This is a genomic window from Flavobacterium sp. N502540 (genome assembly GCF_025947365.1).
In the GTDB taxonomy this organism is placed as follows: Bacteria; Bacteroidota; Bacteroidia; order Flavobacteriales; family Flavobacteriaceae; genus Flavobacterium.
The window spans coordinates 3,402,212-3,632,897 of the sequence record NZ_CP110012.1; the positions used below are offsets into that span (position 1 = coordinate 3,402,212).

The 230,686-nt window shown below is 35.5% G+C and carries 203 protein-coding genes (1 of these 203 only partly in view); 99 read left to right on the forward strand and 104 right to left on the reverse strand.

All coding sequences use genetic code 11. The features are described from left to right. Positions 1–185 precede the first annotated feature (185 nt). The 3 genes from OLM58_RS14360 to OLM58_RS14370 all read right to left on the reverse strand — a co-directional run bounded on the left by OLM58_RS14360 (position 186) and on the right by OLM58_RS14370 (position 2,991). On the reverse strand, positions 186–806 hold the full coding sequence (locus OLM58_RS14360) for a hypothetical protein (RefSeq protein WP_264529465.1): 621 nt from the start codon (positions 804–806) through the stop codon (positions 186–188). Positions 807–845: 39 nt separating this feature from the next. After that, the gene (locus OLM58_RS14365) at positions 846–1,265 is read right to left on the reverse strand and encodes a cytochrome c oxidase assembly factor 1 family protein (protein ID WP_264529466.1); all 420 of its coding nucleotides are present in this window, start codon (positions 1,263–1,265) and stop codon (positions 846–848) included. Between the two features lie 151 nt (positions 1,266–1,416). Then, positions 1,417–2,991 (reverse strand): L,D-transpeptidase family protein, encoded by a 1,575-nt coding sequence (locus OLM58_RS14370; protein ID WP_264529467.1) that lies wholly within the window; start codon positions 2,989–2,991, stop codon positions 1,417–1,419. Positions 2,992–3,293: 302 nt separating this feature from the next. On the opposite strand from OLM58_RS14370, the gene OLM58_RS14375 reads away from it, so the two are divergent. The 4 genes from OLM58_RS14375 to OLM58_RS14390 all read left to right on the forward strand — a co-directional run bounded on the left by OLM58_RS14375 (position 3,294) and on the right by OLM58_RS14390 (position 11,171). Beyond that, complete coding sequence (locus OLM58_RS14375) at positions 3,294–6,752, forward strand: methylmalonyl-CoA mutase family protein (RefSeq protein ID WP_264529468.1); 3,459 nt, start codon at positions 3,294–3,296, stop codon at positions 6,750–6,752. Between the two features lie 270 nt (positions 6,753–7,022). Next, a complete protein-coding gene (locus tag OLM58_RS14380) occupies positions 7,023–8,642 on the forward strand; it encodes a T9SS type A sorting domain-containing protein (protein WP_264529469.1) in 1,620 nt (539 codons plus the stop codon). A 129-nt stretch (positions 8,643–8,771) separates the two neighbouring features. After that, the gene (locus OLM58_RS14385) at positions 8,772–9,428 is read left to right on the forward strand and encodes a fibrobacter succinogenes major paralogous domain-containing protein (RefSeq protein WP_264529470.1); all 657 of its coding nucleotides are present in this window, start codon (positions 8,772–8,774) and stop codon (positions 9,426–9,428) included. Positions 9,429–9,587: 159 nt separating this feature from the next. After that, positions 9,588–11,171: a T9SS type A sorting domain-containing protein gene (locus OLM58_RS14390; protein ID WP_264529471.1), complete on the forward strand. Its 1,584-nt coding sequence runs from the start codon at positions 9,588–9,590 to the stop codon at positions 11,169–11,171. 166 nt (positions 11,172–11,337) lie between these two features. Here OLM58_RS14390 and OLM58_RS14395 read toward each other — a convergent pair whose 3' ends face one another. After that, positions 11,338–11,718, reverse strand: a complete 381-nt coding sequence (locus tag OLM58_RS14395; RefSeq protein ID WP_089078098.1) for a flagellar motor protein MotB — start codon at positions 11,716–11,718, stop codon at positions 11,338–11,340. Between the two features lie 298 nt (positions 11,719–12,016). Here OLM58_RS14395 and OLM58_RS14400 point away from each other — a divergent pair, with 298 nt between their 5' ends. Together OLM58_RS14400 and OLM58_RS14405 are read left to right on the forward strand one after the other, a co-directional pair. Further along, the gene (locus OLM58_RS14400) at positions 12,017–12,481 is read left to right on the forward strand and encodes a type ISP restriction/modification enzyme (RefSeq protein ID WP_264529472.1); all 465 of its coding nucleotides are present in this window, start codon (positions 12,017–12,019) and stop codon (positions 12,479–12,481) included. A 63-nt stretch (positions 12,482–12,544) separates the two neighbouring features. Continuing rightward, positions 12,545–13,153 (forward strand): hypothetical protein, encoded by a 609-nt coding sequence (locus tag OLM58_RS14405; RefSeq protein ID WP_264529473.1) that lies wholly within the window; start codon positions 12,545–12,547, stop codon positions 13,151–13,153. A gap of 53 nt (positions 13,154–13,206) precedes the next feature. Here the strand turns inward: OLM58_RS14405 and OLM58_RS14410 are convergent, their stop codons facing one another. The 3 genes from OLM58_RS14410 to OLM58_RS14420 all read right to left on the reverse strand — a co-directional run bounded on the left by OLM58_RS14410 (position 13,207) and on the right by OLM58_RS14420 (position 15,297). Then, entirely contained in the window at positions 13,207–13,593 is a 387-nt protein-coding gene (locus tag OLM58_RS14410) for a hypothetical protein (RefSeq protein ID WP_017498567.1), read from the reverse strand. A gap of 363 nt (positions 13,594–13,956) precedes the next feature. After that, on the reverse strand, positions 13,957–14,364 hold the full coding sequence (locus tag OLM58_RS14415; protein WP_070906899.1) for a T9SS type A sorting domain-containing protein: 408 nt from the start codon (positions 14,362–14,364) through the stop codon (positions 13,957–13,959). Between the two features lie 513 nt (positions 14,365–14,877). Then, positions 14,878–15,297: a T9SS type A sorting domain-containing protein gene (locus OLM58_RS14420; protein ID WP_264529474.1), complete on the reverse strand. Its 420-nt coding sequence runs from the start codon at positions 15,295–15,297 to the stop codon at positions 14,878–14,880. A 447-nt stretch (positions 15,298–15,744) separates the two neighbouring features. Here OLM58_RS14420 and OLM58_RS14425 point away from each other — a divergent pair, with 447 nt between their 5' ends. From OLM58_RS14425 to OLM58_RS14435, 3 genes are all read left to right on the forward strand, one after another. Continuing rightward, positions 15,745–16,617, forward strand: coding sequence for an AraC family transcriptional regulator (locus OLM58_RS14425; protein WP_264529475.1), 873 nt, complete (start codon positions 15,745–15,747; stop codon positions 16,615–16,617). Between the two features lie 849 nt (positions 16,618–17,466). Beyond that, positions 17,467–18,336 (forward strand): alpha/beta hydrolase, encoded by an 870-nt coding sequence (locus OLM58_RS14430; protein WP_264529476.1) that lies wholly within the window; start codon positions 17,467–17,469, stop codon positions 18,334–18,336. Between the two features lie 89 nt (positions 18,337–18,425). Beyond that, positions 18,426–18,956, forward strand: coding sequence for a hypothetical protein (locus tag OLM58_RS14435; RefSeq protein ID WP_264529477.1), 531 nt, complete (start codon positions 18,426–18,428; stop codon positions 18,954–18,956). A gap of 69 nt (positions 18,957–19,025) precedes the next feature. Here the strand turns inward: OLM58_RS14435 and OLM58_RS14440 are convergent, their stop codons facing one another. Together OLM58_RS14440 and OLM58_RS14445 are read right to left on the reverse strand one after the other, a co-directional pair. Further along, the gene (locus OLM58_RS14440) at positions 19,026–19,991 is read right to left on the reverse strand and encodes a TerC family protein (RefSeq protein WP_264529478.1); all 966 of its coding nucleotides are present in this window, start codon (positions 19,989–19,991) and stop codon (positions 19,026–19,028) included. Between the two features lie 227 nt (positions 19,992–20,218). Beyond that, entirely contained in the window at positions 20,219–21,235 is a 1,017-nt protein-coding gene (locus OLM58_RS14445) for a glutamine synthetase beta-grasp domain-containing protein (RefSeq protein ID WP_012024410.1), read from the reverse strand. A gap of 429 nt (positions 21,236–21,664) precedes the next feature. On the opposite strand from OLM58_RS14445, the gene OLM58_RS14450 reads away from it, so the two are divergent. The 11 genes from OLM58_RS14450 (at position 21,665) to OLM58_RS14500 (ending at position 32,819) form a co-directional block, all read left to right on the forward strand. Continuing rightward, entirely contained in the window at positions 21,665–23,854 is a 2,190-nt protein-coding gene (locus OLM58_RS14450) for a glutamine synthetase III (protein ID WP_264529479.1), read from the forward strand. Between the two features lie 394 nt (positions 23,855–24,248). Beyond that, positions 24,249–24,875, forward strand: a complete 627-nt coding sequence (locus OLM58_RS14455; protein ID WP_264529480.1) for a hypothetical protein — start codon at positions 24,249–24,251, stop codon at positions 24,873–24,875. Positions 24,876–24,941: 66 nt separating this feature from the next. Continuing rightward, entirely contained in the window at positions 24,942–25,421 is a 480-nt protein-coding gene (locus tag OLM58_RS14460) for a hypothetical protein (protein ID WP_264529481.1), read from the forward strand. A 4-nt stretch (positions 25,422–25,425) separates the two neighbouring features. Beyond that, complete coding sequence (locus OLM58_RS14465; RefSeq protein ID WP_264529482.1) at positions 25,426–26,160, forward strand: curli production assembly/transport protein CsgE; 735 nt, start codon at positions 25,426–25,428, stop codon at positions 26,158–26,160. 90 nt (positions 26,161–26,250) lie between these two features. Further along, complete coding sequence (locus tag OLM58_RS14470) at positions 26,251–26,703, forward strand: curli assembly protein CsgF (RefSeq protein WP_264529483.1); 453 nt, start codon at positions 26,251–26,253, stop codon at positions 26,701–26,703. 60 nt (positions 26,704–26,763) lie between these two features. Next, positions 26,764–28,134: a CsgG/HfaB family protein gene (locus tag OLM58_RS14475; RefSeq protein WP_264529484.1), complete on the forward strand. Its 1,371-nt coding sequence runs from the start codon at positions 26,764–26,766 to the stop codon at positions 28,132–28,134. Between the two features lie 96 nt (positions 28,135–28,230). Then, positions 28,231–29,718, forward strand: coding sequence for a carboxypeptidase regulatory-like domain-containing protein (locus OLM58_RS14480; protein WP_264529485.1), 1,488 nt, complete (start codon positions 28,231–28,233; stop codon positions 29,716–29,718). A 156-nt stretch (positions 29,719–29,874) separates the two neighbouring features. Further along, positions 29,875–31,053 carry an AIR synthase related protein gene (locus OLM58_RS14485; RefSeq protein ID WP_026110216.1) on the forward strand — a complete coding sequence of 393 codons (1,179 nt, stop codon included), beginning with the start codon at positions 29,875–29,877 and terminating at the stop codon, positions 31,051–31,053. Positions 31,054–31,246: 193 nt separating this feature from the next. Further along, positions 31,247–31,603 (forward strand): hypothetical protein, encoded by a 357-nt coding sequence (locus OLM58_RS14490; RefSeq protein ID WP_264529486.1) that lies wholly within the window; start codon positions 31,247–31,249, stop codon positions 31,601–31,603. A 24-nt stretch (positions 31,604–31,627) separates the two neighbouring features. Then, complete coding sequence (locus OLM58_RS14495) at positions 31,628–32,155, forward strand: hypothetical protein (RefSeq protein WP_264529487.1); 528 nt, start codon at positions 31,628–31,630, stop codon at positions 32,153–32,155. Between the two features lie 58 nt (positions 32,156–32,213). Beyond that, positions 32,214–32,819, forward strand: coding sequence for a GNAT family N-acetyltransferase (locus OLM58_RS14500; RefSeq protein ID WP_264529488.1), 606 nt, complete (start codon positions 32,214–32,216; stop codon positions 32,817–32,819). A 560-nt stretch (positions 32,820–33,379) separates the two neighbouring features. Here the strand turns inward: OLM58_RS14500 and OLM58_RS14505 are convergent. Beyond that, positions 33,380–34,003, reverse strand: coding sequence for a M949_RS01915 family surface polysaccharide biosynthesis protein (locus OLM58_RS14505; RefSeq protein WP_264529489.1), 624 nt, complete (start codon positions 34,001–34,003; stop codon positions 33,380–33,382). Positions 34,004–34,180: 177 nt separating this feature from the next. On the opposite strand from OLM58_RS14505, the gene OLM58_RS14510 reads away from it, so the two are divergent. Then, positions 34,181–36,508: a GH92 family glycosyl hydrolase gene (locus OLM58_RS14510; RefSeq protein ID WP_264529490.1), complete on the forward strand. Its 2,328-nt coding sequence runs from the start codon at positions 34,181–34,183 to the stop codon at positions 36,506–36,508. A 150-nt stretch (positions 36,509–36,658) separates the two neighbouring features. After that, on the forward strand, positions 36,659–37,105 hold the full coding sequence (locus OLM58_RS14515) for a hypothetical protein (protein WP_264529491.1): 447 nt from the start codon (positions 36,659–36,661) through the stop codon (positions 37,103–37,105). Between the two features lie 139 nt (positions 37,106–37,244). Here OLM58_RS14515 and OLM58_RS14520 read toward each other — a convergent pair whose 3' ends face one another. The 15 genes from OLM58_RS14520 to OLM58_RS14590 form a co-directional block, all read right to left on the reverse strand. Beyond that, positions 37,245–39,104: a peptidase M61 gene (locus OLM58_RS14520; RefSeq protein ID WP_264529492.1), complete on the reverse strand. Its 1,860-nt coding sequence runs from the start codon at positions 39,102–39,104 to the stop codon at positions 37,245–37,247. A gap of 259 nt (positions 39,105–39,363) precedes the next feature. Then, the gene (locus OLM58_RS14525; RefSeq protein ID WP_017497301.1) at positions 39,364–39,642 is read right to left on the reverse strand and encodes a DUF2805 domain-containing protein; all 279 of its coding nucleotides are present in this window, start codon (positions 39,640–39,642) and stop codon (positions 39,364–39,366) included. A 120-nt stretch (positions 39,643–39,762) separates the two neighbouring features. Continuing rightward, on the reverse strand, positions 39,763–40,590 hold the full coding sequence (locus OLM58_RS14530; RefSeq protein ID WP_264529493.1) for a sterol desaturase family protein: 828 nt from the start codon (positions 40,588–40,590) through the stop codon (positions 39,763–39,765). 145 nt (positions 40,591–40,735) lie between these two features. Then, on the reverse strand, positions 40,736–40,978 hold the full coding sequence (locus tag OLM58_RS14535; protein WP_264529494.1) for a GlsB/YeaQ/YmgE family stress response membrane protein: 243 nt from the start codon (positions 40,976–40,978) through the stop codon (positions 40,736–40,738). Positions 40,979–41,010: 32 nt separating this feature from the next. Beyond that, positions 41,011–41,718, reverse strand: coding sequence for an aquaporin Z (aqpZ, locus tag OLM58_RS14540; protein ID WP_264529495.1), 708 nt, complete (start codon positions 41,716–41,718; stop codon positions 41,011–41,013). Positions 41,719–41,747: 29 nt separating this feature from the next. Further along, positions 41,748–42,104, reverse strand: a complete 357-nt coding sequence (locus tag OLM58_RS14545) for a DoxX family membrane protein (protein WP_264529496.1) — start codon at positions 42,102–42,104, stop codon at positions 41,748–41,750. An 85-nt stretch (positions 42,105–42,189) separates the two neighbouring features. Further along, positions 42,190–43,089, reverse strand: coding sequence for an EamA family transporter (locus OLM58_RS14550; RefSeq protein ID WP_264529497.1), 900 nt, complete (start codon positions 43,087–43,089; stop codon positions 42,190–42,192). A gap of 211 nt (positions 43,090–43,300) precedes the next feature. Further along, on the reverse strand, positions 43,301–44,443 hold the full coding sequence (locus OLM58_RS14555; RefSeq protein WP_264529498.1) for a peptidylprolyl isomerase: 1,143 nt from the start codon (positions 44,441–44,443) through the stop codon (positions 43,301–43,303). A 44-nt stretch (positions 44,444–44,487) separates the two neighbouring features. Next, positions 44,488–45,564 (reverse strand): peptidylprolyl isomerase, encoded by a 1,077-nt coding sequence (locus OLM58_RS14560; RefSeq protein ID WP_264529499.1) that lies wholly within the window; start codon positions 45,562–45,564, stop codon positions 44,488–44,490. Between the two features lie 16 nt (positions 45,565–45,580). Next, positions 45,581–46,222, reverse strand: coding sequence for a gliding motility-associated peptidyl-prolyl isomerase GldI (gldI, locus tag OLM58_RS14565; protein ID WP_264529500.1), 642 nt, complete (start codon positions 46,220–46,222; stop codon positions 45,581–45,583). Positions 46,223–46,229: 7 nt separating this feature from the next. Further along, positions 46,230–47,234, reverse strand: coding sequence for a DHH family phosphoesterase (locus OLM58_RS14570; protein WP_264529501.1), 1,005 nt, complete (start codon positions 47,232–47,234; stop codon positions 46,230–46,232). 273 nt (positions 47,235–47,507) lie between these two features. Then, positions 47,508–48,743, reverse strand: a complete 1,236-nt coding sequence (locus OLM58_RS14575; protein ID WP_264529502.1) for a voltage-gated chloride channel family protein — start codon at positions 48,741–48,743, stop codon at positions 47,508–47,510. 113 nt (positions 48,744–48,856) lie between these two features. Then, positions 48,857–49,240 carry a RidA family protein gene (locus tag OLM58_RS14580; protein ID WP_017497312.1) on the reverse strand — a complete coding sequence of 128 codons (384 nt, stop codon included), beginning with the start codon at positions 49,238–49,240 and terminating at the stop codon, positions 48,857–48,859. 163 nt (positions 49,241–49,403) lie between these two features. Next, complete coding sequence (locus OLM58_RS14585) at positions 49,404–49,709, reverse strand: chaperone modulator CbpM (protein WP_264529503.1); 306 nt, start codon at positions 49,707–49,709, stop codon at positions 49,404–49,406. Further along, positions 49,699–50,622 (reverse strand): J domain-containing protein, encoded by a 924-nt coding sequence (locus OLM58_RS14590; RefSeq protein ID WP_264529504.1) that lies wholly within the window; start codon positions 50,620–50,622, stop codon positions 49,699–49,701. The genes OLM58_RS14585 and OLM58_RS14590 overlap by 11 nt, the downstream gene beginning before the upstream one ends. Before the next feature lie 475 nt (positions 50,623–51,097). Here OLM58_RS14590 and OLM58_RS14595 point away from each other — a divergent pair, with 475 nt between their 5' ends. Beyond that, entirely contained in the window at positions 51,098–51,811 is a 714-nt protein-coding gene (locus tag OLM58_RS14595) for a hypothetical protein (RefSeq protein ID WP_264529505.1), read from the forward strand. 458 nt (positions 51,812–52,269) lie between these two features. Here the strand turns inward: OLM58_RS14595 and OLM58_RS14600 are convergent, their stop codons facing one another. Next, complete coding sequence (locus tag OLM58_RS14600; protein ID WP_017497316.1) at positions 52,270–52,797, reverse strand: hypothetical protein; 528 nt, start codon at positions 52,795–52,797, stop codon at positions 52,270–52,272. A 244-nt stretch (positions 52,798–53,041) separates the two neighbouring features. Here OLM58_RS14600 and guaA point away from each other — a divergent pair, with 244 nt between their 5' ends. From guaA to OLM58_RS14620, 4 genes are all read left to right on the forward strand, one after another. Next, positions 53,042–54,571, forward strand: coding sequence for a glutamine-hydrolyzing GMP synthase (gene guaA / locus OLM58_RS14605; protein WP_264529506.1), 1,530 nt, complete (start codon positions 53,042–53,044; stop codon positions 54,569–54,571). A gap of 62 nt (positions 54,572–54,633) precedes the next feature. Continuing rightward, positions 54,634–56,553 carry a LysM peptidoglycan-binding domain-containing protein gene (locus OLM58_RS14610; RefSeq protein WP_264529507.1) on the forward strand — a complete coding sequence of 640 codons (1,920 nt, stop codon included), beginning with the start codon at positions 54,634–54,636 and terminating at the stop codon, positions 56,551–56,553. Between the two features lie 93 nt (positions 56,554–56,646). Continuing rightward, positions 56,647–58,761: a LysM peptidoglycan-binding domain-containing protein gene (locus OLM58_RS14615; protein ID WP_264529508.1), complete on the forward strand. Its 2,115-nt coding sequence runs from the start codon at positions 56,647–56,649 to the stop codon at positions 58,759–58,761. Further along, positions 58,761–59,162 carry an OsmC family protein gene (locus OLM58_RS14620; protein WP_017497321.1) on the forward strand — a complete coding sequence of 134 codons (402 nt, stop codon included), beginning with the start codon at positions 58,761–58,763 and terminating at the stop codon, positions 59,160–59,162. The genes OLM58_RS14615 and OLM58_RS14620 overlap by 1 nt, the downstream gene beginning before the upstream one ends. Positions 59,163–59,264: 102 nt before the next feature. Here OLM58_RS14620 and OLM58_RS14625 read toward each other — a convergent pair whose 3' ends face one another. Continuing rightward, entirely contained in the window at positions 59,265–60,485 is a 1,221-nt protein-coding gene (locus OLM58_RS14625; protein ID WP_264529509.1) for a gliding motility-associated C-terminal domain-containing protein, read from the reverse strand. 925 nt (positions 60,486–61,410) lie between these two features. Between OLM58_RS14625 and OLM58_RS14630 the strand changes: the two genes are divergently transcribed. The 5 genes from OLM58_RS14630 (at position 61,411) to OLM58_RS14650 (ending at position 65,301) form a co-directional block, all read left to right on the forward strand. Next, positions 61,411–62,124 carry a hypothetical protein gene (locus tag OLM58_RS14630; protein ID WP_264529510.1) on the forward strand — a complete coding sequence of 238 codons (714 nt, stop codon included), beginning with the start codon at positions 61,411–61,413 and terminating at the stop codon, positions 62,122–62,124. Between the two features lie 47 nt (positions 62,125–62,171). After that, positions 62,172–62,834 (forward strand): hypothetical protein, encoded by a 663-nt coding sequence (locus OLM58_RS14635; protein ID WP_264529511.1) that lies wholly within the window; start codon positions 62,172–62,174, stop codon positions 62,832–62,834. A gap of 19 nt (positions 62,835–62,853) precedes the next feature. Continuing rightward, entirely contained in the window at positions 62,854–63,417 is a 564-nt protein-coding gene (locus OLM58_RS14640) for a hypothetical protein (protein WP_264529512.1), read from the forward strand. Positions 63,418–63,429: 12 nt separating this feature from the next. Continuing rightward, positions 63,430–64,440: a hypothetical protein gene (locus OLM58_RS14645; RefSeq protein ID WP_264529513.1), complete on the forward strand. Its 1,011-nt coding sequence runs from the start codon at positions 63,430–63,432 to the stop codon at positions 64,438–64,440. Positions 64,441–64,584: 144 nt separating this feature from the next. Beyond that, a complete protein-coding gene (locus tag OLM58_RS14650) occupies positions 64,585–65,301 on the forward strand; it encodes a zinc-dependent metalloprotease (RefSeq protein WP_264529514.1) in 717 nt (238 codons plus the stop codon). 247 nt (positions 65,302–65,548) lie between these two features. Here the strand turns inward: OLM58_RS14650 and OLM58_RS14655 are convergent, their stop codons facing one another. The 7 genes from OLM58_RS14655 to OLM58_RS14685 form a co-directional block, all read right to left on the reverse strand. Then, positions 65,549–67,402: a glycoside hydrolase family 35 protein gene (locus tag OLM58_RS14655; protein ID WP_264529515.1), complete on the reverse strand. Its 1,854-nt coding sequence runs from the start codon at positions 67,400–67,402 to the stop codon at positions 65,549–65,551. Positions 67,403–67,489: 87 nt separating this feature from the next. Next, a complete protein-coding gene (locus tag OLM58_RS14660) occupies positions 67,490–68,845 on the reverse strand; it encodes a Gfo/Idh/MocA family protein (RefSeq protein WP_230000595.1) in 1,356 nt (451 codons plus the stop codon). A gap of 96 nt (positions 68,846–68,941) precedes the next feature. After that, the gene (locus OLM58_RS14665) at positions 68,942–70,267 is read right to left on the reverse strand and encodes a DUF3472 domain-containing protein (RefSeq protein WP_264529516.1); all 1,326 of its coding nucleotides are present in this window, start codon (positions 70,265–70,267) and stop codon (positions 68,942–68,944) included. A 100-nt stretch (positions 70,268–70,367) separates the two neighbouring features. Beyond that, complete coding sequence (locus OLM58_RS14670) at positions 70,368–72,065, reverse strand: RagB/SusD family nutrient uptake outer membrane protein (protein WP_264529517.1); 1,698 nt, start codon at positions 72,063–72,065, stop codon at positions 70,368–70,370. A gap of 10 nt (positions 72,066–72,075) precedes the next feature. Further along, positions 72,076–75,156, reverse strand: a complete 3,081-nt coding sequence (locus OLM58_RS14675) for a SusC/RagA family TonB-linked outer membrane protein (protein WP_264529518.1) — start codon at positions 75,154–75,156, stop codon at positions 72,076–72,078. A 712-nt stretch (positions 75,157–75,868) separates the two neighbouring features. Beyond that, the gene (locus OLM58_RS14680; RefSeq protein ID WP_264529519.1) at positions 75,869–78,049 is read right to left on the reverse strand and encodes a M1 family metallopeptidase; all 2,181 of its coding nucleotides are present in this window, start codon (positions 78,047–78,049) and stop codon (positions 75,869–75,871) included. 150 nt (positions 78,050–78,199) lie between these two features. Continuing rightward, positions 78,200–81,295 (reverse strand): DUF5107 domain-containing protein, encoded by a 3,096-nt coding sequence (locus OLM58_RS14685; RefSeq protein ID WP_264529520.1) that lies wholly within the window; start codon positions 81,293–81,295, stop codon positions 78,200–78,202. Between OLM58_RS14685 and OLM58_RS14690 the strand changes: the two genes are divergently transcribed. After that, positions 81,296–81,445: a hypothetical protein gene (locus OLM58_RS14690; RefSeq protein ID WP_264529521.1), complete on the forward strand. Its 150-nt coding sequence runs from the start codon at positions 81,296–81,298 to the stop codon at positions 81,443–81,445. An 83-nt stretch (positions 81,446–81,528) separates the two neighbouring features. Here the strand turns inward: OLM58_RS14690 and OLM58_RS14695 are convergent, their stop codons facing one another. The 5 genes from OLM58_RS14695 to OLM58_RS14715 all read right to left on the reverse strand — a co-directional run bounded on the left by OLM58_RS14695 (position 81,529) and on the right by OLM58_RS14715 (position 91,936). Next, complete coding sequence (locus OLM58_RS14695) at positions 81,529–84,534, reverse strand: glycoside hydrolase domain-containing protein (RefSeq protein WP_264529522.1); 3,006 nt, start codon at positions 84,532–84,534, stop codon at positions 81,529–81,531. Between the two features lie 139 nt (positions 84,535–84,673). Next, the gene (locus OLM58_RS14700) at positions 84,674–85,663 is read right to left on the reverse strand and encodes a c-type cytochrome (protein WP_264529523.1); all 990 of its coding nucleotides are present in this window, start codon (positions 85,661–85,663) and stop codon (positions 84,674–84,676) included. 67 nt (positions 85,664–85,730) lie between these two features. Beyond that, positions 85,731–87,143, reverse strand: a complete 1,413-nt coding sequence (locus OLM58_RS14705) for an aryl-sulfate sulfotransferase (protein WP_264529524.1) — start codon at positions 87,141–87,143, stop codon at positions 85,731–85,733. 149 nt (positions 87,144–87,292) lie between these two features. Continuing rightward, positions 87,293–88,801 (reverse strand): RagB/SusD family nutrient uptake outer membrane protein, encoded by a 1,509-nt coding sequence (locus tag OLM58_RS14710; protein WP_264529525.1) that lies wholly within the window; start codon positions 88,799–88,801, stop codon positions 87,293–87,295. Between the two features lie 36 nt (positions 88,802–88,837). After that, positions 88,838–91,936: a SusC/RagA family TonB-linked outer membrane protein gene (locus OLM58_RS14715; protein WP_264529526.1), complete on the reverse strand. Its 3,099-nt coding sequence runs from the start codon at positions 91,934–91,936 to the stop codon at positions 88,838–88,840. Between the two features lie 672 nt (positions 91,937–92,608). Here OLM58_RS14715 and OLM58_RS14720 point away from each other — a divergent pair. Further along, positions 92,609–93,247 (forward strand): sugar-binding protein, encoded by a 639-nt coding sequence (locus tag OLM58_RS14720; RefSeq protein WP_264529527.1) that lies wholly within the window; start codon positions 92,609–92,611, stop codon positions 93,245–93,247. 141 nt (positions 93,248–93,388) lie between these two features. On the opposite strand, the gene OLM58_RS14725 is transcribed toward OLM58_RS14720, so the two are convergent. Continuing rightward, the gene (locus tag OLM58_RS14725; RefSeq protein WP_070906851.1) at positions 93,389–94,429 is read right to left on the reverse strand and encodes a LacI family DNA-binding transcriptional regulator; all 1,041 of its coding nucleotides are present in this window, start codon (positions 94,427–94,429) and stop codon (positions 93,389–93,391) included. Between the two features lie 230 nt (positions 94,430–94,659). Here OLM58_RS14725 and OLM58_RS14730 point away from each other — a divergent pair, with 230 nt between their 5' ends. The 14 genes from OLM58_RS14730 to OLM58_RS14795 all read left to right on the forward strand — a co-directional run bounded on the left by OLM58_RS14730 (position 94,660) and on the right by OLM58_RS14795 (position 112,637). Beyond that, a complete protein-coding gene (locus tag OLM58_RS14730; RefSeq protein WP_264529528.1) occupies positions 94,660–95,751 on the forward strand; it encodes a mevalonate kinase in 1,092 nt (363 codons plus the stop codon). Between the two features lie 188 nt (positions 95,752–95,939). Then, positions 95,940–96,815, forward strand: a complete 876-nt coding sequence (locus tag OLM58_RS14735; protein ID WP_017497338.1) for a sugar phosphate nucleotidyltransferase — start codon at positions 95,940–95,942, stop codon at positions 96,813–96,815. A 184-nt stretch (positions 96,816–96,999) separates the two neighbouring features. Then, on the forward strand, positions 97,000–98,373 hold the full coding sequence (locus OLM58_RS14740) for a sugar MFS transporter (protein ID WP_264529529.1): 1,374 nt from the start codon (positions 97,000–97,002) through the stop codon (positions 98,371–98,373). A 32-nt stretch (positions 98,374–98,405) separates the two neighbouring features. Next, a complete protein-coding gene (gene nagB, locus OLM58_RS14745; protein WP_070906846.1) occupies positions 98,406–100,334 on the forward strand; it encodes a glucosamine-6-phosphate deaminase in 1,929 nt (642 codons plus the stop codon). Positions 100,335–100,729: 395 nt separating this feature from the next. After that, complete coding sequence (locus OLM58_RS14750; protein ID WP_070906845.1) at positions 100,730–100,966, forward strand: DUF3820 family protein; 237 nt, start codon at positions 100,730–100,732, stop codon at positions 100,964–100,966. A 358-nt stretch (positions 100,967–101,324) separates the two neighbouring features. Further along, on the forward strand, positions 101,325–101,651 hold the full coding sequence (locus OLM58_RS14755) for a hypothetical protein (protein WP_264529530.1): 327 nt from the start codon (positions 101,325–101,327) through the stop codon (positions 101,649–101,651). Between the two features lie 193 nt (positions 101,652–101,844). Continuing rightward, positions 101,845–103,458: a CTP synthase gene (locus OLM58_RS14760; RefSeq protein ID WP_264529531.1), complete on the forward strand. Its 1,614-nt coding sequence runs from the start codon at positions 101,845–101,847 to the stop codon at positions 103,456–103,458. A gap of 80 nt (positions 103,459–103,538) precedes the next feature. Next, positions 103,539–105,452 (forward strand): membrane protein insertase YidC, encoded by a 1,914-nt coding sequence (gene yidC, locus OLM58_RS14765; protein WP_264529532.1) that lies wholly within the window; start codon positions 103,539–103,541, stop codon positions 105,450–105,452. 98 nt (positions 105,453–105,550) lie between these two features. After that, positions 105,551–106,267, forward strand: a complete 717-nt coding sequence (locus tag OLM58_RS14770) for a toxin-antitoxin system YwqK family antitoxin (protein WP_264529533.1) — start codon at positions 105,551–105,553, stop codon at positions 106,265–106,267. Between the two features lie 307 nt (positions 106,268–106,574). Beyond that, positions 106,575–108,311 (forward strand): T9SS type A sorting domain-containing protein, encoded by a 1,737-nt coding sequence (locus OLM58_RS14775; RefSeq protein WP_264529534.1) that lies wholly within the window; start codon positions 106,575–106,577, stop codon positions 108,309–108,311. 104 nt (positions 108,312–108,415) lie between these two features. Then, the gene (gene mnmA / locus OLM58_RS14780) at positions 108,416–109,603 is read left to right on the forward strand and encodes a tRNA 2-thiouridine(34) synthase MnmA (RefSeq protein WP_264529535.1); all 1,188 of its coding nucleotides are present in this window, start codon (positions 108,416–108,418) and stop codon (positions 109,601–109,603) included. A gap of 43 nt (positions 109,604–109,646) precedes the next feature. After that, positions 109,647–111,248: a S8 family serine peptidase gene (locus tag OLM58_RS14785; RefSeq protein WP_264529536.1), complete on the forward strand. Its 1,602-nt coding sequence runs from the start codon at positions 109,647–109,649 to the stop codon at positions 111,246–111,248. 12 nt (positions 111,249–111,260) lie between these two features. After that, positions 111,261–112,205, forward strand: coding sequence for an NAD(P)H-dependent flavin oxidoreductase (locus tag OLM58_RS14790; RefSeq protein ID WP_264529537.1), 945 nt, complete (start codon positions 111,261–111,263; stop codon positions 112,203–112,205). Positions 112,206–112,226: 21 nt separating this feature from the next. After that, the gene (locus tag OLM58_RS14795) at positions 112,227–112,637 is read left to right on the forward strand and encodes a hypothetical protein (RefSeq protein ID WP_017497349.1); all 411 of its coding nucleotides are present in this window, start codon (positions 112,227–112,229) and stop codon (positions 112,635–112,637) included. A gap of 195 nt (positions 112,638–112,832) precedes the next feature. On the opposite strand, the gene OLM58_RS14800 is transcribed toward OLM58_RS14795, so the two are convergent. Beyond that, positions 112,833–113,270, reverse strand: coding sequence for a DUF4268 domain-containing protein (locus OLM58_RS14800; RefSeq protein ID WP_264529538.1), 438 nt, complete (start codon positions 113,268–113,270; stop codon positions 112,833–112,835). 90 nt (positions 113,271–113,360) lie between these two features. Between OLM58_RS14800 and OLM58_RS14805 the strand changes: the two genes are divergently transcribed. Beyond that, positions 113,361–114,011 (forward strand): NUDIX hydrolase, encoded by a 651-nt coding sequence (locus OLM58_RS14805; protein ID WP_264529539.1) that lies wholly within the window; start codon positions 113,361–113,363, stop codon positions 114,009–114,011. Positions 114,012–114,136: 125 nt separating this feature from the next. Further along, positions 114,137–114,946, forward strand: coding sequence for a lysophospholipid acyltransferase family protein (locus tag OLM58_RS14810; protein WP_017497352.1), 810 nt, complete (start codon positions 114,137–114,139; stop codon positions 114,944–114,946). Positions 114,947–115,028: 82 nt separating this feature from the next. Here the strand turns inward: OLM58_RS14810 and OLM58_RS14815 are convergent, their stop codons facing one another. The 3 genes from OLM58_RS14815 to OLM58_RS14825 all read right to left on the reverse strand — a co-directional run bounded on the left by OLM58_RS14815 (position 115,029) and on the right by OLM58_RS14825 (position 117,382). Continuing rightward, positions 115,029–115,661, reverse strand: coding sequence for a hypothetical protein (locus OLM58_RS14815; RefSeq protein WP_264529540.1), 633 nt, complete (start codon positions 115,659–115,661; stop codon positions 115,029–115,031). Positions 115,662–115,669: 8 nt separating this feature from the next. Next, the gene (locus OLM58_RS14820; RefSeq protein ID WP_089481356.1) at positions 115,670–116,164 is read right to left on the reverse strand and encodes an RNA polymerase sigma factor; all 495 of its coding nucleotides are present in this window, start codon (positions 116,162–116,164) and stop codon (positions 115,670–115,672) included. Positions 116,165–116,320: 156 nt separating this feature from the next. Next, a complete protein-coding gene (locus OLM58_RS14825; RefSeq protein WP_264529541.1) occupies positions 116,321–117,382 on the reverse strand; it encodes a DUF3810 domain-containing protein in 1,062 nt (353 codons plus the stop codon). 179 nt (positions 117,383–117,561) lie between these two features. Here OLM58_RS14825 and OLM58_RS14830 point away from each other — a divergent pair, with 179 nt between their 5' ends. Further along, a complete protein-coding gene (locus OLM58_RS14830; protein ID WP_264529542.1) occupies positions 117,562–119,025 on the forward strand; it encodes an aminoacyl-histidine dipeptidase in 1,464 nt (487 codons plus the stop codon). A gap of 113 nt (positions 119,026–119,138) precedes the next feature. Here OLM58_RS14830 and OLM58_RS14835 read toward each other — a convergent pair whose 3' ends face one another. The 7 genes from OLM58_RS14835 to OLM58_RS14865 all read right to left on the reverse strand — a co-directional run bounded on the left by OLM58_RS14835 (position 119,139) and on the right by OLM58_RS14865 (position 126,093). Further along, positions 119,139–119,678, reverse strand: coding sequence for a TlpA family protein disulfide reductase (locus OLM58_RS14835; protein WP_264529543.1), 540 nt, complete (start codon positions 119,676–119,678; stop codon positions 119,139–119,141). Between the two features lie 365 nt (positions 119,679–120,043). After that, positions 120,044–121,354: a TIGR00341 family protein gene (locus OLM58_RS14840; RefSeq protein ID WP_264529544.1), complete on the reverse strand. Its 1,311-nt coding sequence runs from the start codon at positions 121,352–121,354 to the stop codon at positions 120,044–120,046. Between the two features lie 206 nt (positions 121,355–121,560). Continuing rightward, entirely contained in the window at positions 121,561–121,899 is a 339-nt protein-coding gene (locus OLM58_RS14845; RefSeq protein WP_264529545.1) for a DHCW motif cupin fold protein, read from the reverse strand. Between the two features lie 100 nt (positions 121,900–121,999). Next, the gene (locus OLM58_RS14850; RefSeq protein WP_264529546.1) at positions 122,000–122,773 is read right to left on the reverse strand and encodes a carboxypeptidase-like regulatory domain-containing protein; all 774 of its coding nucleotides are present in this window, start codon (positions 122,771–122,773) and stop codon (positions 122,000–122,002) included. 247 nt (positions 122,774–123,020) lie between these two features. Continuing rightward, complete coding sequence (locus tag OLM58_RS14855) at positions 123,021–124,931, reverse strand: DEAD/DEAH box helicase (protein WP_264529547.1); 1,911 nt, start codon at positions 124,929–124,931, stop codon at positions 123,021–123,023. A gap of 204 nt (positions 124,932–125,135) precedes the next feature. Continuing rightward, positions 125,136–125,714, reverse strand: a complete 579-nt coding sequence (locus OLM58_RS14860; RefSeq protein WP_264529548.1) for a non-canonical purine NTP diphosphatase — start codon at positions 125,712–125,714, stop codon at positions 125,136–125,138. Beyond that, complete coding sequence (locus OLM58_RS14865) at positions 125,680–126,093, reverse strand: DUF2809 domain-containing protein (protein ID WP_319802348.1); 414 nt, start codon at positions 126,091–126,093, stop codon at positions 125,680–125,682. The genes OLM58_RS14860 and OLM58_RS14865 overlap by 35 nt, the downstream gene beginning before the upstream one ends. A gap of 174 nt (positions 126,094–126,267) precedes the next feature. Between OLM58_RS14865 and OLM58_RS14870 the strand changes: the two genes are divergently transcribed. Continuing rightward, positions 126,268–126,672: a hypothetical protein gene (locus tag OLM58_RS14870; protein ID WP_264529549.1), complete on the forward strand. Its 405-nt coding sequence runs from the start codon at positions 126,268–126,270 to the stop codon at positions 126,670–126,672. Between the two features lie 51 nt (positions 126,673–126,723). On the opposite strand, the gene OLM58_RS14875 is transcribed toward OLM58_RS14870, so the two are convergent. The 3 genes from OLM58_RS14875 to OLM58_RS14885 all read right to left on the reverse strand — a co-directional run bounded on the left by OLM58_RS14875 (position 126,724) and on the right by OLM58_RS14885 (position 129,644). After that, positions 126,724–127,197, reverse strand: coding sequence for a hypothetical protein (locus tag OLM58_RS14875; RefSeq protein WP_264529550.1), 474 nt, complete (start codon positions 127,195–127,197; stop codon positions 126,724–126,726). A 119-nt stretch (positions 127,198–127,316) separates the two neighbouring features. Beyond that, the gene (locus OLM58_RS14880) at positions 127,317–128,828 is read right to left on the reverse strand and encodes an FMN-binding glutamate synthase family protein (RefSeq protein WP_264529551.1); all 1,512 of its coding nucleotides are present in this window, start codon (positions 128,826–128,828) and stop codon (positions 127,317–127,319) included. Between the two features lie 33 nt (positions 128,829–128,861). Continuing rightward, positions 128,862–129,644, reverse strand: a complete 783-nt coding sequence (locus OLM58_RS14885) for an NYN domain-containing protein (protein WP_264529552.1) — start codon at positions 129,642–129,644, stop codon at positions 128,862–128,864. A gap of 288 nt (positions 129,645–129,932) precedes the next feature. Here OLM58_RS14885 and OLM58_RS14890 point away from each other — a divergent pair, with 288 nt between their 5' ends. Beyond that, a complete protein-coding gene (locus OLM58_RS14890; RefSeq protein WP_264529553.1) occupies positions 129,933–131,192 on the forward strand; it encodes an aminotransferase class I/II-fold pyridoxal phosphate-dependent enzyme in 1,260 nt (419 codons plus the stop codon). A gap of 117 nt (positions 131,193–131,309) precedes the next feature. Then, positions 131,310–131,792: a hypothetical protein gene (locus OLM58_RS14895; RefSeq protein WP_264529554.1), complete on the forward strand. Its 483-nt coding sequence runs from the start codon at positions 131,310–131,312 to the stop codon at positions 131,790–131,792. A 96-nt stretch (positions 131,793–131,888) separates the two neighbouring features. On the opposite strand, the gene OLM58_RS14900 is transcribed toward OLM58_RS14895, so the two are convergent. The 3 genes from OLM58_RS14900 to OLM58_RS14910 form a co-directional block, all read right to left on the reverse strand. Beyond that, positions 131,889–133,007: a GTP cyclohydrolase gene (locus OLM58_RS14900; protein WP_264529555.1), complete on the reverse strand. Its 1,119-nt coding sequence runs from the start codon at positions 133,005–133,007 to the stop codon at positions 131,889–131,891. A 126-nt stretch (positions 133,008–133,133) separates the two neighbouring features. Next, positions 133,134–133,682, reverse strand: a complete 549-nt coding sequence (locus OLM58_RS14905) for a hypothetical protein (RefSeq protein WP_264529556.1) — start codon at positions 133,680–133,682, stop codon at positions 133,134–133,136. Between the two features lie 90 nt (positions 133,683–133,772). Beyond that, positions 133,773–134,750: a transporter gene (locus tag OLM58_RS14910; protein ID WP_264529557.1), complete on the reverse strand. Its 978-nt coding sequence runs from the start codon at positions 134,748–134,750 to the stop codon at positions 133,773–133,775. An 89-nt stretch (positions 134,751–134,839) separates the two neighbouring features. Between OLM58_RS14910 and OLM58_RS14915 the strand changes: the two genes are divergently transcribed. The 8 genes from OLM58_RS14915 to OLM58_RS14950 all read left to right on the forward strand — a co-directional run bounded on the left by OLM58_RS14915 (position 134,840) and on the right by OLM58_RS14950 (position 143,461). After that, positions 134,840–135,160: a DUF4834 family protein gene (locus OLM58_RS14915; RefSeq protein WP_230000435.1), complete on the forward strand. Its 321-nt coding sequence runs from the start codon at positions 134,840–134,842 to the stop codon at positions 135,158–135,160. A gap of 50 nt (positions 135,161–135,210) precedes the next feature. After that, complete coding sequence (locus OLM58_RS14920; protein WP_264529558.1) at positions 135,211–137,640, forward strand: YfhO family protein; 2,430 nt, start codon at positions 135,211–135,213, stop codon at positions 137,638–137,640. Positions 137,641–137,708: 68 nt separating this feature from the next. After that, positions 137,709–137,873, forward strand: coding sequence for a hypothetical protein (locus tag OLM58_RS14925; RefSeq protein ID WP_264529559.1), 165 nt, complete (start codon positions 137,709–137,711; stop codon positions 137,871–137,873). After that, complete coding sequence (locus OLM58_RS14930; RefSeq protein WP_264529560.1) at positions 137,873–138,346, forward strand: nucleotidyltransferase; 474 nt, start codon at positions 137,873–137,875, stop codon at positions 138,344–138,346. The genes OLM58_RS14925 and OLM58_RS14930 overlap by 1 nt, the downstream gene beginning before the upstream one ends. 32 nt (positions 138,347–138,378) lie before the next feature. Next, positions 138,379–139,662, forward strand: a complete 1,284-nt coding sequence (locus OLM58_RS14935; protein ID WP_264529561.1) for a glycosyltransferase family 4 protein — start codon at positions 138,379–138,381, stop codon at positions 139,660–139,662. A 40-nt stretch (positions 139,663–139,702) separates the two neighbouring features. Then, positions 139,703–141,172, forward strand: coding sequence for a lipopolysaccharide biosynthesis protein (locus OLM58_RS14940; protein ID WP_264529562.1), 1,470 nt, complete (start codon positions 139,703–139,705; stop codon positions 141,170–141,172). Between the two features lie 95 nt (positions 141,173–141,267). Next, positions 141,268–142,920, forward strand: coding sequence for a mechanosensitive ion channel family protein (locus OLM58_RS14945; protein WP_264529563.1), 1,653 nt, complete (start codon positions 141,268–141,270; stop codon positions 142,918–142,920). A 292-nt stretch (positions 142,921–143,212) separates the two neighbouring features. Then, complete coding sequence (locus OLM58_RS14950) at positions 143,213–143,461, forward strand: hypothetical protein (RefSeq protein WP_264529564.1); 249 nt, start codon at positions 143,213–143,215, stop codon at positions 143,459–143,461. An 84-nt stretch (positions 143,462–143,545) separates the two neighbouring features. Here the strand turns inward: OLM58_RS14950 and uvrA are convergent, their stop codons facing one another. Beyond that, positions 143,546–146,341 carry an excinuclease ABC subunit UvrA gene (uvrA, locus tag OLM58_RS14955; RefSeq protein ID WP_264529565.1) on the reverse strand — a complete coding sequence of 932 codons (2,796 nt, stop codon included), beginning with the start codon at positions 146,339–146,341 and terminating at the stop codon, positions 143,546–143,548. Positions 146,342–146,848: 507 nt separating this feature from the next. Between uvrA and OLM58_RS14960 the strand changes: the two genes are divergently transcribed. From OLM58_RS14960 to OLM58_RS14970, 3 genes are all read left to right on the forward strand, one after another. Beyond that, on the forward strand, positions 146,849–147,433 hold the full coding sequence (locus OLM58_RS14960) for an RNA polymerase sigma factor (protein WP_017498745.1): 585 nt from the start codon (positions 146,849–146,851) through the stop codon (positions 147,431–147,433). Between the two features lie 51 nt (positions 147,434–147,484). Further along, positions 147,485–147,628, forward strand: coding sequence for a hypothetical protein (locus tag OLM58_RS14965; protein ID WP_017498746.1), 144 nt, complete (start codon positions 147,485–147,487; stop codon positions 147,626–147,628). 666 nt (positions 147,629–148,294) lie between these two features. Continuing rightward, complete coding sequence (locus tag OLM58_RS14970; protein WP_264529566.1) at positions 148,295–149,359, forward strand: hypothetical protein; 1,065 nt, start codon at positions 148,295–148,297, stop codon at positions 149,357–149,359. A gap of 17 nt (positions 149,360–149,376) precedes the next feature. On the opposite strand, the gene OLM58_RS14975 is transcribed toward OLM58_RS14970, so the two are convergent. Next, positions 149,377–150,033 carry an endonuclease III domain-containing protein gene (locus OLM58_RS14975; protein WP_264529567.1) on the reverse strand — a complete coding sequence of 219 codons (657 nt, stop codon included), beginning with the start codon at positions 150,031–150,033 and terminating at the stop codon, positions 149,377–149,379. Between the two features lie 187 nt (positions 150,034–150,220). Here OLM58_RS14975 and bcp point away from each other — a divergent pair, with 187 nt between their 5' ends. Further along, positions 150,221–150,673 (forward strand): thioredoxin-dependent thiol peroxidase, encoded by a 453-nt coding sequence (bcp, locus tag OLM58_RS14980; RefSeq protein WP_070906789.1) that lies wholly within the window; start codon positions 150,221–150,223, stop codon positions 150,671–150,673. A gap of 326 nt (positions 150,674–150,999) precedes the next feature. Here the strand turns inward: bcp and OLM58_RS14985 are convergent, their stop codons facing one another. Next, positions 151,000–152,460, reverse strand: a complete 1,461-nt coding sequence (locus tag OLM58_RS14985) for a TonB-dependent receptor (protein ID WP_070906787.1) — start codon at positions 152,458–152,460, stop codon at positions 151,000–151,002. Between the two features lie 90 nt (positions 152,461–152,550). Between OLM58_RS14985 and OLM58_RS14990 the strand changes: the two genes are divergently transcribed. From OLM58_RS14990 to OLM58_RS15000, 3 genes are read left to right on the forward strand one after another with little or no spacing between them, the layout of a single operon-like run. Continuing rightward, positions 152,551–153,315: an MBL fold metallo-hydrolase gene (locus OLM58_RS14990; RefSeq protein WP_264529568.1), complete on the forward strand. Its 765-nt coding sequence runs from the start codon at positions 152,551–152,553 to the stop codon at positions 153,313–153,315. 13 nt (positions 153,316–153,328) lie between these two features. Then, a complete protein-coding gene (locus OLM58_RS14995; RefSeq protein WP_264529569.1) occupies positions 153,329–153,832 on the forward strand; it encodes a hypothetical protein in 504 nt (167 codons plus the stop codon). 47 nt (positions 153,833–153,879) lie between these two features. Continuing rightward, complete coding sequence (locus OLM58_RS15000) at positions 153,880–154,311, forward strand: hypothetical protein (RefSeq protein WP_264529570.1); 432 nt, start codon at positions 153,880–153,882, stop codon at positions 154,309–154,311. Positions 154,312–154,381: 70 nt separating this feature from the next. Here OLM58_RS15000 and OLM58_RS15005 read toward each other — a convergent pair whose 3' ends face one another. From OLM58_RS15005 to OLM58_RS15030, 6 genes are all read right to left on the reverse strand, one after another. Further along, complete coding sequence (locus OLM58_RS15005; protein ID WP_264529571.1) at positions 154,382–154,951, reverse strand: cysteine hydrolase family protein; 570 nt, start codon at positions 154,949–154,951, stop codon at positions 154,382–154,384. 89 nt (positions 154,952–155,040) lie between these two features. Next, on the reverse strand, positions 155,041–155,328 hold the full coding sequence (locus OLM58_RS15010) for a helix-turn-helix domain-containing protein (RefSeq protein ID WP_070906779.1): 288 nt from the start codon (positions 155,326–155,328) through the stop codon (positions 155,041–155,043). A 230-nt stretch (positions 155,329–155,558) separates the two neighbouring features. Continuing rightward, positions 155,559–156,203 carry an alpha/beta hydrolase gene (locus OLM58_RS15015; protein ID WP_264529572.1) on the reverse strand — a complete coding sequence of 215 codons (645 nt, stop codon included), beginning with the start codon at positions 156,201–156,203 and terminating at the stop codon, positions 155,559–155,561. 207 nt (positions 156,204–156,410) lie between these two features. Next, positions 156,411–156,737 (reverse strand): membrane protein, encoded by a 327-nt coding sequence (locus OLM58_RS15020; protein WP_017498824.1) that lies wholly within the window; start codon positions 156,735–156,737, stop codon positions 156,411–156,413. Between the two features lie 5 nt (positions 156,738–156,742). Continuing rightward, the gene (locus tag OLM58_RS15025; RefSeq protein ID WP_264529573.1) at positions 156,743–157,999 is read right to left on the reverse strand and encodes a dihydroorotase; all 1,257 of its coding nucleotides are present in this window, start codon (positions 157,997–157,999) and stop codon (positions 156,743–156,745) included. A gap of 143 nt (positions 158,000–158,142) precedes the next feature. Beyond that, a complete protein-coding gene (locus OLM58_RS15030) occupies positions 158,143–160,071 on the reverse strand; it encodes a BatA domain-containing protein (RefSeq protein WP_264529574.1) in 1,929 nt (642 codons plus the stop codon). A 269-nt stretch (positions 160,072–160,340) separates the two neighbouring features. Between OLM58_RS15030 and OLM58_RS15035 the strand changes: the two genes are divergently transcribed. Continuing rightward, on the forward strand, positions 160,341–161,453 hold the full coding sequence (locus OLM58_RS15035; protein ID WP_264529575.1) for a lactonase family protein: 1,113 nt from the start codon (positions 160,341–160,343) through the stop codon (positions 161,451–161,453). A 164-nt stretch (positions 161,454–161,617) separates the two neighbouring features. Here OLM58_RS15035 and OLM58_RS15040 read toward each other — a convergent pair whose 3' ends face one another. The 8 genes from OLM58_RS15040 to OLM58_RS15075 all read right to left on the reverse strand — a co-directional run bounded on the left by OLM58_RS15040 (position 161,618) and on the right by OLM58_RS15075 (position 170,983). Beyond that, positions 161,618–162,970 carry a DEAD/DEAH box helicase gene (locus tag OLM58_RS15040; protein ID WP_017498426.1) on the reverse strand — a complete coding sequence of 451 codons (1,353 nt, stop codon included), beginning with the start codon at positions 162,968–162,970 and terminating at the stop codon, positions 161,618–161,620. A 109-nt stretch (positions 162,971–163,079) separates the two neighbouring features. Further along, positions 163,080–163,448 carry a response regulator transcription factor gene (locus OLM58_RS15045; protein ID WP_264529576.1) on the reverse strand — a complete coding sequence of 123 codons (369 nt, stop codon included), beginning with the start codon at positions 163,446–163,448 and terminating at the stop codon, positions 163,080–163,082. Between the two features lie 9 nt (positions 163,449–163,457). After that, a complete protein-coding gene (locus OLM58_RS15050) occupies positions 163,458–165,671 on the reverse strand; it encodes a DUF4838 domain-containing protein (protein ID WP_264529577.1) in 2,214 nt (737 codons plus the stop codon). Positions 165,672–165,676: 5 nt separating this feature from the next. Beyond that, a complete protein-coding gene (locus OLM58_RS15055; protein ID WP_264529578.1) occupies positions 165,677–166,816 on the reverse strand; it encodes a YaiO family outer membrane beta-barrel protein in 1,140 nt (379 codons plus the stop codon). 132 nt (positions 166,817–166,948) lie between these two features. Beyond that, positions 166,949–168,385, reverse strand: coding sequence for a glycosyltransferase family 2 protein (locus OLM58_RS15060; RefSeq protein WP_264529579.1), 1,437 nt, complete (start codon positions 168,383–168,385; stop codon positions 166,949–166,951). After that, complete coding sequence (locus OLM58_RS15065; RefSeq protein WP_264529580.1) at positions 168,382–169,443, reverse strand: HEAT repeat domain-containing protein; 1,062 nt, start codon at positions 169,441–169,443, stop codon at positions 168,382–168,384. The genes OLM58_RS15060 and OLM58_RS15065 overlap by 4 nt, the downstream gene beginning before the upstream one ends. Positions 169,444–169,514: 71 nt before the next feature. Further along, positions 169,515–170,279 (reverse strand): TIGR02757 family protein, encoded by a 765-nt coding sequence (locus OLM58_RS15070; RefSeq protein WP_264529581.1) that lies wholly within the window; start codon positions 170,277–170,279, stop codon positions 169,515–169,517. Between the two features lie 38 nt (positions 170,280–170,317). After that, positions 170,318–170,983 carry an ABC transporter ATP-binding protein gene (locus OLM58_RS15075; RefSeq protein WP_264529582.1) on the reverse strand — a complete coding sequence of 222 codons (666 nt, stop codon included), beginning with the start codon at positions 170,981–170,983 and terminating at the stop codon, positions 170,318–170,320. A 191-nt stretch (positions 170,984–171,174) separates the two neighbouring features. Between OLM58_RS15075 and OLM58_RS22085 the strand changes: the two genes are divergently transcribed. Next, complete coding sequence (locus OLM58_RS22085) at positions 171,175–171,621, forward strand: hypothetical protein (RefSeq protein WP_319802349.1); 447 nt, start codon at positions 171,175–171,177, stop codon at positions 171,619–171,621. A gap of 90 nt (positions 171,622–171,711) precedes the next feature. Here the strand turns inward: OLM58_RS22085 and OLM58_RS15085 are convergent, their stop codons facing one another. The 6 genes from OLM58_RS15085 to OLM58_RS15110 all read right to left on the reverse strand — a co-directional run bounded on the left by OLM58_RS15085 (position 171,712) and on the right by OLM58_RS15110 (position 176,834). Continuing rightward, positions 171,712–172,029 carry a DUF6787 family protein gene (locus OLM58_RS15085; protein WP_264529583.1) on the reverse strand — a complete coding sequence of 106 codons (318 nt, stop codon included), beginning with the start codon at positions 172,027–172,029 and terminating at the stop codon, positions 171,712–171,714. A 33-nt stretch (positions 172,030–172,062) separates the two neighbouring features. After that, entirely contained in the window at positions 172,063–172,503 is a 441-nt protein-coding gene (locus OLM58_RS15090) for a DUF6146 family protein (protein ID WP_264529584.1), read from the reverse strand. 256 nt (positions 172,504–172,759) lie between these two features. Further along, complete coding sequence (locus OLM58_RS15095) at positions 172,760–173,317, reverse strand: hypothetical protein (protein WP_089078106.1); 558 nt, start codon at positions 173,315–173,317, stop codon at positions 172,760–172,762. Positions 173,318–173,425: 108 nt separating this feature from the next. Beyond that, positions 173,426–174,376 carry a D-2-hydroxyacid dehydrogenase gene (locus OLM58_RS15100; protein ID WP_017498414.1) on the reverse strand — a complete coding sequence of 317 codons (951 nt, stop codon included), beginning with the start codon at positions 174,374–174,376 and terminating at the stop codon, positions 173,426–173,428. Positions 174,377–174,596: 220 nt separating this feature from the next. After that, on the reverse strand, positions 174,597–175,667 hold the full coding sequence (gene serC / locus OLM58_RS15105) for a 3-phosphoserine/phosphohydroxythreonine transaminase (RefSeq protein ID WP_264529585.1): 1,071 nt from the start codon (positions 175,665–175,667) through the stop codon (positions 174,597–174,599). A 93-nt stretch (positions 175,668–175,760) separates the two neighbouring features. After that, positions 175,761–176,834 (reverse strand): acyl-CoA reductase, encoded by a 1,074-nt coding sequence (locus tag OLM58_RS15110; protein ID WP_264529586.1) that lies wholly within the window; start codon positions 176,832–176,834, stop codon positions 175,761–175,763. 152 nt (positions 176,835–176,986) lie between these two features. Here OLM58_RS15110 and OLM58_RS15115 point away from each other — a divergent pair, with 152 nt between their 5' ends. Continuing rightward, on the forward strand, positions 176,987–177,337 hold the full coding sequence (locus OLM58_RS15115; protein WP_264529587.1) for a 4Fe-4S dicluster domain-containing protein: 351 nt from the start codon (positions 176,987–176,989) through the stop codon (positions 177,335–177,337). Between the two features lie 270 nt (positions 177,338–177,607). Here OLM58_RS15115 and OLM58_RS15120 read toward each other — a convergent pair whose 3' ends face one another. Beyond that, positions 177,608–180,274 carry a TonB-dependent receptor gene (locus OLM58_RS15120; protein ID WP_264529588.1) on the reverse strand — a complete coding sequence of 889 codons (2,667 nt, stop codon included), beginning with the start codon at positions 180,272–180,274 and terminating at the stop codon, positions 177,608–177,610. Between the two features lie 314 nt (positions 180,275–180,588). On the opposite strand from OLM58_RS15120, the gene ychF reads away from it, so the two are divergent. The 8 genes from ychF (at position 180,589) to OLM58_RS15160 (ending at position 191,763) form a co-directional block, all read left to right on the forward strand. Beyond that, complete coding sequence (gene ychF / locus OLM58_RS15125) at positions 180,589–181,683, forward strand: redox-regulated ATPase YchF (protein WP_264529589.1); 1,095 nt, start codon at positions 180,589–180,591, stop codon at positions 181,681–181,683. A 341-nt stretch (positions 181,684–182,024) separates the two neighbouring features. Beyond that, positions 182,025–182,702 (forward strand): TIGR02117 family protein, encoded by a 678-nt coding sequence (locus OLM58_RS15130; protein WP_264529590.1) that lies wholly within the window; start codon positions 182,025–182,027, stop codon positions 182,700–182,702. Positions 182,703–183,087: 385 nt separating this feature from the next. Then, positions 183,088–184,017 (forward strand): YihY/virulence factor BrkB family protein, encoded by a 930-nt coding sequence (locus tag OLM58_RS15135; protein ID WP_264529591.1) that lies wholly within the window; start codon positions 183,088–183,090, stop codon positions 184,015–184,017. A 96-nt stretch (positions 184,018–184,113) separates the two neighbouring features. Further along, complete coding sequence (locus OLM58_RS15140) at positions 184,114–184,638, forward strand: NADPH-dependent FMN reductase (RefSeq protein ID WP_017498405.1); 525 nt, start codon at positions 184,114–184,116, stop codon at positions 184,636–184,638. Positions 184,639–184,641: 3 nt separating this feature from the next. Beyond that, complete coding sequence (locus OLM58_RS15145) at positions 184,642–185,619, forward strand: transglutaminase domain-containing protein (RefSeq protein WP_264529592.1); 978 nt, start codon at positions 184,642–184,644, stop codon at positions 185,617–185,619. 95 nt (positions 185,620–185,714) lie between these two features. After that, complete coding sequence (gene pncB, locus OLM58_RS15150; protein ID WP_264529593.1) at positions 185,715–186,890, forward strand: nicotinate phosphoribosyltransferase; 1,176 nt, start codon at positions 185,715–185,717, stop codon at positions 186,888–186,890. A 161-nt stretch (positions 186,891–187,051) separates the two neighbouring features. Beyond that, a complete protein-coding gene (locus OLM58_RS15155) occupies positions 187,052–188,923 on the forward strand; it encodes a DNA topoisomerase IV subunit B (protein WP_264529594.1) in 1,872 nt (623 codons plus the stop codon). A gap of 122 nt (positions 188,924–189,045) precedes the next feature. Further along, complete coding sequence (locus OLM58_RS15160; protein ID WP_264529595.1) at positions 189,046–191,763, forward strand: DNA gyrase/topoisomerase IV subunit A; 2,718 nt, start codon at positions 189,046–189,048, stop codon at positions 191,761–191,763. 449 nt (positions 191,764–192,212) lie between these two features. On the opposite strand, the gene OLM58_RS15165 is transcribed toward OLM58_RS15160, so the two are convergent. From OLM58_RS15165 to murQ, 8 genes are all read right to left on the reverse strand, one after another. Continuing rightward, the gene (locus OLM58_RS15165; RefSeq protein ID WP_264529596.1) at positions 192,213–192,992 is read right to left on the reverse strand and encodes a TerC family protein; all 780 of its coding nucleotides are present in this window, start codon (positions 192,990–192,992) and stop codon (positions 192,213–192,215) included. A gap of 34 nt (positions 192,993–193,026) precedes the next feature. Continuing rightward, positions 193,027–193,398 carry a DNA topoisomerase IV gene (locus OLM58_RS15170; RefSeq protein ID WP_070907134.1) on the reverse strand — a complete coding sequence of 124 codons (372 nt, stop codon included), beginning with the start codon at positions 193,396–193,398 and terminating at the stop codon, positions 193,027–193,029. A gap of 318 nt (positions 193,399–193,716) precedes the next feature. Continuing rightward, on the reverse strand, positions 193,717–194,292 hold the full coding sequence (locus OLM58_RS15175; protein WP_264529597.1) for a DUF1572 domain-containing protein: 576 nt from the start codon (positions 194,290–194,292) through the stop codon (positions 193,717–193,719). Positions 194,293–194,356: 64 nt separating this feature from the next. Continuing rightward, complete coding sequence (locus OLM58_RS15180; protein WP_264529598.1) at positions 194,357–194,929, reverse strand: pentapeptide repeat-containing protein; 573 nt, start codon at positions 194,927–194,929, stop codon at positions 194,357–194,359. Continuing rightward, the gene (locus OLM58_RS15185) at positions 194,917–195,129 is read right to left on the reverse strand and encodes a type II toxin-antitoxin system RelE/ParE family toxin (RefSeq protein WP_264529599.1); all 213 of its coding nucleotides are present in this window, start codon (positions 195,127–195,129) and stop codon (positions 194,917–194,919) included. The genes OLM58_RS15180 and OLM58_RS15185 overlap by 13 nt, the downstream gene beginning before the upstream one ends. 87 nt (positions 195,130–195,216) lie before the next feature. Continuing rightward, positions 195,217–195,447 carry a hypothetical protein gene (locus OLM58_RS15190; protein WP_264529600.1) on the reverse strand — a complete coding sequence of 77 codons (231 nt, stop codon included), beginning with the start codon at positions 195,445–195,447 and terminating at the stop codon, positions 195,217–195,219. Between the two features lie 27 nt (positions 195,448–195,474). Beyond that, positions 195,475–195,696, reverse strand: coding sequence for a DUF6095 family protein (locus OLM58_RS15195; RefSeq protein WP_264529601.1), 222 nt, complete (start codon positions 195,694–195,696; stop codon positions 195,475–195,477). Between the two features lie 166 nt (positions 195,697–195,862). Beyond that, positions 195,863–196,675: an N-acetylmuramic acid 6-phosphate etherase gene (gene murQ, locus OLM58_RS15200; RefSeq protein WP_264529602.1), complete on the reverse strand. Its 813-nt coding sequence runs from the start codon at positions 196,673–196,675 to the stop codon at positions 195,863–195,865. A 521-nt stretch (positions 196,676–197,196) separates the two neighbouring features. On the opposite strand from murQ, the gene OLM58_RS15205 reads away from it, so the two are divergent. Beyond that, entirely contained in the window at positions 197,197–198,003 is an 807-nt protein-coding gene (locus OLM58_RS15205) for a helix-turn-helix domain-containing protein (RefSeq protein ID WP_264529603.1), read from the forward strand. Between the two features lie 154 nt (positions 198,004–198,157). Beyond that, complete coding sequence (locus OLM58_RS15210) at positions 198,158–200,545, forward strand: outer membrane beta-barrel family protein (RefSeq protein ID WP_264529604.1); 2,388 nt, start codon at positions 198,158–198,160, stop codon at positions 200,543–200,545. Between the two features lie 68 nt (positions 200,546–200,613). Here OLM58_RS15210 and OLM58_RS15215 read toward each other — a convergent pair whose 3' ends face one another. Together OLM58_RS15215 and OLM58_RS15220 are read right to left on the reverse strand one after the other, a co-directional pair. Next, on the reverse strand, positions 200,614–201,282 hold the full coding sequence (locus OLM58_RS15215) for a ZIP family metal transporter (protein ID WP_026110183.1): 669 nt from the start codon (positions 201,280–201,282) through the stop codon (positions 200,614–200,616). An 89-nt stretch (positions 201,283–201,371) separates the two neighbouring features. After that, positions 201,372–202,136, reverse strand: coding sequence for a class I SAM-dependent methyltransferase (locus OLM58_RS15220; protein WP_264529605.1), 765 nt, complete (start codon positions 202,134–202,136; stop codon positions 201,372–201,374). A gap of 168 nt (positions 202,137–202,304) precedes the next feature. Between OLM58_RS15220 and OLM58_RS15225 the strand changes: the two genes are divergently transcribed. From OLM58_RS15225 to OLM58_RS15235, 3 genes are all read left to right on the forward strand, one after another. Next, complete coding sequence (locus OLM58_RS15225) at positions 202,305–203,462, forward strand: THUMP domain-containing class I SAM-dependent RNA methyltransferase (RefSeq protein ID WP_017498386.1); 1,158 nt, start codon at positions 202,305–202,307, stop codon at positions 203,460–203,462. Between the two features lie 155 nt (positions 203,463–203,617). Further along, on the forward strand, positions 203,618–203,854 hold the full coding sequence (locus tag OLM58_RS15230) for a hypothetical protein (RefSeq protein WP_264529606.1): 237 nt from the start codon (positions 203,618–203,620) through the stop codon (positions 203,852–203,854). Between the two features lie 14 nt (positions 203,855–203,868). After that, on the forward strand, positions 203,869–204,561 hold the full coding sequence (locus OLM58_RS15235; protein WP_264529607.1) for an aspartate/glutamate racemase family protein: 693 nt from the start codon (positions 203,869–203,871) through the stop codon (positions 204,559–204,561). A gap of 289 nt (positions 204,562–204,850) precedes the next feature. Here the strand turns inward: OLM58_RS15235 and OLM58_RS15240 are convergent, their stop codons facing one another. From OLM58_RS15240 to rlmD, 3 genes are read right to left on the reverse strand one after another with little or no spacing between them, the layout of a single operon-like run. Further along, complete coding sequence (locus OLM58_RS15240) at positions 204,851–205,666, reverse strand: DUF6048 family protein (RefSeq protein ID WP_264529608.1); 816 nt, start codon at positions 205,664–205,666, stop codon at positions 204,851–204,853. Continuing rightward, the gene (locus OLM58_RS15245; RefSeq protein ID WP_264529609.1) at positions 205,638–206,183 is read right to left on the reverse strand and encodes a DUF6452 family protein; all 546 of its coding nucleotides are present in this window, start codon (positions 206,181–206,183) and stop codon (positions 205,638–205,640) included. Before OLM58_RS15245 ends, OLM58_RS15240 begins: the two co-directional genes overlap by 29 nt. 12 nt (positions 206,184–206,195) lie before the next feature. Beyond that, complete coding sequence (rlmD, locus tag OLM58_RS15250; RefSeq protein WP_264529610.1) at positions 206,196–207,608, reverse strand: 23S rRNA (uracil(1939)-C(5))-methyltransferase RlmD; 1,413 nt, start codon at positions 207,606–207,608, stop codon at positions 206,196–206,198. Positions 207,609–207,944: 336 nt separating this feature from the next. Between rlmD and OLM58_RS15255 the strand changes: the two genes are divergently transcribed. Beyond that, the gene (locus OLM58_RS15255) at positions 207,945–208,820 is read left to right on the forward strand and encodes a sensor histidine kinase (protein WP_232424389.1); all 876 of its coding nucleotides are present in this window, start codon (positions 207,945–207,947) and stop codon (positions 208,818–208,820) included. 307 nt (positions 208,821–209,127) lie between these two features. Here the strand turns inward: OLM58_RS15255 and cysM are convergent, their stop codons facing one another. After that, positions 209,128–210,015, reverse strand: a complete 888-nt coding sequence (gene cysM, locus OLM58_RS15260; protein WP_264529611.1) for a cysteine synthase CysM — start codon at positions 210,013–210,015, stop codon at positions 209,128–209,130. Position 210,016: 1 nt separating this feature from the next. After that, entirely contained in the window at positions 210,017–210,808 is a 792-nt protein-coding gene (locus OLM58_RS15265; protein WP_264529612.1) for a serine O-acetyltransferase, read from the reverse strand. Positions 210,809–211,000: 192 nt separating this feature from the next. Here OLM58_RS15265 and OLM58_RS15270 point away from each other — a divergent pair, with 192 nt between their 5' ends. The 3 genes from OLM58_RS15270 (at position 211,001) to OLM58_RS15280 (ending at position 212,821) form a co-directional block, all read left to right on the forward strand. After that, the gene (locus OLM58_RS15270) at positions 211,001–211,702 is read left to right on the forward strand and encodes a DUF1003 domain-containing protein (protein WP_070906735.1); all 702 of its coding nucleotides are present in this window, start codon (positions 211,001–211,003) and stop codon (positions 211,700–211,702) included. Between the two features lie 392 nt (positions 211,703–212,094). Further along, a complete protein-coding gene (locus OLM58_RS15275; protein WP_017498305.1) occupies positions 212,095–212,280 on the forward strand; it encodes a hypothetical protein in 186 nt (61 codons plus the stop codon). Further along, positions 212,270–212,821, forward strand: a complete 552-nt coding sequence (locus tag OLM58_RS15280; RefSeq protein ID WP_264529613.1) for a Smr/MutS family protein — start codon at positions 212,270–212,272, stop codon at positions 212,819–212,821. Before OLM58_RS15275 ends, OLM58_RS15280 begins: the two co-directional genes overlap by 11 nt. 147 nt (positions 212,822–212,968) lie before the next feature. Here the strand turns inward: OLM58_RS15280 and OLM58_RS15285 are convergent, their stop codons facing one another. Then, on the reverse strand, positions 212,969–213,949 hold the full coding sequence (locus OLM58_RS15285) for a hypothetical protein (protein WP_264529614.1): 981 nt from the start codon (positions 213,947–213,949) through the stop codon (positions 212,969–212,971). A gap of 87 nt (positions 213,950–214,036) precedes the next feature. On the opposite strand from OLM58_RS15285, the gene OLM58_RS15290 reads away from it, so the two are divergent. Further along, positions 214,037–215,161, forward strand: coding sequence for a cysteine desulfurase family protein (locus OLM58_RS15290; protein ID WP_264529615.1), 1,125 nt, complete (start codon positions 214,037–214,039; stop codon positions 215,159–215,161). Between the two features lie 64 nt (positions 215,162–215,225). Here the strand turns inward: OLM58_RS15290 and OLM58_RS15295 are convergent, their stop codons facing one another. Continuing rightward, on the reverse strand, positions 215,226–215,786 hold the full coding sequence (locus tag OLM58_RS15295) for an L-threonylcarbamoyladenylate synthase (protein ID WP_017498309.1): 561 nt from the start codon (positions 215,784–215,786) through the stop codon (positions 215,226–215,228). A 159-nt stretch (positions 215,787–215,945) separates the two neighbouring features. Here OLM58_RS15295 and OLM58_RS15300 point away from each other — a divergent pair, with 159 nt between their 5' ends. Continuing rightward, positions 215,946–216,707: a hypothetical protein gene (locus tag OLM58_RS15300; protein WP_264529616.1), complete on the forward strand. Its 762-nt coding sequence runs from the start codon at positions 215,946–215,948 to the stop codon at positions 216,705–216,707. 105 nt (positions 216,708–216,812) lie between these two features. On the opposite strand, the gene OLM58_RS15305 is transcribed toward OLM58_RS15300, so the two are convergent. Both OLM58_RS15305 and glf read right to left on the reverse strand, forming a co-directional pair. Continuing rightward, positions 216,813–217,577 carry a DUF4422 domain-containing protein gene (locus OLM58_RS15305; protein ID WP_264529617.1) on the reverse strand — a complete coding sequence of 255 codons (765 nt, stop codon included), beginning with the start codon at positions 217,575–217,577 and terminating at the stop codon, positions 216,813–216,815. Beyond that, positions 217,570–218,682 carry a UDP-galactopyranose mutase gene (gene glf / locus OLM58_RS15310; RefSeq protein ID WP_264529618.1) on the reverse strand — a complete coding sequence of 371 codons (1,113 nt, stop codon included), beginning with the start codon at positions 218,680–218,682 and terminating at the stop codon, positions 217,570–217,572. The genes OLM58_RS15305 and glf overlap by 8 nt, the downstream gene beginning before the upstream one ends. Positions 218,683–218,734: 52 nt before the next feature. On the opposite strand from glf, the gene OLM58_RS15315 reads away from it, so the two are divergent. Together OLM58_RS15315 and OLM58_RS15320 are read left to right on the forward strand one after the other, a co-directional pair. Continuing rightward, positions 218,735–219,613, forward strand: a complete 879-nt coding sequence (locus tag OLM58_RS15315) for a hypothetical protein (RefSeq protein ID WP_264529619.1) — start codon at positions 218,735–218,737, stop codon at positions 219,611–219,613. Positions 219,614–219,798: 185 nt separating this feature from the next. Next, entirely contained in the window at positions 219,799–220,569 is a 771-nt protein-coding gene (locus tag OLM58_RS15320; protein ID WP_264529620.1) for a Kdo domain containing protein, read from the forward strand. Here the strand turns inward: OLM58_RS15320 and OLM58_RS15325 are convergent. Both OLM58_RS15325 and OLM58_RS15330 read right to left on the reverse strand, forming a co-directional pair. After that, a complete protein-coding gene (locus OLM58_RS15325) occupies positions 220,550–221,338 on the reverse strand; it encodes a glycosyltransferase family 2 protein (protein WP_264529621.1) in 789 nt (262 codons plus the stop codon). The genes OLM58_RS15320 and OLM58_RS15325 overlap by 20 nt on opposite strands. Positions 221,339–221,340: 2 nt before the next feature. Next, positions 221,341–222,405 (reverse strand): glycosyltransferase family 9 protein, encoded by a 1,065-nt coding sequence (locus OLM58_RS15330; protein WP_264529622.1) that lies wholly within the window; start codon positions 222,403–222,405, stop codon positions 221,341–221,343. 126 nt (positions 222,406–222,531) lie between these two features. Between OLM58_RS15330 and OLM58_RS15335 the strand changes: the two genes are divergently transcribed. The 3 genes from OLM58_RS15335 (at position 222,532) to OLM58_RS15345 (ending at position 225,056) form a co-directional block, all read left to right on the forward strand. Beyond that, the gene (locus tag OLM58_RS15335) at positions 222,532–223,281 is read left to right on the forward strand and encodes a glycosyltransferase family 2 protein (protein WP_264529623.1); all 750 of its coding nucleotides are present in this window, start codon (positions 222,532–222,534) and stop codon (positions 223,279–223,281) included. 303 nt (positions 223,282–223,584) lie between these two features. Then, a complete protein-coding gene (locus OLM58_RS15340; RefSeq protein WP_264529624.1) occupies positions 223,585–224,298 on the forward strand; it encodes a polysaccharide deacetylase family protein in 714 nt (237 codons plus the stop codon). Positions 224,299–224,306: 8 nt separating this feature from the next. Then, positions 224,307–225,056 (forward strand): glycosyltransferase family 2 protein, encoded by a 750-nt coding sequence (locus OLM58_RS15345; RefSeq protein WP_264529625.1) that lies wholly within the window; start codon positions 224,307–224,309, stop codon positions 225,054–225,056. A gap of 72 nt (positions 225,057–225,128) precedes the next feature. On the opposite strand, the gene OLM58_RS15350 is transcribed toward OLM58_RS15345, so the two are convergent. Further along, complete coding sequence (locus tag OLM58_RS15350) at positions 225,129–225,944, reverse strand: 2,3,4,5-tetrahydropyridine-2,6-dicarboxylate N-succinyltransferase (RefSeq protein ID WP_089078334.1); 816 nt, start codon at positions 225,942–225,944, stop codon at positions 225,129–225,131. 289 nt (positions 225,945–226,233) lie between these two features. On the opposite strand from OLM58_RS15350, the gene OLM58_RS15355 reads away from it, so the two are divergent. From OLM58_RS15355 to OLM58_RS15365, 3 genes are all read left to right on the forward strand, one after another. Then, positions 226,234–226,863, forward strand: coding sequence for a PAS domain-containing protein (locus OLM58_RS15355; protein WP_264529626.1), 630 nt, complete (start codon positions 226,234–226,236; stop codon positions 226,861–226,863). 217 nt (positions 226,864–227,080) lie between these two features. Beyond that, the gene (gene ruvX / locus OLM58_RS15360) at positions 227,081–227,497 is read left to right on the forward strand and encodes a Holliday junction resolvase RuvX (RefSeq protein WP_070906723.1); all 417 of its coding nucleotides are present in this window, start codon (positions 227,081–227,083) and stop codon (positions 227,495–227,497) included. A 112-nt stretch (positions 227,498–227,609) separates the two neighbouring features. Then, complete coding sequence (locus OLM58_RS15365; RefSeq protein ID WP_264529627.1) at positions 227,610–229,109, forward strand: malate:quinone oxidoreductase; 1,500 nt, start codon at positions 227,610–227,612, stop codon at positions 229,107–229,109. A gap of 36 nt (positions 229,110–229,145) precedes the next feature. Here OLM58_RS15365 and OLM58_RS15370 read toward each other — a convergent pair whose 3' ends face one another. Further along, positions 229,146–230,686, reverse strand: the 3' portion of a protein-coding gene (locus OLM58_RS15370; RefSeq protein ID WP_202701391.1) for an FUSC family protein. The gene runs 682 nt beyond the window's last position; only the last 1,541 of its 2,223 coding nucleotides appear in the window; its start codon lies off the right edge, out of view; it ends in the stop codon at positions 229,146–229,148.

The window sequence follows — 230,686 nt, forward strand, 5'->3', positions numbered from 1 at the left end:
AACCAATTTGTTGGAGGTTTAACAGTTTTTTTATAAGGTACTTAGGTTCTGAGTTGCTAAGGGGCAAAGGTTTTATTGGAATAGAAAAAAAAACTTTAGGTAGTTTTTTTAGAATTAAAATATTTCTTCTGAAAATAAAACTTAGTGCCTTAGTGACTCAGGATCTCAGAGCCTCAGTGTTTTTTCTAGAAAAAACCTCCATCAAGATTTTTTCGGGATATTTGTTTAATTCCGGTATTGGTATAAGAATAACTTGATGCTTCCGTCCATTTCCAATTGGAATTAGCATCATTATCTATGCCAACTGCCGAGTAGATAATTTTGATGTTATTGTCAGTCGTGGCCATTTTTAGCCAGAGAAAGAATTCTTTATTTTTGGGTGTAGTCTCATTTTTGGAACAATATTGCAGTCTTCCTAAAACTTCAGGATCTTCTTTAAACCATTGTTTTAAAAATCCTAAATGCGTTTCAGAGCATTGATATCCCAAGTTCAGAGCCCATAGAAATTTACATTTTAAGTTGCTCTCGTCTGCTTTTTTATCACTATCCCAGTAGCAGTCATGGTCAACACCAGTAGTAACAAATCCTAGTGCTGCCCGTTGTGGATCGGTTAAGGTTTTGATGTAGTCTTCGTTAAGCTGAAGAACACCTTGCTTATTTAACCAAAGTATTTTGATATAATCAGTTTGGGGCGGAACGGTTTTGTTATCAGGTTTTTGGTTTATATTGTGAGGTTCGTTAGTTTGTGAGAAAACGGAATAATTGAAACTTAAAACTAGGATTAAAAAAAGTAAACGTAGGCTCATAGTGTGATAGTGTAGAAAAGTATAAGAGAGGATAGTATTTTATTTTTTTAGCAAATCAATTTGTTCTTTAGTGTCTTCCACATAAAGACTCATCTCATCGTATTTCCATGTTCCGTTTTTGGTGCCCGAGACAAATAAAGTTCCTCTGCTTTTAGAACCCCTTATTGGAATTTGTAAGTTGCAATGTTCTATACTGTTGCTTGAATTAACGCTGCCGGAGGCAATTCCGTTATCTTCAATTGGACTACCCAATTTCTCCAGCACTATTGCATTATGCTGCGCTTCGTTCATGGCAGATTTATAAGAATCAGATTCTTTGAGCATGGTGGTAACTCCAAAGAAAAGCGCTGCTATAAACAAACCAAACAGCACCACAAGACTTAAACATCCGGTTGGAACAAACCATTTCCAGTTTCTGTCCCACCAGCTTTTTCTAACTTCAGTATAATCGTCTTCCATAAAAAAAGGGTAATTTTTAGATTTGTATTTGAGTTATTAAAGATACTATTATTCTTCCAAACTCTAAATTCAAATCTAAAATTACCCTATTAAAAATTACAGCTTTAATTAATGATCATTTGATGAAGCTAACGAACTAATTGGTTAAATTTTAGTTAGATACTACTCCTGTCTGAGGAGAAACCGTTTTGTTTAATTCAGCATCTCGCTCATAAACATCCTGAAAGAAACCAATTTCTCCATTTTCATTGACCAGCGAAGTAAAATAAGTAATATAAATAGGTACTTTTTTAGTTAGTTTAAAACTGTTTTCTGTTTTACCCGCCATAGCTTTATCTATTTTATCGGGAGTCCATTCAGGATAATCTTTAAGCATGGCAGTAGCTAATTCTTTTGCCATTTTTACGTTTATACAACCATGGCTGAACGTTCTTTTTTCAAAATCGAATAAAGTTTTAGATGGAGTATCATGCATATAGATGTCATCAGGGTTCGGAAACATAAATTTTACTAATCCTAATGAGTTTTCAGGACCCGGTTTTTGTCTCACCTGACCATTTACGATTTCCATATTATGTTTGGCCAAATAATTTTTATCCTCAGCGATTTTACTTTTCAACTCATTGTTTACAATACTTTGCGGCACGGTCCAGTAAGGGCTAAAAACGATTCTCTCAATTTCGCCATTAAAAATGGTTGTTTTAGTTAATGGTGCTCCAACAAAGACACTAGAAGACAGCTGCACCTTCCCATTTTTTACATAAATCAATTCGTACGAAGGAACGTTGACTAAAACATATTCATCGCAACCGGCCATTTGATCCGAAATAGTGCGACATCTTTCCATGTTAAGTTTTAGGGTCTCCATTTTATCGGCAAGAGGAACATTCATTTCTTTAATATGTTCTTCTGCTAAAATATAGTTAGGTTTGAAACCGTTACGAACTTTATATTTCATTACAGCATCCATTAATTCACGGTCGTAAACGTTACTTTTAGAATCCTTTTTTAAATCTCCCAATAAGTATAAACGGGTTCTGACTTGGGCGATAGTATTTGAAACAGCATCCGGACGTAAATCTTTATAAGGTGTTTCTTCCGGAACAATAGGTTTCCATTTATTAGAACGGTCTAGTTTTTTATATTTTTTCAGAACGTCCTGTAATTTATAATATTGATCATAGGTTACTTTAACATTTTCAGTAGTCGAAGTGGTGGCTTCTTCGATTGTACTGTAATTTAAAAAATCTGTCAGCATAGCATCATACGACATTTTTTTCCCGGCATCTGCATTACTTTTTTTGGCGTAAGCAATATATAAAGAACTCAAAAGCATATCTGCATCTGTTTTAGACAGCTTTGTTGCTGAAGAAGAAAAAAGAGCATCGATTTCTTTTTGATAAGGAACAACCAAATCATTCGTTTTTTTAGCTTTTTGATATAATGCAGTACCAAACTCATTGATGGCATCTTCATCAAACCAGATAGTTCCCGGAGTTCTGTTTTTGTATAATGACATGACGTCAGACTTATATTTTTTCAAATCAGAATATCTTTTAAAGAAGTCATTTGAAATTTCGTTTACATTATCAGAACCTGAATTCTTGTAAACGGGCGCGACAGTTGAAGTTTTTTTATAAGAAATGTTCTTATGATCAGTTTTGGCAAAAGAAGAAACAAAAAAACTTAGAACTATAATTAGGCTGAGTGGATATAATGTTTTCATTTTTTAAATTTTTACGGTGTTACTTTTGTAGGTAGTTTTAGGTAAAAATTTGGGGTTTTTATATACTACTAAATTACTTTATGATATTGATTTACAGGTTCTTGTATTTTGTTTAAATATTTCAAGATTTCCATGTTGTTAACATTTTTATAAGACTTATATAGGATAAATCAACTTAGTATTCAAATTGTTACCCCTCTAAAAGAAAAAAGATTCTTTTTTTTGTTAACAAAAAGATATTAGCATGATCAAATGTTGTAATATTTTGTAAATTGCTCCCTTAAAATTATCATATTCATAAAATGGAACAACAAATACCATATATTCCTAAAAATAAAGTAAGAATTGTAACCGCAGCCTCTCTTTTTGACGGACATGATGCAGCGATAAACATTATGCGTCGTATTATTCAGTCAACCGGAGTTGAGGTAATTCACCTTGGGCACGACCGTAGTGTTGAGGAAGTGGTAAATACTGCTATTCAGGAAGACGCGAATGCGATTGCGATGACATCGTATCAGGGAGGACATAATGAATATTTTAAATACATGTATGACTTGCTCAAAGAAAAAGGAGCAGGACACATTAAAATTTTTGGAGGCGGAGGCGGAGTAATCCTTCCAAGCGAAATTTCAGAATTACATGAATATGGTATTACAAGAATTTATTCTCCGGATGATGGTCGTTCTTTAGGTTTACAGGGAATGATTAATGATTTGGTTCAACGTTCAGATTATCCTATTGGAGATCAGTTAAACGGAGAAGTCGATCATATCGAAAATAAAATTCCAACCGCAATTGCACGTTTGATTTCAGCAGCAGAAAATTTCCCTGAAATCGCAAAACCTGTTTTTGATCAGATTCACGAAAGCAACACCGATTCTAAAATTCCGGTTCTTGGAATCACCGGAACGGGTGGAGCCGGAAAATCATCTTTAGTAGATGAACTGGTTCGTCGCTTTTTAATTGATTTCCCTGAGAAAACTATCGGATTGATTTCTGTCGATCCGTCAAAAAGAAAAACAGGAGGAGCGTTACTGGGTGACAGAATCCGTATGAATGCCATCAACAATCCTCGTGTGTATATGCGCTCGCTGGCGACACGTCAGTCGAATTTGGCCTTATCCAAATATGTTGCCGAAGCCATTCAGGTTTTAAAAGCAGCAAAATACGATTTGATCATTCTTGAAACTTCAGGAATCGGACAATCCGACACCGAGATTATGGACCATTCGGATGTATCTTTATATGTAATGACACCGGAATTTGGTGCCGCAACACAATTAGAGAAAATCGACATGCTTGATTTTGCCGATTTGGTCGCTTTAAACAAGTTTGACAAAAGAGGTGCTCTTGACGCCATTCGTGACGTTAAAAAACAATACCAGCGCAATCATAATTTATGGGATAAAAATCCGGATGAAATGCCGGTTTTCGGAACCATTGCTTCTCAGTTTAACGATCCGGGAATGAACACGCTTTATAAAGCGATCATGGACAAGATTGTGGAAAAAACGCAATCAGAATTGAAATCTACTTTTCAGATTACGAAGGAAATGAGCGAGAAAATCTTCGTGATTCCACCACACAGAACCCGTTACTTATCCGAAATTGCAGAGAACAACAGATCTTATGATGAAATAGCAGCTGCGCAGCAAAAAGTAGCACAGAAATTATACGGAATCTTTAAAACCATAGAAACCGTTTCAGGGAAAGTTCCACAAATTAATAAAGCCGGAATTGATGACACTAGTGTCTTCCTGAGCGGAGTCGAAGGAGTGAAAGCAGCCGAAACGCACGACGAAAACAGAATCTTTTTAAACCTGTTACTGAATCAGTTTGATAAAGTAAAAATGGATCTTGATCCGTACAATTGGGAAATTATCCTGAATTGGGACGAGAAAGTAGCCAAATATAAAAATCCGGTGTACAGCTTTAAGGTGCGTGATAAAGAAATTAAAATCGCTACTCATTCAGAAAGCTTGTCGCATTTGCAAATCCCAAAAATTGCTTTGCCTAAATATGAAGCCTGGGGAGATATTTTGCGTTGGAATTTACAGGAAAACGTTCCGGGAGAATTTCCGTTTGCTTCGGGATTGTATCCGTTTAAGCGTGAAGGTGAAGATCCGTCAAGAATGTTTGCAGGAGAGGGAGGACCGGAAAGAACCAACAAACGTTTTCATTATGTGAGTGCGGGATTACCGGCAAAACGACTTTCAACTGCTTTTGATAGTGTGACTTTATACGGAAACGATCCTGATATTCGTCCTGATATTTACGGAAAAATTGGTAATGCCGGAGTTTCGATTTGCTGTTTGGACGATGCTAAAAAACTATATTCAGGTTTTGATCTGGTTCATGCTTTAACCTCGGTGAGTATGACCATCAACGGACCGGCACCTATGCTGTTAGGTTTCTTTATGAACGCGGCTATCGATCAGCAATGTGAGATTTACATTAAAGCCAACGAATTAGAAAAAGAAGTTGAAGCAAAAATCAACAAAATATACAAGGAAAAAGGAACAGAACGTCCAAAATACCAAGGCGATCTGCCGGCAGGAAACAACGGTTTGGGATTAATGCTTTTGGGGGTTACCGGAGATCAGGTTTTACCTTTGGATGTGTATAACGATATCAAAGTAAAAACCTTATCACAGGTTCGTGGTACGGTTCAGGCTGATATTTTGAAAGAAGATCAGGCACAAAACACCTGTATTTTCTCAACGGAATTTGCATTGCGATTAATGGGTGACGTTCAGGAATATTTTATTACTCAAAACGTTCGTAATTTTTACTCCGTTTCGATTTCAGGATATCATATTGCTGAGGCAGGAGCGAACCCAATTACACAGCTGGCTTTTACACTTTCGAATGGTTTCACTTACGTGGAATATTACTTAAGCCGTGGCATGAGCATTAACGATTTTGGACCAAACTTATCGTTCTTCTTCTCAAACGGAGTAGATCCTGAATATTCAGTAATTGGACGTGTGGCACGTAAGATTTGGGCAAAAGCCATGAAAAACAAATACGGAGCCAACGAAAGAGCGCAAATGCTAAAATATCATATTCAAACTTCCGGGCGTTCCTTACACGCACAGGAAATTGATTTCAACGATATTAGAACGACATTACAGGCTTTGTATGCGATTTACGACAACTGTAACTCATTGCATACCAACGCATACGATGAAGCGATTACCACACCAACCGAAGAGTCAGTGCGTAGAGCCATGGCGATTCAGTTGATTATCAATAAAGAATTAGGTCTGGCGAAAAACGAAAACCCAATTCAGGGATCGTTTATCATCGAAGAATTAACCGATTTAGTAGAAGCTGCCGTTTTACAGGAATTTGACCGAATCACAGAACGTGGCGGAGTTTTGGGAGCTATGGAAACCATGTACCAGCGTTCTAAAATTCAGGAAGAAAGTTTGTATTACGAAACCTTAAAACACAACGGAGATTTCCCAATTGTGGGGGTAAACACCTTCCTAAGCTCAAAAGGATCTCCAACGGTAATTCCGGCAGAAGTAATTCGCGCCACCGAAGAAGAAAAACAATATCAAATTACGATGCTGGACAACTTACACCAGTTTCACGAAGCAAAAGTAAACGAGCACCTGCGTCAACTACAGGAAGCCGCCATTAAAAACGAAAACTTATTCGCCCATTTAATGGAAGCGACTAAGGTTTGTTCCTTAGGGCAGATTACTTCGGCCTTGTTTGAAGTAGGCGGCCAGTATAGAAGGAATATGTAATTATTACGATTTTATAAAAACAAAAAACCTTTCAGAAATGAGAGGTTTTTTGTTTTTATAAAATGCTCTAATGGAGTAGCGTACAGTGTTGAAAAAATATGTTTTCTTTCTTTTATTCCCATAAAAAAGGATTTGATTCAAGTATCAAATCTATTTCTTGATGTACATGATTCTTATATTTTTTTGTTAATGATATTTGTAATAAAAATCATTATATATTTGCGCTTATTTAAACAATATTACTAATTAAATTATCATCAATAGTCAATAATGAAAACAAAACTACTTTTATTATTTTTTACTTTCTTAATTGTTAAATCTAATGCTCAGAAGCAAGTTTATAGCTTTTTATCATTCTATCCTACCAGTTCTATTGAGTCTAATTTTGTTCAATTTAACGATAAGATTTTTTTCGAAGCACCTGGAGATGGAACTGGTAGAGAGGTTTGGACAAGTGATGGAACTCCTGATAATACTTTTATGCTTAAAGATATCAATATTGGTAGTGGTAATTCAATTTTTGCCAGCTTAAAACGAAGTTCTGCCATTTTGAATAATAATTTGTATTTTATTGCAAAAGACGCAGATTCTAATGGAGAAATATGGAAAACTGATGGAACAACAAATGGAACGGTAAAATTAACAAATTTTCTTAATGGAAGAGGAGCCAAGTTGACTACTGTGGGAGCTTTTATTTTTTTTACTCTTATAAATGATGATCATACTTTGGAGGTTTGGAAAACTGATGGAACAATAAATGGAACTCTACTAGTAAAAGATAATTTGCCTATAGCGCACATTGTTTCTTTTCAAGGAAAGTGTAATAATACTTTTATATTTACATTTGAATCCCCCGGCACAAATCAATGCAGAGTATGGAGAAGTGATGGAACTTCTTATGGAACATTTCCGATAACAGAAGAAGTTTCTGGAAATGGTTCAGGCTTTGTGACTACCGAAGGTGGTGCTATTGGTGGTGGGCCGATTTTGACACAATATATAGAACATAATGGTAAGTTGTATTTTGTAACGAGTAATTTTTTGTTTGAAACTGATGGAACTTTAAAAAATACTAAAAGTATTGCAAATGTGAAGGGTGATAAGCAAGGAAGCGTATTTCATAGCGATATTATCGAAGCAAATAATAATCTGTATTTAATGTTTTTTAGATTAGAGACGAATAATATTTCAATATTAAAATTTGATCTTGTAAACAATAGCATTAACTCAGTATATGAAAATACAAGTTCTCACTATTTTTCACCATCTAATTTTATGAAAGTAGATGATTCGTTACTGTTTACATCATCGAATTCAACAGGCAATACATCTTTAGTTTTATTAAATCTTGCAAATAATGAGGTGTCAAATATAAAAGATTTAACGTCGGCAGGTGATCTTGTAATTCGTTCAGGATATTTGCCTTACTATATAAGTTCTATTTTTAAAATCAATAAAGATGAATATTTTGTTTACATCGCAAGAGATAAAAATAATAAAAGGAAGGGATGGATATTAAATAATACATTAGGGACGATTGAAAATGTAAGTATCTTAGATAACATCCTGGAACCTATAGTTTATAAAGATTATCTATACTATGCAAAAGATAATAAATTATGGAAATACTCTAATAATTTGAGCACAATCGATGTGACTCATAAAAAGGCGATTGTTTTTTATCCAAATCCGTCATCTGATCTTATGCAGTTAAATGTAGACAATAGTAATGAAGTTGAAAATATAAGTGTTTTTGACTTAAATGGGAAATTACTTCAAACGTTGTCAAATTCCTCTCAAATTGATATTTCTTCTTTATCTAAAGGAATTTATACCGCTCAAATAAAATGGAATGGAACTTTGATTAATAAAAAGATCATTAAAAACTAAAAGTTAAAGAAGTTTCTATAAAAATGAAGATTTAATCATTTAATGGAGGTCTCTGTTAGTGTACATCCCGTTCACGCTAGCGTACGACATTTTATAAAACCAATTCAATAATTTACAAATAATTAAAAAATGGGCAAATTATTTTTATCATTCATTTTATTGCTATTAATCCCAAATAAAACGGAGAATAATATCGCTGCCGATATTGATGGTAATAAATACACAATAATTAAAATCGACAAATATTTAATTTCAAATCAAAATTTAAATGTAAGTCATTTCAGAAATGGTGACGTAATACCTGAAGTAAAAACAATACAAGAATGGAGAAAGTATGGCAAATTAAAAAAGCCAGCTTGGTGTTATCATGAAAGTAATGAAAAGAATAAGAAAAAAATCGGGAAAATTTATAATGGATTCGCTGTCAATGATCCAAGAGGTTTATGTCCCAACGGATTTCATATTCCGACGCATAAAGAATGGAAAGAAATAATTACATCTTTAGGAGGATATGACAATGCAGGATTACATTTAAAATCTAAAAATTGGGATGGAGATAATAGTTCCGAATTTAATGCTGTTCCGGGCGGTTACAGGAGTACTGTAAATGAAATTGATTTTTATCCATTAGACTATTGTGTGTTATTTTGGGGTACAAAAGTACAGGTAAGTAAAAACAGTAATGATTTTATCGGTTTGATGGATGGCGACAATTCAGTTAATGGAGAAGTTACCGCACATACATCAGAGAATGGAATGTATGTTCGATTTATTAAAAATAATTGATAAAAAGTATTTACCAATACGCTCGCGCTCATGGCGGATATGGAAAACCTCTCAGAAATGGGAGGTTTTTTTGTTGATAGATTCGTATTTGAGTTCCATATACTATAAAAACACTTCTGAAATTCTTATATATTTGCCTTCGAAATTTAACTGATCTGAATGAAAACAAAACTACTTTTATTTCTTTTTATTATAATAATTGGAAAAATTGATGCTCAACAGCAGATTTATTCATTTAACTATAATTACCCTGTTCGATATATTGAATATAACGACAATATCTTTTTTTTAGCGGGAAACGAAGATACTGGCCGTGAAATATGGAAAAGCAATGGAACTCCCGAAGGCACATCTCTGGTTAAAGATGTTTATCCAGGAAAAGAGGATGGCGGCATGGATTTATTAAAAGGACGTTCAGCAATTTTAAATAAGACATTGTTTTTTATTGCAAAGGATGAAACTTCTAATGGTGAAATATGGAAAACGGACGGAACAGAAACAGGAACAGTGAAAGTTACAAATTTTCTTAAAGGCAGAGTCTGGACGATAACAGCAGTAGGAAATTCAATTTATTTTTTACTGAAAATCGACGATACATTACAAGTTTGGAAAACAGATGGAACTTCACAAGGGACAATATTAGTTAGAGGTGATTTACCGGCATGGAATAAACCCACTTTTGAAGGGAAGTGTAACGATACTTTTGTTTTCACATTTCAGCCTTTCGGTACTAACAATTCAAGGGTATGGAGAAGTGACGGAACAGCTGATGGAACATTTCCTATAACAGCTGAAATAGATGGTAACGGATCAGGGCCAGGGGGTACATCCGCATTAACTCAGTACATAGAAAGCAATGGTAAACTTTATTTTGTTAGCAGGTACCATTTATTTGAGACCGATGGTACTGTTGGTAATACAAAAATTGTTTCTGATTTATGGAACGCACAAATGAATCTGGTATCTTACAGTACTATGACTAAAGATAGTAATAATCTTTATTTTATGTTTTTTTCTAAAGACAGTTTGAGAATGGAAATTTGGAAATATGATCTGCAGAATAAAAAGGCATCTTTGTCTTATAAAGTTTATGGAAGTAAATATTTTTCCCCATCAAATTTGTTGAAAACGGATGATTCTTTACTTTTCTGCGGGCCTAATAATAGTGGAGGTACTTCGTTATTATCAATGGATTTAGGTACCCAGTTAATATCAGATTTGAAAGAGCTTATGCCAGTTGATACAGCGATTCCTTTTATATTTCCTGATGACTATTCTATTACCTCTATTTATGAGATTAATAAAAATGATTATTTTATTACTACCGGACCGGATGATTTAGAGCATAGAAAAGGATGGATTTTTAATAAAAGTCTGCAGACTACAGAAAATATTAGTGCGCTTGATAACGTAAGGCAGGCGATTGTTTACAAAGGAAGTTTACTCTATGGAAAAGAAAATGTACTGTATAGATATTCCAATGATTTGAGCACGATATCGAATGATAAACAATCATTTTTATCAATATTTCCTAATCCTTCAACAGATTTTGTAAAGCTAAAAACAAATAACGAAGATGGTATTGAAAGCGTTCAGATTTTTGATTTAAATGGAAAGTTGGTAAGTGATAGAACTAATTTTACTACCGATAAGATGGATGTTTCTAAGCTAGATCCTGGGGTTTATATCTTGAAAGCTAAGGTTAATAGAGTTATGGTTTCAAAGAAAATAATAAAAAAATAAAATTCCGTACATTTTGTCATTTCGAGGTACGAGAAATCACACCAGTATTTCCGTAAAGAAAGTTGCCAAGCTTTGTCGAGTTTCGAATGTGATTTACTTCGCCTATTCACTATCGCTCGAGTCTCCTTACGTCGAAATGACAAGATTGTGGTTGTTTTTTAGCGAATTAAGCTTTCTTTTTTACCGGAACTTTTGTTTTTAATTTTTCAATAAGAGCGTCGGCTTCTTGATATAAGGAAATCGATCGCAGTGATTCAGCATAGCGGTAATAATATTCAGGTTCTAAATCGGTAGTAAGAGCAAAAAGTTCGCGGTACCATTTGGCTGCTTTATCCAGATTGCATTTAGCATAGCAGGAATTTCCCAGTTTTTGAAATAAATCAACAGATTTGTAGCCTTTTGCGGCAACCCTTTCATAGGTTTTCATCACATCAACATAGGCATATTTATCGCTTACTTTATCGGTTTGATACAATTTTTCGCTTTGAGCGGAGACACGAATAGAAAACAGAGTCAATAGCATTACAATAGCTAGTTTTTCTTTCATGGAAATAGATTTAAATGGGGACTTGATATTATTTTTATTTTTTTGGAACAATTTAAAAGCAAGAGAATTATTTAATGTTAGCTGATTGTGTTTTTTGCAAATATATATATAAATCAGTAATATAACATGCATTTTGGCGATGTTTTTTTGACTTTATCGATAAAATTAGAGTCGAAAAAAATGGTAAAATCTTGTCTGGTAAATAATTTCTTATGGATATAAAAACGTTTAAGGCTTGAATTTATTTTAGTTGCGCTAAAAAATAATCTAACTTTATAAAGATTTAGAGAGGTAGAGTATGAGAATGGAAGACTATTTAAATAAAATAAATAATTTGCGTCTCGTAGAAAATAGAGTTGGGCTTCCTGTTAATGCTGAGTTGGAAGAGCTTATTTTAAAAACAGCGTTAGAGAGTAGTCAAAGCTATTTCAGGCTGGAGATGCTTTTTCAAAAAGCAGAGAATACTAGTGTGACATTAAATCCTGAAACGGTTCAATTCATTGCAAATGGTTACGGTTTGCTGTTTATGGATGAGAAAGAAACCGGGAATGTTTGTTTTGCGCACAGTCAGGAATTACAACCTGAGTTTAAACAAAGCTTTACGGCAATTGATGTTTTAGATTTAAGTTATGCTATTTTGCATTCGTCACTTTATAGTGAAGATTTAAAAGTAGGCGAACTAAAAATTCCTATACCGCAAGATGTTGCTGTATTTTGGAAACTAGTTCAAATAGGAGAGGAATTGCGAGGGAAAGAAAAGTAATAAACAAAAAAGCATCAAGTGCTGCTTTTGAATTTTAAAGCAAAAGTAAATTTTGAAGTTATAATGAAAATTGTACTAGAAAATAAGGGAATTAAAACAGACACTTATTATGTACCGCCTTTTGTTTTATATGAAGGTGAAATAGCCGTTTTGTTTTTGAGTAACGAAAAATGTCCCTATGATACAGAAATGTATCTTAAAGACATTTTTTGCGGTAAGATAAAACATGAGAATGTTACTTTACATAAAAAAATGACTTTTGTTGATTTCTTTAGGGAATCAAACTTTAGAGGTTATTTTTTTCCCTCGACTGTAAACAGATATATTAAAAGACGGGCAGATCTTACGAATCCTTTTCTTGTAAAATTATTTGAAGATAAATATGTTACTAGAAAAACCAGGATGAATCGTCTGGGAGGAACCCAGCGAAAGCTGTTGAATTTATATGTGACACTTTCTAAGGCAACAGATATAATATTTGATGTAGTAGGGTTGGATCCTCAAGGGTCTGTGTTAACCTTTAAAATGGTAGAGGAAACAGTAAAGAATGGAGGATCAGCAATTTTGTTTGATAGCTTTGCTAATACGAAAGAATATGCTTCAAAGTACATTGAACTAGAATGGAATAATGGTAGTTTACCAACTAAAAAAGAGGTTGAATTTAACTTTTAAACAAAAAAAAAGCATCAGCCACGCTGATGCTTTTCAATTTCAAGTAAAAACAATTAGCGACGGAAAGCAGGGCTTTTATTCACTGATTCGTCCATCTTTACAGTTTTTGATTTCTTAGCAGAAACCGTGATTTCATGTTTGGCAACTTTACCATTTTCTTTTACTTCCAGGATGTAAGTTCCGGCAGGATATGCCTCTAAACTTAAAGTTTTTGACGTTTCTAACTGGTTTGAAGCAGTTTCTCCTGTGTAAACCAAATTATTGTTTTCGTCATAGATAGTAAAAACTGATTTCTCAATGGAGTTTAAAGTAAAACTAACTACTTTTCCATTTCCGGTTTTTATATTCAAAATATAATCCCCTTTTCCATCAAATGCATACGTAAAAATTGTTGTTAAAAATACGGCAACAACTAAGCCCACCTTCGTTAAATTTGTCATGTCTTTTTTAATTGTTTATTACTCATTTTGCAACGCGTAAAACTACAAATAGAAATTTAATTTTATGCAAAAAACTTACTTTTTTCAATGCTTAAATTGCTGAATTAAAGATGTTTCTGTGTTTTACGTGAACTATGTACGTATTTACTGGGATGATGGATGTTTTTATTTTGAGTTTTTTTTATAGTGTGTAAACTACTCTTTTATAATTATTAAGAATATTTTTCTAAAAATATAAAAATCAGTTGTTTGAGATGAGAGAAGAACATAAAAAAACAGCTCAATAACGACAAAGAGCTGTTTAAAACGTACTATTTTCACTAACTAAATAAATTCGCTTTTTTGGGTAAGGGGGTAAAATTTTTAACGTGCAGCGACACTTGTTTTTTTGGCAGAAAAACCTGCTTTATAACTCGATGAAATTGCTTTTCTGGACAATACCGTAGTAGCTTCAGTAATAGTAATTTCATGTCTTACTTTTTTTATGTTATCCTCAACTTCCAGGAAGTAAGTTCCTGCCGGGAGTTCTTCCAGATTAAAAGTTCTCAAAATTCCATCTTTACCTGAAGCATTTTCAGTATAAAGTATGCTACCGTCTTTATCATAAATTGCCAGATTTGCTTTTTGCACTTTGTTAAGGGCAAATGCAATTAGCTTTCCGTTGGCTTTTAATACATGAAGATTAAAATCTTCATTCCCGTCAATTGCATAGGTACTCATTCCAGTGAAAAGTACTGCACATACTAAACTTAATTTTAAAATCTTTTTCATGACTTTTAGTTTTTAGATTAATAATTCTAATTATCTGATGCTAAATTACTTATGAAATAATGGTTTTCTCACAACTCTGTTTTCTTATTTCTATGCTATATTCTCATTTACGAAACCGTTATAGGTTAAAATTTGAATTATTTTGAGTGTTAGTGTTAATTCTACGATTATATTTTAATGTTTTGATAAAGTTAAGGTAGTGTGGTTTTGCCTGTCTTTCTTACAAAATGTGTGTTTTAGGATTTAATCGCAAGGTGCGCGAAGTTTTTTATCACAAATTACGTGTAGTAACCGCAAAGTTCGCAAGGCTTTATCAATAATTAGCTTTGCGAACTTTGCGTTTGTATAAAAAAGATATGAAAAAAAAAACCTTGCGTACCTTGCGGTTAAACCATTAGCTTGTAAGCAAAAAAAACAGCTCAATAACCACAAAGAGCTGTTTTAAAACAATCACGTTTTTACTTTACTAACTATCTAACCTCATTTTTATACTTTATGAAAGCATAAACTTTTTTAACGTACTGCTACGTTTGAATTTTGAGCAGAGAAATCTGCTTTATAGGTCGATGAAATTGCTTTTGCAGATAATATTGATCTGTCATCTGTAATTGTAATTTCATGTCTTATTTTTTTAACGCTGTCTTCTACTTCTAAGAAATAGGTTCCTTCCGGAAATTCTTCTAAACTAAAGGTTCTTAAAATTCCATCTTTACCTGAAGCATTTTCAGTGTAGATTAGTGAACCGTTTTGGTCATAAATACTCAAACTGGCTTTTTGCACCTGGTTTAGAGCAAACGTAATTAGCTTTCCATTACCCTTTAATACGTGAAGGTTAAAATCGTTATTACCATTTCCATTTCCGTCAATTGCATAAGTACTTATTCCTGAAAAGAGTACTGCGCATACTAAACTTAATTTTAAAATGTTTTTCATAGCTTTTCGTTTTAAATGATTAGTTCATTTCTCTGAAGCTAAATTACTTTAGAACCGGATTTTTTTTCGCAACTCTATTTGCCAATTTATGTGCTGTATTCTCATTTACGAAACCGTTATAGGTTAAAATTTGAATTATTAGAGGTGTTTTTGTTAATTGTGTTGTTATTTTTCAATGATTTGAAATTTTAGATAATTTCGAAGCACGCCTATAATTCTTACGTAAATGACGTATACTTATAAAAGGACCTGATTAAATAGGATATATTAAAAAAAAGACTGAAAAAAAAACGACTATAAAAAAAATACAGAAATAATTGTGATTTTGAATTTAGTATTTTTTGTGTTTTTATGATATATTCTCATTTACGAAACCGTTATAGGTTAAAATATGAATTATGTTAGGTGATTTTGTTAAATTCGCTATTATTTTTTAAAAACTTTATCATGAAGACGATTGCCCCTGCTCTTGAAGTGATATCTAATTCTTACGGAAGCTCCTTTACGTATACCAAACATGCGGAAAAAACGAACAGTAAGGCACATTTATGGCATTATCATCCCGAAATTGAGCTGGTTTACATCAATGGGGGAGCAGGTAAAAGGCAAATTGGGAGCCATGTTTCTTATTACACCAATGGCAGTTTACTTTTGATAGGGGCCAATCTGCCACATTGCGGTTTTACGAATGAAATGACGGGGAATACAGACGAAACGGTCATTCATATTAAACCTGAATTTTTGGGCAATGATTTTTTTGTGGCACCCGAAATGAAAAAAGTTCGTAATGTTTTGAATCAGTCAAAAGGAGGAATCGCTTTTGGAGGAGAAACGAAGAAAAATGTAGGTAAAAGAATCGAGATGATGGAGAATCAGCTTCCGTTTGAACGTTTGCTTACGCTTTTAAGTATTTTGGATGAGTTAGATGCATCAGAAGAATATACGGTTCTAAATGCCGATGGTTTTTCATTAGAATTGCAGACTCAGGATAATGACCGAATGAATGTAATTTTTAATTATGTGAAAGATCATTTTCAGGAATCGATTGCTATAGATGAAGTTTCGAGTTTGATCAGTATGACAACACCTTCTTTTTGTCGATACTTTAAAAAAATCTCCAATAAAACGTTTACCGAATTTGTAAACGAATACCGTTTGGTACACGCCTCAAAGCTTTTGGCGGAGAAACCTATAAGTATTAATGAAGTTTGTTATGAAAGCGGATTTAATAATTTTAGTCACTTCAGTAAATCTTTTAAACAGTACACCGGTAAAAGTGCTTCGCAATACCGAAATGAACATAAAATTGTAATTCAGTAAAAGTTTTGTAGTTGCACAGAGACTCGCGAAGAAATCACACAGAGATTCACGAAAAAAACGCAGAGATACACGAAGTTTTTTAATCTTTTGTGTATCTCTGCGTGTCCTTTGTGCTTTTTTGTGGGATTCTGTTGTTTCACAGAGACCCGCGAAGAAATAACACAGAGACCCACGAAGTTTTTTAATCTTTTGCGTATCTCTGCGTGTCCTTTGGGCTTCTTTGTGGAATTCTGTTGTTGCACAGAGACTCGTGAAGAGATCACACAGAGATTCACGAAAAAAAGCACAGAGATACAGGAAGTTTTTTAATCTTTTGTGTATCTCTGCGTGTCCTTTGTGCTTTTTTGTGGGATTCTGTTGTTTCACAGAGACCCACGAAGAAATAGCACAGAGACCCACGAAGTTTTTTAATCTTTTGCGTATCTCTGCGTGTCCTTTGGGCTTCTTTGTGGAATTCTGTTGTTGCACAGAGACTTACGAAGAAATCACACAGAGATTCACGAAAAAAAGCACAGAGATACACGAAGTTTTTTAATCTTTTGTATATCTCTGCGTGTCCTTTGTGCTTCTTTGTGGAATTCTGTTGTTTCACAATGACTCGCGAAGAAATAACACAGAGGTACACAAATATTTTTTTAGCCTTTGTGCCTCTTTGTGTCTCTTTGTGGAATTATGTTGCTTCCTGTAATTGGTGTAAATCAGTGTGATTTGCGAAAGAAAAAACATTAGAGTTTTAAATAAAAAAAATCAAACAAATTCCCCAATTCAGTACCGAAAAAACAATCAGATTTTTCATATGGTTTATGCTGAAAAAGTTATATTTACAAACCTTAATCAGAAAATTTAACTATGAAAAACTTTAAGATTTTAGTGTTTGCTGTTCTTATGGGGATCTCTTCAATGAGTTATGCCGCAAAAGTTGATACCCTTCAAGTTGCGAGTACAGCTATGAGTAAAACTTACAAAGCGGCAGTTGTTTTACCCAATTCGTATGCCAAAAGCAAAGCTTCATTTCCGGTAATGTATTTACTGCATGGTGCTTACGGACATTTTAGCGATTGGTTGAAAAACACGCCCAATAAGAAATTAGTACAAAATTTATCCGATCAGTACAATTTGATCATTGTCATGCCTGAAGGGGAGACTTTTAGTTTTTATTTGGATAGTCCGGTAAACAAAGGAAGTCAGTTCGAAACCTTTATCACACAAGAGGTCGTTCAAAAAGTAGATAAAACATACCGAACCATAAACAACAGGAGCGGAAGGGTAATCACGGGACTTTCTATGGGAGGTCACGGTGCTTTGTATTTGTCGGCCAAGCATCCTGATTTGTTTTGTGCTGCCGGAAGTATGAGTGGTGCAGTAGATATGGGAGTGATGTTACAGAGGGATGCATCGGCACAGGTGGTGAAATTAATGCAACCTGTTTTCGGGGATAAAAGTGACAGTTCTGAAATGTATGCGCAATATGCTGTACTGGGAATGCTGGACAAACTTAAAGCAAATAAACTCCCTTTGATTATAGATTGTGGTGTTGATGATTTTCTGATAGAACCTAACAGAGAATTACACCGAAGATTGGTTTACAACAAAGTAGATCACGATTATACCGAACGTGCGGGAGCGCATACTTGGGAGTATTGGGAGAATTCATTGCCTTATCACGCTTTATTTTTTAACAAAATACTGCTTAAAAATCAGCAGGTTATAAGAAAATAATAGAAAAATCGAATAAGAACGGTATCAAATATTTTTTTTGGTTTGATTTTTGGGATACCTTTATGTATAATTTTAAAAAAACAAATATTATGAAAAAGATACTTACCTTATTTGCAGTTGCAGTCGTTGGACTAATCGGATTTTCAAGTTGTGAAGGACCAGAAGGACCAGTAGGGCCTCCGGGAATAGATGCTGCAATTCCTTATGTTTATGAAGTTAATGCCAATTTTGTTGGACCAAATTATTCTGTTACCAACACACCTTCAGGTATGTTGTCAGGAGATAATATTTTAGTGTATGAATTAGTAAGTACAAGCGGACCGGATAGCTGGGCATTATTACCTCAGGTATACTACTTCAACAATGGTTTGGAAACTGCTCAATATAACTATACTTTTTCGAAAAATAGAGTTACAATCTTTATTACGGGTAGTTTAAGTGATTATTCACAATTGCCGAGTAGTTTTAGATTAGGAAAAGTATTCAGAGTAGTTATTATTCCTGGAGATGATGGAGTAAATGCAAAAACTGGAAAAAAAGTAACAACTGATAATTTAGATTATAACGCGGTTATCAAAAAGTACAATATTGATGATAGTAATGTTAAGAAATTAAACTAATCATTGGGCATAAAATAAAAAAGGAGATCGTTACGATCTCCTTTTTTTATTTTATGCTATTTTTAAATGTTATTCCTTACTTGTATCAGTAAGTTCTTTCTCTGCTCCAAATTTTAAAGAAACCAGAATGCCGGCTAAAAGTGAAAGAGCAATGAAGGCTAAAGACGCCCATTCCGGTACGTGAATGAAGTCGTGAAGCAGCATTTTTAATCCTACGAAACTTAAAATAGCAATAAGACTGTATTCCAGATAGCTGAATTTTGCCAGCATATTGGCTAAGAAAAAGTACATCGAACGTAATCCCAGTATGGCAAAAATATTAGAGCTGAACACTAAAAAAGGATCAGAAGTAATAGCCAGAATTGCCGGTACACTGTCTACGGCAAAAAGCACATCCATGAATTCGATCACAATCAGTGCTACAAATAATGGAGTGGCTGCTTTTTTTGCTGTTTTTGTGGGAATGAAGAATTTTTCTCCCTCCATATGGGAAGTGATCGGAATGATTTTTCCTAATGTTTTATAAATGAAAGAATCTTTCGGCTGAAAATCTTCATCTTCGCCCGTGAACAACATCTTGATTGCGGTGAATAGCAGAAAGGCTCCAAATAAATAAGTAGTCCATGCAAATTTATTGATCAGCATTACACCAAAGAAAATCATTAGTCCACGGAAAACAACAGCTCCCAGGATTCCCCAGAATAAAACACGATGCTGGTATTTTTGTGGTATTTTGAACGATGCAAAAATAATGGCGATCACAAAAATATTATCCACACTTAAAGATAACTCAATCAGATAACCGGTTATAAACTTCATGGAAGCTACGGCAGGTTTCAGATTGTCAGGATTTGCGATGTAATCTGTAGTGTAGAGCCAATAGATAACTCCTGAAAAAAGAAAGGATAGGGTTACCCAGATCAGTGTCCATTTACTTGCTTCTTTGGTGCTGATAATATGTGGGGTTTTGTTGAAAACGCCTAAGTCTAAAGCGAGAATAAGTGCAACTGCTATTAAAAAGAAAATCCAAACCATTAGGGTATTTTTTTAGTGATTCACAAAGATAGTTTTTAAATTATATCAATTATAATTATTTATCCAGTCTGTCTTTTTGGGCGTAACCAGAGCGTTAAGTAATAAAAAGTTACTTGCAAAATTTCAATGTTTACGCAAATTCTGTCTTTTCGACTGAAAGCACAAATAATACTATAAAAAAAGTGCCAACATTACGTTAGCACTTTTGTGTATGTTTTAAATCTGAATTACAATGCTGATTTTACAGTTTTGATAATTCTTGCAGCGATTTTATAAGGATCACCGTTTGAAGCAGGTCTTCTGTCTTCTAGCCAGCCTTTCCATCCTTTTTGTACCGTCATTAATGGAATTCTGATAGAGCATCCTCTGTCTGAAACACCATAAGAGAAATCGTGAATAGAAGCGGTTTCGTGTTTACCGGTTAAACGTTGGTCGTTGTAAGCTCCGTAAACTGCAATGTGCTCTGCAGTAACAGGTCTGAAAGCTTCACAGATTCTTTCGTAAGTTGCCTGGTCTCCACATGTTCTTAGTACTTCGTTAGAGAAGTTAGCATGCATACCTGAACCATTCCAGTCTGTATCTCCAAGTGGTTTTGGGTGGTACTCAATATAGTAACCGTATTTTTCAGTCAAACGATCTAATAAATAACGAGCAACCCAGATTTCGTCTCCGGCTTTTTTAGCACCTTTAGCGAATAATTGAAATTCCCATTGTCCGCAGGCAACTTCCTGGTTGATTCCTTCAAAATTAATTCCGGCTGCGATACAAAGATCAGCATGCTCTTCCACTAATTTTCTTCCGTGAGTATTTTTTCCACCTACTGAGCAGTAGTACATCCCTTGTGGAGCAGGGTAACCTCCAACCGGAAATCCAAGTGGAAGCTGAGTTTTTGTATCCATGATAAAATACTCTTGTTCAAATCCGAACCAAAAATCATCATTATCATCATCAATTGTAGCTCTACCGTTAGAAGGGTGTGGCGTTCCGTCAGCATACATAACTTCTGACATTACTAACCATCCGTTGATACGGGTTGGATCCGGATATATTGCAACAGGAACCAAAAGACAGTCAGAAGATCCACCTTCGGCTTGTTTAGTAGAGGAACCATCAAATGACCAGTTTCCTAGTTCTTCTAATGTTCCTTTGAAATTTTCGTGCTCTTCAACTTTAGTTTTACTTCTAAGATTTTGGGTTGGTTCATATCCGTCTAACCAAATGTATTCTAACTTAATTTTAGCCATAATAATATAAATTAATTTTCTTGTTTCTTTTTTGTTGGGACAAATATAGATTTATTTTTCTACTCCTAAAAATTAGGGGGCTATTTTGTTTGAACTAGTATTATTTTTTGGATAAGATTAATTTGTGAGGGGGTATATTTTGAAAAAAGTAATTTTTAATACCTTAAAAAGGCAAATTCGTAAAAATCAAGGATGTTTTTTAAATTTTTAGTTTAAGGAATTATGAAAAAATGTTTATTTAATGAATAATACTGCGGTGTTTTGTTATATTTCTTCGAATCAAATTCATTATTCTTTGAAAAAACCGCTTAATGTTGAAAAATCATCGAATAAAATTCTCTGGTTTATGTTTCAAACAGGGGTTTTTATTGATTATATTTGTTTCACTTTTTTAATGAAAATAATTACGAATTTTTAAACCTACTATACATGTCAACATTACGTTTCCAAGCTTTACAAGAAGCTTCCAACAGAAAGCCTGTACATTTTGAAGAAATAGACAGAAAGTCAAACATCTTTGGTTCAAATGTGTTTAATGAGAAAGCGATGAAGCAGTTTTTGACTTCGGATGCTTTAAAAGGAGTGAGAGATGCCGTTCAACACGGAACTAAGATAGACAGAAAACTGGCCGATTATATCGCCATGGGGATGAAAGAATGGGCATTATCAAAAGGTGTAACTCATTATACACACTGGTTTCAACCACTTACAGGTACAACAGCAGAAAAGCATGATGCGTTTTTTGAAACTTCTTATGACGGAAGTGACCCTGTAGAGAAATTCGGAGGAGCTCAATTGGTACAGCAGGAGCCTGATGCATCAAGTTTTCCGAATGGAGGAATAAGAAATACATTTGAGGCAAGAGGGTATACCGCGTGGGATCCAACTTCTCCGGCATTTATATATGGTACAACCTTATGTATTCCGACCGTATTTATTGCCTATACAGGAGAAGCGCTCGATAATAAGATTCCATTATTAAGAGCACTGTCTGTTATGGATGAGGCAGCGACGGAAGTATGTAAATATTTCGATAAAAATGTAAAGAAAGTTACCGCTACTTTAGGATGGGAACAGGAATACTTTTTAATTGATAAAGCATTAGCCAATTCACGTCCTGACTTAATGATGACAGGAAGAACCTTACTGGGACATACTTCTGCAAAAGGACAACAATTAGACGATCATTATTTCGGTTCTATTCCAACACGCGCTTTAACGTATATGAGAGATTTAGAGCAGGAATGTATGTTGTTGGGGATTCCGGTAAAAACACGTCACAATGAGGTAGCGCCAAACCAATTCGAATTGGCTCCGATTTTTGAAGAAACCAATCTGGCTGTAGATCATAACTCTTTATTAATGGATGTGATGCAGCGTGTAGCGGAGCGTCATGATTTTAAAGTGTTGTTTCATGAAAAACCTTTTAAAGGAGTAAACGGTTCCGGAAAACACAATAACTGGTCATTGGCAACAGATACAGGAGTTAATTTATTGAGTCCTAGTAAAACGCCAATGAGTAATCTACAGTTTTTAACTTTCTTTATCAATACAATTAAAGCGGTTAACGATTACGAAACTTTATTGAGAGCGTCTATTGCCACGGCTAGCAACGATCATCGTTTGGGGGCTAATGAGGCGCCACCGGCAATTATATCGGTTTTTATTGGAGCACAATTGTCTAAAGTATTAATAGAATTGGAAAGTGTAACCACTGGAAAATTGTCACCTGAAGAAAAAACAGACTTAAAGTTAAATGTAGTTGGAAAAATCCCGGATGTTCTTTTAGACAATACAGATCGTAACCGAACTTCTCCTTTTGCTTTTACCGGAAATAAATTTGAGTTTAGAGCTGTAGGTTCAAATGCCAATTGTTCCAATGCGATGACGACTCTGAATGCTATTGTGGCCAAACAATTAAGAGACTTTAAAACAGAGGTAGACGCTTTGATCGAATCTAAAGACATGAAAAAAGACGATGCAATCTTTAATGTTTTGAGAGAATACATCAAGCAGTCTAAAAAAATACTTTTTGAAGGTGACGGATATAGCGATGCCTGGGAAAAAGAAGCCGCTAAAAGAGGGTTAAGTAATTTTAAAACAACTCCGGAAGCTATTAAGGCTAAGGTTTCAAAACAAGCGTTGGAGTTATTTGACGAATTAGGAATTTTAAATCACGTAGAGGCAGAAGCCCGTTACGAAATTGAATTGGAAGAATACACTAAGAAAATTCAGATTGAAGGAAGAGTATTAGGGGATATTGCCAGAAATCATGTTATTCCGACGGCTATCCGCTATCAAAATACTTTAATTGAAAATGTAAAAGGATTAAAAGAAATTTTTGGTAAGGAATTCGAAACTATTGCAAAAGAGCAAATAGTTCTGATTAAAGAAATTTCAGGACATATTGAAGGAATCAATTCTAAAGTATTGGCTATGACGAGTGAACGAAGAACGGCAAACCAATTGACTGATGCACAAAAAATGGCCGAAGCTTACTGCAATAACGTAAAGCCTTATTTTGAGGACATTCGTAATCATTGTGATAAATTAGAATTATTAGTAGATGATGAAAGCTGGACCCTAACGAAGTACAGAGAACTGTTGTTTACGAAGTAATATTTTAGAATATACCCGATTAAGTCCCGTCTTTATTGAGATGGGATTTTTTTTATGTTTTCGTTAAAATAATGTCATTATGTTTTTATTTTAACAAATGTTTAAATTGAATTGTGATTAAATTATGAAAAGTAGCTTTTTTCTTGCCAAGAAAAAAAGCGTTAAAGTAGTTCATCGAGATAGTTTTACACTTCATCGAAAAGTAATTAAGATATTGGAAAATAGGTATTTATACCTGTTTTGGTTGGCGATAAGTTTTCTAATTTTGATCATGAAAGAAAGAAAATAAGGCTTTGATTTTTATTTTCGAATGGAGATTTTGATTGCATGATTTCCCTAAATCACGCTGACCTACATAATAAAATGTATTAATAACCAATTAAATATATTTATTATGAAAAGAGTAATTTTAAGCATCTCCGCGATGCTGTTTGTGGGAGTCGCAGCTTTTGCGCAAGGTAACATGAGTGATGTGGACCAAACAGGTTTATTAAATGGTGCACTGGTAGTTCAGGTAGGAGCAACTAATAGCTCAGATGTTGACCAAATAGGTATTGCCAACGTTGCAATTGTAGGACAGTACGGAGATGATAACGAGTCTACTGTTGGACAATTAGGAGGAGGAAATGTTGCTATAGTAACACAAATCGGAGATAATAACGATTCTAGTATCACTCAAGGAATTTGGTTCGGTAATCTTGCAGTTACTACTCAAATTGGAGCTTACAACAATTCTGATGTGTTACAGATTGGTAACTTTAATACAGCTACTACTAATCAATTTGGTCTTGCCAATAACGCTTTGACTCTTCAATTCGGATATGACAATACCGCATCTACCGATCAAATAGGACTGTTTAACAATGCAGCTACTCTACAATTAGGCTGGGATAACACCTCTAGTATTCAACAATACGGTGCCGGTAACTTTGCAGCTACTGCACAATTTGGAAATGATCATATGAGCACAGTTACTCAAACAGGTTTCTTAAATGGAAGTGTGGTAATTCAATCTAACTAAGAATAAACCAGGAAAAGGAAGAGCTTGAGCTATTAAGTTCTTCCTTTTTTTAAATTACAATATGTTATGAAACGTTTAGCCACTTTTGTATCCTTACTAATCACCGGGATTTTATTCGCTCAGGTAATTGATGTGAATAGAAGTGACTACTTATTAAATGAAGCATACAATCGCAATCAAAATCAAACGGTAAATCAATATATTAAAAGCAGCAACATAGTGACTGTTGCTCAAATTGGAAATTACAATCAAGCCAATTTAACCATCATAAGTAATAATGCTTATTTTACCGCACAACAGATAGGCAACAACAACTACATGAATGTCTACAAAAATGCTGATGAAATCAATCAGTCCTACACACAAACAGGCAATAACAATTATATAAGTGATTTTTCGATGTATTCACGCGGAATCACTTCCATGGGAATCAATCAGTATGGCAATAATTTATCGGTAATCAGTACTGGTTCAAATTCGATATCTAAAGATTTAATAATTAATCAAACGGGAAACTCGGGGACAATTTACATATTCAATCGCTAGTGTCATGAAAAAGTATTTGAACTTACTAATTGCATTTTTTGCTGTTTTTTTTTCTGAATCAGGATTTTCTCAGGAAGTTCACATAGAAGTAAAAGCCAAAATAGAAGTAAAAGAAATAGAAAATTTACTTGCTATTACGGGAACTGCAGAAAACTTAAAATCGCAGTTTAAAAATATATCTTATAAATTGACTGTATTTAAAAAAAATAAAAAAAACTCGAATAAATCAAATAATGCTCAGGATGGCAGAGTCACATTAGAACCGATTCAAAAAGTTGAACTTTCTAAAACGCAAGTCAATTTTACACCAGAAGATGAGATTATAATATTGCTATTGATTTTTGATGAAAAAAATGAATTGATAGGCAAAGACCGTGTTGTTTTTGGAGAAGATAAAGTATCGGATGCCGGAAAGCCAATTCCTGTAGATGGAATTGAAATGATCGGAATTGTTGCTAATGATACCAAAACAAAACTGGGAAATGATTTTTATGATTTTTTTTATGCACAATATTCAAAGCTAAGAATTAATACAAGTAAAATCGTGACCGTTCAAGAGGAATTGACTTTTGGCCGTACAACAAAAATTACTATTCTGATAGATGGAGAAATAGTGGAAGAATTTATTTCGCGTCCGGATGAAGATTTTTTAAAATACATGGCAGAATCTGCAGCATCAAAAGCATTTAAGTATTTTAAAGACATCGAAAAACAGAATAAAATAATAACTCAGTATTAATAAATAACTCAATATTAATAATCGAGAAGTAATTTTTGTAGAGGAGTTTTTCTTTTTTTTTTTTAATGTAGGAAACTAAATAACAGCAATATGAAAAAATTAATTTCATTCGTATTTGTGTTGGGTTTTTGTTCCGTTTCTTTTGCACAGGATCTTGCTTATAAGCCTATAAATCCGGCTTTTAGCGGTGGTGAAACTTTTAATTACCAATGGATGCTTAGTTCTGCGCAGGCACAAAATGATTATAAAGACACCAGTGCAAATGGAGGATACAAGCAGCCAACAGATCTGGAGCGTTTTAAAAGTACTTTAAATAACCAATTACTCAATAGAATTTCAAATTCATTATTTGATAGTCAATTTGGTTCAGGTACAGGTTCTGGAGGTGGTACTGGAGGCGGTACCGGTGGAGGGCTTACTCCGGGTAATTATGTCTTCGGAACGCTGTCTGTGGATATTTACAATTCTAACTTAGGAATGGTTGTCAATATTCTGGATATTGAAACTGGCGAGCAAACGCAAGTTATTATACCGGGTAAATAGTCTGGTATTCGATTTTTATAAAAAGTAAGTTCATGTTTTATTATTAAAAAATAACTAATTATGAATAAAACTCTCCTTTTTCTACTGTTAATAACCTGCCTACTCTCAGGATGTGGCGCTTATTTTAATCAACCCGTAGGAGTTCAGAAAGCTGTTTTTGGAGAAAACACTTCTGCAACTGAACACTTAGTCGATATGCCAAAACCAAAAGAACAGATTGTGGTAGGGGTATATAAATTTAAAGACCAGACCGGTCAATACAAAGCGACTGAAGTTGGAAGCACATTTAGCACAGCAGTTACTCAGGGTGCTACTTCTATTTTAATAAAAGCACTTCAAGATTCAAAATGGTTTGTTCCTATAGAACGTGAGAATCTCGGAAATTTATTAAACGAACGAAACATTATCCGGTCTACACGTCAGGAATATGAAGCAAAAAAAGAAGGCAGTGAAGCAGTATTGACGCCTTTACTCTTTGCAGGAGTTTTATTAGAAGGTGGTATTATTTCCTATGACACTAATATTATTACCGGAGGTTTTGGAGCCCGATATTTTGGCGCCGGAGGTTCTACACGATACAGACAAGATCGGGTTACGGTATATTTAAGATTGGTTTCCACCTCAAACGGAAAAATACTAAACACTGTTTATGTTTCTAAGACAATCTTATCACAAAGTATAGATGCCAGTTTATTTCGATACGTAAATCTAAATCGACTTTTGGAAGTAGAAACTGGTTTTACCAGAAATGAACCCATTCAGCTGGCAGTTACCGAAGCCATAGAAAAAGCCGTTGAAGGTCTTATTGTAGAAGGAATCAAAGACAAGCTTTGGGAAGTGAATGCGCCTCAAAATCAAATTGATGCTTTTGTGTCAGCCTATGATGCAGAAAAAAGCGAAGCTGATCTGGCACAATTATACGATAGAAATTTAGAAGATAAAAGAGGCCTTTTTGGTATAGAGGTTTCCGGAGGAACAGCCATTATTCAAGGCGATTATAAAAGTCCGGAGCCGGCACCGATGACCAGAGGAGCGGTGAAGTTTTTTTTCACTCCGGCTTTTAATATAAGTGCCTCAGCCAATGCATTCAAACTTGCGAATAAAGGAAGGGACAAATTGGGATATATATCTACAGATCTCAATCTGGAATTCATCATATTGCCTCACGATATTCTGACTCCATTTGTTTTTGGTGGTTACGGATTTGAATTTAATAAGGACTATAAAAATTTCCATAGCAAAGTTCAGTTTGGAGGTGGCTTAGAATATATGGCAACCAGTAGTTTAGGAGTAAAATTATTCGCAGAATATAATATGACCTTTAGCGACAATGTTGATTATATCGTAAGAGGTAAAAGAGATGATTATTACTGGAGACTTGGTTTGGGACTCACTTATTACTTCCCAAAAAGTTCCAAGCACAAGAAATAATAGTTCGCTGGTATAATACTAATACCAAAGAGTGATATTTTTTCAATAACAAATAGAGAAAAAAATCAATATAAGTTTAACAAAATCAAGACCGCAATGAAAATAGGACTAAAAATATTGATATGCTTTATGCTTTTGATTTCTTGTAGTGAAGATCAAATCGATGAAACAGGAACCGGAGCAGTAAAAGGAAGAGTCGTAGATGCGCGAACATATGAAGGAATAGAAAACGCACGTATTTCTTCAAGCCCAACTACGAGTACCGTATTTTCGGATAAAGACGGATATTTCGAGATAGATAATATAACAATGGGGAAATATTCTTTTCAGGCCCAAAAAGATGGTTTTACCGCCAGATTTGAACCTGCCACTGTGGAGAAAGACATAGCAGTTCAGATTATTTTTGAGTTACAAGTCTCTACTGCCAACAACAAACCACCGGATGTTCCCATACTAACCGCACCTACAGACAACGCCACAGGACAAGCGCTAACACTAGATTTAACCTGGACGGCAAAAGATCCGGAATCAGATCCGATGACCTATACCGTTACGGTGAAAAACGGAACAACAGACGAAACTAAAACCTATGCCAATTTAAAAGATACAAAACTTAACATCTCAGGTTTAAGTTTTAGCACAAAATACTATTGGCAGGTAACAGTAGACGATGGAATTAATAAACCAATAAATAGTGTCACAAACTCTTTTACCACTTTAGCATTTCCAAATCCAAGATATCTGTATGTTAAAAAAGTAAAAAATAACAATGTCATTTATACAGCCGATGAAGCCGGAAACGAACTTCAATTATCATCTGCCGAAGTAAACAGCTACAGACCGAGAAAAAATTTAAGCATCAACAGAATTGCTTATATAAGTTCTGACGGATCATTAAATCAAATTTTCACAATGAATCCGGATGGTACTGATGTCAAAAAAATCACAAACTTTATACCTATAGCAGGATTTAATATGGAGTATGTTAGTTATTGCTGGAGCACCAACGGAAGACAAATTATTTATCCGAATTTTGACAGATTGTATCGCATTGATTCTGACGGATCAGGATTGGTTCAATTGTTTAAAACGCCAAACGGAAAATTCATTTCAGAATGTGAATGGAGTCAGGACGGGTCACAAATTGTACTTAAAGTAAATGATATGTCGGGATACAATGTTGAGATATATGTGATCAATACCGCTGGTGATGTATTGTATCAGGTACTTTCCGGTGTAACAGGTGGAGCAAGTGGTATTAGTATTTCTGTAGACAACAGTAAAATTGCCTATACCAGAGATGTTTCAGGATTCGAAAATTCGACTTACAGACGATTAGACTCCAGAATATTTATTTACACCGTTGCGGATAATACTTCAACCGAATTGGCAAGTCAAAAACCAAATGGATTTAATGATCTGGATGTAAAATTCTCTCCAAATGAAGCAGAGCTGATTTATGTCAATACATCAAATGATGGTTTATCGGCCAACACGATACAAAAAGTCACTATTTCCAGCAGCAATAGTAATGGTTCCAGAACAACACTATTTCAGAACGCCTCAATGCCGGATTGGAAGTAAAATACTAAAAACTCAATTTTTGATAACCAATTTTATAGAAAAAAATCGGCAGTGCCTAAAAGCCTGCCGATTTTTTTTGCGAATCAGACATACGAATCAATCAAAGAATTAAAAAAAGGGATTATCTTTGCATCACATCAACACAAACTAAGTTTCATGAGTTCAGATTCTAGCAAAAGGTACGCACAAAGAGGTGTTTCGGCATCGAAAGAAGACGTACACAACGCCATAAAAAATATTGATAAAGGTTTATTCCCACAGGCATTTTGTAAAATTGTACCTGATTATTTAACGCAAGACCAGGAGCACTGTTTGATTATGCATGCCGACGGTGCCGGTACAAAATCATCATTGGCCTATATGTACTGGAAAGAGACCGGTGATATTTCGGTTTGGAAAGGAATTGCTCAGGATGCTTTAATCATGAATATCGATGACTTATTGTGTGTAGGAGCAACCGATAACATTTTGCTTTCTTCAACAATTGGAAGAAACAAAAACTTAATCCCTGCCGAGGTTATTTCAGCAATCATCAACGGTACAGAAGAATTAATCAACGAACTAAAATCGTTTGGAGTAACCATTCATTCAACAGGAGGAGAAACTGCCGATGTTGGTGACGTTGTCCGTACCATTATTGTAGATTCTACGGTAACGGCACGTATGAAACGCAGCGATGTGGTAGATAATGCCAACATAAAAGCCGGTGACGTAATCGTTGGTTTGGCTTCTTTTGGACAGGCAACTTACGAGAAAAGCTATAACGGGGGAATGGGAAGCAACGGATTAACTTCTGCCCGTCACGATGTTTTTGGAAAATACCTGGCAGCAAAATATCCGGAGAGTTATGATGCAGCAGTACCCGAAGAATTAATCTATTCAGGTCAGGTAAATTTAACCGATGCTGTCGAAAATAGTCCAATAAATGCAGGACAGCTGGTGCTTTCGCCAACCAGAACGTATGCACCGATTATCAAGAAAATCTTAGATACCTATACACCAGCTGATATTCACGGAATGGTACATTGCAGTGGAGGAGCTCAGACAAAGATTTTACATTTCGTTCAGAACTTACACATTATAAAAGACAATTTGTTTCCGGTTCCGCCATTGTTCCAATTAATTCAGGAGCAGTCTAAAACCGATTGGAAAGAAATGTATCAGGTTTTCAATTGCGGTCACCGTATGGAGCTTTATGTTCCCGAAAATATTGCACAAGATATTATTGCAATTTCAAAATCATTCAATGTCGATGCACAAATCGTGGGTAGAGTAGAAGCAGCAGATACTAAAAAGCTTACCATTACCAGCGAGTACGGAACATTCGAATATTAATATTTTTTGAGTTACAAAAGTTCAAAGGTTCTGAGTGGCAAAGGTTTTTATACCTAAGTTTACAACAGAACCTTTTTTTATTAATCATTAGCTTTTTTAGGAGCTAATCCCGCTATTCGTTATAATCTTTTGTGTCGAACCCCGTCACAAAAGGATTTTCACTGCTATCGGGGCTAAAAAAAAACATCAAGTTATGTATGAATTACTTTTTTGGAGATATTTAGAAGAGGTTTATCTGAACCATCATGAAGTTTATGAAGCCCTTGTAGAAAAAGAAGGAGTAGACGGTCTTGCAGTACTTCCTGTTGAGGTCATTATGAACAGAATCAATTCCGTTTTCTCCCAATGGGAGCGAGTGGACGAAAACAGTTGGAAAAACAACGCAGGGAAAGGAGCCTTTCAGGTAATTTCAACACCACAAAGCATCAAAATCGATTGTTACGGAACTGAAGGAAAAACTATGAATACACTGGTTTCCCTGATGGAAGAATTCAAATGCCCGTTATACGATCCGCAAGTTCCGGAGCGTTATGACGAAATGAATGAATAGTATTTTTTTACTATAATATGTGAGATGAAAAAAGTATTCGTTTTTATTTGTTGTATTTTCATAAGTGTTGTTATTGCAGTACTTTTTGGTATTTTGCATAATCAGCTCACCTTTACAATTTCAAGCGAATTTTTCACACAGGTATTATTTGAAAGATATGGTTTTGTGGAATATGGATTAACTACTCCAAGAGTGACCGCTTCAATAATTGGAGTTTGGTCTACTTGGTGGATTGGATTAATTGCAGGTTTTATGTTTGGTTTTATTGGTTTATTTTGTTCTAATGCAAAAGCAATGATAAAAAGTATTAGTTATGTTATTCTTGTAATGCTGAGTATAACTGTATTAGTAGGTTTATTAGGGTTGTCTTATGGGTTTTTTGGATTCTCGAACTTAGAATCAACCTGCTGTTTTCCTCTCCAGATTAAGAATGTACAAAATTTTATTGCTGTTTCAGAAATGCATAGTTTTAGTTATGTCGGAGGAGGAATAGGTATTTTAATTGCTGTTTTATTGCAAATTAGAGAAATCAAAAGGACTAGGATTAATTAAAACTTTACGAGATAAAAATCATAAAGAGATAACAAAGAAATTTTTAAAAATATACCACATGGTTCAATCAAATTTTAATTTCTCCCATACTATAATTTTAGAAGATGATTCTGTTTTATTACGCCCTTTGCAAGAATCAGATGTCGATAATTTACTGAAAATCTCTGTTAACGAACCCGAAACCTGGAAATACTCCTTAGTAGGTGCAGACGGAAAAGAAAATTTGATCAATTATATCCAACTGGCGATAAAAGGACGAGAGAATCAAAAAGAATTTCCGTTTATAGTTTTCGATAAAAAAACGCAAAAGTACGCAGGTTCAACACGTTTCTACGATATGAATCTGGAGTATAAAACACTACAGTTGGGATATACCTGGTACGGATCGGCTTTTAGAGGAACCGGACTTAATAAACATTGTAAATTTTTATTGCTGCAATTTGCCTTTGAAACCCTTGGTGTGGAGCGTGTAGAATTTCGTGCCGATAATAATAATGAACGCAGTATTGCCGCCATGAAAAGTATCGGATGTAAGGTTGAAGGTGTTTTACGCAGTCATATGCCTACTGCCAATAGTGATGTACGCCGCGATTCTATTGTGTTGAGCATCCTGCAAAATGAATGGTTTGATGAGGTAAAGGAAGATCTAAAGCGTAAGCTTTAAAAAGAGGCGCTAGCCTCGACCCATATTGTAGGGCCGGATTTTAATCCGGTCAAAACGTCGCAAGAGCAAAAGAAGAACCATAGGTTCGACCAATTTTGTAAAGGTATTGTGTTTTTTTAATGCGTTCAAAAAAATGGCGTTATAATATGTACCGTTCCTACGGAACGTGTCGTATAATTTTTTCAACGAATTGAAATCCGTTGCTATAAATATGTCGTTCCTCCGGAACTTTTGAACGTGTCGTATAATTTTTTTGAACGGATTGAAATTCGTTGCTATAAATATGTCGTTCCTCTGGAACTTTTGAACGTGTCGTATAATTTTTTTGAACGGATTGAAATCCGTTGCTATAAATATGTCGTTCCTCCGGAACTCCTGAACGTGTCGTATAATTTTTTTGAACGGATTGAAATTCGTTGCTATAAATAGGTCGTTCCTACGGAACTTTTGAACGTGTCGTATAATTTTTTGAACGGATTGAAATTCGTTGCTATAAATATGTCGTTCCTCCGGAACTTTTGAATACAACTCATAACTCATAACTCATAACTATCTTCTTACTATCCGTCTTTCAAAAGTAAATTTTGCTCCTTTCTTAATTTTTCCACTAATGAATTAAGGTAGGTTTTTGTTTTTAGAGGAAGTAAATTCCAGGTTGAATCTTTTTTAAAACTTCTGCAATAATCCAGATCGCATTCTACGGCACGAATTGCATATTTTTTGTTTTGGTAGATCGTAATAATTTTAACGCGCCTTATCTCGTTGTATTCCGTTCTCGTACCGTAAACAATCACCGGATCGATAAGTCCATCTCCGTCAAGATCTGTCGTACTGCAGTATTTTGTCCAAAAATAGATCGTAGTTTCTTTAGGTTCACTGTTCTCCAATAAATCATTAATTCTCCATTTTTCAAGAAAACCGCCGTGATCATTCAGTGTATAAATGGCTTGAATCTTAGTGTTTAAGGTGTCTTTTTTTGAAATGTTTTTTTGATTTTCGCAGAGAAGCAATTCATACACACCGCTTTTATCAGAGCATTCGAGTGCTCTGTAAATTGGAAATTCCGAAACACCGTCAAGTTCCCGTTGAGCGATTTCTTTTTGAGTTAGTTTATGACTTTCTGTTTTTTGTGCAAAACCAAATGTGGTATAAAAAAAGATGCAGAATAAAATAGCGTTTTTCATGAATAGTGTGACATTTTATAAAACCAAAGATATTTAAAAGCTTTTGAGATTAGATCATTTTATATTTTTTAAAAGCATATTTTGTTGTATTTTTCGAATCTGAAAGTATTGGTAAATCGATTTAGTAGAATGCCAATTGCTGTTTTTAAGTAAAAAGTAATGAATAAAAGAAAACTAATGAATAGAATAAATTGTAAAAATTTTGTTTTTGGATTATCCTTTTTAATATTCGGTTATACCGCTAATGCTCAGAAAAAAACAATTGAGAAACGAGATCTGATTCAGTATGTTGATCCTATGATTGGTACTGCCAAAATGGGGCATACCTATCCGGGAGCAACAGTTCCGTTTGGGAGTGTACAGTTAAGTCCCGAAACCGATACAATTGCCTACAGTACAAATGGAAAATACAACGGAGACGTCTATAAGTATTGTGCCGGATATCAATACGAAGATAAAACGATCGTAGGTTTTAGTCATACACATTTTAGCGGAACTGGACATTCTGATTTAGGCGACTTTTTAATTATGCCAACAACCGGAAAATTACAATTAAATCCCGGTGTCGCTTCAAAACCATTGTCCGGTTATCGATCAGCATTTTCTCATACTACCGAAAAAGCAGAGCCTGCTTACTACAGTGTACTTTTGGAAGATCATAAAATCAAAGCCGAACTTACTGCGACAACCCGTGTAGGGATGCATCAATACACCTTTCCAAAATCAGATGATGCACATATCATTTTGGATTTGACGTCGGGAATTTACAATTACGATAAAAAGAATGTATGGACATTTGTTCGGGTAGAGAACGATACTTTGATTACCGGATATCGCCAGACCAATGGCTGGGCGAGAACCAGAACCGTATATTTTGCGATGAGTTTTAGCAAACCCATTAAAAATTACGGACAGGCTCCATTGGAAAAAAGTGTGTACAGAGGATTTTGGGGAAGATTCGATCAAACCAAAAACTTTCCCGAAATGGCGGGTCAGAACTTAAAATTGTTCTTTGATTTTAATACAGAAGAAGGAGAGAAAATCAAAATCAAAATGGCTTTATCTCCCGTGAGTACTGCAGGCGCAGTTGAAAACATGAAAAAAGAAGTTCCGGGTTGGGATTTCGAAAAAGTGAAAAAACAAAGTCAGGAAGTCTGGAATAACGAATTGAACAAAATTCAGGTAGAGACCCTTCAGAAAGAAGATTTAGTGAATTTTTATACTGCAATGTACCATGCCTTTTTGGGGCCTACAGAATACATAGATTTAGACGGGAACTACAAAGGTTTGGATATGAATGTTCATAAAGCCGAAAACTTTAAAAATTATACCAGCTACTCCTTATGGGATACTTATCGCGCGTTGCATCCATTATTCAATATAGTACAGCCTTCCCGAAATTCAGATATGATCAGTTCTATGCTGGCTCACTCCGATCAAAGTGTACATAAAATGCTGCCTATCTGGTCGCATTATGCCAATGAAAATTGGTGCATGATCGGATATCATTCCGTTTCGGTAATTGCCGATGCCATTGTAAAAGGCAATACTAATTTTGATCCTGAAAAAGCACTTGAGGCCTGTGTAAAAACAGCAAAAGTGCCTTATTATGACGGATTGGAATATTATATGACAAAAGGTTATGTTCCCGAAGACAAAAATGGCGCTTCGGTTTCAAAAACACTCGAATATGCTTATGATGATTGGGCAATTGCACAGGCTGCAAAGAAATTAGGTAAAACCGAAATCTATAAGGAATTCATCTCAAGATCTAAAAATTATAAAAACGTTTACGATGCGCAAACGGGGTTCATGCGTCCGAAGTTAAACGACGGAACTTTTAAAAAGGAATTTGATCCGTTAGATACACATGGTCAGGGGTTTATTGAAGGAAATTCATGGAATTACAGTTTGTATGTTCCGCAGGATCCTGCTGATATGATTCAAATGATGGGAGGAAATGAGAAATTTAAAGTTCGATTGGATTCCTTATTCAACATGCATTTACCGGATAAATATTTTGAAAATACGGAAGACATCACCAGAGATGGAATCATTGGGAATTATGTTCACGGAAACGAACCTTCACACCATGTCGTTTATTTGTATAACTGGACCAATTCACCGTGGAAAGCTCAGGACAAAATTAGAATGATCCTGAAAAAAATGTACCGAAACGGAGCTGACGGCTTGGGAGGAAATGATGATTTTGGACAAATGAGTGCCTGGTATATTTTTAGCAGTTTAGGTTTTTACCCTGTAGCTCCGGGTTCTGATGAGTATGCATTAGGAAGTCCGTTAGTGAAAAAGGCAGCTTTTAATCTGGAAAATGGAAAGAAATTCGAAGTAGAAACCATCAATCAATCCGATAAAAATGTGTTTGTGAGCAAGGTGATTTTGAATGGAAAACAATTAGACAGACCATTTCTGAAACATGCTGATATAATAAATGGAGGAAAGATCACATTTTATATGAGCGCTAAACCGAATAAGAAACAATATTAATTTTATAGATGTCAGGCTGAGCGAAGTCGAAGCCTGACGTTCAAAAAAAGAACTTGAAAAAGTGTAAGGTTTAAATTCAAGAAAATTTGTGCAATTAATAGTGAAACAATAAAAAACTTCCCGAAATTTGCACTTTAAATAAAAGTAAACATGAAAATAAATCTAAAATCAGGAATTGATAAATTGCTTTTCGGAATGAAGCAGAACGATGTTACAGCTGCTTTAGGAAAGCCTGATAAAAATTATAAAGACGAAGATGATAATGTGATTTTTGTATACAATGCACAAAAGATCAGATTGACGTTTTATCAGGAAGAAGACCAGAAATTAGGTTATTTAGTAGCTTCAAGCAACGATTTGGAAGTTTTTGGATTCAAATTAATCGGCAGAAAAATTGCTGATGTAAAGAAAGATTTAGCAACAAAAGGAATTACAAAATACAATCAGGAAACTTTTGATACTTTCGAGAATTATTTTAATGAAGACAACTGGTTCATCCTTCAAACAGAATTTGACGAAGTGGTGAAGTTTGAAATCGGTGCAATCATCAACGATAAAGACGAATTTGACTGGAAATTTCCAGTGAAGAAGAAGTAGTTAAAAAGATTTATAGCCTAAAGAACAAACAGGTGTCGGACTAAGCGATATCACCGTTTTAGTCTGATAGACCACAATATTAATTATAAAAAAAACCGACAATCTCTTGTCGGTTTTTTTGTGTTTGAGTCGAAAAGAATTATCCTTTCAACCAGGCATTTTTTAGTTTTTCTTTTGAAGCGTCTGTTGCTTTAAAAGTCTCTTTTTCTTCAAACGGAAATTTTACAGTTCCTTTGATAGTCTGCTCAACACCGGCACGTTTTATTTTAATCGTAATTGGATCATTTTCCTTCCAGTTATCACTTTCACCAATTAAATCATAAATGTTATCGAAATTGTACGCCTTATCGTTTACAGCAAGAATGATATCGCCTCCTTTAAGATTTAAATTAGTAAAAAACACATTCAGATCGATATTAGAACGTACGTTTATCGCTTTTGTAGCTTTGTCAACGCCAATATATGGCATTTTGTCTTTGAGGAAAACGGGTGCCGGAACTTTTTCATAAGCTTTGGTTACGCCAACTTTAGCCAGATAGAACTCATAAGGAATAGGAGTTGTTCCTGCCACATATTTATTTAGGAATTCGCCAACCTCAGGATAAGTCAATTCCGTTACTTTAGCAAAAAGTTCGTTATCGTTAAATGGTTTTTCAATACCATATTCATTCGATAATTTGTGCATTAGATCCAGAATTCCTCTTTCTCCATTGCTTTTTTCTCTGATGATAATGTCAATGCACATCCCAATTAAAGCCCCTTTTTGATATACATTTAAGTATTGATCTTTATAAGGCTGATCCAGTACATTTTTACTCATAATGGTAAATGACATGGTATCATTTAAGCCTTTTGCCTGTTCGATTTTATCAGCGATACGCGTGTAAAATTCAGATTCGTTAATTAGCCCCTGATTGATTTGAAACAGGTTGGCAAAATATTCTGTTACTCCCTCGTACATCCATAAATGCTCCGACATTTTTGGAGCATTGTAATCAAAAAACTGTATTTCTTTAGAGTGAATCGTTAACGGAGTTACAATGTGAAAAAATTCATGTGAAACTACATCTTTCATAGATTCCACCAGTTTTTCTTTAGGCATAGATTCCGGTAAAACAACTGTTGTAGCGGTTGGGTGTTCCAATGCTCCAAAACCGTGGGCATCGTCTTTGGCCATACTTGACAGATACAAAAGAACAGTATACTTTTTGTTAGCATTTACTTTGCCTAAAAAGTTCTTTTGTGCCGTCATCATCGTCTTCATTTCAGGAGTAATGCTTTCGGCAGTAAACTTTCCGGTTGGAGAATAAACGGCGATTAAAATATCCATTCCATTTACGTTGAAAGTCGTATAATCGGGTTTAGAGTACATGATCGGATTTTCGACTAAAACAGCATAGCGGGAAGTGGTAAAAACGTCACTTGTTTTGCTTGCATCTTCATCTGTCATTGAAGTGGCTCCCCAAAGTGTTTCAGGATGTGTGACTGTAACTTTATACGGAATTTCTAACTTATCCTGAAAGTAACCTACAAAACCGTGTGTGTTAACTAAGAAATTAACGCCCGCATTGATATTTGTTCCAGCAGGAGAAAATACGTCATCATTTCCAAATCCCGTTCCTTTTTCAGTATCAAAAGTATCTCCTACTAAATAAGTTACTTTTTTTAATTTTTTTGCATCCGAGATAGACCAGGAGTTGTCATCAATTCTTTTTACAGCTAATTCATTTCCTTTGGCGTCAAAGGCTTTAAAATCACCGGAATATTTACCATAATTATCCGTAGAATAAGTTCCGGGAACCGTTTTTGGGATACTGTAAATTACTTCGTCAGTTTTTATTTGCGGAGGGGTTACCGTTACCAGAACTTTGTCGTCTTTTACATCAACAAGATTAATGTTTACGTCTACAATATTGTTTTTTACGGTACTGGAGGAACTCCCTGTTTTACAGCTCCAAAGTGTGACTGCAAGCGCTAAGGTGTAAATTATTTTCTTCATTTCTTCATGATTGGTTATGCCTATTGGACTTATAAAAGGCAAAAAAGTTACACTTAAAGCCTGTTTAAATTTTATTTGTTGACTTTCGTATGATGATTTTCGGCTGCAACATCGTTAAATTTTTATACAATAGCGTTGCTATTCTATAAAATGTGCATGGTTTCGTTTGAAAATCCTTTAAAAATAATCCTTAAATATAAATTTTAAACAGGCTCTTAGATTTAAAACAAAAAAACTCCTGGATTTCAGGAGTTTTATCTTAATCTAGTTTGTTTTTTATATAATATTTGCCATCCAAATCTTCGTCAAAATCGTCTATTTTAACTGGCTTTGGTTTTGGTTTATTTGCAATTGCCTTTTTTTTCCACATCTCAAATTTTTCAAGAGGCATTTTCTTCTTCATGATTTCCAGAATTTCTTTTTCTGCCAATCCAAATTCTTTTTTTATGATTTCAAATGGATTTTTTTCTTCTAAGGCTAACGAAACAATTTTTTCAGTTTGTTCCCAATTCAATTCTTTGCGGTTACTCTTTTTCATCACGTGAAAATTAATTCAAAATAGAGGTTAATGATTAATAGATTGATTTTCAATTTAAGTATCAATATTAATAAAAAAAATAATTAGTTGGTTAGATGAATGCTGTTTTTTTTAATGATTTTAACTGTTTTTTGCGGATCTCGATTTTTGAAACGGTATTTTTAATAGATTTTTCAAATTGTTGTTTTCTTCAACAGCCATGTGGGTATCTACGCCATAAATTATTTTGTCTTTGGGTAAAGTGGTGAAAGTACCAAACAAACGGTCCCAAACCGAAAAAATATTACCATAATTACTGTCTGTATAGGGCAGAACGTAATGATGATGTACTTTGTGCATATTGGGAGAAACGATAAAATAACTTAGTAAAGTGTCTAGTTTTTGAGGCAATGATATATTGGCATGAGTAAACTGCGTAGAAATAACAGACAAGGTTTGGTATAGAAAAACCATCCACATTGGGCTTCCGATGATTAAAACCCCAAGGGTCGTAAAGATAAAACGGATAATGCTTTCACCGGGATGATGCCGATTTGCAGATGTAGTGTCAATCCAGGTATCGGTGTGATGAACGAGATGAAAACGCCATAAAAATTTGAACCTGTGCTGTACATAATGAGGAGTATAGGCACCAATTAAATCTAACAATAGCAAACCCATGATGGTGTAAAGCCAAAGAGGTAAGGCGGGTAACCATTGCAATAGTCCAAAGTGGTTTTCAATCGTCCAGTTTGCTGTTTTAATTAAAATAAAAGCTAAAACAAAATTGACAATTATGGTAGTGAAGGTCAGGAAAAAATTGATTCCCGCATGCTGCCATTTTCGATAGTGCATCCGGAACAGGGGAAAGGTATTTTCGATCATCCAAAAAAAAGTAATTCCGCCAACCAGAATTAAGCTTCTGTGGGAGGACGGAATTGTACTGAAATAGGCGATAATATCATTCATAAGGCTATATTAGAGTGATACAAAATAAGGGTGATTCAGATTGTTGAAGAAAACGAATACAGGTAAGTTCTTCCAAAAAAAGAAAAGAGAAAACCGAATAGAAGTATATTTGATTTTCTCTTTTATGATAGTTATAAGCAAAGATTTATGCTTTCTTGATTAAGCTGATAAGGAACAGTAAGACCCAGGCTCCTCCAACAGCAATTATAATTTGCCAAAGAAGTCCGCCACCGCCAATACCTAATTTACCGGCAATCCAGCCGCCAATAATACCGCCAACAATTCCTACGACGATATTACCTAATAATCCAAAACCTGCGCCTTTCCAGATCTGACCTGCAAGCCATCCTGATATGGCACCAATTAGTAAGAAATATAAAAATTCCATATGATAAATTTTAGAGGTTAAAGAGGAGTTGATTAAGCTTCGGCGTGATTTTGCAGTAAGGTTTTATAAATGAAACCTGCTACAATAGCACCCAGAATAGGAGCTGCCCAAAACAGCCAGATTTGAGAAAGCGGCTCTCCACCAACAAAAATAGCCTGAGATAATGATCTTGCTGGATTTACCGAAGTATTGGTAATTGGAATACTGATTAGGTGTATTAAGGTTAGAGCAAAACCAATTGCAACACCGGCAAATCTTCCGTTGGCAAATTTATCTGTAGCTCCTAAAATTACTAATAAGAAAAACAAGGTTAGTACAAACTCAGCGATAAAAGCAGATTGCAAGGAATATCCGTCAGGAGAGAAGGCTCCAAAACCATTAGAGGCAAAAGCTCCCGCTTTGGTATTATCAATGGCAAAACCAGCTTTTCCTGATGCAATTGTGAATAAAGTTCCTGCGGCTGCAAGAGCACCAACGCATTGTGCAACTATGTAAGGAATTAAGTCTTTTGCAGGAAATCTGCCGCCTGCCCATAAACCAAAAGAAACAGCCGGATTAAAGTGGCCTCCTGAAATATGTCCTACGGCATAAGCCATTGTAAGTACTGTTAAACCAAAAGCCAGTGCAACACCTGCAAATCCGATTCCTAAGTCGGGAATTCCGGCAGCAAAAATTGCGCTTCCACAACCTCCAAAAACCAGCCAAAAAGTTCCAAAAAACTCTGCAAATAATTTTTTCATAATAAATAGTTTTAATTAATAGTTGATTGTTAAAAAGTATATTGGTATGCCCACAAAATCAAGACAATCTGAATGGGCAAGCGTATAAACAAAATCCACTTGGGTAAACCAAAACTTGCCTTTTTATTCTGATACATATAGAGATTGGAAGGGAATGCAGCAATTAAAATAGCTATAATTCCCCATGCCCCAAAATGAGAGGTAACAGGAATCAAGAGGAGTATGCCGAAGATAACCTCGGCAATACCACTTAAAATATTTATTAATTTAGGATTTGAAAAAAAGGGGGGAATGATCTTAATGTACATTCCCGGTTTTCTGAAATGATTTAATCCGGCAATAATATAAAGCGAAGCCATTAAATATAAATGCCAGGGTAAATTCATGATAAATAGGATTGTTTATCACGAATTTATAAAAAAATTAACAATTATTGCACTACAAGAGACTTTTTTTTAGAGTGTTTCTAAATTAGCTGTTCTTGCGTTTGAAATTTACATTCATAATAACAATGGCTAAAATGATTAGAATAATTCCAATCCATTGTGAAAGAATTACTTCTTCATTTAATAAAACGTAGGCCATGGTAACTGAAACTGGCAGTTCAAGGGCAGAAACGATACTTCCAAGACCAATTCCTGTTAATGGAAATCCAAGATTCATTAACATCGGAGGAATGATAGTTCCGAATAAAGCCAATACGATTCCCCATTTTGCAAAAATAGCAAGGTTAAAAGGAGTAACCTGTGTTGCCAAGGCGAATGAAAATACGATAATGGCACCTCCAAACAGCATGTATAAACTACGTTGTGCCGACGAGATTTCGGTCGCAACGCGATTGGCTGTAAACATAGTAGTGGTAAAAGAAGCAGCGGCTAACATTCCCCAGACAAGTCCTCTCCAGTCCAGTTCGATTTCGTTGTGTAGAATATTAGTGGCTAAAACAGTACCGATAAGAACGATAAATACCGAAAAAACTTTTTGTCTGGAAGGTAATTTCTTTTCTAAGATCATTTCCAGTAAAACTCCTATCCAGACCGTTTGCATTAGTAAAACGATACCAATTGAAACAGGGATATATTTTACTGCCAAATAATAAAACAAACTCGTCATTCCTAAGGAAGTACCGGCAAGCATTAAGCTGAATATATTTTTTGGAGTTGCTTTTACAACATTGTCTTTATGTTTTAGTTTTTGGAACGTATTGATTAGTAAAATACCAATGATTCCTAATACAAATTGAGAGGTAGTTACTTCGGCAGTAGTATATCCTTCTGTGTAGGCCATTTTTACGAAAGTGGCTAACATTCCATAAGTTGTAGCTCCTAAGGCTACTAAAAATACTCCTTTTAATACATTGTTTTGTGACATCTTAATCTGTTTATTTTAAAAAATTTAAGCCGGCAAAGGTAAGCTATTTTGTTTAGGATTTAATAGAAAATATTCAGAAACGTTGTGATTGCGTTTATTTCGTTCTTTTCGTGAGGTTTAAAATTGAAGATTTGGCAGGATTATATAAAATAAAAAACCACCACAAAATATATTGTGGTGGTTGATTTTAGGTCCGGTAAGGTACTTTGAATTACTTTACTGGCTGCTCTTTATAAGTTTCAATTTCAAAGATTAAAGTGGCGTTTGGCGGAATTACACCTCCGGCACCTTTTTCTCCGTAAGCTAAATTAGAAGGAAGGAAGAATATAGCTTTTTCTCCATCCGTCATCATGTCTAAAGCTTCTATAAAACCTGGAATCATTCCGTCTTTTTTACCTACAACAAAAGGGAAAGCTTTGTATCCTTTTTGAGCGTCACGGTTGGCATCGTATTTGCCATAAGCTTTTGCTACAGCTGCAATACTACTGTCAAAAAGATTTCCATCTTCAAAATATCCTGCATAGTGGAAGTAGATGTTAGAGCCTTCAGCTCCTTTAACGCCTGTTCCTTTTTGTGTAACAACATATTTTAAACCGGAAGCTGTTGTAGTAGCTTTCGCTTTTGTAGCGGCAAAATAAGCTGCTTTCTCAGTAATCACTTTTTGAGATTCTGCTTTTTTCGCATCTTGTTTTTTCGCATCTTCAGCAAGTACTTTTACAGCATCAAATTTTTTAGCTGCAGCACCTTTACGTGTAATGGTAATTTTTGTCATGATATCGTCCTGAACAATTTTATTTACATTGTCCATTCCTGAAACCACATGACCAAAAATAGTATGTTTACCATTTAACCATGGTGTATCTTTGTGTGTGATAAAAAACTGACTTCCGTTTGTAGCCAGACCAGAGTTAGCCATCGCCAGAACTCCGCCTTTTTCAAATTTTAAATCTTCTACAAATTCATCTTTAAATGCATATCCGGGACCTCCTGTACCATTTCCGTCAGGATCTCCACCCTGAATCATGAAATCATTGATTACTCGGTGAAATTTCAATCCGTCGTAAAAGGGTTTACCTTTAAGTTTTTCCACTTTAACGTTTGGGTTCGTTCCTTCTGCCAACGAGATAAAGTTAGCCACAGTTACCGGTGTTTTTACATATTCTAAAGAAACCACAATATCTCCTTTTGTGGTGGCTATTGTAGCAAAAATACCTTCGCCAGGATTGGCTTTAGGGGCAATTTTTGCTGCTGTCGCTGCTGTTTTTGGCTTTGGTTTAGCAACTGGTTTTTTGGTAGCCTGAGCCTGAATATTTACAACTGCCAGGCAAAATAAAAATAGAAATTTAAACTTCATGTTGTTCCGAATTTAAGTCTATGATGGTTTTTCTTTAAAAAAAATTATTGTGGTTTTTCTAATAATTGAATTTCGAAAATAATATTAGCATTTGGAGGAATTACTCCGCCAGCACCGGTAGCTCCGTAAGCCAGATGTGCAGGAATAAAAAGTACTGCTTTGTCTCCAAATGAAAGTTGTTCAATTCCTTCAATAAAACCGGGAATCATTCCGTCTTTACGACCTGCCTGGAAAGGAATTGGCTGGTATCCGTGTGCTTCGGCTCTTGCAGCATCAAATTTTCCAAAAGCTTTATTGACTTCTTCTACACTTGAATCAAATAAAGTACCGTCTTCTAAAAAGCCTGAGTAATTGATGTACAATTGAGCTCCTGTAGCCGGTTTTTTACCTGTTCCTTTTTCAGTGATTACAAATTCTAAACCTGAATTGGTTTTGGTTGCTTTAGGTTTGATGGAGGCTAAATACGCTACTTTTTCTTTTTGTACGCCTGCATATTTCCCTTTTTCTTTAGCAACTTCAGAGAAATAATCATGAAATACTTTTATAGCATCAAACTTTTTGGCAGCTTCACCGTTTCTGATAATTTTTACCGAAACAATTTTATCGTCTTGTTTGATCTGATTTACAACTTCCTGTCCTTTTTCAACCACATGACCAAAAATAGTATGCTTTCCGTCTAACCATGGAGTCTCAACATGTGTGATGAAGAACTGACTGCTGTTTGTAGCCGGACCATTGTTTGCCATTGCTAAAACACCGGCTTTGTCAAATTTTAAATCGGTGATCTCATCTTTAAATCGGTATCCTGCATCACCTGAACCAGTTCCTTCAGGATCTCCGGTCTGAATCATGAAATTTTCAATGACTCTATGGAATTTCAATCCGTCGTAAAAAGGTTTTCCTTTTAAGTAATCTTTAGTAACAAACTCACTTTTACCTTCGGCTAAAGTTACAAAATTAGCTACTGTAACAGGTGCTTTTTTATAATCCAATTCAACAATAATGTGTCCTTTATTGGTTTCAATATCCGCATATAAACCATCAGGCAGGTTGCTGTGTTCGTCTTTACAAGAAAATAATGAACTAACGGCAAGTAATACTAGTAGAATACTTTTTTTCATTTTTAAAATGTTGTTTTTATGGGTTTAAGGTATCTTTTTTAGTTTGAGCTACAGTTTTAGGAGCTGTTGTTTTAGGGGCTTGTGCAGCTGTAGTGGTTGGATTAGCAGCTGGATCCGGTACAAAGTTACGAAGTGTAACAGTGCACATTAAGGATTGATTTGGCCCTATTTTTTTATTGTCTCCGTGATATCCGTAGGCAATATGCGAAGGGAATAAGAAAGTCACGGTTTCGTTTTTATGCATCATTTTTATACCGTCGCGTAATCCCATCATAATGTCTTGCTTGTCTACATAATAGGTTTGTGGACCAAGATCGGCTTCAGAATAGATTATTTTGCCATTGATATCTTTTACTTCCAGATTAAAATAAGCGATATCCCCTTTTTTAGGAGTCTGGAGATCAGTTTCATTTCGTTCGTCATAATACAGCCAGTATCCTTTTCGGGTGGCATAGTATTTTGTTTTCGGATTGCTTTTGATTATTTTTTTAATAACATCCTCTTCATTGGCTACTAATTTTTTATTTCGATCGGCTGATTTTTTCATAAAAGTACCGGAAGCCTGAGAAATAGGTCTTCTGGCATCTTCATGTTGTTTACAGCTAACCAATAAAACAGCAAAAAGTAGGGCGCAACTGCTTTGTTTTAAGTAGTTCATATTTGGGTTATATTTTTAGTTTGTTTACTAAATCTTCAAATTTTTTCAAAGTTTCTTCCATTGAAGTCTCTGATTTTCCACCTGCTGCATTACTGTGTCCGCCACCATTAAAATGATCTCTGGCAAACTGGTTTACGTCAAAACCTCCTTGCGAACGGAAAGAGATTTTAATGATTTTCTCGTCTTTATTTTCGATAAAAATAGCGGTAAAAACAATACCTTTTATACTTAATCCGTAATTAACAACACCTTCGGTGTCGCCTTTTATATAATTAAATGCGTCCAGTTCGTCCTGAGTAAGCGAAGTATATGAGGTTTTGTGTTCTTCCAAAACTTTCATGTTTTGTAACGCACGTCCTAACAATTGCAAACGGCTGTAAGAACTGTTGTCAAATAACAAAACGGGTATCTGAGTATTTTCGACGCCTAAATCGATTAATTCAGCAATGATACGATGAGTATTTCCTGTTGTTCCCGGAAAACGGAACGAACCGGAATCCGTTAATATTCCGGTGTAGATACAAGTGGCGATGGTTTTGTCTAAATCTTCTTTTTTGCCTAGGAAAGAAATGAAATTATAGACCATTTCACAGGTAGATCCAAAGGAAGTGTCAGAGTAAGTATAAAGCGCATAATTATCCGGTTTCTGATGATGGTCGATCATAACAAACGGAGCGGTTAGCTTCACAAGAGTATGTTCCATTTCACCGGTACGATGAAAAGCATTAAAATCCAGTGTAAAAATAAGCTCGGCTTCTTCTAATATTTTGGTACAGTTTTCAGTATCTTTTTCAAATATTTTAACCGTTTCAGAACCCGGAAGCCAGGCTAAAAAATTAGGAAAATCATTAGGAGCAATCACCGTTGGCTGATGATTGTTTTTTAATAAAAAATGGTATAAACCTAAGGTTGAACCCATAGCATCACCGTCAGGTCCTCTGTGCGGAATGATGGCGATTTTCTTTGGGGTTGCGAGTAACAATTGTATCGCTTGAATATCTTGTATTTTCATAGTGTGCGAATTTACATTTTTTTAATGTAATGTGAAATGATTTTGTTTGGTATTCAATTTTCAGTCGCAGTGTTCAGTGTTCAGTCTCAGTATTGGGTCTTGGTTGTAGTTTTCAGTGCGAGTCTCAGTTTATAGATTGTCATACAAAGACGCAATCACAGTTTTCGATATGCAAAAATCTATCGATTCTCTATAGAAAATAACTATTTTGAAAAGCGAACACCGTAACTGAAAACTGAGACTGAAAACTGTCACTGAGTACCGAAAACTAAATCAAAGCCACTTCTGATACAACTTATATTTAGCTCCTTTTACAATTTGTGATTTGTAAATTCCAACGGAACCGGATGAGAAATAAGCTATAATGCAGGCAATAGTGATGAATAATCCGAGTTGAACTCCAAAAAGTTCCATTCCCATGATAGTACAGGCAATAGGAGTGTGAGTAGCTCCTGAAAACACTGCTACAAATCCCAAACCCGCTAAAAAAGCAATGGGTAATGGAATCACCAGAGACAAAGCACTCCCTAAAGTAGCCCCTACAAAGAACAATGGAGTTACTTCGCCACCTTTAAATCCTGCACCGAGAGTAAATCCGGTGAATAGAATTTTAAGTAGAAAATCGTACCAGGGATTAGCATTTGTAAAGGAATCGACAATTACCGGAACTCCCAGGCCAGAGAATTTTGTAAGTCCGAAACCTGCAAGGACAATAGACAAAACAATTCCCCCGATAAAAGGACGGAGTGGAGGATATTTGATGTTTTTGGAGAAAAGGGAACCCCAGAAATGGGTGCTTCTCGAGAAAAGCAGAGCCGCAAAACCAGACAAGAGACCGATTAAAATGACATAACATAAAGTGGTTAGACTAATTTCAGGAACAACCGGAATGTTGTAATGGGTATGTTTTACCTGCCAGAATTCGACAGTGAAATAAGCAGCATAAGCGACTAAAAAGGAGAGAAGAATACTTTTGAAATTAATTTTACTGAAATACAGAACCTCCACGGCAAAAATCGCTCCTGCAAGCGGAGTTCCAAAAACAGAAGCAAAACCGGCACTGATTCCGAGGATAATCAGCATTTTGCGTTCGGTATTATCTAAATTGAAAAGTTTTGTAAACTGATCGGCGATCGCACCGCCCATTTGTACTGCTGTGCCTTCACGTCCTGCCGAACCTCCAAATAAATGGGTAAGCAAAGTCCCTAGAAGCACAAGAGGAGCCATTTTAAACGGAATGACTTTTTTGGGATTTTCGTATTCTTCGAGTAATAAATTATTGCCTTTTACAACAGATTCTCCCCAGTAATAATAACTAAATCCTACTAATAACCCACCAAAAGGTAACAACCAGATTAGCCAGTTGTGCTGAATTCTAAATTGCGTAACCCATTCTAAAGTAACTAAGAAAAGTGCAGAGGCAGATCCGGACAAAATACCGATCAAAATGCAGATCAAAATCCATTTGAAAGTGGTCAGTAGTAGTTCTTGTAGTCTTTGAGAAGTCATTAGGTATTGTAAGAAAAATTTTCGCACGAATTTCACGAATTTTATCGAATTAAAACATTTTTTAACGTTATAAATTGTTAAAATAGAAAAGTCGTGAAATTCGGGTCAAAAAATTATTGAACAACAGCTGTAAATTCAATTTCAACTAAATATTCCGGAGCAACCAGTTTACTGATTTCATAGAAACCGGTTGTTGGTTTTACATCTTTAAAAAAGGAGGAATGCGCTCTTGCTACTTCTTCAAAAGTCGAAATATCAGTAGTGAAAATTCGAGTTCTGATCACATCTTTCATTCCTACATTTAAATCTTCTAAAACTTTTTCAACACGTTCCAAAATGTTGTAGGTTTGAGCATAAGCATCATTAGCTTTTACTTTTTCACCATCAACAATAGCTACAGTTCCTGAAACTTCGATGATGTTGCCAATTCTTACGGCACGGCAATATCCCATTTTGTCTTCCCAAGGTGATCCTGTTAAGATGTTTTCTCTTTTCATTTCTTTTGGTTTATTGAATTTACTTCTTTGTTTTTAAGGCAAATTCGGGTTTGTTAATAGAGCTGCAATTTATAAAATATGCCAATGAAAAAGAGTACGATTGAATTGAAATCATTTCGGAATTCCTTCTTTTTTGTGATATTTTAAAGCATCAAATTGTTCTTTAGTCGATTTGATGCTGTTCGTAAAGACGAAGTTTATTTTGGGTAGCAGTAAGGTTTTGCTGAAGCCCTTCTATTTTGCTTAATAGATTTGCAATGACATCCAGACCTTCAAGATTAATTTTTAAATCATAATGAAGGCGTATCATTTTCTCAACAGTTGGCAATTGTTCCGGTTGGAAATATTCGTCTTTTTCAAGTATTATAATTTTTACCAAACCGTAATTGTGCAGCTCCGTTATGAAGGTGTTCTCAATTTCGTGATAGAGGCAAAATTGTTTGATATGGATTAAGTTTTTACTGCTCATGATTTCTTAGTTTAGCTAGTTCTTCAAATAATTCTTTTTCTTTTTCAGACAGTTGTGTTGGAGTTTTTATAGTGTAAGTAATGTATAAATCACCAAACTGATTCTCTTTTTTGTATACCGGAAAACCTTTGCCTTTTAATTTTACTTTAGTTCCGGGCTGAGTTTCGGCCGGGACTTTTATTTTTACTTTTCCGTCAAAAGTCTTAACAAAAATTTCTCCACCTAAAATAGCGGTGTATAAATCGAGTTCAACATCGGCATATAAATTATTGCCTTCCCGCTTAAAATCGGAATCATTCTCAATTAAAAAAGTGATGTATAAATCGCCATTTGGACCACCATTTGCACCGGGTGCACCATGATTTGGAATTTTAATAATCTGTCCGTTTTCCACTCCGGCCGGAATGGTGATTCGGATATTTTTGCCATTAACACTTAGATTCTGCTTGTGAGTCGTGTAAGCGGATGCTAAATCTAACTGTAATTCGGCATTAAAATCCTGACCTCTGTATTTTGCCTGACCTCTGGAACTTCTCCCTGAAGAACCGTACATAGAATTGAAGAAATCAGAGAAATCACTTTCGGAAAAGTTTCCGCCACCAAAATCAGTGTAGCTTTGATTGCCTTGCTGTTGTCTGGAATATTGCTGTTGATTAGGATCGTAACCTGCTTTTTCAAACTCGTCGGCATGTTTCCAGTCTTTTCCGTACTTGTCGTATTTTTTACGATTTTCGGGATTACTTAAAACTTCGTTAGCCTCATTTATTTCTTTGAATTTTTTCTCCGCTTCCTTGTCATTGGGGTTTAAATCAGGATGGTATTTTCGCGCCAGTTTTCGATAAGCCTTTTTGATTTCAGCTTCAGTTGCAGATTTTGTGATTTCTAATACTTTGTAATAATCAATATAATCCATGGATTGAAAATTTAATAAATTAGCTATTTCGACAGATGTTTTAAACAACCGGAACAGAGGTGTGTTTTTTGATTTATTATTCTAAATTGAAAAATAATCGAAGTTCCGAGGTGTCCGATTTACGATATGAGTTTAATTTTTAGTATTTCTCTTTGAAAGAATGAAGTTAGGAATAAGTTGTTAATTATCAAAATGATGCTTTTTTTAAATTGAAAAAATAACATTTTCATAGTTTCAGAAGTCTTCCGATTGATTTGGTATTTGGTATTTGGAGTTTCAGTATTTGGAGTTTTAGACTTGAAATTAATTTGGTCCTATTTGCAGTTTTTGGCAGGTTTTTTGATTCCAAAAAAAGGCATAATATAGTGTTATAAAAGTCTTAAAGTTGTAGTGCTTAACTATATTATATTATTTTTGTGATTCCAGATCCCGATTTTAAAGCAAATATAAAAGCCGATTCGATAATACTTTTTCAATGAAACACATTTTATTTTTCATATTATTTTTTACTGCTGTTACTGTATCGGCGCAAAAGGAATTTGGAACTAAATTCAAGCCTATTGCGGCACCTAAATTTGGGGCAAAACCCAAAAAGACTCCAATTCCGGAAATAAAAGATCCTCAGGGTGAAAATCTGGATATGCCGGGGATTAAAACTCCTAATGTTTTTGACAATACCAGTATTACTCCAAAATCTCAATTTCAGATCGGGGCAGAGAAAAGTAAGTTTACCATGTCTACCGAAACTGATTTTGCCAATCCGGGAGATCGTTACGTGCCTAAAATGGAGAAAGATTTAGACAAAGCTTTAAGAGATGCCGGTTTGAAAGAAGGACGTGGAACGCTGGTAAAAAGAAATATCTCTCTGGGGGATTTTAGAACAAAATCACAATATTTCATCATAAAATTAAGAGACTTTGGAGCCATCGATGGCGATTTGGTCAAAGTCTCATCAAATGATGCCGTAATTGCCAGCCAGATACTATTGGGGTCCAATTTTAAAGAAGTAAAAATAAACCTCGCAGCAGGGTTTAATAAATTAGATTTTGAAGCTTTAAATATTGGTACATTGGGCGGAAACACAGCAGAAATCCAAGTCTACGATGATAAAGGACAATTGGTAACCAATGATTACTGGGATAACCTTGCCGCTGGATTTAAGGCTTCGATTGTTGTGACAAAAGAATAGTTTTTTTAAGATACTAAGGGGCTGAGATGCTAAGGTTCTAAGTTTTTCAAAAAATGATAATTAATGATCATTGGGATAATCTTGCAATAGTTTTTTTTAAGATACTTAAGGGGCTGAGATGCTAAGGTTCTAAGTTTCTTAATACATGATAACTACATGGATATTGGGGTAGCCTTACAACAGTTTTTTAAGATACTAAGGGGCAGAGATGTTAAGGTTCTAAGTTTTTTAATTGATGATAACTACATGAATATTGGGGTAACCTTACAATAGTTTTTTAAGATACTAAGGGGCAGAGATGTTAAGGTTCTAAGTTTTTTAATACATGATAACTACGTGATTATTGGGGTAACCTCAAAGCAGTTTTTTTGAGATGCAAAGAGGTTAAGGAACAAAGGTTCTAAGTCTTTCTATAAAAACTCAGAACCTTAGTATCTCAGAACCTCAGAACCTTTTTTCTAAAATGGATCCGCAGTCACTCTAAACTTCATTTCTGCTTTTACGGTTACATCTTTAGTAAGCGTTTCTTTCAAAGTAACTTTTGTTCTGATTTTGTACTTATCTGCTTTAATGTACTGGTCCAGTCTTGCATCGGTACAAATCAAATCGATGCTGTTGGTGGAGGCATTGATATTATCCTGATACGCAAGTTCGATCTCATCAGAATCTGTGGTAGAGATATACAAATGAACCGATTTTAAAAACGTAAATGTTTTATCGGTTGGATTTGTAATCATTAGTTTAAGCGATTTCAGTTTAACATCTTTTACTAAACTGGCTTTGGTTTTATTGTTCTCAAACTCGGCAGAAGAATTTGTAGTGACATCGGGAGTGATAATTTCCGAAGGCAAATTGATAGGAGAAGTACTCTTTATCTGAATAGAAGTTTCGTTTGAAATCGTAAAAGTCAATAAATTATCTACAGCATCACAAGAGCTTAAAAACAAAGACAAAAAGAGAGAAAGGGCAATTAATTTTGATTTCATAGTTAAATTTTAATTGGGTTTTTCGTTACGTACGAAATAAATTGGTTTTTGGATTTCATTTATTTTAGGTCCAAAGATGCAAAGGTTTGAAGGAACAAAGCAAATGTTTTTCTTAATTTTAGTAAACCTTTGAATCTTTGTTGCTTTGAGCCTTTGAGCCTCTAAAATCAGAACGTTGAAAAAAAATATTTATTTTTTCAGCGTTCTGATTTTTCAAATTCGAATATAAAAAGTACTTTTGCGCATGCAACACAACGTACTTATTTTAGATTTCGGATCGCAATATACTCAGCTTATTGCGCGTAGAGTTCGCGAATTAAATATATTCTGCGAAATTTTCCCTTACAATCACTTTCCTAGTGATTTATCACCTTATAAAGCCGTAATTTTGGGAGGAAGCCCTTTTTCTGTTCGTGCAGAAGATGCTCCACATCCTGATTTATCTCAAATTCGAGGCAAGCTTCCAATGTTAGCAGTTTGTTACGGAGCACAATACTTAGCTCATTTTAGTGGAGGTGAAGTAGCAGCTTCGAACACCAGAGAATATGGAAGAGCTAATTTGTCTTATATTAAAGAGAATGAAGTTTTCTTCAACGGAGTTTCTGAAAACAGCCAGGTTTGGATGAGCCATAGCGATAGTATCAAAGCTTTGCCAACTAATGCTGTAAAATTAGCAAGCACACATGATGTAGAATTTGCCGCTTATAAAATTGAAGGTGAAACTACTTATGCTATTCAGTACCATCCTGAAGTTTTTCACTCTACCGATGGGTCAAAAATGCTGAAAAACTTTTTAGTAGATATCGCTGATGTTCCTCAAAACTTTACACCAGGAGCTTTCGTAGAAGAAATGGTGGGAGAATTAAAAGAGAAATTAGGAAATGATAAAGTGGTTTTAGGATTGTCAGGAGGAGTAGATTCTACTGTTGCTGCAGTGCTGTTAAACAAAGCAATTGGGCAAAATTTATATTGCGTTTTTGTTAATAATGGACTTTTGCGTAAAAATGAATTCGAAAATGTATTGAATCAATACAAAGGAATGGGATTGAACGTAAAAGGAGTAGATGCAGGCGATCGTTTTCTGTCAGAATTAGCAGGAATCAGTGATCCTGAAACCAAACGTAAAACAATTGGCCGTGTATTTATCGAAGTTTTTGATGATGAATCACACTTAATCGAAGATGTAAAATGGCTGGCACAGGGAACTATTTATCCTGATGTAATTGAGTCAGTTTCGGTAAAAGGACCATCGGCAACCATTAAATCGCATCATAATGTGGGTGGATTGCCAGATTATATGAAATTACAGATTGTAGAGCCGCTTCGAATGCTGTTCAAAGACGAAGTTCGAAGAGTAGGAGCTACTTTAGGAATAGATCCTGAATTATTAGGAAGACACCCTTTCCCGGGACCAGGATTATCCATTAGAATTTTAGGAGATATTACTCCGGAAAAAGTTCAGATTTTACAAGACGTAGATGCCGTTTTTATCGACGGATTAAAATCATGGGGATTGTATGATAAAGTTTGGCAGGCAGGAGCAATCTTGCTTCCGGTAAACAGCGTTGGTGTAATGGGCGATGAGCGTACTTATGAAAAAGTAGTAGCGCTTAGAGCTGTAGAATCAACAGATGGTATGACAGCCGACTGGGTTCATTTACCGTACGATTTCTTGATGAAAGTGTCTAACGATATTATCAATAAAGTAAAAGGCGTGAATCGTGTGGTTTACGATATCAGCTCAAAACCACCTGCAACAATTGAGTGGGAATAGTACTATTTTTTAAAATTAAGGCGTTACATTTGTAACGCCTTAATTTTTTAAACCTACTATTTATGAGAGAATTTTTAACGATTTCTCTTGTGTTTGTTTTGTCTTTTAACAAAATAACTGCACAAGATTCAATTATTGAGCATCGGATTCAAAAGGGGGAAACTGCTTACTTTATTGCCCAAAAGTACAAGGTTTCAGTAGAAGAAATTTACAAACTCAACCCCGAATCACAAAACGGAATCAAAGACGATCAGATGATCAGGATTCCTGTTCATTCCTCTGAAAAACCAAATTCCAGTCAGCAGATTACTCACGTTGTTGGCGCAAAAGAAACTCTTTTTGGTTTAGCAAAACAGTATAACATTTCGGTGGAAACTCTTCAGAATGCCAATCAGGCGATTCTTACCAACGGACTTCAGATTGGTCAGCAATTAATTATTCCGCAAGGTTCCGGAGACCTTTCTCAAACTGAAAGTACAGTTTCTTCAAAAGTCAGCCATCAGGTTGTGGCCAAAGAATCTTTATTTAGTATTGCGAGACAGTATAATGTTTCGGTTTTGGATTTGGAAAATGGGAATAAAAATCTTCTTCAAAATGGATTACAAGTTGGACAGACTATTGCGATTCCGAATAAACGAAAAACTTTGGACGGACGAGTTCGTGTCATCAATCAGGAAACTGTCTTTCATGTGGTCGAACCTAAAGAAACAAAGTTTTCGATCGCTAAAAAATATGGAATTTCGATTGATCAGCTGGAATCGCAGAATCCTGAAATCGTAAACGGACTGATTGTTGGAAATAAGCTGGCCATTAATACAAAAGGTGTAAAGCCAACAAATGAAAGCGAAGAACTGATGATTGCTCTGGCCGAAAAGCAGGTAGTGGTGGAAAAAACCAAAGCCAAAACAGTGGAATTGGAAGATTTGAAAGACCGTTTGGTTGTTCAGAAAGAAATGAATCAGAAAATTATAAAAATTAATGATTTGAAAATCAATCTGAATGATATGAATGGCTCGAAAGAAAATTCAGTTGAAAAATTGCGATTGGTACTGGAAGCCAATAAAAATGTGCAGGATGTTTTAATGGCGAAACTGGATTCGCTGGTTCGTACTATGAAGGATGATCTGGTCGATTTGAAAAGACTGGATGTTTTAAATGTTGACGAATCAAAAAGACTGGAAAAACAATCTTACGAAAGTATTGGGAAAACGAATGAATTATCGTCTCAGTTAAAAAAAGAGTTGGCAGAAAACCGAAAAGTATATGCCGGTTTAATGAATAAAGTCGAAAAAATCGCTGTAGCCGAAAACCAGGAATACAAGAGAAAAATCCGCGAAAGCGAAAAAAATAATAATCCGGTTTCATTGCAGCAACGTCTTTCATTGGAAGAAATAAAGCAGTACAAAATAGAGCAGGAGCAAGGTGATGCAAAGAATCAGCTTTTGATTGCTAAAATTGACTCACTGGATAATCAGAAGAAGATCGAAGTGAAGAGACATATCAGTAAAGCATCCTATTATAGCATGGAAGCCCGAAATTTTGATGATAAAGTGGCTTTGCTGAAATTGAAAAAGTATCAGGATCAGGCGATTAAAAATCAGAAAAAAAACGGATTAATTGGCGATTCAAAAATGATCTCATCAGAAGAAATGAAGCGTGAGTTAAAAGAAAATCCACTTAGAACAGATAAAACGGTAAAGGTGGAAGTTTATGATAATCTTCGTGAAGTTTCAAACGGCTATTACTTAGTTTTAGGTATATTTACAGACGCAACGCTAAGGGATAAGCTTATTATGAAACTCATTGATTCCGGCGATTTTAACGCCAGTTTCTTTTTTAATATTAATAGTCTTTCGTACTATGTGTACTCCGATAAGTACCAAAATATGGAAGAAGTACTATATCAATGCAAGAAAAAAGAGGAAGATGAGTTATATAAAGAGGTAAGTATTGCTAAGGTCGAGATTGATCTTAGAGAATAAGCAATGCAGAAAAACAAGTGGCAGGGATTTTGTTTTACAGAGAATTTTGTAACTTGTTTTTGAATTAGGAATTAAATTGTTTTAAGCTTTATTATGAAATATTATTCAACATTATTGTCTCTGATTTTTTTTGCAACCAGTTCCGCATTTTCACAAGAAAAGGTGGTAAAATATACGGTTTCAAGCGGAGAAACTATTAACCAGATTGCTGTTAAATTTAAGGTTACGCCTTATGATATTTATTCTCTGAATCCTGATGCCAGAAATGGAGTTAAACCCAATACCGTTTTATTGATTCCGACAAGTGGTGCCAAAACAGCAGTTAAAAATGATGTTGCTCCTGTGAAAAGTTCAAATTCAGGAAAGACGATTACACATGAAGTACAGCCAAAAGAAACTTTGTTTGGAATTGAGAAAAAATATAATGTTACGGATGAAGCTTTAAAAGCAGCTAATCCTTTTTTGGTGAAAGACGGTTTGCAAATTGGACAAACTCTTGAGATCCCGTCAAAAGGAGGTGCGGTGAAAACAACTGTTGCAACTTCAGCGAAACCGAAATCGGCAGCACCGGAAAAGTATATTTACCATGATGTGGTGGCAAAAGAAACTAAATTTTCAATTGCAAAACAATATGGAATGACAGTTGAAGAATTAGAAAAGCGAAATCCTCCAATTGTTTCCAACTTACCGATAGGGTATCGTCTGACGATAAAAGGAACTGCTCCTAAAACAGAAACTTCTGCTCCGCCTGTGGCTGCTGCTGTAAAACCGGCTGAAACAAAAAAAGCAGTGGAAACTTCGAAAAAAGCAACGTCTTATATGGAGTATCAGGTGAAACCCAAAGAAACTTTTTATAGTTTAACGCATACTTTTCATATTACTCAGGAAGAATTAACGGCCTTAAATCCGGCACTTTCTGAAGGAGTAAAAGAGGGAATGGTTTTAAAAGTTCCGGCAGGATATGTGGCATCAACACCAATTATCGTACACCAACAGCCTGCTGAAAAAGAAGTTGAAAAAACGATTGAAAAGACCATTGAAAAACCAGTTGAAAATACGGCAGGAATAAAAGTGGTAGATAAAGTGAAGTCTGAAACCGTTTCCGCGAATCCGGAAGTGGTGGAACTGACTAAAAAAAGAGGGGAGAACGATCGTAAAAAACTGGTTTTATTATTGCCATTCAATTTAGCGAAAATGCAGGGGGATACGATCAGTGCTGCCAGTCGAATTAAGAGTGATAAATTTTTGAATATGACGCTTGACTTTTATTCGGGAGCTTTGATGGCAATCGATTCGGCAAGAACTTTAAAGCTGCCAATTGATGTTGCAATTTATGATTCTCAGGAGACGAAAAATAGTTCCAATGTTTCAGGTTTAATGGCTCAGAATAAATTGCAGGATGCCAATGCTGTAGTGGGGCCTTTTTATCAAAGTAATGCCGAATCTACTGCTAATACATTGCGTTTGTATAATATTCCTGTGATTTCTCCATTATCAAAAGACAAAGCCAACCCAATTGATAATTTGTATCAGACGATTCCATCAAACGATGTGGTGCGAAATGCCGTTTTTGATTATATGAGAGGGAAGAATGGAAACATCGTTGCGGTGGTAGACAAAAAGAAAGAATCAGTTATCAGTTATATCAAACAAAACCAAAAAGGAGTTGTCTTTGCTAATCTGACTGAAACCGGAGCTCTGGATGTGGCCAATTTAAAAAGCTTATTGTTGCCTAACCGAATGAACTATGTAGTAATGGAAACGGCCAATACGGCAATGGTTAGAACGACCATAAAAGCTTTGACAGATGCTCAAAAAACCTGTCAGATACAGTTGGTTGTTTTAGAGCCAAACAATACGCTGGATTCGGATGAGATTAGTTTTGATAGTTTAATTAAGCTGAAATTGATGTATCCGTCAGTTACCCGTGATAGTGATGAATCTTCTGTTTTGATTTTCGAAAAAGAGTACCGATTGAAAAATAAAGTAAATCCAAATACTTACGCTACAAGAGGATTTGATGTTACTTTTGATACCATGATGCGTTTGGTTCAGGGAAAAACCTATCAGGAAACAGCCGATTTAATGACAACAGAACAGGTTGACAATAAATTTCAATTTTATAAAAAAGAGGATGGCGGGCACGCAAACAAAGGTGTTTACATCTTATATTACGATAATGATTTAACTTTAAAAGTAGCAAATTAATGACATCAAAAGTAACCTATTTAGGCGATTTAAGAACAAAATCAATCCATGTGCAATCCGGAAGTGAAATCATTTCGGATGCTCCTGTAGACAATAACGGAAAAGGAGAAGCTTTCTCTCCCACAGATACTGTTGCCAATGCTTTAGCGAGCTGTATGATGACGATTATGGGAATTAAAGCCCGTGATCTGAATGTAAATTTAGTCGATTCAACTGCCGAAGTAACGAAGATTATGAACGCAGAACCGAGACGTATAGGAGCGATTGAAATCGCTTTTGAAATGAAAGGGGATGCCGATGAGAAAAGCAAAACAATCCTGGAACGCGCTGCGATGACCTGTCCGGTATTTTTAAGTCTGAATCCTGAAATCGAAAAGAAAATTACTTTTAACTGGAAGTAATCTGAAGTATTAAAAGTAAAGAACATTTAAAATGCCCCCAAAAAAGTCAAACACTATTTGGGGGCATTTTTATGGTGTGAAAAGTAAAATAACCACCCTTTTTTATTGACTTAAATATAAATACCCGACTTGTTTCGTTGTAAAAGTATCTTTAGTAACGGATAGAATATAAAAATAAGTTCCGTCAGGCAGTCCTTCGTTTTTTAAGAAAACATTTTTGACATTAGCAAATCCATTAAAAACGTTTTCATTGGTGCCATATGCTGTTGTTCGGAATACTTTAATCCCTCTGCTATCGTATATTTCAACTTCATTTTGAGTCCCGTCTAACCCCTCAATTCTTAGATAATCATTCAGTCCGTCTTTATTGGGAGAAACGGCATTATACACTACAAAAGAAACTGTTTTTTTAACTTTAGCAGTAGTAAATATACCATTACCGGATAGATTAACAGGAGAAGAGATCGTTTGATCTTCTTTGTTCACTACTCCGCCTACGTCAATCCAGCTATTTTTAGCACTATCCCAACGCACAATATGGATCTCAGAAGGCGATTCAGTAATACTTGCCGGAGTTACCGATTCATCCCAGCTTAAAGTGAGGATAAGATCTGAAGTGCTTCCTAGTTTTTTAACGGCCCAGTATTCTTTATCATTTACAACCAGAATATTGCTTGTTTTATTCTTAAAAGGATACAAAATACCTGCATCTTTCAGAAAGTATTTTCCACTGAAAGCATCAGTATCCATTTTAAGAGCAGAAATGCCAGCAGAACGGTATTTTAATTGATCTCCAACCGGAAAGGTAAAGTCATTATTTCCATTTTTCATTACTTCACCATCTACAAAACTTTTGTCACTAACATTTACGCAGCCTGAGCCATTTTCAAAAATAACCAGACCTCCAAAAGAATCATCGTCGATAATTCCTTCTTTGAAGTCGGCCATTCCCGAAATACTTAAATAGTTAGAAACCTGAAAAGTTGCATCATTACCATTACTAGTGTTATTAAATTCGACATTATAGAGTTCGATAGGGATATTCCCGGATATATTCTGATACCCTGAGACTCCTCTTAATCGTGTTATGCTTCTGGAATTACCAGGACTAAAACTGATCAAGCCGTCATTGTTTATATGATTGTATAAAAATAATTCACCATCATTAATTAAAACAGCTTTAGATTTATTATCGAAAGCGTTTACAAAACTTACAGGAGTATTGGATGCCACAAAAAGCTCGCCTGTATTGATTATTTGGGAAGTGGCACAATATGGAATCAATAAAAGTACCAGACTGCTTTTTAAATTTAGTATTCTCATCTTAAAAATTGCTATTTTATTTTACTGCTGCTCTATTCCTTCTTTTTGAATAAATTTCAAAGCTATTCACTTATATTTTTCTTCATCCTGATCTGTGATAAGGTAATACTACCCGATGCCAGATGTTCCCAATTTCGTGCAATTTTTGAGAAAGAGATGCCGTTCGAGTACCTAAGCTGTGTATAAATTGAAAATCGGATAAAAACGGTACTGCGAAATAGATTTTCTCTTAGTACCAATCCTAGGGAAAAAATGACAAACAATGTTACTTCATATTTTTAGATTATATAAACGATAAGTAACAGCTGGTCTATATATTGACATTTTTGAAAGTTAGAAGTAATAAGTGGAAAAACTCGTAAGATTTCCGCCGGTGCAATTTATTTGTACATTTAATAGGTAGGTTTAGGCTTTGTATTCTTAAAAAGGCATTTCGCCCATTTTTGTATTACCTTTTATAACCCGTTGGGTGTAATTCAAAAAAAACATTTAACACCTAGTCCCGACGCATTGGTATATGTTTATAAAAGAATCTAAAAAGAAGCCTGTTTCTTACCTATATAGCTGGCTCTGTTTGTTTTAAATAAGTGAAACGCCTTATTGAAGAGCTGTTTAAATCGATCTTTTTCTTCCCAACATTTTGCCTTCCTCTTTTCGGTAACATTCTAACCAAAGCGGTTGTATCTGTCCTTCCTGTCCGGGTACATCTCTGACACAATCGGTCTCAACTTTTTTATCTGATGACGGTCACTGACAACGCTTCATAAGGTCCGATGAAGAATATTAAACCATTTTTTAACTTAATATTCCACATATAACTTCAGATAAACCATTTATTGCTTTTGATTAAATCATTGCTTTTTTTAGGATTAATCTTGCAAAATAAATTAAGCAATTTTGTGGAACTGATATACAAAAAATTAGGATGAGTTACAGATTACTATTTATTTCGATTTTACTACTATTATATGGTGTCTCGTATAGCCAGGTAGGGATAGGGAATTCTAAACCGGATAATTCCGCAATGCTTGATATCGTTTCAACTAATAAAGGGGTTATTATTCCCAGAATCGCATTAACGGGAAGTAAAGACTTAACGACGATTGCAAATGGTAATGTTGAAAGTTTACTGGTTTACAACATCGCCACCGTTTCAGATATTACACCCGGATATTATTATTGGTCGAAAAATAAATGGAATAAAATAGCGATCACGGATGACACTCTATCGGTAACAGCTGGTAACGGTCTGACATTTTCTAACGGCAAGCTGCAATTAGGAGGTGCATTAGAAACCCCCACAACGGTAACCACAACAGCGATAAATACACTTGCCATAAAAGGGCTGGAAGCGGGAGATCTCACAACCGATGAAATTGTAGTCGCAGATAAAAGTACAGGAGCACTGAAAAAAGTCGCAACAACTTCGTTTGTACAGGAAAAACAGGAATTGTATATCGCCAAAGAAGGTCAGGCAGAATTCACAACGGTATCTCCCATTAATGATCCGCAAAAAGTAAATGTATACAGAAATGGTATCAGAGTAGATTTCTCCATAGTGAAACCTGGTACTATAAAATTAGAGCCCAGTGCTATTTGCTATCAAAATGATGAAGTACGGATCGTACTGATTTATTAATACAAAAACGTAAACCATAAATTAAAATTAATAATTAAAACAGAAAAATGATGAAAGCGAAATTTTTAAAATTTGCACTTTGTGCAACAGTTCTTCTTGGAGTTAGCGCAGCAAATGCACAGTCGAAGGCAGACATTAACAGATTTACGAGCGCGGTAAAAGTGGTTGATAATAAAGGTACGATAAAGTATTTTCAATCCAGTAATGGTATTACACAGATTGTAAATAAAACTAATGAGCTCACCACCACCACCTGGCAATTAGGAGGCCAACTGACCGATGATACTTATATAGATGCAACCGGAAAAGTATTTGGTCTTGATGGTCTTGTTTTAGAAACAGGCGCTCCATCTACCGATGCAACAACAGCATCAATACATGGCGGAACAGGTACAGGCTGGACTTTATTAGTAAGAGACGAAGCTACAGGTGCTACCAAAAAAATGAAAGCCGAAAGTTTAGTGAGCGGAATCAGAGTAGAGTATACACAAGTAGCCAATGCGGCCGCAAATGTAGATGTTGCGGTAGTGGGTTTACCGGTTCTGACTGCCGGAACTACAGATGCTAAATTATTTGTTTTTAGAAACGGTATTAAATTAAGATCAGGTACCGATTTTGTTGCAGCAGCGGATAAAGTTACTATTACGTATAGTGAGAGCTTCATACCAATGTATGCCTCTGATGTTATTGAAGTTCAGTATGTTAAATAATCTTTGTAAATAAATCTATATGTTTCTTAAAATCAATATTTTGGCGCTTTTTTTGGCAGTTTGTAGTCTGGGGTATGCACAAAAGATCAAAGTGATTGATAATAAAGGAACTTTGAGAACTATAGAGCAGGGAATAGGGAACGTTGCGGAAACATATCTTGCTACTCCGGTTGTTTCTCAGGTGCTTACGAATAGCTTTTCAAGTATTGGATTTTCTGGTTTTGGAATTTTTGATCTTTCAGATTTTACTGGAACATCAAATATGCTTATCATTATCAAACCTGGTCGTTATGAAATAACCTACAGAGTAAGTACAACGGCTATTAATAATGAAACATCCGGCGGAGAATTCTACCTGGAGGTTGGAGGTACAGAAGCACCGGGCACAAGAGCGTATACCTATTCCAGAAATAGCCTTGTGGATAAAAATTCAGTCGCAGTAACTAAAATAATAGAAACCACAACAGCCAATGTTACGATTATTGTAAAAGGGCGTATATACGCTTCTACTGCTGCTGCTGGTGTTTCGTCACTAACGATGACCAATAACGGGTCTTCCTTACTTGTAAAAAGAATTAAATAGATTTAGGAAAAAATGAAGTTTAAATTTATATTTTTAATACTGCTTTTCAGTAACATTAGCCGTTCTCAAATTAGTACCACTTCGGCATTAGCACCAACGATTACCAATGCCGGACTAGGTAATTTATACAAAACCTCCGATACGAATCAATTGTATATTGGGTTGAGCAATGGTACTCTTTCTTTAATAGGAGGAGGTGCAAATAGCTGGAGTTTAAACGGTAATTCGAATGCAACAGCAACCAGTGTATTAGGAACGACCACTGATACAAAAGTAGCCCTGACCTCTAATACTACTTCTATTCTTGAAGTAGGAAAACGCAGTACATTGGGGTTGGTAACAACAGCTGCAGATTTTAGTGATCCAAATCAATACATGGCCTATCTAAGAGGCAATGGAGTTTCTGCTTTACAATTTGAAGTTCCCGCAGCGAGCTCATTTAAATCTATGTTTTTTTCGAATTCAGATGGAAATTTTAGATGGAAAGGAAGTTCTGCTGGCAATGATTTTTTTGAAATAGGATCTGCAGGTACCAATGATAGTGGTTCTTTAGAAATTATTACCGGGGACAATGGTGATGAGCCTATTATATTTAAAAAGTATCATTTTATCGATGGTACCTTTGAAATGATGCGCATACAAGGACAGGGAACTGGTACAGCGGGTACCGTTAGAGTAGGGATATTTACAAATGGAGCAGTTGCCAATTCTGTTTTGCAGGTAGGCGGGTCAGTTTCTTTACCCATAAGAGCAGTAACAGGCAGTACCACTTTAACCGATACTGATTACACACTTATTTTAAAACCAGGTGTTTATTCAAGTGCAGGAGCGGTTACATTTCCTGCAGCCAGTACCTGTAAAGGAAGAATTTATATTATTAAGAATACGACTGGCGGTAATAAAAATACAACTACATTTTATTTAGACAGAGGAGGATCCAGCACTGCTGTTATGGGTAGTAACAGAATCTATAGTTTCCAAAGTGATGGTACCGATTGGCAATTAATAAGTGATGATTATTAGGTTTGAGGTACGTTCAGTTGTTTTACGATCAAAAAAGGGAAAACGGAATATGATGCAAATAAAATAGTAGATGATAAGAAAGACGGTGAGATCGATTTCAATACTATTACAGATAGAGAAGTATTTGTTAAATTTGTACCTAAGATGAAGACAAGTGGAGTTAATTCTAATATTGTTGGAGAGTTTGCGACAGGAGCTACAATTACAGATAACGGAGAAATCTTTAAAAAAATGATTTTGATGGATTACAATTCACTAAATGTGAATACTCTTACTCATGAATTGGGACATTTTTTTGGATTAAAACACACTTTTATGGGAGGCTGTACCGGTTTAAATGACGGAATTAGCGATACTCCTCCTGCTGAAGATACCTATGAGGACACCTATAAAGATTGCATTGCACCTGTTCAATGCAATGGTCAGAGAAGATTAATAGAAAACATGATGGATTATGGCAACTGTCGTTTTATGTTTACGCCCGGTCAGGCTTTAGTAATAAGAAATACTATTGCTACTAAGTATCCTCATTTATGTACTTTTCAGCTGTTGGCTGATGAAAAGATTGATATAACATCTAATGTAACCGTAACAGATTTGAGGATTCCTAATGGAGGTATGAGAAAGACTTTTATAAAAGAATTGGAAGAACCTCAAGAAATCGAAGTATATCCAAATCCTGTAAAAGAGGTATTAATTGTTAGGAATGCTGAAAAAGAAAAATTTACAATTTTCAATATTACAGGACAGCAGGTATTATCAGGGACTCTCCATTCAGGACAGATTGATGTTAATGCCCTGTCTGCAGGATTATATGTACTTAAAATAAAAAATATTAGTAAGTGTTTTATAAAAGAATAGTACTTTCTGTATCGGTTTTCTAAAATAGATCTTAAGGGCTTTTTTTAATAAATTGGAGACGAAAGGATAAATTAAGAAGTAATTCTCTTGGTATTAAAAAATAAAAAAAATGACCTTTTTTGAATATTAAAAAGGTCATTTTTTTTTCAGCCAATAGTTTTAGGTAATTCTTAAAAAAAAAATTAAAAGTATTTGTAGTTTAAAGAAAATAGTGAGCTGCTGACTTTTTGGCTCGCCCTATGGTTTACTAACCATTTTCGGGTTTTAATTCCTCTAAAATTGGAGTAACCATTGTTTTTATTTCCTTTTGGATTTTTCCGTTTTTCTGTTCAAAGATCAGGATGGTGTTTTTGCCTTTTTTAAGCCAGCAGCCCGGAACATACAGTGTTTGCTGTGGGCCAACGCTCCAGTAACGCCCAATATTGATTCCGTTTACAAAAACAATTCCTTTGCCCCAGTCGCGCATGTCCAGGAAGGTATCTCCGGTTTTACTCAGATTAAAGTTTCCCTGATATACCGTAGGACGATCTGTTTTTGCTGAGTTTTTGTAAGCTGTTACATCCGGTTCCTGTGTCATTGGTAATTTGTACATTTTCCAGTTTCCGGTAATGGTTTCGCCATTAATAACTACGGGACTAATAATTCCTTTGTTATTGGCATTAATTTGAGAGCCGTAATTGATACGTCCCATATTCTCCACCAAAATATCTAGTGTTGCATTAAAAGGAACTTCAATTTCGCAATCGTATTTTTTATAGTATCGGTTCAGTTCTGCTACTTTTTTTCCGTTGACATACACGATGGCATAATCGCGCAATCCTTTTAGTTCCAGCTTCCCGCTAATAGGCTGTGTAAATCTTTTGCTGTACCAAACATAACCGTCTCCCTGATTGAGTTGTTCAAAAGTTAAAGGATTGTCTGCCGTTACGGGAGGGATTTTAGACTTTAAATCGGCTAAGTCAACGACTTTCGTTAAGGCAATATTCGGAATAGTGATCACAGGCATTTTTGCCGGAACAGCCGGAGTTTCATTGGTTTTAAGCAGGGCTCTTAACGCATTGTATTTTGGGGTTGCCCAACCTGCTTCACTAATTGGAGCGTCGTAATCGTAAGAAGTCATGTCGGGTTGAATGTCATGTTCTTTGTCGTAATTGGCTCCGGAAGTAAAGCCGAAGTTAGTCCCGCCATGTACCATGTAATAGTTGAATGAAACCTGATGGTCTAAATATTTTTGTGTTTGGCTAACAGTTTCTTCCGGAGTTTGTGTCGGGAAGGGTTCAGCCCAGTGATCCAGCCAGCCCGGATAAAATTCAGCCACCATATACGGACCTTGTCCGTTGTTGAATTGGTGGACCACATTTTTTAATTTCGCAATATCACTTTCGCCATTTGCTGTTGGGAGTGCACCGGGTAAAGCCCCGCCTTCAAACAACCAGCTTCCGTCTGAAGTAAAAAACGGTACTTCGAAACCAATATCTTTTAACTGCTGAAAAACGGCAGCACTGTATTTTTTATGCTCCTCAAGCGGAATATCTTTGCGTTGCGCTACATAGGATCCAAATTCGTTCTCGCCCTGAACCATAATAATAGGGCCTCCTTTGGTGATTTGTAAATTCTTAACCTGATGGTACAATTCGGTAAAATAAGCTTTAGTTGCGGCCAGATAGGCGGTGTTGTTTCCACGAATGATCATATCAGGAACATTTTGTAAAAACCACGGATAACCTCCAAATTCCCATTCGGCACAAACATAAGGACCCGGGCGTAAAATCACAAATAGACCTTCTTCCTGAGCCGTTTTAATATATTCGGCGAGGTTTTTATTTCCGGTTTTAAAGTCCCAGATTCCGGGTGCCGTTTCATGATAGTTCCAAAATACATAAGTGGCCACAGCATTTAAACCCATTGCTTTCATCATTTTTAAGCGATGACGCCAATAGGGCTGTGGAATGCGCGAGTAGTGCATTTCACCGGAATGAATTTGTATGGGTTTTCCGTTCAACAGGAAATTTCCATTAGCAATAGCAAAACTTTGTTTCTCTTGTGCTGTTGCACAAAGGATAAGAGAAAGAAACAGAAAGGTAAGGTATATTTTTTTCATCTTTAATTTTAATTAGTGTTGACTATAATGAACAAGAGAGCACTATAAATCGCGCCCTCTTGTTTCTACTAACTAACCAATAAATTTTTATTCTGAAAATTCTAATTTTTTCAACTTGTTCCATCCGCCACGTGTGAAATCCGGAATTTCTACAGGAGCTGAACCGTTGTCAAGGGAAATCTCGGTTAATGGACCTAAACAAGACCATTCGGCTAAGTCGTAAACGTCCATATCTAACGGAAGTCCTTTTTGCAGACAGTAAATCAAACGGTAATCCATTACGAAATCCATTCCGCCATGACCACCCACTTTTTTAGCCTGCTCTTCGATGTTTTTTACAATTGGGTGTTTGTATTTTTCCATTAATGCTTTTTTCACCTCTGCCGGAACAAAAGAGTGTGCACTTAATTTTTCGTGATTTGGTTTTACGTCGTCACCTAGTTCTTTGCCGTCTAAAGCATATCCTTCTAGTGGGTATTTGTTAGCAAAACCTTTTGTACCGCTTAATTGGTACATTCTGCTGTACGGACGAGGAGAGGTAACATCGTGCTGAATCTGGATTGTTTTTCCGTTTTCGGTACGAATCATGGTCATGGTGTGATCTCCATTTCTGAAATCTTTGATTTCTTTTCCTGATTTTTCTTTAATGTATGCCGGATTTCCAACTGCTTTAGTATCCATAGAAACTAAAAAGTTCATTTTGTCACCACGGTGAATGTTTAAAGCCTGACAAGCCGGTCCCATACCGTGTGTAGCATAGATGTCACCACGGTGTTTGATGTTGTAATCCATTCTCCAGTTGTTCCAGTATTCTCCCCAGAAAGGCTGAAGTCCGTGGATGTAAGATCCTTCGGCATGAAGAATTTCTCCAAACACACCTTGCTGCGCCATGTTTAATGTTGTAAGTTCGAAGAAGTCGTACACACAGTTTTCAAGCTGCATACAGTGTTTACGGGTTTTCTCGGAAGTATCAATAAGCTGCCAGATTTCTTCCATTGTCATTGCACCGGGAACCTCTATAGCTACGTGTTTACCGTCTTTCATGGCCTGAACGCCAATGATCGCATGGTGTTTCCAATCGGTAGCGATATATACTAAATCCACATTAGGTAAAGCGGTAACTTTTCTCCAGGCATTTTCGTCACCGTAAAACTCCTGAGCTTTAGGAAATCCGGCTTTGGTTAAGGTTTCGTTTGCTTTAGAAGTATTTTCCTGTGTCATATCACATAATGCGACAATTTCTACACCCGGAATATGTGTCATGCGCTCAACTGCTCCGGGACCACGCATTCCAAGACCTATAAAGGCAACACGAACGGTAGGTATTGGTGCTGTTGCCAAACGCAAGACGTCGGTTTGGCCTTTTGCACGGGCAGGTGTTTTGGTTTTAATCATTTGTGCCGATGCGTTTGTTCCTCCAAACAGAATACAGGCGGCTAACATGAATTTTAAAATACTAGTTTTCATAATGTATTATTTTGATTTGAAATGATTGATAATCTAAAATCCGATTATCGGGGATTATTGTTGTGAGGTATTTTATGGTAATGTATTGAAATTGATTTCCGGTTTTTTATTTGTTAATGGTTTTGTAAAAATAGTTTTTGGCGTGGTATAGTCATTAAAAAAGCCTCCATTTTTTAGATAAAAGAAACCATCTTCCGTTCCTCCGGCAAAATCCATTCGGTACTCTTTTACCCCTGTGTTGTCGTTTGTAAAGCGTGCTGAATTAACTTCGAACCAGTTGCCTTTTTCATCACAAACCCATTGATTATTGAACAGGACTTTGCGAGACAGATCTCCTTGTTCCGGGATGAAATTTTCCAGAAAGGAATGAAATCTTTTCAAATAGGTATTGGTTTGAGGACGATTAAAACTGGCAATTAATAACCATTTATTCAATTCGGGAGCGTAAAAGTAAGCGGTGTACGTGGTGGTGTTATTACCGGCAGGCAATCCGCGAAGTAAAAACTTATAGGTGTTTCCGGCTTTCCAGTTGTATTTCAGATAGCTTTGTCCTCCTGAGCCTTCGTTACCAAATTCGCCTGTGTGTACATTTTCGCCTTTTTTCAGTAGTTTAATTTTATGAGTTTCCGGAATACTGTTAGGATCGTCAGTTGTAAACGGGCTCCAAACCGAGAATAAAATTCTTCTTTCGGTGGCTGAGTTTACCTGAATTCCGAAGTAACCTTCGCCAAAACCATTTGCCATAAAGTAAGACCCGATTTTATCTTCGTTTTGAGGAACGGTAATTTCGTTGTAATACCACTCGGTGTTGGTGTTTTCGGGAGTCTGATAGTTTAAATGAACAGAAGGTCCACGACGTCCCCAATGATAAAAGTCACCTTCATTGTTGGGTACATAGGAGATTTTACCGTCAAAATCAGCACTTGCAATCGTTAGACGACTAATAGACGGGAAACGATCGCCGGTTTTACTGATTCCTTTTATTTTAACAGCAATATATCCTTCTTTTTTAAGGTTCCAGGTTCCTGCGATAACAGCCTTTTTTGAAGTGGTGAAGTTTACTTTTTTGGATTCATTATTAATCGAAAATTCCAGTTCTGATTTTCCATAAACTTCGACTGATTCTTCTACGGTAATTTGAAAGGTTCCGGGTTTGGAAATCCTGAAATAGGCGGTGAAAAACTCATTGGAATCCTTCCAGTTCTCGATGCCATTGTCTGTAATTGTATTAGTTTCATCTAAATGTTTAGAACTATACGCATTTCCACCAAGCGGTAGAGAAATTGTCGTTTTTGGATTTTCTATGGTTTCATTTTTCGATGGTACATCATCATTGCTGCCAACGCAGGAAACCGAAACTAGAAAAGAAGCAAAAAACAGGTATACTATTTTTTTCATTTGTTGCGATTAAGTTATTATAAATGTATTCTTCTTTTTTAAAGTAACCTCTCTAATTGACCAAATTAGAGAGGTTTCAAAACAAACAATAAATAAAAAACTATGGGTTTTGTGTTAAAGTTCCAGGGTAAGCATTAACTTCAGATTGCGGGATGTATTGTACCACACGAGGGCTTGTCGCCGGAATGTCATTCATTGGTAAGTGAGGACCCGGGTAACGGCGTGTCATGGTCTGTCCGTTTCTGTAAACGTCATAACCACGGTGTGCTTCAAAAGCCAATTCTAACTGACGTTCTTCATCAATACGCTGTACAGCGTTTGTACTGTTTAAGGATGTATAACCTCCACCAACAATTGATCTTTCACGAATAATGTTCAGGTTAGTCAAAGCATTAGAGTAATCTCCTTTTTTTGCATAAGCTTCGGCCATGTTCAGGTACATTTCGGCTAATCTTGAGATGATAGGCGAGTGTAGGTGTGAATCATTATTTTGTAAAGAACATTTTGTGATATAAAACATTGGATAGACACGGTTTAAAAGCATCATATAATCTTTCTCTCCAGTATAGGTTTTCCCCTGATAAGAGATGGAGTATTGATTTTCGGCTGCATTTACAACGGTAAGGTTGTAGTCTGTAGTTCCAATGGTTATAAAATACGATCCGTCGGCTTTTGTTTTTAAAGGCTGCTGCACATAATTGTATCCGGTTTGTGTACCGCCGGCATTGAAAACATCTGTGATAAAACGGAAAGCTTCTGTTTTATTTCCACTGGCATCTTTGGTGTATTGCGGATCAATAAAGGCCCAACGAGCATCTTTTTTAAGTCCGGCTTTTCTCAATAAATCAAGGTATTCTCCGCTGGCATACATCTCTCCCCATCCTTGTCCCTGAATATTGGCATACATTCCTCCAATTCCATAATAGTGGTCGAAGCCTGAATATTCTGAAGCTACTCTTTTTACTGCAAAAATAGTTTCAGTTTGTTCAGCAGCATCCGGTGCAAAAGTATTGTATTTCATAAAGTTTGCTCGGCTCAACAGGTTGTATCTGCCGCTCATGATTACTTTTTTTGCATAATCAATAGCAAGTGTTGCATACTCCTGATTTGGCGTTTCATAGGTACCACTCATGTACAAATAGACTCTTGAAAGCATAGCCTGAGCCGCTTCTTTGGTAGCATAAGCAGCAGATTTACCAACCGTCATTAAGGCTTCCGCTTTTTTCAAGTCGTTAATTGCCTGGTCGTAAGTGTTTTTTACAGTAGAACGATCCGGAAGTCTCAAATTATAAAGATCTGCCGGTAGACCGTTTACAATCGGCACACCTAAATTAGTCTCAGGTGATTGTGCGTAAGGTCTTCCGTACGTACGGCATAAGTAAAAATAAATCATGCCTCTTAAGTAATAAGCTTCTCCTAATTGTTGGTCGATAGCAGGGCTTTCTCCTTCTTTAATAGATGTTATCAAATCGCTTGATTGTGAAATGATTTTGTAACCATTGTTCCAGAAAGTAGATAATCTGTTATTGTCGGGAACATGCTGATAGGAAATAAAAGAGTAAAAGTGATCTGTAGAAGTTCCTCTAATCATAATGTTGTCTCCCGGATATTCACCAACACGGTGCATCACATCTGACCAGGTTTTTAATTGGGCATAACATCCGTTTAGTAATACTTCTACCGAAGCTTCTTTATCTTGTTGTATTTTATCTTTTGTATAGGAAGAAAAAGGTTCTCTGTCTAACTCACATGAGCTCAGAACACTAATTGCAATACCTAATAGTAATATCTTTTTCATGATTTTGATTTTATAACGTTAAGTTGAGACCTAGTGTAATTTTACGAGTTTGCGGATAAATATCTGAGGCTACGCCCGAAATTACATATTGTTCTGTAGCAGCGTTCCAATTTGGTGACAACTCAGGGGTTACACCTGAAAAATGTGAGATGGTGAATAAGTTTTCTCCGGTTATAAATAATCTTAAGTTGGTAATATGTAAATGTTGTAACGGTATGTTATACCCCAAAGAAAGACTTCTCATTTTTAAATAAGTTCCGGTTTCTAAGAAACGGGAAGAGGATTTCTGAGAGTTGCTCGGGTTGTTGTAAATCGCCTGTGGGTGTGTAGCAATATCACCCGGTTTTTCCCAACGGCTCCATCCGGTTTGCAGATTCATTTGGTTTCTGTCAGAATAGGCACCATCTGAGTCAAATTCTGATCTGGCATAGTTGTAGATTTCACCTCCAACAGAATAACTGAAAATAGCGGCAAAATCAAAGTTTTTATAGTTCAGGCTGGTTGAGAATCCTCCGAAGAAATCGGGAGTGTAGGAACCGATTACTTTTTTAAATTTAGAAGCTTCACCATAACTATAAGTTTTTACACGCTCACCGGCAGTATTTGTTGTGAACCATTGTGGTTTCCCATTCTCCGGATCAACGCCAGCCCATTCCGTAAGGAACCAGCTGTCTACATCGTAACCAGGTTTCCATAATTTATCAGCTGCTCCTGAAATACCACTACCATCAGGGGCGATTATTTCTTGTTTGTCTCCATACAGACGTGTGACTTTGTTCTTGTTAAACCCAATATTGGCATCAAAGGACCAAACCAAATCTTTAGTTTTGATAATGTCTACATTAACCGAGGCTTCGAATCCTCTGTTGTTTACAGCCCCAACATTTCTCCAGATACGGGTTACCCCGATAACTCCCGGAAGTGGAACCTGATACAATAAATCAGAAGTATCTTTATCGTAATAATCTAAAGTAATGTTTACTCTGTTGAAAAGACTTATATCCAGACCCACACCGGTCGTAAATGTTTTTTCCCAGCTTAGATCAGGATTGGCTAATTGTGAAATTAAGGCACCAGGGTTTTCATCATAGCTATAATCAAAAGTATATAGTGGCAAGTGGCCGTATAAGCTGTTTGGACGATTCCCTACAGAACCATAACTCGCTCTTAGTTTTAAGTTGTTCACCCAGTCCGCTTTAAAGAAAGCTTCATTGTGAATGTTCCATCCACCACTAATAGAGAAGAAATTACCGTATTGTGCATTTTTACCAAAATTCGATGCTCCGTCACGTCTGAAAGAAAATTGTGCCAAATAACGATTATCATAGGTATAATTTACATTTGATAGTAAGGATTGTACGGCCCATTGTTTTTTGTTCCCGTTTACAGCTTCAGGTTTTGCAGCGGGGTCTGTTACACTAATTCCAGGAGGAATACCTGTTGCAATTGCCTGTGTTTTTTTGAAATTATATTCATTCCATTCATAACCTGCAACAGCATTCACATTATGTACACCAAACGACTTGTTGAATCTTAATAATTGATTAGTATATAGTTTGTTATAAGTTTCAAATTGGTCTTCTATTCTCCCTTTTACGGCTAAGGCCGAGGAGGATCTAGGATCCGAATAGGCTGTTGAATTGTAATTGTCGAAGATATAATTGTTTACAGAAGAATACGTCAGCCAGCTTGTTAATTTTGCATCGAAATCCATATTGGCACGAACACTATATTTCTCTGATTCAGAATAATTCCATTGTAAATCATACAAATAGTTAGATCCGGTCGTATTTACCCAGGTTGGGTTGGGTGCATTTCCTACCAATGACCCGTCCGGTAAATAAGGACTATCCCAAGGCAGGTTGCGATACATAGCACCTACACTATGTTGTTGATCGTATACTTTTTCGCGGGTTAAATTGATCTGTGGTTTTATAGTCAGCCATGAAATTGGTTTGTATTCAAATTTCATCAAACCGTTGTATCTTTTGTAATCGTAGCCCTTTACAGCTCCGGTTTCATCATAAACTCCTAAGGAAACATAACTTTTGAAGTTTTCTCCACCACCACTAATCGATAAGTTGTAATCCTGAGCAATACCGGTTTTAGTACCATTTTTCCACCAGTCGTAGTTTTTGTTTCTTAATTCAGGAGTCCACCACCAAACATTTTGAAAATCTTGTTTGTTCGCAAAAGAATCATAAAAGTCATATAATTCAGATCCGTTCATCATTTTGAGATTTCCATTGTTTACGGTCGAGATTGCTGTTCTTGAAGAGAAATTAATAGTTGATTTCCCGGCTTTACCGCTTTTTGTGGTGACTACAATTACCCCATTGGCTCCTTGTGAACCATAAACAGCTGTAGAAGCGGCATCTTTAAGAACCGTCAAATTTTCGATGTCAGAAGGATTCATTGGAGGGGAACTGTTTCCCACAATTACACCATCGACTACCCATAGAGGATCCGTACTTCCGTTTACAGTACTTCTACCTCTAATAACTACTTTTGAAGCACCGCCAGGCTGACCTCCACTGGTACTGACGAAAACTCCGGTTGCTTTTCCTGCCAATAAGTTTTCGACATTCGGAGTAGTAACATCCAATAATTTTTTATTATCTAAAGTTTGTAATGATCCGGTTAAACTTTCCTTTTTTACTTTGCTGTATCCTACGATAACAACTTCGTCCATCTGCTGTCCGGCTTCTTTCATCGTGACTTTGATTGTGCCATTTCCAGCTGGGATTTCCTGATCCTGCATTCCTAAAAAGGAGAATACTAAAATGGTGTTGGCATTTGGTATCTCGATGGCAAAGCTACCGTCGATATCCGTTTGAACCCCTGTTTTGGATCCTTTTATAATAACATTTACACCGGGAATTGGAATTCCTTTGTCGTCTACAACTTTACCCTTCACTATTTTTTGGAAGGCCAGTAAACTGGTTTTGTTTAAAGAAATCTCTTTTGAGGGAGCAGCAGTTGTAATTTGAAAAGTTACGGACAACAAGGTACACAATGTTGTTTTTAAACTTTTATCAAGTACTGTCTGCAACTTTAAAATCTTAGGATTTTTTGAAAGTGCTTCTTTCATACTTCTGTTTGGTTTTTGGTTAATGATTGTTTTTTGCGGTTATTTTTTGTTGTAATTATTGTGTTGATTTTTTACTCTTTTGTATCCTAAAAAGACTTTTTAAAGAAGGAAAAATCCTATATGATATTTTAACTACTTGACGAAACTATTGATTATATTTTTATTAACCAAGAAAAAACACAAAAAATGTGCTCGAACACACGAATTTTGTGTTCTCGAGCACATTTTTTTACGGAATCACCTGAAATTGGTTCTGAAAATAGATAAGCTACATAGTGAGTAAAAAATGGAGATTGAAGTGAAAAGTGAGAATTTTACGGGTAATTGTAATTGTTTCTTGTAAAAAGAATTAATTCATTTAAAAACCGGTCTTATTTATGTAAATAATGTTTTTTTGAATTACGGTGCTGTGAAGTGAAAAAACTATAAAATCCCTATTTTTTTAGCTGATTTATAGCAGTGAAATTGGATTTTTTGGAATAGAAAAAATTAGAAGATTTAGAAGAGTTTCGGGTCATAAATAGAGACACCATATTTGGCTACTAAATAACCACTTAAGATAAAAATTATATTTGAGGGTTTTAGATAAAAAAAGCCTCTCTAAGTAAATCAGAGAGGCTATAGAAACAATATTTTTAAGTACTAATTACAAAACCTTGTTTCTTTGTTATTTTAAGTAAGGTTATACCGGTATTGAAGTTTTACCCATTACTTACTTTTGATTGTTAAATTCTTTAATTAAAGGTGTTATGTGATTTTTGGTGTCTTCGTCTAAAGCTGCTTTTATTTTATCTGCTTCTTCCGGGGCATATTTCGACAATCCGAAGATTCCTGCCGCGGCCACATTATACGATTGATTTTTAGTACTTTCAACCATTAAACTTTTGTAAGCAGCATCACCTGTTCCGGCAAGTTTTATAATGGCCGCAGCTCTCGTGCTGGTTTTTTTATCGTTTTGAGCAATGTTCAATAAGGTCTTAAGTGCGGCATCTTTTATAGCATTGTCTCCCAAATCAATTGCCCGGATACTGCGTGTTCTTAAATCGTCTCTCTGATCTTGTAAACCAGCTAAAAGAATCAGCTGTGCCTCATGACTTTTGTCTTTTGCCGCAAATTTTATCGCTTCAATTCGGTTGTAATAAGTAGGAACGTTTTTGTATTGATAGAGATAATCGGATATATTTTTGTTGTCAATGACTTTACCCACTAAAATTTTGTCCGGATCTAGATCGATGAAATCCGGTTTTGAAGGTAAGTCAAAACTGAAATTCTGCTCTCTTTTTTCAATTAAAATATCTTTTCTGACTTTGGTTCCATTAACATAAAAATCTACTTTTAACGGAAGGGTAAAGGTCTGTACCGAACTTTCCTGAACTTGTTTTACTGCCATTGTTGCTTTTCCATCGGCATAACCGTATTCAATATTTAAAATAGGATTTCCACCCTGAAAGTACCATTGGTTAAAATAAGGACTCCAGTCTTTTCCGGTTACTTCTTCCATTGCTAAACGCAATTGGTGACTTTCTCCCGTTTTGAATGCATTGGTCGTTAGATATTTATTTAAAGATTTAAAGAAGGCAGCATCACCCATTTGATTTTTTAAGGCATACAAGATGATAGAACCTTTGGAGTAACTGATGTTGTCAAACATATCTTCTTTGTTGCCATAATGAAAACGTGCCAAAGGCGGACTAACTCCTTCTTTGGATGAACGCAGACAGTTTTGTAGTTTTTCATAACGAGAGCGGTCTTCGGCATCCTGTCCTTCATCATACCCGTGCCAAAGGACTTCACCAAAAGTAGCAAAAGATTCGTTCATGGTTAAGTTCGACCAGGATTCAGCAGTTACATAATCACCAAACCACTGGTGAAAAAGTTCGTGCGCAATAGTACTTTCCTGATTATCATCGAGTAATTCTCTTTCGGTTTTTTGTACGTGCTCACCATGTAAGGTTGCCGAAGTATTTTCCATGGCACCCGAAACGTAGTCTCTTGCTACAATCTGAGCATATTTTCCCCATGGATATTCTACCCCAAGCATTTTGCCGTAAAACTTCATCATATCCGGAGTTTTTCCAAAAATTTGTTTGGCGTAGGGCGCATACTTTGGCTCCAGATAATAACTAACTTCCTGTCCGTTATAAGAATCTTTGTAAATCTTAAAATCACCAACAGCCATCATAAAAAGGTAAGGTGAATGCGGCAGTTCCATTTTCCAGGTATCGGTACGCGTACCATTTTTATTGGCTTTTTGGGAGATTAGTTTTCCATTGGAAAGCGAAGTGTATTTGCTGTCAACAGTCATGGCAATTTCAGAAGTTGTCTTCTGATTGGGTTTGTCAATTGTCGGGAACCATGCTGATGAGGCCTCTGTTTCACCCTGCGTCCAGATTTGAACCGGTTTGTCGCCTTTTCCGTCAGGGTTTATAAAATACAAACCTTTCGCATCCGTTATGGCAAGACTTCCTTTCACTTTAAGTTCGTCCGGTTTTGCGGTATAATCGATGAAAATGGTGTATTTTTCGGTACTTTTATATTTTCTGTTTAAGGTGATAGAAAGCTGTTCATTGTTGTAAGTATATTTTAACGGAATAGTTTTTTTACCATCAACAATAGCTATAGTTTTAAATTCCATTCCTTTAGCGTCCAACGTAAGAGAATCGGTATCATAAAAATGAGGTTTTAAAGTCAGCCATTCCTTTCCGTATAAATAACGTTTTCCATAATCAAAAGATACGTCCAGTTTAGTGTGTACAAGGTCATTTACTTTTAATGGGGTAACCTGATAAACAGATAATGGGTTTTTGGTCTGATCGCTATTTTGGGCCATCGCATTTTGCCCGGCAATAAGGAAAAGACTAAAAAGAGAATACTTTAAAAATTGTTTGTTCATTTGTTGGTTTTTAGAATGAGTATTTTGATTGATTATTATATGTTTTTAGTAAAGCGATTGAAATATAGTTTTTAAGGCTTCAAAAAAGTATTTTATTTGCCATAAAACTCGCATTTTTCTTTCGAAAAATACAATTTTAACCGAAGTATTTTATAGTTTTTCTATAATTCGAACTTCACCATCTTTCTCCTCTTCGGTTAAAATATTGGATTGTTTTTTACGGTACGTTTCAAAAGTCCATTGTACAATTTTATTGTCAGGATATAACTTTGCTTGTTTTTGCAGCCATTCCTCAGCTTTTTGTGCTGAAGAAGTTTTTTCGATTGCCCAGGCTGTAATTAGTTGATTGGCCGGAAGAAAATTCATAACCGTATTGTCTACTTTTGGTTGAAAAGCAATAATATTTTGTAATGCGGTTTTTGCTTTGTCGGTATCGTCCAAGCTCGTGTAACATTGATAATTGAGCCAATTTTCGAGCCTTTCGTCAATATCTTCGTCATAGGGTTTTCCTACTCCTAAATTTTCCGGCCATAATTTAGCATCCGAAATCAATTGTAATGCTTTTTTGTATTGCTTGTTTTTCATTTCGGCCAAAGCCTGCATCAGTTTTGCTTCATGATACAATTGACGTCCTGCAGTAGCGCCTTCAAACGGAAGGATTTCCAGTTTGGTGAGGAAAGCATCTGCAGCAGTGTATTTTTTGTTCAGGAGCAGTGTTTTGGCATATAACATCCCCATTAAATAATTTTGAGGATGTTTTTTATAGAAAGGCTCTGCGGTTGCCAGTGCTTTATCAAATTGTTTTTGGGCAATATAGTATTCGGTTAAAAGTTTAGGATATCTCCAGCTTTGACCGTCTAATGTAATCGCTTGCTGCAGACTGGATAAAATCAGTGACGTGTCATTTTTAAATAACGAAGCTTTGGCCCCATAAAAAGCAGGATCAGCAGGCAGATTGGCACATTGTAAAAACAAGTCTTTTGCTTTTGATACATTATCGCGATTCCATTCGATTAAAGCCAAATGATACTTCAATTGCCACTGATTGTTCGTTTTGATTAATTTCTCCAAAATTTCAGCCGTCTCTCCACGGAAAGGGAAACTAATTTCGGGCTGGATTTTGCTTAGATCAACCACTTTGTTTTCTAAAAAAGCTTTCCAATATACAATTTCAGCATTTGGAAGGGCAAGTGAAAGCACTTTTAAAGCTTCTTCTTTACGACCTATTTGCGTATACCATATTCCTAACTCCAGATACGTTTGCTGTGGCATTTCGTTTTGGATCAAAGCCATAAAATGCTTTTTTGATACCTCTGACAAATCCCAAAGACATTTTTCAAAACCAACAAAATGATTAAGAGGATCAACGTGATTTATCGCATTGAGAATTTCGACTGCTTTACTTTTATTATTTTGCAGACGATACAATACGGCTAGTAATTGCAGACTTTCTAAATTATCCTGATTGTTCGCTAAACTTTTTTCGGCATATTCAGCTGCTTTTGCAAGATCGTTTTCCCTAAAGTAAATTTTGCTTAAGGCGGTATAAGCAGAACTTCGGAATTCAACGCTTGCTGCTGCGATATCAAAACCGTCTTTGGCATCGGTAGTATTGCCTAAATGCAGATTGGCCAGTCCGTAATAATAATTGGCAGCAGGATGATACGTATCAATGGATAAAGCTTTACTTGTTGAATGGACAGCTTCGCGGTATTGAAATTTACGAATTTGTAAAATGGCTAAATCAGCGAGAGCAGGAGTGTAGTTGGGATCTTTTTGAAGACAGGCTGTTAATTTTTCTTCTGCTTTGATATAATCTTTAAAACTAAGATAATTTTTTCCCTGCAGGTACAATCCGTACACCGAGTTATGGTCAAAATCTTTAGGAATTTCCAATGGACGGTTTAGATTTCCATCTTCGGGAGCCGAATTCCACACGAGTTTATTTTCGCCAAGTGTTAGTTTTAATTGGTTTGGATCAACAGCAATCTGAATAGAATCTTTGAAGGATTGTAATGTATTTACCGAAATATCTTTGGAATAGATTTTTTTGCCATTATCAAATACTTCCAGTTTTTCGTTTAGTTTTTGAAGCGGAGAAAAATAGATTTTCAACCAGCCATTTTCATTTTTTACGTTTATTGCGCCATAGTTATTGGCTTTCACAAATCCTTTGGTTTGTTTCACCGGAAACCAGTATTCTGTCCATAAATCCGTTTGATAAGGGGCGAAGGAACGTTGCTTGAAAGGGGTCAAACTACTGCCTTCACTTGCCTGATTGAACAGTCTTCCACTTTGAACTTCTACATATTGACCGTCGGTATCGGTTAATAATTTTTCCCAGATCATTCCTTGCTGAGACAGTCCCCAGATCCATATTTTTTTACCGGGTTTGTCGTCGTGATTGCCATATCTTCCCATTCCGAAATCTTCGTCATGGTAATATCCACCAAAGAAATCGTCGTATTTGCCAAAGACATGATACGATTTGTAACCGCCAAAATTATTGTTTTTATAGAACGAAAGGTCTTTGCCGTTTTCTTTGTCAATGGGCCACGAATTATGCTCGCCATTGTGTCCGATATAACTTTGTCCCGGATAAATAAACTGTAGACTTTCAGCAGCTTTTATGCCGGTATTCATCCAGGTATAATAAGGCTGCTCGGTTTCGGTTGAATTGAACCAGAAGGAATTTGTGGTGAAATACGCTTTGTCTTTGGGTAAATTGATGTCCAGTTTCCAGGACGTTCTCGTTAGCAGATCCAATACGCCAATCACACAACTTATACTTCCGTCTGCTCTGGTTAGCGTGATATAATCAACGGGAGTAGCGCAGTTGGGAGTGTGTCCGATGATACCATAATTACCCTCGACACCACCGCTTGTCCAGGGACCGCGCATGGCAATGTCTCTGAATTTAATCACATGATTGTTGTAAATAAAGTCCTTTCCGGTTGATTTCTCAACAGCCGACCAAACTTTTCCGCCAATTTCAGGAAGAATCATGAGTTTGATGTAATCATTTTCAAGTTCGATTACTTTCCATTCTTTTTGCACAGGTTTATCCGTAAAACCGTCAAATCGAAAATACGGATACACTTTTGTGTCCGGTTTCGGAATGGGATCAGGGTCTGAAAACGGGTAAGTGGTGAATACTTTTTTGTATTCTTTTATGGTCGGTTTATTTTGTGCGTTGACAAACAGGCTTCCAAGGAGTAAAACTGATAAAAAGGGTTTAATTTTCATATGGAGAGCTATTTATGGTTTATGGTTTATGGTTTATGGTTTGTTGTTTATGGTTTGTTGTTTGCGCAATCTTGTCATTCTGAGGAACGAGGAATCACACAGGAAACTCCGTACAGAATGTCGCCAATCTTTGTCGAATTACTACTGTGATTCCTCGTTCCTCGGAATGACAAACAAGATGTATAATTGTCATGAAATTGAAGTCATCTCACATTTTACATTTTACATCTCCCTTATTTAACAATTAATAGCCAGCCTTTTCCTTTTGATACCGGTATTTCGTCTTTTGCTGTGAAGGTTTGTGCCGGTTGGAAATTCAGAATTTCAGGGGCAGTTATAGTTGCTTTTGCCGGATTGATTCCTAATTTTTTCCAGTCGATATTTAGTTTCACTTTTACATCCGTATCGGCCCAGCTTGCGATAGAAATTAAGGCAGTTCCGTTTTTTTTGTAAACTGTTGCGAGTACTTTGTCGTTAGCCGTTTTTACCGGACAGTTTTCGCTCCAGTACCCAATCATTTCAGAACCTTTAATTCCAAAAGTATCCCATAATTTCCAGATAGGTCTTGGGTCGGCATTATGGCTCCATGGCATTCTGTTGGTCATTCCGTAAACCATTCCTCTCCATGGGTTTCCTCCGTCCTGTAGCATTTCACCCATTAACCCGAAAGGAATTCCGCTTACTTCGGTCAGGAAAAAGTCAGGATTGTTTTTTTCGTAATCAAAATATTCTCCAAACCACAGTTTGTTGATGTACGGAAAGTGTTCCATGTACAAATTGGCGCTGTTATTAAATCCATCACTTTTGTTGTATTGATTAGCACTGTGGAGGTCAATAATTCCAGGGTGTCCGTCTTTGGTAAGGACTCTTTTGATTCGTTTCATAGTAATTCTGTCAAAAGCAACATCATCAAGATAAACACCATCGATACCCACATTTTGTGTCAGCCAGTTCATGCCTTCCACATAATAATTGTGCCAACGATTCATTCCGCTGTTTACAATTGCTGCGTCTTTAATTTCAGGTACAAACCAGGCTGCAATATAATCGTCTCCCACATGTTCCTGCAGCCAGGAGAATCCGCCTCCTTTACCCGGAGAGTAAATTTCATGACCTAAACTTCTTAAAGCAAAAGTCTCGTAAGCTTTGTTTGAAACCTCTCTGACGGTATTGTAGATTTTTACTTTTAATCCTTTTTCATGCGCTTCATCGATATAACTTTTCATTTTTTTAAATTCAATGAAAGGATAATTGATGTACGGATTGATGGCATTGGCATGGTGAATATTAATTACTGTTGCTCCTGTTTTTGCAATCGTATCGATATCGCTGTATTTGTGATAAAACTTAGTATCCCACTGAAAATCGGTATTAATGGTGTGGAAAGGCGTGATTAGTAAATTGAAATTATAATACAAAACATCTCCTTTTTTCATGTTTCGGGCGCCGCTGTACGCATTCACCAAAACCGATTTTGGATTGGGAGTGATGGTAATTCCTCCTTTATTTTCGTTCCCCCAGGAAGTGGGAAGCAATAAAGGTTTCTGTAAATAGAAATTGGTGTTTAACGGACGGCTGTATTTCTCGTCGCGTAACGAAAATTGTAATCCTGAATTTACATTTCCAATCCAGGCCCCATCCTGATTTTTGTGCGCAACATCCCATTTCCAGTCGAAATTGGCAGGACGATCGCCTCCTTTTTGACCTAATCCCATCATGTATTTTGCAGAAGAGGGCTGAATTGGCATTTGGAAATTGATATCGTTAAAAACAGCATCTTCAAGTGCCGTAATTTTTACAGTGTACGTTAAAAAGCCATCAAATTCTAGGGAAGCATTCACATCCATTTCAAGTGATTTTGAAGTAGAAGTACTTTCCCAGGAAACGGTTCCGCTTTCTTTTTTCAGAAATTTGAGCCCTGTGTTCTTCCATTGTAACGATTCTTTACCAGAGGCATCCAAAAAATGAAAAGCTAACGGGGCACTTAAAATGTCATTGGCTTTTGAACCAATTGTTGTCATTTCAGGTGTGAAATAAGTTTGAATTTGTATTGGAAAACCATTGGAACCTAAAATTAATTTTCGACCTAATAGAGCGATTTCCGAATCTTTTACAGTTAATGGCGTGTAAGGAGCAATAACCGTATTTTCTTGTGCCAGAGTAGAATTCAGCCATTTCAAACGTGTCATTTTCTCAGGAGAATCGATGCCACCGTTTTTAGTAATTTCATTGGTTACTTTTATCTGAAGCACAATGTCTTTTGATTTTCCATCAGCAATTACGGTAGCTTTACCGCTGTAGGTTCCTGCTGCTGCAGTTTCCGGAACATTGATGCCACACCATAGGGCTTGTACTTTTCCTTTTGAAACCGAAACGGTATTGGTAAAAATAGCTCCATCGTATTTTGTTCCGTCAGTATTGATACAGTTCAGCTCTTTCGCTTCAATTAGGGCTCCGGTAGAACTGATTAAATTCGAAAAGGTAACTTTTACGTTGTCAATATTCTGTAGGGCATAAACGCCCAGTTGAAAGGTCAGATATTCACCTCTTAGCGCCGTATCCGAAAAGGTATTTTGAACGCCTTTTTGAATCCATCTTTGTGGTAAATCATTTTTCATTCGAATAGAATACAAGCGGTCTTCGGGGAAAACCAGGAAAGAACTGCCGCTGTTTTTGGCAATAAGATCTTTAGTTTCGGCCGCAGTTGCGATTACTTCCATCGGATAAAAACTGTTGAACGCATTTACACTCTGAATTTCGGTAACTGTACAATTGTCAGTTAAATTGGATTTGATTTTAGCAAGCCATTGCGCGTCTGCTTTATCTTCTGGTTTAGCGTAAACTCCTTTTGGATAGTTAGCGTCACCTTCGTCAATGTATGGCATGTAATACACATAATACGTTCCTTTGCCTGAAATAGGTTCGAAGAAAATAGTACCGCTTTCTCTGTTAATGTCGGTTGTTTTTATGTTTGAAATGGTTTTGCCTGAAGCATCCTGAACAATGATTTTTTTCAGTTCGGGTTTTTCGTCTCTTCTGCGCCATTCGATCGTAGTTTTGGCTACATTTCCGCTGCCGGTAAAGGCTACTGCAACTCTGTGATTTCCCAATAAGTTAGGGTTCCAGCTGTCGTTGCCGTCCGAGTATTTTATTTGCGCGGTTAACGAAATACTGAAAACGAATAGGCATAGAATGGATAGTCTACTCAAAATGGGTTTGTTTTTTAGGTTTGTTTTCATTGTCTTATTATGTGAGTTGTGGGTTTTGAGTTATTAGTTTTGAGTTATAGAGGATAAGCTACAAACGGTTTATATTTTAGAGTTATAGGTTTCGGACAATAAACAATTAAACGATTAAACAGTTAACCGATTAACCATACTAATATACTGCTTTCCAGCCATTTTTTTTCCAGTAGGCGATAATGGGTTTATAGGGTCCGTATTTGTGTTGTTCTTCTGAGAAGTTATCACTGAAAGGGCTGTGTGCATAATCAATTGGTTTCCCCATTTTATTGGGATAATCGAATGTTTTAGGATTAGGTCTGTCGTGTACGGAATCATCATTTACATAGGCTGCAATATCGAGTGCCTGCAAGTCGGTGAGATACGGTTTTCCCGGACTGACTTTATCGTATGGCATGTTGCTTTTTAACCACTGTGCCTGTTTGATTACTCTGTGCATGCTTGAACCCGGCTGATATCCGTATTGTCCCCAAAGAGGCGGGTAGGTGTAGCCTGATTGGTCGGCATTGTACTGACCTTCTCCGTTGTTTCCGTGGCAGCGGGCGCAATTTTCGATAAACAGGGCTTTTCCTCGTTCAGGGCTTGCGGCTACATCCGGAAATTCAATTTCCAGATTTTTGGCGCCTTTAAAATCTCCATCTTTCGGAACAAATTTGCTGATCCATTTAAAGTAGGATAAAAAAGCGACCATTTCTTTGCTGTCCAGCGGAAGCGGTTTCCCGGAATGTGGACGCATGATACAATTGTTAACCCTTTCGGCCAGAGTAAGGACCTTATTTTCACGTCCGCGATATTGTGGATAATTGTCGTGTGAGGACATTAAATTAAAGGCATAAGGTTTTGTTCCTGCATCCTGGTGGCAGTTGGTACAATTCATTTTGTTGCCTAAATATTTTCCTTTGATGCCGTTTGGACCAATATAATAAGCGGTTTTTAGCATTAACTCTCTTCCATAACGAACGGATTCTCCAAATGGATCGTCCGGAATTTTTGAGGTGTCAATGGTAATATATGAATCATCATCAGCAGTTTTGTTTGCTAAAGTCTGTGAATTAGATGTATTGCACGAATTGAAAACAACAATTGGAAATGCTACAAACAGACCAATAAGGATTATTTTTTTCATGTTTTTTATTTTTTTAATACGTCTTGTTTTGCGATTTCTCCCTTCGGTCGAAATGACAAGGTCGTCTTTAATTCAATAGAAACGGTTTTAAGTTTTCTTGAGGAATGAATTGCACCCGATAAGGCGGAATTTCAGATTCTAATGCCCACAGTAAAACTCCTTTTTTATTGGTCAAAACCGTAATATGTCTTTTGGAACAACAAGCCAAAATGGTTTCGTTATCAATCCTATAAGCACTTCCCATTCGGTCGTTGTAAATGTCTTTTGGCAATAGTATGTGGAAATCCAATTGAACGGATTTACCTTTTTCATCTACTTTTAGTGCAAAAACAGAAGATTGCTTTTTGTCGACTCCGTTGTCAAAAAACATCAGACTGCCTTCGGGATTGATGTGGGCGGCGTGTGCCTGAGAGAAATCGCTGTTTTTAGACATTTTAAGATTTCCTCCCCGTCCTAATTTCCAGAGTACCTTTCCGGTTTTGGCATCTATTTTCCAGATTTGACCGTTGTTGTAAAACGAGATCAGGAAATTACCGTCTTTATCATAGTTTAAACTGTTGGCGTGCATCCAGTCTTTCTTGGTTTTGAGCAGTTTTTTATCTTTCATGGGATCTAAATCATCAAAAACACTCCATTTCCAGAGTTGCTTTCCTTTTTTGTCCAGAATCAGAATTCCGTCCCCATTAATCGTGTCTTTTTGTTTTCCGCCAATAGAACTTAAATCGGTTATTCTTTGATCTACAAATAAAGTCACAATCTCATTGGCCGATTTTTTAATGATTTCGTGATGAATAACCTGTTTTAAATCGCCTTGTCCCTTTTTAATGTGGGTTAGCGTGTCGCCTTGCAAATTGATTTCGAGAATTTCACTTCCATAACTTGTGGGTTCGTCATTTTTTCCCAGAATAGCAATAATGCTTTGTTCTTTGGTAAAATGAGTTACTTTAAATCCGGTTCCTTCAACAGTATGATACCATCTTAAGTTTCCTTTATAATCTACAATATAAGCAACTCCGGGTGTTTCTCTTTTGGCTAAAAGCAGAAAGCCTTTTTTGAAATTCTCTGGTACCAGTTCCGGTTTTGGACAGTTTGCTTTGAATTGTTTTTGTAACCATTCCGGTAATTTTCTCGATTTGAAGGTGTATATTTTACTGCTGTCTTTTTTGGGGCCGTTGCCCGTTATCAATTGAAAACTATATTGAGTTTCAGGAGTAATGTTGCAAAGTACCAAAGAATGAGAGAGGCCTGCTTTTGAAATTGGAGAAGTTATTTTGTTTTTTATTCCTTTTTGATCCGACCAGTATTCCGCATAGACCTGAACATTTTCGTTCGTAGTCACATCGATCTGAATTTTCAATTCGTTGTTGCCATGAATGCCAATATTGATGTTCGTGACAGGAGTTCCCTGTTTTTTAGAACAGCTTACCACAGTTAGCAGTATCCAAATAAAAATTCCTTTTACTATTACATTTTTAATCATCTGAAAGGCTTCTTTTAAGAAACAGGAAAGTTATACCAAGTTTCATTTATATGTTAGTCTAACGTTTTCTGGTATTATACTGTTTTTAGTTAAAAATCAGGAACAGTCAGGTATTTCAAAACCCGCTGTTCCTGATCTGATTTCTGTTATTATCTGTCGGCATTACTCAGGTTTGGATTTAAGTCGACCTGACTTTGCGGATAGGTGTAATATTTGTTTTTAGGCATGGTGATAGGTGCGGTTTCTCCAACTCTCAGATGATAGGCGTTTACCAGAACATCAAACTTATTCATTCGGATTAGGTCCTGACGGCGTTTTCCTTCATAGAACAATTCCCATCCTCTTTCCTGTAAGATAGCATCTCGTAAAGAAGTTTTATTATAATCGGATAAAACCAGCAGTTTGGCATGTGATCTTCCTTTTACCTGATTGATGAGGTCTATCGCTTCGGCAGTCGGGCCGTTTATTTCGTTTAATGCTTCGGCTCTGCTTAACAGGACATCAGCATAACGCAATATGTTTACGCTGTGACCATCATAATAAGTTGTCGTTTCATCGTCGGCATATTTTCGGGTCGATACGTCAGGCATGTAAAATTCTCCTTTTGGTGGCTGTGCTCCTAAAGAAGGTGCTTGTTTGTGAAGCAATTTATCAGTACCCATAAACTCCGGGAAGAAGCATTTTTTTCGATCGTCTTCATTTCCAAAAGTATTGTAGAAGTCCCAGTTTACGGTATAATACTGCCATCTGTTTTCGACAACCGGATGATCGATAGGACCAAAGTGATTCAGAAGTTCCGTTCCGTTTACATTGGCATCGCTAAGAGACGAAAAGATGTTTTCACTGCACCATTTGTTACTTTCTTTAAAAAGTCCTAAATAAGTAGGGAACAGGCTGTATTCGTTGAGGTTCATGACTTGTTGTGTAAGAGTGGCTACTTTTTGCCAGTCATGATTTCGCAAATATAATTTTGCCAATAATGTCAACGCTGCACCTTTTGTAGCACGTCCTACATCATTACTTTCATAAATTGCATTTTTCTTATAGTTCACCGGTAAAACAGCAGCGGCATCATTCAAATCTTTAATTAAAAGAGTTTCTATGGTTTCAACCGGAGAAGGAGGTGTCTGTTCCAAATAGTTTGGATTGTCTAAGTTAGCTTCTGTTACAAGAATAACAGGTCCCCACGCGTCTGTTAAATCCATATAAGCAGAAGCTCTTAAAAATTTAGCCTCGGCTATAAACTGAGTTTTTTCTGCTTCTGTAATACCGCTCATTTTTGAAATATTAAAAATCGCAAAATTGGCGTTGGCTACCAGTTTGTACATGGCATTCCAATCTTCCAGAAGCAGACCGTTGGCAGAATTCCAAAGCCCTAAAGACAATTGTCCCGGGTCACCACCGTACTGGCAATGTCCTAAATCTGTGGCAATATCAGTTAAAGCAAAATGTCTTGTTGCCCAATACGAGAAGTTGTCTCCCACAGAAGGGCCTTTTAGTCTTCCATAAATTGAATTAATAGAAGCGATAGCATCCGATTTGGTTTGAAATCCATTAGTATCGGTCAAACTGCTGTATACGGTAGGATCAAGATCGTCATTGCATGAAAATTGTAAACCTGCCGTCAGTAAGAGGAATATGATTGTATATTTTTTCATTTTAATAAATTTAATGTTACTAAAAAAGCTTTTAGACTAATGAATGGCAACCTTTATCCCCAAAATGATAGTTCGTGAAGCCGGGAATGAATTGAAATCGATTCCGCCACCAAGGTTTTGTTTGGTAGTATCGTTTGTGAAATGTCCGTTTACCTCAGGATCATTTCCCGAATAATTCGTAATCGTCAGTAAGTTTTGTCCAATGGCATACAATCTGATATTGTCTACAAATTTGAGTGGTTTTAAAACACTTTCAGGAATGGTGTATCCGATAGAAAGGTTTTTTAGGCGCAGGTAAGAGGCTTCTTCTACAAATTTTGAATTGACATAACTTCCATAAGTACTTTTGTAATAACCGTCTCTTGGAACATCCGTATTTTCGTTGGTACCCGCTACCCAACGGTTTAAAGCATCGGTACTTGTGGTTGATTCTCCAACCATTCGGGTCATATTGTAAACCGAATAATCAAAAGCTCCCTGAAAAAAGATGTTCAGATCGAAGTTCCCAATTTTGAAATCATTGTTAAACCCAAGAGTATAATGTGGTGTTGAATTGCCTAAATAAGTTCTGTCTTTTACGGTAATTTCGCCGTCTCCGTCTAAGTCTTCGTATTTTGGATCACCCGGTTTAGACAAAGGCTGCGGAGCATATACTTCTCCGGTTTTGATTACTCCGGCATATTTAAAACCATATAAAACGCCCATTTCTTTACCCGGTTCCAGTCTGGTAAATTCTCGTCCCGAAACCGTTCCGCTTGGATTAGAAGTATTTTGGCTGATAATAGCAACATTATCGGCAAGTGAAACGACTTCCTGTTTGTTGTAAGCCACATTTAATGAAGTGGTCCACAAGAAATGATCGTTTCTGAAATTAGTACTGGTAATTCCCAATTCAATGCCTTTATTATCAATCACTCCGGAGTTGATGGTTTGTGTATTAAAACCCCACCATCCGCCAATAGGGACTCTGATAAGGGCATCAGTAGTTCTTTTTTTATACACATCGATTGTTGCGGTTATTCTGTCATTAAAAAATCCCATGTCCAATCCAATATCAGTCTGAGTGGTTTGTTCCCATTTTAAGTCTTTATTGGCTAAATTGGCAGGTTCCGTACCATTAACAAAATTTCCATCTCCAATAGTTACTCCCCAGGCTCTTAAGGTTGGCATGAAGGCATAATCTCCAATACCATCTGCCCCTGTAACACCGTAGCTAACTCTTAACTTAAGGTCAGAGAAAGTTTTGGAGTTTTGCATAAAAGATTCGTTAGATATTTTCCATGCTACCGCTCCTGAAGGGAATATTCCGAAAGAATTATTGCTCCCAAAACGGGAAGAACCGTCTTTTCTTAGGGTGAACGCAGCAAGATATCGATCGCCGAAAGAATAATTTAGCCTTCCGAAATAGGAAGTTAGTTTTGTTTCGATTTTCTCAGTCTCGGGTTTCAAATAAACAGCTGCCGCGTCAAGGTTGTGATAGGTTAATGCATCGTTAGAAAAACCGGTTCCGGCCGCTCTCAAAAACTCATACGTATCTTTTTGATTAGACGTACCAATCATGGCACTCATCGAATGTTCGTTAATATTGAATTTGTAAGTTAGATATTGCTCCGTACTCCATCTAAAATAGGTTTTGTTTTCCTCAGAACCGGATCCCTTTAAAGCTGCTCCCGCAACCAGTGTTCTTGGAGTATATTTTCCTTCGATGTTTTCCTGCCATTCCGCACCTGCACCAAAGTGATAGGTAAGCCCTTTAATGATTTCGTAGTCTAAGAACATATTTCCGTTAACCAATCTGTTGATAATATGATCGGTTGGTTCTAACAAAAGTGCCAAAGCATTGTCTTTTCCCTGAAATTTGTAATAAGAACCGTCGGGATTGTAAATAGGGATCGTAGGGGGAGCGGTCTGAATAGAAAACAACGGGGATAAAATATTATCTCCAAAATCGCTGTTATTTCCCTCACTGGCAGCTCCGTAAATGTTAGTACCTACGTTTAATTTATCATTAAATCTTTTTTCTCCACCCATTCTCACACTGTATCTTTTAAAATCAGTATTTTCGATAGCTCCGGTTTGTTTGATGTAGTTTCCGGAAAGGAAAAATTTAGAGGTTTTGTCGCTTCCGCTAAAAGTAATGGTTCGGTTTATTACTTCTCCGGGACGTGTTGCGGCCTTAAACCAATTGGTATTAGCAACTGGGAAATCGGAAGAAAAAACAGGAGGTCTTCCATTCTCTTTCGCAATAGCATTTTGAATGTCGGCATATTGCTGTCCGTTGATAAGAGAAGGTTCCTTGATAATGCTTTGAAAACCATCTGAGATTTCAGCTTCAATCTGCATCTTACCTGATTTTCCTTTTTTAGTCGTAATCAGGATAACTCCATTTGCACCTCTTGAACCATAAATAGCAGTAGAGGAGGCGTCTTTTAGAATTTGAATATTTTCAATGTCGTTCGGACTGATAGAGGCTCCTGTACTGGTAATGAAACCATCTACAACATACAAAGGCGAATTTGAATTGTTAAGAGAATTTCCTCCTCTGATAACAATTGAAGGATTGGTTCCCGGAGCGTAGCTGTTTTGCTGTACCTGAACTCCCGAAGCGCGCCCTTGCAGAGCCTGACCAACGTTAGAGATAGTACCTCCTAAGTTTAAATTGTCTTTGCCGATAGAACTTACAGAACCCGTAAGGTCTTTTTTCTTAGCTTTTCCGTATCCTATAACTATTTCTTCTAATTTTTGTCCCGCCTCTTTGAGGACAATTTTTAAAGGTGAGTTTCCTACCGTTACTTCCTGATCTTCCATACCAACGTAGGAAATGATAAGTTTCGTTACATTATCAGCAACAATAATGGCAAAACTTCCGTCTGAATCAGTTTGTACTCCTGTGCGGCTTCCTTTTACAACAACATTTGCTCCGGCGATAGGAAGTCCGTTTTGATCTGTTACTTTACCCTTCACTGTTTTTTCAAAAAAGAATGCAATATCAGTTCTGCGATTTATTCTTACGGCTGAGGTTGCTGAAACCTGGACTGTAAAAACGAATACTAAAAAAAGTGTGAGTTTAATCTCTGCACCGGGAAGATTTTTTAGCCTAAAATCTTCGGGTCTTTTTTTGGTTAAAAATTTCATACTTAAAAATTGAGTTTGGTTAATGTTTATTTGTTTTTTTTCGTTTGTAAGCTTTTGGAATTCTTTTATGAGATAATTTTTGATTTATAATTTATCTTCTGACGAAATGGTTTAAAAACAACTGCCGTTCTGTTTTACTCTTTTTGTATGTGGTATTTTTTTAATTTTTCTAATTTTTTAGAGAGCTGAAAAAGGACTTAAAACGCTCTTAATTAACTTAGTTTTAAGATTATGATGAAACGAAGCTATAGATTATATTTTTATAAAACAAGAAAAATGAAGAAAAATGTGCTCGAACACATAAAATTAATGTTCTCGAGCACATTTTTTTAATCAAAACATTTTTTTTTACTTAAATTTGTGTGATTTTAGCGGAATAGGGCAGAGGCGGTATTATTTTTGATTTTGGTGTATTTTTCTGTTAAATGTATTTTTATTGAGGTATTTATTTAGTTTTTGTTAAAATAGGTATTGAATTGTTAATGTGGTCCATTATTTATTGAGAGTTAAAAATGATTTTTATGGTCTGTTTATGATGAGAAATGAGATATTTTATTTTATTAAATTTTAACCTACATTCGTAATCCGAAAAAAATAAAAATCAGACCCTAGTTGAAGCCATTTTCAAAGTTTTAAAATGTTAAAAAATTAACAAAATAAAAATAAAATAGAGTGAAAGAATATCAGGTAGTTTTACAAGATAAAAGTCAGGAAAAAGAAGTGCAAAATTCTATTGTATCATTCTGGGAAAACGCAAATTGCTTAACTGATTTTTGCTCGCCATGGAAAAGTGATCCACTATCAAAAATAGAATTCAGAGCGCTCTGGGATCTTGAAAATTTCTTTTTTAATTTCAGAGTTTTTGATACCCGGATTTATATCGATCAAAAAGACGATAGTTTTGATAGTATTGGAAATTCAGATCGTGTAGAATTGTTTTTTAGAACGAACGAATCCCTCGATCCTTATTATTGTCTGGAAATGGATACTGCCGGGCGTTTAATGGATTTTAGAGCTCGTCCCAACAAGGAATTTGATTTTGACTGGAAATGGCCTAAAACCGATTTCGAGATTAAAACCTCAAAAGGTGAAAATTCTTTTACAGTTGAAGGACGAATCAGTATAAAATCCTTAAAAGAATTGAATTTAATACACAACAATACTATAGAAGCAGGTGTTTTTAGAGCTAAGTTTTTGGAGAATGAAAAGCTACAGTATGAACCCACTTGGATTTCCTGGGTAAATCCTAATACCGAAACTCCTAATTTTCACATTGCTTCTTCTTTTGGGAAATTTATTTTGATGGAATAGGGGGTTACGGGACGAAATGGTTTTTTCGCAAAGATTCGCAAAGTAAGCACAAAGCTTCACAAAGTTTTTTAAAACATTTTTGGTGTATCTCTGTGTAACCTTTGTGTAACTCTGTGGAATTTTTCGACAGTCCAGTGTTATTTAAGAAACGTAGAAAGAAGCATTTTCTACATTAATAATATCTATCGGAAGTAAAATCGTTTCCGGAATATCTTTTCGGAATAAAAAGTGTTCAACTAAAGTGCTCACCCCTAAGTAAGCCTGTCTTTTTTGATTTTGATGAATTAAAAAATGTACCAATCCCTGATTCAGGAAATTCACATTTTTTTCCACTAAATCATAACCGATAATTGCAATCTTTTTATCCTTTACAGTAGACAGTATAGAGGCAATCTGGTACGCTTTTGAGGTCGTGATAAAAATACCTTTCAGATTTGGATTTTCGTCTAAAAACGCAGAAAATTTAGTTTCCACATTCTGATGTTTTAGTTTTAGAGTAGTGAGTGAAAAACCGCTAATCTTTTTCTCGTCAAAGTAACTTTTAAAGCCTTTTTCTTTTTCCTGCATGTGTACCGCATTCTTAAGGCTTTCGTCAATGTGTATGATGGCGATCTGTCCTTCTGTCAAAATCAGATTCATTAGGCTGGCAGCTACACGACCGCTTTTATGCAAATCCTGTCCAACAAAACTTTTTATAGATTCACCTTCAATTTGGTTGTTGAATGTGTTTACAATGATGTTTAAATCGTCATATTGCTTTACAATTTCTACCGTTTCTTTGTGAAACAATGGAGCAATTAAAACAGCATCAGGTGATTTTTGGATAATGATATCATGAGCACTTAAGAACGATTTGGTGCTTTCCGGATTAAAGAAGTGTGTTTCGATAATAACACTATACGCTTTAAATTCGGTTTTAGCATCCTGGATTCCATTAATACAAGGAAGCCAGTACGGGTCGATTTCCGGATCAGGCAGTAAAACACAAATTCTGTAAACTTTGGTGTTCTTTAAATTTCGTGCAATTAAGTTCGGTTCGTAATTAATGACGTTTAAAACTTCATTTATTTTGTCCAGTGCTGTAGGAGAAACTTTTCCTCTGTTATGCAAAACCCTGTCGACAGTCCCTTTCGAAACTCCGGCCATTTTTGCTATATCCTTAATGGTGTACTTTTTATCCATATTGGCAAATATAGAAACTTTGATTTGATTATTTAAAAATCCTGTAAGAATTAATTAGTGTGCTCGAGAACATTTTAATAGTGTGTTCGAGCACATTTTTTTGTTTTTTCTTGTTTTATAAAAATATAATCAATAGTTTCGTAGAATCAAAATCAAAAGAATAAAACCGATTTTTAACCAAGTTTCATTGTAATGTATTGTTTTACAGTGTTTTATTATAAAATTTTCAAGTGAAAAAAATTACCTCATTAGCCCCGGGCAGAACCTGTCTCTTTGGAGATCATCAGGATTATTTAGGATTACCGGTTATCGCCTGTGCAATCGATCGGAATATACAACTAATTGCCGAACAAAATCTGACTCAGACCTTTGTTTTAAATATGATTGATATTAATGAGACCCGTACCATTGATATTGACGCCACTTTCGACAAATTAGAATCCAGAGATTATTTTGCTTCCTCCTTACGCGTATTGCGCAGGTACGGCTGTGTACCAAACGTTGGATACGACATTACTATCACGGGAGATATTCCAATAAACTCCGGAACCTCGAGTTCTTCGGCTTTATTAATGGCATGGATTCGTTTTTTGATCGATGCCTATGGTATTGATCGTGAAGTTACACCTGAGTTTATTTCCAAATTGGGTTATGAATCTGAAGTATTGGAACACGGAGAACCGGGTGGAATGATGGATCATTTTAGCATTGGGGTGGGGAATATTGTGTACATCAATACCAAAGATCCCTTTTCGTATAAAGTTATAGGAACGAGCCTGAAAGGCCTGATAACAGGAGTTTCGGGAGTTCCAAAAGAAACAATCGGTTTGTTGGGAGAATTAAAAGGAAATGCTTTAATTTCTATTGATATCGTAAAGCAAAATTTTCCGGATTTTGATCTGCATGCTTCCAAAATAGAAGACCTGGATCGATACCGAAATTGCTTGCCGGATCGATTGGTTCCTTTCTTCGAAGCCGCATTAAAAAACTATCATTATACCAAAGAAGCTCTGAAAGAGTTTGAAAAACCAGTTTTAGATCTTAAAAAAATAGGCGGATTGATGAACCAGCATCATGAAGTTTTACGTGATTTATTAAAAATTACTGTACCGCGAATTGATGCTATGGTTAATGCTGCTTTGCGCGCGGGTGCTTACGGAGCAAAAATTGTAGGTTCAGGCGGCGGCGGAAGTATTGTGGTTATCGCAAATCCGGAAAAAGAAGATCTGGTGATCGAAGCCATTCTCGAAGCAGGAGCTCAGGAAGCCTATGCCGTAGCTGTTGATCCGGGTGTAAGGGTTATTGAAAATGTTGAGATTTAAGTTGTGAAATGTGAGAGGTGAAATATGAGCAGTGAGTTTTGGGAACCTGAAACGTGAAACATGAAACGTGAAACCTGAAACTTGAAACATGAAACATGAAACATGAAACCTGAAACCTCAAACATGAAAACATGAAACAATTCCAGACCTAATAGATTTAAGGAAATTCAAAATGAAAATATATAAATATGCATAACAATTTAGTTATTCTTGCGGGTGGAGCATCCTCGCGCATGAAAAAAGAAGCCATTTCCAACAATTTATCTGCCGAAGAAATTGCGCAGGCAAATGAAAGAAGTAAAGGGTTAATTGGAGTTGGAGCAAGCGGGAGGCCTTTGCTGGATTATCTTCTGCTGAACGCTAAAAAAGCAGGATATAAAAAAATCTACATCATTATTGGTGAGCAGGGAGAGCTTTTTAAAGAGTTTTACGGCAGTCAGAATACCGATAACGATTTTCACGGGCTTACTATTTCATTTGCTGTACAATATATTCCCGAAGGCAGAGTGAAGCCCTTTGGTACGGCAGATGCTTTGTTTCAGGCGGTAGAGCAGTTTCCGGAATTAAACACACAGCAGTATTCAGTTTGCAACAGTGACAACTTGTATTCGGCAGCAGCGTTATTGGCACTTAGAGAGACCAACAGTCCAAATGCATTTATTGCTTACGATCGTGAAGCTTTGGAATTTCCTTCCGAAAGAATTTCGCGTTTTGCCATTGCTAAATTAGATCAGAACAATCAGTTGTTGGATATTTTAGAAAAACCTTCAGCCGATGTTTTAGCCGACTATAAAGATGTAGAAGGAAAAATCAGAGTAAGTATGAATGCTTTTAAATTCAACGGAAGCACTTTATATACCCATTTGAAGAATTGTCCCGTTCATCCCGAGCGCGACGAAAAAGAGCTGCCTACAGTGCTGTTAAATGCCGTAAAAGAAAATCCAAATACAACGATAGGTATTCCGTTTTCAGAGCATGTTCCTGATCTGACTGCTAAAGAAGATATTGCTGATGTGAAGGAGTATTTGAAGCAATATTATCCGGTTTTAGACTGGAGTATTTAGGAAAAATTAACAAAATATTGATATCTAATTTACAGATAAGTATAACTTATTAGACTACTTTTGTTTTAAAATTGCAAAAAATACGCACTGAATTGCGGGTAAATTGCGATATATTTGCAAAAAGTGTTGATGTTATTTTAGAGGAATCAAACAACTAATCTATTAACAATCAACCATTAAAATTATGTCAAAAATTGAGACTGCAATACATATAGAAAAGAGGAGTTCAATCATTCCGATGATTATTCTTACCGCATTGTTTTTTATATTGGGATTTGTCACCTGGTTAAACGGACCTTTAATTCCTTTTTTTGAATTAGCGTGCGAGTTGTCTTCTTCTCAAGCTTATTTTGTAACTTTTGCTTTTTATATTGCCTATTTTGTAATGGCAGTTCCATCGTCCTGGGTCATTGAAAAGGTAGGGTATAAAAATGGTATTTCTTTAGGATTATTAATCATTGCAGCCGGAGCATTTATGTTTTATCCAGCCGCCGAAAGCCGAACCTTTTTACTGTTTTTAATTGCTTTGTTTGTGATGGGAACCGGTCTGGCAATTTTGCAGACGGCTTCAAATCCCTATGTAGTAGTAATTGGGCCGAGAGAAAGTGCCGCAGCCAGAATTAGTGTGCTGGGTATTGCCAATAAACTGGCAGGTTTTGTGGCGCCATTGATATTAACGGCACTGGTACTGTCTAACATGCAGGGATTTACAGCAGATAAGATTGCGGTTTTAGACGCCGTTTCAAAAACAAATGCTTTAAATTCACTTGCATTACAATTGCAAAGACCCTATCTTTATATGGGATTGATTATAATGGTTTTAGCACTTTTGGTAAAACTGTCTCCACTTCCGGAAATTGATTTGGATGAAGAAGGAAATGTAGCACATCTGAGTATTTTTAAGCAAATTAGAAATGCTTTCAGACGTCCGCAATTGGTTTTAGGAGTAATCACTTTGATGCTGTATTTAGCAGCCGAAGTCCTGGCCGGAGATTCTATTGGAGGATTCGGAAAACAATTAGGCGTATATGGAACTGAAGGGAATTTTTATTTAAAACTAACTTCGTTTACCATGTCGGCAATGGTTGTAGGGTATATATTAGGGATCACATTAATTCCAAAATACCTTTCACAAGTAACAGCTTTGAAAGGATCCGGAGTTTTGGGAGTAATTTTAGTGTTGGCAATAGTATTGATTTCGCCAAAAATAATGATTCAGTTACCCGGGATTCCAAACTTACCGGTGGTGATACTTTTAGTAGCGTTATTAGGCTTGGCCAACGCGCTTTGCTGGCCGGCAATTTGGCCGATGGCATTAGAAGATTTGGGAGGTTATACTAAAATTGGAAGTGCAATTTTGATCATGGGGATCATCGGAGGAGCAATTTTTCCTTTGTTCTACGGAATGATCACTGAAAATATAAATGCAGCAAATACGGCAAATGGTACCGTGGGAGTTTCAAAAAGCGGGAATCAGATTGCTTATTTAATGCTGCTGCCATCCTATTTAATGATCCTTTTTTACGCAGTAAAAGGACATAAATATCGAAAGTGGTAAGAATGTAACGAGTAAAATTAAAAAACTATATCATGTTAAAAAGTAAAATCGACAAAGCAACAGGGTTCGAAAAACGTTTCGAAAACATCAATACGGTCGTTTTTGAAAATTCCGGCGATGCATCAAAAGAAGTAGCTCAGGAAATTGCGGCTTTAATTCAATCCAAACAAAAAGAAAATAAACCTTGTATTTTAGGATTAGCAACAGGTTCTTCTCCAAAAGGGCTTTATGCAGAACTGGTTCGTTTACACAAAGAAGAAGGCTTGAGCTTTAAAAATGTAATTAGTTTTAACCTGGATGAATATTATCCAATGGAACCAAATTCAATCAACAGTTACGTTCGTTTTATGAAAGAATTGCTGTTTGATCATGTCGATATTTTACCTGAAAATTACCACGTTCCGGACGGACTTTTGACCAAAGAACAAATCGCGGATTATTGCCATGATTATGAAGCAAAAATTGAAGCTCTTGGCGGAATCGATTTGCAGATTCTTGGAATTGGAGGTAACGGACATATAGGTTTCAACGAATCAGGATCGTTACAAAACTCTAAAACACGTTTAGTGGCTTTAGATCATATTACCAGAGTTGCGGCAAGTAAAGATTTCTTCGGATTAAGTAATACGCCAAGAACTGCTATAACACTTGGAGTAAAAAAGATTATGGAAGCCAAGCAGGTAATTTTATTGGCTTGGGGAGAAGGAAAATCAAATATTGTAAAGAAATCGGTAGAAGATGAAGTAACCAATCGTGTGCCGGCATCATTCTTACAGGAGCATAACAATGCGGTATTTGTTTTAGACAAAGAAGCTTCTTCAAAACTTACCAGAATCAACAAACCTTGGTTGGTAGAAAAAGTAGTATGGACGGATAAACTGACTCGTAAGGCCGTTTTAGGATTGGCACTTCAGCTTAAAAAACCAATCTTAATGCTTACCGATGCTGATTATATCGAAAACGGAATGAGCGATTTATTAGCCGATTCAGGTCCTGCATACGATATTAACATTAAAATATTCAACAAACTTCAGAATACAATTACAGGATGGCCGGGTGGTAAACCAAATGCGGAAGACACCAACCGTCCGGAAAGAGCAGAACCGGCTAAGAAGAGAGTATTGATTTTTAGTCCGCATCCCGATGATGATATCATCAGTATGGGTGGAACTTTCATGCGTTTGCAAGAGCAGGGACATGAAGTACACGTGGCGTATCAAACCTCTGGGAATATTGCCGTAGCCGATGATGAAGCGTTGCGTTTTGCAAGATTCGTAATTGATTACAATGAAAAATTCGGAATCAAGAGTGAAGAAGCAGACAATATTTACCAAAAAGCGGCAACTTTCTTAACCAATAAAAAGAACAGTGAAATTGATATTCCTGAAGTTCGTTACATCAAAGGATTAATCAGAAAAGGAGAGGCGAGAGCAACCAGCCATTTTGTAGGTTTAACCGATGATCAGATTCATTTTATGGAATTACCATTCTATGAAACCGGAACCATTGAGAAAAAACCAATCGGAAAAGAAGATATTCAGTTGACGATGGATTTGATCGAAAAAATCAAACCGCATCAAATTTACGCAGCAGGTGATTTAGCAGATCCACACGGAACACATAAAGTATGTCTGGACGCTATTTTTGAAGCTGTAAAAGCGCTGAAACCAAAATCATTTATGGACGATTGCTGGTTGTGGTTATACCGTGGAGCATGGCAGGAATGGGGAATTGACGAAGTAGAGATGGCGGTACCAATGAGCCCGGATCAGGTATTGGCAAAACGTCACGGAATCTTCAAGCACCAATCTCAAAAAGACGGTGTTGTTTTCCAGGGAACCGATGCCAGAGAATTTTGGCAAAGAGCCGAAGACAGAAATGCTGAGACAGCTGCGTTGTACCAACAATTAGGTTTGGCGACCTATGCTGCGATGGAAGCTTTCGTGAGATGGCATTACTAAGGTTCAAAGGAGCAAAGGTCCTGAGGTGCTAAGGTTTTTTTAGAGGCTCAAAGACTCAGAGATACTAAGTTTTATATTCGCCACGAATTCACGAATTAATTTAAATATAATTCGTGAATTCGTGGCGAAATCATTTACCGTAATACTGGTCTTACATCAATAGTTAGCTTGGCAACGTATTGTTATATTAAAAAAGGAGTAAGTTTTTAGTTATCAGTCTTAGTTTTCAGTGCCAGTAAGTTTGAGACTATAAATTGAGACTATAAATTAAGACAGAAAACTGAGACAGAAAACTATTTTTTAAGCTGTATTAAAAGAAAAAAATAATAGCTTTGCAACTAATCAGAAGCAAGAGGAAAGAAAATCTTTCTTCTTGCTTCTTTTTTCTTTAAAAAATGGAATCAGACAAAAAACTTCTCATCAAATTAGCTCATACCAAAATGCCTTTCGGAAAATACGAAGGTTATTTTTTAATTGATTTACCCGAATATTATGTCGTTTGGTATCAAAATAAAGGATTCCCAAAAGGAGAATTGGGACAACAGTTGCAACTTATATATGAACTAAAGTTGAATGGACTGGAAGAACTGATCCGAAATATCAAAAAACAATATCCGAAACCTATTAAATAAACAGTAAGAAAAATCTTTGTTTATTTGATTTTTTTACCTAAGTTTGAAATAGAAAATATTATAGTTTCTAAAGACAAATTGATACCACAGAATTCGAGCCTGAATTCAAAAATGTGTACAAGTCAATGTTTTAGAATTATAATATTTTTTTGTACCTAAATCTGCTTCTTTAGTCTTCTGATTTTGAATATATCCATCCTATTTCTTTCTCATTTTTCCTTTTAAAGAATGTGAATCATTCAAAGTATCCGGACTTGTAATCAATTCAATCTTTTGATTTTTAATTTTAGAAAACTATTTCCTGAGTATGATTTAATATTGTGGGTGATTTTTTACATTTACAAATAAAAATAAAAACATGCAAAAGGATGGTAATATGTTAAAATCGGGTCTTGTACTGGGAATTATAGCTTTGATAGCGTCAGTTTTAGCAGGAGCTTCATTAATAATTTATTTCTATACTTTTAATACAGACTTATTTGTTGCCATATTTTTTGGTATGGCAACTTTTTATCTAGGAGCTTTTGCTACGGTTCTAAGCGGAATAGGTATGAATATAGCAAAAAAGAAAAATAGTTCGGTTTTAATTCCTCGGATAAGTTTTATACTTGGTGTTATTAATGTTATCATTGTTATGGGGCATTATTGTGTATTTGCCCTTTCTAATATGCATTTAGGAAAATAAAAGAGATTTTTAAAATTAATAAAAGAACTCTCAAAAAAATCTCTAATAAAAAGTTAAAATTATCGATTACAAAATCAAGTAATCAATCTGTTTAAAAATTTGCAAATTATCTCATTATCGGATGTATAAATTGTCTAATTAAATTTGTACTTTTGCCAAGTTTTTTACACAACTACATACAAACAACAACAGAATGAATCAAACAAAATATATTTTTGTTACAGGCGGTGTGACTTCTTCATTAGGAAAAGGAATTATCGCGGCATCTTTAGCAAAATTGTTACAAGGAAGAGGATACCGTACAACTATTCAAAAATTTGATCCTTATATCAATGTGGATCCGGGTACGTTGAATCCATACGAGCACGGAGAATGTTATGTAACGGATGATGGTGCTGAAACAGATTTAGATTTAGGTCATTACGAGCGTTTCTTGAACGTTCCTACCTCTCAGGCGAATAACGTTACAACCGGAAGAGTGTATCTTTCTGTAATCGAAAAAGAAAGAAGAGGAGAGTTTTTAGGAAAAACCGTTCAGGTAGTTCCTCATATTACCAACGAAATCAAAGACAGAATGCAATTGTTGGGTAAATCCGGCGATTATGATATTGTGATTACTGAAATCGGTGGAACTGTTGGTGATATCGAATCATTACCTTATATAGAGTCTGTTCGTCAGTTGGTTTGGGAGTTAGGAGAAAATAACGGAATTGTTATTCATTTGACATTGGTGCCTTATTTGGCTGCCGCCGGTGAGTTGAAAACAAAACCAACACAACACTCTGTTAAAACATTGATGGAGAGCGGAATCAAAGCAGATATTTTGGTTTGTAGAACCGAGCACGAATTGTCTCAGGAATTGCGTCAGAAACTGGCTTTGTTTTGTAATGTGAAAAAAGAAGCAGTAATTCAGTCTATTGATGCTTCAACGATATATGAAGTTCCAAATTTAATGCTTGAAGAAGGATTAGATGTAGTGGCTTTGAAAAAATTAGATTTGCCTAAAAAAGCATCTCCGGATCTTAAAAACTGGAATACGTTTTTGAAAAGACTGAAAAATCCGAAACATACCGTAAATATTGGTTTGGTAGGTAAATATGTAGAAATGCAGGATTGTTACAAATCTATTTTAGAGGCGTTTATTCATGCAGGTGCAGCAAACGAAACAAAAGTAAATGTAATTTCGATACATTCAGAACATATTAATGCTGAAAATATTGTAGAAAAATTAGGAGGTCTGGATGGAGTTTTAGTAGCTCCTGGTTTCGGAGAAAGAGGTATCGAAGGAAAAATCGAAGCAGTTCGTTATGTACGTGAAAACAACATCCCATTTTTTGGAATTTGTTTAGGAATGCAAATGTCTGTAATCGAATATTCAAGAAATATTTTAGGTTACAAAGAGGCGAACTCTACTGAGATGAACGATAAAACGCCTCATCCTGTAGTGAATTTGATGGAAGAGCAAAAAACAGTAACTGACAAGGGCGGAACGATGCGTTTAGGAGCGTGGAAATGTGATATTAAGCCTGATACTCTGGCGTATAAAATCTACGGACAGAAAACAATTTCAGAGCGTCACCGTCACCGTTACGAATACAATAATAAATATGCTGACGAACTGCAAAATGCAGGTTTGAAAGCTTCAGGGGTAAACCCGGATACAGGTTTGGTAGAAATTGTAGAACTTGAAAATCATCCGTTTTTCATTGGGGTACAATACCATCCGGAATACAAAAGTACAGTAGCAAATCCACATCCGATTTTTGTAAATTTTGTGGCTGCTGCAGTGAATGCGCATAAAAAATAATAATTAATATTCTGAAAAGTGTAACGTTTGAATCTAATTCAGCACTAATACCTTTTTAACGAATAACTTTTTAAACTGTAATGGAAGAAAAAAAAATTGATCTTAATTCAATCATTGGTTTTGTATTGATATTTGGAATTTTGATTTGGATTATGTACCAAAATCAGCCTTCTGATAAAGAGATTGCTGCCGAAAAAGCCAAAAAAGAATTAATTGCCAAGCAAGAAGCACAAGCGAAAGCGGATAAGACTAAAACAGCTGTTTTACCGGTTGCTGCAGCTGCAACTCCGGGTGATACAGTGCAGTTGGCACAATTGCAAAAAACATTAGGAGGTTTTGCTTATTCAGCTACACTGCCTTCTGCTAAAGAAGGTTTTACAACTATTGAAAACGAAAAGATTAAACTTAAAATTGCCAACAAAGGTGGTTACATAGTAGAAGCTACGTTAAAAGAGTTCAAAAAGTTTGAAAAAAATTCAGGACAATTAGTTGAATTGATTAAAGACAATAATGCTAATTTGAACATTCAGTTGCAAACTGCTGATAACAGAACTTTAAACTCTAAAGATTTGTTTTTTGAACCTACGCTAACTAAAAATGGCGCAGATCAAATTTTAACAATGCGTTTGAAAGCCGGAGCAAATGAATACTTAGAATACAAATATGTTCTTAAACCAAATGATTACTTAGTTGGTTTTGATGTTCGTTCTCAGGGATTAAACAAAGTTTTAAATACTGGAAAGCCATTAGATTTACAGTGGGATTTGAAAACGTACAGAAACGAAAAGAGTATTTCGTATGAAAACCGTTATGCTGAAATTTATTATGAGCATGAAGATGGTAAAATAAACTATGCAGGTTTAGGAAAACACGAAGAAGAAACTGTTGAAAAAGTTAGTTTTATAGCTTACAAACAACATTTCTTCACATCTATTTTAGTAACGGATAAACCATTTACAACATCAAAGTTAGAATCAACTAATTTAGTGAATGATGAAAAGATAGATACTGTTTTTACGAAACAGTTTAAAACAAATGTTCCTTTAGCATTCTCTAATGGTGAAATTGATTATAAAATGCAATGGTATTTTGGACCGGCAGATTATAAAGTTCTAAAATCATACGATAAGAATTTCCAAAAAATCATTCCGTTAGGATGGGGGATTTTTGGTTGGATTAACCGATTGATTTTTATTCCGTTGTTTGGATTCTTAAGCTCGACAATTGGATTATCATTAGGAATTGCGATTATTATCTTTACGATTATTATCAAATTGGCTATGTCGCCAATTACCTATAAGTCATTCCTGTCTCAGGCTAAAATGAAAGTTTTACGTCCGGAGATTACAGAATTGGGAGAAAAATTCAAAAAAGACCCAATGAAAAAACAACAGGAAACGATGAAACTGTACAACAAAGCAGGAGTAAACCCAATGGCAGGATGTATTCCGGCATTGATTCAGCTTCCTTTTATGTATGCTTCCTTCCAGTTCTTCCCTTCAGCTTTTGAGCTAAGACAAAAAGGTTTCCTTTGGGCAGACGATTTGTCTTCTTTTGACTCGGTTGTAAAATTGCCATTCCATATTCCGTTATATGGAGATCATATCAGTTTGTTCCCAATTTTGGCAGCAATTGCGATTTTCTTCTACATGAAAATGACATCTGGAGATCAGCAAATGGCAGCGCCTCAGCAAGAAGGTATGCCGGATATGGCAAAAATGATGAAAATCATGATTTATGTTTCGCCACTAATGATGTTAATTTTCTTCAATAGTTATGGTGCCGGATTGAGTTTATATAACTTTATTTCGAACTTAATTACAATCGGAATCATGTATGTAATTAAAAATTACATTGTTGATAGTGATAAGATTCACGCTCAGATTCAGGAAAATAAATTAAAAGAGCCTAAAAAGCAAAGTAAGTTTCAACAACGTCTTCAGGAAGTAATGGAACAACAAGAAGCTGCAAAAGCTCAGAATAAAAAGAAATAATACCAATAAAAAATCTCGATTCTTCGGGATTTTTTTATACCTAAAATATACTTTATCAAAGCCAGAATCGTTAAAGTTTAAAATTGAATTTAAAAGATATGATTTCTAAAAAAATAATAGTCGGATTACTTTTCTTAAGTACCCTTTTTGCAGTAGGGCAAGAGGTTAATAAATCGGATGCCAGCGGGAAAAAAGATGGAGTTTGGAAAGGAATTTATGAAGTTTCTAAACGTCCTCGTTACGAAGGAACTTTTAGTCACGGAAAAGAAACCGGAGTGTTTAAATTTTTTGATGATACTAAAAAAGGAGATGTTGTAGCAACTCGTGATTTTACAGCAAATGACGGAAGTTCGTATACCATTTTTTACGATCAGAATAAAAATAAAGTAAGCGAAGGAAAAGAAATAGGTAAATCGCGTGAAGGCGACTGGAAATACTATCACAAAGCTTCAAAAGCAATTATGACGCTTGAAAAATACAAAGCCGGAAAATTGGAAGGAGTAAGAACTGTTTTTTATGCAGATTCTAAAATTGCTGAGGAAATGACTTATAAAGAAGGTTTGAAAGAGGGTGTTTATAAGAAGTACGGGCAAAACGGAATTCTTTTAGAGCAGAGTACCTTTAAAAATAACGAATACAATGGCGATGCTGTTTTTTACGACTCTGATGGAGTTGTCGCTTCTAAAGGTAAATTTACCAGAGGTAAAAAATCGGGGATGTGGCAGTTTTATTTTAAAGGAAAATTAACCAAGGAAGTAAATATGAGTGATCCTAAAAGTAGTTATCAGGCCGATTCAAAACCTAAGACGGAGTAGTTATTTGAGTGAAAAAACTTGCTTTTTAAAATGACTTTTTTTGAATAATTTGAGTTTTTGTGATCACAGTTGTGGATAGGGAATTGAAGTAGTTTTTGTATTGTTTTTAAATAGAGTGAATTAGGAATGTATTGTTCGATGTTAATGGTTTTTTTGGTGTTTTCACTATGAAAAATAAGCATTACTGATGTTTTTTTTAATCAGTAAATATTTATATTCGCGGTTAAATTTCGATTTTGCTTATTTGCATTTTTAATCAAAGAAGTATCTAATTAGGATGCTTCATACTATAAAAAAGAAGAAATACATGAAAAAAAACTACATTTTTTTATTACTCTTAGTGTTGACTGTTTTTTTTAATAATGTGGCGGTCTCTCAGACTTCCTTAGGGACGTGCAGTAGTTTTATAAAAAAAATAAAAAAGGAGCTTATTGTTTCTACCGGAAGAAGTGAAAAGAAGAGTTTTTTGCTTCAGATTGTGGATTCGAAAAGTTTTGAAGGAGAAATAAATTACAAAGAATCGGATGCTACAAGTGAATTATTGATCGGAGAGATCAAAAATATTTCCGGATCGTCTTTTTACCTCAAAGCAAAGGAGCAATCACTTGAAGGGCATATTATTCTTAAAAAAACAAAAGAGGCATACAAATATTCTTCAGATAATAAGGGAAATGCTTATGTGTCAAAAGTAGATATAAATTCTTTGATCTGTGTAGATTATACTAATATATCGCAGAAAGAAGCTAAAACTGCAAAAAAAAAATCTGCTTTAATTAGTCCCGATATGTTAAAGTTAGAAAGCTTCCCAGGTGCTTCCGGTTGTGTTTTATTAGATTTTGACGGATATTATATGTCTCCTGGAAATCAATGGAATAGTGGTAATGCGATTGATGCAGCTCCGTCAGGAATGAGTGATGCAGATATCTTGAATTTTTTTGAAGTAGTTTCAGAGGATTTCAAACCATTTAATTTGAATATAACAACTAACGAAGCTATATTTAATGGATACTCTACTAAGTTAAGATTGCGTGTTGTAGTAACCCCTACCAATACTGCCGCTCCGGGGACTGGAGGTGTAGCATATTTAGGGTCCTTTGGTTATGATCTTCCAGCCTGGTGTTTTAAGCTTAATAATGGTAAACAAGGTGGAGAAGCTGCGTCACATGAAATAGGACATACTTTTGGTTTACTGCATGATGGACGCATTTCTCCGAGCGAACAATATTTTAGAGGAATAAATGAAACTGCCTGGGCTCCCATTATGGGAGTGGGGTATTATAAATCAGTTGTGCAATGGAGTAAGGGAGAATATGATAGTGCAAATAATACAGAAGATGATGTTGCTTCTATTTCCAGTTTGGAGTATGGTGTAGGGTATAGAGTTGATGATTACGGGAATGATAGAGCTTCAGCATTTAATTTGACTTTTGACAACGAGGGTAATATCAATGAAAAAAAAGGCATAATAGAAAAAGAAAGTGATGCTGATTTTTTTGCTTTTACTACTACAGGAGGAAATGTTTCTATCAAGACCAAGACGATTGCAAGAATTGATAGTGGTAATCTTCATTTGCTAATCAAATTATATGATTCCAGCGGTGCTGAAATTGGTAAATATTGGGATGAGGATCCTTATAAATTAAATGCTTCAATGGATGTAAATCTGTCAGCCGGCAAGTATTTTATTGAAGTTAGAGGGACTGGTGCCGGAGATACAAAAAATGGCGGTTATTCTGCATATGGTTCTATCGGAAGTTATTCTATTTCCGGAACTGTTCCAAATAATAACCTGAATACCTTGTCATTTGATAAAAACTTAAATTTTGTGATATATCCGAATCCAAGTAATAAAATTATAACGATTAAATCGGATCATGATGCAATTCTAAACCTCATTAATGCATTAGGAAAAACTATTAAAACATTTGAAGTGAAGGCTAATGTAGAGGATGTACTAAATGTTGAAAATTTATCCAGTGGTATTTATTTTCTCAGCGAAATGAGAGAAGGCAAATTAATCACGCATAAATTTGTTAGAAAGTAATAAGTTTTATTTACAACGGCATTGTATAAACTAATCAAAAACTACTGCGATTTTCAAAAATAGGGCTTATCTTTGCAGCCTTGTAAAAACATAAACAATTTAGAATGAAACGTGTAGTTGTTGGACTTTCCGGTGGAGTAGATTCAAGTGTTGCGGCCTATTTATTGCAGCAACAGGGATATGAAGTTATTGGCCTTTTTATGAAAAACTGGCACGATGATTCTGTTACGATTTCTAATGAATGTCCGTGGTTGGAAGACAGCAATGATGCTTTATTGGTAGCGGAAAAACTGGGTATACCGTTTCAAACAGTTGATTTAAGTGAAGAATACAAAGAAAAAATCGTTGATTATATGTTCAACGAATACGAAAAAGGAAGAACTCCAAATCCTGACGTGCTTTGTAACCGCGAAATCAAGTTTGATGTTTTTATGAAAATCGCTCTAAGCCTTGGAGCCGATTATGTGGCAACCGGACATTATTGCCAAAAAAGCGAAATCGAAGTGGACGGAAAAACGGTTTATCAGTTGGTTGCCGGAAATGATGTAAACAAAGATCAGTCGTACTTTTTGTGTCAGTTGTCTCAGGAACAATTATCCAAAGCATTGTTTCCAATTGGAGCATTGACTAAACCTGAAGTTCGTGAAATCGCTGCTGAAATGGAATTAGTTACAGCCGAAAAGAAAGATTCTCAAGGACTTTGTTTTATTGGAAAAGTGCGTTTACCCGAATTTTTACAGCAAAAACTACAGCCAAAAGAAGGTCTTATCGTTCAGATTGATAAAAACGATCCAATCTATACGATTGAAAAACCGACAGGAATTTCTCTGGAAGACGAATTGAAAATAGAGTCTCAAAAACTGGATTATCTTCCAACGATGGGTAAAGTGATGGGAAAACATCAGGGAGCACATTATTTTACAAAAGGACAAAGAAAAGGCTTAAATGTTGGAGGTACTACAGATCCGTTATTTGTAATTGCTACGGATGTTGCTACGAATACCATTTATACCGGTTTAACAAGCAATCATCCGGGATTGTTCAAAAAAGCATTGTTTGTAGGTAATTCTGAAGTACACTGGGTTCGCGAAGATTTGAAATTGAAGGAAGGGGAACAGATGGAAGTGATGGCAAGAATTCGTTACCGTCAGCCACTACAGAAAGCAACCTTGTATCAGTTTGAAAACGGAATGTATGTTCGCTTTGAGGAAGCTCAGTCTGCCATTACCGAAGGTCAGTTTGTGGCCTGGTATTTAGAAAATGAATTAGTTGGTTCGGGAGTAATTTCTTAGCTTTATACTTTTTTACGGAGGTTTCACCTTTAAAAAAGTAATCATGAAGCACTATTTTGTCTTTTTGTTGTTGATTTTTTCTTCCGCGCTGTTTTCGCAGGAAGACGCATGGGTATACTTTAAAAACAAACCCAATGCACAGGCATCTCTCAATGCTCCGCTTACAATTTTGACACAGCGTGCCTTAGATAGAAGAGCCAATCAAAATATTGCGTTAGATCTTACCGATGCTCCTGTAGAGGACTCCTATATCAATCAGGTCAGATCGAGTTCGGGAATAACGATTATGGCAAAATCCAAATGGTTAAATGCACTTCATATTAGAGGAACTCAAACCGATATTGAAGCACTTACAGCACTGTCATTTGTCGATAAAGTGTTTTTCGCCAATAAAAATCTGAATACAACTTCTAAAAAAGTAAGGGAGAATAAGATCAGTCAGGTAAAAGACAAACTGAAATCAAAAACGGATTATGCCTACGGAACTTCAGCAGGTCAAATAGAAATGCTGAATGGAAAAGTGCTGCACCAACAGAATAAAACCGGCTCGGGAAAAGTGATTGCTGTTTTAGATGCAGGTTTTCCGGGAGTTAATACTGCTTTACCATTTAAGAAATTAATCGATAATAATCAGATTTTAGGAGGGTACGATTATGTGAATAGAAATGCCAATTTTTATTCAGGAGACAGCCACGGAACAATGGTGCTTTCAACAATGGGCGGTTATAAAGAAAATGCTCTGGTAGGTACTGCTCCTGATGCTTCTTATTATTTATACATCACCGAATATGACCCAACTGAGAATCCGGTTGAAGAATCGTATTGGGTAGAGGCAGCAGAAGAAGCAGACCGTGTAGGAGCTGATATTATTACAACTTCTTTAGGGTATTTTGAATTTGATAATCCAAACTACACGCATACGTATAGCGATATGAACGGGGTGACTAATTTTATCTCCCGTGGTGCCGAAATGGCTTTTAATAAAGGAATAATTGTGGTTGCTTCGGCAGGAAATGAAGGAGCCACAACTGAACCTCATATTGGAGGGCCTGCAGATGCTGTTTCAGTAATTACGGTAGGTGCTGTAACTTCTTCGAAAGTAAGATCAGGTTTTAGCTCTATAGGACCAAGTTATGACGGAAGAATTAAACCGGATGTTATGGCACAAGGTACGGCTGCTGTTGTATCTGATACCGGCGGAAATATTACAACCATAAACGGAACTTCATTTTCTTGTCCAATTATGGCGGGAATGATTGCTTGTTTGTGGCAGGCTTTTCCATCCAAAACGAATAAAGAAATCAGGCAGATGATTCTGCAGTCTTCCGATCGATATACGACACCGAATAATAATTATGGTTACGGAATTCCTAATTTTGGAGCCGCTTTAGGAGTGGAAGACTTCAAGTCTTTAGGAGAAGTTTTTTCTGTTTTTCCAAATCCAACTAAGACAGCGATTTCCTTTTTGTTTGAGAACAGTACCGCTTCTGTTTCTGTGTACTCTGTTCTGGGGCAAAAGCTAATTGAAAAACAAATTACAAATCAAAACCCTATTCTTTCTGTTGAGGGACTAAAAAGCGGATTGTATTTTTATACTTTTGATGCCGATGGTCTTCACAAAACGGGAAAGATAATTAAACAATAACTACATTTTTGAATGAACAGAATTACACAACTTTTTAAGATCAAATATCCAATTATTCAGGGAGGAATGATCTGGAACAGCGGTTATAAATTAGCAGCAGCAGTAAGTAATGCGGGAGGTTTAGGTTTAATTGGAGCAGGTTCTATGTATCCCGAAGTTTTACGTGAACATATTCAGAAATGCCAAAAAGCGACTAGTGAGCCATTTGGAGTTAACATTCCGATGCTGTATCCCAATATCGAAGAAATTATAAATATTGTGGTGGAAGAAGGAGTGAAAATTGTTTTTACTTCCGCCGGAAATCCAAAAACGTGGACTTCGTTTTTAAAAGAAAAAGGAATTACAGTCGTACATGTAGTGAGCAGCAGTGTTTTTGCTTTAAAAGCGCAGGAGGCAGGTGTTGATGCTATCGTGGCCGAAGGATTTGAAGCAGGAGGACACAATGGACGCGACGAAACGACAACCTTGACTTTAATCCCAATGGTGAAAGAGAAAGTTCAGATACCACTTATTGCTGCAGGTGGAATTGCAACAGGCAGAGGAATGCTTGCTGCGATGGTTTTAGGAGCCGATGGCGTTCAGGTAGGAAGCCGTTTTGCAGCTTCGATCGAATCTTCGGCACATGATAATTTTAAAGAAACGATCGTTAAGGTTAAAGAAGGAGATACACAACTGACTTTAAAAGAGCTGGCGCCCGTTCGATTGGTCAAGAACAAATTCTATCAGGATGTTCAGGAATTATATGAAAAATGCCCTTCAAAGGATGATTTGGTACAGCTTTTAGGAAGAGCCAGAGCTAAAAAAGGAATGTTTGAAGGAGATCTTGAAGAGGGAGAGCTTGAAATAGGTCAAATCGCAGGATTAATTCATGAAATTTTGCCGGTAGAGCAAATTGTTCAACAAATGATGTCCGATTTTGAAGCTGCCCGCCAGGAAAAGGCTAAATTTGAGTTCTAAATTACCCCCAAGAAATACAATATGAATCCTACACGCACTTTTATACTTTTACTTTTTTTTGGACTTGGTTTGCAGCAAACTTTTAGTCAGTCTTACCAGTTTAAAACATCTGGTTTTAGTGTTTTGGAAAAAAACGAAAAAGGGAAATGGGGTGAATGGTCTAATCTTGATTTGGTTAACCTTTCGGTAATTCTGGATACCAATAAACACAGAATTGTGGTTTACTCGCAGGAAATACAGCTTTTCAGTATTTTGGATTACATTGAGAGGGAAGAAAACGATACCGATATTGTTTATTCTTTTATGTGTAAAGACAATGATGGTAAAGCCTGCAAGTTATCTATCATCACACGAAAAAAACAGGATTTCCGCAAACAGCTTTACATCAACTACGACGATCATATTATTGTGTATAATATGGTTAGTGTCTGAGTTTTTGAGTTGCAAAGGAGCAGAGGTACAAAGATTCTGAAATGTTGAATCCTAAGATAAAGAGCCCTGAATTGTCAAATTCAGGGCTCTTTATTTCGTTTTATATTGATATTAAGGCTTGCACCTCTGCACCTCTGCACCTTTGTACCTTTGTACCTTTGTACCTTTGTACCTCTATATCTTATAGTACCTTCCCTAAGAATCAATATCCTTAATAAACTCATCATATTCCAGATAAAACATTTCGAGCGCATGCATATTTTCGTTGAAGAAATCAAAAATGGCATCCCAGTTATTACGGTTGCTAAAACCAACACCTAGTTTTTCAACCCAGATTCGACTGATCGTTTTACCACTTTCAAGAGTATAGTTTTTTTCGAAAACCAAATCTTTAATGAATTCTTCCTCCAGAATATTTTTTAATGCTTCAATTTTTTCAAAGTAAGCATTTCGTTTTTCATCGCTTCTTTGTTCGATATCAATTAGAACCTGTGCTTTTTTATTGTCTACATAAAATTTAAAAGAAAAATCTTTAATTTTGGTATCGTAAAGTACCCATTTACGAGGATATTTTTCGGCGAATGCCACCCAGAATTCTCTTTTTATTTTTTGTGATTCTTCTTTACTGTACATTTTTAAGACTTGATTTTAGAAAACTTGTAGAACCGCGTTTTCTGGACTATATTTATATTTTATTTAAAAGTACAAAAATAAACTTTGCTTATGGATTTTCAAGACTTTTTGCAATATGTTCCTAATTTAATTCCGGCAGTATTACCAGCGGAGTTGGCTCATATTAAAATGGCTCCAAAAGAACGCCTTGAAGCCTTGAAGAATCTTGATTTGAAAGATAAGAATCCGCGTATCGCAGCGGTCATGATGTTGTTTTATCCAAAAAAGAATAAAACACATCTCGTATTGATTGTCCGAAATGCGTACAATGGAGTTCATTCATCTCAAATTGCATTCCCCGGAGGAAAATACGAAACGACTGATGCAAATTATGAAGAGACTGCTTTGCGTGAAACACATGAAGAAGTAGGCGTCGCACCCGAAAAAATAGAGCTAATCAAACATTTTACGCCTATGTATATTCCGCCAAGCAACTTCTTAGTGCATCCTTTTTTAGGCATTTCCAAAGAAGAGCTTTTATTTTATCCGGATATCAGAGAAGTAGCGAGTATTATAGAATTACCGCTCTCCGTTTTTTTGAATGACGAAATTGTTATTGAAGTCACATTATCAACTTCTTATGCAAATAATGCTTTAGTTCCCGCATTTAACATACAAAATCATATTGTTTGGGGAGCAACTGCCATGATATTGAGTGAACTGAGAGATGTTTTGAAAACGACTTTTGGCGAAAAAGTATAAAGAATAAAAAATAACAATTTGATATTCATAGTACTACCGGTTTATTTTAGATATTGTTTTAAAGGATCGGTAAAAGAATAATTTTTGTAAGTTTGCGTCCTAATAAAATAATACAATTGACAGCTATGGGATTGTTTAAACGAAATCCTTTCGGACATATATTATTCATCAAGAAATGGTTGATCCGTATTCTGGGAGCCATGACTCACCGAAGATATAGAGGTTTTAACGAATTACAGATCGAAGGATCGGAAATTATTAAAACGCTTCCGGATACAAATGTTTTGTTTATATCGAACCACCAAACCTATTTTGCTGATGTTGTGGCGATGTTTCATGTGTTTAACGCAAGTTTAAGCGGACGTCAGGATACTATTAAGAATATCGGATATTTGTGGCAGCCCAAAATGAATATTTATTATGTTGCTGCCAAAGAAACCATGCAGGCCGGATTATTGCCAAGAATTTTGGCTTATGTTGGAGCAATTACAGTAGAAAGAACCTGGCGTGCAAAAGGTGTTGATGTTACCGAAAAACGCGATGTTAATCCAAACGATACCGAAAATATCAGAATAGCACTCGAAGATGGCTGGGTAATTACATTTCCGCAAGGTACAACCAAGTCATTTAAACCTGTTCGTAAAGGAACAGCGCATATCATAAAACAGCACAAACCTGTAGTAATTCCAATTGTTATTGACGGTTTCCGTCGTTCTTTTGATAAAAAAGGATTACGAATGAAGAAGAAAGGAATTTTACAGTCTTTCATCATTAAAGAACCTCTTGAAATTGATTATGAAAACGATACCATTGAAGAAATTGTTGAAAAGGTAGAATATGCAATCGAACAGCATCCTTCATTTTTAAAAGTTATTCCGGCAGAAGAAATCAAAGTGCAGGAAGAGCTTAATAAAATGAGAAGATGGGATTACTAGTTATTTTATTTAAGATTTCTGATTTTAGATTGTTTTAAAAAAAATTAGGTCCTTAGCAACTTAGAACCTTAGTTCCTTTTTTTTAGAAATCAATTTTCTTCAGCTCCTTATAATTTGCATATAACCTGCGTAACAGCGTTCCGTAAAGTAATCTGTAAATACCCCAGAAGATTCCGAATAGAACCAGTACAAGCAGTACCAATGCGCCGATTGAGAACAGCATTGCTTTTCCATTTAAGGCTAATTTTTCTCTAATAATTGCCATATCCGGATTGTAAACATATCCGATGAAAAAGCTGAGTATAGACGATACGACAAGCATGCCTAAATTGTACCAAACATAATACTGAACCGTTTTTCGGGTTTTTAATATACTTCTCATCAATAGTTTGGTAGAAACAGTAGTTGTGATGGTTTTGTAGTTTTTATAGAAAAAGTAGATAAAAACAAAAATCACGATATAATTAAAATACAATAAAATGTCCATTACCAGAATGATCTCAGGATGGTTCATTTTCTTTAGATCGGCATCTACATTTGAAAAGTAGTTCGAGATGGTCCAAAACAGTACTTCCAAAATGCTGATAATTAAAATCCACTTCACGATGGAAGACGATTTTTTGTGAATCATTTTGTAGATTTCCTTTTCCGATATTTGTTCAAAAGAATCCGAGTTCTTTTTCCAGTCTTTTTTTAATAAATCCAGTTCTTTCATAATAATTTTTAAGGATTTAGTATTTTTTTAAGTTTCCCTTTAATTCTGTTCATTTTCACACGAGCATTCACTTCGCTGATTCCTAAGGTTTCAGCTATTTCTTGATAATCTTTGTCTTCTAAATACATAAAAACTAATGCTTTTTCGATGTCATTAAGCTGATAAACCGCTTTGTACATCAATTTAATCTGTTCTTCTTCTTCATAATTGTAATCAACATCTTTTATAAAATGCTGATGACTTTCATATTCTACGGTTGATACGGTTCGTTTAGTTTTTCGGTATAAGGTAATAGCAGTGTTTAAGGCAACTCGATACGTCCAGGTCGAAAATTTGCTGTCGCCTCTAAATTTTGGATACGCTTTCCAGAGCTGTATGGTGATTTCCTGAAACAAATCTTTGTGAGCATCTTCGCCGGCAGTATACAATCTACATATTTTGTGGATTATATTCTGATTTGCCTGCAATTGCGCAACAAATGACTGTTCTAGATTTTCGCTCATAAAAGTATTAGTAGTATTGAGATCTATTTTGTTACAACATGCCGCTCATTTTTTTGGGTGCCTCAGAATAAAAAGTATTTCAGTGATTTTAATTAGTTTACGCAAGAATCTTTTTAAGCTGTGGTTAAAAACTTCAGTATGGTTTGTGGTAAACTTTTACAATGCTCTGGTTTTGTAATAATTCACCATCAAATCCACAAATTTACTATAACCCTCCAGGCCGTCTTTCTGATGATTTATTTTTAAAAAATTATCATAAAAAGCATGAAAACCTTTATCAATAAAAGTATCATATTGTTTCCAGAAATCCTGGCTTTCCTGATAGTTTTTTAGAATTCCCGGATGTATTTGTTTTTTTAATTGTTTAAATATAGTTTCATTTTTAACCTGCCAAATTCCTAAGCAATAACGTAAAGCAAAGCTGTAACCGGAATATTTATAGTACAAATTATCATTTTTAACCGAAGCCAGCACCCCAATAAAATTACACTCACTTTCGCTGGCAAATCCCATTTGATGTGCCATTTCATGACAGGTCGTTATGGGAAAATTATACATAGGTAATAAATCATTGACCTGCGCTTCATTGGTGAACGGATTCAGATAACCACCAAACCCCATATAAGTTAATGGCAGACTAAAGAGAGATTTTTTAACGCTGGGAATCTCGTAGCTGAAATAAGGATATTCTTTTGCCAGATTTTCATATCCGTTTAAGTTCATTCTAAAAGCTTCCTTTTGAGTGTATGGAAAGACAATTTTAGCACTGTTGTTTTTAGTTATAAGAAGTTGAATCTCGTTCGTTTTTAGGATCAATTTCTTTGTAAAAACTAATAAGTCGGCGTCACTATATTCTTTTGTGATTTCCATTTTTTCAAATAGAGGTTCGCGATAATAATTGAAGGCCCAAAGGAGATGAAAAAAAAAGTAAAAAATTGAAATTTTACCCAGCATCGTTAAAACATGATCTTTCCAATTTGTTTTCCATGTTTTTCTAATCTTCCAAAACCAGCTTATCGCTGATAGAATCAAAATAGCATAAATACAATCGCCTACAGAGAATGAAATTTTACCTAAAAGAGTTCTGGAAAAATGTGAAATTCTAATGTATAAGTTGTTGCTGTAGAGTCCTTCCACAAAATCAGGAAAGAAGGGGAGAATTTTTAAGAGGATAATCTGAACAACAAGAAATAGGGGCAGGATGTATTTCGATTTCACAATTTTAGTTTTGAATTACGTAAATATAAATACAATATTAGAACTAAAAAAAGAGACGTTTTGCGGAATTTGTTTTTTGGCCATCAGATTAATGCTAATTCGTGAAATTTGTGACGAAAAAAGCATTTAAACTTTGTAACTTTGGGGCTCTTAATTGTTAAACTACAAACAAAAATATAATGAGTCAGGAAATTAGAAATCTGGAACCAAAGGCACTATGGAATAAGTTTGCCGATTTAAATGCCGTTCCACGTCCGTCGAAAAAAGAAGAGCGTGTAATTGAATTTATGAAAGACTTTGGAAACAGCTTAGGTTTAGAAACTTTTGAAGACGAAATCCGAAATGTAATCATCAGAAAACCGGCAACTCCGGGAATGGAAAATCGCAAAGCAATTGTAATGCAGGGGCATTTGGATATGGTGCACCAAAAAAATGCAGATACTGTTTTTGATTTCGATACTCAGGGAATCGATATGTATGTTGATGGTGACTGGGTTCGTGCTCGTGGTACAACACTTGGTGCGGATAATGGATTGGGAGTAGCGACAATTATGGCAATTTTGGAAAGCAAAGATATTCCACACCCGGCAATTGAGGCTTTGTTTACGATTGATGAGGAAACTGGAATGACCGGAGCCCTGAACCTTAAAGGAGGTGTTTTACAAGGACAGATTCTTTTGAACTTAGATACAGAAGAAGATGATGAAATTGATATTGGTTGTGCCGGAGGGATTGATGTAACCGCTACAAGAACTTATAATGAAGAAGAGGTACCGGAAGGATCAGTTGGGCATATTATTACCGTAAAAGGGCTTAATGGAGGTCACTCTGGTATGGATATTAATAAAGGATTAGGGAATGCTAATAAGATCATGAACCGTTTGTTGTTTGATGCTTTTGAGAATTTCGGATTACAGGTAGCGGAGATTAATGGAGGAAGTTTAAGAAATGCAATTCCGAGAGAAAGTGTAGCCAAAGTAATTATTTCTGAAATGTTTGATGAGGCATATATTTTTGATATGCAAGAAATCATCAATGATATTAAAGCGGAGTACAAAACGACTGAACCAAACTTATCTATTGAAATCGTAAAATGCGACTTACCGGAGAAAGTAATGGATTTAGGTGTTCAGGAAGGGATTATTCGTTCTATTTATGCGGCTCATAACGGAGTATACAGAATGAGTGCCGATATGGAAGATTTAGTAGAAACGTCAAATAATATTGCGAGAGTAATTGTAAAAGATGGAGAAATAACCATAGGATGTTTAACACGTTCTTCTGTTGAGACTTCGAAATTTGATTTGGCTAATGCTTTGCGTTCTGCTTTTGAATTAGTAGGTTGTGAAGTGGAACTTTCAGGTTCTTACCCAGGTTGGACACCAAACGTAAATTCTGAAATCTTAGATACTTTGGTTAGAATTTATGAGAAACAAAATAACGAGAAACCAAAAGTAGTAGCTTGTCATGCAGGTCTGGAGTGTGGGATTTTAGGAACAAACTATCCGGATATGGATATGATTTCTTTCGGTCCGACTATTCACGGGGCGCATTCTCCTGATGAGAGAGCCAGCATTTCGTCAGCTCAGAAATACTGGAAATTTGTATTGGAAATCCTTTCTAATATACCGGTTAAGCAGTAACTCACAGTTTTCAGTGTACAGTTTTCAGTTTAATAAAAGCTGAAAACTGTGACTGATACTGAAAACAGGATAAGAGTAAAAAAAAAAAATAAAACTAGGATAACTAAGATCTATTATTTACTATTTTGATTTAGTACTTTCCTTAGCTCTGAGTCATTTTGAAAAGAGCCTGTTTTAGTAAATATAATATGTAACGAATTATCAAGTATATAGGTTGTGGGTAATGCTCCTAATTTTGATTTTAAATCGACTTCACTTTTGACAAAGATAAAATCATAACCTTTTTTGGCTTTAAAATTCTGTATTATTTTTGCGTCATGATCTGCTACGAGTATAAAAACATATTTATCTCTTATTTCTTTATCGTTATATACCTTCTGAAAAACGGGCATTTCTTCCATACACGGAGCGCACCATGTAGCCCAGAAATTTATGAATATAGTTTTATCGGAAAATTTAGTTAAGTCTACAGTATTTCCGTTGAGATCTGTTAGTTTTATTTTTAGATCTTTAAAGGTTTTGCTTTTACTCATTTCCTTGCTAAGAGCTGTGTTTTTTTCTGTTATATAATATAAATAACCTAAGAAAGAAAGAGAGAGTAAACTGCCTGCTATTATGCCGATAATAAAACTTTTTTTGAAATAATTTGCCATTTTAAGCTTGTTTAATAGATAGAAAACCAGTGAGATAAGCGATCATTAAAATAATGAAAGCACTAAGAAAAAAGCCACTAAGGATTCCCAATGTAGCAAAGAAAAATTTTTTTATTTTCATATGATTATGTTTTTTAATTATTCTTTGTCAAAGAAATGAATACCAAATAAAACTTTATTACAGTAAGTAAAGATTGGTTAAGTTTAAGTAATATTTGATCGATATATTGGATTATCTGGAAGGAGTATTAGCTTTATTTTCTTGGTTGCTTTTACGATTTTAACAATTTTTAAGTCCTGATCTTTTGTTTTTTCTTTAGATAATGAACTGCTTATAGAAATGAATATAAGGTTTATTTTTACTGTTAGTTATTTTGCTGATATACTTCAACAGAATCTTTGGCAAGTCTTTCTTTTAGCCATAGTTTCATTTTTTGTTTAGTATCTGAATCCATTTTTTTCTTGCTTTGAAAAAGAACTACAGGGATTATTTTCGATTTATTGGGCTCTTCTTCAACATTGTAATTACCAATTTTTAAAGACGTAACAGTAGGGAAAAGTATTTTTGCTTCGTTGTTGATCTGTGCAGTGTTGAATTGGTATAATGCTAATTGATTTCGAAGACTATTGATCAAGAGGTCTTTTTGATCGACTACCGTTTGATTGTTGTTGATCTGATTCATAATATCCTTTCTTAAATTAACGGTATCTTGTCTGATAATCAGTTTAGTATTGGGAAGATCATACTCCGTTAATTTTTTATTAAGATCGATGATTTCATTATCGGTGAATTTTTTGGATAAAAAAGCCAGTTCAATTCTTTTAGGAGCTGTGCTGTATCTGATTTTTTTATAAATAATTGGGTAGTCTTTGTCAAGGAATTCCTTTTGTATAAAGAATTCTGTTCGGGAACTGTAGCTTTTTTGAACGTACAATTGATAGGCAAAAAAGATACTCGGAATAATTAAAAGCAAAATAAGTATAGTAACGCCATATTTTACTCTTTTTTGCTGTTGTAGATCTAGTTGTTTTGTAACGGGGTAATTTAAGAATTTTACGATCACAAAAGTGGCAATACAAATGAATACGCAGTTGATGGTGTAGAGATAAAGGGCACCAAAAAAGTACGCATAATTTCCAAGGGCCAGTCCGTAGCCTGCAGTACAAAGTGGCGGCATAAGAGCGGTTGCAATCGCTACACCCGGAATTGGGTTTCCTTTTTCGACTCTGGTCACGGCAATTACGCCTACTAAACCACCAAAAAAGGCGATAAGAATGTCATAGATGTTTGGAGAAGTTCTGGCCAGTAATTCGGATTGTGCTTCTTTAAACGGACTAATATAGAAATAAATAGCCGAAGTGGTTAAACTTACAACTGTTGCGATCAGCAGATTTTTCATGGACTTTTTCAGAAGTTCAAAATCATACATTCCTAAACCAAAACCGGCACCTACAATAGGTCCCATTAGAGGCGAAATTAGCATGGCACCAATGATAACTGCTGTAGAGTTGACATTTAGTCCTACAGAGGCAATGATAATGGCGCAGGCAAGAATCCAGATGTTTGATCCTCTAAAAGAAACGGCGCTGGTTATATTTTCGATTACCGATTTTTTATTTTCTTCTCCTTTGTGAAGATCGATAAAATTTAAAATTTTCTGAGTAATATCTGTCATGGTATTCACGGTATTATTTTATGTAAACTGGATTTTCAAGAGTAGTAGGATGTCTAATTTAGTCAAAAAAAATGTCAAACAGTATATTTATTATCCTAAGTCTTGAAATGAATAATAAGGTTACGATCTTGTTGTTTCAGAAAAGGGATAAAAAAATCCCCAACCTTGAAGATTGAAGATTTGTGTATTTTTATTGGTTTGCAATGTTATTTTAAAAAATTGCCATCGATTATTAATAGTTCAACTCTGTCAGTAGTTATAGAACGATGAGAGCTTGCATTATCTGAAACAACATAAGTCATTCCTTTAGAAAGTTTAAATTTTTCTCCGTTCTGTAGTTCACTAATTAATTCTCCTTCCAGACAATGTACTATATGTCCCTTTTGACACCAATGGTCGGCAGTATAATTTTCAGAATATGTGATTCTCCGAATGCGTAACCCTTCTAATTGTAATGTCTGCCAATATGCTGTTCCGGTTTCTCCGTTATGTTCTGTTTTAGGAATTAAGCTCCAGTCTATATTTTGATAGGGTATTAAAGGCATGGTTTTTAGTTTTATTTGTTTGATAATGTGATGTAAAGGAATAAAAAAATCCTCAAACTTGCAGGTTGAGGATTTGTATATTTTGATTTAAAAGTAGAGTTTAATTCCTTTTTAATACTTTATATTGTTCATAACATCCGCTGATGGCATCCATAATCTGTAAATCATTTGCGGTTTGTATAAAGGAATCTGAGTAATTACAGCGCTGCAGAATTTCGGGGATTTCGTCTTTGCTGATTCCTAAAAGTACAGAGACAGTTTCACGATCAAATTTCGATTCTAACAGATTACGAACGGTGTCGTCTTTTCGCATTTCCTTCAGTTTCTTGAGTTCTTTTGTGTTTTTACCAAAGAAATTGTAGAGCATATCGGCGGGATTAAAAATAGAACCCAATACTTTTCCAAAAGCATTTGGAGAGTATTCCCCAGCTTCGTAACCTTGTGTAAGACCGGAGATACTATAACGGTAATTTTCTTTGGTTGGAATTAATTTTGAATCGACTTCAAGGTAGCCGGTTAGATTAAAAGGGGCGATAATTACTTCTTCCAGTGCAATTGCTTTTTCGGTAAGCTGAATTCGGGTTACTTTATTTTTAATCCAGTCATTGGTTACTCTGACTCTTAAAGATTGAAAACCTAAAATCGAGAAGTGAATGGTGTCATTAAGCTGAACATCAATTTCAAAATACCCCTTAGCATCAGATTTTGCACCGCGTACTTTGTTTGTGTTGATGATATTTACGTTAGAAAGAGGCTGTTTACTATTGTCGTTGATGATGTAGCCAGAAACTCTTTGCGGAGTAGTAGACTCGGTGTCTTGTGCAAAAGTAACCGCCGAAAGTAAAGTAAAAAAGAAAACTGCGAAATATTTCATATCCTGATTTAAAGCTCTAAAAGTAGTAAATCGGGATTAAATATTTTGCAGTCTTCGAATATAATTATAAGAAAATTAACAAAGGCAACAGTCTGGCTTTCGGTATTTAAATAAAAAGTAATAAGGAGGATTAAATTGCATTGTTGTAGATTGCAAAACTCATTTATAGAGCCTAAGATTTAAAAAAAAATCCCAAATTCCAATGATGTTCGGAATTTGGGATTTTGTATTTTAAGATATTAAAGTATTAATCTCTTCTTGGTCTTCTTGGTCTTGAAGAATCGCCAAAGCTTTCAGAACGTCTTGGAGCTCTGTCTGAACTTCCTTCGCTTCTTGGAGCTGAGCTTCTGAAACCACCTTCTCTTCGTGGAGCAGATGAATTTCTGTCGCTTCTGAAACCACCTTCTCTAGGAGCAGAGTTTCTGTCGCTTCTGAATCCGCCACCTGAACCTTCACGTCTTGGAGCAAAGTTTCCTTCTCTTCTTGGCCCGCCAGAGCTACGTCCGCCACCACTGCGTCCGTTATGGTCACGTCTTCCGCCACCATCATTTTTAGAAATTTCAACATTAATACGACGTCCTTCTAATTGTACGTTGTTTAATACTTCCATTACTTTATCAGTATGCTCAGGATCTGTGTTGAAGAAAGAGAAGCCTTCTTTCACATCTACCTTGAAAACGTCATCACGACCTAAGTCTAATGTTTCTTTCAGGTAATCTTTAAGTGACATCCAGTCGAAGTTGTCTCTTGAACCGATGTTTACAAAATAACGAACTGCTCCGTTGTTGTTGAATTCTCTTGGTTCAGAATCGTTTCTTTCGCGTCTTTCACCTGATTGAGTTGAAATATCTCTGTTCTTTTTGTAATAAGCGATGAAACGGTTAAATTCTACCGATACCATTTTCTTGATCAATTCTTCTTTAGATAAACCTTCAAGAACATTATTGATTGCCGGTAAATAGTTGTCAATTTCGTGATCAACTTCGGTATCTTTAATTTTGTTTGCTAAGTGCAACAATTGAATTTCGCAGATTTCGATTCCGGATGGAATTGATTTTTCTTCGAATTTTTGTTTGATGATTCTTTCGATAGAAGAAATTTTACGCAACTCACTTTTTGTAACAATTACAATAGAAGTTCCTAATTTTCCAGCTCTACCGGTACGACCTGAACGGTGGTTGTACGTTTCGATTTCATCAGGTAATTGGTAGTTTACAACGTGTGTTACGTTATCAACATCAATACCACGTGCAGCAACGTCAGTAGCAACAAGCATCTGAATTTGTCTTCCACGGAACGATTTCATTACACCGTCACGTTGTGCCTGAGATAAATCTCCATGCAACGCAGCAGCGCTATATCCATCTTCAATTAATTTTTCGGCTACAGCCTGAGTATCTCTTTTAGTACGGCAGAAAACCACAGAGAAAATGTCCGGGTTTGCATCGGCTAAACGTTTTAAGGCTTCGTAACGGTCACGTGCATTTACTAAGTAAAATTCGTGAGAAACCGTTGCAGAACCTGAATTTTTAGTTCCAACTGTAATTTCTAATGGTTCGCTCATGAATTGTTTTGCAATTCTGGCAACCTCTTGTGGCATTGTTGCAGAGAACAACCATGTACTTTTTTCGTCTGGAGTATCTGATAAAATAGAGCAGATATCGTCATAAAATCCCATGTTTAACATTTCGTCAGCCTCATCAAGCACACAGTAATCTATGTTTTTAATGTTAACCAATCCTCTGTTAATCATGTCTTGCATTCTTCCCGGAGTAGCCACAATAATTTGTGCTCCTCTTTTTATTTCTCTTGCTTGCTCTGTAATACTAGCCCCGCCGTAAACTGCTACAACATTAATACCTTTCTCGTATTTTGCGTAGTTTTTAAGTTCGTTGGTAATCTGTAAACAAAGTTCTCGTGTTGGCGATAAAACTAATGCCTGTGTATTTCTGTTGTCAGCATCAATTTTTTGAATTAGCGGAAAACCGAAAGCTGCCGTTTTCCCTGTCCCTGTCTGAGCCAACGCAACCATATCTGTGTCTTTTTCCAATAATAGGGGAATCGCCTTTTCCTGTACCTCTGACGGATTTTCAAATCCTAGATCTAAAATCGCCTTCAGTAACGATTCATTCAATCCTAATTGTTCAAATTTATTCATATGTGTATTTAAAATAGGGTGCAAAATTACTGTTAATTATTCAGATAAACTAATGCTCTTTTAAGAATTATGTATTTGTTATGATTTGATTATCAAAAAGTTATGTTTGATGTGGAATCATTTTTATCGAAAATTGAAGAATTCTCTAAAAAAAAACGTCACGAAAAATCAATTTTGTACTCTAAAATGTTGTATTTTAAACAATTATTTGGTTGAATTCAGAAAATCAATTAGTTGCTGAGTTGCTTTTCCGCGATGGCCTATGGAATTTTTTACTTCTCGTGGTAATTCAGCAAATGTTTTGGTGTAATTTTCTGGCTGAAAAATTGGATCGTATCCAAAACCCTGATCTCCTGTTTTTTCCAAAGCGATACTTCCTTTTACAATTCCGGTAAATAAATGCTGTTCTCCTTTTAAGTTTAAAGTAATAACGGTCTTGAACTGGGCGCTGCGGTCCGATTGGTCTTTTAAGGCGTCTAAAAGTTTATTCATGTTGTCATCGTCATTGCGTTGCTTGCCGGCATATCGGGCTGAATATACTCCTGGTTCACCATTTAAAGCAGTTACTTCTAAGCCTGAATCGTCGGCAAAACAATCGTATCCGTATTTTTCCGTTACATAATTGGCTTTCAAAATGGCATTTCCTTCAATAGTGTCTGCTGTTTCTTCTATGTCTTCAAAACAGCCAATTTCTTCAAGACTTACTATTTTTATGCTTTCAGGAAGAATACTTTGAATCTCCTGGATTTTATTTTTGTTGTTTGATGCGAATACGATTTTCATAGGTAGTATAATTTAGTATAATTTTTTCGATGATAAAAGCAGTTGTAATTCCCAATGTATAGGCAAGAAGATCGCTCCATAAAAAGCCTTGTCCCAGAACATATCTGCCAAAAAGGGTTTTCCTAAGCGTAATCATCCAATCTGCCTGATAAAGCTGAAGAAATTCTATTCCGTAGCAAATTATCAATGAAATTATTGCAGTCATGGAGGTTTTTTGGTTAAAAAACAGGATTCTGACTAGTATATACATCATGACGGCATACAGCGCATCTCCAAAATAGAGCGGAATAATTGCAATTTTTCTGGAGAGAATTCCACAGCAAATTACACAAAGAAATGCAAATAGGTAGTAGATTCTTGGTTTTTTCAATTTTAACATGGCATTTTAAGTGAAACAAAGATAAGAATAAGGTGGTAAAATAGTAAGCGTTTGATACAATCGAAAAGTTTAAAGAGGGTTGTTTTCTTCCAGTTTTAAAAATTAGAGAGATTATTAGTATCTTGAGATGCTTTTAGAGCTTAATGAATTGTAAAAAAAAAATAAAAAAACGGGATGAAGAAAATAATACCAACCTTATTTGCTGCGGCCTTAGTAATGTCATTGGTTAGTTGTAAAAATACAAAGCAAAAACTTCAGGAATATGTAGTTACCTATAATAAGAGTACAGCTAAGAGTTTTCATGAAGAAAATATTACGCTTACTACGGCAAGAGGTTATCTTGAAGATGATAAAATTGAATTGAGGTTTGAAACCAATTTAAAAGAAAATGAATCTAATAAATCGGCAGCTGTTTCGTCATTTCCAATTTTGTTGAAAAAGATGATAAAAGAGAATAAAATTCCTCAGGAATTGATTGAAGAAGGTGTGAGGTTTGATACTTACTTTTTGGCTGATGATAATACGGTTTTGGCAAAAGAGGTTATAAATAAAGAAGCCCTTCCGAATTTATTAAAATAATAACATTAGTGGATAGGGCTTTTATTTCTTTATAATTATAAACTTTTGTTTTTAGAGGTACATTAGATATACTCTGATTTTGCTATTGTCATAGTTGTAGGTACCATCTTCGTTTCTTGGGCCAAGAACAGAGGGAAGATTCACTTCAAAGGTCCAGCTTGCTCCAAGTGTTAATCCGTTAACGGCACGAATTTGAGTTCCTCCGGCTCCTAATGCAAAATGAAAGAAGCCACTTGAATTGATACGATAAAAGCCGACGGCAGTTCCGGCAGGAATTGTTTCGCCTGTCCACTCTCTCTGTGTGGTGAATTTCTCCACCCAGTGTTTACCTGTAGTGGTTTCCATTTCACGGAATGAAATTTTTGTGGGATGTAGTAAATATTGAACATATGCAACGGTTTCGTAGCAAACACCATTAATGTATTCTGAAACATTTTTAAATCCGTGAATAAAATCATTTGCCAGATTTTCTTTTTGATGGTGATCAAGCATTTCTATGCGGTATCCTTTGGGTGTTAATAGCATTGATTAAATTGTTTAGTTGATTAAAAGATTAACGATTTGTCTTAGTGGTTAAATAAGTTAATATCTATACAAATGTAATAAAAAAGCTATGTATTGATTTTTATTTTATAGGTATTTTTTTAATGTTTTGTTACATTTGTTAAGTTGTCCGGGAAATAGTTGTCAGATAAATTGCCAAATTCATCACCCCGCATGAAAATATTAATATCGACTTCGCTAAAACTTTTTTTACCCGCTGCCGCTAAAAGTTCGTTGGCAGAATGTAAGGTGTTTTTATGAAAATGATACACACGATCGGATTTGTCGGTTACCACCAGGCCTTTCATGAGCATTTTGTTTTGAGTGGCTACTCCGGTCGGACATTCGTTATTGTGACAACGCAATGCCTGAATACAGCCTAATGAAAACATGAAACCACGCGCGCTATTGCACATATCAGCACCCAAAGCTATTGCATGGAGAATGGAATAGCCGGAAATGATTTTCCCGCTTCCAATAATGCGGATTTTATCGCGAATGTTTAAGCCAACTAGTGTTTTGTTTACAAATATTAGTGCAGGTTCAAACGGCATTCCCACGCCATCGGCAAACTCTAAAGGAGCAGCTCCGGTACCTCCTTCAGCACCATCAACTGTAATAAAGTCAGGGAAAATATTTTCGGTAATCATTTCGTGGCAAATAGCTTCAAATTCTGCAGTATTTCCAATACATAATTTAAAACCGATAGGTTTCCCGTTCGATAGTTCACGCAGTTGTGCTACAAACCGAATAAGACCTTTACTGTCTGAAAATGCGTGATGTCCGGGAGGAGAAAGAATGGTGGTGTGAGCCTTAACACCTCTGATTTTGGCAATTTGTTCAGTGTTTTTTGCTGCCGGAAGTACACCTCCATGCCCTGGTTTTGCTCCTTGTGAAAGCTTAATTTCGATCATTTTTACATTAGGCAGATTGGCTTTTTCGGAGAACTTTTCAGGACTGAAGTTGCCTTCAGCATCCCTGCAGCCAAAATATCCGGTACCAATTTGCCAGGTGATATCGCCGCCGCCTGCAAGATGAAATTCGGTTAAACCGCCTTCTCCTGTATTCTGATAGAAATTTCCTTTTTTTGCACCAATATTTATGGCACGAACAGCATTTTCACTTAGCGAACCGAAACTCATTGCCGAAACATTAAATAGTGAGGCCAGATATGGTTGCTTGCAGTCTTTTCCGCCCACCAGTACACGAGGTAATTCCTCATTAACTTTTGCAGGAAAAATAGAGTGTTTTATTCCTTCGTAACTATCATGATTCAGATTTTGCTGCGTTCCGAAGGGTGTATTTGAATCGATGTTTTTAGCTCTCTGATATACCATAGAGCGCTGGTTTCTGGAGAATGGTTTTCCATCAGTTGATCGTTCAATAAAATACTGTTGGATTTCGGGAGCAATCATTTCAAATAAATATCTGAAATAGCCCAAAACCGGAAAGTTTCTTAAAATCGCATGTTTTTTTTGAGTCGCGTTGTAAATACCTACCACTAATAATATAGGTAGAATAATTACCAGTAAAAAACCTCGTTTTGTGTAAAGATAAATTGCTAAAACAATTAGAAACAATAAGAATCCATAGATGAAGAATTTTTTTCTCATGTTTACAAGTATTTAAAGAGTAATAATTTATAATCAATTGAATCTCAGGCGTACATAAACGTGCTTAATTCCTTTTTTATCCGATTCTCTTTCGTCGATTTCAAGAATATCGGTCAGTGATTTTAGCATAGGGGTAAGTTTCGAAAAGCCATAGTTTCGAGGGTCAAACTCTGGTTTTTTCTTTACAATAAGATTTCCAACATCTCCTAAAAATGCCCAGCCATCGTCGTCTTCAATATCTTCAATGGTAGCTTCGATAAGGTCAATGGTTTGTTTGTCAATTTTATGTAGTGCTTTTTCAGCCGGTTTTTCGGCCGGTTTTTTAGTGTCGGTTGTAGTTGCGACTTTGGGTTTCTTCTTTTGAATGGCTCCGTCCAGAACTTCAATATATATAAATCTGTCGCAGGCCACAATAAAAGAATTAGGGGTTTTCTTTTCGCCAATCCCAATTACTTTCATGCCGGACTCCCTTAATCTTATCGCAAGACGTGTAAAATCACTGTCACTGGAAACAATGCAAAAGCCGTCCAGTTTTCCGGAATAAAGTAAGTCCATTGCATCAATTATAAGGGCAGAATCAGAAGAATTTTTTCCAACGGTATAGCTGTATTGCTGAATAGGGGTAATGGCGTGTTCCAGTAAAACCCCCTTCCAGCCATTTGAGTTTGGTTTTGTCCAGTCGGCATAAATGCGTTTAGTGGTAGGGGTTCCAAACTTTGCAATTTCTTCCATCATTCCTTTTACATTGCTGTAAGGTACATTGTCAGCATCAATAAGAACAGCGAGTTTTAGATCTTTTGAAGTGCTTAAAGCCATTATTTTGGTTTTAGTATTTGTAATTCATTTTTTTAAATGCCCTTTAAAATTAATAAAAATAAAATGATTGAGGTATTTTTGGTTATATTTATAACTGGTATAAATTGCAGTTTTTTCAAGATGTACTATTTTTTGTTAAGAAAAGTAGTGTTTAATTAATGGTTTTGTGGTGAAATTTTATCAAAGAACAATTTTGGTCAGAATCATTTTTAAATTATTATGATAGCACAGAATAAATATTTATTTTTGCACCCTGTATAAAATAAAAATATTACTACACAATATATTATGGTAAAAGATTTATTCGAAAGAATTCAGGACAATAAAGGACCATTAGGAAAATGGGCTTCTCAGGCAGAAGGTTATTATGTTTTCCCAAAGTTAGAAGGAGAGTTGGGTCCTAGAATGACATTTCACGGAAAAAATATTCTAAACTGGAGTTTAAATGATTATTTAGGTTTGGCTAATCATCCTGAGGTTCGTAAGGCAGATACTGATGCAGCAGCTCAATATGGAGCGGCATATCCTATGGGAGCTCGTATGATGTCCGGACACACTACTTATCATGAGCAATTAGAAAATGAATTGGCTTCTTTTGTAATGAAAGAATCGGCTTATTTGTTGAACTTCGGATATCAGGGAATGGTTTCGATCATAGATGCTTTAGTTACTAAAAATGATATTATTGTATACGATGTAGATTCGCACGCTTGTATTATTGATGGTGTTCGTTTACACATGGGAAAACGTTTTACTTACAAGCACAATGATCTTGAAAGCATGGAGAAAAATCTTCAACGTGCTACAAAAATGGCTCAGGAAACGGGTGGAGGTATTTTATTCATTACCGAAGGTGTTTTTGGAATGCGTGGACAACAAGGAAAATTGAAAGAAATTGTTGCCATGAAAGAAAAATACAATTTCCGTTTGTTAGTTGATGATGCACATGGTTTTGGTACACTTGGTAAAACAGGAGCCGGAGCAGGTGAGGAGCAGGGAGTTCAGGATGAAATTGATGTTTACTTCTCTACTTTTGCAAAATCTATGGCTAATATCGGAGCTTTCGTAGCGGCTGATAAAACTGTAATTGATTACTTAAAATATAACTTACGTTCGCAAATGTTTGCTAAAGCATTGCCAATGATCCAAACTATTGGTTCATTGAAACGTTTGGAGTTGTTGCGTAATTCGTCTGAAATTAAAGATAAACTTTGGGAGAATGTAAACGCGTTGCAAAACGGTTTAAAAGAAAAAGGGTTTAATATTGGAGATACTAATACCTGTATTACTCCGGTTTACCTGGAAGGAAGTATTCCTGAAGCAATGGTAATGGTAAACGATTTAAGAGAGAATTATGGTATTTTCCTTTCTATTGTTGTTTATCCGGTAATTCCAAAAGGGATTATTTTGTTGAGAATGATTCCAACAGCTTCTCATACATTAGCTGATATTGATGAAACGTTAACTGCTTTTGAAGCCATTCGTGAAAAATTAGTAAACGGAACTTATAAAGAAATTGCAGAACGCACTACGGTTGATGTTTCGTAAAAACTTAAAGAAATAAATTCCTGATATGGGAATTATATAAAAGAATCCATTCGTTATACGAGTGGATTTTTTTTATTTGGGTTACTTTTATCATTGAAAATCAGTAAAATAAAAGTTATGAAAAAAGTAATAGTTATATTCGCTGTCATGTTCACTGTTTTTATTTCCTGCAAGAAAACAACCAATACCGATCCGGTACAAATTGCACCAAATCCTCCGAAAGAAGCTGAAGCTGCTGAACCGGCAGGAGATCAGTGTTATGCCTCACGAACAAGTAACAGCGTGACCGAGATGAGTTTTAATGTCAATTCTCATCAGGAAGTAAACGGGAAACTAAGTTATAACATATCAGGAAAGGATAAAAACGAAGGAACTTTGATTGGTAATATGAAAGGAGATACGCTAATTGCAGATTATACTTTCATGTCTGAAGGCGTTTCCTCTGTCAGAGAAGTTGCGTTTTTGAAAAAAGACGGAACTTTTATAGAAGGTTATGGAGATGTAGTAGAAGCAAATGGGAAGTTCTCTTTTAAAGATAAAAAGCAGTTGAAATTTGATCAGAAAAATGTCCTGACTAAAGTAGATTGCAAAGCGGAGTAAGCTCTGATTGTATTAAAAAGTAAAAAAATCCATTCGTGTAACGAATGGATTTTTTTATGGGTAAAATTGTTAACTGCAACTGATGCTGAAAACTATTTACAAGTATTTTAAATACGTTTTTCTCTGGCAGTGTACTTTTGGGTCAAAATTCTTCCAAAGTAAATGAATGGCTGTATTGTCAGCTAATTCAGGTGTTCTGATACAATTTTGAATTCCTTTTTCTGAAAATGTCTTGTAATATTCATCAAAAATAATAGCGGTAACTCCTTTATTTTGATAGTCCGGATGAACTCCAATTAGATAGAAAACAACATCTTTACTCTTTTTACGCGCTTTTAGTAAATGAATAAATCCAAAAGGAAATAATTTTCCTTTTGCTTTTTGTAAAGCTTCGGAAAAGCTTGGCATAACAATACTAAAGGCCACCAGATTATCATCTTTGTCCACGACAAATTTGATGTATTCGGGATTGATAAAACTGATATATTTCTTTTTGAAGTATTCTTTTTGAACATCTGAAATGGCAACAAACGAAGCTAATTTGGCGTAAGAATCATTAAACAAATCAAACATTTTGTCGACATGCGGCATAATGTCCTTAGTTTTAGTAAAAGTTAAGGCACGTAAGCCGTATCTTTTTTTGATAAGTTCCTGTGCTTTAAGGAAAAACTCAGGTTTCACATTTGAAAAAGGAAAAATACTTTCGATGTATTCTTTTTCAACCTGAAATCCTAATTGTTCAAAATGTGTTACATAATAAGGATGGTTGTACCATGTAATCATAGTTCCTAATTGATCATAACCAGCTGTAAGAACCCCAACTTTGTCCAGATTTGAGAATCCCATGGGACCTTCAACGTGCTCCAGATTGTGTTTTTTTCCTAATTCGTAAACTTTGTCCAACAAGGCCTTTGTGACTTCGATGTCGTCTATTGCATCAAACCATCCAAATCGAACTTTTCTTTTATGTTGGTCATTTACCTCAGACCAGTTGATGATAGCCGTAATTCGTCCTACTATTTCATTGTTTCTGTAAGCCAGATAAAAATAGGCTTCGGCATTGTCAAAAGCAGGATTTTTAGTTTTGTCAAATGACTCTAATTCATCTGCTACAATAGGGGGAACCCAGTAGGCATTGTCTTTGTAGATTGAAAACGGAAATTTGATATAGTCAGTTAATTCCTTTTTGGTTATGGCTTCTTTAATTGTAATCATTAAGATTTTCTTTGTTAAGAATGTTGCTTTAAATAAGGTGCTACGATTTAAGAAACGAATATAGCTATCTTTGAAGTAACAAAAAAGAATTGTGTAAAAAAAGCCCTGATTAATAAGCTTAGTGGATCATTTGAAAGTGTAGCCGATTCGAAGATGGAGGTCTGCGGTAGTATCTGAAAAATTTTTATCCAGATAAAATCTACGTCCAATTCCAATGCCTGTTTCATAATTGAAATTACTATTTCCAATATTTCGCCTAATTCCCCATTTAGGGATTATAGTAACTTGGTCGTGAATAAAGACATTGTCATGATTAGAAATAACAAACCAATTAGGATGGTAGTCAACCCCTAAAGTAACAAAATTAGCGCTATTATTTGTTTTTTTATTTTTAGCAGTCCGTTTATTGATATTGTAATACCATCTTGGTTCCAGAGTGATTACGGGAGTTAATACATATTCTGTCTTGCAGCCAGAGCATATACAAAAACCACCATCAAAACCAATTTCGGTTCGTAAACTTATTTGATTGAGTAGTCGATGTTCGTGATTGAACCATATTCCCAAAAAGCCGGTTTGTAGGTTGTAAATGTCTTTTTCTACTCCGGTATTTTGGGATTTGGCTGATAAACAGATTAACAGTGATAATAGAAAGGCGTAATTTATCTTTCTCATATTTGAAAAATTGGCGTATAATTTTTCAAATATAATTATTTTCCTACATTTAAGAATATTATAAAGTAATTTTTTTTCTTACTATTTGGATTATTCGTATTTTGATTTACGTTTTCGTTCTTTTGCCTGGTAATCTATTTCTCTTTGCTCCATTTTGTTGTCTTTATTCTTTTTGGCTCTGTCTTCTCGTTTAGTTTGCAGCTGATTTTCTTTATAACGTCCGTCATAACGCCAGGAAACACCAACTCCTCCATATAATATTGAAGGTGTATTCTTGAAGTTTGTACTTATAGATGCATCTACCTGAAGGTTTGGATTAATTAAGTAAGCTGCTCCGCCACGAACAATGGCATCGCTGTAAAAGTCACTTTTATAGCCCTGATTTTCAACAAAACCGGACCATTTATCGTTAAATCCGCGTGTAAGAGTAAGCACATAGCCGTAGCTCGGGTAGTCTGTTGAAATGTAATCGGCAATAATATTAGTTACGAAAACCCATTTTCCACCGCCAAATAGATTTTGAGTGATTAACATTACTTTTGGAGAAATACTCGATTGTGGAGAGAAAGAATAAGGATTGTTTGCACCAACAAAATTTGCACCGGCAAATACTGAAACGGCAGGAATTAGCTCGTGCCAGTTAAAGCTGCGATTGGCTTTGTAGCTATAGATGTTAGCTTCTTTTTTGTAATTTTTATAGGGATCATAAATCAGATATTTGGCTCCTAAAACCGTTTGTCTGAAATTATTTTTTTTATAACTCGTATATGGCGTATCAAAATTTTCCATTTGGTACTGTATGTCCGCAATAAGTTCCAGTTTTTCTAAAAAAGCACCATAACGAATAGTCAGATCTGTACCAAAACCATTGGCGTCATAATCCAGTAAATTGTGTTTTTCTTTGATGCCATATACACCAAGTTCTGCCTGTATAACTGATTTTCCAACAGCATAGGCCGACATCGTTTCACCAGGACGGTTTGAATTGATGACATCAGTGTACTGTGCGAAAAATAATTGAGGTAATAAACAAAGAGCTGCAGTAAAAAAGTTTTTATTTTTTAACATAAACGTGTTTTTGGATTAAAAAGTAATAACGCATTTCAAATGTACTATATTTTATTATTTATTTAAGATTGATATTTTAATTTTAAACGATGGATTTATTAATTTTGAAAAAAAATTATATGATCATGCAAGAAGCATCTTTTGTAAATCTGATTAAAACGATAATGTGGATCGTTGCGTTTTATTATATTTTTAAATTTTTAGCACGAATCTTTTTGCCGGTATTGGTAAAAAAAGCAGTAGAAAAAGCTGGAGAGAATTTTCAAAGACAACAACAATATAGTCAGGATAATACATGGCAAAAAACACGTAATAATAACGATGAAATTATTATTAATACCGCCAATGCAAAAAATCCTCGTGAAACCAAAAAGGTTGGCGATTATGTTGATTACGAAGAAATAGATTAAATTTGTGACCTAATTTATAGGATTCATCATTTAACCCAAACCAGCCTAAATTGAAAATAGTAAATAAGTTCTATCCGCATGCCCTTGTTATCCTGGGCTTTATCCTCGTTTCTTTAATTTATTTTTACCCGGTTTTACAAGGAAAACAAATTTTCCAGTCGGATATTGCTCAATATACCGGAATGGCTAAAGAGCAAAACGATTTTAGAGCTACAGAACATTCTGAACCTTATTGGACAAATTCTGCGTTTGGAGGTATGCCAACTTATCAGCTGGGAGCTAATTATCCAAATGATTTTGTGGGTAAATTAGACGATGCTTTGCGTTTTCTGCCTCGTCCTGCCGATTATTTATTTCTATATTTTTTAGGCTTTTACGGACTATTGTTGGTTTTAAAAACCGATCCTTTAAAAGCATTTATCGGGGCAATTGCCTTCGGTTTCTCGACTTACCTGATTATCATTTTAGGTGTTGGGCATAATGCAAAAGCACATGCTATTGCCTATATGCCGCTTGTTATCGCCGGATTCATACTCGTTTTTCAAAAAAAGTACATTTGGGGAGGTCTGCTCACCATGTTTGCGGTTGCATTAGAGGTTAATGCCAACCACTTTCAAATGACATATTATTTACTGATTTTCTTATTGATACTGTCAGCTTATTTTGCATTTAATTTTATCAAAGAAAAAGAGTATAAATCGCTTTTAACCGCTGTCGGTGTTTTGGCTGTAGCCGGAATTTTTGCTATTGGAGCCAATGCCACTAATTTGTTGGCAACCAGTGAATATGCTAAATTTAGTACCCGTAGCAACAGTGAATTAACTTTTAACCCTGATGGTTCTAAAAAGACTAATGAAAATGCACTAAGCCGTGAATATATTACAGAATACAGTTACGGAATTGCTGAAAGTTTTAACTTGATTGCTCCAAGACTTTTTGGAGGTTCAAATCATGAAAATGTAGGGACTGACAGCCGTATGTATTCTTTTATGATTGAACAGGGAGTACCGTCAGAACAGGCACAGGATTTTGTGTCGGGAATGCCAACGTATTGGGGAGATCAGCCTATAGTAGCAGCTCCGGCTTATATTGGAGTTGTGGTTTTCTTTTTAGCAGTTTTAGCTTTATTTATTGACGATCGAAAAATAAAATATGTGTTTTTTACAGGTGCATTAGTTTCGCTAATACTTTCCTGGGGAAAAAATTTCGCGTTACTGACTGACTTCTTTATCGATTACGTTCCAATGTACGACAAGTTTAGAGCGGTTTCATCGATTCAGGTTATTCTTGAATTGTGTTTTCCTGTTCTGGCTGTTATGGGATTACAATCGTTTTTTAAAGCTAAAGAAGAACCTAAATTACAGCAGAAAGCGCTTGTGCAGACAGGAGTTTTCGGATTAGGCGTTATTTTGATTTTAGTATTCGCTAAAAGCATGTTCCATTTTACAGGCAGCAGTGATAATTATTTTTTAGAAAGTTACGGACCTGCTTTTGTAGATGCCTTGAAAGAAGACAGAAAGAGTTTGTATTCTGCTGATTTATTGCGATCAGGCTTTTTTATCGTGATTACTTTTGGGATCCTTTGGTTGTTTATCAAGAATAAACTGGCTCAGAATACTACTTTGATTATCGTTGGTCTTTTGATGATTTTTGATTTATTTTTTGTTGATAAAAAATATGTATCAGCCAAAGATTTTGTGAGCCCGGTACAAATTGCGGCGCCATTTCAGGAAACACCTTCAGATGCTCAGATTTTAAAAGATACTACACATTACAGAGTTTTTGAAGTAAGCGGAAACATGTCAAGTGCACGTGCTTCTTATTTTCACCATTCTTTAGGCGGATATCATGCCGCAAAACCAAGAAGAATACAACAGCTTTTTGATTATCAGATTGCAAAAAACAATGTCGAAGTTTTAGACATGTTAAATGTAAAATACATCATCCAAACGGATAAAGAAGGAAAAGAATTTCCAACAGTAAATCCAAATGCTAATGGAAATGCATGGTTTGTAACTACTGTAAAATTGGTGAATAAACCGGATGATGTAATGAAAGCATTGGATCATATCGATACTAAAACGGTAGCGGTTTTCAACGTTCGCGAGCATGAAGGTAAATTTAGAAATGCCCGAATGAAAAAACAATGGGATACTACAGGAACTATTCAGGTCGTACAGTACAAGCCTAATTACATTAAATACAAATCAAACAACGGAAAAGATGGCCTGGCTGTTTTTTCTGAGATCTATTATAAAAATGGATGGAATGCCTATATTGATGGTAAACTTACGGATCATTTCCCTGTAGATTATGTTTTAAGAGCTATGGAAATTCCGGGTGGCGAACATACTATCGAATTTAAATTTGAACCGCAGGTTGTTAAAACAGGAAGTGTAATTACATTGGCAAGCTGCATTGGAATGTTACTACTTTTAATTGGTGGAGTTTATTTCGAAAGAAAAAAGGCGAAAGCTTAAAATCGTTTTAAAATATTGTTGAAATAGCATTTTTGTATCTTTGCTGTGTATTAGAAAGAAAGTAAACAATGAAAGATAGCGTGTTAAGTTTTGGTACTCCACAAGAGTTAGAAGCTAAGAGAATAGCGGAAATCAAGAAGCTTTCTTATCTGGAAAGATTAGAGAGACTAATGGCTATTATTGAAGTTTCCTATACGATAAAAACAGCTAGAATAATTAGATCTAAAAAGTAATGAATGAGCAAATAGTAGCTATTTGGCGTAGTTTTTTTGAAAACAAAGTTAAATATATAACTATTGGTGGATTTGCTGTAAATATCTACGGATATAATAGGAATACTGGAGATATTGATATTTATTTAGAAGATACTGTTGAAAATCGAAGTAATTTAAGGAAAGCACTAAAATCAATTAATCTTGGAGATTTTGAGACCATTGAAACTATGCAGTTTATTCCTGGATGGAGTGATTTTACATTAAATTATGGTTTGCGATTAGATATCATGACTGCTGTTAAAGGCCTAGAGGATAAATCTTTTACTTCTTTATTAGAAGATGCTACAGTTGTAATGATAGATGAAACCCCGGTTTATTTTATTGACTATGATAATTTAATTGTTGCTAAAAAAGCCGCTAACAGACCGAAAGATATCTTAGATATTGAGGAGCTTGGAAAATTGAATGACGAAAAAGGAAAAAATATTTAGTTGTATAAACTTACTTCATAGCATAGTATAAATTGGAACAAAAAAAACTCTTAATCATTACCTATTATTTTCCACCGGCTGGAGGACCAGGTGTACAACGTTGGTTAAAATTTGTAAAATATTTACCCGAATTTGGAATACAGCCGATAGTTTATGTTCCTGAAAACCCAACCTACCCAATTGTTGACGAAGGTCTGGTTAATGAGATTTCCGATAAAGTAATTGTTCTTAAAAACAAAATCTGGGAGCCGTATCAGTTGGCTTCCGTTTTCTCAAAGAATAAAACTAAGAAAATTAGTTCGGGAATTTTTCCACATAAGAAGAAACAAACCTTTTTAGACAAAATTTTTCTTTGGGTTCGTGGTAATTTGTTTATTCCGGATGCCCGTGTTTTTTGGGTAAAACCTTCAGTGGCTTATTTAGAAAAGTATATCAAAGAACACAATATTGACACCATTGTCACTTCGGGGCCGCCACACAGTTTGCATTTAATAGGTCTGGAATTGAAAGAAAAATTAAATGTAAAATGGTTTGCTGATTTCCGTGATCCATGGACTACAATTGGATATCACAAAGCTTTGCGTTTATCGGGTTATGCTGCCAAAAAGCATAAAAACCTCGAACATAAAGTACTCAATAGTGCCGATACCATTATTGTTACTAGTAAAACTACAAAAGTGGAGTTTGAGGTCATTACCAATAAACCAATTTCGGTGATTACCAATGGTTATGACATCGAAAATGTAGAGAAACAAACATTAGATACAAAATTTACGTTGGCACATATCGGATCTTTTTTATCCGATCGAAATCCTCGATTTTTATGGGAATGTCTGGTAGAGTTGCTTCAGGAAATTCCTGAGTTTAAATCACATTTGGAAATTAAATTAATTGGAGCAGTAAGTCAGGAAGTATTGGATGCTATCACTGAATTTGAGTTGAAGAATTATTTGAATCTTTTAGGATACGTTTCGCATCATGAAGCAATTGCCCATCAAAAGAAATCGCAGGTTTTGCTTTTAATCGAAATTAATTCCGAGGATACCAAAAGTATAATTCCGGGTAAATTATTCGAATATATGGTGTCCAATCGTCCAATAATAGCCATAGGACCTCAAGGTTCTGATTTTGCCGATATTATAAAAGAGACCAATACAGGAGTATTTTTTGATTATTCTGAAAAAGCGAAGTTAAAAAGCGTAATTTTGGACTTTTATAATCAATTTTTAGAAGGGAAACTACAGGCCAATGGTGTTGGTTTACAACAATATTCCAGAAAGAATCTAACCAAGCAATTAGCACAGTTGATTAACTAAGCTAGTCTGCAATCTAAAATCTAAATTCAGAAATCCAAAAATGGGTATTGTTTTAAATCAGTCTTTCAAAAATACAATTATCACTTATATAGGTTTCGGTATTGGAGCCATTAATACACTTTATTTGTATCCGGTTTTTTTGGGTGCAACTTTTTATGGCTTAACCAATTATGTGACTTCTTGTGCCAATGTGATTATGCCATTATTTGCGATTGGTATGCAAAATACCTTGGTTAAATTTTATTCGCAATATCAAACTGAAGAAGAAAAATCCCGTTTTCTATCCTTTACGGTTTTGTTTCCTTTGCTATTAATAATCCCGCTTTTACTGATAGGTCTTGTTTTTTATGATGAGATTCTGTTCTTTTTGTCAAAAAAGAATGCGATTGTTAGAAGCTATATATGGTTAATACCTTTTATTGGATTGTGTATGGCATATTTTGAGATTTTTTATGCCTGGTTGCGGGTAAATATGCATTCCGTTTTTGGAAATTTTGTAAAGGAAGTGGGCTTGCGATTATTTTCATTATTTCTATTAATAGGTGTCTATTATAATTGGCTTAGCGTTGAAGGTTTTGTGTATGCAACAGCAATTTTATATTTTTTGGCATTCCTGATAACCATGTTATATGCATTTAGTATTCAGAAGCCAACTTTTCAGTTTACAATACCTGCAAATACAAAAGATATACTGGTATATACTTTTTATATTATTTTATCCGGAAGTGTTGCCAATTTGCTTTTGGATGGCGATAAAATGATATTAAATCAATATATGCAGATTGAAAATATTGCTTTTTATTCTGTTGCCACCTATATTGCTTTGGTTATTTCGGTTCCAAGCCGAGCTATGCACCAGATCGTATACCCAATTACGGCTAAATTAATGCACGATAACAAACATGATGAGTTGAATCAGCTCTACAAAAAAACATCAATAAACCTACAGATTGTGGGTGGTTTTGTAATGCTTTGCATATTTGTAAATATCGGTCAGTTATACGAGTTGGTTCCAAAAGAATACAGTGGTGGAATTGCAGTTGTATTTATGATTGGCTTGTCTAAATACTTTGATTTAATTTTAGGAAACAATAATGCGATCATTTTTAATACTAAATATTATCGTATGGTGCTGTATTTAGGATTAATGCTGGTTGCGTTGACCGTAATTTTAAACATGATCTTTATTCCAATTTTTGGAATCTTCGGATCTGCTTTTGCTACTTTATTATCGATTACCCTATATAGTTTGGCAAAACTGCTTTTTGTGGTTAAAAGACTTCATTTGTATCCTTTTACTATTCAGACAATATATTCGATGTTAATTACATTTGCATTGTTTTTATTGTTTTACTTTTGGGAGTTCCCTTTTTATCAATTGGTTAGTATTGCTTTAAAGTCAGTTTTGGTAACCATTTTATATGTTTATTTAAATTATAAATTTGCGATTTCCCCTGATATCAATAAAGTAATAGATACTGTTTTGAAAAAGATAGGATTTAAAATTTAATGCGATTTTGATAGAGAAGCAAAAGTAATTTACAATTGAAGCTGTTTTGTCTTTATATTTGTTAGAAAGGTTAACTAACTTATTGCTGACAGTATATGAAAAATAAAATTGTTTGTTTTTTAGCGCTTTTTATTACTTTGTTTTCTTCTGTGACTTTTGCTCAGAAAGACAGTTCTCAAACATCGAAAACGACTGTTAAAGAAGTAAAAACAAAAGGATATCCTGTAAAACCGTTTAAAGATACGCTTTTTTATGTGTACCATAAAGTAGGTTCTTTTTCGCCCGAAAACAGAGCAAATGCAATTACAGAAAAGATCAGGAAATTATATGAGGATTCATTCTTTATAGCTGATTCGATTTCGGTTGTACCTTCAGATATTTCTCAGGACATTGTTTATAAGAATGATTTTGTCATCATGTCTGTTTTAGATGTAGATGCAAAAGCAGAGAATCAAACAGCAGGTTTCATCGCAAAGCGAAATTTAAACCTGATTAAAAGAGCGATTGTATATCAGAATGACAATTACTCCATGCTTCCAAAAAGATTGGGGTATACAGCATTGCTGGTTTTAATTATTGGATTTGTTTTGTATTTTGTGGGTAAATTATTCAACAGAGTAAAGCTGTACATCCTGAAAAATAGCGACCGACACTTTAAAGGATTCAAGTATAATAATATCAATATCCTCTCACCTCAAAAACAGCAGTTTTTACTCATGCGATTGTATAGTGCTATTAAAGTAATTACGCTTATTTTGATAGTATATCTTTCATTACCATTATTATTCAGTATTTTTCCTGCTACCGAAGCATATACAACTACTTTGCTGCGTTGGATTCTTTCGCCTGCAAAACTTGCGGTAATGGGATTTGTGGGTTTTCTGCCAAGTTTAGTCACTATAGTGGTTATCATTGTCATTTTTAAATATTCGATAAGAGTTATCAAATTCTTTTTTGATGAGATAAAAAAAGAGAATATTAAAATTGATGGTTTTTACAGCGATTGGGCAATGCCCACTTTTAATATCATTCGTTTTCTGATGCTTGCTTTTATGCTGGTGGTTATATTTCCGTATTTGCCAGGATCAGATTCTCCAATATTTAAAGGTGTTTCGGTATTTGTGGGGGTTTTATTTTCTTTGGGTTCTTCTAATGCGATTGCTAATATGGTGGCGGGTCTGGTGATTACCTATATGCGTCCGTTTAAGATTGGTGACTTTATAAAAATTGGCGATGTTAGCGGAGAGGTGATTGAAAAAACGGCTTTGGTTACTCGTGTCAGAACACCTAAATTTGAGGATATTACGATTCCTAATGCAACTGTTTTATCAAGTACTTCAACCAATTATTCAGCGAATACAAAACATGCCAATAATGGTTTATTGATTCATACTACCGTTACGATTGGGTATGATGTTCCGTATAATGACATTTATAAAGCATTGATTGAAGCCGCTCTAAAAACGGAAATGGTCGAGCAGACACCATCTCCTTTCGTTCTGCAAACCAGTCTGGATGACTTTTATGTTTCCTATCAGATCAACGTTTATACCAAAGAGCCTACGAAACAGCCCCGGATTTATTCCTCTTTACATCAAAACATTCAGGATTCGTTTAATGCTGCCGGAATAGAAATCATGTCTCCACATTACGGAGCACTTCGCGATGGTAACGCCACGACAATTCCTGCGAATTATCTGAGTAATGACTATCAGGCACCTCCTTTTAATGTTAAGAATAAAGGATAAAGTGTTGAAAATCTGTATGTAATCTTAAAATTTTAACAGTCTTTTGTTTTGTGGTTTATTTTATAAAAATTAACTTTAGCTAAGAATATGGCAATACTTTTTGTTTTAGGATAAAAATATCTTATGAAAAGCATACAATAAAAGTACATGCTGTAGTGTTTATTTAAATTAGAATGTTTTTTAGAATTTAAAATTGTGAAGTAATTGTAGTAGTATTTAGATTAATTTTTAAGGAATTATTATGAAGAACGGCCAACTCAGTCAGGAACAAAGCTTGCAAGTATTTTCTAATATGATATCAAATAAAGTGCAAAATGGATTTATACTGGAAGAAAGGAACGATGAATTGCTTTTCGCGGTTCTGAGTAAAGGAGGAAAAGTAGTAAATCACAGTTTAAATTTTATAATTTTTTGCCTTACCCTGGGATTGTGGTCGTTTGCATGGCTTTATCTGACAATAGAAGCCACCAAGCAAAAGAAAATATTAGTTGCCATTGACGAAGACGGCTTTCCTTTTGAAGAAAAATGTTTAGTGGCATAGCAGCTTAAATAGGAAGTAAAAAAAAAATCCAAATTTCAATTATAGTATTGAGATTTGGATTTTTTATTGAAATTTTTGCTATGGTTAAAGTTTGTCTTTCAGGTACACTCCGGTAACCGATTCTTTTACTTTTACAATATCTTCGGGAGTTCCTGCAGCTAGCAGATGACCGCCATTTTCACCACCTTCAGGTCCCAGATCAATAATCCAGTCGGCACATTTTATAAGATCAAGATTATGTTCGATGACAATTATAGAATGCCCTTTTTCAATTAAGGCATCAAAGGAAGTCATTAATTTTTTAATGTCGTGAAAATGCAAGCCGGTTGTTGGCTCATCAAAAACAAATAAGGCTTTGTCTTTCGTAGCTCCTTTGACTAAAAAGGAAGCCAGTTTAATACGCTGTGCTTCACCACCCGAAAGAGTAGAAGAGGATTGTCCTAACTGTACATATCCTAACCCCACATCCTGCAAGGGCTGTAGTTTCTGAGTAATTTTGGATTGTTTGTTTTTATCAAAAAAAGCAATTGCATCATCGATAGTCATAGTTAGAATATCGTTAATGTTTTTTTCATCGAAATTAATCTCTAAAATTTCTTTTTTAAAACGTTTTCCTCCACAGGTTTCACACGGTAGCGAAACATCGGCCATAAAGACCATCTCGACGTTTATAGAGCCTTCTCCTTTGCACGTTTCACAACGGCCGCCATCGACGTTAAAAGAGAAGTGTTTGGCCTGATATCCTCTTACTTTAGAGAGTTTTTCTTTAGCATACAAGTCCCGTATATCATCGTAGGCTTTGATATAAGTGACCGGATTGGATCTTGAACTTCTTCCAATTGGGTTCTGATCGACATATTCGATATGTTTGATTTGCGAAAACGAACCTTTTAGTTCACTAAACTGACCTGCTTTTTCAGCAGCACTGTCCAGTTTTTTCTGCATGGCCGGGAACAATATCTTTTTAATCAAGGTACTTTTTCCACTTCCGGAAACTCCGGTAATGACCGTTAAAACGTCTAATGGAAAAGTGACATTAATATTCTTTAAGTTGTTCTCTCTTGCGCCTACAATATCAATATGGTTTTTGAATTTACGTCTTCTTTTAGGAACAGAAATTTCTAAATCACCGTTCAGGTATTGGGCAGTTAGTGAATCTGATTTCAGGATTTCTTTATACGTACCCTGAGCGACCAGTTTTCCACCAAATGTACCCGCTTCGGGACCGATATCAATAATCATATCGGCAGCTTTCATAATATCTTCGTCGTGCTCAACTACAATTACTGTGTTACCCAGATCACGAAGTGACAATAATACTTTAATTAATCTTTCGGAATCTTTTGGGTGCAGACCAATACTGGGCTCATCCAGAATGTACATCGATCCAACTAAGCTGCTTCCCAAAGAAGTAGCGAGATTGATACGTTGTGACTCACCGCCCGAAAGTGTTGCCGAATTTCGATTTAAAGTCAGATAATCTAAACCAACTTCAGTTAAAAAAGACAAACGATTGTTGATTTCGACCATTAATCGTTTTGCAATTTGCTGTTCGTAAACGTTTAGATCGATGTTTTTGAAAAAAGTAACTAAATGTTTGATAGGCAAATCGACTAAATCTGAGACCGTTTTGTCATTTATTTTTACATAAGATGCTTCTTCACGCAAGCGTTTGCCACGACAGGCATGACATTTTGTTTTTCCACGGTAACGGGATAACATTACACGGTTCTGGATTTTATAGTTTTTCTCTTCAAGTTCTTTGAAAAAATCATTTAGACCTTGAAAATATTGGTTTCCTTTCCAGATTAAATCTTTCTGTTCTTCAGAAAGTTCGAAGAAAGGTTTGTGAATAGGAAAATCAAATTTATAAGCGTGTTTTACCAGTTCGTCTTTGTACCAGCTCATACTTTCCCCTCTCCAGGGATAAATGGCGCTTTCGAAAATAGACAGAGAAGTATTTGGGATCACTAAATCAGCATCGATACCAATAATATTTCCGTAGCCTTCACAAACCGGACAGGCTCCGTATGGATTGTTGAAACTGAATAAATGAACGTTAGGCTCTAAAAAAGTAATCCCGTCAAGCTCAAAATTATTAGAGTAAGAGAATTTTTTATCGGAGTTTAATTCTTGTAAATAACAAATGCCTTTTCCTTCAAAAAAAGCGGTCTGTACTGCATCGGCCAGACGATTGTAGAATTCTTCTTCTTCTTTAACCACAATTCTGTCAATAATCAATAGAATATCTTTATTGTCTAATTGATGAAGATCTGTTGGTGAAAAATCATCCAGACGAACCATTTCGTTATGAACCAAAATACGTGCAAAACCTTGTTGAAGCAATACTTTCAGTTTGTCTTCCAGCTGTCTGCCTTCTTCAAGATGAATAGGAGCAAGGAGGAGCCATTTACTGTCTAATTCTAACGTTTTTACATCCGTAATTACATCGGTAACGGTATTTTTTTTGACTTCCTGACCGGAAATTGGAGAATAGGTGCGACCAATTCGGGCATAAAGCAATTTCATATAATCGTAGATCTCTGTTGAAGTCCCTACAGTAGAACGCGCATTGGTTGTGTTTACCTTTTGCTCAATTGCAATGGCAGGCGCAATACCTTTAATGTATTCTACTTTTGGCTTGTCCAGACGTCCCAAAAACTGACGTGCATACGAAGATAAGCTTTCGACATAACGACGCTGTCCTTCGGCATACAAGGTATCGAATGCAAGACTCGACTTACCTGATCCTGAAAGGCCTGTAATAACAACTAGTTTATTTCGGGGTATTGCTACATCTACATTTTTTAAATTATGTACCTGTGCGCCTTTAATGATAATATTATGTTTTGGGTCGAGAGTCGAAAGATCAATTTGCATAAAAAAAGTCAATTTCTACAAAAGTAATCAATTTTGATTTCAATTTTGTTAATCAGATTGTTCCAAATTCTAACAGAATTGTGATTTGGTGATTGGATAGATTAAGAGTTAAAACCGATCAGATCAGTGTGAGAAAAACAAGGAATGTAATTTGAGAAAAAATAGCGGATTGAATTCTTAGTCTAAAATTAAAAACACATGCAAAAAATCCTTCTAAGGTTGTACAAATGCTTGTTTTTCTGCTTTTTAATTGTGTTTTTTCATGTTAAAAGAGTGTTGAATCGGGTTTGAAATAGTCTGAAAAAGGATGAAAATGAAATGTGTCCTGCAATAATTAACAATTTATTGTTAATTATTCGTCTTTTTGTTTGCTTTTTAAAATATTAATTTGTTAAATTTGATCAAAATATTAACACAAGTACCTAACCCAAAAGCCACGCCTATAAAATAAAACTACTTTTTATAAAATTACTCCAAATTTTAAATAGAAACTAAAAAAGTAGTATTATGGCTGATGTGCATATTCCTGACGCTCTATTGGTAAAAAATTATGTTGAAGGCAACGAAAATGCCCTTGCAACATTAATTAAAAGGCACGAGTCTAAGATATATGGATTTATATATTCAAAGATTGCGGATAGAGATATTTCAAATGATATTTTTCAAGACACTTTTATTAAGGTAATCAAAACCTTAAAAAGTAATTCCTATAATGAAGAAGGTAAATTTCTGCCTTGGGTGATGCGTATTTCCCATAATCTGATTGTGGATCACTTTCGTAAAACCAAAAAAATGCCAATGTACAGAGAAACAGAAGAGTTTTCGATATTCTCTGTTATGTCTGATGATTCTTTGACTATTGAGAATAAAATGATTTTTGATCAGGTCGAGGTTGATTTAAAAAGAATCATCGAAGAGTTGCCTGAAGATCAGAAAGAAGTATTGGTGATGCGCATGTATCAGGATATGAGTTTTAAGGAAATTTCAGAGCTTACAGATGTGAGTATCAATACAGCATTAGGAAGAATGCGATATGCTTTGATGAATTTGAGAAAAATAATTGATAAACATCAAATTATTTTAACCAACTAATACTAATTCAGGTATTGCTTCGTTATACTATTATAAAAACGTTTTGATGGTATGGCGAAAATTTACTCTAAAAAGGCATTAGCTTCTAAAGATTTAAAACCTAAAAAAGAAGTTATTTCTTTTTTACTTAGTTATTCACAAGCCTTGAAAGTTGTGAAAATTGAAGATAAGAGTTTTGAAATTATAGCTAATTAAACAGCCCACTACATTTGTCGGATGTTTATTTCGAAAGAAAAACCAGATGGTCGTTCTGGTTGAAAGCTCACTATTTGCATGTAAATGCAGGTAGTGAGTTTTTTTTGCTTCAGTTGGTCTGCGGGAAGGAATTGGAAGAATTCTTTTGTGTTTAAAACCAGTATTTTTTATAAAATTTAACTTGTTATAAGAGTCAGATATTCAAGCTTTAAAGCTTTGTGTTTTGGCTTGTGTTTTTTGATTGATGTAAAAAGAAGCCTTCAGATTTTGGGGCGGTAATTTGTTAAATTTCTGTGTTTTGTTTGAATTTCATTTATTTATTTTATATTTAGCTTTATTATAGTTAAAAAGTGGATTTTTATTCAATGAATTTGCTCTATATAAATGATTTGTGTATTAAAAACCTTTCAATATATAGAAAAGTTCATTTAAGAGGATTCTTTTATAAGTCTAACCAAAAACCAAAAAATTGATGAAGAAAAACTACCCACACTTTGTTTTGTTTGTTGTTTCTCCTGGTATTTTGTAAAGAATAGCAAGAATGATGAGTTTTTGTCAGGTATTTAAGCGGATGTTGTATTGATTTTTACTGCTTTCGTTTGGATGTTTTGATATTACCTCATTGGATTACCCTAAAATCTTTGAAACAACTAAACCAAACCGAAAATGAAAAAGAACCTAAAAATAGTATCATTATTCCTAATGATAAGTATTGGAGCGTTTGCTCAAAAAGAGGAATTAAAAGAGGCGCAATCTTATTATGCTAAAGGGAAAAACCAGGAAGCATTAGCCGTTTTAAAAAAAATAGAATATCAGATATTAAATGCACCGGACGAGGTAAAGACGGATTATTTTTTTACAAAAGGTAATGTTTATAAGGATCTCGCGACTAAAAATGTCGATGCTGCAAGTAATTTTGCATTGGCATCAGCAGCCTATCAGGATGTATTATTGTATGAAAATGAATCCCGAAATTATAAGTATGCTTTTAAAGCGAGTTCGGCATTGAAAGAGATGAAGTCTAAATTGGTGGATGGTGCTTACAGTGATTATAAAATTGGAAAATTTAAAGAAAGTGCCGATAAGAGTTATGAAGTGTATTTGTTTGATAAAAAAGACACTCTAAACTTGTTCAATGCGGCTTCTTCTTCTTTAGCCGGTAAGGATTACAACGCTGCCATAAAGTATTTTGAGGAGCTGAAAAGAATAAACTATTCCGGAAAAGGGATGGTTTTTTATGCTACAAATAAAAAAACAAAACAGGAAGAAGTATTTATTTCGATGAGTGCAAGAGAATCTAGTATTAATGAAGGTTTATATGAAAAACCGAGAAATTTTAATCCGCCTTCTAAGAAAGAAGAAATTCTGGTTTCTTTAGGTTTTTCCTATCTGGAGAGAAATGATTTTCGTAATGCGGAGAAATACTATGAAGATGGATTAAAAGTGAACCAGGATTGTCTTACCTGTTGCTTAAATCTGGCTTATGTTAAGGTGCAGTTTAGAAAAGAAATTCAGGATCAGATGTCGTCATTGGGTACCAGTGCCAATGAAATGAAACAATTTGATAAATTGGATGCTCAAAAGGACGAGGTGGTAAAAAGTGCTATTCCGTATCTTAAAAAAGCACTGGTGATTGAGCCTAAAAATGAAAATGCTGTAAAATCACTCTTAGGTATTTACAGATCGTTGAATATGACCAAAGAATACAATGCTCTTAAAGGTGGCATGTAAAAATAATAGAGAAGCTGCTAAACTTTCTTTTTAGCAGCTTCCTCTAGTATCGATTTTTTACCAACAGTTCTGGTAATAATATCTTTTTCTAAATCCCATCCTCTTGCCGGTGAATATTCACGCCCGTACCAGATAATCTGTAGGTGCAGGTCATTCCATAATTCTTTAGGAAATAATCTTTTAGCATCTTTTTCCGTCTGTACTACATTTTTTCCGTTCGAAAGATTCCATCGGTACATTAATCGGTGAATGTGTGTGTCAACCGGAAAGGCAGGAACACCAAAAGCCTGTGACATTACTACACTTGCTGTTTTATGTCCAACTGCTGGTAAAGCTTCCAAAGCTTCAAAATCTTGTGGGACTTCACCATTGTGTTTGTCGATCAGAATATGTGATAATCCATGAATTCCTTTAGATTTCATTGGAGATAAACCGCAAGGGCGAATGATTTCTTTAATTTCCTCAACCGACATTTTAATCATGTCATAAGGATTATCTGCTTTTGCGAAAAGTATAGGAGTAATTTGGTTTACACGAACGTCAGTGCATTGTGCCGAAAGCAAAACTGCAATTAATAACGTGTAGGGATCTTTATGGTCTAATGGTATAGGTATCGTAGGGTAGAGTTCTTTTAACGTATTTATAACAAATGTTACTCGAGCTTCTTTATTCATTTCCGTAAATTTAATCCCGTAAAAATAGTATTATTTTAATTGTGAATTGTAAAATGTACATTGTAAAATGTGATAGGCGAATAGTTGATTATGGGGGATGAATTGTTTTTAAGTTGCAATCTAACGATCGAATAATCTAAGAAGTTTAATAAGTTTAAGAAGTCTAACAATCTAATAATCTAAATAAATGGTAACATTACAAAAAGGCGATAAAGCACCAAATTTCTCAGGAGTAGATCAGGATGGGAAGGCGCATAAACTGGCAGATTATGCCGGAAAGAAATTGGTCGTTTTCTTTTATCCAAAGGCAAGTACTCCGGGATGTACAGCTGAGGCTTGTGATTTAAGAGATAATTTTGAGCGTTTTAAAGCGAATAATTACGAACTTCTGGGGGTTAGTGCTGACAGCCAGAAAGCACAGTTAAAATTTAAAGATAAGTACGAGTTTCCTTTTCCGTTATTGGCAGACGAAGATAAATCTGTAATCAATGCGTTTGGGGTTTGGGGGCCTAAGAAGTTTATGGGAAAAGAGTATGATGGAATCCATAGAACCACTTTCGTGATAGACGAAAACGGAATTATTGACGAGGTAATCGAAAAAGTAAAAACGAAAGAACACGCTGCACAGATTTTGAAGTAAGTTTTTTTTGTTTCAGGTTTTAAGTTTCAAGTTTCAAGTTTCAGGTTTCAAGTTTCAGGTTTAAAGTTTCAAGTTCTGGATCGAACAAAATTTTACCGCAAAGCACACAAAGCTTTTAAACACAAAGTTCGCAAAGCTTCATACTGAATAAACTTTGCGAACTTTGTGTTTTCTATGCGCAACACACATATCATTTTAGCGTGCTTTGCGGTAAAAAATTCCAAGCCAAAATTTCAACCTAAACCTGAAACTTGAAACCTGAAACTTGAAACCTGAAACAAAAAAACTTAGAAACAAAAAAAAGTCCCAATAAAGGGACTCTTTTTTTAAGTATTTTGCTCTAATTCTTTCTGCGGATGGTATCCAAAAAGATGGTGTTCTTTTATGATTTCGGCAATACCGGTTGGAAGCATGTGTTCCCATCCTGTTTTTCCCTGATTGATCATTTTTAGTACCTCACGAGAGAAAACTTCTAAGTTATGCGGGTCATAATCTGCAATATCAATTACTTTTCCGTTGAATTTAAAGAATTTGTATAATTCTTTCATTCTTGGGTGTACTTTCAAGTTGTTTGAGTTCATTAAAACGCCATTTTCATCCAACATTGGATATAAGAAAACTTTCATATCTCTGTAGAATAGTTTTCCAAAGGCTTCTAATATTCCACCACTTAAATGACGGTAGTATTTCTCGTCAAAAATATCGACTAAATTGTTAACTCCCATCGCTAGTCCCATACGGGCTTTGGTGTAATTAGCAAAATATTCAACTACCTTATAATATTCCTGGAAATTTGAAATCATTACAGTCTGCCCCAGAGAGCAAAGTAATTCGGCTCTGTCCATAAAGTCACGCTCGTCAATTTCACCATCAGAACGTAAATTAGAAAGTGTAATTTCGAAAATAACCAGTGTGTTGTCTTTTTCTACTTTGTTTTCTTCTAAAAACATTTTAAGTGACTTCTCATACATGTCCATGTTTACTTTTGTAACCGGACGGAAACTTCCTCTTAAAGCTAGAAGATTTTTTTTGTATAAAATAGCTGCTGGTAATATGTTTTTTCCTTCCGGATTGAACATTACGGCATCAGTCATTCCGTTTTTAACCAACTGTAAACTCATCAAACGATTATCAACATGAGCAAAACGAGGCCCTGAGAAGTTAATGGTGTCGATTTCGAGTTGGTCTTTGTCTAAGTGATCGTATAAATAACGAAGTAATCGTTTTGGATCGTTGTATTTGTAAAAAGCACCATAAATTAGGTTTACCCCTAAAATTCCAAGTGTTTCCTGTTGTAGTCTCGCATCAGTTTCTTTAAAACGAATGTGCAGAATAATTTCGTTGTATGCTTCATCCGGTTCAATTTGGTAGCGGATTCCTACCCAGCCATGACCTTTAAATTGTTTAGCGAAATCTATGGTAGCAACAGTATTGGCATAACTAAAGAAAAGCTTTGTTGGATGTTTTTCTCTGCTTAATCGTTCTTCGATGATTTGCCCTTCATGGGTAAGCATTTTTTTTAACCGTTCCTCAGTTACATAACGTCCATCGCTTTCAGCTCCATAAACGGCATCACTAAAATCTTTGTCATAGGCAGACATTGCTTTTGCAATTGTTCCCGATGAACCTCCGGATCTGAAAAAATGCCTTACCGTTTCTTGTCCGGCGCCTATTTCAGCAAATGTCCCGTAAATATTCTCGTTTAAATTAATGCGTAGTGCTTTGTCTTTTATAGAAGGAATCTGTTCGATGACCCTGTCACCTTTGAGTTTTATTTCTGTACCCATTTTATTTTAAATAGATTTGTTACAAAGTTAGTAAATTAGCCTTCTAATGAAAGAGAAATAATCCTATTTTTGTAAAAAAATTAAGTTCAATTGAAGGTATATTTTTTAGGTACTGGTACTTCTCAAGGCATTCCGATAATCGGAGTGGATCATCCTGTTTGTAAAAGCACTGATGCTAAGGATAAAAGACTTCGTGTTTCTATTTGGATTACGTGGGACGATCATTCGTATGTGATCGATTGTGGTCCTGATTTCAGACAACAGATGCTTTCCTGTGGCTGCCGAAAGCTCGATGCTATTTTATTTACACACGAACATGCTGATCATACGGCCGGTTTAGATGATATTCGCCCTTATAATTTCAGACAGGGCGAGATTCCTGTGTATGCACATCAGCGTGTAATCGACAACTTAAAACGTCGTTTTGATTATGTTTTTGAAACCGTAAACAAGTACCCGGGTGCACCCAGCGTTAAAACGATTGAGGTAGTGAATGATGTACCTTTTGCCGTTGGCGATAAAACAGCAATTCCAATTAATGTGATGCACGGTGATTTACAGGTTTTTGGATATCGCATCGATGACTTCGCTTATTTGACGGATGTAAAAACAATTGAAAAAGCTGAAGTTGAAAAACTTAAAAATTTGAAAGTGCTGGTCGTAAATGCTTTGCGTTTAGAACCGCACGATACACATTTTAATTTACAGGAAGCATTGGATTTTATCGACTTAGTGAAACCAGAAGTTGCTTATCTAACGCATATTAGTCACGTTTTGGGCTTTCATGAAGAAGTGCAAAAACAATTGCCCGAAAATGTTTTTCTGGCTTATGATAATTTAGAAATTACAATTTAATTATATTACAAAAATGAAAAAATCCTTAATGCTTTACCTTTTTATCCTTGCGATACTAATGAATGTTTTTACCTACATGTTTTACAGCAGCGAAGTAAAATTTGAGCAGGACAGATATGTGAAAACAACCAAAAAGCTGAGAGACAGTATCAGTTTAGTGTCAACAAAATTGGCGGAAGCAGATTATTTTTCTTTAGAGCATAATGAAAATGCACAGAATTATTTTGACAATAGTGCAACCGGAGGAAAAGTTATTTTATATGAAAAACTAATTCCGTTGGTAACAGAGAAACTATTGGACTTAAATGCAAATCCAAACGGGAATCCTTATACCGGACAAGACAAAATTGGTCCAAACAAATTTATCATCAATAAGGTAAAAATTTTAAATCACAGATGGATTATTGCAGATTACAGTAATGGTGAAATGTGGGGAGAAGTGTTGTTGAAGTACTTTGTTAATGACGACGAAAGTATTACTTTTGAAGTAAACCAAACCTGGCTGTATCAAAAGTAAGAAGCTTTTTTCTTATTTCTAAACCGGTTTAACTAAATATTCGACTTATGAAAAAGGTGTTTTTGCTTGCTATTGTTGCAGGACTTTCATTTTCTTGCGGGAAGAAAGTCGCTGAAGAGAATAAAACTTCTGAAAAGAAAGAAGAAGTTAAACCAGCTGTTGTTGGAGGAGATTCGGATGCTCATGGATGTAAACCTTCTGCGGGTTACACCTGGTCGGCTCTTAAAAAGGAATGTGTTCGTCTTTTTGAAGTCGGTACAAAATTAGCTCATGCCGAAGATGGAAAAGCATATTCCACTGTAGCTTATGTTATTTTTGACGGAAACAAAGCGGAACTTTTTCTGGATACTCAAGATGAAGTAATCCTTTTAGAAAGAAAATCAGAAGGAGAGCCTTGGGTAAAGGATGGTTATCAATTAATTGCCTGGAAAGGTTATGTTTTGAAGAAAGACGGTAAGATTCTTTATACGGGAGAATAGTTTAGTGTTCAGTCACAGTCTCAGTATTCAGTCTCAGTTTTAAAGTAAGACTGAAAACTGAGACTGAAAACTAGACAATCCTTTTGATAAATTCGGTAGTAACCACCTGTGCAAATTCTTCATTTAAACTGGCAAGAGCGGTTTGATGAATAATTTCGGCAGAGAATTCCTCTCCGTTTATACCTTTTTTACTGAAAGTTGCCGTAGCATCAGAAATTAGATAAACGTTATAGCCAAAATTTCCCGCCATTCTTGTGGTTGTAGAAACGCAGTGATCTGTTGTTAAGCCAACGATTATAACAGTTTTGATTTTGGCATCGTCAAGTAATTCCTTTAAATTAGTTCCGATAAAAGCGCTATTTACATTCTTCCTGATGATTGTTTCACCTTCTTGCGGCTTTACAATATCCTGAAATTCATTTCCCGGATGGGTTTCATTCAGAATAGAGTTTGGATTAGAAGAACAATGCTGTACATGGAAAATGGGCATCTTTTTGTTTCTCCAGATTTCCAAAAGTTCAGCAGCTCTTTGTTCAGCAGCCGGATTATTTCGTTCTCCTCCCCAGTAAGCGATATCGTCGAATCCTTTCTGAATATCAATTAAAAGTAGCGCCGGGTTATCTAATTTTTTTAAACTCATAAGATTAGTTTTTTAAATTTTGATCATTTTTGGGGATTGAGATTGAATTTCATCTTGAAAGACTACTTTTTGCTAGCCAATTACTAATGTTATAGTGTTATTTCAAATGTAACTTTAGCTTTTAAGGCTGTGAAAACTTTAATTAGCGTTTCTATCGTTACATTTCCGGTGTTATTTTCTAATTTTGAAATTTGCGCTTTTTGAACCCCTATAAGCTTACCCAGATCTTCCTGAGTCAGATTGCGTTCTTTTCTGGTTTGTCTGATAGCATTGGCAATTAAGTCCAGTTGTAAGTCATATTCGAACTTGTCTCTGTTTGGTGTGCCTATTTTTCCAACTAATTCATCTGTTACTACTTCTAATGTATATGTTTTCATTACGGTATAAATTAGATTAATCTTTCTCTTTAAAATAATTCAGTTGTATCTTTTTTGCTTTTAGTATTTCTTTGGAAGCAACTTTACTTTGTTTTTGATGATTTAAATTATAAAGTCTAGACTCTAAAAATACAAATGTTTTTTCACAATTTCTTTTTTTGCAGGAATTGTATTGTTTTTTTTGTAACGGAAAAAGATTTAAGATTCGGTGCTGTAATTGAAAAAGGTAATTATATCGCGAGCCAATTCTTAAAGTCAAAGAAATTTTGCGGAGCTACGCCATGTCCAACCGGATATTCTTTATAGGTAATTGGAATATTTAAATGTTCTAAAATTGCAGGCGTTTTTCTGGCCCACTCGATTGGTATTACCTGATCGACAGTTCCGTGTGAGGCAAAGAATTTTAGGTTTTTAAAGTCATTTTTATCATAACCATCTTTGATGATATCTTCATTAAAATAACCACTCATTGCCACAACACGTTGTACTTTTTCAGGATATGAAAGTGCAACGGAATAACTCAAAATTGATCCCTGACTGAAACCAATCAAAGTTACATTATTAGAATCAATAGGGTAGTTAGCCGTTAATTCATCAATAAAACCGGCAATTACATCACGGGAAGTTTTTGCCTGTTCATTGTCAGAAAATTTATTCTGATCTGCATCAAAGTTAATCGCATACCAGGCGTAAGCGCCATATTGTAAATCATAAGGTGCTCTGGCCGAAATAATGTAATAGTTATCAGGAAGTTCGGTTGCAAACGAGAACAAATCGGCTTCGTTGCTGCCATATCCGTGTAATAAAATTAAAACAGGATTTTTGTCTAAGATAACTTTTGGTTCTTGTATTTTATATTCTAGAGATAGATTCATTTTTAAGTGTAAGATGTGAGTTGTAAAATGTAAGTTGTAGTATGTATTAAGACAAATCTCGTTAGGCTGAGCGAATTCAAATCTCGTTAGGCTGAGCGAATTCGAATCTTGCTAGACTGAGCGAAGATAATGTTTGTCAGGCTGAGCGAAGATAAAACTTGTCAGACTGAGCGAAGTCAAAGTCTGACAAAGAATGTAATTTAAAATTTACCCTATTTTTTGAAACCATTTTTGGAAAAGCTCTCCCACTAACGGAATTGGTTTTGTTTGTCCCTGAATGGCGGTAAAAATGCCGTAAGTCCATAAAATTGAAATACAGATCCACATTGGGAAAGTGATAAAGAAGCTGTCGAAATTGCTGATGATGGCTCCGAATGAAATAAAAGTTAAGGACAATCCCAGTGCCTGACGAATGTGAAATGAAGCAAAGCTGTTTTTGTCTTCAGAGTTCATCGACATTGCAATTAGTACCCCAATAATCAAAATATAACTGGTGATAGCGATTGGTTTTCCCTTTTCAATTGAATTGTTCATTGTGATTATTTAGAGGTAACAAGTTGATTTTGATTGAATATTCCGTAAACAGAACCTTTGATTTCTGCTCCTAAAAAGGCAGAGTTTTTAGATTTGGATAGAATATTTTCTTTTGTAAAAGTTGATTTTCCTTCTGGAGTAAAGAAAGTGAAGTTGGCTTTTGAACCTTCGGCTATGACACTGTTTTCAATTCCGAAAACCGTTTTACCCAACGTTAATTTTTCAATTACAGTTTCTAAAGGCAGCACCGTTAATAAAGCACCAAAAGCACTTTCCAGACCAATTGTTCCATTTTTAGCGGTATCGAATTCCATTTTTTTGAATTCAATATCAATTGGATTATGATCGGAAGTAATCATATCGATAGTCCCGTCTAAAACTGCGTTTAAAAGAGCTTTTCTGTCTGTTTCACTTCGCAGTGGTGGAGTTACTTTAAAACGGGTATCAAATTCTTCCAGTTTTTCATCAGTAAGTACCAAATGATGCACAGCAACACTGCAAGTAACTTGCAAACCTTTTGCTTTTGCTTCTTGAATTAATGCAACAGTTTTTGCAGTAGAGACGGTCGGGATGTGTAATTTTCCACCGGTATATTCTAATAGAAATAAGTTTCTGGCAACTTGTAGTTCTTCTGCCAAAGTTGGGATTCCTTTAAGGCCTAGTCTTGTTGAAACGATTCCTTCATTAGCAACACCGTTTCCTTTTAAATTAGGGTCTTGTGCATAAGTAATCACTAAACCATCAAAATCCTGTACATATTGTAAAGCAATTTTTAGAAGATTGGCGTTGTCGATACTTTTGTTGTAGTCTCCAAAAGCAACAGCTCCGGCATTTTTCATATCGTAAAGTTCTGCCATATCTTTTCCTTCGCTGGCTTTAGTTAAAGCCCCAATTGGGAAAAGTTCAGTAGCAATACCGTTTGCTTTATTTTTTACAAAATTTACCTGTGATTGGTTGTCAATTACAGGGAAGGAGTTGGGTTGAAGAGCAACGGCTGTAAAACCGCTTTTTGCCGCAACATTCAATCCGTTGGCGATCGTTTCTCTGTCTTCGTAACCCGGTTCTCCAAAAGAAACGCTGCTGTCAAACCAACCTTGAGAAAGATGTAAGTGATCAAATTTTACCTCTTTTGCATTATCAATTTCAGGAAGTGAAGTTCCTATTTTTTCAATTAAACCATCTGCAATTAAAAGATCAACGGTCTGATTGTGAAACGGACTCTCTGAATCGATTATTTTGGCGCTTCTGATGATTATTTTCATATGTAGAGAAATTTATTTATTATTTTACAGATTCTCGTTTGTCATTTCGACCTAAGGAGAAATCGCATTTTAATATTCTGTGCAGTGCGTTCTCAGCAAGTGTGATTTCTCCTTACGTCGAAATGACATAGATGCTAAAAGAACTACTTTACAAATTTTATTATTGCCATTTCTAATGCTAAAAATAACAGTGCAAAGATAACAAACCATTTCCAAATTTGGCTGTCTGTTCGCTCCGTTTGTAAGGTGTTAAAAATGGTTGAAATAGTATCCGCTGTTTTAAAATCAGAAATCACATTGGTGTTTACCTGACTCAGATCACTTTCGCTTCTTTTGTAATTAAAACTTAGGTTTTCGACCCACTCTTTTCGGTCAAAAACACTATAATTTCCAGCCGTTTCAGGAAAATTATTAAAGGTGAGTTTAACTTTGTTGTTTAGTATTTGCTGAATGGGAATAAAAGAATCATCATTTCCTTTTACTTCCAAAATAGCATCTTTAGTTAATAATACATCAACAAAATAAGGCTGATTACTGCCTATAATCAAAGCGTTAACCCCGGTTTTTTGATTGTTCTGCCCCATTTTGTAAAATAAGGGAACAATCAAAGGAGATTGCTGGAAGTTTGAATTTGTTGCATTAATAGGTGCCGAAAAGACCGTAATTCCCGAAACCGGATTTTGAATGGCTGTTACAAATACGCTTTGGTCTTCGTAGGATAAAACGGCTGGGTACGGACTTGAAATACCAAAGGAACTGTTTGTTTTTGGATATTGAAAGTTCGTGATTTTGTTCTCAAACACACCGGAGAATAGCGGATGATCAAAATTGATTTTGGTGACTAACTTCGCTTTGTTTTCAAGAGTGGTAAACTGAATTTTTCCGAAATTGCTTAAGAAAGAATTTAAATTAGAAACAGCTGTTTTTTCGGATGGAATCACTACTAAATTACCACCTTTTGCTACAAATGCTTTTAATGTAGTTTGTAACGCTTGAGGAATTTCTGTCAGTTCGTTTAGAATAATGGTGTTTTGTTTATCTAAACTGTTGTAATCCAGGTTGCTGATCGAATAGTTATTGTAGTTGAATTCTGCCGATGTATAAATTCGGGATAAGAAATTACTTTTTTCGGGTTCACCAATACTGATGATGTTTGTTTTCTTTGTTTTCAGGATGCTGAAATAAAGCTTGTTGTCGTACGCTAATCCATTGTCTTCAATAACAACGTAACCATGAAAAGCTTCTTTCGGAATGGTAAAGTCTATTTTCTTTTTCTTTGCATCAAAATGGATAATGGTTTTGGCAATCAGTTTATTTTGATTGTACAAGGCCATCGAAACGGGTTTGAAATCTTCTCCGTAAGCTGATAGATTAACGCTTATCTCGTAGAAATTCTCCAGAGTCTGATTGATAAAGACACTGTCAATGGCAATATTATTTTTCTGTTCCGCTTCCGGAATAATAAAATAAGGTTTCTCTTCGGTGTCAAGGTTTTTTATGTCCTTCCCGGTAAGACCTACCGCATCGGTAATAATGACAATATCTTTTTTATGAGCTGATTTATGCGCTTTGATCTTTGCTATTATCGACGGAAGTTCAAAAGGAGTGGCACTGTATTTTAGGTTTTGCAATGCACTTTTTGATGATTTGATATCGGTATTCCAATAGTTTTCAGTGTTAGTCAGTAGTGAAAAAGAGGCAGTTTCGGGAGTGTTTTCAAGAAGTTCCTGCACGGCACGTTTTAGCAGTTCTCCTTTCTTTCCTTTCGCCTGCATACTAAATGAATTATCGAGAACGATGTACATTTCATTGGCGGCATTTTTACTGTCTTTAGCCTCAAAAAAAGGTTGAGCAAAAGCCAGAATAATACAAGTCAATAGTAGCAAGCGGGTAGCTAATAACAATCGCTTTTTGATTTTGGAACTCTTTCGGGTCTGAACAGAGATCTCTTTCAGGAAGCGGACATTAGTAAAAAAAGAGGTTTTAAAACGTCGTAATTGAAATAAATGAACCAAAATTGGAACAATTAACAAGAACAGAAAGTATAGAATTTCGGGATGTTTAAAATGCATTCGGGCTTCGATTTACTTCACTACGTTTTATTTTTCGCGAAGACACTGGTCAAAAATACAAATTTTTACTCAAACCTTATCAGTTATAGAGCAGATTATGAGCAAACGCCGTTGGCTATTCTTTTTAATGAATTTAGATCGGTTTTTGTTGTAGAAACTGTTTGCATCGTCTGAAAAATCTAACTTTTGTAGGCCCATTTGTAACAAAAAAATGGGATTAGAGAAGATATTATTCGCTATTTTAGCGTATCTAAAACAATTCAAGAATTATGAAAAGATTATATATACTGTTTTTTTCTGCTTTGTCCTGTGCAGGTTTACAGGCTCAGAACAAATTTAATTTACTGGTAGGAACTTACACGAATACTTGTCAGAGTAACGGAATTTACGTTTATGATTTTAATGCCGATTCCGGTGATTTTAAATTGAAAAGTTCCTCAGAAAATGTAGTAAGCCCAAGTTATTTGTCGGTTTCAGCAGACAATAAGTTTGTGTATGCAGTAAACGAAAACGGGACTCACAGTTCTGTTAGTGCTTTTGGCTATGACGCAGGGTCTGGAAAATTAACTTTTCTAAATAAAAATGATGCGTTGGGTGCTGATCCTTGTCATTTGATTAATGATGATAAAAATGTGCTTGTTGCGAATTATTCAGGAGGAAATATTGCTGTTTTTAAGAAGAATGTCGATGGAAGTATTTCTGAAGCACAGCAGTTAGTTCAGCACGAAGGAAAAGGAATTAATGCGGCGCGTCAGGAAAAAGCACACGTACACATGGTGGCTTATTCCCCTGATAAAAAGTTTGTTTTGTCTAATGACTTAGGTCTGGATAAAGTTTTTGTGTATAAATACAATCCGAATTCTAAAAATGAAATCTTAACGCTGAAGGGATCTGTAGACGTAAAACCGGGAAGCGGACCAAGGCATTTGACGTTTAGTAAAGACGGTAAATTTGTGTATCTGGTTCAGGAATTAGACGGTACTCTGACGACTTTTAGTTTTGACCCAAACGGAAATCTGAAAGTAATTGCGGAGACGAGCATTTTGCCAAAAGGATTTACAGGAGGAACCGGAGCAGCAGCCATCAAAATTTCGCCTGACGGAGCATTTTTATATGTTTCAGATTGTGTCGATGCGAATTCTGTTTCCGTTTATAAGATTCAGAAAAATGGAGGGATTGAATTGGTAGAGCAGGTGAGTACGCTGGGAAAAGGTCCAAGAGATTTTGCGATTGATCCTACGGGTAATTTTCTCTTAGTAGGACATCAATATACGAATGACATTATTATTTTTAAAAGAGATAAAACAACCGGGAAATTAACCGATACAGGCAAGAGAATCGGGTTGTGCTCTCCGGTGGGGTTGGTTTTTACGAGGATATAGTTTATTGAGGTACTAAGTTGCTAAGGTTCTAAGCTACTAAGATTGTGGTTCTGGAAAAGTAAAAAAGCTCAAAAAAATAGAATTAAGTAATTCAATTTTTTTGAGCTTTTGTTTTTTGTAACTTAGAACCTCAGCAACTTAGAGGCTTAGTACCTAAAAAAAGACTATTTATCCTTATCCTTTCTCTTCTTATCTCTCGTTTTCAGCATGTTTCGATTGACAGATCCGTGGGTTTTCTTTTTGGTTTTAGACGGACCACCAAGATTGACTTTTTTGTTCTTTTTCGATTTTTCATGAAACGCACCGTCACCCTCAAGTTTTGGTTTTTTCATTAAAAACTTAATAGGCTGCTTGTCTTTTTCAGGTTCGATTAGTTTGGTTGAAATTTCAACTTCTTCAGGGAAATCGGCAATTTCCAGTTCCTGATTCATTAATACTTCAACTTCAATTTTGAATTCTTCTTCACGTGGTGTGATAAAACTAATAGCAGTTCCGGTAGCATCTGCACGACCTGTACGACCAATTCTGTGCATGTATAATTCAGGGAATTCAGGAAGTTCAAAGTTAATAACGTGGGAAATGTTCGAAATGTCTAAACCTCTGGCCATAATATCAGTGGTGATTAATCCGCGAAGATTACCTTCCTGAAATTCTGCCATGGTACTCAAACGGTAATTTTGAGATTTATTAGAGTGAATTACTCCAAACTGACCTTCAAAATCCTCTTCGATTCGGGTATGAAGCATATCCGAAATCTTTTTATTGTTCACGAAAACCAAAACACGTTCCATGCTTTCATTGGTTTCCAGTAAATGTTTCAGCAAATTTACTTTGGTATTGAAATTCGGAACATTATAAGTAATCTGTGTAATTTTTTCCAAAGGTGTTCCCGAAGCGGCAAGTGTTACCTCTTCCGGAAAGTCAAAAAAGTCATTCAGTACAGCATCTACTTCATCGGTCATGGTTGCTGAGAACAGAATGTTTTGACGTTTGGTTTTCATCATCGCCAAAAGAGCAGTCAATTGCGTACGGAAACCTAAATTCAGCATTTCATCAAACTCATCAATAACTAATTTCTGAGTTTCATCAAAACGTACTACCGCATCCAACGCTAAATCCATTGTTCTACCTGGCGTTCCTACCAAAATATCTACACCTTCGTACACCGCTTTTTTCTGTGTATTGATGTTTACTCCACCAAAAATCCCCAGTGTTTTAACCGACATGTATTTGGTTAATTTCTCTACTTCTTCTACTACCTGAACGACTAATTCACGGGTTGGAACCAGAATTACAATTTTAGGTGTATTGGTATTGGTGAATTTGTATAATTTAAGAAGGGGTAATAAGTAAGCAAATGTTTTACCAGTACCGGTTTGTGCAATTCCCATCATGTCACGGCCAGACATAATCACTGAAAAAGATTTTTCCTGAATTGGAGTAGGAGTAACAAAACCTAGTTCGTCGATAGCTTTTTGTACTGATTTAGGGAGATTGAATTTTTCGAAAGTGCTCATTTGCATTAAATTTTGTGCAAATATAGCTATAAATAGCTGAAAATCGATGTTTCTTAGAAATTACAACAGTTTGTGGGCTTCGAATTTCTTAAAAATGCAGTTTAAAAAGCTATAAAAATCGTTTTATTCGCAGTAAAAGTTCATTTGGATTAAAAGGTTTAGCAATAAAATCGTCTACACCTAATTCAAAAGCTTCTTCAACAGTGTTTTCTTCTTCCCCAAGTGAAGAAAGTGCAATAACACGAATATCATTGTAATTTTGCTTGATTTCATTGATAATTTCCAGACCGGATTTAAGAGGTACGGAAATCGTGGTAATCACTAAATCCGGCATAATAACCGGAAGCCGTTCCATGGCATTGATACCATCTTTCGCAATACTTACTTTGAAGCCTTCTTTTTTCAGAATGAATTTTAGAATCTCAACAGTCATATCATCATTATCGATGATCATAATTTTTTTATCGGTAGTATCCATTTTGACTATTTATTTTTTATACAACTCTATTTCGTCCAGCATTATCATTGCTTTTTTGTTTTTTCGCTTTCTCCAGACGGGTAATTCCTTCTGGTTTTCTGCTACGATTTTGATCTTGGTAAAACTACTGAATATTTGATTTTCGACTTCCCATGATTGTGTTGTAATTTCGTAGTCTTCTGTTAAAATGTTGCAAATTTGCTCTTTAATAAGCTCCCATTTCTGATTCTTGAAACCATAGATTTTTATATTTTTTGGTGTAAAAATCCAATGTCTCTGATCGCTTAGGAAATTTAGTTTTAAGGTGTTGAAATCAAGATTTTTGGTTTCGATTTCAATTTCAGGATTCGTATCATACCATCCAATCCAGTTGATATTGAAGTTTTTATAGCCCCTGTTTCCATCCACTAAACCATAACTTCCTTTGCCTTTAAACTCATCAGATGGAGGTGTTAAAAAGGTAACTTTCAGATCCTCGCCTAAATGAGTAGTGGTGTTTTTGCAAATTTCAATCCATTCTTTATAGTAATTATCAGGAGAAATTCCGTCTTCGCTCAATTCATAAACTCCAAATTGATTGCAGGATTGCGAGAATTTTAAAACTCTTTCGGTTAAGCCTGCTTTAACTTCTTTTTCGCCTTTGTTATTTACGACAAACATTCCGTGTTGGTTTTTTCCATAAAATTTGGCCTGTTCAAAATAAACAAATTCTAAAGCCAGTCGTAATTTATGAACACGTGCGCTTAAAATGGAATTATTTTCGACAGCATTATTGGCCTGTTCCAGAAAATGATCGTATTGATCCATAGCTTCAGGGGTCAAGAACGTATTTCGTGCCTGAACAGGACCAGAATAAATATCTAAATAAGCCTTACTTTTGTTTTGATTGGCTTCTATAAGGTCAAGATATTTTGCGACAAAGGGTGCTGCTTTTCCATAAAAACCTCTGAGGAAATCAGCAGTAACAGCTTTAATGTCAATATCAGTATTCCACATTAATTTTGCCAGCAGATATTGTCGTAATTCCGAAAGATCGCCCGGAACATCAGCATATCCCTGTACAAATAGTCCTTTTACTTTGTTTTTTTGAAAGAGCTTATAGTTGCTTTGAAAAGATTCAAAATTAGGAAAGGGGGACATGAAATTAGAGAATTGTACGGTGTAATCCCATAAAAATAACTGTGGTGAAGTCGTGCTCCAGTTTTCAAGGTTTTTGACAAATGATGGGTTACTCTGATTGGTAATGGGTTTGCCACGATCCAGTTCAATCGGGCATAAGATCGTAGAAATGTTTGGAGCTATTTTTAGATTTACAGGAGGTTTGAAGGTGTGAAGATAGGCAAGGCTAGTAATTTTGGTTTTAGGGAAACGAGCCGCAATTTTATTTAAAAAATAATAAAAAGAACCTTGCGGACCGCCATATTTAGTGTTCATGGCTTTGCATTGCGTACATTCGCAATACACGACGTCATCATTCTGGCTTACAGAATAGAATTGCGCATGGGGTGTTTTTGCGATAATTTCAGTCATTTTTTCCTCTACCAGACTCACAACGGTGTCATTGGTCATACACAAAGATTCTGTATTTCGTTCCCCTTCGTACAAAGCAAAAAGTTTAGGATTATTTTTAAAATATTCTTTTGGCGGAACAAGCATGCTAAAAGAATGTCCCCAAAGGCCAAAATCGCCAATATGCCAATCGAGTTTGTGCCAGTCCCTGAAATCTTCGTCATAACAATCAGGGTAAAACAAAGCTCTGTAATCAAAAGAGGGTTGATAAATTTTACTTGTGTTTTTGCGAAAAATAAATTGAGTTACTTTTGGAATATAAGTTTCTGTTGCAGTAAATTTTCTAAATTCCCAGATTTCGAGTAAAGTATAAACGGCATAACGCAGGTGTTTCTGATTTGGAGCCGTGATATAAATTGATTTTGAATCGCTTTTGATACTGAATTCATTTGCTTTGAGTTTTTTGTCATTGGAAATTTCCAGTATGATTTCGGAAGCATCACCCTCTTTTTGACTTTTTGTAGTAATTTCAAATGGTTTCGATACGGATTTCTCCAGATATAATTTTAGTATTCCTGCCGCAGCCTGGGTACTTTCGGCTGTAGCAAAAATTTTGGTTTTATCGGATATTGTAATTTCAGATTGTGCCATCATCTTAAAACTAAGCAGGGTGAGAATAAGTATTTGAAAATAGAGAAGGCGCTTTTTTTTCATACGATTTAAAATTTATATTGCAGTAAAAAAGCGAAATCAAGTTCGTTTTGAAACTTTTTAGGGGTGTATTCCTGTTGGTTGTTGGTGATTAATATTCCGAAAATATAATGGGTTTTGATTAACTTGTAAAAGCCGGCACTCAGTCTGTACGAACTTAAAGAAGCTCTGTTTTCATATTCCGCCGCTCTGGTCTGATCGTCCGGCGAAGTCCCATAACCTGCAATTAGGGTAAGATAATCAAACTTAGTGCCGTAATAGTAGCGGGAGGTAAGGGTAAAGGACGGCCCGTCTTTTTGAATGTAAGATCTTAAATTGAGCCAGTATGCCCCGAAGTATTTTCCTAATCCTACATTTAAAGTTTTTAAATTGCTGTTGTCCTGCATTTCGATGTAGCGGAAGCCTAAATCTGCCTCCCAGCCTTTGGCGAAATTGTAGAAATAGGAATATCCTAATCTCCATTCAGGAAAAGCGATGTCACTGCTGTAGGCGACATCAATGTAGGAATAGTTGTTTTTCTTTCCCGACAGGTAAGATTCGACTTCAAATTGAAGTCCACTGGCCATGACCTGACTGGAAGATCGTCTTTCGGCATAGCTGACTCTTCCAATTAAACTTCCCCAGGTACGTTGATGTGTATAATCGGCACTTGCCAGATGCCACGGACCAACACCGTCGCGATCAATTGTGGTGAAGTTGTAATAAACACCCGCCCGATCCATATTAGTTCTCGAGTACAAGGCAAAAAGACGCTGTTCGATGTCGGCGTCATTAGGATATTTTGTTCTTATCGATTGGAGGTATTTTTCTTCATTTTTAGTGTCATTCTGCAAAGAATAAATCGCAATTCTTTTCAGTCTGAAAGTTTTGTTGTCAGGAAACTGTTCAATTGCTTTATTGGTTAAGACCAGAGCTTCGTTGTAATTTTTTGCCTCTAAATCCATATTGATCAGATAGAGATAGGCATCCTCATAGGCCGGATTTTTATCAATTACATAGTTATAGTAAAAACGGGCACTGTCTTTTGTTTTTGTCAGGTCATAATTTCGCCCCAATACCAGATAGAAATCCAGGTAATCCGGAGCCAGTTTTTTCCCTAACTGAGCTCTCTGGATATTTGCTTTGTAGTCCGGACAGGCATTTTTCATGTCGTGGAGCACAACAGTCAAAAGGCTGTCAGTGTCTATTTTTTTTGACCTTTTGTAGTTTGACAGGTCAATAGAAATAAACAAAAAAGCAGTCTTATTAGAGCTATAGTTCTGTTATGTTTCATAATCAGCTTATTTTTTAGATGGACCTTCATATCCTTTACGGACCATTACGCCCCAGTTTTGTTCTTTTCTTCGAAAGAAGAGCCAATAGCCTTTCAGTGAGGCATAAATCGTTATCGGATGATACGCAAAAGGCTCAAGTGCGGCCATCCCGATAAGAATCATTAATTCTTTATAATTGGCATAACTTTTATACAGTATTTCATCTATCAATATGGATATTATGGTTATGGAGAGATAGAATAGATAGACTAATAGGCTTATAATCAGTAAATGTTGGTAGTCGATCATTCCAAATATAAAACTGAAAATGAGAGTCAGAATACCAATAAATTCAATAATAGGAACTAAAAACTCAAAACTGAAAAAGAAAGGTAATACCAGAAATGCTGTTCGTCCGTATTTTGGATTTAAAAACATTTTTCGATGTAAATATAAGGTTTGAACTAGTCCACGAGCCCAGCGAATGCGCTGTCTTAAGAATATTTTTCGCGTACTTGGAACTTCGGTCCAGCAGAGCGATTCGGGAATGTATTTGATTAAGTATTTTTCTTTAGTATCGTGCATGTATTTTCGCATGCGCGTCACCAGTTCCATATCTTCGCCTAAGGACTGATGCCAGTATCCACCCGCTTTAATTACAATGTCTTTATCAAACATACCGAGACCTCCGGAAACCAAAAGCAGACCGTTTAGCTGACTCCACGCCATTCTTCCAAATAAAAAAGAACGCACGTATTCTAATTCCTGAAAACGCGGATACCATTCTTTAGGATAGTGAACTTTAAACAAAAAGCCTTCCTTGATTTCGCAGGAATTTGAAATCCTGATTCCGGCTCCGCAGGCAATGACACGGGTTTCATTTTCCATAAACGGTTTGGCCAGTTTCAAAATAGTATCTCTTTTTAGAATACAATCTACATCAGTGCATAAAAACAGGGGATATTGCGAAGAGTTTATCCCGGCATTTGCGGCATCAGCTTTACTTTTTCCATTTATTTTGTCGACAATCAGTAATTTCGAATAAACAGGATTCTTTGATTTATAATGTCCGCGAACGGGTTGTGTGACTATTTTCTCCTGATAATAAAAGTCAATTTTAACCAGATCAAATTCGGCAATTAGTTTTTCCAGCGTATCGTCAGAACTTCCGTCATTGACAATAATGATTTCGTATTTCGGATAGGTCAGAGAGAGCAGGGATTTAACATTGTAGACGATATTTACGCCCTCATTAAAAGCAGGAGCCACAATGGAAACGCCCAGTATATGGTTCGAACGAATTAGAACCTCTTCTTCCAGGTATTTTTGATATTTTAAATGTTTTACGATCGCCCAATAAGAAAGAACAGACAGAAAGATGTAGAACAGAATGTACCCGATTGAAAAATGGATTACAAAGACATTGTAACAGTGAATAATATAATGTAGAAAATCAGTCGTCATAGTTGTAATTCTCTAATGTGATTAATCATTTTTTGGGTATCGGAATCCTGTCTTCCTAATACATCTGTACGTAGAGAATCGAGATCGTTTAAAGCGGCTACCATTTTTAATTTAAGATCTTTGATTTCTTCGTTTGGAATTTGATGGTTTAAAAATGAAATTGTTTTTTCTGAGCCTATAATGGCGAGGGCATCCAGAATTTCCAGTTGAAGTTCGATACTCTCCTGCTTAAATTGCAGTAACAGATCCTCTTCGGCTTCATACAGGTACAAGTCGCGAATGGCAATAATCACATCGGTTCTTAGATTTTTATTTTCGTGTTTGAGCAATTTGATAATATCCCCTGATCTGTTCCTGTAATTATAAAATACCATAGTCATCACGGCTAATTTCAGAATAGTAGGATTATCAGATTCTATCCAGAGCTCAATATCGGGTGGAATTGGTATGTTTTGCGAATGCAACACATCCATTATTTTTATAGTAGTACTGATGGATACTTTTACCGGAATCTTATTAACGGCCTGCCAGTCTCCTTTGGTTAAAATCAGGTAAGCAATATTGGCATTTGACCGGATAATTTTATTGGGATGGAACAAATATTTTTTGATTAAAGTAATTCCCGGTTTGTATCCCAAGGCTTGAAAATGATAAATGCCATCACATTTTTTATATTTTCTAAAATCCCGAAGCAAACTTGCCGAATAATGGTTTAAACCCAGTTGGTTGTATATAATAAGAATGTTTTTGGCGGTTTTACCTTTTAAATTGCTTTTCATCCGAATCATATCGTCGATAAGCATTTCTTTACACCAGGTTTTATGGATTGGAATTTCGGATCTGAATTTGGCGATTTTGTATTTCAGAATACTTTCCTCCGGTTTTGAGAGTGTAATCTCTGTAAGGAAAATTTCAGATTTTCTAATAATATGATGCCGGTAAGGAAGAGTGTATTGATAATGAATTCTTTTGAGTATTAAAGCAAGTGCTAAAGCTAAACTTGTAAATACAAATAATGGGATGGCGTAGTGTTTTATATAACCTATAAAATGCTCCATAAATATTGCTTTATAGAGTGAAATTACGAAAAAAAACACAATAAAACTAATGAAAGGTCACTCCTTGGGGGCTAAAAACCTTCAAAAACGCCCAATCCGAAAAGGGCAAAGTCATATTTTACCGGATCGTGAGGATCCATTTTTCTGAGTTTAAGATCGAGTTCGGTTAATGCCTTTCCATCATTTTGTTTTCGGGTTAGGATCCCTAATTTTCGGGCCACATTACCGGAATGTACATCAAGCGGACACGACAATAATGAAGGTGAAATGGTTTTCCAGATACCTAAATCGACACCTTTGGTATCCTGGCGCACCATCCAGCGCAGGTACATGTTGATTCTTTTTGCTGCCGAATTGTTTAGCGGATCTGAAATATGCTTTTGGGTTCGGGGCAAGTGATCAATTTCAAAGAATATTTTTTTGAACTCACTTATGCTTTTCTGTAAGCCGTTGTCTTCTTGATTTTTGGCAAAAACAGCTTCAAGACCCTTGTGATTTTTATAAATGTGCTGTAATCCTTTTATAAAACCGCTAAAGTCTTTTCCGTTAAAAGTACGGTGTACAAAGTTTTCAAGACGCTCCAGATCTTCATCAGTATGTGACATCACAAAATCGTAAGGAGTATTACCCATTAATTCCATCATTTGATGCGAATTTTTGATAATCATCTTGCGATTTCCCCAGGCAATGGTAGCACTCAAAAAACCGGCAATTTCAATGTCTTCTTTCTGAGAAAACAAATGTGGAATTTGCACAGGATCGCTTTCGATAAAATCGAGATTGTTGTATTGGATGACTTTTTCGTCAAGAAATTCTTTGAGTTCTTTTTGTGTCATAATTTAAAGGAAGGAGGTAACCGAATTGTTGAACGTTTTTAATTACTGATTAATCCGTCAACCATTACTAACTTTCTATCCGCCATATTGGCTAATTCTTCATTGTGCGTTACAATTACAAAGGTCTGTCCAAATTCATCACGTAGCTGAAAGAATAACTGATGTAAATTTTCGGCAGAATGGGTGTCCAGATTTCCCGAAGGTTCATCTGCAAAAATAACGTCGGGTTTGTTGATTAGTGCCCTTGCTACAGCAACTCTTTGTTGTTCTCCTCCTGAAAGTTCATTGGGTTTATGATTAATTCTGTGTGAAAGTCCTAAATATTCTAAAAGTTTTTTGGCCTCGGTTTCTACTTCATTATTTTTTTTTCCGGCAATGAAAGCAGGAATACATACATTTTCTAATGCTGTAAATTCCGGTAAAAGCTGATGAAACTGAAAAATAAACCCTAAATTTAGATTTCTGAATTTTGATAATGACTTATCACTCAACTCTAAAACATTCTGACCATTTATGGTTAAAGAAGTTTCGGTTTCTAATCCTGAAGGCTTGTCAAGTGTTCCTAGAATTTGCAAAAGAGTTGTTTTTCCAGCACCGGATGCACCAACAATCGAAACAATTTCACCTTTTTTAATGTGTAGATCGACTCCTTTTAAAACTTCTAATTTGTCGTAGAACTTATGTATATTTTTTGCGTGGATCATTTTGAAACTGTTTCTACAAAGAAACAAAGATTCTTCCGATATCAAAATGCCATCTAACAGAATTTTAAGAACAAGTTTGAAATGACAATATCAATATCAATGTCAATATCAATGTCAATAACAATTGCAGTTTAAATGCAGGTCTTGATTTTAGGAGGGTGAAAAGGGGAGAGGGTGAAAAAAACGGACTGTTGAATAAATCGGTCTGGTTTTTGACAGAAGATGGAGTAGAGATGCTTTTTGGGGGAAGAAAAGTATTGATCAGGTGGGAATTAAGAAATAAATTACCATTAGAAAATAAGTTTGTTTTAAAAAATTCTTTTAAATTCGAATATCTAAATACAATGAAAATGCAGGAAGCCAAAGTAATGAACGACGACAGAACAAAGAAACTCCTTTTGGGTTTGGCATTGGATGCAATTGGAATGCTGACTTACAGTATACCGGGCTTTGCTGAGCCTGCCGATTTGATTTGGGCACCAATAGCAGCTTTTATAATGACCAAAATGTATCAGGGAAGAGTAGGGAAAGTAGCGAGTGTTTTAACTTTTATAGAAGAAATACTTCCGGGAACTGATATTATTCCATCCTTTACCATAACCTGGATTTATACTTACTTTTTTTCAAAAAGGGAGTAAGGAGCAGTTCTGATAAATGATTAACCGCAAAGTTCGCAAAGTTTAATAATTAAGGCTTTGCGAACTTTGCGGTTGTTTTTTATTGATTTGTTAAGGTTGAGGTTTTGAATCTTTAAATAAAAATCCCAGTCCCATATTTTTAAGCATTTTCTTTTCAAAATTCCAAAAGAAACGGAATTGTCCGAATATGGTACCGATACCAACCAGTAAAACCTGATAGATCGGGAAAATAACTAGCAGTCGTATTAGAGTAAACCAGCCTCCGAAATCCTCTTTGGTAATGCCAAGCAAGACGCAAAAAGGTTTAGACAGCCATGCAGATGCCGATCCTGTGATGGCAAAAACAATTAGTATGATTATGGCTTGTACATTTGAGGTGATGCCCCAACGTTTTTTTAGTCTGTTCATTCTTTATTTATAACGATTACAAATATAAGAACATTATCTTATAGGAACATAGCCTGCGAGCTTTTGTTTGTAAGTATTTTGAAAATAAATCATATAGTTATAAATAAGGTAATTTACTTCGTAACCGTAATGAATCGTTGGCTGATAATCAATTCTCATTTCATATAAATTCGGACTATAGCGCTGTGGCTGTAAAACACGATTGTTCCATTCGGTTACATACAGATTATTTTTGTTTTCGAGATAACTTAAAGAGTGATAATTTCGGGGAAGTGCCCTTGAAGCCAGCCAGGTACTAAAACCGTTATCGATAATGATCACTTCGTACTCTAAAGAATCGTTGGCAATTCGTACCGTATCGTTTACTGCAACAGTAGACTTACCGTCTGTATTTGCAGCCACCGTATTTTTTGAAGCTGTTGAACAGGCAATTATGGTAAACAGTAGGCCTAATATAAAGAGGGATTTTTTCATAAATTTTGTTTCAGACTTAAATTTACGAATAAATGAGGAGAGGTTTGAGGTATTTAACAGTTTGTATAGAAAGGTTCTGAGGTACTAAGGTTCAAAGGTTCAAAGTTACAAAGGTGCATAGGTTTAAAAGTTTTGTTGTAACTTAGTTCTATAAAAGAGAAAAGTCTGTTTGCATTCATGCAAACAGACTTTTTATTGTTTTAGTCGAGATCTCTGGACCTTTGTAACTTTAAGCCTTTGTCCCTTAAAAAAAAAACTATTTCCCAAACAATTTCCCCAATAATCCACCTAATCCTCCACTTTTGGTAAGACTCATAGCATCGGCTACATCTACTTTTCCATCATTGTTTTGGTCCAGACCGAATTGCATTCCGTATTTATTAATAGTTTCCATAATACCGGAAGCCTGTCCGCTATTTCCCGAAATTGAGCTTATAATATCTGAAATATTGAAACTACTGTCGTTGGGATCTTTTGCTTTGTTGACTAAAGAATTCAAAACCTGCGGAATCATACTTGAAGCGACACCGGCAGAATCAGTGCTGCTTAATCCGAATTTTTCACCAAGACTTCCGCTCAATTGTTGTGTTATTTGCTGTACAACGGGATTAGAACTGTCCAGTTTAGAAGTTCCGTTAAATAAGCCGGCCAATTGTTCTGCACCTCCTTCTGAAGCAATTTTTTGCAATCCTGAAAATATTGAAGAGCTAGTTTCTTGTATAACCGCTTCATTGTGTTCATTTGGGACAGCAGTGTTGTTTACAACCGCATCGCCTCCGTATTGTTGTACTAATTGTGTTAATTGTTCGAACATGATTTAAAGAATTTAGGTTAGAATTTAAACTCAAATTTAATCAAAAAAAGAAAGGGATTTATTAAACGATGTTAATAAATCCCTTCTAATTAATTTATTTTTAGTTTATTAGCTCAGTAAAGAAATAATTTGTGAAGCTAATTCTGTACCAATTCTGTCTTGTGCTTCTCCTGTGGCAGCCCCAATGTGAGGAGTCAATGAGATTTTAGTATGCATTAAAATAGCCATTTCCGGTTTTGGCTCGCTTTCAAAAACGTCCAATCCTGCAAATGCTACTTTTCCTGAATCTAAAGCTTTTAATAAGGCTACTTCGTCAATAACACCACCGCGAGCACAGTTTACTATTCCAACACCATCTTTCATAATAGCCAGTTCTTTTTCGCCAATGATGTAACCGTCCTGAGCTGGAACGTGTAAGGTAATGAAATCAGCTTCTTTGAACAATGATTCTAAAGATTGAGAAACGATAGTTGTAGTGATCGATTGACCGTCAAAAAACTCAACTTTAACGTCAACAGAAGGAATAAAGCTATCAGCAGCGATTACTCTCATTCCTAAACCTAAAGCCATTTTTGCAGTAGCCTGACCAATACGTCCAATACCAACAATACCAAGAGTTTTACCTCTTAGTTCAGTACCATTAGCATACGCTTTTTTCAAACCGTCAAAGTTTGAATCCCCTTCAAGAGGCATATTTCTGTTTGAATCATGTAAAAAACGAACACCTGAAAATAAGTGTCCAAATACCAACTCGGCAACAGATTCTGATGAAGAAGCCGGAGTATTAATGACATGAATTCCTTTGCTTTTTGCGTAATCAACATCGATGTTGTCCATACCAACACCACCACGGCCAATAATTTTCAATCCCGGGCAGGCATCAATAATGTCTTTACGAACTTTAGTAGCGCTTCGTACTAAAACGACATCTACATTATTTTCATTTACAAAATTAGCTACTTGTTCCTGAGCTACTTTTGTTGTAATAACTTCAAAACCACCTTTTTCTAAAGCAAGAATTCCACTTTTTGAAATTCCGTCGTTTGCTAATACTTTCATCTTAGTTTATGTGTTTATTTGTTTATTTGTTTAATCGTACAGATTAGAAGATAAACATAATATTATAATTTTTTCTTTTTTGTTTAGGAGCTAATCCCGCTATCCGTTGTGATCTTTTTTGTTTTTAAAGAAAAAACAAAAAAGGATCTCCACTTCTATCGGGGCTAGGAATTCTGTGTTCAATTCCTGTTTTTGGCAAACTAAAAACTGCGACTGTAAACTAAACTTTAGTTTCCAAAGCTTTCATTACATCTACTAAAACCTGAACACTTTCGATAGACATCGCATTGTAGATTGAAGCTCTGTAGCCACCAACTGAACGGTGACCCGGTAATCCTGAAATTCCGGCTTCTTTCCATAAAGCGTCAAAAGTAGCAGTATGATCGGCATTGTTTAGTAAGAAAGTAACGTTCATCTTAGAACGGTCTTCAACTGCTGCTGCACCTTTAAACAATGGGTTTCTGTCAATTTCTGCATAAAGTAATTCTGCTTTTGCATTGTTTAGTTTTTCAACTGCAGCAATTCCTCCTTTTTCTTTAATCCATTGTAAAGTTAGTAGCGAAACATATACAGCAAAAACAGGAGGAGTGTTGTACATACTCTCTGCTTTAATATGTTTAGCGTAATCTAGCATACTTGGAATTGTTCTTCCGTTTTTCTCCAGTATTTCTTCTTTAATCACAACCAAAGTGGTTCCGGCAGGTCCCATATTTTTTTGAGCACCTGCGTAGATTAAGTCAAATTTAGAGAAATCCAATTCACGTGAAAAAATATCAGAACTCATATCGCAAACCACAGGAACATTTGTTGCCGGGAATTCTTTCATTTGAGTTCCGAAAATAGTGTTGTTGCTGGTACAGTGAAAGTAATCAGCATCACTTGGTATTTCGTATCCTTTCGGAATATGATTATAATTAGCTTCTTTTGAAGAACCTACGATAACAGTTTCTCCAAAATACTTTGCTTCTTTTATAGCGGCAGTTGCCCAGGTTCCGGAATCCAGATAAGCAGCTTTTCCATTTTCTTTCATTAAATTATATGGAGCCATTAAGAAGGCTGTGCTTGCACCACCTTGTAAAAATAGAGCCTGATACCCTTTTCCCTGAAGTCCCAATAATTCTAAAGCAAGGGATCGAGCTTCCTCCATAACGGCAACGAAATCTTTACTTCGGTGCGAAATTTCAAGAATAGATAGTCCTGAATCATTAAAATCTAAAACGGCTTTTGATGCTTTCTCAAAAACTTCCTGAGGTAAAATACTTGGTCCTGCGCTGTAGTTGTGTTTTTTCATGGTTTTTGTTAATAGTCGAAAAATTTAAAGACGCAAATTTCGGCAATAGGACCTGAAAAAGCGATAAATAATTCGAAATAATTGAACATATTTTTATTTTGTTGTTAACAAAAACGTTATAGTATCTACATTATCTGCATAATCCCACAAACGTGGTTTTTGGGTTTGCCCAAAAGAAATACTGTTTTGAGCTAAATTATTGCTAACGATGCACTGAATTTGTTCAGCATCAGCTTCTAAACGAGTCTGTAAATCTTCGATATTTTCATAAGATTCGTAAAAGACACTCGAAATAGGAGAGGCGTAACTTGGATCTTCTTTTAGAGTTAAAAAGCCATTGTCAAGCAGTTTAAAATTACTCATCAAAAACACCGCTTTGTTATAGTCGTAATTGTTAGCGTATTTTTCGTAATGAATAACATCCTGATATTTGAAAATGGCCTGGAAAAAAGCATCAAAAGAATAATCTTTCGGAACAAAAAGTTTAGATACATTGCGGCATCCCAGACCAAAGTATCTGAAAATATCTTCGCCCAAAGCTTCTAATTCTTCGTGAGTTTCTTTTCCGTTTAAAATCGCAACCGAATTTCTGTTTTTGCGAATGATAGACGGCTTATCTTTAAAGTAATATTCAAAATAACGTGACGTATTGTTGCTTCCGGTTGCTATAACGATATCAAAATTTTCGAGTTTACCTTCCACGAAAGTGATCTTATCTTTTAGATTTTCATCTACAAAAATGAGGTATTTGGCTAAAAACGGCAATAAATGCTGATCGTTTGAAGATGTTTTTATTAAGGCCTTATTTCCAGTGATTAAAACCGATAAAAAGTCATGAAATCCAACTAACGGAATATTTCCGGCAAGGATTAAGGCAACTGTTTTTTCAGTCTTATCTGCTTTCTCGAATTCTGAGCGGTAAGCCGAAAGCCATTTTTCAATGTTTTCTTCCGTCAATGCTTCTGCCCATGAATGTATTGCAAAATGCACCTGTTCAGGAGTGTACCATCCATTGTGTGATTGAGAAAGAGCAATCAGTTTTATGAAATCATCAAAAAACAGATCGTTACCTAAAACCGATTCATTTCGTGTGTTTTCTGCTTCAGAGAACTGACTTAAAAATCGACCTAGTGCTATAAAAGACTGTTTTTTTTCGTTTTGTAACATAAGTAATTTGTTTATGAAAGGTTTTGATTGTAATTTTGCACAAAAATAAGGATAAATAAGTCGAAAGTCAAAAGTCATCAAGTCAAAAGAGAAGGATGTCTTTTTTTTGGCTTTGCAACTTTAAGACTTTTAACTTTAAGACTAAAAAAACAATGGCAATAATTATAACTGACGAATGCATAAACTGTGGGGCTTGCGAACCGGAATGCCCAAATACAGCAATTTATGAAGGAGCTGACGATTGGAGATACAAAGACGGAACCAGTCTTTCAGGAACCATAATTTTACCGGACGGAACTGAGGTTGATGCAGGTGATGCACAAACACCAATTTCTGATGAGGTATATTATATCGTTCCGGGAAAATGTACCGAGTGTAAAGGTTTTCACGATGAACCTCAATGTGCTGCCGTATGTCCAGTTGATTGTTGTGTGCCAGATGATAATCACGTTGAAGACGAAGAAACCTTGTTGAACAGACAAGCGTTTTTACACGGTGAATAATGAAATAATGATGTATTTGATATAAACAAAAAATCCTGAGCGTTAGCTCAGGATTTTTTGTTTAGTCGGATAACAGGTTTTTTTGACCTGTATAATTGCATAAAGTTTCTAACTGCTTAACCTGTTGGCTGTAATTATTTTTAAATACATAGAAACATAGGTTTAATACACTCAAATAAGGCGTTTTACTTATTTTAGGAGCACAGAGGCAGCTATGCGTAAGAAGCATGTTTTTATGTGTTTAATGTTTTTTTTTAACGGGTTAATTACTTAAAAATTAAATCCAAGTCTTGCATAGTAGTATGCTCCGCTGAATCCCATCTGAACAGCATCCCAATAACCTCCTGCTTCAGTATTTCCTGTTTCATCTTGTTTGGTTGGGTAAACATTGAATAAGTTGTTGCTTCCAATGCTTAATTTTAGGTTTTTAGTCAATTGATATCCAACAGTTAAGTCAGTGATCAGTCTTGGATTGTATACATCATTTTCATCAGTGTAATCTACTAAAACTACTTTGCTGAATCTGGTGAATGCGATACCGGCATCAAATTTATTTTTAGCATAGTTAAGGTTTAAACCAAATTTGTTGTCCGGAGCTGATGATAGTAGGAATGCTTTTTCACGTTTCCCAAAGAAAGTACCCTCGTCTAAAGTTCCGTTTTTTACATTGTCAATTTTCATGTCATTAATGTTTCCAACTAAAGTTGCACTAAACAATGATTCTCCGAATTTTTTCTTCCAGGCCAAAACGATATCCAAACCGTGAGTACTGGTGTCTACACCATTCACGAAAAACTGGGCTTTATCTACACCAAGGTTTAAAGGTTTAGCATCAAAATATCCGGTAAGAACAATACGGTCTTTTACTTTGATGTAGTAACCGTCAACTGTTGCAGTGAAATCTCCAAACGTAGCCGTGAATCCCAAAGAGGCATTTACCGCTTTTTCTTCGTTTAGTTTCTGAATCCCAAAAGCCTTGGTAACCGGGCTGTTGTTTGGAGCAAGTAGAACTTCGGTAGCTCCTCCTGCATTAAAATTCGTAAAACGCAGGTTGTAGTAAATTTGCGCCAGTGAAGGAGCACGGAAACCGGTGCTTACAGATCCTCTGAAGTTAACATGCTGTCCGGCTTTTACTCTTGCGGCTAATTTTCCGTTTAACGTACTTCCAAAATCACTATAATTTTCAAAACGAACCGCACCACTCAGTAAAAAAGACTCTGTGATGTCAAGTTCAGCATCAGTGTATAAAGATAAATTCGTACGGCTTTTGTCTACCGTATTTGAAGGGCTGTATCCCGGAAAACCTTGTGAACCTCCAGGTCTTGAAATTGTTGGAGATGAAGTTGGATCTGTAGGATCGTAATCCGGATTTGGAATAGTTGGTGCACTTTGGGTTGTAGGATTGGTTATAGGCCTTCCGTTAGTATCATAAGTTGCATATGAACCTTCTTCTCCTGAAAAAATCGTAAATTTTTCCGTTCTGTATTCCGCTCCAAAAGCAAGGTTTAAACCGCTTAATACCGAATCATAGTTTTTAGAAAAATCAAAATTGGTTGTATTTTGAGTCAGACTGTGTCCTCCTGCATCAAATTCTGTTGGAGATTTCTCTTCTAAGGAAGCATTTATAGTTCCTTTGATGTAGTAATGAAAAAGGTTTTTACCGTAAGTATTGCTAAGATCAATGTTCCATCCGCTGGCCGTTTTAGTTCTAAATCCCGCAGCAAGAGAATTGTCTATAATATTAGAAGTAATTCTAGGAGTGTATCCGCCGGGATAAACAGATTCCACAACTCTTTCTCCTCCGTTTCTCGTAAATGCATAGGCATCTGTATCTCTGTAATTTCGGCCTCCAAATGCATAAAACTGCGTTTTTTCGGATACCGGAAGTGATAAGTTTCCGAATAAGTTAAAACCCTGAATAGAAGCGTCTCCAAAACCTTTTCTGAAATCATAAGCAGGTCTTAGAGTTTTGTTTTTGTTGATGTATTCAGTTGTAAAATTGGCTGAACCTCCTTTGTCACCAATAGCAACTCCATAGTTAGCGGCTACTTTTACAGATCCACCATCGAAAGATTGGTTTTTACCATAAGTATTTCCGTTTCCGTTTTGGTCTAGTCTGAAGTTTTTGGTATTAGGAGTTCCATCCAGAAAATCACCTTTTGCATTGGTATTAAATGCTCCGTAGGTTACAGATCCTGTTAATTCGTCGACATTGTCATTTAGTACAATATTAATAACTCCGGCAATAGCGTCCGAGCCGTATTGGGCAGCAGCACCATCTCTCAGAATCTCAATTCTTTTGATTGCAGTAGCGGGTATGGCATTTAAATCAGTTCCCGTATTTCCACGTCCTCGGGTACCAAATAAATTGATTAATGAAGACTGATGTCTTCTTTTTCCATTAATCAAAACCAAAGTCTGATCCGGTCCCAGACCTCTCAGTGAAGCAGGATCAACGTGATCGGCCCCATCAGATCCGGATTGTTTGTTGGCATTAAATGAAGGAGCAACATATTGTAATAATTGATTGATCTCTATTTTACCGCTTTGTGTCGTGACATCTTTTACACTAATAACATCAATCGGAACGGCCGAATTGACTACGGTTCTTTTGGTATTTCTTGATCCTACGATTACGACATCATTCAGGACCTGACCTCCGTTTTCGTCTAAAGTAACGTCGGTTTTACTATTTGAAGAGGGTTTTTCTACATTTGCATAGCCAACATAGCTAAAAATTAAAATGGCACCTTCTTTTACTTTTATAAGGTAACCTCCTTCAAAATTGGTAGATACACCGTTTGTAGTTCCTTTTTCGAGGATATTAACTCCGGGTAGCGGATTGCCCGATTTATCTCTTACAACTCCTGATATTTCTTTTTGGGCGAATAGAAATGCTGTGTTAAACAGTATTAGTAATAATGCAATCTTTTTCATGGTTAATTGAGTTTGGTTTATTGGTTTTTGTTCGTTTGTTATAAAAGTAACTATTTTTAACAAAAAATTAATAAGAAGTTTATTTTTTTTAATGATGTAGCCTTAAAAAACATTAATCGTCATTTTTACTTCAATTGCGAGCTATTAAATCTTATATTTGCAAAATTTTAAAGCCAAAAAATAATATTTCGGCACAAATACAAAAGGAATACAAGAAATATAACCTGTTAAAAACGACTTTGATATACTGAAAAACCGGTATAAAGAAGACTCGAAAGAAAAAGGTTTACATAAAAAACAAATAGAATCAACAGATGAAAGCAGGAATTGTAGGATTACCAAATGTTGGAAAATCAACATTATTTAATTGTTTGTCTAATGCAAAAGCGCAGAGTGCCAACTTTCCGTTTTGTACAATCGAACCAAATATTGGAGTTGTAAACGTTCCGGATCCAAGAATTAACAAACTGGAAGAATTGGTAAAACCAGAGCGTGTACAAATGGCAACTGTGGATATCGTTGATATCGCAGGTTTGGTAAAAGGTGCTAGTAAAGGAGAAGGTCTTGGAAATCAGTTTTTAGGAAACATTAGAGAGTGTAATGCTATTATTCACGTTTTACGTTGTTTTGATAACGATAACATCGTTCACGTTGACGGTAATGTAAATCCAATTCGTGATAAAGAAACGATTGATATCGAACTTCAGTTGAAAGATTTGGAAACAATCGAGAAACGTTTGGAGAAAGTAAAACGTGCCGCTAAAACCGGAAACAAAGAAGCTCAGACTGAAGAAGCTTTGTTGAACCGTATCAGAGAAGCGTTATTGCAGGCAAAATCAGCAAGAACCATTATTCCTCAAAGCAACGACGAAGAAGTTTTAATGGAAGGTTTTCAATTGATTACCGCTAAACCGGTATTGTACGTTTGTAATGTTGACGAAGGTTCAGCTGTAAACGGAAATAAATATGTTGATCAGGTTCGTGAATTGGTAAAAGACGAAGAAGCTGAAGTTATCATTCTTTCAGTAGGAGCAGAAGCGGATATTACAGAATTGGAAAGCTACGAAGAGCGTCAGGTTTTCCTTGAAGATATGGGATTGACTGAGCCGGGAGCTTCTGTGCTAATTCGTGCAGCATACAAATTATTAAAACAGCAAACTTACTTTACAGCCGGTGTAAAAGAAGTTCGTGCCTGGACCATCAATATTGGAGCTACAGCACCACAAGCTGCCGGAGTTATTCATACTGATTTTGAAAAAGGATTCATTCGTGCGGAGGTAATTTCATACGAAGATTACGTTCAGTACGGTTCTGAAGCAAAAGCAAAAGAAGCTGGGAAATTCAAAGTGGAAGGAAAAGAATATATCGTAAAAGATGGTGATGTAATGCATTTCCGTTTTAACGTTTAATTTTTTTTTAGAGAAAATAGAATAGAGAATAAAGAAGATAGACTAAAAACTGCTGGAGCAATTCAGCAGTTTTTTTATGCACAAAAGTTATTGTTATCTGTATTTTGAGGTTAAAGAAAGTCATCGTCAGGCTGAGCGAAGTCGAAGCTTCGCATAGTTTGTCATTTCGAGTCTCGTTCCTTGAAATAAAAAAAAATGAACTTAAAAATCCGTTTAAATCCGCGCTTTCGCATGCGCGAATCGGTATAATTTGTGTGTAATTTGTAAGAAGCAAAAAAAATGGCTCAAAAATTGGTTACAGAAAAATTAACCAATTATCAATCTAAAAACAACCAATCAAAATGCTAAAAAAATCTTTCAAATTTCTGGGCTGGACACTTTTCGGGATCTTTACTTTTCTTGCTTTATATGTCACAGCCGTATTATTGATTTCCAGAATTACAGTTAACTCCACTATTGACAAAATTGACGAACAAAATGCAATTCCGATTTATATTCTTTCCAATGGAGTGCACACAGATATAGTGGTTCCGATTGTTACCGAAGTCAAAGATTGGAGAAAGGAAATTCAGTTTGATCAGACAGAATCCAACGATACACTGGCAAAATTTGTAGCTTTTGGCTGGGGTGATAAAGGTTTTTATCTCGATACGCCTGAATGGTCAGATTTAAAAGCGAGTACGGCTTTAAAAGCTATATTTGGGGTGAGTTCGTCAGCAATGCACACCACATTTTTTAAGCAATTACGCGAAGGTGAAGATTGCAAACGTATTTTGGTTTCTAAAGAAAACTATCAAAAATTAGTAAACTATATCTCAGAGAGTTTTAATAATCCGGAGAATCCTGAATGGATTGAGGGACATAGTTATGGGAAAAAGGATGCTTTTTATGAGGCAAAAGGAAGTTATAGTCTGTTTTATACGTGTAACACCTGGGCAAACTGCGCATTAAAAGCGGCAAATCAAAAAGCGAGTTTATGGACGATTTATGATAAAGGAATTTTTTATCATTACCAGTAAAAAGAAAAAGACGCCCTTAAGAGTGTTCAGTCGCTAGGGGACAAAAACTTAGGGGGATTGTGGATGTTCCCCGTATTGAATCTCTACAAAACAATTTTTGAGGTTAGATGATAGTGTTATGTAGTTTAAGGAGACAATGACTATGGTTGATTACAAGTGGCAATACCATTTAGGTGCAATAAAATATACTCCGCCAGGAGTAAAATATCGGTAGAAAGAATAAGGCCCCCATTGAAAAAATGTCCGTAGGGATTATATGTGTTTCCAGATGAGATTTTATAGGAAAAAAATATGGCATGGTAAAAATGTAAAAATTATCTGAAATACAGGAATTTAATCTTTTGTTTATTCTTTAAATTTGAAAGAATATCAAAAAACGAATCTTGTGGAAAATCAAAATATTCTGTCGAAAACCTGGTATTTGTTACGAACCACTATTTTAGAGTTCAATGACGATAATGCCATCAAGCTAAGCGCAGCTTTGTCGTATTATACCATATTTGCATTACCGCCTTTATTGATCATTATTATAACCATCTGCGGTTTCTTTTTTGGAGAAGAGGCGGTAACCGGGGAGTTGTACGGGCAAATCAACCGTTTAGTAGGGAACGATGCCGCAATTCAAATTCAGGACGCAATCAAAAATGTGCAATTGTCTGATAGTAATGTTTTTGTAACAATTTTTGGAGTTGTGATGCTTTTAATAGGAGCTTCGGGAGTTTTTGCCGAAATACAAAGTTCAATTAATTTTATCTGGGGGCTGCGCGCGAAACCGAACAAAGGGCTTAAAAAATTCATTCAGAATCGGATTATGTCTTTCTCTATGATTGTTTCTGTTGGATTTCTAATGCTCGTAAGTTTAATGTTAAATGCGGTTTTAGATGTCTTAAATGCGAGATTAAAACTATATTTAGCCGACAGTACAGTGTATTTGTTTTACGTCATAAATTTGATCATTGTTTTAGGTAGTATCACCTTGCTTTTTGCAATTATATTCCGAACTTTACCAGATGGCCTTATAAAGTGGAAAGACGCTTTCATTGGCGCCGGGTGTACCGCAATCCTTTTTATGATAGGTAAATTTGCAATTGGATTTTATTTGGGAAACTCAACAATTGCAAGTGTTTATGGCGCAGCAGGATCAGTAATAATCATTTTGGTTTGGGTGTATTATTCCGCAATTATTTTATATTTTGGAGCCGAGTTTACTAAAGTATATGCTAAAACGTACGGAGGGAAGATTGCTCCGAATGGCTATTCGGTCGAAATTAAAAAAGAGATATTTGAAATTCAAGAACAAACAGAAATTTCATAAGTTTTGATGATTCAGAAATGTAGTTTATGGTTTTATGGAAATACTTAAAACAGGTGAAACGGGTAACAAAAAACAGTAAATTTTAAAATAAAGTATATGAAAATTGTAGCCTTTGGAGGAAGTAACAGTCAGCATTCGATAAACAAACAGCTGGCGACTTATGCGGCAAGTTTATTCGACAATGGAACGGTTGAGGTTTTAGATCTTAATGATTTTGCCATGCCTTTGTTTAGTGTCGATTTAGAAAAAGAAATTGGTCAGCATGAGCTGGCAAAAACATTTTTGCAAAAGATTGAAAATGCAGATCTGTTGGTAATTTCTTTGGCAGAAAACAACGGAAATTACTCTGCGGCTTTCAAGAATTTGTTTGATTGGAGTTCGAGGATCATGAAAGAAATTTTTCAGCAAAAACCAATGCTTTTAATGGCTACTTCGCCGGGAGCAAGAGGAGGAGCTTCGGTTTTGGAAATTGCCAATAACGCTTTACCAAGATATGGAGCACAGATTAAGGCTACTTTTTCATTGCCTGCATTTAACGCGAATTTTGATTTGGAGGAAAATAAAATTTCAAATGAAGAGTTAAATAAAGAATTAAAAGACATTATTAAGTCTAGTTTCTAATTTATGATTCCAAAAAAGATTGTCCTTACTGTTTTCTTCCTGAGTTTTATCTTTCTGTTTCGTGTAAACGCGCAAAAGTACAATACGATTGATAATACGGTATTAAAGTATCCCGCTAATTTTAATTCAGTAGAAAGCCTGGCAGAAAGAATACAAAAAGATTTTACTTCAGATTATGATAAAGCGAGGGCTATTTACAGCTGGATTGCTTTAAACATAAAATACGATTACAAAGCCTATCTGAATCCGCCAAAACCGCTCAGATTTACCTATATTAATGAAGCGGATAAACAAGCGAAAATTGCAGTTTTAAAGGAAAAAACATGGCAGAACACTTTCGAATCCCGAAAAGCGGTTTGTGAAGGTTTTACACTTTTATATCAGGAATTGGCCTATTTAACGGGTTTGAAATGTGAGGTGATCCGAGGAGATTCTAAACGATCGTTGAGTGATATCGGACGTAAAAATTCGTTTTCCAATCATTCCTGGAATTTGGTTGAGGTGGATAGAAAATGGATTTTGGTTGATGTAACCTGGGGACAGGGATACTACGACAGTGACAAAAAAGTGGCTGTGACTCATTTTTCACCCGTTTATTTTGATACCGATCCCAAGTACTTTTTCGCCAAGCATTTTCCGGATTCGGGAACTTATCTGGGTAAAAAATTAAACAAAGAGGATTTTCTGAACGGACCATTACTTTTTGATGCTGCAATTGAAGGCGATCATGAGATTTTGGCGCCGGATTCAGGAATTATTCAGGCAAATGATGGGGATAAAATTCTTTTTAGGATTAAGAATATTGCAAAGACAGATCTGTTTTATTATTTGAAAAATGGAAAACCTGTTCGAATTGAAGATTCTAAGGTCGTAAGAGGAGCTTTAGAATTTGAGGTAATTTATGATAAAAAAATAGGCTCGTATATTACTTTTTTTCTGGATCGTGACGGTATAATGTCATTTAAGATACTTTCAAAGTAAAACGAAGCAGGATCTTTGCTTAAAGAGCTTCCTTCTTTGGTTAAATTGGCGTATCTTAGCCATTACAGTTATAAAATTAATTTAACTGCCGGATTATGGAGACAACTTATTTGAAATCAATTTTAGACAATGATTTCTATAAATTTACAATGCAGCATGCTGTAATCAAACTTTTTCCCAAGGCTCAGGTTCGTTACGGCTTTATCAACAGGGGAAATCATTTTTTTCCGCCTGGATTTGGAGATTTACTTCGAAAATCGGTTGATGCAATGGCAGATCTGCGGTTGACAAAAGAAGAAAAACAATATTTGTGGCAGCATTGTTCTTATCTGGATCCCACTTATTTTGATTTTTTGCAAGGCTATAACTTTGACCCGTCCGAGGTTCAGATTACTCAGACAGGTTCTGAGTTAAAAGTAACTGTTGAGGGCTATTGGTATCGTACCATTTTATGGGAAGTGCCACTGATGGGATTGATTTCTGAGCTGTTTTATAAGACCGGTCAATCCATTCGACTGGAAGATGAAGCTTTAAAAAGAGTAACCAAAGACAAGATTGACAATTACAATAAAATTGGCGTTTCGATTTTAGAGTTTGGAACCCGACGACGCCATTCGTATGAGGTACATGCCCTGGTGAATGAGACACTTCGAAAATTTGGTTCGAATAGTTTTATAGGTACCAGTAATGTTCATTTTGCAATGACTAATAATATGCGGCCATTGGGTACTCATGCGCACGAATGGTTTATGTTTCATGCAGCGCAATACGGTTTTAAAATGGCAAATATGATGGGCTTGGGACATTGGACGCAGGTGTACGATGGCGATCTCGGAATTGCACTGACAGATACCTATACTACAGCAGTGTTTTTTGAACAATTTGATAAAAAGTACTCGAAACTTTTTGACGGAGTACGTCACGATAGCGGAGATCCTATTGAATTTGCAGAAAAAGTAATTTCGCATTATACCCAAATGGGAATTGATCCAAAATCGAAAGTGATCGTTTTTTCGGATTCGTTGAATTACGAGAAGGTGAAAAGAATAGCAGATTTTTGTAAAGATAAAATCAAAATGTCATTTGGTGTCGGAACCAATTTTACCAACGATGCTGGCTTGCCTTCGATGAATATGGTGATAAAACTGACAGAAGTAAAATTGAATAATGACCAGTGGCAAGGTGTTGTAAAACTTTCTGACGAAAAAAATAAAAATACCGGAACGCCCGAAATGATTGCTTTAGCAAAAGAAGTACTGGGAATCAAATAGTATTTTTTACCATAAAGCTGATTTTTTATATTTTTGGTTTGCGGATTGTTTTAAAATCAATGTAAATAGGGTTTAAAGCTGTTATTATTCGTAACAAAAATAAAATACGCTTTCATTTTTTGACTATAAATGGTACATTAGCCAAAAATCCAATTCACTTTATGCTAGAGCAAAATCAATATACCGAAGATAACATTCGATCACTCGATTGGAAAGAACATATCCGTATGCGTCCCGGAATGTATATCGGGAAATTGGGAGACGGATCTTCGCCTGATGATGGTATTTATATTCTTCTAAAAGAGGTACTGGACAACTGTATTGATGAGTTTGTAATGGGCTCAGGAAAAACTATTGAAGTGACTATCAGAGATAAAACGGTTTCGGTTCGTGATTACGGACGTGGAATTCCGTTAGGGAAAGTGGTGGATGTTGTTTCAAAAATGAATACGGGAGGAAAGTACGATTCAAAAGCTTTCCAGAAATCGGTTGGTTTGAATGGTGTCGGAACAAAAGCGGTGAATGCATTGTCGAACTATTTTCGTGTAGAATCGGTTCGTGATGATAAACAAAAAGCAGCAGAGTTTTCAGCGGGAAATCTGGTTCTTGAAGAAGATGTGATTGATACTACCAAGCGAAAAGGAACAAAAGTAACTTTTACGCCGGATGAATCGATTTTTAAAAATTACAAATTCCGTTTAGAATATGTGATCAAAATGGTCAAGAACTATTGTTATCTGAACAATGGACTAACCATTATTTTCAACGGTGAAAAATATTATTCGGAGAACGGACTTCGTGATTTATTAGAAGAAACCATCAATGAAGAAGATTTAGAATACCCTATTATCCATTTAAAAGAGCATGATATTGAAGTAGCGTTAACGCACAGTAAAACGCAATACAGTGAAGAATATCACTCTTTTGTCAACGGACAAAACACTACACAAGGAGGAACGCACTTAGCAGCTTATAGAGAAGCAATTGTAAAAACCATTCGAGAGTTTTACAATAAAAACTTTGAAGCATCTGACGTTCGTAAATCGATTGTGAGTGCGATTAGTATTAAGGTTATGGAGCCGGTTTTTGAGTCTCAGACTAAAACCAAATTAGGTTCTACCGATATGGGTTCTGATGACGGGACACCCCCGGTTTCGGTTCGTACCTTTGTGAACGATTTTATCAAAACCAAGTTAGACAATTACCTGCATAAAAATCCAACGACCGCAGAAGCCTTATTGCGAAAAATTTTGCAGGCCGAACGCGAGCGAAAAGAATTGTCCGGAATTAGAAAACTGGCTACAGATCGTGCTAAAAAGGCCAATCTTCACAATAAGAAATTAAGAGATTGCCGTGCGCATCTTCCGGATACAAAGAATCCAAGAAACCTGGAGAGTACCCTTTTCATTACCGAGGGAGATTCGGCTTCCGGATCGATCACCAAATCGCGTGATGTGAATACACAGGCCGTTTTTAGTTTGCGTGGTAAGCCTCTGAATTCCTATGGAATGAGTAAGAAAATTGTTTATGAAAATGAAGAATTTAATTTATTGCAGGCAGCGCTTGATATCGAAGACGGACTGGAAAAATTGCGTTACAACAATATCGTAATCGCAACCGATGCCGATGTCGACGGTATGCACATTCGTTTGCTGTTGATTACTTTTTTCCTTCAGTTTTTCCCTGAGTTAATTAAAGAAGGCCATTTATATATTTTGCAGACACCGCTTTTCAGGGTTCGTAATAAAAAAGAAACCATCTATTGTTATTCTGAAGAAGAACGAAAAGACGCGATCGAAAAACTAAAACCAAAACCAGAAATCACCCGATTTAAAGGTTTAGGAGAGATTTCTCCGGATGAGTTTAAAAATTTCATCGGAGACACCATTCGCCTTGACCCAATTATGATGGATAAAAATACCTCAATCGAGCAATTATTATCTTTTTACATGGGTAAAAACACACCGGACAGACAAGAGTTTATTATTAAGAATTTGAAGGTGGAACTGGATGCAGTTGAAGAAGAAGTTTAAGATTTAAATAAAAATACTAGACAATGTCTAGTATTTTTTGATTTCAAAAAAACGCAGTCACTGTCTGCGATTTTTAAATTAACTTCTTGAAAACAAATGAATTATAATTACAAGATAATTAGATGAAAGACGAAGAAGACGATAACATCATTCCGGGCGACGACGAGAATAATTCAGAAGAAAACCTGGATAACATTCAGGAAGGAGATGACGATGAAATTATCGATGTAGATGCCAAACATTTTGAAGGAGCACATTTTTACGAAAATCAGGAACAGGAAGGTGAAGACGTAATTACGAAAGTTACCGGAATGTACAAGGACTGGTTTTTGGACTATGCTTCGTACGTAATTCTGGAACGTGCAGTTCCTGCTATCGAGGACGGATTTAAACCCGTTCAGCGTCGTATTATGCATTCTTTGAAAGAGCTGGATGATGGTCGTTATAACAAAGTTGCCAATGTTGTTGGTCACACCATGCAGTATCATCCACACGGAGATGCGAGTATTGGTGATGCTATGGTACAAATTGGACAAAAAGATTTATTGATCGATTGTCAGGGTAACTGGGGTAATATTTTAACAGGTGACGGAGCAGCAGCTTCGCGTTACATTGAGGCACGTTTGTCAAAATTTGCTTTAGAGGTTTTGTATTCTCCAAAAATTACCGATTGGGGTGTTTCCTACGATGGTCGTCGTGCAGAACCGAACAACCTTCCGGTAAAATTCCCGTTGCTTTTGGCACAGGGGGCAGAAGGGATTGCAGTAGGACTTTCGACAAAAGTTTTGCCTCATAACTTCAACGAATTAATTGATGCTTCGATTAAAATCTTAAAAGGAAGAGCTTTTACGCTGTATCCTGATTTTATGACGCAGGGTATTGCCGACGTGTCTAATTATAATGACGGACTTCGTGGCGGACGTGTGCGTGTGCGTGCTAAAATTGCTCAGTTGGATAAAAATACACTGGTAATCACACAAATTCCGTTTTCGACCAATACCTCGAGTTTAATTGACAGTATTTTGAAAGCCAACGAAAAAGGTAAAATCAAAATCAAGAAAATTGAAGACAATACTGCAGCCGATGTTGAGATTTTAATTCATCTTTTTCCGGGAGTTTCTCCGGATAAAACCATAGACGCGCTGTTTGCTTTTACAGCTTGTGAAACTTCTGTGGCACCTTTAGGCTGTGTGATTGAAGACAATAAGCCTTTGTTTATCGGAGTTTCTGAGATGTTGAAAATATCGACTCACAGAACCGTTGATTTACTTCGTCAGGAGTTGGAAATTCAGTTAGAGGAATTAAAAAATAAATGGCACTTCTCGACTTTAGAAAAAATCTTTATCCGCGAAGAAATGTACATTGACTTCAAATTGTATTCAGATAGAGAGTCACTTTACAAATATTTATACGACCGTTTTGAGCCGTTCAAAAAATCATTCGTCAGAGAAATCAACGATGAAGATTTACAACGTTTGACTCAAATACCGATGATTCGTATTACCCGTTTTGACTCTGACAAGGCCGATGATTTCATCGCGAAGTTAGAAGATGAAATGAAGGAGGTAGAGTACAATCTGGAGAATTTAACGGATTTTGCAATTGCCTACTTTACTAAATTAAAAGAGAAATACGGAAAAGGACGCGAGCGTCAGACTGAACTTCGTGTTTTTGATAATGTCGAAGCTACAAAAGTTGTTTTGCGTAATACAAAACTTTTTGTAAACAGAGAAGAAGGTTTCGTAGGAACCAGTTTAAAGAAAGACGAATACGTAGCCGATTGTTCTGATATCGATGATGTTATTGTGTTCCTGCGCGATGGTACAATGATGATTTCAAAAGTAGATGCCAAAACATTTATAGGAAAAGATATTATACACGTCGCTGTTTTTGATAAGAGCGATAAGCGTACGATTTACAACATGATGTATCGTGATGGTAAATCCGGACCTTCCTATATTAAGCGTTTTAATGTTACCGGAGTTACACGTGATAAAGCGTATGATCTGACTAACGGGACAAATGGTTCGCAGGTGGTTTATTTTTCGCATAATCCGAATGGAGAGGCAGAGGTCGTTACTATTTTACTGCGTCAAATTGGAACCATTAAAAAACTGAAATTCGATATTGATTTTGCTAAACTGGCCATCAAAGGACGTGGATCAAAAGGAAATTTGGTTACCAAATATCCAATCAAGAAAATAGAATTAAAAGAAAAAGGAATTTCGACTTTGCTGCCAAGAAAAGTCTGGTTTGATGATACCGTTAAGCGTTTAAATGTTGATGCCCGAGGAGAATTGCTGGGAGAGTTTAAACCAAGCGATAAAATTTTGATCATAAGTCAGGCCGGTAAGTTGAAGGTGATTATTCCGGAATTATCGACTCATTTCGAAGAGGATATGATTGTTTTGGAAAAATGGAAACCTAAAAAACCAATTTCGGCAATCTATTACGATGGAGAAAAAGAACGTTACTTCTTAAAACGTTTCCTTGTGGAAAATGAGGGTAAAGAAGAAAGTTTTATTACAGATCACCCGAACTCGCAATTAGAAATTGTATCAACAGATTACCGTCCGGTAGCCCAGTTGGTTTTTGCAAAAGTAAAAGGAGTTCAGAAAGAAGATTTACATATTGATGTTGAAGATTTTATTGCCGTAAAAGGTTTTAAAGCACTCGGAAATCAACTGACGACTGATAAGCTAAAACAAGTAAATCTGTTAGAACCTCTGCCTTATGAAGAACCGGTTGAAGAAGTTCCGGAGAGGGTAATCGGAGATGATGATGACGCTGTTGAAACAGAATTAGATGATGATGGCCAGATAGGTCTGGTTCTTGAATAATAGAAAATAAAAAAGAGGAAGTTTCAAAATTTTGGAACTTCCTCTTTTTTTATGTGTATAAGGCCATAGTTTTCTCTTGCCGTAAGCATTTTGTTAAAAAAATCAACTTTCGGAACGAAATTAATCAAAACCAATAGCTCAGAAAGGGCTTCAGCAAGAGCATGGTGCGTAGCACTATGAATGATGATAACAATTATGGGTTATGCCCTGAAAGGGCAAAAGCCAGATCGCAACGAAAAGCTCCAGACATATTTTGTGTGAAATCTTATAAGAAGTTGAACATTTTTTATAGGATTGTGTAGGGATCAAAAAATGCTTTTGCCCTTTCAGGGCAACACACCTCATTAATTTAGTTCATAACGCGTTGCGCTATGTTTGTGCTTTCGGGCTTTCAGCCCTTTTCTGTCCAACTGTTGTTTTTAATTCCCAAACGAGAGTTTCAAAATAACTTAATTTGACGAATGTTTTTTTCGGATTCGCATATTGATAAATTCGACAGCAAGCGAAAACGAAATGGCGAAGTACAAATAACCTTTCGGTACCGCTCCAATATGCTCACCTGCAAGTGCCGCATTCGATAAGTGCATGCTTTCCGTAATCAGCATAAAACCGATCAGAATCAAAAATGAAAGCCCCAGTATTTGAATGGATGGATTCTTGTTGACAAAATTTCCAACAGGAACCGCAAACAACATCATAATCAATACCGAAATGACTACCGCTGTAATCATGATCGTTAAAGCACCATGAACACCATTTGTCATACCGACAGCCGTTAAAATCGAGTCTACAGAAAAAATCAAATCGATCAGGAGGATTTGCATAATGACGTTCGAGAATGATTTTTTGGCAGCAGTTTTAAGTGTTTTTTCCTCCTCAGCATGATGGTCCACTTTTTCGCTGATTTCTTTAGTACTCTTATAAATCAGGAACAAACCGCCCAGAAATAAAATGACCGCCTGACCGGTAAAATCTCCTTCGAACCAGCCCCAGTGAATGCTGAAAAGTGTTGCTTTCATGGCAATCAGATACGAAATTCCCATCAACAGGGCGATACGCATAAACATGGCCAAAAACAAACCAATTCGGGTGGCTCTCTTTCGATCTTCTTCAGGTAATTTCCCCGTGACGATGGATATAAAAATAATATTGTCGATCCCCAGGACAATTTCTAGAAAAGTCAATGTCAGTAAGGCAATCCACACATCGGGGTTTAGAAAAACTTCCATACTAAAGGTGTTTTAAAACATTTAAATAGATTATTTACTCAACTCTTACTACTGTGCCACGTTGTTTTTGGTCAGAACCCACCATTCCAAATTCAAAAGTGTAAGAATCCTTAGAAGTGGTTAGAATTTTCATGCTGATGGCTTTTTCTTCAGCCATATTTTTAGGGTGTTTTTTTTGTAAAATGTATTCACAATCACTTACCCATCTGATGGTTGAAGTGTCTGTTTTACCTTCAAAAGTTTCGATTTCGATATTGTCTTTACGTTCAAAAACAGTGGTTTTTTTGACACCATTTACTTCAAATTCAAATTTGAATTTTCCATTTTTAAAATCTTTGCAGTTGTGTTCTGCGTTGTAACATGACATTAAACCTAATAATGGAAGTAAGAATATAATTTTTTTCATAATGTAATTTGTTTTTTTAAGGAGCTGATTCCTGCTGTACGCTATATCTTTTCCGTCAGCTGCGGCAGACATAAAAGGATACCGCTTCCATCAGGGCTAGGGCATTAGTATTTATTAGAGGATTTTTGAAGTACAAAGATTATTTATATTTATAATAACAAAAGGATAAAAATAAAAATAGAACTAAAAAGTTTAAAAAAGTCAGAAAAAACAAGTTCCTTTTTCTGTTTTCAAAACCTTGTTCTGAAGCCAGTTTTGTTTTGCAGAATCGGATGAGAATCCACCAGTATAATCCGCCAAGATCTGCATGAAATTCTATCATTTCAATCGCTTCAATTCATCATCTGTAAAGTTCTTGATTTCTTTTTTTTTGGCAAACTTTTCGGCATTGTAATTTCCGGATTTGTTTTTTGGAATCGATAAGCTGTCCCAGTCGCCCTTCTTTAATTGTTTGGCATAAAAAACAATCTGTCCGATATGATAAGGATAATGTGCCAGCTGTCTGTTGATTGCCTCAATAACGGTATGACCTTCGTTACGGATATAAATGATGTCTGAAAGCTGCTCCGGGTTTAAGCTGTTTAAGGCATTCAGCAAACAATCCCAGCCTTTGTTCCAGATCAGCAGGACTTCTTCTTTAGATTTCAGATCATTTTCAAATTCCGAATCGCGATTGCGCCATTCTTTTTCGCCATCAGACGTTAAAAAATCGGTCCAGCGTGAGAGCATATTGCCTGAAACGTGTTTTACAATCGTAGCAATGCTGTTGGTATCTTCATTGAGAGTAACAAAAAGCTGTTCGGGTTCTAATTGTGCAATGGCTTTTTCCCCCAGCATTTTATAGTACAAAAACTGTTTTTTAACGCTTTCTAAATAGGAATCAGTTGCTTTCATAGTGATACATTTGGTTTAGCGGAAATGAGTTTTTATTTTTTGTCACAAGTTCGTGGCAAAAAAACTATACAATTTTAATATCGTATTTGTCTAATAACCCTACAATACCCTGAGTTGAAAATTGTGCTTTTCGCATAGGGTTAAATTCAGGATCAATTTTATAATTGTAGGCAGTTCTAAAGTCGACGCCTGCCAGCTGTGTATCGTTAAAAATAGCCCCGTCGAGATTGCAATTGTCAAATAAAGAATTGGTTAGATTGCATCCTATAAAAGAAACCTCGCGCAAAGAGCAGTTGATAAATTTAGTTTTAGGCATTTTTTTGTTCGAAAACACAGCGTAATCTAATGTACTTTCTTCAAAATAAACCTGGAATAGAAAATCATCACATTCGTTAAAAGCAATTCCAAGAAGCTTGCAATTTTTGAATGTAGCATTTTTCAGACTGGTACCGGACAAACTTGTCATTGATAAATTGCAATCGATAAACTCGCAGTCTAAAAAGGTATTATAAGCAAAATTGCTATTCGAGAAATCACAATTCTTAAAAACACAATCTTCAAACTCCCGATTGTTTATTTTTTTGTCAATATAGGTAACTTTTTCGAAGGTTTTTTGAATGTGAATTAGACTTTCCATGAGTGTTTTTTAGATTTTCGTGCATTGTGACGTACCCTAAGGATATAAATGATTTCCTCTGTTATTTGATAGGAAACCGAATAATTGTAAACCGAATAAACTCTGAAACTACCATCATTATTGGTTTTTTGAGTGTCGTGTTTATAAATTTCGGGTTGAGTTTTAAGAATTTCGGTACTGTCAAAAAATAGTATTGACAACTTTATCAGCAATTGAAATTGATTTGCTTTCAAAGAAAATGTAAAAATGAATGTCCTCTAATTGATTCAAAGCACTGCTAGACCAAATTATTTTCTTCCCCATTTTTCTGCAATCTCTTTAGCCTGATCTTCCGTATAAAAGTTGCCTTTTTTGATGTTTTCCAGAGCGTCTTCAATGTCTAAATTGTAGGCTTTGTCTGAATCAACTGTACTGTTGTTTACAGACTGTAAAAGATGTTTTAGCTTCTCAACAAACGAAGGGTCTTTTACTTTATCAATTTCCTGATGAATCCACTTTAGTTCTGCTTGAATATCCATAATAAAGAATTTGAGTAAAGATACAAATTAGTCATTAAATAAACCTTTCATAATGACTTTCAATCCGTAAAAGATCAAAAACATAGCGCTTAAACAAGCCACAATTCCAATTCCCAAAACCAGATAATGCCAGTTGGTATGCTGATTCATAAAAGCGTTATAAATTAGCGACGGCCCAATAAACAATAAAGGCAATGAACCCGATAAATATTTAATTCCTTTTCCTAATAATTCTTTATTTGTTGCCATTTTTTTGTTTTAGGTTTTGAGAGTTTCAGGTTTTAATGTTTCAGGTTTTAATGTTTCAGGTTTCAAGTTTCAGGTTTAGTACCTATTGAAATTTACGGCTAGATAGGCATAATCTCATTTTACATCTCATATCTTACCAAAAACATTTTACCAAAAACATTTCACATTAACGATTATAATTGTCCACAGCATTTCGTACGCTGCCATATTTTTTTAATAATTCGCTGGCTTGTTCGTAGGAAACAGGAATTTCTCCCATAATCATTTTTACACCGCGATCTACCAATTTGATGTTACTCAATTGCATATCGACCATTTTATTACCTTTTACTTTTCCAAGCTGAATCATTGCAGCAGTCGAAATCATATTCAGCACTAATTTTTGAGCTGTTCCGGCTTTCATTCGGGAGCTTCCAGTGATAAATTCCGGACCTACAACCACTTCAACCGGAAATTGAGCAGTAAGCGCCAAAGGACTTCCTGCATTGTTAGTAATACAGCCCGTAAGAATATTGTTTTGATTACAGCTTTCTAAACCGCCAATCACATAAGGAGTAGTTCCTGAAGCCGCGATGCCAATTACTACATCGTTTTGATCAATATGATTCGCCTGTAAATCAATCCAGGCTTGAGTTGCATTGTCTTCGGCATTTTCTACGGCACGACGAATGGCAGTATCACCACCGGCAATAATTCCGTTTACTAAATCAAAAGGAACACCAAAAGTTGGAGGACATTCTGAAGCATCAACAACACCTAAGCGTCCGGATGTTCCCGCACCGATATAAAATAATCGACCGCCTAATTTTAGTTTAGAAACTACCTGTGCGACTAAAGTTTCAATTTGCGGAATCGCTTTTTCGACTGCATCAGGAACAGTTTTGTCTTCCTGATTGATGTTAACCAGAAGTTCATGAACTGACATTTTTTCTAAATGTTCGTATTTTGAGGACTGTTCTGTGGTTTTTGTAAAGGCCATTTTTTCATGTTAATTGAACTGGGTCAAAATTAATCTTTTTTCTTGCAATCCCGAAATTTGCGACCTAAAGTCGTGAAGATTTAGATTTTTTTTTGTTGTAATTTCTGATGAAATGATTGCTCTGTTGAGCCTTTATTAAAACAACTAAAACATTATATTTGTTAAATAATTAAAAATTTGGAATGGATATAATTAGCTTTTTAACGAGTATCGCAAAAATATCAGTCTTTGTTTCTTTTTTACTGGCCTTCTTTTTACTCACAGTGCAAACAAAGAATAAATTGACAAACCGGCTGTTTGCTTTCTATTTAATATTTTTTGCCCTTGATAACAGCGGTATTTTTATAGATGATGAGTTTATAAAAGCCCATTTTAACTTAGAATTTTTCAGATGGACAGCTTGTTCTCTGGTTTTGCCTTTTTTCTATCTGTACGTTTTATCTGTTTGTTTCACAGATTTTAGATTGAGATCGAAACATTTACTACACGCAATTCCATTTGTACTCCTGAATGTGTTTTATATGTTCAGACTTTATTTTTTAACGAATGCCGAAAAAATAGTGTTTTACAACCAGCGTGATCAATCGCCGGAGATGTTCTTTTTGTTTCTTGCTCTGGCCTTGCAAATTGTATTTTACAGCATTGGAGTAGCTTTGGTCTTAAAAAAATACAAAGCAATATATGAGGAAAATTATACCAATCCCAGAAGTTCTGTTTTTAAATGGCTGCTTCAGATAGCAGCTATATTCTTTGTTTTGTATTATTTATGTATCATTAAGAATGCTTTAAGATATGTAAATTATGATTCGTTATGGATTTGGACCAATGTAATACTGCAGTTTATGGTTTTGGTAATAACCTGCTGGTTTGTATTAAAAGCACTGAATCATCCGGATCTTTTTCGCGGTATCGATTCTAAACTGCAATTGGCCAAAGATATTCTTCCTAAACAGATTAATAATGTCGGAGAAAAGGAGCATCAAAACGAAGTGATTTCAGATCAAATTGCGACATTGAAGCTTTACATGACCGAAAAAGAGCCTTTTCTGGACCCGTCGCTTACCATTCAGGAACTTTCGAATCAAATCAATATTCCGGTTCGGGATTTATCTGTTTTAATCAATCATCATATCGATCAGCATTTCTTTGATTTTGTAAACGAATATCGCATTCAAAAAGCAATGAATATACTGAAAGATCAGTCCAAAAGTCAGCTTACAGTTTTGGAAATTTTGTATGAAGTAGGTTTTAATTCAAAATCTTCCTTTAATACCTCTTTTAAAAAATATACAAATCTAACCCCTACAGCTTTTCGGAACGCCTCATAATAAGGGCTTTGCATAAAGTACTACTCCGTGACGAAAAAAGTCGAACTCATTTCTGTTGAGAAAATGAGTTCGACTTTTTTTTGTCGGTCGAATTCCGAAAATTTCTGCAACAACTTTGCTTCATAATTAATCGAACAAGTTAAAACCAGAAATCATGAAAAAAGTTTACCTCCTTATTATTTTAGTATTACCGATGTTAGGTTTAGCACAAACAACTGCAAAATTAAAAGGGAAAATAGCCAGTGAAACAACTGCATTAGAATGGGCAGATGTTTCCGTATTCAATTCAGAAGGGAAAATTATTGAAGGAACAACCAGTAAGCCGGACGGCTCTTTTGAACTTAACTTAAAAGAAGGCTTTTATAAAATTGGAATAAGTCTGCTGGGATTTGTAGACTACGAAAAGCAGATCGCGATTAAAAAAGATACCGATTTAGAAATTATAGTCTTGAAAGAGAATACTACTCAGCTGGGAGAAGTGGTAATTAAAACTAAAAAGAATACCATCGAGCAAAAAACAGATCGTTTGGTTTATAATCTCGAAAATAATGTCACAAATGTTGGTGGTGATGCTTTAAGCGCCATCAATACCGCACCTGGTGTTGTGGTTCAAAAAGAGACGATCAGTATATTAGGAAAAGGGACTTCCCGTGTGATGATTGACGGACGTATCGTTGAGTTAACAGGAGAAGAACTAAACAACTATTTAAAATCGATATCGGCGGCAGATATTAAAAGCATTGAGATAATCAGTACTCCTCCCGCAAAATACGAAGCTGAAGGAGCAGGAGGGCTGATTAATATTGTGTTAAAAAAAGGTACCCGAAATTCCTGGAAAAACACTTCCACAGCTACTTATGATCAGAATAAATACGGGGTTTTGACTTTAAGAGATAATTTCTTTTACAACAAAAATAAGTTCAGGTTTTCTGCCAGTATTAATGGCAAGAAAGGACACCGATTTGCCGATGAATTTCTAAACATGTATTTCCCTGATGGACTTTCTGAGATGATTATCAATACAAAATTTACCGATGAAAGTTTGTCCGGAAAATTAGCTTTGGATTATGATTTTTCAGATCGTATAACCGTAGGTTTTCAGGTTTTAAAAGACAGAAGTAATCCGGATTTTAAGTCGGATATCAGAATTAATAATTACAATACTAAAAATGAACTGGACAATTATATCCTGAACAATAGTTTTGTGGATAAACGGTCCGGTAATCAAACTTATCACGGGCATTTGATTGCAAAATTGGATTCTTTAGACAGAAAATTGTCTTTTGATGTGGATTATTTTAATTACAATTCAAAATTCGACCGAAATGCAATCGCCAACAATTACAGACCAGATAATTCATTTGCAGGCATTAATCAGTCGGCAAGAAATGTTTCCGATCAGGATATTGATAACTGGAGCTTTAAGGCAGACATGGAACATCCGCTTACAGCATTCAATTTGTCATATGGTACAAAAATGAGTTTTACAAACAGTAAGAGTTATGTGCTTTACTACAACACGATTACAGGAACACCGGAATTGGATCCCAATCAGTCCAACCGATTCAGGTATACGGAGAACAATCAGGCAGTGTACGTTAACGGAGATAAAAAAATCAATGAGAAATGGAATCTTCAATTGGGATTGCGCCTTGAAAATACTCAAACGAGTGGTTTTTCAGAAACCTTAAACGAGAAAACAAAAAATAATTATTTGAGATTGTTTCCTACGGTTTATGTTTCATACAAAGAAAATGATAGTAATAATTTCAGTTTTAATTATGGAAAAAGAATCAGCCGACCTCAGTTTGATTTGCTGAATCCATTTCGTAACTACATTAACAGCAACAGTTATTCTGAAGGAAATCCGTTTTTAAGACCTTCGTTTAGTGATAATTTTGAGTTTAGTCATTCGTATAAAGGAGTTTTGCGAACCAGTGTTTTCTTGAATGTGATCAATGACGGTTATGGTGTGATTTTTACCTCAATTCCCGAAACCAATACGCAAATTGTAACCAGAGAGAATTATTTCAGAGATCTAAAGTATGGGGTTGGAGAGAGTTATTCGGCTAGTTTTGCAGACTGGTGGCAAAGTGAAAACACGTTATATTTCTTAGGATCAAAAACAAAGTTTGTAAAAAATATCAATGCCACGCCATCCAATAGCTTAGAAGTTAATTTTTCAACTAATAATACATTCTCATTGGGCAAAACGAGTAAACTTCAAATTGATTTTAATTACAATACACCTTCTAAAAGCGGTTTGTACAAAACAGGGTATATGTCGAGTTTTGATATTGGTTTTAAACAGGATATGCTAAATAAATCCCTGCAGATTGCTTTTTTAGCCAATGATATTTTTAATACTTCTTATTTAAAAGATTTAGTTTCGGTTGTAAATGGCGTAAAGCAGGTGTACAGTCAGAATTTTTCAAACCGATTTTTACGTTTATCTGTTATTTACAATTTTGGAAACAAAAAAATAAACGTGAAACAGCGTGATTTTGGAAATCAGGAGGAGAAAAACAGAACAGGAAATTAGGTTTTAGAATGTAAGGTGTGAAATGTGAGAAGCAGAGAAGAAAGTTTTCTGCTTCCCGGGTTTCCAAACTACAATATAAAAGCTAAAAGAATCCCCAGAACAATCATAGAGACTTTGGCAACATTGAATTTATGTCCTTCGCTGCTTTCGAAAATAATGGTTGAGGAAATGTGAAACAGAATTCCGATAACGATGGCTGTAATTTCAGTGTAATATTTGCTTAGAACCGGTAAATATTCAGAGGCAACGGTACCCAATGGGGTCATAACTGCGAATGTAAGCATGAAAGCAAAAATGGCTTTTTTATTCAGCTCTGCATTGATAAAAAAGGTGGTCAGAATTACGGCAATTGGTAAATGATGAATAGCAATTCCAAGAGCCAGACCATGATGATGGCTTACCGGAAAACCTTCCAGAAAAGCATGAATACACAAGCTGGTAAAGAGCAGCCACGGAATCTGTGACATCTTAGCGTGCCCATGAACGTGCCCATGTTCGGCTCCCTTAGAGAAAAACTCCAGTATAATCTGGAATAAAATTCCAAGCATGATGAAGATACCAATATTGTGCTTATGTGTTTCATAAACTTCCGGTAACAGATGCATTACGGTTAAGGACAATAAAAATGAACCGCTAAACGCAAGCAGCAGCTTTAGATTGGTTTTGCTCTTTGGTTTTAAAAACAAAGCCACCATATAACCTAAAAGTACAGAGAATAAGGGGAGTAGATAATTCATTTTTTATGGTTTAACCGTTGATTTGTTTAACCGTTTAATTGTTTTTGTTTAGCGATTAAACGGTTAAACAATTAAAGGATTGCCCAGTTTTATTTAAAAATCATGATTAATCGTTCGCTTTCGGTTTTGTGGAATTTTTTGAGTTTATAATCTCCAAAAATGTCCAACAGGAAAATTCCCGCTTCTGCCATTAGTTCTTCAAAATCTTTTAAAGTTAAGGCTTTTACTTTTTCTGTGAAATGATAATTTCTTCCCTGATCCTCAAAATCTATTTCTTTAAAAATATGTCCGTCCTCCACATATCTTTTGATTTTGAAATCAATTCCGTCTACACTTTTTACCTCTTCAGGTACCAAAGTTTCGATAACCTGAGTAACGTTCATAAAGTCGATTACCGCAAAACCGTATTCAGATAAACTTTCTTTAATGGCCTTAAGGGTAGTTAAATTATCGTCGTCACTTTCAAAATATCCAAAACTGGTAAATAAATTAAAGATGGCATCAAACTTTTCTTCAAAAGGTTCACGCATATCGTGCACTTTAAAATGCAGTGTTTCGTTACTGTTTTTTGTAGCTTCCGTAATACTGTTTTCAGACAAGTCAGCACCTAAAACATTAAATCCCAGTTGATTTAAATAGATAGAGTGACGTCCTTTTCCGCAAGCCAGATCAAGTACTTTTGCTTTTTCAGGCAAATTCAGATAATGGGTCAAATTGTCCATGAAAACCTGAGCTTCGCGATAATTTCGGTCTTTATAAAGAATATGGTAATATGGAGTGTCAAACCATGACGTAAACCAATTTTCGGTATTACGTTCCTGATTTGGTGAGGATGAGTTTGCTGCTTCAGACATTTATTCTATTTCAATTAATTCAAAGTCCGGCAAATTTAGTGTATTTTTGCCGAAAAATAACTATTTCGCAACGATACCTCTATGAATCCTTGCGGAAATGCAGCAGGTGTACGGATATGCAGATGCAGAGATCAACAGCAGTACATTTGAAATAATTCAAAAATAAAGATGGAAGAAAATTTTAGAATGATAGCCAAATGTTTTTTTGGTTTTGAAGAAATATTAGAGAATGAATTGCGCACTCTTGGTGCTCAGGATGTCGAAAAAGGAGTGCGAATGGTAAGCTTTAAAGGAGATAAAGGCTTCATGTACAAAGCTAATTTATCACTTCGTACCGCACTTAAAGTTCTAAAACCTATTTATTCGTTCAGAGCAAATAATGAACAGGCACTGTACAAAGGAATTTCGGGTGTAAACTGGTCTAAATTATTAAATGCCAATCAGACTTTTGTGATTGACGCCACCGTACACTCCACTTATTTCAACCACTCTGAATTTGTTTCTCAAAAATGTAAAGATGCTATCGTAGATCAGTTTAGAGAAAGAACAGGACAGCGTCCGAGTATCGATAAAGCTTTTCCGGATTTAAGAATTAATGTACATATCGATAAAGATCAGGTTTCAGTTGCGTTGGATACTTCAGGGAATTCACTGCATCAGCGTGGTTATCGAACCGCAACGAATATTGCGCCAATCAACGAAGTTTTGGCAGCAGGAGTACTATTGTTATCAGGATGGGAAGGACAGAGTCATTTTGTAGATCCAATGTGTGGTTCCGGAACTTTTCTGGCAGAGGCCGCTATGATTGCCTGCAATATTCCGGCGAATATTAATCGTAAAGAGTTTGCATTCGAAAAATGGAAAGATTGGGATAACGATCTTTTTGATCAGATTGTAAACAGTCTGATGAAAAAAACAAAAGAATTTCATTACACGATAAAAGGGTTTGATAAAGCACCAAGTGCTGTAAACAAAGCCAAAGATAATATCCGAAACGCCAATTTGGAAGATTATGTTACGGTAAGTGAGGATAACTTTTTTGATACTGAAAAAGCAGTGGAAGGAAAGTTACACATGGTTTTCAATCCGCCTTACGATGAACGTCTGGATATTCACATGGAAGAATTCTACAAAAATATCGGAGATACTCTAAAGAAAAGCTACCCGGGTACAAACGCCTGGTTTATTACGGCAAATCTTGAAGCTCTGAAATTCGTAGGTTTAAAACCATCCCGAAAAATTAAACTTTTCAACGGAAGTCTTGAAGCACGTCTGGTAAAATACGAGATGTACGAGGGAAGTAAGAGAACGAAATTTCAGGTCTAAGGTTCTAAGGGGCTAAGTTACTAAGGCGCTAAGAACCTTAGTAACTCAAAAAAGAAAATAATAATAATTTTAAGGTTTTAAAAAAAAGGACAAAGGAATCTACAAAGTATAATCTTAGAACCTTAGCTTCTCAGAACCTTAGTAACTTAAAGAAAATGACAAAACTACAAGTAAGAGCTTTTTTATACCAATTAGGATGTTTCGCGATTCTATTTATTTTAGGGAGATTTTTAGTGGCTTCTTATACCGGCTTAACCGGATTTTGGATTCCAATGACCGCTTTTATTGTCGCTACATTGATTTCGCCTAAATTTCAGTCCGTAAAGACTAAAGATGGAGAAAAGCTTTTCATGAAATGGATTTTTATAAGAGGAATTAGAGAAATTGGATAATTAATGGATTGTATATGAGGATAATTGGACTTATAGGCGGAATTAGCTGGGTTTCTACAGCAGATTATTACAAACTTATAAACGAGGGAATTAATAATAAGCTGGGAGGACTTAATTTCTCGGAGTGTCTGATTTATTCTTTCAATTATGCCGACATTAAAAAGAATAACGATGCCAATGATTGGGATGCGACTTTTAATTTGCTTTTAAAAGGATGTCAGTTTCTTAAGCAGGGCGGGGCAGAAGCTATTGTTTTGTGTGCGAATACCATGCATTTGATTGCTGACCGACTTGAGAAGGCAATTGATTTGCCAATTATTCACATTGCGACTGAAACGGCATTGGCGATTCAGAAGAAAGAAGTGAAAAAAGTAGGTTTGATGGGAACGAAGTTTACCATGGAACTTGATTTTTTCAAAGATAAATTAGCCGAAAGTGGAATCGAGACTATCATCCCTAAAAATGATGCCGACCGTGATTTTATGCACACCACAATCTTTGAAGAATTAGGAAGAGGTTTGGTGACGGAGGCAACTAAAAAACGGTATTTAGAAATTGCCAGTCAATTGATAAAAGAAGGCGCTGAGGGAATTATTTTAGGTTGTACCGAGATTCCCTTGGTGATAAAGCCGGAAGATGTTTCTGTCCCGGTTTTTGATACTACTTTAATTCATTCTATGGCAGCTGTTAAGTTTCAATTGTCCTAAAAAGTTAGATAAAATTCCAATATTTAAAAAAGAAAAATTCCAAATAGTATTATATATATTATTTGGAATTTTTCTTTTTTAGTCTTTTTTGTTTTTTAATCCCGTAGTGCCAGTTTGGTCGAAGTCGAAGCTGTCTGCCTGAGCGAATTAGATTAGAAAGTGTCAGTTTGATCGGAGTCGAAGCTGTTTGTCTGAGCGGAGTCGAAGACAGGTTTTAGGTATAAAAACAAATTCCAAACAGTATCTATTGCACGGTTTGGAATTTGGAATTTTTAAAATTTGGAATTTATTATTTTCTAATGGTTTCCTTTTTTATTAATTCAGGAATGATTGTCTTTTTCTTGTAAAGCGGAATGAAATAAGAAACGGTATAGTTAAAACCAATCCCGAAGCTACCATCATAGGTTCTGTTGAAACCTGGAATATAAAGATTGTCAAATCCTGAAGGTTTTTTATTAGAAGCCAACAGTTTGAGCTGAACGCCAAAACCAACAAATACGTTATTAAAAACCTTTGCTTTTACACCCATTGCCACTTCAAGCCAACCTGCAGTAAGACCATTGTATTTTTGACCGGAAACAATTGCCGGCTGTTCTCCCCAGTATGGGTTTGGGTTGTAAATTTTATAGGTATTCAATTGTTGACTAAAAGTACTGAAACCGCCTCGTAGTCCAATGGTGATTAAATTTTCCATATCCAGCCAGTTTTGATACAAATTGTAATCAAAACCTCCTTTGATGTAAGTTCCGGTAGTGGTAGTGTTTAATCGGTCATCGTCAGTAGTTTTGTCTTCAAAACCAAGTTCGGCAGCCAGATAGTATTTTTTGGTCAGACGAAAATCACCTGTAACTTCAATACCTTTATAATTCTTGTCGTAAAATCCACGGGTTAATTTGTACAAATCTACACCCACACGAAGTCCGTAACGATCCGTTTTGATGCTATCCTGTTTAGTTTCCTTGACAGCAGGTTTAGCTGCTTGGGCTTTTGGTTTTGTTTTAACGATCTCTTTGGGTGCTGCTGTGTCCGATGTTTCCTGAGCCTGACCTAAGAACATTGAAAGCAGTAAGCAAAAACTATAAAAATATTTTGATATGTGTTTCATTTTCAGATTCAATGTGTTTTATGTCTGTAAAAATTTGTTTTATCCAGAATCCATCGCCTGCAGGGTCGGTTAGGTCGTTGGGTTTTAGCGGATCAAGATCGAAGACGGTCTTAAATCCACACGCCCTTGACACGTATACATTCTCACGAGTATAGTAAAATGTTATCCGATCGCTGTTTTTGGTAGCAGGATTGGTGCTCTGAGAGTTATAAACAAAATCATACGTGGTGGTGTTTTTGTCTATTCTCAGAGGTATCGAGATTGTATTCGAATTGGTTACATATCTTAAAGGATTTTCCTCGTCTGTTATGCTTTTGTTGAAAACAATTCCTTTACTTTCTCCCTCTCCAGTTACTTTTAGATTTATTACGTTTTCTTTTACAGTAGGTTCGGCATCTTTATAAAATGTAATTACCAGACGCGGAGTTGTTGGTGTACTGGCATCACAAATATCGTCTTTTTCACAACTGGACAGGCCAAAGGTGAAAATTAGTAAAAGAGAGATTATTTTTTTCATTTAGATAATTTGTTATCGAAGTTCTAAAAGCACAACATTTTCGACATGGTGTGTTTGCGGAAACATATCGACCGGTCTAACACGGGTTACTTTGTATTTTTCGTCCATTAAAGCCAAATCACGTGCCTGAGTTGCTGAATTACAGCTCACATAAACAACTTTTTTAGGAGCAATTTTCAAAATTTGATCAACAACCGCAGCATGCATACCGTCTCTTGGCGGATCTGTAATGATCACATCCGGTTTTCCGTGCTGGGCGATAAAGGCTTCATTGAAAACAACTTTCATGTCACCAACAAAAAACTCACAATTGGTAATATTATTGCGTTCTGCATTTGCTTTAGCGTCTAAAATCGCTTCAGGAACACTTTCTACACCAATTACTTTTTTTGCCTTTTTTGAGACAAATTGCGCTATAGTTCCCGTTCCGGTATACAAGTCATAAACTGTTTCGTTTCCTGTAAGCCCTGCGAAATCACGTGTTATTTTGTACAGCTCGTAGGCCTGATCTGAATTAGTCTGGTAGAAAGATTTAGCGTTGATGCTAAATTTTAAACCTTCCATTTCTTCCAGTATATAGTCTCTTCCTTTGTACAGCTTGATATCCTGATCGTACATAGTATCGTTTTGCTTGGCATTTATCACGTATTGCAACGAAGTAATCTGCGGAAACTTTTCGTAAAGGTGATCCAAAATCAGTTCGCGGTTTTTTTGATCATCTTCAAAAAACTGGATCAAAACCATAATCTCCCCGGTAGATACCGTACGAATCATTACCGTTCTCAACAAACCGGAATGCTCTCTTGGATTGAAGAAGGCCATATTATGCTCGTTGGCAAAAGCTCTGATCTCATTTCTGATGGCATTTGAAGGATCTTCCTGTAAATGACATTTTTGGATGTCCAGAATTTTGTCCCACATTTTCGGGATATGGAATCCTAAAGCATTTCGGTTTCCTAAATCTTCCGTACTTCCAATTTCTTTCTCGGTTAACCAACGACTGTTAGAAAATGAAAATTCCATTTTGTTTCTGTAGAAAAACTGTTTTTCAGAACCTAAAATGGTTTCAAATTCGGGAAGTTCTACTTTTCCGATACGCTGTAAGTGATTTTTTACTTCATTTTGTTTGTAATACAACTGTTGGCTGTATTTCATATTTTGCCATTTGCATCCTCCACAAACACCAAAATGATCGCAGATTGGCTCAATACGATGCTCTGATAATTCGTGAAATTTTACGGCTTTGCCTTCATAATAGGCTTTTCTTTTCTTAAAGGTCTGTACGTCTACTACATCGCCAGGAACGACATTCGGAATAAAGATTACTTTTCCGTCAGGAGCCTTTGCTACTGATACTCCTTTTGCTCCTGCATCAAGAACCTGAATTTGATGAAAGACAATTTTGTCTGTATTTTTTCTTCCCATAGCGCAAAAATAAGGGTTTGTAAACTTTTATAAATTTAATTTTTAAAATATTTTATCAAATTGCCTAATTTAGTGGTTTAATCAAGTTTAAAAGTTAACTTTGTTTATAACAATCGCCCCGAATACTGCATTTTTTATAACCTATTAGTATTGTTGTCCTTTATGAAGTTGTATCATAATCTGTCTCAAATTGGCTTTTTAAAGAAAAGCTATGCTTTCAAATTTTTGTTTGTTGCTTTTATAGGTATACATATCCCTCTGATAGGAATTTTATTTTTTGTACTGTATTATAATCACAGTGTTTCGGCTACCTCAATTTTGATTTTTTCTTTGGTTATGACATTATTGGCGACATTAGTGACGCTTTTGGTTTTAAATCACTTAATAAAGCCCATTTCAATAGCCTCAAAAGCCTTAGACGATTACAGACACAACAGAAGATTGTCTATTTTGCCTACAGAATATAGTGATGAAGCAGGTTTACTTTTGTGCAACATTCAGGAATCGATCTATGAATCAGAAAGTTTTATCAATGAAAAACAGGATTTGATTTATATGCTTTCGCATGATTTGAAAAATTTTGCAGGAAATCCTCAGGGACTGGCGCGATTGATTATAAGTGAAAATCCATCAGAATCAGTTCGTCAATTGGCAGAATTGATTTGCGAATCTACTAATCTACAGTTTCGATATATTGAAAACTTCATTAAACTATTGCAGGAACAAGATCGGGTAGTAAAAGGAAATTTGGAGATCAGAATGATAACCTTTCCTAATATTTTGCCTTTCATCAATGAACAGGTTGAACAGCGTCTGATTGATAAGAATATTAAATTAAGTCTGAATTTAGAGCTTGTTGAGGCAAAACTGAGAATTGACGAAGGTTTATTGGTTCAGGTTTTAGTGAATTTGATTAGCAATGCCGTTAAATTCTCTTATTTTGACAGTGAGGTTAAAGTGAGAATTTATACCGAAGATTCAAAATTCATTGTAACCGTTACGGATAATGGAATTGGTTTTGACAAAAATCAGATTGATGAGCTCTTTAAAAAATTCACAAAAATGAGCCGATTGGGTACCGCTAATGAATCTTCGACCGGAATTGGTCTGTATCTTTGTAAAAAAATAATTGAGAAGAATAAAGGCAAATTAACAGCAACCAGTGAAGGCAGAAATAAAGGGGCTGAATTTAGAATTGAGTTTGAATTGTAGTTTTTGGTTTGTTGTTGAGATTCTAAGATACTGATTAATATTCCTGAATGTAACGCTCCGCTGGAGCTCTTTCTTTTCAGGGGATAATTGTGTTATATTTATTTCGCTCCTTCAGAGCTCAATTTTAAAAGCTTCTTCATAAAATTTTAAAAAAAAATAAATCAGCGTCAATCCGTGTTTTTGCTTTAGCGAATCCGTTTTATCCGCGTGAAAAATTTGAGGCGTTCTTATGCCGAATTTATGATTTATGGTTCTGAACGAATCCTATTTTTGAATAAAAAATCAATTCAGAACCATAAAGTTGTTTTTAGTCAAATAAATCAGAAGATAAATAACGATCACCACGATCACAAATCACGGCAACAATAACTCCCGATTCCAGTTGCTCGGCAATTTTTAAGGCAACAGCTACAGATCCTCCGCTGCTCATGCCGGCAAAGACACCTTCTTCAAGGGCAAGTCTTTTAGTCATCTTTCTGGCTTCTTCTTCGCTTACATCGATGACAGTATCTACTTTCGAGGCGTCAAAAATTTTCGGCAAATATTCCTGCGGCCATTTTCTAATTCCCGGAATTTGAGATCCGTCACTAGGCTGAGCCCCGATGATTTGAATGTTGCTGTTTTTCTCTTTTAAATAGGTCGAAGTCCCAATAATGGTTCCCGTAGTTCCCATTGCCGAAACAAAGTGGGTTACCGTTCCTTCCGTGTCGTTCCAGATTTCCGGACCTGTGGTTTTGTAATGTGCTTTCCAGTTGTCATCGTTTGCAAATTGATTTAGCATCAAATAACCGCCCTGAGCGACCTTTTTGTCGGCATAGTCCCTCGAGCCAATAATTCCTTCACTAGCGGGCGTTAAAATGACTGTGGCACCATAAGCACGCATGGTTTGAGTTCGCTCTTTTGTAGAATCTTCAGGTAAAACCAATTCGATTTCAATTTGAAACAATTGTGCGATCATTGCCAAAGCAATTCCCGTATTTCCGCTGGTGGCTTCAATTAGCTTGTCGCCTTTTTTAATATCGCCTCTCTCAATAGCCGAAGCAATCATGTTGTATGCCGCTCTGTCTTTTACACTTCCTCCGGGATTATTACCTTCAAGTTTCAGTAAAAGTTTTACGTTTTTATTTTTAACCAAATTGACGGTTTCCATTAACGGAGTGTTTCCAATTAGATTAAGCAATTTCTGTGGACCCATTTTATTTTTTTTCTTTTATTTTAACTTCAGTTGTAGTGGTGTTTAAAACGATTGAATCTTCAGGGATAGATTTGGTGATCCATGCATTTCCGCCTACAATACTGTTCTTTCCAATAATGGTTTCACCTCCCAAAATAGTAGCATTGGCATAAATGCAAACGTTTGCTTCTACAGTCGGGTGTCTTTTGGCGTTTTTCATTTCTTTACTAACGCTCAGAGCTCCTAAAGTAACACCCTGATAAATTTTTACATGTTTTTTAATCACAGTAGTTTCTCCAATTACAATTCCTGTAGCGTGATCAATAAAAAAGGGAGAAGCAATCTCAGCTCCCGCATGAATGTCGGTTCCTGTAATTCGATGTGCGTACTCGCTCATCAATCTTGAGAAAAGTAATAGATCCAGACGATACAATTCGTGACTTAGTCGGTAAATGGCGATCGCGTAAAATCCGGGATATCCCAAATAAACTTCATCAATACTGTTCGATGCCGGATCATTTTCAAGGATGTATTCGGCGTCCTGATTTAGTTTTTCCAGAACTCCGGGCAATTTTTCCAAAAAACGATCCCACATTGCATCACACGAATTTTCAGATTTTTTACAGGCCAGAACAGCAATTTCTTTAAAACGAATCTCCAGTTCTTTGATACTTTCGTCTAAAGCCGCATTGGAATCAAAAAGAGTGTAAAAAAGCTTCTCTGTAAAATCTTCTGTTTTGGTTTTGATGCCGTAATTTATGCTTGAATGACTTTTTAAAGCTTTTATATTTTGTATGATGGAATCTTTTGTCAAAATGGTAAAATTGAATGAATACTTAGAAACGCTAAAAGTAAGGTGTTTTTTGTAAATAAAGGCATGAATGCTACAAAGAAATTTTCTTTTAAGAGTGGTAATTTGTGATAAATAGAAGAAATGTAAACTGCTGTTTTTTTATGTAATTCTTAAGTAGTTAAATGTGTAAATTAGCAGTTAAAAATTGTAAAAATGAAAAATAACTCCACTTTTAAAAGCGCTATTTCTGATATTTCCTTTCCTGAAAGCGATAAAATTTATGGAAAATCGATACACGACCCTATTTTAGGACTGATTATTAAAGATCATCCTTCTTTTAGCGACGAGGATTGTATTGCCGTGAAAGAATTGAATGAATACCGTCAGAGGTATATTTCGAACTATTTATCAACTGAAATTGGAGTGCTTTCAGATCTTGAACAAAGTGTTCTTTCTTCGTTAAAAGAAGATAAGTCGATTGTTAGTATTGCTGAAGACGAGCCGGAAACCAGAAATTTAGGTCAGAGAGTTGCAGATCAGGTGGCGGATTTTGGAGGAAGCTGGACGTTTATCATTTCTTTCCTGATTTTTATTATAGTTTGGATTGGAGCGAATGTTTTTATTTTGGTCAACAAAGGTTTTGATCCGTATCCGTTTATTTTACTCAATTTGATTTTGTCCTGTATAGCTGCATTGCAGGCACCGGTAATTATGATGAGTCAGAATCGTCAGGAGGAGAAGGACAGAAACCGAGCCAAAAAAGATTATATGATCAATCTTAAATCGGAATTAGAGATCAGAATGATTCATGATAAAATCGATCATTTGATCATGCATCAGCAACAGGAGTTGATCGAAATTCAAAAAGTTCAAATCGAAATGATGAACGATATTTTGGATAAGATTAAGAAATGATTCTTACAAAAGTAATGTAGGTAAAAGATTCGAAAGGGTTAAAAAGAGCGTTTTCTGGTTGAAGGAATTTAAGGTGTTCAGAGTAGTTGGATTTTGATTTTTTGATGCAAAGGGGGAAATGATTTTAGAAAAAAGGAGTGGCTTTCAGATTGAATTGTATTTTGAATTGTATTGAAAATTTAATGCTAAAAAAGTAAGAATAGAATAGGTTGGGAATTTTTTGAATTCTATTGCAAAAGAAGCGGGATTTAATACACGACAACAACACTGTTTTTTTAAAATTAGGAGGTTTCTTTTTTCTAAAATTGTGCAAGAATTAATAAGAACAGTTGAAGGGGGGGTGTTGCTATTTTAAAGTTTCCTATTTTTGAACTCTCAATACTTATAAAAAAATGAAAGCTTTTAAAATTTTAATAATGATTCTTGCTATTTCGGTTGCGTTATACGAGCAGGTTTCAGCAGAAAAAAACATCTATATTATGGTAATTGCTATTGCGGTTTTCATGTATGGAATGATGCAGTTGAGTGCAAAAACACCGAGTAAAAACCAAGATAAAGAAGAGCAGGATGTTGACTAAAGGAGATAAGGTTTCAGTCTTAGACGAAGCGATAAACGGAACGGTAGTTTCGGTGAAAAACAAGGAAGTTTTGATCGAAACCGAGGATGGTTTTATGATGACATTTTTTGTCAATGAATTACTTAAAATGCAAGAATCCAGTAATTTAATGAATTCTATTAAAAGAATTAATTTAGATGAGATTTCAAAAGAAAAAACAGAGCCAAAACCGCGAAGTTTTGTAAAAGAAAAGAAAGATAAACGTGAAATTTCGGCTCCTGAGTTTGATTTGCATATCGAAAAACTGGTTCCTAATAAACGTGGAATGTCTAATTATGATATTTTGACTTTACAGACCGAAACAGCAAAAAGACATATTGAATTTGCAATCAGAAATCGTATTCCTAAAATTGTTTTTATTCATGGCGTTGGTGAAGGTATTTTGAAAGCAGAACTTGATTTTTTATTAGGTCGTTATGACGGAATAGATTTTCAGGACGCTAATTATCAAAAATACGGTTTAGGTGCAACCGAAGTTTATTTTAGACAAAATCAGAAATAAGATCTTATTTCGATCGTGAAATATTAGATTTAGGGCATAAAAAAACGTCCGTTTTTCTTTCCGGATTTCTAATGAAACCGGTTTAGAAAAACGGACGTTTTTTTGTAGGAATATAAACAGGTGTGAACTTGTTTTTGAAATTACCTTTTATGGTGTAGCCGATACCTCAAGAATTCCGTAATTGTAAATAGTTGGTAATTTAAAACTACTGTTGGCTCTTGTGAGTTTTACCCCTTTAAGAACGATCTTGTGGAAATAAGTACTTCCAACAAGAGTTGTACTGACTTCGATAATTCCACTTACATTTTGTACGCCATTATCTGCGGTCCATATTTCGTTTACAGTTGGAGTAGTCGGTAAAGGCGTAGCGCAAAAATAATCCTGAGTTAGAGAAGTACCATTGTAAGTGCGTAATAAAACTTTATTGGTTGAAGAGCCAATTAAGCCTGTTTTAGGCTGGTTGGAAGGCGTAACAACGTTTTCAAGCAGTTTAGGATCGATGCTGTCAATTGTTAAAGCGCTTGAAGGTGTGAAATTAAATAATTGCTTTGAGGTTGGACATTGTCTGACAACTGTTGGGAAAGCAGTATTTGGGGCATTGTATGTGGTTTTAAAGAGGCCAAATGAATATTCGGCCTCTACTTGTGGGCCTGCCGGTTTTAGAAAAGTAATATTCTGGAAAAGAATATTGTGATTGTAACCTGTAATGGTAGAGCTTCCATCAGTGTTATCGGTTACAGCTGCTGTAATGACATCTACAATTTTTCCGGCAGTGGCCTGCCATTCCTCAGTTACGGCCGGTGTTGTTGGAGGTATTGCTCCGCAAATATTGTCAGCGGTTACCAGGCCGTTATAAGCTCTGTATACTACACGGATTGTAGTATTGTTAATGTCGTAAGTTATAGGTTTTCCTTCCGGGGTTACATCATTTTGGAGTGTATTTTCAGGTAGTTGAATTAATAGTGACTCTTGTTTTTTAAGCTTGTATATAAGGTTGTTTGTTTTAGCATTACAGGTTGTAGCTGTAATACTTTGATCGCTAAAATCAATTGTATCTACCACTAAATCCCCGTCGTCGCATCCGTTTAATAAAAGCGCAAAGAAGAGAAGGCTTGCATATTTTTTCATCGTAATTTTATTTGAGGTCAAAAATAGTGAAAAATTTGGCAAATGATATTCAAGATTTGACAATTGATATTTCATAACTTTGCAGAGATGAAAAAAGTATACCTCGATAACGCCTCTACAACCGCTATACGCCCTGAAGTGATTCAGGAAATGTTGAAAGTAATGACTGAAGATTTTGGAAATCCTTCTTCTACACACAGTTTCGGAAGAAACGGAAAGACCATTTTAGAACTTTCCAGGAAAAGTATTGCGAAATATTTAAATTGTACGGCACAGGAGATTATTTTTACCTCAGGAGGAACTGAGGCTGATAATTGGATTCTTCGTTCGGCGGTGGAAGATCTTAAAGCAGAGCGTATTATTACAACCAGAATTGAGCATCATGCAGTGCTGCATACCGCATTGGTTTTAGAATCTGAATATAACGTTCAGGTGGATTACGTAAATGTAAATCCTGATGGAAGTATAGATTTAACTCATTTATCCAATTTGTTAGCCGAAGACAAAAAGACAATTGTCAGTTTGATGCATGTAAACAACGAAACCGGAGCTGTTTTGGATCTGGAAAGAGTGGGTGTAATTTGTAAGCAGTATAATGCTTTGTTTCATTCGGATACTGTTCAGTCTGTTGGAAAAACGGAGATCGATCTGCAAAAAATCCCTGTTGATTTTATCGTAGCAAGTGCGCATAAATTTCACGGTCCAAAAGGAGTTGGGTTCGCATTTGTTCGAAAAAATTCAGGATTGCAACCTTTGATTTTTGGAGGAGAGCAGGAAAAAGGCTTGCGTGCCGGTACAGAAGCCGTGCATCAGATTGCCGGAATGGCGAAAGCATTGTCTCTTTCGTATGAGAATTTAGATGCTGAAAGAAATTATATTTTAGGCTTGAAAACCTATCTTATTGAGCAATTTGAAGCTCATTTTCCGGGTTTCAGAATCAATGGAAAAAAGGATGATTTTTACAACATCATCAATGTTATTCTGCCTTTCTCAGCAGATAAAACTTCGATGCTTTTGTTTAGTTTAGATATGAAAGGAATTGCTGTTTCCAGAGGCAGTGCCTGTCAGTCGGGGAGTGTAAAACCGTCGCATGTTTTGAAAGAAATGCTTTCAGAGACCGATTTAAAATTACCAAATCTCCGAATTTCATTCAGTCATTTTAATACCAAAGAAGATATTGACTGGTTGGTTGAGAGTTTGAAAAGTGTTTAAAGTTTTAGGTTTCAGGTTTCAAGTTTCAGGTTCTGCACGAAACTTGAAACCTGAAACAAAAAAATTACTTACGAATCACTTTTACCTGTGAATCATTGGTGAGTTTTATAATTGTTGATGGTTTTCCGGCAATCCTGTCGTGATACAGATTTACTACATAGTCAACGCCTTTCACAATTTCCGGATTGATGTCTTTGAAACCAATAGGAGTAGGCTGTCCCGAAATATTAGCTGAAGTCGAAACCAGTGGTTTTTTCATTCGTTCCAATAATTTAAAACAGAACGGTTCCTTTACCAAGCGAACAGCAAGCGAATTGTCCGCAGCTATGATATTTGGAGCGACATTACGTGGCTCATCCAGAATTAAAGTAGTTGGTTTTTCAGATAAATCTAAAATTTGCCAGGCTACTTCAGGGATATTTTTAAATACATTGTACATCATTTTTTCGCCATTCATCAATACAATCATGCTTTGTGTTTCGGCACGTTGTTTGAGTTTGTATATTTTGGCAACAGCCTCAGGATTTGTTGCGTCACAGCCAATTCCCCACACGGTATCAGTAGGATAGAGAATGATTCCTCCTTCTTTTATGACTTCGTACGCTTTGATTATTTCTTCGTTCATTATATAATTAGGGATTATTAGAGGTATTATTTGCAAATATAAAGATTATGATATTTGTAATGTGGTTTTTCCTTAAACTATAGAAATAACTTGTTTTTTGTAAAAATAGGTTTACTTTTGCGGATAAAATTATATTATTAATCTTAATTAAATTAAAAAATGAAAAAAATTTTACTTAGTTTTCTGGTTTTAGGTTCGTTAGTGTCTTGCAGTAATGATGAAGGAAGTGTGATTTCAGATAAAGCTGCAAAAGATAATAAAAATGAACTTTTTATTAGGAGTACAGATGGGAAAATTGTAGAAGAACTTCCGACAGAAGTTTATAATAAAATTATTGATGACCTTCAAAAAGATAATGAGGTAAAAAAAATAGAAGTATTAAATTCTGAATATAAGAATGATAATGGATTGACAAAGCTTGTCTCTACTGTTTCAAAAGCAACTAAAGGAAATTTAACTGGTAAAGCTGAGGGAGCTGTAACTTTTCAGTATAAAGGGCATACTAGTGATTATTATTATAAATACTCTTCAGGTGGTGAGGGTTATTCTGCAGGTGGATGGCAGAATTGGGTTGATTTAGGTAAAGAGGCCGGCACAACAGGGGTAGATGCAAGATTAGAGGCATTGCAATTTACTTCTGGAGTTTATATAAATGATTTTAAAGCTAGGGCATATGTTCAAAATTTAGGTTGGTTGCCTTATGTAGGTTTTGGGGAAGTTGTAGGTACAACTGGTAGAAAATTAAGAATGGAGTCTTTGCAAATATTTGTTCCTGCCAGCTTTGCTACTAATGTTTATTATCAAGTTCACGTTCAAAATTTAGGTTGGCTCCCAGTGGTAGGTAATGGTGAGATTACCGGTACAACTGGTAGATCTCTTAGAATCGAAGCTTTTAAAATGTATATGTTTATCGTTATTTAATCTTTTGGTGATTTTAAATACGTAAAAATACTTAGTTTTAAAAAAAAAGGACAATTTTCAATATGAAAATTGTCCTTTTTTAATGTTTTTTAGCTATGGATATTTTTACAAATCAATTATTTTGTATGATGGAATTCCTTTGATTTTAAACTTATGGTGATACATATAAAGATTGATTAGTCTTTCTGAAATAAAACCAAAAATTCGGGCCTGATAAGCATCTTCCGGGATTGTAACTCTGGATTCAAGTTCAAATAAAATAGAGAAAAGCCAGGCGTAATAGTTGTCGAATTTCTCTTTTGAGCTAACCATCATATTTCCCATGTGGAAAAGGGTTCCTTCATCCAAAAATGAGGTAATACTGTCTTTATATTCCGGATATTTTTCCGAAATGATTTGTTTGGTTAGGTCCCAATCCTCTTTTCGGTGTTCCTCACAGTAGTTATCGGTCAAAGATCCTTTTTTGAACTTATAAGGTCGGCATAGAATTACATCATATTCCGAAAGAATTGAAGCTATTTTTTTCTCTAGTTTTTTAGAAGAGGTATGGAATAGCTTAGTATTTTTGAAATTTTCAGTTGTGATTTTTTTCTGTGCAGAAGGCTTTAAGTTGTACCAGTCGTTGTAAAAGTTAAGGTATCTTCTGTAATGGCAAATGCCCACGTAATCAGCCTTTTTTTCGTTTTTCCAAATCCAGTAAGCAGCTGTCAATTCACAATAGTTGCTGTTTTTGTTTCCGATATTGTCCTGAGTATTGTCTCTTAAGATAGTATCAGTGATTGATGGATTTGTTCCCACCTGAATCGGAACCAGAATATCATTGGATAATACAGGGTTTTCTTTATGAGTTACGATAAAAATCTTAATCATTATTCAGTTCTGTTTTAGATCTTTTTAAAGCTATGGCAATTATCTGATGCATGTCGTAATATCTGTATTCGGATAATCTTCCTCCAAATATTACATTCTTTTCTTCTAAAGACAGTTTTTTGTACTCTTCAAACAAGGCTTGATTTTTAGCATCGTTTATAGGATAAAACGCTTCATTAGACGGGTTCCATTCGCATGGATATTCTTTTGTAATAACCGTTTTGCTTTGTTTGCCAAATTCAAAATGTTTGTGCTCAATTATTCGGGTAAAAGGATAGCTGGCGTCGTTGTAATTAACGACAGCATTTCCTTGAAAATTGTCAGTATCAAGAACTTCGTTGTCAAATTGTAGAGATCTGTATTCCAAAACTCCTAATTTGTAATCGAAATACTCGTCAATCTTTCCGGAATACACAATTTTATCAGCAAGTCCGTCAAATTTTGTTCGGTCTGAAAAGTAATTGGTATTGGTTACCACTTCAATTCCTTCTAATAATTTGTCAATTAATTTATTGTAACCACCAATAGGGATTCCTTGATAAGTGTCGTTGAAATAGTTATTGTCAAATGTGAATCTAACCGGAAGTCTTTTTATGATAAAAGCGGGTAGTTCAGTAGCTTTTCTTCCCCACTGTTTTTCAGTATATTCTTTTATAAAATAATCGTAGATGTCTTTGCCGACAAGGCTTAGCGCTTGTTCTTCAAGATTTTTAGGGTCTTTTACTCCATAAGTAGCTACTTGCTCCTCTATTTTTGCTTTAGCTTCCTGAGGTGTTTTAGTTCCCCAAAGTTGGTAGAAAGTATTCATGTTAAAAGGTAAATTGTACATCTTACCTTTAGAGAGTGACATCGGAGAATTGGTAAAGTTGTTGAATTCAACAAATTGATTTACATAATCCCATATCGCCTTATCGTTGGTATGAAATATATGTGCACCATATTTATGAACATTAATTCCTTCGATATTCTCGCAATATACATTTCCTCCTATATGGTCTCTTTTGTCAATTACCAGGCATTTTTTTCCTGCTTTTTTTGCTTCGTGAGCGAACACGCTGCCATAGAGACCTGATCCAATTATTAAATAGTCATATTGCTTTTTCATGATGCAAAAGTAGAGATTAATTAGTAAATTGCAACAAATTACAAAAGTAAAAATGGCAGGAAAAATACAAGTAGGATATCTGGTTTCGTATGATTATGAGTTGTTAAAAACATCACTTCCAACAGTGTATAACGATGCAGATGCGGTTTTTGTCGCCATTGATAAAAACAGAAATACCTGGAATGGCGGAAGCTTTACGATCGATGATTCTTTTTTTGAATGGATTAAGGATTTTGACGTTGATAAGAAGGTAGTGATTTATGAAGATGATTTTTATGTCCCAGCCCTAACGACAATGGAATGTGAAATCAGAGAGCGAAAAATGCTCGCTGAAAAAATGGGAATTGGGAATTGGATTGTTCAGGTAGATTGTGACGAGTATTTTGTTGACTTTAAAAAGTTTGTTTCAGATTTAAGACGATATGATTCCTATCTAATTAACCCGGAAAAACATCCTATCCAAATATGCGCTTTCTGGGTTATGCTTTATAAATATACAGATCAGGGTATTTTATATGTCGATAAACCGCTGAAAGCAATTTTTGCAACAAACTATCCTAATTATAAAAGCGGACGCAGAATCAAAGAGCGTCAGATTTATACCAATAATATTGTCTTGCATGAATCCTTGTCAAGAACAGAAGCCGATTTGCGTTTTAAGCTTGACAATTGGGGGCATAATGTAGATGTGGATAAGGGGTTTTTGGATAAATGGCTTGTTGTAAATGAAAACAATTATAAAGAGTACAAAGATTTTTACTATTTACAGCCTAAAAGATGGAAGAAATTGGGATTCTTCTCCACTAAAAGTATCCCTCAGATAAAGGAGATTATTGAGAAAGAAAAAAGACTGAATGTACCTAAGTTCAATCTCTATTTTAAAAATTTCGGACAGTGGTTGAAATATTCACTGAAGAAAAAAAAGGCATAGGGGAATTTTTATTTCGTTTTTGCTCTCATAATTGATTTTTCTTAATTATTAAGGTTATTTTTGCTTCCTTCCATTTACCTCTAAGAAATGCAGAATATTGAACTGCTTTTTGATGCTTTGGTTTGAATAAAATAAACGATAGAGCATTGGAAATGGGTAATAAATTAATATCAAAGTTATAGTTAATGATTTCAAAATTTAGATTTTCAACAGCAGTAAAAAGTTCCAGAGACATCCTGTCTTTTATTAAAGATTTTAATACTTCAGGTGAGTTGTTTGGAAATGGAGACCGAAATGTTATTAAGTTGTTTGATCTTGAGGAGAAAAAAATCAACATTAAATCCTTTAAAATTCCGAACTTAATTAATAAAATTGCTTACCGCTATTTTAGAAAATCAAAGGCGAGACGTTCGTACGAATATGCTACAATTTTGTTAGAAAGAGGTATTGGAACTCCACAGCCCATAGCGTTTTTGGAGAACTTTAATTTTGTAGGTCTGAGAGACAGTTATTATGCAAGCGAACATTTAACAACAGATTTAACTTATAGAGAACTTGTAGAAATTCCGGATTACCCTGATCGTGATAATATCTTGAGACAGTTTACCCGATTTAGTTTTGGTCTTCATGAAAAAGGAATCGAATTTTTAGATCACTCACCCGGAAATACATTGATTAAAAAGAAACAGGACGGAAATTATGAATTCTTTTTGGTCGATTTAAACCGAATGGAATTTCATGAATCAATGAGTTTTGAAATGCGTATGAAAAACTTATGCCGTCTGACTCCTTTAAAAGAGATGGTAGCGGTTATGAGTAACGAGTATGCAAAGTTTTATAAAGAAGAATCTGAGCAAAGAATATTTCAAACTTTGTGGAAATATACGGCTGATTTTCAGGAGAAATTTTACAGGAAAAAGCGCTTAAAAAAGAAACTTAAGTTCTGGAAGAAGTAATTCGTGATAGTTCTTTATAGCGGATAAAAACGCTGTAAGCATTTAGATAACATATCGTGATTCCTTTGGCTCCGTCTAAAAAGCCCAAACGAATTAAAAACTGATACAAAAAAGTATAAACAGGATGGAAAATCATCAATAGACGAGATGATTTCTGTCCTTTTTTTTGTTTTTCATTGGCCTTTAAAACCCCGTAACTATACATTTTTGCTTTGTAGTCAGAAAAAGAAGTATAGGAGAAATGAATGATCTTATTCTTTAAAGTTGAAATCGTCCCGTTCACGATCAGTTTTTCATGTACCATTCTGTCCTGATTATACCGACAGTTTGTTTTGTTAAAAAGCCTGAAAATTTTATCCGTTTGCCAGCCGCTAAAATGAAGCTTACGATTTTTGAACATAAAAGTTCTGTAAATGAAATAGGCGCTTGCCGCATCTTTTTGATTGATGGTGGCTGCGATTTCCAGTTTCAGTTCCGGAGTTAATCTTTCATCGGCATCAATGAATAAGATCCAGGAGTTTTTTGCCTGATCAATCGCAAAATTACGTTGTGAAGTGTAATTAACGAAGGGATTCTGGATTACTTTTACGTTTTTAAAAGATTCAATTATGTTCAGCGTCCGATCGGTACTGTACGAGTCTACTACAAGGATTTCATCGGCAAAATCGATATCTTCCAGTAATGATTTTATATGCTGTTCTTCATTAAGCGTAATAATCAAAACGGACAATTTTTCCCTGTCGGTAGTATTCATAAGTTCTTCACTCATTTTCAATTTTTATACTCCTGAAAATAAGTATCCAGTTTTTCAAGCATTAAAGTTAAAGGGTACTCATCGTAGTACTCAAAAGTATGATCTTTTATGTATTGTTCGGTGTGCTGCTTGTATATTTCCGGTTTTAAATCTTTTAAGTGAATGGAGAAGTTTTTGGCTTCATTTTCAAATATTTGCCAGGTCTCTTTTCTAACAGATGGTGTGAATATGGAGAAGGTTGGAATTTCAAGTGCTTTGGCCATATTCACGGCTCCTCCTTCATTTCCAATCAACATTTCGCATTGTGAAAGTAAAGCCAGAAAAGGTCTTAGTTCAGTACAGTACAAATCAAAAACGATGTGTTTTTTAGTTTCGGCACTGCAATGATTGTATACTTCGAGAGCCTGTTCTTTTTGATCCGGAATATAGTTGAAAATAATAGTGGCATTGGTTTTAGCAACTGTAAAATCGATAATTTTAGCCATTCCTTCCAAAGGATATGTCTTGTAAACTTCGCTTCCCAAAATTCCAAACATGATTAATGGCTTTTCCGTATCAACCTGATAGCTTTTCAGAAGCTTTTTGGCATCATCAATTTCAGATTCTTTTAAAAAGATTTTTGGTTTTACATCTGTAATCTTTTCAGAAATGAACGGTTTTAGAAGCATTAAACGATTTTCAATGGCCAATCCGTGTTCTGATTCTACAGCATCTAAGCGTTCATAAGTGTAATTGTAGCATATTTTAGTGTACCATTTACGATACGAAACCTTATATTTTGCACCCGAAAATAACGTAATTAAATTAGTTTCCAGCTTAGAATAAACGTCAATAACAGCATCGTATTTATTGCGTCGGATTTGAAAAATAAATTTAAACAGAGAAGGAGTTGATTTTCTAACCTTGTTGGATAAAGGAATAATGTTATCAATATTCTTGTTCTCTTTTAGTACATCGACAGAATTTGGGTAACACATATAATCGATAATCGAATCCGGGTATTTGGTTTTTAGATTATTACAGATTATGGTGCTCGTTAATACATCTCCAATTCTTTTTTGCTGAATGACTAATATTCTCATTTATATAAAATTCAATTTGTGGGCTAAATTAGTAATAATTTTATAAAGTGTGCAAGCGCACGATTAAGATAAGGTAACTAAAATAAAAAGCCGTATTTTTGTAAAAAACAAATTCCCCCCAAGAAAATGCAGATTAGTGGTCTAGTTATTACTTTCAATGAAGAGAAAAATATCGGTAAATGTATAGATGCTTTACTAAAAGTGTGTGATGAAGTAATTGTAGTAGATTCGTTTAGTAAAGATCGTACTGTTGAAATTGCCAAAGAAAAAGGCGCAATTGTTGTAGAACAAGCTTTTTTAGGTGATGGTCCGCAACGTACACATGGTTTGCCATATTGCAAAAATGATTGGATCTTGAATCTTGATGCCGATGAGTTTTTGGATAAAGATGCAGAGAAATTTATAACAGATAAAAAGTACCTTGAGGGAAATTATGACGCTTTTAGTTTCAGAGTAAAAAACTTTCTGGGCGATAAACTTATTGATTTTTCAGGATGGTATCCGGATCAAAAAGTCCGTTTTTTTAATAAACAAACAGCGCATCCGTCTGATTCTAAGGTGCATCAGAAGATAATTACTCAAAATGAGAAAAAAGTTTCCGTACACCTCTTGCACTATGGTTGGGATTCTTTGGATCAAATTATTGCAAAAAAGAATCAATATTCAGGCTGGCATGCACAACAATTGTTCGATCAGGGGAAAAGAATAACCGCAATTAAGCCAGTTATTAATGGAGCTGTTGCGTTTATCAGATGCTACTTTTTTAAGAAAGGTATTTTTAATGGCATAGACGGGTTGTCAATAGCGATGATTCAGAGTTTCTTTTCTTATATGAAATATGCTAAGCTTTTAAAACTTCAAAAAAAGCTAAAATAGAATTCAGCTAATCTCAATTCAGAGTGTCGGTTTTTTAAAGCACAAACAAGTGTTTTGTGCTATTTTATTACCAGGGTTTATCGATTATTGTACATGTCAGTTGTGTTTTTGCAATGTGGCTGTTGATAGTTTTGTTTCAGAAATTATCAATTATATAGTCTTTTTCTTTCTTTAATGAATAAATACGGCTGATTTTATTTAACATTAATTAGGTTTTTTGTTTTATTTATTTTTTTTTGCTTAAAAATGTTTTTTTTGTGAAAAATAATACTATTAATGATAGCTTTGCTAAAAAAATAGAGAATGTCAAAGCTGCCAATTTTAATGTATCATAACGTTGTTGAAGACGAAGCCAAGTCTGTGGATTTAAGTGTTTCTGTAGCAAAATTAGAATCACAATTTAAATTTTTACATGATAACAATTACACGACATTTCATTTTAAAGATTTAGAAAATTTAAAAGAACTTCCTTCAAAAAGCATTATAATCACTTTTGATGATGTTACCGAGTGCCAGTTGTTGTATGCGGTGCCTTTGCTTGAAAAATACCAATTAAAAGCCTCTTTTTTTATACCATTTTCTTATGTTGGAAATTTTGATTATTGGATAGAAGGAAAAGAAAAAATTATGAGTGTCGAACAGCTAAAAGGGTTGAATCCTGATCTTATTGAGCTGGGGTATCACTCTTTTGAACATAAAAGATACAGTTCGTTGTCTAAAGAAGAGTTAGAGGCTGATTTTGCGAAGTCTAATGCCTTTATTTTGGATAATCAATTAGATATAAAACCTGTCCTGGCGTATCCTTTTGGGAATTATGCCAAGAAACATTCTGAGTTTGCTGTTTTTGAAAATATGATGCGGGATAACGGTATAAAATACGGTTTGAGAATAGGCAACAGAGTGAATAATTTTCCCTTTAAAAATAACTATTTGGTAAAGAGAATAGACATAAAAGGGGAAGATAGTTTGTTTAGATTTAAACTAAAATTGAAAATAGGTAAGCTTAAATTATTTTAAAAAATGCTATGGAAATTAGTGGATTAGTAATAACGTATAATGAAGAAAAAAACATTGGTAAATGTATAGATGCGCTGTTCAGGGTTTGTAACGAAGTAATTGTTGTAGATTCGTTAAGTACAGATAATACAGTGAAAATTGCCGAAGAAAAAGGGGCTAAGGTTGTTTTGCAGAGCTTTTTAGGCGACGGACCTCAGAGAATTCACGGTCTTCCTTATTGTAAAAATGACTGGATTTTAAATTTAGATGCTGATGAGATTTTGGCCGAAGATGCCGAAAAATTTATATTATCAGGCCAATATGAGAAACAGAATTTTGATGTGTATGCCTTCTCTCTGTATAATTATATGGGCTGTAAGCTTATTAATTTCGCAGGTTGGTACCCTGATAAAACTTCACGATTTTTTAACAAACAAACCGCTTCTCCTTCAAAAGATAGTGTACATCAAAAAGTTTTGGGTACTAATAAGACCCACTTAAAAGTTCATATACATCATTATGCCTGGGACTGTTTTGGACAATTTATCAGTAAGAAAAACTTATATTCAACCTGGCATGCCCAGCAGCTTTACGACCAGAATAAAAGAGTCAACAGCTTTAAACCTATATTAAACGGGACAGTTTCTTTTATTAGATGTTATTTTTTTAAAAAAGGCTTTTTACACGGATTAGACGGTTTCACCTTTTCAATGACTCAGGCTTTCTTTTCTTATATGAAATATGCTAAGCTTTTGAAACTTCAAAAACAGAATAAATAATAAAAAAAAGTATAGAAAATAATAAAGCGGAATGAGTAATCATTCCGCTTTATTATTTATAGAGATTATAGGTTAAACAGCAACATCGTATTCACGAAGTGCATTGTTTAATGAAGTTTTTAAATCCGTTGATGGTTTACGAGTACCAATGATTAATGCACATGGTACTTGAAATTCACCTGCAGCGAATTTTTTAGTGTAACTTCCCGGAATCACGACAGAGCGAGCAGGAACAAAACCTTTCATTTCAACAGGTTCATCACCAGTTACATCGATAATTTTTGTGGAAGCAGTCAAACAAACATTAGCACCAAGAACAGCTTCTTTACCTACGTGAACTCCTTCTACTACAATACAACGAGAACCGATAAAAGCACCATCTTCAATAATAACCGGAGCAGCTTGTAATGGCTCTAAAACACCACCGATACCAACACCACCGCTTAAGTGAACATTTTTACCAATTTGAGCACAGCTTCCAACAGTCGCCCATGTATCAACCATGGTACCTTCATCAACATAAGCACCAATGTTTACATAACTTGGCATCAAAATTACACCGCTTGAAATATAAGCTCCGTAGCGGGCTACTGCATTAGGTACTACACGAATTCCTTTTTCAGCATAACCTTTTTTCAGCAACATTTTGTCGTGGTATTCGAAAATACCGGATTCCCATGTTTCCATTTTTTGAATCGGGAAATACATTACAACAGCTTTCTTAACCCATTCGTTTACCTGCCACTTGTCACCAACAGGTTCAGCGCAACGTAATTTTCCTGCATCAATCAATTCAATAACTTCTCTGATAGCATCAGTTGTGGTTGTTTCTTGTAATAAAGCTCTGTTTTCCCAAGCTTGTTCTATTATAGTCTGTAAAGAATTCATAAGTTTTAATTTTTGGCAAAGATAAGGTATTTGCGGAAAAGCAGAAAAGTAAAGCTATCGTAAAATGTTACAAGTGTAACTTTTTGTTTGTATTTTGATAAATAAAACAAGGCTTATGGAAAATGCAAGAATGAGGTTAACCTATAAACGCTTTTTTTTGATGGTAAAACATGATAAAAATCAGATTTTGCGTTTTTACTTCTCATTAATTTCGCGGTATAATTCCCGAAAGATATAGAGAGGAATTGCGAAATACCATTCCAAAACAAAAATATTTAATCAGTAAGAAATGAATCAAGAAAATCAACTCCGAACGCCTGTTGCAGTAATCGATAAAGAAGTCACGTGGGACAAAACACAAGTGATTATGAGTAAAACAAATGCTTTTGGTATTATTGAATATGCCAATGAAGTATTTGTAGATGTATGCGGTTATGAAGATTATGAGTTAATGGGGCAGCCACACAATATTATACGTCATCCGGATATGCCAAAGGTTATTTTTAAAGTGCTTTGGGAGAATCTTAAAAACGGAAAGAACTTTCATGCTATTGTTAAGAATTTAGCGAAGTCAGGACGTTACTATTGGGTTATTACCGATTTTGAGATTGCAAAAGACGAGAACGGAGTTATTGTAAATTATTTTGGAAGACGACAAGCAGTCCCACAAGAAGTAATTGCCTTGCATATTGAACCGCTATACAAAAAACTGTTACAGATCGAGGCTGCAAGCGGTATGGAGTTTAGCGAGAAGTATCTTATTGGATTTCTGGAGGAAAAGAAAAGAACTTATGTTGAATATATTAAGGAGTTAATCTATGAACATGAGAAATCGCAGGCAAAATTTGCTCAATATGAAGTGCAGGAAAATGATGAAGAGGAGGAAAGAGGTTTTTTTAGAAGACTGTTTAACAGATAGAAGTTATTTTTTTTAGGTTTTGAATATTTGGAAAAAATCCGTTTTGAATAAAAGCTCAGAACGGATTTTTTATGAGGTCAAATGTATCTTGATTGTTTTAATTATATTGAGTTTAATGGAATATACAGATAGATGGTTCTGGTGCTCGGTTTTATAAAATACAAAGATTCTCTTTAAATTTGTATGTTTCCTTTCTATCTTTGTTAAAAATTCAAAGATGCCAAGAATTCTTTCTATAGACTACGGACAAAAGCGCACCGGAATTGCTGTTACTGATGAAATGCAGATTATTGCTTCAGGTTTAACAACAATACCAACCAATACCCTTATTGATTTTCTGAAAGATTATTTTGCAAAAGAAAAGGTTGAAGCCGTTTTAATTGGCGAGCCCAAACAAATGAATGGTCAGCCATCAGAGAGTGCTTCGGTTATTAAAGGGTTTGTAACTCATTTTACCAATATTTTTCCTGATATGAAAGTAGTTCGTGTCGACGAACGTTTTACGTCAAAAATGGCCTTTCAAACGATGATCGATAGCGGACTCAGTAAAAAACAGCGCCAGAATAAAGGTTTAATCGATGAAATTTCGGCTACAATTATGCTTCAGGACTATCTCTCGTCAAAACGTTTTTAACACCCAATCTTTTAGCTTTTTATTTTTTAGAAAAACATAACTTTTATCATGCAATTTTAGTTTTTTTTTGCAATTATAAAAAGTACCTTTGCACTTTAAAAATAATACTGTTATGTCTGACAAAACAATACGTTCTAATAGTGAAGTAGTGCTTATTGGAGCGGGAATTATGAGTGCCACTCTTGGAGTAATTTTGAAAGAATTACAACCTGATATAAAAATTGAAATTTACGAAAGATTAGATGTTGCTGCCGCAGAAAGTTCAGATGCATGGAATAATGCAGGAACAGGGCACTCTGCCTTTTGTGAATTAAATTACACTCCTGAAAAGGCTGACGGAAGTATTGATCCGAAAAAAGCGATAAGTATTGCAGAATCTTTTGAGATTTCACGCCAGTTCTGGTCCTATTTAGTAGAGCAGAAAAAGGTACCATCTCCTGACAATTTTATTAAAAGTGTTCCTCATATGAGTTTTGTATGGGGAGATAAAAATGTGGAGTATCTTAAAAAGAGATTTGAAGCATTACAAAATAATCCTATTTTTTCTCAAATGGAATTTAGTTCTGATTTTGAGCAATTGAAAAAATGGATGCCGCTTGTTATGGAAGGCAGAGATGCTAACGAGAAACTGGCAGCTACCCATATGGAAATAGGTACCGATGTGAATTTTGGGGCTTTAACCAGAAGCATGTTCAATTATTTAGCGACACTTGATGGTGTTTCTTTGCACTTTAATCATGAAGTTAAAAAACTAAAACAACGTGAAGATAAATCATGGCGTATCAAAATCACCGATATTGCTACCGGCGATGTAAGAAAAGCTTATACTAAGTTTGTATTTATCGGAGCGGGTGGAGGTTCATTGCCTTTATTAGAAAAAGCAAATGTACCGGAAGGAGATGGTTACGGAGGTTTTCCGGTAAGTGGACAATGGTTAAAATGTACCAATCCTGAAGTAATTGCAAAACATCAGGCAAAAGTTTACGGAAAAGCAAGCGTTGGAGCACCTCCAATGTCTGTACCACATATTGATACCCGTGTAATTGATGGCGAAAAAGCATTGCTTTTTGGTCCGTTTGCAGGGTTTTCAACACGCTTCCTGAAAAATGGTTCTTACTTAGATTTACCATTATCTATAAAACCGAACAACTTAATTCCGATGTTGTCTGCAGGATATCATAATATTCCTTTGACTAAATATTTGATTGAGCAGGTACGTCAGTCTCCTAAAGACAGAATGAAAGCATTACGTGAGTATTTGCCAACAGCACGTTCTAAAGACTGGAAACTGGAAAGAGCCGGACAACGTGTTCAGGTAATTAAAAAAGATGAAAACGGTGGTGGAGTTTTAGAGTTTGGTACTGAGGTGATTAGTACGCACGACGGAAGTCTGGCAGTGTTGTTGGGAGCTTCTCCGGGAGCATCAACTGCAGTGGGTATTATGGTTGATTTGATCAGCAGATGTTTTACCAATCAGATTAAAACACCGGAATGGCAGTCAAAAATGAAAACGATGATTCCTTCTTACGGTCAGACTTTAAATGATAAACCGGAACTTTTAGCCGAGCTTAGAAAACATACTTCTGAAGTTTTAAAACTAAAAAATAGTTAAACTCAGATCCTAGAATAAATAACAAATCCAGATGAATTAATCTGGATTTGTTGCTTTAAATTCCTTTGTAATTTTTAAAATCTTTTCAGCCAGATTGCTCATCCAGATCAATTGCTCGATTACCATTTGAGCTTCCTGCATTTTAGCTTGTCGTGTTTCCTTGTCCAGATCATCATCTGCGGCCAGGCGTTTAAAATTAACACGTTTGAGTTCTTCAAATTGTAAAGTCACATCTTCCTTATCAAAATAAGTGTCGTTTATAATTTTTTCATTTCTTAGAACAGCAATTGCGTGATCGAGATTGGAAAGAATCGTTTTAATGATGTAATTAAAAGATTCCGAAGCAGAAGTGGTTTGGTGTGACTGGATATAAGTTGATAGCGAAGCCAATGCTGATAATATAGAATGGTTTAGCACCACCAGTTTATTAACCAGGGGAAGTGTTTTTTGCTTCGATTTAGGCTCCTGCATCATTCGCTGAAAGGAAGTCATGAGATTCCCAACCTCAACAAAAGCATTTTTTCTGGATAATCGGTATGAAGTAGGAACTTCCCCTTTTTTATTATAGAAATCGGCAATCTCCTTTAGGTAATTCCGGTTGGCCCGAATTGAATTCTCAATATGTATAGGTGTATTGATAAATTCCCAGGCCGGCCATAAAAACTGATTGGCTAAAAATGCTAAAATGGCTCCCGCAAGTGAATCGAGAATTCTAAACTGAATCACTTCAACTACATTTGGAGCTAAAATTCCATAAATAAAAACCACATACATCGTAACAAATGTTGCGCTTATCTTGTAGTTAATCTGTGTAAACGAAATACCAAGAAGCATACAAACAATAGAGAATATACTCAATACAACGTGATTTTGCACCAAAGAAACGATTCCGAATGCTAATAATCCTCCTAAAATAGTACCGAAGATTCGGTTATAGGAGCGCTCTTTTGTTAAGCCGTAACCCGGACGCATGATTACTACAATGGTTAGTAAAATCCAGTAAACGTTTTGAAACGGAAGAAATTTCCCAATCACAAAACCAATTAATATAGTTGTAGTCAGTCGTATGGAATGTCTGAAAATAGAAGAAGAGTAGGATAAATTCTCAATCAAAGTACGCAACGGATAATATTGAGGCGTTAGGAATTTCTCCAGTTCCTTATCCTTGTCTTTTAATTTATAAGATTGCATCGCAAGTGAAAAAGCACGTTGGATGGTTTTGATTTTTCCCACCTGATTTTTAGCATATTTCAGCATATTGGTCAACATCAGCACGCCCTCGGCAGCTTCTTCCTTGCCTAAAGTTTTTTCATAGTCAAAAATGGCAAACTCCAGAGCATCAAGTTCATTCTTTAAATCATTCTTGTCAACATATACACTGATGTTGTGTACATTTTTAGACAGTTTTTTTAAGGTAGAGGCTAATTTATAAGCTACATTTTGATAGGTTCGCAGCACATCCGGATGCGCGGAAAATTTTTCATGAATTTTGTTATGGTCGAATGAGGTGTACAAAGCCAGTTCCTGAATTTCTACCAAAGTGATAAAAACCAGTAACATTTTTCGATTTTGACTGG

Excerpts from the sequence above, each read along its gene's own strand:
- OLM58_RS14360 (WP_264529465.1), bottom strand. The coding sequence starts at position 806 with ATGAGCCTACGTTTACTTTTTTTAATCCTAGTTTTAAGTTTCAATTAT.
- OLM58_RS14365 (WP_264529466.1), bottom strand. The coding sequence starts at position 1,265 with ATGGAAGACGATTATACTGAAGTTAGAAAAAGCTGGTGGGACAGAAAC.
- OLM58_RS14370 (WP_264529467.1), bottom strand. The coding sequence starts at position 2,991 with ATGAAAACATTATATCCACTCAGCCTAATTATAGTTCTAAGTTTTTTT.
- OLM58_RS14375 (WP_264529468.1), top strand. The coding sequence starts at position 3,294 with ATGGAACAACAAATACCATATATTCCTAAAAATAAAGTAAGAATTGTA.
- OLM58_RS14380 (WP_264529469.1), top strand. The coding sequence starts at position 7,023 with ATGAAAACAAAACTACTTTTATTATTTTTTACTTTCTTAATTGTTAAA.
- OLM58_RS14385 (WP_264529470.1), top strand. The coding sequence starts at position 8,772 with ATGGGCAAATTATTTTTATCATTCATTTTATTGCTATTAATCCCAAAT.
- OLM58_RS14390 (WP_264529471.1), top strand. The coding sequence starts at position 9,588 with ATGAAAACAAAACTACTTTTATTTCTTTTTATTATAATAATTGGAAAA.
- OLM58_RS14395 (WP_089078098.1), bottom strand. The coding sequence starts at position 11,718 with ATGAAAGAAAAACTAGCTATTGTAATGCTATTGACTCTGTTTTCTATT.
- OLM58_RS14400 (WP_264529472.1), top strand. The coding sequence starts at position 12,017 with ATGAGAATGGAAGACTATTTAAATAAAATAAATAATTTGCGTCTCGTA.
- OLM58_RS14405 (WP_264529473.1), top strand. The coding sequence starts at position 12,545 with ATGAAAATTGTACTAGAAAATAAGGGAATTAAAACAGACACTTATTAT.
- OLM58_RS14410 (WP_017498567.1), bottom strand. The coding sequence starts at position 13,593 with ATGACAAATTTAACGAAGGTGGGCTTAGTTGTTGCCGTATTTTTAACA.
- OLM58_RS14415 (WP_070906899.1), bottom strand. The coding sequence starts at position 14,364 with ATGAAAAAGATTTTAAAATTAAGTTTAGTATGTGCAGTACTTTTCACT.
- OLM58_RS14420 (WP_264529474.1), bottom strand. The coding sequence starts at position 15,297 with ATGAAAAACATTTTAAAATTAAGTTTAGTATGCGCAGTACTCTTTTCA.
- OLM58_RS14425 (WP_264529475.1), top strand. The coding sequence starts at position 15,745 with ATGAAGACGATTGCCCCTGCTCTTGAAGTGATATCTAATTCTTACGGA.
- OLM58_RS14430 (WP_264529476.1), top strand. The coding sequence starts at position 17,467 with ATGAAAAACTTTAAGATTTTAGTGTTTGCTGTTCTTATGGGGATCTCT.
- OLM58_RS14435 (WP_264529477.1), top strand. The coding sequence starts at position 18,426 with ATGAAAAAGATACTTACCTTATTTGCAGTTGCAGTCGTTGGACTAATC.
- OLM58_RS14440 (WP_264529478.1), bottom strand. The coding sequence starts at position 19,991 with ATGGTTTGGATTTTCTTTTTAATAGCAGTTGCACTTATTCTCGCTTTA.
- OLM58_RS14445 (WP_012024410.1), bottom strand. The coding sequence starts at position 21,235 with ATGGCTAAAATTAAGTTAGAATACATTTGGTTAGACGGATATGAACCA.
- OLM58_RS14450 (WP_264529479.1), top strand. The coding sequence starts at position 21,665 with ATGTCAACATTACGTTTCCAAGCTTTACAAGAAGCTTCCAACAGAAAG.
- OLM58_RS14455 (WP_264529480.1), top strand. The coding sequence starts at position 24,249 with ATGAAAAGAGTAATTTTAAGCATCTCCGCGATGCTGTTTGTGGGAGTC.
- OLM58_RS14460 (WP_264529481.1), top strand. The coding sequence starts at position 24,942 with ATGAAACGTTTAGCCACTTTTGTATCCTTACTAATCACCGGGATTTTA.
- OLM58_RS14465 (WP_264529482.1), top strand. The coding sequence starts at position 25,426 with ATGAAAAAGTATTTGAACTTACTAATTGCATTTTTTGCTGTTTTTTTT.
- OLM58_RS14470 (WP_264529483.1), top strand. The coding sequence starts at position 26,251 with ATGAAAAAATTAATTTCATTCGTATTTGTGTTGGGTTTTTGTTCCGTT.
- OLM58_RS14475 (WP_264529484.1), top strand. The coding sequence starts at position 26,764 with ATGAATAAAACTCTCCTTTTTCTACTGTTAATAACCTGCCTACTCTCA.
- OLM58_RS14480 (WP_264529485.1), top strand. The coding sequence starts at position 28,231 with ATGAAAATAGGACTAAAAATATTGATATGCTTTATGCTTTTGATTTCT.
- OLM58_RS14485 (WP_026110216.1), top strand. The coding sequence starts at position 29,875 with ATGAGTTCAGATTCTAGCAAAAGGTACGCACAAAGAGGTGTTTCGGCA.
- OLM58_RS14490 (WP_264529486.1), top strand. The coding sequence starts at position 31,247 with ATGTATGAATTACTTTTTTGGAGATATTTAGAAGAGGTTTATCTGAAC.
- OLM58_RS14495 (WP_264529487.1), top strand. The coding sequence starts at position 31,628 with ATGAAAAAAGTATTCGTTTTTATTTGTTGTATTTTCATAAGTGTTGTT.
- OLM58_RS14500 (WP_264529488.1), top strand. The coding sequence starts at position 32,214 with ATGGTTCAATCAAATTTTAATTTCTCCCATACTATAATTTTAGAAGAT.
- OLM58_RS14505 (WP_264529489.1), bottom strand. The coding sequence starts at position 34,003 with ATGAAAAACGCTATTTTATTCTGCATCTTTTTTTATACCACATTTGGT.
- OLM58_RS14510 (WP_264529490.1), top strand. The coding sequence starts at position 34,181 with ATGAATAGAATAAATTGTAAAAATTTTGTTTTTGGATTATCCTTTTTA.
- OLM58_RS14515 (WP_264529491.1), top strand. The coding sequence starts at position 36,659 with ATGAAAATAAATCTAAAATCAGGAATTGATAAATTGCTTTTCGGAATG.
- OLM58_RS14520 (WP_264529492.1), bottom strand. The coding sequence starts at position 39,104 with ATGAAGAAAATAATTTACACCTTAGCGCTTGCAGTCACACTTTGGAGC.
- OLM58_RS14525 (WP_017497301.1), bottom strand. The coding sequence starts at position 39,642 with ATGAAAAAGAGTAACCGCAAAGAATTGAATTGGGAACAAACTGAAAAA.
- OLM58_RS14530 (WP_264529493.1), bottom strand. The coding sequence starts at position 40,590 with ATGAATGATATTATCGCCTATTTCAGTACAATTCCGTCCTCCCACAGA.
- OLM58_RS14535 (WP_264529494.1), bottom strand. The coding sequence starts at position 40,978 with ATGGAATTTTTATATTTCTTACTAATTGGTGCCATATCAGGATGGCTT.
- aqpZ (WP_264529495.1), bottom strand. The coding sequence starts at position 41,718 with ATGAAAAAATTATTTGCAGAGTTTTTTGGAACTTTTTGGCTGGTTTTT.
- OLM58_RS14545 (WP_264529496.1), bottom strand. The coding sequence starts at position 42,104 with ATGAATTTACCCTGGCATTTATATTTAATGGCTTCGCTTTATATTATT.
- OLM58_RS14550 (WP_264529497.1), bottom strand. The coding sequence starts at position 43,089 with ATGTCACAAAACAATGTATTAAAAGGAGTATTTTTAGTAGCCTTAGGA.
- OLM58_RS14555 (WP_264529498.1), bottom strand. The coding sequence starts at position 44,443 with ATGAAGTTTAAATTTCTATTTTTATTTTGCCTGGCAGTTGTAAATATT.
- OLM58_RS14560 (WP_264529499.1), bottom strand. The coding sequence starts at position 45,564 with ATGAAAAAAAGTATTCTACTAGTATTACTTGCCGTTAGTTCATTATTT.
- gldI (WP_264529500.1), bottom strand. The coding sequence starts at position 46,222 with ATGAACTACTTAAAACAAAGCAGTTGCGCCCTACTTTTTGCTGTTTTA.
- OLM58_RS14570 (WP_264529501.1), bottom strand. The coding sequence starts at position 47,234 with ATGAAAATACAAGATATTCAAGCGATACAATTGTTACTCGCAACCCCA.
- OLM58_RS14575 (WP_264529502.1), bottom strand. The coding sequence starts at position 48,743 with ATGACTTCTCAAAGACTACAAGAACTACTACTGACCACTTTCAAATGG.
- OLM58_RS14580 (WP_017497312.1), bottom strand. The coding sequence starts at position 49,240 with ATGAAAAGAGAAAACATCTTAACAGGATCACCTTGGGAAGACAAAATG.
- OLM58_RS14585 (WP_264529503.1), bottom strand. The coding sequence starts at position 49,709 with ATGAGCAGTAAAAACTTAATCCATATCAAACAATTTTGCCTCTATCAC.
- OLM58_RS14590 (WP_264529504.1), bottom strand. The coding sequence starts at position 50,622 with ATGGATTATATTGATTATTACAAAGTATTAGAAATCACAAAATCTGCA.
- OLM58_RS14595 (WP_264529505.1), top strand. The coding sequence starts at position 51,098 with ATGAAACACATTTTATTTTTCATATTATTTTTTACTGCTGTTACTGTA.
- OLM58_RS14600 (WP_017497316.1), bottom strand. The coding sequence starts at position 52,797 with ATGAAATCAAAATTAATTGCCCTTTCTCTCTTTTTGTCTTTGTTTTTA.
- guaA (WP_264529506.1), top strand. The coding sequence starts at position 53,042 with ATGCAACACAACGTACTTATTTTAGATTTCGGATCGCAATATACTCAG.
- OLM58_RS14610 (WP_264529507.1), top strand. The coding sequence starts at position 54,634 with ATGAGAGAATTTTTAACGATTTCTCTTGTGTTTGTTTTGTCTTTTAAC.
- OLM58_RS14615 (WP_264529508.1), top strand. The coding sequence starts at position 56,647 with ATGAAATATTATTCAACATTATTGTCTCTGATTTTTTTTGCAACCAGT.
- OLM58_RS14620 (WP_017497321.1), top strand. The coding sequence starts at position 58,761 with ATGACATCAAAAGTAACCTATTTAGGCGATTTAAGAACAAAATCAATC.
- OLM58_RS14625 (WP_264529509.1), bottom strand. The coding sequence starts at position 60,485 with ATGAGAATACTAAATTTAAAAAGCAGTCTGGTACTTTTATTGATTCCA.
- OLM58_RS14630 (WP_264529510.1), top strand. The coding sequence starts at position 61,411 with ATGAGTTACAGATTACTATTTATTTCGATTTTACTACTATTATATGGT.
- OLM58_RS14635 (WP_264529511.1), top strand. The coding sequence starts at position 62,172 with ATGATGAAAGCGAAATTTTTAAAATTTGCACTTTGTGCAACAGTTCTT.
- OLM58_RS14640 (WP_264529512.1), top strand. The coding sequence starts at position 62,854 with ATGTTTCTTAAAATCAATATTTTGGCGCTTTTTTTGGCAGTTTGTAGT.
- OLM58_RS14645 (WP_264529513.1), top strand. The coding sequence starts at position 63,430 with ATGAAGTTTAAATTTATATTTTTAATACTGCTTTTCAGTAACATTAGC.
- OLM58_RS14650 (WP_264529514.1), top strand. The coding sequence starts at position 64,585 with ATGAAGACAAGTGGAGTTAATTCTAATATTGTTGGAGAGTTTGCGACA.
- OLM58_RS14655 (WP_264529515.1), bottom strand. The coding sequence starts at position 67,402 with ATGAAAAAAATATACCTTACCTTTCTGTTTCTTTCTCTTATCCTTTGT.
- OLM58_RS14660 (WP_230000595.1), bottom strand. The coding sequence starts at position 68,845 with ATGTTAGCCGCCTGTATTCTGTTTGGAGGAACAAACGCATCGGCACAA.
- OLM58_RS14665 (WP_264529516.1), bottom strand. The coding sequence starts at position 70,267 with ATGAAAAAAATAGTATACCTGTTTTTTGCTTCTTTTCTAGTTTCGGTT.
- OLM58_RS14670 (WP_264529517.1), bottom strand. The coding sequence starts at position 72,065 with ATGAAAAAGATATTACTATTAGGTATTGCAATTAGTGTTCTGAGCTCA.
- OLM58_RS14675 (WP_264529518.1), bottom strand. The coding sequence starts at position 75,156 with ATGAAAGAAGCACTTTCAAAAAATCCTAAGATTTTAAAGTTGCAGACA.
- OLM58_RS14680 (WP_264529519.1), bottom strand. The coding sequence starts at position 78,049 with ATGAACAAACAATTTTTAAAGTATTCTCTTTTTAGTCTTTTCCTTATT.
- OLM58_RS14685 (WP_264529520.1), bottom strand. The coding sequence starts at position 81,295 with ATGAAAATTAAACCCTTTTTATCAGTTTTACTCCTTGGAAGCCTGTTT.
- OLM58_RS14690 (WP_264529521.1), top strand. The coding sequence starts at position 81,296 with ATGGAGAGCTATTTATGGTTTATGGTTTATGGTTTATGGTTTGTTGTT.
- OLM58_RS14695 (WP_264529522.1), bottom strand. The coding sequence starts at position 84,534 with ATGAAAACAAACCTAAAAAACAAACCCATTTTGAGTAGACTATCCATT.
- OLM58_RS14700 (WP_264529523.1), bottom strand. The coding sequence starts at position 85,663 with ATGAAAAAAATAATCCTTATTGGTCTGTTTGTAGCATTTCCAATTGTT.
- OLM58_RS14705 (WP_264529524.1), bottom strand. The coding sequence starts at position 87,143 with ATGATTAAAAATGTAATAGTAAAAGGAATTTTTATTTGGATACTGCTA.
- OLM58_RS14710 (WP_264529525.1), bottom strand. The coding sequence starts at position 88,801 with ATGAAAAAATATACAATCATATTCCTCTTACTGACGGCAGGTTTACAA.
- OLM58_RS14715 (WP_264529526.1), bottom strand. The coding sequence starts at position 91,936 with ATGAAATTTTTAACCAAAAAAAGACCCGAAGATTTTAGGCTAAAAAAT.
- OLM58_RS14725 (WP_070906851.1), bottom strand. The coding sequence starts at position 94,429 with ATGGATAAAAAGTACACCATTAAGGATATAGCAAAAATGGCCGGAGTT.
- OLM58_RS14735 (WP_017497338.1), top strand. The coding sequence starts at position 95,940 with ATGCATAACAATTTAGTTATTCTTGCGGGTGGAGCATCCTCGCGCATG.
- OLM58_RS14740 (WP_264529529.1), top strand. The coding sequence starts at position 97,000 with ATGTCAAAAATTGAGACTGCAATACATATAGAAAAGAGGAGTTCAATC.
- nagB (WP_070906846.1), top strand. The coding sequence starts at position 98,406 with ATGTTAAAAAGTAAAATCGACAAAGCAACAGGGTTCGAAAAACGTTTC.
- OLM58_RS14750 (WP_070906845.1), top strand. The coding sequence starts at position 100,730 with ATGGAATCAGACAAAAAACTTCTCATCAAATTAGCTCATACCAAAATG.
- OLM58_RS14755 (WP_264529530.1), top strand. The coding sequence starts at position 101,325 with ATGCAAAAGGATGGTAATATGTTAAAATCGGGTCTTGTACTGGGAATT.
- OLM58_RS14760 (WP_264529531.1), top strand. The coding sequence starts at position 101,845 with ATGAATCAAACAAAATATATTTTTGTTACAGGCGGTGTGACTTCTTCA.
- yidC (WP_264529532.1), top strand. The coding sequence starts at position 103,539 with ATGGAAGAAAAAAAAATTGATCTTAATTCAATCATTGGTTTTGTATTG.
- OLM58_RS14770 (WP_264529533.1), top strand. The coding sequence starts at position 105,551 with ATGATTTCTAAAAAAATAATAGTCGGATTACTTTTCTTAAGTACCCTT.
- OLM58_RS14775 (WP_264529534.1), top strand. The coding sequence starts at position 106,575 with ATGAAAAAAAACTACATTTTTTTATTACTCTTAGTGTTGACTGTTTTT.
- mnmA (WP_264529535.1), top strand. The coding sequence starts at position 108,416 with ATGAAACGTGTAGTTGTTGGACTTTCCGGTGGAGTAGATTCAAGTGTT.
- OLM58_RS14785 (WP_264529536.1), top strand. The coding sequence starts at position 109,647 with ATGAAGCACTATTTTGTCTTTTTGTTGTTGATTTTTTCTTCCGCGCTG.
- OLM58_RS14790 (WP_264529537.1), top strand. The coding sequence starts at position 111,261 with ATGAACAGAATTACACAACTTTTTAAGATCAAATATCCAATTATTCAG.
- OLM58_RS14795 (WP_017497349.1), top strand. The coding sequence starts at position 112,227 with ATGAATCCTACACGCACTTTTATACTTTTACTTTTTTTTGGACTTGGT.
- OLM58_RS14800 (WP_264529538.1), bottom strand. The coding sequence starts at position 113,270 with ATGTACAGTAAAGAAGAATCACAAAAAATAAAAAGAGAATTCTGGGTG.
- OLM58_RS14805 (WP_264529539.1), top strand. The coding sequence starts at position 113,361 with ATGGATTTTCAAGACTTTTTGCAATATGTTCCTAATTTAATTCCGGCA.
- OLM58_RS14810 (WP_017497352.1), top strand. The coding sequence starts at position 114,137 with ATGGGATTGTTTAAACGAAATCCTTTCGGACATATATTATTCATCAAG.
- OLM58_RS14815 (WP_264529540.1), bottom strand. The coding sequence starts at position 115,661 with ATGAAAGAACTGGATTTATTAAAAAAAGACTGGAAAAAGAACTCGGAT.
- OLM58_RS14820 (WP_089481356.1), bottom strand. The coding sequence starts at position 116,164 with ATGAGCGAAAATCTAGAACAGTCATTTGTTGCGCAATTGCAGGCAAAT.
- OLM58_RS14830 (WP_264529542.1), top strand. The coding sequence starts at position 117,562 with ATGAGTCAGGAAATTAGAAATCTGGAACCAAAGGCACTATGGAATAAG.
- OLM58_RS14835 (WP_264529543.1), bottom strand. The coding sequence starts at position 119,678 with ATGGCAAATTATTTCAAAAAAAGTTTTATTATCGGCATAATAGCAGGC.
- OLM58_RS14840 (WP_264529544.1), bottom strand. The coding sequence starts at position 121,354 with ATGACAGATATTACTCAGAAAATTTTAAATTTTATCGATCTTCACAAA.
- OLM58_RS14845 (WP_264529545.1), bottom strand. The coding sequence starts at position 121,899 with ATGCCTTTAATACCCTATCAAAATATAGACTGGAGCTTAATTCCTAAA.
- OLM58_RS14850 (WP_264529546.1), bottom strand. The coding sequence starts at position 122,773 with ATGAAATATTTCGCAGTTTTCTTTTTTACTTTACTTTCGGCGGTTACT.
- OLM58_RS14855 (WP_264529547.1), bottom strand. The coding sequence starts at position 124,931 with ATGAATAAATTTGAACAATTAGGATTGAATGAATCGTTACTGAAGGCG.
- OLM58_RS14860 (WP_264529548.1), bottom strand. The coding sequence starts at position 125,714 with ATGAAAATCGTATTCGCATCAAACAACAAAAATAAAATCCAGGAGATT.
- OLM58_RS14865 (WP_319802348.1), bottom strand. The coding sequence starts at position 126,093 with ATGTTAAAATTGAAAAAACCAAGAATCTACTACCTATTTGCATTTCTT.
- OLM58_RS14870 (WP_264529549.1), top strand. The coding sequence starts at position 126,268 with ATGAAGAAAATAATACCAACCTTATTTGCTGCGGCCTTAGTAATGTCA.
- OLM58_RS14875 (WP_264529550.1), bottom strand. The coding sequence starts at position 127,197 with ATGCTATTAACACCCAAAGGATACCGCATAGAAATGCTTGATCACCAT.
- OLM58_RS14880 (WP_264529551.1), bottom strand. The coding sequence starts at position 128,828 with ATGAGAAAAAAATTCTTCATCTATGGATTCTTATTGTTTCTAATTGTT.
- OLM58_RS14885 (WP_264529552.1), bottom strand. The coding sequence starts at position 129,644 with ATGGCTTTAAGCACTTCAAAAGATCTAAAACTCGCTGTTCTTATTGAT.
- OLM58_RS14890 (WP_264529553.1), top strand. The coding sequence starts at position 129,933 with ATGGTAAAAGATTTATTCGAAAGAATTCAGGACAATAAAGGACCATTA.
- OLM58_RS14895 (WP_264529554.1), top strand. The coding sequence starts at position 131,310 with ATGAAAAAAGTAATAGTTATATTCGCTGTCATGTTCACTGTTTTTATT.
- OLM58_RS14900 (WP_264529555.1), bottom strand. The coding sequence starts at position 133,007 with ATGATTACAATTAAAGAAGCCATAACCAAAAAGGAATTAACTGACTAT.
- OLM58_RS14905 (WP_264529556.1), bottom strand. The coding sequence starts at position 133,682 with ATGAGAAAGATAAATTACGCCTTTCTATTATCACTGTTAATCTGTTTA.
- OLM58_RS14910 (WP_264529557.1), bottom strand. The coding sequence starts at position 134,750 with ATGTTAAAAAATAAAAACTTTTTTACTGCAGCTCTTTGTTTATTACCT.
- OLM58_RS14915 (WP_230000435.1), top strand. The coding sequence starts at position 134,840 with ATGGATTTATTAATTTTGAAAAAAAATTATATGATCATGCAAGAAGCA.
- OLM58_RS14925 (WP_264529559.1), top strand. The coding sequence starts at position 137,709 with ATGAAAGATAGCGTGTTAAGTTTTGGTACTCCACAAGAGTTAGAAGCT.
- OLM58_RS14930 (WP_264529560.1), top strand. The coding sequence starts at position 137,873 with ATGAATGAGCAAATAGTAGCTATTTGGCGTAGTTTTTTTGAAAACAAA.
- OLM58_RS14940 (WP_264529562.1), top strand. The coding sequence starts at position 139,703 with ATGGGTATTGTTTTAAATCAGTCTTTCAAAAATACAATTATCACTTAT.
- OLM58_RS14945 (WP_264529563.1), top strand. The coding sequence starts at position 141,268 with ATGAAAAATAAAATTGTTTGTTTTTTAGCGCTTTTTATTACTTTGTTT.
- OLM58_RS14950 (WP_264529564.1), top strand. The coding sequence starts at position 143,213 with ATGATATCAAATAAAGTGCAAAATGGATTTATACTGGAAGAAAGGAAC.
- uvrA (WP_264529565.1), bottom strand. The coding sequence starts at position 146,341 with ATGCAAATTGATCTTTCGACTCTCGACCCAAAACATAATATTATCATT.
- OLM58_RS14960 (WP_017498745.1), top strand. The coding sequence starts at position 146,849 with ATGGCTGATGTGCATATTCCTGACGCTCTATTGGTAAAAAATTATGTT.
- OLM58_RS14965 (WP_017498746.1), top strand. The coding sequence starts at position 147,485 with ATGGCGAAAATTTACTCTAAAAAGGCATTAGCTTCTAAAGATTTAAAA.
- OLM58_RS14970 (WP_264529566.1), top strand. The coding sequence starts at position 148,295 with ATGAAAAAGAACCTAAAAATAGTATCATTATTCCTAATGATAAGTATT.
- OLM58_RS14975 (WP_264529567.1), bottom strand. The coding sequence starts at position 150,033 with ATGAATAAAGAAGCTCGAGTAACATTTGTTATAAATACGTTAAAAGAA.
- bcp (WP_070906789.1), top strand. The coding sequence starts at position 150,221 with ATGGTAACATTACAAAAAGGCGATAAAGCACCAAATTTCTCAGGAGTA.
- OLM58_RS14985 (WP_070906787.1), bottom strand. The coding sequence starts at position 152,460 with ATGGGTACAGAAATAAAACTCAAAGGTGACAGGGTCATCGAACAGATT.
- OLM58_RS14995 (WP_264529569.1), top strand. The coding sequence starts at position 153,329 with ATGAAAAAATCCTTAATGCTTTACCTTTTTATCCTTGCGATACTAATG.
- OLM58_RS15000 (WP_264529570.1), top strand. The coding sequence starts at position 153,880 with ATGAAAAAGGTGTTTTTGCTTGCTATTGTTGCAGGACTTTCATTTTCT.
- OLM58_RS15005 (WP_264529571.1), bottom strand. The coding sequence starts at position 154,951 with ATGAGTTTAAAAAAATTAGATAACCCGGCGCTACTTTTAATTGATATT.
- OLM58_RS15010 (WP_070906779.1), bottom strand. The coding sequence starts at position 155,328 with ATGAAAACATATACATTAGAAGTAGTAACAGATGAATTAGTTGGAAAA.
- OLM58_RS15015 (WP_264529572.1), bottom strand. The coding sequence starts at position 156,203 with ATGAATCTATCTCTAGAATATAAAATACAAGAACCAAAAGTTATCTTA.
- OLM58_RS15020 (WP_017498824.1), bottom strand. The coding sequence starts at position 156,737 with ATGAACAATTCAATTGAAAAGGGAAAACCAATCGCTATCACCAGTTAT.
- OLM58_RS15025 (WP_264529573.1), bottom strand. The coding sequence starts at position 157,999 with ATGAAAATAATCATCAGAAGCGCCAAAATAATCGATTCAGAGAGTCCG.
- OLM58_RS15030 (WP_264529574.1), bottom strand. The coding sequence starts at position 160,071 with ATGCATTTTAAACATCCCGAAATTCTATACTTTCTGTTCTTGTTAATT.
- OLM58_RS15035 (WP_264529575.1), top strand. The coding sequence starts at position 160,341 with ATGAAAAGATTATATATACTGTTTTTTTCTGCTTTGTCCTGTGCAGGT.
- OLM58_RS15040 (WP_017498426.1), bottom strand. The coding sequence starts at position 162,970 with ATGAGCACTTTCGAAAAATTCAATCTCCCTAAATCAGTACAAAAAGCT.
- OLM58_RS15045 (WP_264529576.1), bottom strand. The coding sequence starts at position 163,448 with ATGGATACTACCGATAAAAAAATTATGATCATCGATAATGATGATATG.
- OLM58_RS15050 (WP_264529577.1), bottom strand. The coding sequence starts at position 165,671 with ATGAAAAAAAAGCGCCTTCTCTATTTTCAAATACTTATTCTCACCCTG.
- OLM58_RS15055 (WP_264529578.1), bottom strand. The coding sequence starts at position 166,816 with ATGAAAAATGCCTGTCCGGACTACAAAGCAAATATCCAGAGAGCTCAG.
- OLM58_RS15060 (WP_264529579.1), bottom strand. The coding sequence starts at position 168,385 with ATGACGACTGATTTTCTACATTATATTATTCACTGTTACAATGTCTTT.
- OLM58_RS15065 (WP_264529580.1), bottom strand. The coding sequence starts at position 169,443 with ATGGAGCATTTTATAGGTTATATAAAACACTACGCCATCCCATTATTT.
- OLM58_RS15070 (WP_264529581.1), bottom strand. The coding sequence starts at position 170,279 with ATGACACAAAAAGAACTCAAAGAATTTCTTGACGAAAAAGTCATCCAA.
- OLM58_RS15075 (WP_264529582.1), bottom strand. The coding sequence starts at position 170,983 with ATGATCCACGCAAAAAATATACATAAGTTCTACGACAAATTAGAAGTT.
- OLM58_RS15085 (WP_264529583.1), bottom strand. The coding sequence starts at position 172,029 with ATGAACAGACTAAAAAAACGTTGGGGCATCACCTCAAATGTACAAGCC.
- OLM58_RS15090 (WP_264529584.1), bottom strand. The coding sequence starts at position 172,503 with ATGAAAAAATCCCTCTTTATATTAGGCCTACTGTTTACCATAATTGCC.
- OLM58_RS15095 (WP_089078106.1), bottom strand. The coding sequence starts at position 173,317 with ATGTTCGAACAATTAACACAATTAGTACAACAATACGGAGGCGATGCG.
- OLM58_RS15100 (WP_017498414.1), bottom strand. The coding sequence starts at position 174,376 with ATGAAAGTATTAGCAAACGACGGAATTTCAAAAAGTGGAATTCTTGCT.
- serC (WP_264529585.1), bottom strand. The coding sequence starts at position 175,667 with ATGAAAAAACACAACTACAGCGCAGGACCAAGTATTTTACCTCAGGAA.
- OLM58_RS15110 (WP_264529586.1), bottom strand. The coding sequence starts at position 176,834 with ATGTTACAAAACGAAAAAAAACAGTCTTTTATAGCACTAGGTCGATTT.
- OLM58_RS15115 (WP_264529587.1), top strand. The coding sequence starts at position 176,987 with ATGGCAATAATTATAACTGACGAATGCATAAACTGTGGGGCTTGCGAA.
- OLM58_RS15120 (WP_264529588.1), bottom strand. The coding sequence starts at position 180,274 with ATGAAAAAGATTGCATTATTACTAATACTGTTTAACACAGCATTTCTA.
- ychF (WP_264529589.1), top strand. The coding sequence starts at position 180,589 with ATGAAAGCAGGAATTGTAGGATTACCAAATGTTGGAAAATCAACATTA.
- OLM58_RS15130 (WP_264529590.1), top strand. The coding sequence starts at position 182,025 with ATGCTAAAAAAATCTTTCAAATTTCTGGGCTGGACACTTTTCGGGATC.
- OLM58_RS15140 (WP_017498405.1), top strand. The coding sequence starts at position 184,114 with ATGAAAATTGTAGCCTTTGGAGGAAGTAACAGTCAGCATTCGATAAAC.
- OLM58_RS15145 (WP_264529592.1), top strand. The coding sequence starts at position 184,642 with ATGATTCCAAAAAAGATTGTCCTTACTGTTTTCTTCCTGAGTTTTATC.
- pncB (WP_264529593.1), top strand. The coding sequence starts at position 185,715 with ATGGAGACAACTTATTTGAAATCAATTTTAGACAATGATTTCTATAAA.
- OLM58_RS15155 (WP_264529594.1), top strand. The coding sequence starts at position 187,052 with ATGCTAGAGCAAAATCAATATACCGAAGATAACATTCGATCACTCGAT.
- OLM58_RS15160 (WP_264529595.1), top strand. The coding sequence starts at position 189,046 with ATGAAAGACGAAGAAGACGATAACATCATTCCGGGCGACGACGAGAAT.
- OLM58_RS15165 (WP_264529596.1), bottom strand. The coding sequence starts at position 192,992 with ATGGAAGTTTTTCTAAACCCCGATGTGTGGATTGCCTTACTGACATTG.
- OLM58_RS15170 (WP_070907134.1), bottom strand. The coding sequence starts at position 193,398 with ATGAAAAAAATTATATTCTTACTTCCATTATTAGGTTTAATGTCATGT.
- OLM58_RS15175 (WP_264529597.1), bottom strand. The coding sequence starts at position 194,292 with ATGAAAGCAACTGATTCCTATTTAGAAAGCGTTAAAAAACAGTTTTTG.
- OLM58_RS15180 (WP_264529598.1), bottom strand. The coding sequence starts at position 194,929 with ATGGAAAGTCTAATTCACATTCAAAAAACCTTCGAAAAAGTTACCTAT.
- OLM58_RS15190 (WP_264529600.1), bottom strand. The coding sequence starts at position 195,447 with ATGGATATTCAAGCAGAACTAAAGTGGATTCATCAGGAAATTGATAAA.
- OLM58_RS15195 (WP_264529601.1), bottom strand. The coding sequence starts at position 195,696 with ATGGCAACAAATAAAGAATTATTAGGAAAAGGAATTAAATATTTATCG.
- murQ (WP_264529602.1), bottom strand. The coding sequence starts at position 196,675 with ATGGCCTTTACAAAAACCACAGAACAGTCCTCAAAATACGAACATTTA.
- OLM58_RS15205 (WP_264529603.1), top strand. The coding sequence starts at position 197,197 with ATGTTCAGACTTTATTTTTTAACGAATGCCGAAAAAATAGTGTTTTAC.
- OLM58_RS15210 (WP_264529604.1), top strand. The coding sequence starts at position 198,158 with ATGAAAAAAGTTTACCTCCTTATTATTTTAGTATTACCGATGTTAGGT.
- OLM58_RS15215 (WP_026110183.1), bottom strand. The coding sequence starts at position 201,282 with ATGAATTATCTACTCCCCTTATTCTCTGTACTTTTAGGTTATATGGTG.
- OLM58_RS15220 (WP_264529605.1), bottom strand. The coding sequence starts at position 202,136 with ATGTCTGAAGCAGCAAACTCATCCTCACCAAATCAGGAACGTAATACC.
- OLM58_RS15225 (WP_017498386.1), top strand. The coding sequence starts at position 202,305 with ATGGAAGAAAATTTTAGAATGATAGCCAAATGTTTTTTTGGTTTTGAA.
- OLM58_RS15230 (WP_264529606.1), top strand. The coding sequence starts at position 203,618 with ATGACAAAACTACAAGTAAGAGCTTTTTTATACCAATTAGGATGTTTC.
- OLM58_RS15235 (WP_264529607.1), top strand. The coding sequence starts at position 203,869 with ATGAGGATAATTGGACTTATAGGCGGAATTAGCTGGGTTTCTACAGCA.
- OLM58_RS15240 (WP_264529608.1), bottom strand. The coding sequence starts at position 205,666 with ATGAAACACATATCAAAATATTTTTATAGTTTTTGCTTACTGCTTTCA.
- OLM58_RS15245 (WP_264529609.1), bottom strand. The coding sequence starts at position 206,183 with ATGAAAAAAATAATCTCTCTTTTACTAATTTTCACCTTTGGCCTGTCC.
- rlmD (WP_264529610.1), bottom strand. The coding sequence starts at position 207,608 with ATGGGAAGAAAAAATACAGACAAAATTGTCTTTCATCAAATTCAGGTT.
- OLM58_RS15255 (WP_232424389.1), top strand. The coding sequence starts at position 207,945 with ATGACATTATTGGCGACATTAGTGACGCTTTTGGTTTTAAATCACTTA.
- cysM (WP_264529611.1), bottom strand. The coding sequence starts at position 210,015 with ATGGGTCCACAGAAATTGCTTAATCTAATTGGAAACACTCCGTTAATG.
- OLM58_RS15270 (WP_070906735.1), top strand. The coding sequence starts at position 211,001 with ATGAAAAATAACTCCACTTTTAAAAGCGCTATTTCTGATATTTCCTTT.
- OLM58_RS15275 (WP_017498305.1), top strand. The coding sequence starts at position 212,095 with ATGAAAGCTTTTAAAATTTTAATAATGATTCTTGCTATTTCGGTTGCG.
- OLM58_RS15280 (WP_264529613.1), top strand. The coding sequence starts at position 212,270 with ATGTTGACTAAAGGAGATAAGGTTTCAGTCTTAGACGAAGCGATAAAC.
- OLM58_RS15285 (WP_264529614.1), bottom strand. The coding sequence starts at position 213,949 with ATGAAAAAATATGCAAGCCTTCTCTTCTTTGCGCTTTTATTAAACGGA.
- OLM58_RS15290 (WP_264529615.1), top strand. The coding sequence starts at position 214,037 with ATGAAAAAAGTATACCTCGATAACGCCTCTACAACCGCTATACGCCCT.
- OLM58_RS15295 (WP_017498309.1), bottom strand. The coding sequence starts at position 215,786 with ATGAACGAAGAAATAATCAAAGCGTACGAAGTCATAAAAGAAGGAGGA.
- OLM58_RS15300 (WP_264529616.1), top strand. The coding sequence starts at position 215,946 with ATGAAAAAAATTTTACTTAGTTTTCTGGTTTTAGGTTCGTTAGTGTCT.
- OLM58_RS15305 (WP_264529617.1), bottom strand. The coding sequence starts at position 217,577 with ATGATTAAGATTTTTATCGTAACTCATAAAGAAAACCCTGTATTATCC.
- glf (WP_264529618.1), bottom strand. The coding sequence starts at position 218,682 with ATGAAAAAGCAATATGACTATTTAATAATTGGATCAGGTCTCTATGGC.
- OLM58_RS15315 (WP_264529619.1), top strand. The coding sequence starts at position 218,735 with ATGGCAGGAAAAATACAAGTAGGATATCTGGTTTCGTATGATTATGAG.
- OLM58_RS15320 (WP_264529620.1), top strand. The coding sequence starts at position 219,799 with ATGATTTCAAAATTTAGATTTTCAACAGCAGTAAAAAGTTCCAGAGAC.
- OLM58_RS15325 (WP_264529621.1), bottom strand. The coding sequence starts at position 221,338 with ATGAGTGAAGAACTTATGAATACTACCGACAGGGAAAAATTGTCCGTT.
- OLM58_RS15330 (WP_264529622.1), bottom strand. The coding sequence starts at position 222,405 with ATGAGAATATTAGTCATTCAGCAAAAAAGAATTGGAGATGTATTAACG.
- OLM58_RS15335 (WP_264529623.1), top strand. The coding sequence starts at position 222,532 with ATGCAGATTAGTGGTCTAGTTATTACTTTCAATGAAGAGAAAAATATC.
- OLM58_RS15340 (WP_264529624.1), top strand. The coding sequence starts at position 223,585 with ATGTCAAAGCTGCCAATTTTAATGTATCATAACGTTGTTGAAGACGAA.
- OLM58_RS15345 (WP_264529625.1), top strand. The coding sequence starts at position 224,307 with ATGGAAATTAGTGGATTAGTAATAACGTATAATGAAGAAAAAAACATT.
- OLM58_RS15350 (WP_089078334.1), bottom strand. The coding sequence starts at position 225,944 with ATGAATTCTTTACAGACTATAATAGAACAAGCTTGGGAAAACAGAGCT.
- OLM58_RS15355 (WP_264529626.1), top strand. The coding sequence starts at position 226,234 with ATGAATCAAGAAAATCAACTCCGAACGCCTGTTGCAGTAATCGATAAA.
- ruvX (WP_070906723.1), top strand. The coding sequence starts at position 227,081 with ATGCCAAGAATTCTTTCTATAGACTACGGACAAAAGCGCACCGGAATT.
- OLM58_RS15365 (WP_264529627.1), top strand. The coding sequence starts at position 227,610 with ATGTCTGACAAAACAATACGTTCTAATAGTGAAGTAGTGCTTATTGGA.